Genomic DNA, 230686 nt, shown 5'->3' on the forward strand with positions numbered 1-230686 from the left:
CGGTTCGGGCGTTTTCAATTCTGTTCGCAGCCAGCCCAATTTATTACTGATAAGGACATCCTCGGGTGCAAGGCGAGCTTGTTCCAGGCATTTCCCCAAACATTCCAATGAAAGCCCTGCTCCGTATTTTCCTGCGGTATCAAAAACTACCGGTTTTGCAGAGCAATCAACACTTTCTTTAACTATAGCCAACTTTACACTGTCCGGCAAAGCCACATATAAATTGCCGAGGCAGCTGGTGCCAAAAATAACTTCCGGTAGGTTAATGCCAGTTATACCCATTAATTTAGTTCTATTTTAAATCCTACCACCGTCCATGCGGGCATTGCTGCCGGCTTTGAAATTATAAGTGCATCATCTTCCTGTTTCCACTGGAGTTTTTGGCTGCTGCCCAAGAGTTGAACAGATTTGATGACCTTGTTGTTCACTTTAGCATTTTTTCCAAGCGATGTTATTCTTACCGCTTTTATGGGCGCGTCCATACAGAATGCATAAAGATTGTTACCCTTAGTGGTAAACCGAATATCTGTTGGTTCATAAGCATGCGTATCACTAAGGCCGCCAAACTGGCCTTTTGATTGGTTTGATTTGATCGTAGACGGGCCTTCGCCGTAGATTTTCCAGGGGCGGGTACCATAAATGCCTTCGCCGTTTGCCGGGATCCAGGCGGCAATCTGCTCTACTATAGTCAATACATCGGGTTCCAGATCTCCCTCCGGCGTTTGCACCACATTGATCAGCAGGTTGCCGTTTTTACTCACAATATCCAACAACATTTGTATCACCTGAGTACCTGTACGATATTTTTGCCCGGTCTGATAGTACCAATCGCCAATGGAAGTGTCGGTTTGCCAGGGGTAAGGGCTGATAGAATCGAGTACGCCGCGCTCTACATCTTGGGCCCATTTACCGTCTGAGGCTTCTTTGCAACTGTAAACAGCTGTTAGTTTGCCGCCATTATAGGTAATATCGCCATTATAATAATTTGCCAGCATACTTCGCCCCACCACATCAAAAGGTAGTTTACTGTCAGAATATAGCAGGTCGGGGTGATAAGTGTCTACCAATTCTTTAACATCTGCGTACCATATTTTCATCCACTCGGGGTTAGTAGTTAACCAGGCATTGTCGCCGGGCGCCGCTTTGGTATGGTAAAGATCTGCATATTGTGGGTCGGATCCATCATAAGGGATCCCTTTGTATTGGCCGGTAGTATCTGCACGGTGGGCAGACTGATACCAAGTGTAACTGGCTGCCAAATGTTCTGAAACGCCAAACTTTAAGCCGTTATTTTTAGCAGCCTTTTGCCAAAGGCCCACCACATCTTTATGAGGTCCCATATTAACCGCATTCCATTTATGGATCTTTGAATTCCATAAAAAGAAATTATCATGATGGCTACCCATGCTCACGAAATATTTTGCGCCGGCACGCTTGTAAAGCGCCATAAGTTTTTCGGGATCCCATTTTTCAGCTTTCCATAGGGGGATCAGGTCTTTAAATCCAAATTTTGACGGGGTACCATAATGTGCTACGTGATATTTGTTTTGCCGGCTGTTCTCCTCGTACATATTGCGTGCATACCAGTCGCCCTGGCGCGGTACCGCTTGTGGCCCCCAGTGTGCCCAAATGCCGAATTTTGCATCTCTGAACCACTCTGGGTATTTATATTCTTTTAACGACTTAACAGTTGGTTTAAATGGGCCCTTATTTATTTGCAGATCTTGTGCATGCACTGTATGAACACTTGCGGTCAACGCCGCTATGATACTGTATCGTAATAATATTTTTGCACTCATAGTTTGATGGTTTGGTGTTTAAAAGGTTTTTACAAAGAACAATTATAAGATAGGAGAAACGATTAAATCTCGTGGTTGAATTTTACTTACTCTGTGGCCTCTGAGTCCAAATAAGGCAACCACAGCGAAGCATACCAGCGGCACATAATAACCCATTTGAATATTGCCGGTGGCATCGCTAACATAGCCAAACAAGCGTGGGATGATAGCCCCGCCAACAATGGACATAATGATGAGGCTACTGCCGAATTCTGTGTCGCCTTTAAGATCTTTGATTCCCAGGGCGAAAATTGTGGGGAACATAATGGACATGAAAAAGCAGATGCCAATAACCGTATAAACCGTAATGATGCCATGCGCAAAAACCGCTACCAAGCAAAGCGTTATATTGATAATGGCGTAGATGGCCAGTAAGTTTTCTGATTTGAAAAAGCGCATCAGGGCTGTGCCTGCAAATCGCCCGGCCAGGAATGCGCCGCCACAAATGCCCAGGTAATCAGCCGCTTTTATTTCAGATATCCCTGCCGCATGCGTGGCATACAAAATAAAAAGGCTGAAAACCGACACCTGTGCGCCTACATAAAAAAACTGCGCAGCTACCCCCCACGACAAGTGCCGGTGTTTAAAGGCATGGAGGATGTTTTTACTGGCCGTATGGCCTTCATTATTTTGAATTTTTGGCAGTTTTGTAAATGAAAAAGCAACTGCAATTAATACCAGGATGATGCCTAAAGCCAAGTAAGGGAGTTTTACGGTTGATGCTTCAGCGGCCAGGGCCATTTTACGGGCACCTGCCGTCATTGCATTTAATTGCTCGTCGGTATTCCCCTTATGCAATATTAGCCGGGCACCAATAATTGGTGCAAGTGTAGCAGCAAGTCCATTGAACGACTGCGCGAAATTCAAACGGAAAGTAGCGCTATTTGGATCGCCCAAAACAGTCATGTAGGGGTTGGCCGCAGTTTCTAATGTGGTTAAACCGCAGGCGATAACAAATAGCGCACCTAAAAACGGTGCATATTGTTGGGTGTTAGCTGCCGGGATAAACAGAAAGCAGCCGGCGGCAAAAAATAGCAGGCCGGTAATGATCCCAATTTTGTAACCGAACTTTTTCATGATATACCCGGCAGGCAACGCCATAATAAAGTAGGCGATGAATACTGCAGAATCTACCAATGTAGCCTGTACGGTAGAAAGAGTAAATGAGCGTTTAAGATGGGGGATCAGGATTGGATCGAGATTATGGGCAAATCCCCACAAAAAAAATAACGACGTAATTAAAATTACCGGGAACAAGGTGCTTTGCGCTTGTTGTTTCATATACTTCAAGAATGAATTTTATAATTGGTAGGTCAAAGAAAGCTGGTTTCGTCGCATATAGCGCCTGATAATTATCCATTTATTAAGGAATATTATCATTTAACTAATCTAAATGCTATTTTTAGGAATATTTGTTTAAATGAAGCCGCAGCTAGTTAAAGTGCCTTATGAACCGGATCATTCCTTTGGCGTGCGAAAGGAAATGAGACCTAACATCAACAATCGGTGGCATTACCATTCGGAAGTGGAGCTGATCTGTTTCCACCGGGGGCAGGGTACACAGTTTATTGGCGATAACATTAAACAGTTTGGGCAAGGAGATATCGTATTGGTGGGCAGTAACTTGCCGCATTTTTGGAAGTTTGAGAATTATGATTTGCCAGACAGGGGCGACGATGCACCTTATTCTACTGTCATTCATTTTTTGAGAATTTTATTGGTGAACGTTTCCTGCATTTGCCGGAATCGCGGCAGGTCAAAAGCTTCCTGGAAAAAGCTCGGCGCGGGTTAGTTATTACGGGGACCGATGCGGAGGAAACTGCAGGATTAATTGAGAACGTTTATCAAAAGGAGGGCTTGCATAAAATAATATCTCTCATCGAGTGTCTGTGTTTTATGGCATCGTCCAGCCAGGTTACTGAGCTTTCGTCCATCGGTTATAAATATGATTTTCCGGAATCGGAAAGTAAACGAATAAATGCCATTTATAACTTTACGCTTACTAATTTCAACAGGAAAATTCAACTGGCTGAGGTTGCAGCAATTGCAGGCATGATCCCAAATTCCTTTTGCCGGTACTTTAAGCATTACACAGGTAAGAGTTATTTTGAATTCTTAACTGATATCCGTATAGGTTACTCCTGCAAACTTTTGCTCGAAAATAAACTATCAGTAAAACAGGTGTGCTATGAGTGCTGCTATAGAAATTTCTCCTGTTTTCATAAGGTGTTTAAAGAAGTTACGGGAAAAACGCCGATGTTGTATCAACAGCAGTTTAAAGTGAGCAAATAATAGGTTTAGTTGCTTTGCAGGATTTTTGCCTCATCGAAATAAAGTTTTAATATTGTACACGGCTGGCTATATCAATATTAGCGGCACTGATTTTTTCGTCGCTTGTAGTTTGGATTTGAACTAAATTATCGCCATTCATTATAAATAATACTATTTCGCATGCCCCATGATCGTATTGCAAAATATATTGAGGCTATTCAAAATAATGGTGACAAAGCAGCCTTTAATGAGTTGTACCTTTTACTGGAGTCAAAGCTTTACAACTTTGCTTTTTCATTTATTGGCGAAAGAGAAATAGCACAGGAAATTGTTAATGATGCTTTTTTAAAACTCTGGCTGAACCGCGGGAAGTTGGATACCATCAAAAATTTGCAGGTTTACCTTTTTGTACTGATAAAAAATGCCTCTCTTAATTATCTAAGAAATATATCTTTCAAACAAATTAATGAGCCGCAACTAACAGAGCGATTTTATTTCACCGTAGCAGCAGACCCATCCCAACTGCTGATCAGCAAGGAGTTACAGAAACGGCTGGTGAAAGAAATTGATAAGCTGCCTCCACGTTGCAAGCTTATATTTAAAATGGTTAAGGAGGACGAACTATCTTGTAACGAGGTTGCAGCAGTTTTGGGTTTATCAAATAAAACCGTATTCGCCCAGCTTTCTATAGCACTTTTAAAAATAGAATCGGCGCTTAAACTGTAGCCTTATTTCATATTTTCTTCAGCTCATCAAAATTAATTCTGAATCTCTTAGGAAAATCTGGTAATTGTGTGTCCTTATAGCAGAATTGGATTTTTATGGGCAAATCACGGTTTATAGATTTAATGGCCAGGAGCATGGAAAAAACTGCCACAGCTGAAGAGCTGGCGGAATTGCAGGCGTTTTGCTCCCAACATCCAAATTATAAGCAACTTTACGATACTACAAATTCCCTACAGGGGGCTGATGCTGCTGCGGATCTAATCCAAACGCCTGCGGAAAAAATTGAAAAGCTTTGGGACCATATCAATAATGATGGAAAGGTAGTTGCCAGGCGATTTACGCCTCTAAAAATTAAAAGCTTAATTAAATGGCAATGGGCAGCGGTTGCAGCTACCGTACTGCTTGGCGGTGTATGTACTATGTTTTATATTCGCCAGTCTAAATTAATAGCTTCACCAGGCATGGCTATGCATAAAGTGGTAGTTCCATATGGGCAAACGCGAAACCTAAAAATGCCGGATGGGACCGGAATAACGCTAAATGCAGGGAGCACCTTGGTTTATCCGGATATTTTTGCTGGTAAAACCAGGGAAGTAACCCTTACGGGCGAAGGATTTTTCAGGGTTATAAAAAACCCCGGTAAGCCTTTTTTAGTACACACGGCAAAGCTTACGGTAACTGTTTTGGGTACGGTGTTTAATGTTAAGGCTTACAATAACGATAAGACCACCGAAACCACCCTTTTGAGGGGGAAAGTGCAGGTTGATCTTAATAATAATCCTGAGAAAAAGATCATTTTAATGCCCAACGAAAAATTGATCGTAGCTAATGACCGCAGCAATCCGGGTGCAAATAAACAAGCATCAAAATTTGCTTATGTAGAGTACCAGGTAACATCACTACCGCTGGTTAAACCGGAGGATATAAAGGAAACTGCCTGGCTGGAAAAGCGGATTGTATTTACTAATGAACCATTTGAAGATGTTGCTAAACAAATAGAACGTAAATACGATGTACAGCTTATATTTAATGACGTTGCGTTAAAAAATGAGCAGATCAGCGGCTTACTGGATAAAGAATCTTTACCAAATGCATTGCAACTGATTGAATTGACAACGCCCTTTAATTACAAAATTGAGGGTAATGTAGTTAATCTTTCAAAAAAATAACAAACAAAAACCCCTAACATTTAATGCGTATGAGATTTAAAAATTACTTATCAGATTCCTGAAAATCCACTGAAAACAAGGGAAGAGCGGCAACTCCTCCCTGTAAAAAAGATAGGATTTATTAACAAGAGTAATGCACGCAAACAGCTGTTACTCTTTCCATTAATTTTCAAAACAAATGTAATGAAAAAAACAAGAAGGGTTATACCGCTTCCCGGCATGCCTACGTACCTAAAAGTAATTTTGCTGATGAAAGCAGTTTTTTTTCTAGTTCTCGTGACATCCCTGCAGGTATCTGCTAAAGTGTATTCACAGCAAAAATTCACCCTTGCCGTTAAGCAGGCTGATGTAAGTAACATCCTTACCAAACTGCAAAAGGAAAGCGATTATCGTTTCTTTTACAATTACGCATCGTTAAAAAACCTGGGTAAGGTGAATGTTGATGTGAAAGAGGCCACCATTTACCAGGTTTTAGATGTGTTGTTTAACAATAACCTGTCTTATAAAATAGATAGCGACCATGTTATAATCATAACCCGTAAAGAGGATGCTGATAAACAGGTAATCATCAAAGGAAAAGTAGTTGACAAAACAGGCGAACCTTTGATAGGGGTGAGCATTAAACTACAAGGAACCAACATCGGTGTTACATCAGATGTAAATGGTAACTTTAGTATCAATGCTCCGGCAGACGGCGTTTTGGAACTAACTTATATCGGGTACTCCAAAAAAATCGTACCGATTGCAGGCAATCAAAACCTGAGCATTCTAATGGAAGCCCTGCCATCGTCATTAAGCGAGGTGGTAGTTGTGGGTTATGGAACTAGCAAGAAAATCGACATTACTGGCTCGGTAGCTAGCGTTAAAGGCAGCGATGTACAAAACTTGCCTGTCAGTACCGTTGCCCAGGCACTGGAAGGGCGGGCTAGCGGTGTAAACATCGTACGTAACGATGGTTCTCCTGGCGCAGCGCCAAGCATTCGCATCCGCGGTACAGGTACGTTGAACGATGCTAATCCGCTTATTGTGATAGATGGGATACCAACCAGTAACCCGGATGCGTTAAGTGATGTAAACCCTAATGACATAGCGTCCGTAGATATTTTGAAGGATGCTTCTGCGGCAGCCATTTACGGTACCCGAGCTGCAAACGGTGTAGTGTTGGTTACCACAAAAAAAGGCACCTACAACCAAAAGCTTTCTACGACTGTGAATTTTTACAGCGGTGTTGCCAACACCACCAAATATATCGATGTGCTGAAAGCACCGGATTTGTACGCACTTAAACGGGAGCGTTATGCAAACGATGGGGTTGCCATTGAGGCCCCATGGGATAATTCCTACTACGCAACGCAGCGTACTGATTGGCAGCGTGCGATAATGGGTACCGGCCATGTTACTAACGGTGATATCAATATCCAGGGTGGCAATGATGTTTCTACCTATTATTTTTCTACATCTCTTTATAAAGAAGATGGTATTATCGATAAAAGTGACTTCAAACGCTTTAGTACGCGCATTAATTCCGAGCATAAAATAAAGCCATGGCTAAAACTTGGCGAAAACATCCAGTTGTCCTATGCGGAGAATAACGGTTTCGATAACAACAATTCGCAAACCGGGCTACTATTTTCAGCATTGCGCTTTAATCCGGCTATCCCATTGGTAAATGACGACGGAACCTATGGTACTTCAAAACAATTTGCAAATCAGCTTGGTGATATCAACAGCCCTTACGCTACTATCCAGAATGCAGACAGATACTCTAAAAAATATCGTGCCCTTGCTAATGCCTTTGCAGAAATAACCTTTATAAAAGAGTTGAAGTTACGCGTTAATTATGCGTTTGACGGTACTATAAACAGAGGCTATAATTTTGGCCTGGCCGATGATAATCAGGCAAGGCAAACCTTTATATCATCATTAACCCAAACGGAAGGTGAGTTGTCTTCACAGTTACTAGAATCATTCTTGACTTATGACAAGGTATTCGGCAAAAGTCACTTAACTTTTACCGGTGGATATTCTTACCAGAATTTTAAGGAGTATGGCTTTAATGCTTCCAGATTAGGGTATGATGATACCGATCCGCTACAACGGGTGCTTAACCAGGGGAACAGCCAGTTTAACTCAAGTGTTTTACCAGTTATTTCCGCACTTCAATCCGGATTTGCGCGGGCATTTTATGATTATGACGGCCGTTTCCTGGCTACTGTTACTTTCCGTGCAGATGGCTCGTCCAAGTTTGCACCAGGCAAAAGATGGGGCTATTTCCCGGCGTTTTCATTGGGATGGAGACTGTCTAATGAGCAGTTTATAAAAGATATCAGCTGGATAAGTAATCTAAAATTAACCGGCGGCTACGGCGAACTGGGTAATCAAAATGTTCTGCCGTTTCAGTATAACAGCCTAATTAAAATTGGTAGCACTTATCAAAATGGCGGCTATGCTTTTGGCGGTACAGGCGTAAGCGGTGCTGCTGTTACCAGTATTGCTAACCCCGATATTTCCTGGGAACGCACTGCCATGACCAATATTAGCTTAGAGGCCGGTTTCCTAAACAATAAATTAAATACCACCATTACTTATTTTAACAAGAATACCAAAGACATGCTGATATCGCCACCGGTGGTTGGCAGCGCCGGATCAGTAGTTATTCCAAATCAAAACATCGGCAAAATGAATAACCATGGCATCGAGGTGGAATTGAATTACCAGGGGGGCGATAAAGTACGTTATTCGGTAGGCGCAAATGCTTCATTTATCAAAAATAAAGTAACACAACTAAATGGTGAGGGAACCTTTATTGGTTCAGCTGTTTACGGACGTTCCAGCCAGGAGATATCCAGAACTTACCAGGGGCAGCCGATTGCATCTTTTTACGGCTGGAAAACAAATGGCTTGTACCAAACTCAGGCGGAGATTGACGGCGACCCTGCACTTGCAAACGATTCAAGAAAAGGTAGCATCCGTCCCGGCGATGTTCGTTTTCTGGATCTGAATGGTGATGGTTTGATTGATGGTAACGACCGCACCAACTTAGGCAACCCAAACCCTAATGTAACGGCGGGTTTACAAGGTAGCGTTTCATACAAAGGTTTTGACCTCTCGGCTAACTTTACCGGCGTATTTGGTGTGAGTCTTTACAATGCCGACAGGATGCAGGGTATAGATCCAACGTATCCATTTAATCTGTATGCCGAAACTTTAAACAGGTGGACAGGCGCTGGAACGAGCAATACTATCCCAAGGCTGTCATTAGACAGGGCGAATGATAATTACCGTACATCAGACCTATTTGTTGAAAGCGGCAATTACGTTAGCCTTAAAAATGCCACTTTGGGTTATACCCTTCCGGTTAGGTTATCCAAAAAAGCAGCTTTAAACAGTGTGAGGTTATATGCATCGGGCCAGAATATATTTATAATTACTAAATATAAAGGGTATACGCCAGAACTCGGTTACACCAACGGTAACTTACAAAGAGGGGTAGACGTAGCCCAGTATCCGTCGGTACGTACTATTACATTTGGTTTAACTGTTAAACTATAACATCATGAAAGCAAAGAGAATACTATATATAACAATTGCCATGGCTGTGTTCAGCGGTGGTTGTAAAAAAGCGCTCGAATTGGAGCAGCAGGGGGTTTATAGTTCTGGCAACTACTTCCGTAACGAGGTAGATGCAGTTAATGCGGTAACTGGCATCTACAGCTTGCTGGAAGAAGAGGATTATATCGGCCACGCCGAAACAACTTTTGATACCCCATCCGATGATTACTGGCGCTCTGGCGATCACGGCGAAGATGAGGGAATTGAAAACCTTACTTACGATGCATCTAATGCTGCGATCCGATATCCGTGGAAGTGGCGGTATGAAGAGATTAACCGCTCTACAAATTGCATTATTAACATCCCCAAAATTACTGCAATTTCTGATGCTGTTAAAAACCGCAGCATGGGCGAGGCTTATTTTTTAAGAGCCTTTGGTTATTGGCGCTTAATGGTTATCCATGGTGATGTGCCTATTATAACTGATGATGATTACGCAAAGCAGAACTTTAATGTTCCTAAGTCATCAATAGAAGAAGTGCGCAAACAGATTGAAGCAGACTTATTAAAAGCTGTTGACTTATTGCCCGAAAGTTATGGTAGCGGAGACCGCGGCCGCGTGAGCAAAGGTACTGCACTTGGCCTCTTGACTAAGTTGTATATGTACTGGGAGAAATTCCCGGAAGCAATTGCTACCGGCCAAAAAGTGATCTCCAATGCTAAATACGCACTAGCAGCTAACTACCAGGATAATTTTACCCGGGCGAACGAAAACAGCACCGAATTACTCTTTTCCATACAAGCAGTGCAAAACGTTGTACAGAATGATTTTACCATTTATTATATCCCAAGGCCATGGGGCGGTTACGGATTTAGTCAGCCTTTGCAGGGCCTCGCCAATGAATTTGAGGCAAACGACCCGCGTAAGGCGGCTACGCTTTTAAGTGTTGGCGACCAGGTAGATCTGGGCGATGGGAACGGCTTGACTACCTTCACAACAGATCTGTCCGCAACTGGCTTTTGTTTTAAAAAGTACGCGGTATTTAATCCTGCCAGCGCAGGCGGTGGAGTAGACCATACTTTTGCAGTTCCTTTGATGCGTTCGGCAGATATCTACCTATTGGTGGCCGAAGCACTGATCCGTACCCAGGGTGCCGGAGCAGGTGATGCTTTGATCAACCAGATCAGGCGCCGTGCATCTGCCGCTTTACCACCGGTTGTTGGTGCAGGTATGAAGGAATTGATTCACGAACGCCGTGTTGAACTGGCAGGCGAAGATCAGCGTCACCAGGATCTGATGCGCTGGGATAAAGCAAAAATTGTTGATATCGCAGCTATCTACAACCTCCCTGTATCAAAAGCTCCGGTAGATCAAAACAAGAATATTGTTTTTGTACGCCCAAAGAATTATTACTTCCCTTTACCGCAGGTAGAGATAGACAAAAGTAAAGGCGTGTTAATTCAAAACCCCAACTTTTAAATATAAATTTAATAGCCGGCAGCCTGTTTAAAACTATGAATATAGCTTATGCAGGTTGCCGGCTTTGGTATTAATAAATACTTGATTGATGAGAAAGTGGTTATTTGTTTGTATTGGAATTGCAATTGGTTTAAGGGCTGGTGCCCAGGTTAATGAGCAGGCGTCAAAAGCGTTTATAAACAGGGTAATTCCCGGCAGGGCCAATGCATTTGCTTTGGAAACCATCCCGCAGGATAACGGTAAAGATGCTTTTGAGCTGGATTATCATGATGGTAAGATCATCCTTCGCGGCAACAATGGTTTGTCGATAGCGTCAGCATTAAACTACTACCTCAAAACCTATGGCTTATGCGATATCGGCTGGAACGGCACCAATCTTAATTTGCCTGCTGTATTACCTGCGGTAAGCCAAAAAATACATAAGGCAACACCATACCAATACCGCTACTACCTTAATTACTGCACGTTCAATTATACGATGGCCTGGTGGGATTGGGAACGCTGGCAAAAAGAGATTGACTGGATGGCCCTTAACGGCATTAATTTGCCACTAGCCATTACCGGGGAAGAGGCTGTTTGGCAGGATGTGTATAAAGAAATGGGTTTTACCAATAAACAACTCGACGATTTTTTTTGCGGCCCTGCATATTTTTCCTGGTTTTGGATGGGTAATATCGATGCCTGGGGCGGCCCGCTGCCGCAGCACTGGATGGACGCGCACAAAGAATTGCAAAAGAAGATACTGGAAAGAGAACGGTCCTTTGGGATGAAGCCGGTGCTATCCTCATTCACGGGGCATGTGCCGCCGTCATTTAAGGATAAATTTCCGAATGCCAAAGTAAAGCGGACTAATTGGGATGCTGGTTTCCCGGATGTTTTTATCCTTGATCCGGATGATCCGTTATTCGAAACTATTGGTAAGAAGTATATAGAAGCACAAACCAAAGAATTTGGGACAGACCACTTTTACTCGGCGGATACTTTTAACGAAAATGTACCACCCACCAATGATTCCACCTACCTGGATGGGATGAGCAAAAAAGTTTATAACTCTATGGCAGTTGCCGACCCCAAAGCCATTTGGGTAATGCAGGGCTGGATGTTTCACTATAATAATAAATTTTGGCAGCCGCAGCAGATCAAAGCATTGCTGAATGCGGTACCTAATGAGCAGATGATCGTGCTGGATCTGTACAGCGATGCGCACCCGGTTTGGAACCGTACAGAAGCTTACTACGGCAAACCCTGGATCTGGAGCATGCTGCAGAATTTTGGCGGGAACATCAGCCTGTTTGGGCGTATGCGGCATGTAGCGGCAGACCCGGCCATTGCGCTGCATGATCCCGAATCCAAAAACATGCGTGGGATAGGTATCACCCCCGAGGGTATTGAACAAAACCCCGCGCTTTTTGCGCTGATGCTGGAAAATGTATGGACGGATACTCCCATAGATCTAGATAAATGGCTGGTAAATTACGCCCAGCGACGTTATGGGCAGGCCAATACCAGCGTAAACCAGGCATGGCACATTTTATTGAATACTGTTTATTCGGGGGGACTTACCGAAGGCGGTCAGGAATCCATCATTGTAGCACGCCCAACGCTTAAAAAGAGTATAGACCGTGTGTTAACCAAGCTGGATTATGACCCGGCTGAATTGGTGCGTGCCTGGGGGATGTTTATAAACGCTGCCGATCGCTTGAAAAAAAGCGATGGTTTTGAATATGACCTGGTGGATGTAACCCGGCAGGTACTGGCCAATTATGCCAGTCCGTTGCAGCAGAAAATGGCAGTGGCCTATCAACAAAAAAACAAGGCTGAATTTGATAGATACAGTAAAGAGTTTTTGCAGTTGATGGTTGATATGGATGCGTTGTTAACTACCAGGAAAGATTTTTTATTAGGTAAGTGGATTAACGAAGCCCGGGCTAACGGCATTACCGAAAAGGAAAAGAACCTGTACGAGCTAAACGCCCGTGATTTGGTTACCCTTTGGGGCGATAAAGAAAGCGGCTTGCGGGAATACTCTAACCGCCAGTGGGCGGGTCTAATCAACGGGTACTACAAACCACGTTGGGAGTTATACATCAACCAGTTAAATAATTCCTTAGCAAATAGTACCACTTTTGATAACGACGCTTTTATTAAACAGGTAAAAGATTGGGAATGGCAATGGGTAAACAAACATGATAATGCATACCCCGCTGTAGCTAATGGAGACGCAATAACAACAGCTAAAGACATTTACAAAAAGTACAACGCCGTTATCAAACAAGCCTACAGCCAGTATTAATGAAGTACCGTGTCTTGAGTATTGTTTGGTTTTTAATCGCCCTCTTTAGCAGCGGTCCGAGTTATAGCCAAGCCATTAACGATCATATATTTCCGGCGCAAGTAACGGCTAAACCCTTCATTGATTTTAACAGCAAAGGCTTTTTGCTGAATGGGAACCCCACTTTTTTAGTTTCGGCAGGTTTGGAATATGCCCGCGTACCGCAGGAATTGTGGTATGATAGGTTGCTGCGTTTAAAGCGCGGAGGCTTTAATTGCGTGGAAGTTTATACCCTTTGGAACTTTCATGAACCGCACGAAGGTAAGTTTGAATTCAGCGGCGATCATGATCTCGAAAAGTTTCTCAATACGGTAAAAAAACTGGAGATGTATGCCATCGTACGGGTAGGTCCATACTATTGTGCAGAATGGGACCTTGGCGGCTATCCGTTATGGCTCAAGTTTAAAACCGGTGTGCGGGTTAGGGAGGATAATGCGGAATTTGAAAAATATGTGGATCGTTATTTTAATAAATTGCTGCCCATTGTGTTTAAGCAGCAAATAAACAAGGGTGGGCCTGTGATTATGGTCCAACTGGAAAACGAACACAATGACGGTTGGGGAACGGTAACGCCTAATAATTATTTTAAACGCCTGCAAAGTAAAGCCCTTGCTATGGGGCTGCAGGTTCCGTATTTCTTTAGTGGGTTACACCATGCCAGTGATCCGGCAGGTGAGGCTTCTCTGGATGATGCAGCTCGACCCAACCCCTGGTTCTCCACTGAATTTTGGAGTGTATGGTATTCGCAATATGGCCCAAAGCCTGCAGATTCAGCAGTGTATGCCCGGCGTACCTGGAAAATTATCGCCCACGGCGGTGGCGGCTATAACTATTATATGGCGCACGGCGGCTCTAATTTTAATTACAGCAATAATGATGAAGATGCGGCATCATACGATTACGGCGCGGCTGTCGGGCAGGCCGGGGATTTGCGACCAATATATTTTGCTTTTAAAAAGGCCGCATTTTTTTCCAGAAGTTTTGAGGATGTACTGGCAAATGGTATCGATGCCTCTGCTGCATATAAAAATTTGCTTACCGATACAGCGCTGAAAATAACAGCCCGTTCCAGCAACACTGGTGCAGTCATCTTTTTAGATAACCCGGGAAACACTACGGTGAAGCGAGCGATTAAAGTGGAAGCAGCATTCCCTGCTGTGCAAATGAATATCGGCGCCGGAGAGATTTACCCACTTGTTCATAACTACCATATAAACGACCACGTAAAGCTTAATTGGGCGCTTACCCGCATTTATGGAATGGCAAAGCAAGGTAATACCACCACTGTATTAGTTGAGACACCCAACGATGGCAGGGTGTCCTTGTATTTTGAAACATCAGCAGAAGCAAAGATCGTCAAAGGAAAAGACGGTTTTAATATTGATGGAAAATCAATCAGTTTGCTTACTTCCGGCAAATCCGGGGTTCCATCCGAGTATATTTTTGCCGTTGCAGGGAAAACGATACGTGTGCTAGTTGCAAATGCGGAAGCCCTGGATAAAACCTGGATAACAGCAATAGCGGGTAAAAATATGGTCATAAGCGGTCCATCATATTTGGGGGATTTAGTTTTAAAAGATCAGCACTTACAGGTCACAGCAGAATCCCCTTTAATTGGATTGGCAGACGATGCTGCAATTCTGTATACTGAACATACATTAGCTACATTAAATAGTCATTATCTGCCTGTTGGCAAGGCGGATTTACAAATACGGTTATCACCCTGGCAGCATAAAAATGCTGCTAACTACGCTAAATCCGGCTTTGATGACAGCAAGTGGTATGACTCTGCCGACCCTGTGCAAATGGGTGCCGATGGTGACCTTACGGCCGATGCCTGGTATCGTACGCAGTTAAAAGTTCCCGTAAGCGGTACTTACACGCTGCAGATGCGAGGTGGCGGCCGGGCCACAGCTTTTATAGACGGAGTGAAGGTAGCCAACTGGAAGCTTATCGACGGCGAGTTGACGCTCCCCTTAAAAAAGGCAAAACACTCCCTGGCCATTTTTACGGCTCACGACGGGCGTGATAAACTAGCTGCCTATACCGGGGCTATCACGAACGTTGATCCTAGAGGAATTTCCGGTCCTGTAAAATTGAAAAAGGGCGGCCCCTTTATTTCCAAATTACAAGGCTGGTATTTTAAAAAGGCTGTCGGTGCAACCGATGTAAAAAACGTAATTCCAATATTTGATACTACTACATGGAAAAAATACAAAATTGGAGATGATGCATTTAACTTGAAAGAAGGGTATGGATGGTTCCAAACCACCATCCCGGCACAAGTCGGCGGTATTGGAAAACTGATTGTCAATTTTAAAAGTGTGGATGAAGATGCAACCGTGTTTATCAACGGCAAACAGGTTATTGCTCATAAAGGGTGGAACTCGCCTTTTGAAATAGCCATAAATGGCGTTGAGGTATTAAAAAAGCCAGTGATACTTACGGTATTTGGAGTTAATCATTCTAACGAGGGCGGGATAGATCAGCCTGTTAAGATCAACAGCATCGACAAAAGTAGCAGCATAGTCGGATGGAAAATGCTGGGTGGGCCGGGCAATATCAAAGACAAACACGGATGGGTGAAAGAGACAACAACCGCCCGTTATACGGGCCCTCAATTCTTTCGGTCGAGTTTCGCGGTGCCGCAAGCGAAAGGCGTAAACCTGATTTGGCGGGTATCAACCAACGGCTTAAGCTATGGCTCTGTATGGGTTAACGGGCACAACCTCGGCCGCTATCCAGAAAAGATCGGAAACATAGGGATCTATATTCCCGAATGCTGGATAAAGCCGGGCGTAAATCAACTTGTTGTTTACGATGAAGACGGTAAACACCCGGGAAAGGTAAGCGTACAATTAGAAAAACAAGCCTCGCGGGTGGTTTATTCACTTGACGGCGTTATAAAATAAATTATTAAACTTCAAATGGCTCTAGCAACCAACAGATTTATTACATTAGATATTTTCAGGGGAATGACGATCTGCTTTATGATCATTGTAAACGCGCCTGGCTCAGGTGCATTGCAATGGGCGCCGCTGGATCATGCCGCATGGTTTGGCTTTACTCCAACAGACCTGGTGTTTCCGTCGTTTTTGTTTGCCGTTGGTAATGCACTCAGCTTCTCGAAAGATAAGTTTGATACTGACAGTGCTTTTTTACTAAAAATAGCCAAGCGGACGCTGATCATCTTTCTCTTAGGATACTTGATGTACTGGTTCCCATTCGTGCATCGTGAATCTGGTAGCTGGGCATTTAACCCTTTAGCTAAAACGCGGATCATGGGTGTTTTACAACGCATAGCGCTCTGCTATTTTTTCGGTGCACTAATTGTTCATTATTGCTCAAAAAAAACTGCTTTAATTATTGCCGCAGCTCTGTTGCTAGGTTATTGGTTATTCTTGCTGATGCTGGGTGAACCAGGCAATGCATACACCATGCTGGGTAATGCAGGCACTAAATTGGATATCCTTATTATGGGTAATGCCCATCTATACCACGATAAAGGGGGGCCCATCGCATTCGATCCGGAAGGGTTACTGAGTACTTTACCGGCGATAGTAAACGTAATTGGAGGATACCTCGCCGGGGCTTATGTTCAGCGCAAAGGACGTAATTATGAATCTGTTGCTAAACTCTTAATTGCGGGTGTGCTGTTAATTGCCCTTGCATTATTTTGGGGGCAGTTTTTTCCGGTAGCTAAAAAACTATGGACAAGTACTTTTACCGTCCTTACGATAGGGTTGGACCTGGTGATCATCGGTACCCTCATCTACGCTATCGAACTTGAAAAGTATACGCGCTCCAATAATTTCTTCCTGGTATTTGGCAGAAACTCCCTCGCTATCTACCTGCTTTCCGAGCTGTTATTGACCGTATTGCAGGTGGTTTGGGTTAAGCCAAATCTGAGCTTTTACGACTGGATAAACCAGGTGTTTTATCAACGTATTTTCCCCGGTGCTTTGGGTACCCTGGTATTTGCGTTTTGCTACATGATGCTATGCTGGTTAGTAGGCTATGTTATGGATAAAAACAAGATCTACATAAAAATATGAGCTGCGTTATGGCTAAATTTAATTTGATGTTTTTAAGATACGTTTTGCTTTCGCTGATATTTAATATATCAGCCGCAGGCCTGTATGCTCAATCTAAAAATAATCTCAGGTATGTTAACCCATTTATCGGTACGGCTAAAAGCGGCGTTTTAACGCGTTGGGGCGGAGATGGGGGTACCTATCCCGGTGCTGTTGCACCATCAGGTATGATCCAAATTAGTCCTGAAACTCGTGTGAGCGGTGCACGGGGCTATAACTTTGCCGATTCATCGGTCTATTACTTCAGTTGTACAGGCCATAACAGCGGTTTTCCGGAGGGATCATCGGGGAGGCTCTTTGTGATGCCGGTTCTAGGTAATACGGAATTTAAAGCCGGCGTATCTGCCAGTCATTTTTTGCATCAAGATGAGGTTGCGAGACCCGGTTATTACAAAGTTACTTTTGCCAACGGCATTACCACAGAGGCGGCTGCGGCAACCCGATCAGGCATACTGCGTTTTACTTTCCCAACTGGGAGTGAACCGCAAATATTTATAGGGAATACAGGTGCAATGAAAATTGTTTCCAATAAAACCCTTCACGGAGCTTCGTTAAACGCGGTGTATAATTTTAGTGAAGAATTTATCGAAAAGCGGAAGGAAGCCGACGGCTATCTTTTTACATTTAAAGCCTTTACCGGCGGGCACAAAAGCATCGATCTGAAATTAAGCACATCAACGGTAAGCTTTGAAGGCGCACAAAATAATCTCGATAAAGAATTGGGGGGGCGCACCCTGGATGAAATTGCCAAGCATACTGCTGGCAATTGGGCTGCACAATTGAGTACAATAGCTGTTGACGACCCAAATGCCAACAACAAAACGATCTTTTATACGGCATTATACCATTCGCTTTTAATTCCTTATGTGATATCTGATGCTGATGGCAGTTACCGGGGGAGTGATGGGTATTTGCACCGGGCAAGCGGTACTAATCAATATGGTGGCTTTTCGCCCTGGGATACTTTCCGTTCATTGCATCCGCTTTTAAGCCTGCTATATCCTCAAAAACAGACGGATATTATCCTATCTATGCTGGATGTTTACAAACAAACAGGCCATTTGCCCACCGAGAGCATGACCGGCAACCACGCGATACCCATTATTGTAGATGCCTACTTTAAGGGCATTACGGCTTTCGATAAGGAGCTGGCTTACAAAGCCATGAAAAGTAATATCGTTGATTCTCCGTTTGTCCAGAACGATATGGCCATTTATCACAGCATGGGCTACGTACCCTACACCCGGTCAGAATCCGTAACCCGTACGGTTGAATATGCTTATGACGATTGGTCTTTGGCCCAATATGCAAAAGAGGTAATGAATAACAAAGCTGATTATCGGCTTTTAGAGCGACGTGGCTATAACTACCGCAATATTTTTTATCCGAATTCCTTGTTTCTTTTACCCCGGCTTAATGATGCTTTTAAAACAGAGCCGGGCATGTCTGGCTACAAAGAAGGTGAAAAATGGGTTTATTCTTATTTCGTGCCGCATAATGCCAGGGACCTCATCAACCTTATGGGCGGTAACGCTGCTTTTGCAGCCCGACTGGACTCTGCATTAAACAACCAGGTCATCCTGTATGATAACGAAACAGTTATTCACTTACCATATTTGTTCAATACTGCCGCCCGGCCTGATCTTACCCAGAAGTGGATCCGGAACATTATGCTTAACCGCTACAAAAATAGTCCAGATGGTTTACCCGGTAATGATGACCTTGGCGCTATGTCCTCTGCCTATGTCTTTAATGCATTAGGCTTTTTCCCGGTTTGCCCGGGGATTCCCCAATATGCTATCGGCACGCCGCTGTTTAAATCAGTACAGTTAAATTTGCCTAGTCATAAAACCTGGCGCATCGAAAGTCAACAACCATCTACCGGCAATCAGATTGCTGCCTTAAACATAAATGGGATAGCCAACAGGCAATTGGTTATCGCCCATGAAGATATAGTCAAGGGCGGGGTGATGCGATTTATCATGGGCAAAAACAAGCGCCGGACAGATGAGCCATTGATTCTTTCAGTGACAAAAAACAAATCCAGTATCCGGATCTTAAAAAGCCGGATTAAGAAACAGCAGTTACGGCCTGATGAACCAATGTGGGTGTACTTTAGCTTGACGAACACTGGTGCTGCAGGTACAAAACGGATAAGCCTGACTATGGATGGACAGGAAATTGCCATGATGAATTGCCTGGTAAAGGAAGGGGAAACGCAAGCCGATTCCATCAGTTGCCGGTTGTATAAGCTAGGGAAAGCGAACATCGCCCTGAATTATAGGCCAGTTGGAGAAGTCAAGGTTATCGAATCTCGATCGCCTGTTCAATCTCCGTTTGCAGTATCTGCCCTTCAAATAAGTTCGCTGGTTAAACTAAATGAATCGCAAAAGGTAAGTTTCGTGGTCAAAAATCTAACCGGTCGTAAGCGTGATTTGTCATTGCCTGTATACGTAAATGACTCGCTTGTATATACCAACCGATTAAGCCTTGCACCTGGCGAAAGTAAAACCGCAACCTATGGCTTTAGAGAAACGAATACCGGGCTGAAAACATTAAAAATTGGCAGTTTATCAGCAAAATATAGTGTTTACAATACTGACGCAGGGTCTCTGTTACTTGATCTCTCTACAATGAGAAAAGATAACTCAGGCAAACTTAAAGATCACTCAGGATTGGATAACAACGCAACTGTTATGACGCCAATGGATATTCAAAAAAATGTGCAGGGCAGATTAATGTTTGGTGATAGCCTTTATCTGGATGTGCCCCCATCTGGCAGTTTAGATAATTTGGGGAAAACAATTACCATGATGGCCTGGGTTTATCCGAGAGCCACAGAAAAAGGTCTGGTAGACATGGTTACCAAAGGCGATTCGCATGTATTGCAAACCACCGATAATAAAACGCTTACCTTTTTTGCCGGAGGTTGGGGCAGAGGAGATTGTACCGTACCGCTTCCACAGAACTGGAAAGATCATTGGCACCATATAGCAGGCGTATGCAATGGCAGAACGCTGTTTGTTTATATCGATGGTAAGCTTTCCGGCAAATCTGCCGTAGAAGGGGAGGTGAATTTATCAGGAAACAACCACTGGCAAATTGGCCGTAACGAAGAGTTTCCGTCCGAACGCATCTTTCATGGCTATATTGATAATATCCGGGTGTATGGTAACGCGCTTAGTGATATCGAGATTGCTGAGATTTTTAAGAGTTCTTCGGATATACAATAACTTATCCGTGCTATTGTTCCCTTTAATTGGGTCCGGTGTTCTTTTGTGGCGCTAAGTGCCGAAGCTGATCAACAATTAATTCCCGTAAGAAGACTGTGCGGCGGTATTAAGTTGTCGATCAGTTTTTTGGTAAGGTTTAATTTAGATTAAGCGCTGCCCGATCGGACTGTAGCCAATGGCCTACCTGAATAGGTGATAATCAGCCTGACTTGTTCGCGTTCGCGATTATCGCCTGTCACGAACAAGCCCGAACAAGCCCGAACAAGCCCGAACATGCCATGAACTGTATGTCTTGCTAAATGATATTTGCTTTTTTGGCCTGCAGTAAAGGTCAATTCTACGGGTTAGACTGTAAATTGAATTATATCCTGCAAGAGCTGTTTTTAGATTTAGGACAGGAAAAGGCGTCAACTCGCACGTTATTCGTGCCCCTTTAGCCCGTATTGTGGAGTTGTTACCTCTGATGAATAACGAATTACCTGATAAAGATCGAAATATGATGCTGCAATATTTACTGATATCTGCAAATGAATTGGATGCGGAAATTAGGAGTATAAATGATACGACACTAAAGCTGATTTTATCTTTCCCGTTTGGTGGTGTGTCTTATAGTATACAAAAATCTACTAATGGTTTAGCAATTTCAAATACGTTCTTCATTAACATGCCATAATTTTACTCAGAGTTAATGCAACGCATATTATCTGGTGCTCTCCACCGTGTATACAAAGCTGTCCGCTTTGTAATACCCAACATTATATTCGATTGGACGTTCGCCCTGATCGTATACAAAACGTTTTCTGAATAAAATGGGACTTCCTAAAGGAATCCGCAATTTTTCAGCGATCATCTCATCTGCAGCTATGGCGCTTATTTCTTCCTTGGATAAAGAGGCGATCACAGAATGATCATGTTCTAATAATTCATACAAAGGTCTCTTAAAATCGTCGTCCGGTGTGAGCCCGACCCGTGGATGGAAATAAGATTCAAAAATCACAAAAGGCTCCTCAGGCCGTCCTCGTACGCGCCTCATTTTTAAAACCGGCTTGTCTTGCCTGATATCAAAAAATTTGGCCAAACCTGCATCTGGCATTTCCCAACTCACATGTAGTTCGAAGTTTTTGATGGGAATACCCCTTAGTTTCATTTCCTGGGAAAAGCTGAGCCAGTTATTTGATTTCGAACTTACAGGCCCGGGAGCTACTTTGGTGCCAGCGCGTTTCTTTCTGATCAGCAGACCCTCGAACACCAGCTTATTTAAAGCCATTCTCAGCGTGGTGCGGGAGATGGCCAGCATGTTGGCCAGGTCAACTTCATTAGGAATATTCTTGCCATTTTGATACTCTTCTTCAGTAATCAGCTTTCTCAGCATTTCTTCTGCCTGTGCATGAAGAGGAATAGGACTTTTGTGATCAATACTATATCGCATGGTTCAATTTATAAACAATTATAGTCAATTTAATGTTAATTTTAATATGTATGTACATAATGAAGTCTTGTTTCATTATAGTTAGTGTATTTAACACACTTTTAAGCTTAAAATATTTATTTACAAACTTATTTGGATGTTTACAATTTTTTATATGTTTGTACATACTATCATATAAACCAATTATAATTTTCTTTACTAATTGACCATTTAGGCCCCTTATGGCTGTATATGAAATAATATGTACAGCCATTACAACAAAAAAATGAATATTGATTTAAATCTTTTAGGTACTCAAGTTATTCCTGCCATACGTAAAACTGCACAGTATCTTATGCCGTCGCAATTGACTGTCCAGCCGGATGTAAATGAAGGTTATAATGTGTACCCCGTGTGCTCACTTGGAGCAAACAAAATATTTAGTGGCTACGAATCTTTAACCAAGTGGATCATCAGCCAGAAAACGGTTGTGATAGATGGATATGTTGGCGTTTTCTGGGAAGAAATAAAGGCGCAAATTTGCTTGTGCCTTGCCAAAGAAGGTATCGTAGCTAACTGGATCAACACCGAAGATTTTCTACGTTCACCAGCTGAAGTGAGCGAATTGATTGAGCCATTTCTAGGCACAGAAGAATCTGTATGGGGCACCAAATGTACTTTAACGCTAGCGGATCTGTACCGGGTGGAAGAGCTTAAGGCTTTAGCTTGCGATAAATCAAAGGCTGTGAATATCGTTATCGGCCCCGGTGCTGCTTTAGCCAACTGGGAAGCCGCAATCCTTTATATAGATCTGCCTAAAAATGAATTGCAGTTCAGGATGAGGGCCGGGTCGATTCTCAACCTGGGAGCAAATGAAACGTACGAGCATTTTAAAATGTACAAACGTTTTTATTTTGTAGACTGGGTATTGCTCAATGCGCATAAAAAATCGATTCTTACCCGAATTACTGCTGTGGCGGATGGTCAATGGCCGGAAACGATCAATTGGCTATACAAAACGGATCTGCAGGAGGGCTTAAAAAAGATCAGCCAGTCGGTAATACGTGTTCGCCCATGGTTTGAACCGGGAACCTGGGGCGGCCAGTGGATGAAAAAACACATCAAAAATTTAAACACCGACGTGGTGAATCTTGCCTGGTCGTTTGAGCTGATCGTACCTGAGAATGGTTTGGTGTTTGAAAGCGACGGTAATTTACTGGAGGTTTCCTTTGATACCATCATGTTCAGTAACAATCAGAATATTCTGGGCAAACATGCAGAGAGATTTGGTGATGAATTTCCTATCCGTTTCGACTTTTTGGATACCTACGAGGGCGGAAACCTGTCTATCCAGTGCCACCCTAAACTTACCTATATCCAGGAGAATTTTGGTGAGAACATAACACAAGACGAAACCTATTACATTTTAGATTGCGATGATAGTGCAAAAGTGTATCTGGGCTTTCAGGACAGTATCAATCCAGATGAATTTAAGCGTACACTGGAAGTAAGCCAGGCCCGGAGCGAGACTATTGATATAGAGCAATATGTGCAGGTTCATCCAGCAAAAAAACATGATCTGTTTTTGATCCCTAACGGTACTGTACATAGTGCAGGTGCAGGTAACCTGGTGTTAGAAATAAGCGCTACTCCTTACATTTTTACTTTTAAAATGTACGATTGGGTGCGCCTGGATCTGGACGGTAAGCCACGACCAATCAATATCGATCACGCGTTTAATAATCTTGATTTTAATCGTAAAGGTGAAGAAGTTGACCGCGAACTGATCTCCAAACCTCGAATCATCGATCAGCGTGAAGGCTACCAGTTGGTACACGTGCCAACCCATGCAGACCATTTTTATGATGTGCACCGTATAGAATTTGATGCGCAAACCACTGTTGAAACTAATGATGTTTGCCATGTAATGATGCTGGTAGAAGGCGAGGCAATAGCTGTTGAAACAGCTGATGGTACCAAGCACGATTTTGCTTATGCAGAAACATTTGTAATACCTGCCGCAGCCGGTTCTTATACCCTAACCAATTTGGGCAAGGGCCGTGCAAAAGTTATTAAAGCCTTTTTAAAATAAATAAAATGATTGAAACGTCTCCTCATATCAAAGATAAAACGAGTGCTACCTACTTATACCTGGTATGTGTGGTAGCTGCTTTAGGTGGTTTCCTGTTTGGCTTTGATACCGCCGTTATATCGGGAACAGTTAGCCTGGTGAAAAGCGATTTTAGCCTTAACGCGGTGAGCGAAGGCTGGTTTGTAAGCTGTGCTTTGCTGGGCTGTATCATCGGTGTAAGCTTTTCAGGTAAGCTGAGCGATAAGTACGGCCGAAAAATAGTATTGATCCTATCGGCAGTATTGTTTCTTGCATCAGCCCTGGGCTGTATGTTGTCGACATCTTTTACAATGTTAATCGTCTTTCGTTTAATTGGGGGGCTCGGTATTGGCGTAGCTTCAATGGTTTCACCATTATACATTTCAGAGTTTTCGCCATCGCGCTTCCGCGGTATGATGGTATCGCTTTATCAACTGGCTTTAACCATTGGCATTGTACTGGCGTATTTTTCAAATGCTTACCTGGCTAATCATGCTAACAATGGTGGCGGCAGTATCCATACCGTTTTTTCAGGTCAGGTTTGGCGTGCCATGCTGGGCCTGGGTGCAATACCCGCTGCGGTATTTTTAGTAAGCCTGTTCGTGGTTCCCGAATCGCCCCGCTGGTTATTGTTAAAAGGCAAAGTGCTAAAGGCGAAGGAAATCCTCATAAAAATTGACGGTGCCGAAGCTGCCGAAAACGAAATAAAAGCATTTTATGAGCAGGATGAAAACGAAGATGCATCGCTGAAAGAATTGTTTAAACCGGTTTATCGCAAAGCATTGTGGATAGGCTTATTGTTGCCTTTCCTCTCTCAGGTTTGCGGTATAAACGCGGTTATATATTATGGCCCCAGGATATTGGAGCAAGCCGGATTTACGCTGAACAGCGCATTGGGCGGCCAGGTTACAATTGGCCTCGTAAACGTTGTTTTTACCTTCGTAGCCATTTTTACCATAGATAAATGGGGGCGCAAACCCTTGCTATTTGCCGGAGTGGGTGGTGCGGTGGTATCACTTTTAATCATAGGGGCGCTGTTTGCATTAGGTGTAACATCCGGTCCCTGGATCCTGATTTTCATCCTTGCCTTTATCGCATGTTTTGCCTTCTCGTTCGGCCCGGTTTGCTGGGTAATCGTTGGAGAGATATTTCCGAATGCGGTTCGTGGAAAAGCGATGGCACTGGCAACACTTTCGCTATGGGTAGGTAACTTTTTGGTTGGGCAGCTCACCCCTGTTATGCTGGAAGGGCTTGGGTCGTCTTGGACATTTTGGCTGTTCGCCATCTGCTGCTCGCCTGCCTTATGGATCACCTGGAAATTGATCCCTGAAACAAAAGGCCGCTCATTAGAAAATATTGAAAATTACTGGAAAGAATCTTACAAACGCGAAGCATAGGGAAGAATGCCCGCAACCATCAACCAATAATCAAAACCCAATAAAACCAACTAATTATGAGATTAAAATTATTACACAAACTAAGAAAACTGAAATGGCTATACGGCAAACCGCTTTTAGGAGGTTTGCTCAGCGTATTTGCCTTGACCGGATCTGCCAGGGCCACAATCGCCACTTCGACCAGGCTGTATGCGAAAAATGTGTTCGATATTTCAATAACAGGCCGGGTAGTTGACGAAACCAACCAACCTGTGCCGGGCGTAAACGTCAGCATTTCAGGCACAACTATTGGCACCATTACCGATGTGAATGGCCGCTACAAACTGAGTGTGCCAGAGGCATACGTCAGTCGCAGCTTAAGTTTCTCGTTCATTGGCTACACTAAGCAGGATATCGCGATAGCCGGAAAATCTGAAATTAACGTTAGCCTTAAAGCCAATAACACCAGCCTTAATGAGGTGGTTGTGGTAGGTTATGGTACTCAGAAACGTATCAACGTTACCGGAGCGGTAAGTACCATCAGTTCAAAAAATATTGAGAATAAACCGGTACTAAACACTTATCAAGCGCTACAAGGCGAGTCGCCCAACCTAATCATTCAGCAAAGTACATTAGATCCTGGAAGTGATGTTATAGTGAACATCCGTGGTGTGGGTACACTGGGGGATAATACACCACTGGTGGTGATTGATGGTATCGTCGGCGGTAATTTAAACACCATCAATCCCAATGATATTGCGAGCGTATCCGTGTTAAAGGATGCTGGTTCTGCTGCTATTTATGGTTCCAGAGCGGCAAACGGCGTTATATTAGTTACCACTAAGGCGGGTAGATTTAATTCAAAGCCAACGGTTAGTTATAACGGTAGCTACGGTCTGCAGGATGCTAAAGTATTGGTACATAAGGTAGATGCCTGGGATAATGCCTATTATAAAAATCAGTCACTGGTTAATTCAGGCCTTCCTGCTGCCTACACGCCAGATCAGATCCAGGCTTTGAAAGATGCAGGAAACGGCACTTGGGACGTGGAGCATTTGCTGAAGAAAGCCCCTTTGCAATCGCACAATGTAAGTATCACGGGTGGGGGAGAAACCAATTCCTTTTACATTTCGGCAGGTTATCAAAACCAGGGCAGCAACCTGATTGGTAACGGAGGATCGGGCTCGGATTTCGGTTACCAGAAATACAACCTCAGGCTAAATCAAACCTCAATAATTGGCAAATTCAGAACCAACGTAATACTGAATTATACCAAAACGCGCAACAAGACGAATAGCGTTGGGAGTAATAATATCTTTGCGGATGCTAACCGTGTGCCGCATAACTATAGCTGGCAGGATGCGAACGGTAATTATTTAACTAACCCTGTTGCTTCGCAGTACAATGAATATGGTGTGCTGGAAAAAGGCGGTTTCAACCAGGCGGATAATGACGAGATCTTTGGTGCATTTAACGGCCAGTTAAACATCACGAAGGATTTAAAATTAGTGGGCGAATTTGGAGGAACTATCCAGAATAACGGGACTTTTTTCCGTCGTACCCAGGTGGACTATCTGCCGGCCGGTGTATACGGTAACGATCTGACCGTTTTGGACGGCAACAGCAAATCTTTTTTAACCAACACTAAATTTTTTGCTGAATACGGCAAAAAAATTAAAGATCATAATTTTAAAGTGCAGTTAGGCGTGTCTAGCGAAACTTATGATCAGCGTGGTTTTCAGTTGCAGAAAACATTTACCGATCCACTATTGGGCACGCCAACTACGGGTACTATTGTTGATACACAAAATTCTAATAACAGTATCGCGCAAAATTCAACCAGTCTGCTATCAGCCTTTGGACGCGTAAATTATTCCTATAAAGATAAATACCTTTTAGAAGCGCTGTTCCGCGAGGATGCATCATCAAAATTTGCTGCCGGTAAACGTTCCAGTTTCTTTCCGTCGATAAGTGCCGGCTGGATCATAACGCAGGAATCGTTTATGCAGCCTGTTAAAAATACCTTAACTACATTAAAACTAAGAGCATCTTACGGAACGGTAGGGAATCAAAATGTAGGTAATTATCAATATCAGACTACCTATTTTAACTACGCAAATGCTTACGGTTTTGGTAATAATATCGTTGGCGGCGCTGGTACTAATATCGCAAACCGCGACATCACCTGGGAAAAGTCGGCCAAACTGAATATCGGTTTAGATGCCGGGTTGTTTGATGATAAGTTAACCGCCACCTTCGATTACTTTAGAGATACAAGAAGCAATATCTTGGCTGCCCGTGCAGATGTGCCATTTATTTTTGGTGCCGGCTCGCCTGATTATAACGTAGCTAAGGTGCGCAACACCGGCTGGGAAGCTTCATTAACTTATAATCTGCGTGGCAAAGACCTAAGTCAAAGCTTTAGTGTCAACGTGGCTGATAACCAGAATAAATTACTGAAGCTCACAGGTAGCGCTACCCAAACCATCTACAATCAGGATGTGTTTCAGTTGATCAGAAAAGTAGGTGAACCAATAACGCAATATTATGGTTATCAGACCAACGGCTTTTTTCAAAATCAACAGGATATCGATAACTCTCCTAAAATTGCAGGCAATAGCGTACAACCCGGCGATCTGAAGTTTAAGGACCGAAATGGCGATGGTCTGATTGACGAAAAAGACAAGACGATTTTGGGTAACCCTTTCCCACGTTACACATTTGGCTTTACTTACCGTGTGGCTTATAAAGGTTTTGATTTGTCCTTATTCATACAAGGAGTAGGTAAACGCGACGCATTTTTACGTGGTGAGTTGGTTGAGCCTTTCCATTATGGCTACGGTGCAACTGTTTACGAGCATCAGACTAATATCTGGTCACCTAGTAACCCGGATGCCCGGTACCCGATACTGGCCAATATTGGCTCGCCATCAAACACAAACAACTGGCGCACAGGATCAGACCTGTACAAATACGATGCAGCCTATGCCAGGTTGAAAAATGTGAACATTGGTTATAATTTCAGCAGGAGCGTAACCAAAAAACTAGGCATACAGCGATTGAGGGTATCCTTAATCGGTCAAAACCTGGCTACACTAAGCAAACTGAAATTTATTGACCCGGAAACATCCGAGTTTGGTAATAATCTAAGCCCTGGCTCGGCGTCAAACAGTGCAAGGCAGTATCCGCTATCGGTATTCTACGGTGCAGGCCTCGACATCACATTCTAAACACAGACCATATTTAAAACATCATAAAATGAAATTTTTAAAAAAGCTTTTGATCGCATCTGTTGCGGTTGCAGCAGTATCGGGCTGTAAAAAACTCGACATCGCTCCGACAGACCGATTCTCTGATCTTACCTTCTGGCAGGTTGATGCAAACGTTTACAATGCCTTAAATAACAACTACAGCCTTATTTATAATAGCGGTTTGTATTTTGATGCAGAGGCCATATCGGATAATGCTTATTCGCCATCGGGCGACCTGAATCTTATCGCCAGCGGAAATGCCACTTCTCAAACAGGGAAATTTGCCGGCGACTGGAATAACTATTATTCAGCCATCAAATCTTGCAATATTTTTTTAGCTAATATTGATAAAAACACTACCCTGCCTGGTGCAACCAAAACCAGGATGGTGGCCGAAACACGCTTTATTCGTGCTTTTGAGCATTTTAACCTGGCCAAATGGTACGGTGATGTGCCTATTGTTGATCATGATGCCACCCCTGAAGAAGCGCAGACCATTTCGCGATCTCCCAAGGCTGACGTGATTAAATTTGTGACTGCCGAACTGGAAGCTGCCGCCGCCGAGTTGCCTTCCAAAGATGCCATACCGGCATCAGAAAACGGCCGTATTACAAAAGGTGCGGCGCTTGCCTTAGAAGCAAGGGTGCTGTTATACCAGGGCGACCGGATGGCCGATGTTGTAGCTATTTGTGAGAAACTGATGAACGACCAGGGCACCAACGGAAGCTATAGCCTGGAAAGCAGCTACAGTTCTTTGTTTAGCGATCCTAATACTAATAAGAGCACTAAGGAAAGTATCTTATCACTGCAATATGTACCCACACTGCGTACCTGGCAAAATTTCTGGGATTTCGCGCCCCGTACCGTGGGTGGCCGCGTAAGTAATATGGCTCCAACCCAGGAACTGGTTGATAGCTATATCATGTTGAATGGTAAAACTATTAAGGATGCCGGCTCTGGCTATGTAGAAACCGATCCTTATATCAATCGTGATCCGCGTTTAACCGCAACCGTAGTTTATGACCGGTATACCTGGGTTAATGCTAATAACAGCACCAAGACAATTTATATCAAGCCGGGTAGCGATCCGGTTCAGCCGGGTTTGGATGAATACAATGCAGGGTCACAGGCAGCATCTGCTACCGCTTATTACTGGCGGAAATATTTCGATCCCGCTGCGCTGCCAAACTTTGTGTCAGGCAATAACCTGCACCTGATCAGGTATGCAGAGATCTTGCTGGATTATGCCGAAGCTAAACAAAGCCTTGGCCAGATGGATGCTAGCATTTGGGCAAAAACAATCGGCGTATTAAGAGCGAGGGCCGGTTTTACCGATCCGGGTGCTTTAAATTTCCCGGGTACTGCAGATTTGACTAATGTCATCCGTAATGAGCGGAGGGTGGAACTGGCGATGGAAGGTGTGCGTATTGACGATATCAGAAGATGGAAAACAGCTGAAACAACCATGAACGGCTATATCCATGGCGCTAAATTTTCTTCAGACCAAAACACTGATAATGGCTATATCAGGACCCAGCTACGCAAGTTTAATGCGGGTAGGGATTATTTATGGGCTATCCCTGCACATGATGTTGACCTGAATAAAAACCTGATACAAAACCCGGGTTATACCAACTAAACCAATTTAAAAAACTAAAGATATGAGAAAAGTTATCAGGCTGGCAGGTGTAATGCTGCTGGCTGTAGTTGCAGGAAGTTCCTGTAAAAAAGAAAACCGGCCGTTAGATTTTAGCCTCAACCCAGTGGGCTCATTAGCAACACCAAATGATAATGTGGATGTGAAGCTTGATCCAACCAGTTCGGCCACTGTGTTGTTCAAATGGGATGCAGCAACAACAGCCGACGGCGGGTTGATTTTATATGAAATTGCATTTGACAAAGAAGAAGGCGATTTTAGTAAGCCCGTGTACAAAGCGGTGTCAGATGGTGCGGGTGTAAAACCGCAGATCACGCTAACACACAAGGATCTGAATAAGATAGCAAACTCCGCCGGTATAGCGTCGTCAAGCACCGGTAAGTTGAAATGGACAGTGATCGCTTCAAAGGGCACAAATGCCAAACCATCATCTGTATCTCGTACGCTTCAGTTAGACCGGCCTGCAGGATTTGCAGAAAACCCGGTTGAGCTGTATATCACCGGTTCTGCAACCGAAGGTGGTGCTGACCTGAGCAAAGCGGTAAAGTTGAAAAAGACAGAAGACGGTTTGTTTGAGGTTTACACTTCATTAAAAGCCGGTGACTATTATTTAACTGATAAGAACACCGACGGAGGGAAGAAATTTTATATCGATAACGGAATTATTAAAGAAGGCGCCAATGTTGTAACAATAAACGGTGCTACCAAAACCTATCGCTTAAATTTCGATTTCACTTCCGCTACAACAAAATCGGCAGAGATTCAATCTATCGGATTGTATATGTCTGCTTACGGTACCGAAATAGGCACTTTAAATTACGTTGGCAGCGGTGTTTTTGAAGCACCTAACATAGCTGTGGAATTCTACCAATTTTCCTGGGGGCGTGATGAACGTTACAAGTTCATTATTCACACAGCGGCCGGGCTGGAATATGTAGGCAGCACTAATGCTAACAACGTTGCACCCGCAGGCCAACCTGCGGCCTACTTTAACGTAGTACCTGTTGCCAACACGCAATGGGATAATACCTATAAGTTCGATCCATCGGCCGACAAAAAGAATGTCAAAGTTGACGTAATCTTCCAACCTAATGCTTATACACATAAAGTAACAGTTTTATAGACTGTTACAAACCACCGGTTACCACTGCCCATAGCCATTGGTGACCGGTTTAAAAATCTGTCTTATGAAAAAAGTATTTTTGGGCCTGATGGTTGTGGCGACTGTTTTGTCCGCATCATGTAGTAAAAAAAATGGAGAAACACCAGGTACCGGGGGCACTACACCACCGGTAGTAAATCCACCTGCGGCAGTTACGAATTACCTTGATCTGGCAAAGCAGACCCGCAGTTTTATCAGCAGTAATTTGCTTACGTCAAACTTTAGCTATCGTGCCAATACTACTTCACACGCCAACGATTGCTATGAGTGGTACAACGTTAGCCAAATTTATGCGGATGCTGCTTTAGTCGCTGCCGGCGACGCATCGGCTCTGCCGTACATGAACAGAACATTCAGTTTTATGGAGAACTTCTGGGATAAGGCCGACCTTCGCGGCGGTTACTTCGCCGCAGTGCATCTGGATGGCAGCGGCGCCGCGGGTGATAAATTTGTTGATGATAACGGCCTCACGGGCATGGTTTACCTGGAAGCTTATGAAATAACTACCGGTAATGATAAAGCCGCTTATTTAGCTAAGGCTAAAGCATGTGCCGATTGGCTAATTAACAGCGGACTTTGGGATAGTACCTATGGCGGAGGCTTTTGGTGGAATACATCTAAACCCGATAAACCAACACAGTCAAATGGAGTGGCGATGCAGCTTTTTGCTAAGTTGTTTACCATCACCGGCGAAGCGACCTACCGCGACTGGGCGACAAAAGTAAATACCTGGCTTAACAATACGATGTATGATTCGGCCAGCGGATTGTATATCTGGAAAATTGACGGCGGCGGCGCAGGCGTTAAACACTTTGAAAAATTCACTTATGATAATGCCGTAATGTTAGAAGCTGATATCCTCTATGGAAAGGCTCTTAATGATGCAAGTTACCTGGCCAAAGCACAGGCTATTGGCAATGCTATGAATGCCGTATTATGGAATGCGCAATTTAAAGGCTATATTTTTAATACCGACCCAACCCAAACGCGCATCAACCCGGCATGGTGTGGCTGGGGAAGCCAGGGAATGATCAGGCTTTATGAGCAGGATAAAGATAAAAAGTGGCTTACTTTTGCCCGTAATAATATTGATGCCTTAAATAAGGCGACACGCAATGCGGATGCTAAGGCATACTACTTTTTCGCCAGTTTCGATGCTTCGAACCGCTCACCGGAAATTGAGGGGGTTGATCAGGCCTGGATGCAACGCGTGCAGGCCATGATGGCAATCTATGATAAATAAAAACCTGGTGGTTTGTGCCACTGCTATAAAATATGTTCATGAGAAATAAGTTTATCCCCGGTGCTGCTTTGCTAGCCATTTTAATTGCAGGCTGCAGTGTTAAGCGGGAATCTGTATCCAAATACGTTGATCCAAATATCGGTACTGCACATAGCAGATGGTTTTTTTATACGCCCGCTGCCGTGCCTTACGGTATGGCAAAACTGGCACCATCCACAAACGGGCACTATGGAAATCCCTCTGGTTGGGAAGCGGTAGGATATGACACCCGACAAAACTCTATAGAGGGTTTTGTTCATTTCCATGAGTGGCAGGTTGGTGGCGTAAGTTATATGCCAACAACTGGCGAGCTACGCGTCCGCCCGGGTGATCTGGAAGGCAGGGAATCTGGCTATCGTTCCAAGTTCGATCGGAAAAATCAGGTTGCAGAGCCGGGATATTACAAAGTACTGCTTGATGATTATAAAATAACAGCAGAACTTACCGCAACAAAGCGCGTCGGTTTCCAGCGTTACACCTTTCCTAAAAATAACCTGTCGCATATTATATTGGATATAGGAAACAAACAAGGGGAAAGTAGCGACGTAATTGATGCATCGGTAAAAATGCTGGATGATACCCACTTTGAAGGGTTTGTAAGCACTTATCCTAAATACGTAAACATTTATGATCCGCAAGGGAAAGTGAATATGTATTTCTACGGTGAGTTGAGCAAGAAGCCCTTAAGTGTTGATGCTTTTGTGGGCGAGGCCGTAAAAGCGGATACTACCGTTGCGATTGGCAAAGGGGCTGGACTGGTACTCAATTATCAAACATCTGATAACGAAGTAGTTGTTGTTAAAACAGGGTTGTCCTACACTTCAAATGCTAATGCAAAAGCAAATTTTATAGCGGAAGCGACAGGCCTTTCATTCGACCAGGCGCGAATAAATGCGCAAAAAACCTGGGAGCAGCAATTAGGTAAAATTAGAGTGGAGGGCAGCGATATCCAAAACAAAACCAAATTTTATACGGGGCTTTTTCATGCGCTTTTGGGCAGGGGCATAGCCAGCGATGTAAATGGCGACTATCCTAAACATGGCGGACAAACAGGCCAGTTACCAGCACAAACAGATAAAAACCTGAAAGCCGAATTCATCAACACAGACGCCATTTGGGGAGGTTTCTGGAATATCACGCAGCTATGGTCACTGTCATATCCGGAATGGTACGGTAGCTTTGTAAATACACAATTGCAGATTTACAAAGACAAAGGATGGTTCAGTGATGGAGTGGCCAATAGTGAATATGTATCCGGGGTAGGTACCAACTTTGTGGCGCTCGCGGTGGCCGGTGCATATAATGTGGGCATTCGTAATTACGATGTAAAACTTGCTTATGAGGCTGTCAAAGCCAACGAGCTTAATTCTAAAAATCGCCCGGTTGGATCTGGTAAATTGGATACTAAGGCTTTTGTAGAACGTGGTTTTGTGCCATACTTTGACCAAACCGGAAGAGATTTTGTGACTGATTCCACCGGATCTAACTTTGCAGGTTCACACACATTAGAGTATAGCTACAGTGCCTTTGCAGCAGCTCAAATGGCTAAAGCGATGGATAAAACTGAAGACTATCAACAATTGATCAAATTATCAAACGGCTGGCGACAAATCTTCAATCCAAAGAATAAACTGATGCAGCCAAAAAGGGCAAACGGCACCTTTATCGACAAGTTTGACCCTTATCAGCCTTGGCGGGGATATCAGGAAGGGAACGCGGTACAATACACCTTCTATGTGCCTCAAAACCCGGCCGGGTTAATAGATGCTATAGGGAAGGATAACTTTAATAAACGGTTGGACAGCATCTTTACGGTTTCAGAGAAACTTGGCTTTGGTGGTGGCAAAACTATTGATGCCTTCGCCGGGATCAACTCTATTTACAACCATGGTAATCAGCCCAACCTGCATATTAGCTGGTTATTCAATTTCTCGGGTAAGCCCTGGTTAACTCAAAAGTGGACAAGGCTTATTGGCCAGGAGTTTTATGGTACCGAACCCATACATGGCTATGGTTACGGGCAGGACGAAGACCAGGGGCAACTTGGCTCGTGGTATGTAATAAACGCGTTAGGTTTGTTTGATGTGAAAGGATTTACAGACTTGCGCCCAATAATTGAATTGGGGAGCCCACTATTTGATAAGGCTCTGATTACCTTGGGTAACGGCAAAAAGCTAACAATAGAAACCAACAACAACAGTAAGGAAAATGTGTATATCCAGTCAGCCGAATTTAACGGTGTGCCATTGAATAATTGCTGGCTCTACCGCGATGAAATAATTAAAGGTGGTAAGTTAAAATTTCTAATGGGCAATCAGCCAAACAAAAATTGGGGTACAAAAACACCTCCGCCATCGGCACAGTAAACTTATCATCTCAAAAAATGAATTTAATAAATTGTAAATCGTTGGCTTTAGTTGTGGCAGGCATTCTTGTTGCCGGCTGTTTTCAAAAATCATCCGCGCAGCTAAAAAAAAATTCGGCGGTATACCGGCAACGTGCGGAAAGTATGTATGCTAATATTTGGAGGCTCTACCGTGTTCCAAAACAAAATGGACTTTTTTCGGAAAACTATCCATCCAATAAAAAGGATACCCTCAATTATTTTCAGGGTGAAGGCGTAAAAGAGAAAGAAGTAAGCTTCTTATGGCCGTTCTCCGGCGTCTTTTCTGCAACAAATGTGCTGATGAGGATGCCGGCATTAAAAGCTAAATATAAACCTTATCAGGATAGTTTGGTGATGGGGATAGAGCAGTATCGGGATACGGTACGGCAGCCGGCTGGCTATCAGGCCTACCCGGTTAAATTTGAGAAAGCCGACCGTTATTATGACGATAATGGCCTTGTAGGTATTGACTATATGGAATCCTATTTCAATACTAAAAATCCCTTATACCTTCAAAGGGCAAAGGGGGTTTTTAAGTTTATTTTAAGCGGGTGGAATAATGACGCTGGCGGCGGCGTAACCTGGTTAGAAGGACATAAGGATCAAAAGCCTGCTTGTACAAATGGAATGGCTACTTTAACCGCGTTGAAAATATATAAAGGATGCAAGGATAAATATTACCTGGAACAGGGCAAAAAGTTCTATCAATGGATGTACCAAACGCTTCGCGACAGCACTACAGGTGTAGTTACTAATGATGTAAAGCTTGACGGGAAACAAAACCGCACATTCTGGACCTATAACACCGGCTCCCTGTTAGAAGCTGCAGTAATGCTTTACCAGTTTACCGGCGAGAAACAATACCTGCAGCAAGCTAAACTACTGGCAGCTGATAGTTATAACTATTTTACTGCTGTTCCGCACGATAAAAACTTAATTCACCATATAGATCTGCCCTGGTTTGTCGCTGTATTATTTAGAGGATATGAAGCATTATATAAAGTTGATGGCAATTATAAATATGTATCGGCTATCGAACATGATCTTAATTATGCCTGGGTAAATGCGAAAGATAAATATAGTTTAACAACCCACAGTTGGTTGCCAAAGCCCGATGAATTAAACAAATCCAAATGGCTGTTGGACGAAGCTTGCGTGGCGGAACTTTATGCACGGTTAAGCATATTGAACTTAGAGTAATATCGTTTACATTGTTGATTAGTATAAACCGCCGGTTGTGAGATCCGGCGGTTTTTTATTGTAGCAGCAAATTTAAATTCGTGTTCGGCGCGGTGCGGTAAAGGTATAGTCATTGTGCCATCTTCCTAAGGTTAACTGCTGTTATTAATGGGTTTATCCGGCTTTCTGTTGATAACGTGCATTGAGACATTACATTTGTTTTTAAAGGAATTTTTAAAAACAGGAGTTATGAAATATTAAAAATTATATTTGCAGTGTGAAAAAGGCATTGATCTACCTCTTTCTTCCACTTATATTATTGAACGGCTGCGTATGTGAGTTGCTGAAGGCTCCTCTGCTCGTTTCCCATTATCTCACGCATCGCACACTGAATCATGTGGGCATTATGCAATTTATTTCTATGCATTATTTGGGGAATGATATTGACGATAACGATGATGCCGAAGATAATAGACTCCCCTTTAAAAAAGCCGATTGCAATACATTTATACAATTTAATGTACCACTTACACAATCTGTAATTGCATTAAAGAAGCCTTGGTACGCTGTTGTTCAGCATAATTCTTACCGGCTTTCCTTTGAGGTATGTAATGCTCCCATAGATCCTTCTTTTAAGCCGCCTCAGGCATAGTATTCTTAAACTTTTTTCATTTCAGGTTGCCGGCTATGTTAGCCGCGTATCTGCCTGTTGTATATTATTAAAAATTTTATTGAATATCTATGCTGAATAAGATCATCAGCTTTTCCGTTCGGAATAAGCTGCTCATAGGTCTGTTCGTATTCGCCTTAGTCATTTGGGGTGGATATGAAGTGACCAAACTACCTATAGACGCCGTACCTGATATTACTGATAATCAGGTGCAGGTTATTACGGTTTCTCCATCTCTTGGTGCTCCTGATGTGGAGCGCCTGATTACATTCCCTGTCGAGCAGTCGTGCAGTAACATATCCGGGCTAAAGCAAATCCGGAGCTTTTCCCGTTTCGGGCTATCGTTAGTCACCATTGTGTTTGAAGACGCAACTGATCTTTACTGGGCCCGGCAGCAGGTAAGCGAGCGCTTGCAAGCTGTGCAGCGGGACCTGCCTAACGGCATAGGCGCGCCGGAACTAGCGCCGGTGTCTACCGGTTTGGGTGAAATTTATCAATATGTAGTGAGGCCTAAGCCCGGTTACGAAGGGAAATACGGGCCGACAGAGTTGCGTACGCTTCAAGATTGGGTTGTGCGGCGACAGCTAATGGGTACTCCCGGCGTGGCTGAGGTATCCAGTTTTGGCGGCAATGTTAAACAATACGAGATTGCAGTGAAGCCGGGCCAACTGAAAGCAAGCAATGTAACCATCGCAGAAGTTTTTGACGCGCTGGGCCGTAACAATCAAAATACCGGCGGTGCTTATATAGAGAAAGGGCCTACCGTACTTTACATCCGCAGCGAGGGGTTAACAACAAACCTGCAGGATATTGAAAAGATAGTAGTCAAAACCTTGCCTAACGGCTTGCCCGTGCTGATCCGCGATGTTGCAGAGGTACGTTTTGGATCGGCGATCAGGTATGGCGCCATGACTTTTAATGATAAGGGTGAAGTAGCGGGTGCGGTTGTGCTGATGCTTAAAGGTGAGAATTCGTCTGTTGTAGTGAAGCGTGTGAAAGCGAAAATAGCTGAGATCCAAAAAATGCTGCCCCAGGGTGTGGTAGTTGAACCGTTCCTGGACCGTACCAAAATGGTAAACAACGCTATTGAAACTGTAGAGCATAACCTGATGGAAGGTGCCCTTATTGTAGTATTTGTGTTAGTTTTTTTCCTGGGAAATATCCGCGCAGGCTTGATCGTATCGTCTGTGATACCGCTTTCCATGCTTTTTGCAATTATCCTGATGAACATGTTTGGGGTAGGCGGTAATTTGATGAGTTTAGGTGCGATAGATTTCGGTTTGATCGTAGATGGCTCCGTTATCATAGTAGAAGCCGTTTTACATAGCTTTTCTCACGAGAAAAGGTTCAAAACTATTGACAGGCTATCGCAGGATGATATGGATCAGGAGATCGAAAAATCTACAGGGATGACCATCAATTCGGCGGTATTCAGCCAGATCATTATCCTGATTGTTTATTTGCCTATTCTGTCTTTGCAGGGCATCGAAGGCAAGATGTTCAAACCAATGGCTTTGACCGTAGCATTTGCCATATTAGGGGCTTTTGTGATGTCGGTTACCTATGTGCCGATGATGAATGCACTTTTTTTAAATAAAAAACTAAATCATAAAAAAACACCTGCAGATAAAATGACTGCCTGGCTGGAAGGTAAATATCAACCCATATTAAAAAAGGTGATCAACTATCCACGATCGGTAATCGCAATCACGCTGAGCCTTTTCGCTTTATCCATTTACCTGATGATGGGTTTGGGGGGTGAATTTATTCCGCAGATAGAAGAGGGAGATTTCGCGGTAGAAACCCGGTTGCTCACGGGTAGCAATCTCCAAAACACCATCAAGTACACGCAGCAGGCATCATCTATTTTGCTGAAGAAATTCCCGGAGGTTGAAAAGGTGGTCACGAAAATAGGCAGCGCTGAAATCCCTACCGATCCTATGCCTTTTGAAGCGGGGGATATGATGGTGATCCTGAAACCTAAAAGTGAATGGACATCAGCAAAAACTTTCCCTGATTTATCAGAAAAAAGACCCATGCATTGTCGGCAGTACCCGGTATTCGCGTGGGCTTTCAGTTTCCTGTGCAAATGCGTTTTAACGAATTGATGACCGGTGCGCGCCAGGATGTGGTGTGTAAGATCTTCGGCGAAAATCTTGATTCGTTAACCAACTACGCGCACCGCTTAAACAATATTATTCAAACCGTGCCGGGCGCAATAAACGTTTACGAAGAAACGGTTACCGGGATGCCCCAGGTAGTAATTCATTATAACCGGGATGCAATGGCGAAATATGGTTTAAATGTTCTGGATATCAACCAGGCAGTAAATACCGCATTTGCCGGGCAGAGCGCCGGACAGGTTTTTGAAGGCGAAAAACGCTTTGACCTGGTAGTTCGTTTGGCCAATGAATCACGCCGGGATCTCACCGATATCCGTAATTTGTTGATTCCGACACCGGGCGGACAGCAGATCCCTATTTCGCAGGTGGCGCAGATAGAGGAAGTGGAAGGAGTGAACCAGATACAGCGTGAAGATACCCGCAGGCGAATTGTGATTGGTTTTAATATCAGCGGTCGCGATGTACAATCTATCGTAAAGGAATTGCAGCAAAAAGTGCAGCAGCAACTGAAATTACCGGCAGATTACAAATTGGTGTACGGCGGGAGTTTCGAAAATATGAATGGTGCCAAAGCCAGGCTTTCGGTAGTGGTGCCCGTTGCATTGCTTATGATTTTTTTACTGCTCTATTTTGCCTTTAACTCTGTAAAACAGGGGTTACTCATCTATACAGCGATACCCTTATCTGCCACCGGTGGCATTTTCGCTTTATGGATCCGAGATCTTCCTTTCAGCATCTCCGCAGGTGTGGGCTTTATTGCCTTGTTTGGTGTTGCTGTTCTCAATGGCATACTACTGGTATCGGAATTCAACCGGCTTAAAAACGAGGGGGAAACAGACATCCGAACCATTGTGATGACTGCCACCCGATCAAAATTACGGGCTTTACTCATGACTGCGTTGGTACCGTCGCTTGGTTTTATCCCAATGGCTATAAGTAATGGCGCGGGAGGTGCAGTTCAAAAGCCACTGGCTACCGTGGTTATAGGCGGCTTAATCATATCAACTATGCTAACCTTATTCGTACTACCCATTTTTTATATTCTTTTTGAAAAAGGCTTTAAGTTTTTCCGGGCAGTACCTAAAACAGCGGTAACAACTTTATTGCTTTGCTTTGTGGGTTACAGTGCTTCAGCGCAAACTACATTAACGCTGGAACAGGCAAGCGAGCGTTTAAAAACAAATAATCTGGCAATTCAGGCAGCGGTACTGAATGAACAATATAGTAAGGCTTTATTGCCTGCTTCATTTGACCTGGACAGGATTGCGCTGGGTATGGAATATGGACAGCTGAACAGTACCGTTAAAGACACACGGTTTTCCGTCATGCAAGGCTTCCAGTTCCCTACCGTTTACGCCCGGGAGCGGGCTGTTTCAAAAGCAAATATAACCATTGCTAAAAGTGAGACAAATAACCGGTTGGCTGATTTGCAGACCGAACTGAAGCAAGTATTTTACAGTTTGTTGGTGATGACCCAAAAGCAAAAGGTGCTTATGCAAGCCGATAGTATTTACGGCCGTTTTTTGGAGAAGGCAAACAACAGGTTCAAAGCCGGCGACGCTGACAGGTTGGAAACCGCGACTGCAGCCAATCAACGTATCCTCATTTCGGTACAGCTTAAAAACCTGCTGACGGATAAAAACATTTACCAAAACAGATTGCGCCTCTTAACCAATAGTGCCGGCCCGGTTACCCCTTTGGCGGATAGTATTATTTATACTGCCCCGGTTATTAGTTTAAATGCGTCTTCAACCGCAAGCAATGCACAATTACAACTGCAACAAGCTAAAATAGTGCAAAGTAATGCCTCCTATCGATTGCAAAAGAACAAGTGGCTTCCAAGCCTTAATATCGGGTATGCAAACATGTCGTTAAGGGGTTGGCAAAGCTTACCTGATCATACCGACCGCTTTTTTGAAAAAGGAGATCGCTTTCAATCTGTTACTGCAGGTGTCGGCATCCCTCTTTTCTTTGGAGCTCAACTGGCGCGCACCAGGGCGGCTAAAACTCAAGTGGGGATACAACAAAAAGAACTGGAGTATCTGAAGGCCCGGGTTGACAATGATTTGGCCAATGCCTATGAAACCTACTACCGTAACCTGGAACTGATCCGCACTTACCAAACAGCGTTATTACCTAACAGTGCTGCTATAATCAATTCTGCATCCAAACGGCTTGCAGGTGGCGATATAGACTACCTTAACTGGGTTATCTTAGTCAATCAATCATTTGATACACGCGGACAGTACTACCAGGCCGTGCAACAGTTTAACGAAGCTGTATTCGAAATAGAAAAACTACAAGGAAACACTTACTAAAAAATTTATATGCAAAACATTAAATTAAAAATGATACTGGTACTGATACCAGCCATATTAGAGACAGCATGTAACAGCAAACCTGAAAAACAACCGGAAGTTGATAAGAAGGAAAATACTAATCAAGCTGATCAAAACAAGATAAGCCTGACCAGTGAGCAGATCAGGAACGCCGGGATGGAGATAGGGGCGGTAACGCATAAAGCTATGCACTCACTCATCAAAGTAAACGGTACTGTGGATGTACCGCCCGAAAATGTACACACGGTAAGCTTCCCATTGAGTGGCTATGTTAAAAGTAGTAAACTGATACCCGGTATGCAGGTAACAAAAGGCCAGTTACTGGCCGTTTTGGAAGATCAGGCCTTTATCCAGATGCAACAGGATTACCTTGCGGCAAAGGCACGGCTGGAATTTAATGAAGCTGATTATAATAGACAGGCAGAACTCAATAAAAGCCAATCTAACAGCCAGCGTGTTTTACAGCAATCTAAAGCTGATTTTGAAACTCAAAAAGTGTTAACCCGTTCATTAGGCGAAAAACTGCGTTTAATAGGCATCAACCCAAACCGGCTAAATGAAAGCAGCATTTCACGGTCGGTAGCCATCTACGCCCCGTTGACAGGCTATGTGAGTAAGGTCAATATCAATCCTGGAAAGTATGTGGCGCCCTCAGACGTTCTTTTTGAACTGATAGATCCGACTGAAGTGCATATAGATCTCCAGGTATTTGAAAGTGATGCCCATCTTTTACACAAAGGGCAAAAAGTGATGTGTTCTTCAAACGCTGATCCTGACAAGAAATATCCAGCCATGATCGAACTTATAACACACAACCTTAACGAAAATAATGCTCTTGAAGTGCATTGCCATTTAGTAAACCCCACCCGTGATTTGTTGCCGGGTAGTTTCGTTAATGCTGAGATTGCTGTAAATGATCAGCAGTCTTTTGCCGTCCCGGATGAGGCTTTAGTAAGCTGGGAAGGTAAACATTACCTCTTTTTAGCCAGTGGTAATAATTTTGCCATGAAGGCTGTGGAGTTAGGTAGCGCAGTGGATGGCTTTACTGCTATTATTTCGAAACTACCAGATACACCCATCGTCACAAAAAACGCCTACACTTTATTAACCATGCTAAAAAACAAGGGGGAGGAGTAAAGCATGCCAAAATATAAAATCATTGCAAAGGCGTTTTTATTGGCAATTACAATTCTAAGCCTGGCCGCCTGCAAAGACGATTTAAACGGTAACGGAACAATTAATGTAAAGGTAATTCACCAGGAGTTACAAGTTGGCCAGGCCCTTGTTTATTTAAATAGGGACAGTACGTATCATCCGGATAGCCTACACGATGAATTTGATAAAAAGGAACGTGCCGATGCAGTTGGCGAGGTGCACTTTGACAATATCGAACCCGGCAGGTACTACCTATTTGCTGAAGGTAGGGAAACAGGCAAAAACACAATTGTTAGAGGCATTGATAGCGTGATTGTCAACAAACGTCAGCGCCAAAATGCTTACGATGTGCGTATCAGAACTTCATTAAAATAGTAGTTCCTAATCATTCAATTGATAAAGATAATGCAGAGATCATTTAACTGTAAATATATGATCATGCTGTTAATCTAAATTAGTGTATTATCAATCGATAAGTTGTTTGACAAGGGTTTTAGGCAGTGAATATTCCGGGTGACTCAAACCATCTCGTGCGCTTTGCGTGGTTGATGCATTCGGAATATCCACTTTATAAGGCAAATTACCGAATAGTCCCGGCGAGCCTGTAGCAGTTTGCAGAGGCATACAAATAGCCAGTCTGCGCGGATTCGCTGCAGCAATCACTCACGAATTGCTGGTTGAGTAATTCATTAATTATAAACTTTTAAAGGTAGATATCTTTTAGCCATTGACGAATTAGCTGGTATAAACTGAAAGGTGGAACGCTATTCCTTAAGCATTTTTCTCAGATATTTTTTCCCATCGTAAGTGATATTGACAACGTACAGGCCGTTACGAAATGTTGTTGTATTAACTGCTATTTTGTTTTCGCCTTTCAGCAACTTTAGCCGGTTTTGGTACACTTCGAGGCCCTGCAAATCAGTTATGCTAATACTTGCAGCCCCATTGTTCACCGCGACCAAAGCGATAGTTAAAATATCTTTTGCCGGATTTGGGTATAATTGCAGGCCGCTATTTAACGAATCGATTTGCATTAATGAGCTGTTGTTTTCCAAGGCCAGCGCCGGTGCGGCTTGCAGGTAAGGTGCTAACCTGGTACAGGGTATCGGCAATTCGGTAACTCCATTAGGCAATTGCCATTTAACAGATAGATTATCATTCCCGGTGCTTTCTTTCTGCAAGGCTTCTATATAGTATTTTTTACCGGCAGTGAGTTTAATTAGTGCCGACTGTTGAGAAGGGAATTTGGTAAATACCCGCGAAGCGGTATAGCTAGTTACGGTTGCAATTTTCTTTTTTGCAGCAACGGTCGAGTCGGTGCTCAGCCATAACTCCGCTGCATCGTCTGCAGCTAGCCAGAATGTATAATTACCAGTAATGGGCGGAACAATGTAGCCACGGATCCGCACACCGTAGTTGTCTCCAACCCCAAGCGGGGCTTCGAAGGAGGTGAGCTTTGTCATGGAGCTGGGCTTAGTTGGGTAATTAGAATTACTGGTCAGATCACTTATCTTATTCCCCGGAATGTTGTTGTACTGTTCGCGCGTGATGTAAGCATTCGGACCACAGGCCGTGGATTTGGGCAATTCTACCTTCCAGATTTTGGGCGACGACCCACCATATTCTATCACATAAATATTGTTGTCAACCATTTCGGCATCTACCGGGTTATGAAAGCCGCCCACTATACGCTGAGTTTGCATTTTATAATTATCCGTTGCAGCATCATATATCAATTGAATATGCAGGATGTCTTCCCCGGGGTCGTTAAACGGTCCCACTTCGGCAGATGTTTTGTCCGCCCCTTTTGTCCAGCCCATAACAAATCCATGACCTTTAAATTCGTCAATCAAAAGGCTGTCCCTGTCAAACACCAATCCTAATGGCGACCGGTGGCTTGTAAAAGTTCCAAACTTTAGTCCTTCGCCATTGGCGTCCTTAACAATCCCATCTACCGGGTCGCGGTATTTATCTGCATAACTCCCGATATTAATTATTGGGGAGGTAAAGGCTCTTTTAGGTCGTTTTGGGTAATTAGGGTCATTATAAAAAAAGCCCCGTTGTGCGGCACTGCTGCGCGGGTCAATCAATTTGTCATTTGCAGGATTATAGCCAGCGAATTGCATAGGCGTTTCGTTGCCGCCCATCACCCAGGGGAAACCATAAAACCGGCCTTGCCGTATCCAGTTCAGTTCATCCGGATCATCCCGGTCGCCTGAGTTTTCGCAGCCGTACAAATTGCCGTCAGGCCCGAAAGCCAGGTCGAAAGAGTTGCGTGTCCCGTCGGCATACAGATACCCTGAGCTTACCTGCCTGGCAGAATCATTGGGTAAGATAACGTTGGTGGAATTGATAGGGATTCGAAAGATGGCGGAGGTAAGCGGCTCTTCCCTCAATCCCGGTTTTAAGCCCGCACGAGTTTGAATTTCCCCATGGTCTGTTCTTGATCCGCTGCTGATAAAAAGGTAACTACTATCCGGGCTCACTGCGATGCCACTGTAACCGTGGTTGTATGCGGTATTGGTGTAGCCATATTTTTCAGTAGTCAATACAGGAGTCCAAACTCTCGTTCCATTGCTTTGTAAAACGCCTTTCACTATTTTACCCTCGTAACTAATGCTATCGGCATTGCGGTTGCCAATTAAATAAAGCGTCTTGCCTTTAAAAGCCATCCCCTGCAAAAGCGTAATCTGATGGTCGGTTTTGGTAGCTATCAGCACGCTGCTATTCGTACCGTTTTTGGTTACTACTTCGTACACATTTCCATTTTGATTGATATATACCAGATGGCCGGTGGCCGGATCACGCGCTAGCCTCGAACAACCTGCAGGTACGTTAATAACGGGCGTAACCTTGATATCAGCCCTTACAGCCGTTGGCGTTTGTGCGTTTGCCAAGCTTATGCTAAATACCAATACAGCAATTGGTAAGAACAGACCTAAAAATTGTATTCGATCGTATCTATTTATCATGATATGGAGTTTGGTAGGTTCACATGAAGGATGAGAATAGGGGGGGGATTCTCACGAAATTATTATCTTATAATTAATGCGGCCTGGTTTATAAATAAATCTACAAGATCGAATTTGGAATATTGTCAATTTTTGTGAAATGTATAAATGGATGTGGCAATACCACATTATTGGGCTAAAGCAGAAGAGCTATTTAATATAGCACCGGAATTGGTTAGTCTCTAAAACGCTATGAAAGACGAATCTGGCAAAATGACGCGAGTAATGAATAATAAATGAGTTAATTATTTGGGGGATTATTCTACCTGCCTAAATAGCCATTGTCCGGGCAACGTGTACTGAAAATTTCTTTGGAATAAAGAGGAGAGGTGAAGATGGGCAGGGGGTGCGGTAACTTAACTACTGTCATAAAATTGGGGATTGGTGTTTAATTACAATGGTGTTATGCGCCAAGACCTATTAGCTTTGGTTCGATCAAAAGCAGGCTATCCCGGGCATTTTAACATGTATTGGCCCAAAATTTCATGAATTGCGCACTGGACGCAGATTTTACTTATCTGGCAGACTGCATTAATCCTAACGTAGTATTTAGCTGTCAACTTCCAGTTTAAGCCTCACGAGTTACCAGCGCGATAGATATTTAAACAGCCTGCAACAAATGTTAAACTATTAGCTACCGCGTAACGCGATAGCTAATAGTATAGTGAGCATTATTTAATATGAATGCACATTTTCATTTTAATATCATTTGGATCTATTGCTAAGTTTAATACGGCACTGTTATTTTTTAAATAACAGTGGAGCAAGTTCTTGCAGGCTTCTGCGCCAGGTTAAAAACTCATGAGCCGTGTTTTCGGAAATAAAAGAAACTGAATTGTAGCCCGCTTCTTTTAGCGCAGCTACGGCCTTATTTACACCAGATGGGTTCTCCTTGCTGCCGCAGCTTATAAAAATTAATTTGGGTTTTGCTTTTCCGTTAAGTTCGGCCGGTGAATAAACTCCGCCGCTTAGCAGTGCATAGTAGTCAAAAGTATCGGGTTTGTTAAGTGTTATCGTATGTGTTTCCATTCCGCCCATTGATAGGCCCGCCATTGCACGTTGCCCTTTTTCGGCAATCGTACGGAAATTAAGATCTATGTAAGGGATCAGTTCATCTGTTAGAACAGTCTGAAAAGGTTCGATCTTAAAGTTTCTGATCCCCCCGAACTTTACCTCGTTGGTCATCCCGTAAGTCATTACAATAATAAACGGTTTTATTTTGGCTCCGGCAATTAGATTATCCATAATTAAATTAGCATGGCCCTGGTTGCTCCATGCGGTTTCATCTTCTCCCCAACCATGTTGCAGGTATAATACCGGGTAGCGTTGAGAATTATCGGCCCCGTAACCCGGCGGGGTGTAAACAAATGCCCTGCACGCCATACCTGTGCTTTTAGATGGAAAAAGCACTTGCTGTACGTTGCCATGTGGTACATCTTTTAAGGCGTAAAAATCCTGATCATGAGCTGGGATTTCTACACCGCTTTCCCAGCGTGTAGAGCCGTAAAAATTTAATGCCCCCGGGTCATTGAACACACCTCCATCAATAGTCAAGTGATAATAATGAAAGCCTTCATCCATCGGCCCCTCTGTAGTGCCGGTGAATGCGCCATCAGCACCTTTAGCAAGTTTAGTGCCGCCCCTCCCGCCAAGTCCAAGACTAACTTTAATGCTGTCGGCCTTCGGTGCCATGATACGAAAACGGACGTAGCCCTGAGAATTGACTTGCGGGTATTCTTGCCCTGGTTGGTTCACTACAGAGGGTTTGAAATCTTCCAATACTGCGGGCTGGCTGTTTTGGGAATAACAAATAACGCTTGTTAACATGACTGCTATTAAAATAGCTAAACTTTTTCGTTTCATTTTTTGATGATTTAAGTTTAAAAATTGGTTTGGTTTTAGGTGTTTAGTCGTGAGAGCATTGGGACCAATCACGACTTTTAAGTTAAATAAATAATTGTATTTAATACAATTATTTATTTAACATTTTCAGCATTTATCGCATATTTCGATTGATAGGTAATTCTACATTTATTCATTGAATGTGTGGTTGCATTGCATGTTAAACGAGCATAATTTAACAGGAAGCTGTGCAAACAACCCAACTCCGTTATTAAATCGATTGCAATCAATTTAATTGGCGTATAGCGCCAAGTTTGATAGCTAATCTGTTGACGAAGAAGCCCATTTAAATGTCTTTCGCAGGTTTTTATTTCGCCCATGAATTTTTTTAAACAATCGATTGTTAAATAAAAAATCCTGTTACATTTGCTAACCAATTTAAGTGTCTAAAACACAATTAATAATCCAAAAATAAATGATGAAGAAGGCATGTACCACGTTAAGCTTATGCGTTTTTTTGTTTACCGCAACAAAGTTAATAGCGCAAAATCCTAAATTAACACTTCAATTAAGCAAGCCAGGTGTTACTGTTAGCAAGCAATTATATGGGCTGATGACAGAGGAGATCAACCATTCTTATGATGGTGGCGTGTATGCGGAATTGCTAAGGAACCGAATATTTAAAGATAACGCAAAAAGTCCGGAAGCCTGGAACCTTGTTCAGGAAGGGAAGGCCGGGAGCTCCATACATTTGGTTGCCGGAGATCCTGACAACGTCTCGATGGATCAGCGGGGGCACGCCATCAACAGTGCACTGACAACTTGTTTAAAACTGGTTGTTGAAACGGATGGGGGCAGGGCGGGCATTGCCAACGATGGCTATTGGGGAATACCTGTGAAACCGAATACCGTTTACCAGGCCTCGTTTTATATTAAAGGTTTAGGCAGTACGCCTCCCCGTCGCCGTCCGGATGGCTCAGCCTCAAGTTCTGACGCTCCTTTTATCGAAAACAATACAGCCGGGCCAATAACCGTAAGTATAGAAAGCAGCGATGGTAAAACCGTTTACGCTTCCGGAGAGGTTGCCTTGCAAAAAAGTAATTATTGGAAAAAGTATCAATTGCAGTTACGTACGGCATCTAATGTTAAGCCCACAGCAGATGCCCGCTTTGTAATTTCTACCAACCGTAAGGGGATTTACTACTTTAATCTGGTATCACTATTCCCACCTACTTATAACAATAGGATTAATGGTAACAGGATAGATATTATGAAGTTATTGGCCGATATGAAACCGGCTTTTTTAAGATTTCCGGGTGGTAATTTCCTGGAAGGGCCAAAGTTAACAGACGCTTTTCCATGGAAAACAACTTTAGGGCCTCTTGAAAGCCGGCCGGGCCATAAAGGTTCATGGGGTTACCGTGCAACCGACGGAATGGGTTTACTTGAGTTTTTAGAATGGTGTGAAGACATAAATATGGAACCTTTATTGGCCGTGTATGCAGGTTATTCGCTCGATGGCGACCATGTGGATGCGGGGCCGTTATTGAAGCCATATATTGACGATGCTTTAAATGAAATTGAATATATTACGGGAGATACGCACACTTATTGGGGTGCCAGGCGAGCTGCTGACGGCCACCCTGCTCCATTTAAATTGCGGTACGTAGAAATCGGGAATGAAGATGGTTTTGACGCATCGGGAAGCTATGATGGGCGTTACGCGCAGTTTAATGACGCTATTAAAGCCAAATATCCGGCTTTCCAGTGTATTGCAACTATTGGAGGTAGGGATTTTCTGGGCGTTCGCGGTAAATTAACTATACGCAAGCCCGAAATTGTTGACGAGCATTATTATCGTAACGCCTGGGAAATGGAGGAGGATGCCGCCCATTATGATAATTACGACAGGAAAGGTTTTAAAGTATTTGTTGGCGAATGGGCAACAAGAGAAGGTGCACCTACAACTAACCTGAATGCAGCCCTCGGCGACGCCGCATGGATGACAGGTATGGAACGTAATTCTGACCTGGTTATCATGTCGTGTTACGCGCCGCTATTTGTAAATGTTAATAAGGCTACTTCAACCATATCAAAGGCCTGGCAGTGGGATTCAGACTTGATCGGGTACAATGCGCTAACAAGTTTTGGTTCCCCGTCTTATTATGTGCAAAAAATATTTAACAACTATATAGGCAATAGGGTTGTACCCTTAACTAGCACCAATATCCCCACCCAAACCAGGTCTGCAACGAAAAGAGACAGTGCGGCTAACAAAAAGCCACCAACCATACCAGCCATGTTTTTTGTAGCCACTAATGACACAAAAACGGGTAAGATATTTTTGAAGGTGGTAAATGTTACCGGTAAACCGCAGCAGGTTGATATTGAACTAAACGGAGCTGTTAAAGTGTCCCCGAATGGCACACTTGTCGTAGTAAAAGGCGATAAACCTGAAGATACGAATACCATTGACGATCCTGCGAAGATAGTTCCGACTACATCGGTTGTAAACGGGATTAGCAAAAAGTTTACAAAAACGTTCGCCCCGTATTCTATAAACATTCTTCAAATTAACACTACTAAATAATTAATAAGCGTTGCATGATTATTTTCGATTGATATGAGACATTATGCCTTTATTAGTTTCATTTTAACAGTTCTGTTTGTTCCTTATTTTGTTGAGGCACAAAAGAAAGCGGTTAACCCGGTTATCTATGCGGATGTACCGGATATGAGCATGATTAGGGTCGGCGATGCCTACTATATGAGCAGCACCACTATGCACATGAGCCCGGGTGTACCCATAATGAAATCTAAAGATCTCATCAATTGGAAATTGATCAGTTACGCTTATGACACGCTTGCAAATATAGACGCCCTTAACTTAACCAATGGTAAAAATACTTATGGCCGTGGTTCCTGGGCAAGTAGTCTCCGGTATCATGACGGTGTTTTTTATGTCACTACATTTGCCCAACCCACCGGTAAAACCCACGTATTCTCTACAAAAAATATCGAAAAAGGACCCTGGAAAGCTGTTTCGTTTGCCCCGGATTTGCATGATCACTCCCTGTTTTTTGATGACGATGGGAAAGTATTCATGATAACCGGGGGCGGGAAATTAAGATTAGTCGAATTAAACGAAGATGTCTCGGGCATCAAACCGGGAGGCATTGACCAAACTCTTATTGAAAACGCCAGTTTGCCTTCCGGGAATAATGGAGGTTTGGGCGCCGAAGGCTCTCAATTGTTTAAGGTGAACGGCAAATACTACTTGTTCAACATCACCTGGCCGCGCGGTGGCATGCGCACAGTGGTCATACATCGTGCAGATAAAATTACTGGCCCATACGAAGGTAGGGTAGCCTTACAGGACAAGGGTGTAGCCCAAGGCGGCCTCATTGATAAGCCAGACGGAACATGGTATGCATACCTCTTCCGGGATTTTGGTGCAGTAGGGCGCGTACCATATTTAGTACCTGTAAAATGGGAAGATAACTGGCCGGTTTTAGGCGTTAATGGGAAAGCCCCAGATACGCTTGATTTGCCTTTCGGGAAAAGTTTAATACCCGGTATTGTGTCTTCTGATGAATTTACAAGAAAAAAAGGGGACCTCGCCTTACCACTCGTTTGGCAGTGGAACCATAATCCCGACAATAGCCTTTGGTCGGTTAACGCACGGAAAGGCTATCTGCGGCTTACGACAGGAAGGGTGGATACCAACTTTTTAATGGCCAGGAACTCCTTAACGCAACGAACCATAGGCCCGGTGTGTACAGGTTCGGTATCGCTTGATATTTCTCATATGAAAGACGGCGACTTTGCTGGCCTCGGTTTACTTCAAAAAAACTACGGCCTTGTGGGCGTTAGAAAAGACGGAAAACACAAAATGATTGTAATGGTCAACGCCAGTACGGGCCGCCCTGTACAGGTGCAAATTGTCGCGCTAAATCAAGAAAAAGTGTTCTTCAAAGCCGAGTGTGTTTTTACTGACCAAAGGGATACTGCAAAATTCTATTATAGCCTAGACGGGAAGCAATGGATCTCCTTTGGAACCCCATTGAAAATAGCATACACAATACCTCAATTTATGGGATATAGGTTTGCCCTATTCAATTATGCTGCAAAGAAACCAGGAGGATATACCGATTTTGACTATTTTCATATTACAGATAAAATTTCCAGGTAGTAGCGCTTGATCTATTTATTAGGTCAGGCAAATTGTAATCCTGCTAGTTATAAACCACTTTGGGTGATAAACAAGACATCTGATGGATAATTGTGAAGAAATGTGGGTTATTTTAACTTAGGTAATGAATAGCTTTATTATCAGTGCTTTATCTTGTGATCTAGTCAACTAATTATAAGTAAGAGCCGAATAAAAAATCTGTATTAACGGGGCACCATATGGATGGAATAGGCATAAACATCGTTGAGCTTGTCACAATTAATAAAACTAAGCCATAATTATAACATCATGAATCGATCACAAAATAAATCAAAACTGTTTCTTGGGTTACCAATAATTTTATGCTCGCTTTTAGCCTGCAATTCGCCGGGTAATAAAGCAACCAATGCCTCGAATGATAGTACCAAAGTTAAATTCCTTACCAAGCCATTGATCAGTAACATTTACACTGCTGACCCGTCTGCACACCTATTTGAGGGAAAGATTTACATTTATCCTTCGCATGATATTGATGCCGGGATAAAAGAAAATGACAACGGCGATCATTTTGCTATGAAGGATTACCATATCCTATCTATGGATAGCGTGGGTGGTAAGGTAACAGATGAAGGCGTAGGATTGGATATCAAAGATATACCGTGGGCAGGTCGGCAGCTTTGGGCACCGGATGCTGCCTACAAAGACGGCACATATTATCTGTATTTCCCGGTAAAAGATAGAAATGATGTGTTTAAGATTGGTGTAGCAACCTCCAAAAGCCCAAGAGGTCCATTTAAGGCATTGCCGCAACCAATAGCCGGTAGTTATAGTATAGATCCTGCGGTTTTTACCGATACCGACGGTAGCTCATATATGTACTTTGGCGGTATTTGGGGCGGACAACTGCAACGTTGGAACACTGGAAAATATGAAAGCGATGGGTCTAAAACTGATCTACAACAGGATGATAGGCCGGCAATAAATTGCAGGGTAGTTAAACTTAAGGGCAATATGACCGAGTTTGATGGGGATGTAAAAGATGTAGTAATATTGGATAGTATTGGTAAGCCTTTGTTAGGTAAAGATCACAAGCGGAGATTTTTTGAAGGATCATGGATGCATAAATACCAGGGCAAATATTATTTCACCTACTCTACAGGCGATACGCACTTGCTATGTTATGCAATTGGTGATAGCCCCGTTGGACCATTTACCTACAAAGGTATATTTATGAAACCCGTACAGGGATGGACCACACACCATTCCATCATAGCAGTTAAAGGTAAATGGTATATATTTTACCACGATACGGAAATTTCGGGCAAAACGCATTTAAGAAATGTAAAAGTCACCAGCCTTGAACATGAAGCGGATGGGTCGATCAAACTAATTGATCCAATTATAAAATAGTAGCCTAAGCTTGCAATGCAAAAGTAGCTTGTTGCCAGCACTAATCATTACCATTAAAAATCATGAGTTATTTCGAAAATGATATAAATTCATCCTTAGCCATAATCATTAAAATTTTGTTTTTAAAGGGGATAAATTGGACTAATAAGCCTGCTGCTAACAAATTGCAACCGGCCAACCGGTTTATGGAAAGGAGTTGAAGTATTGATTTCAAGAGGCTTAACCAGGCTATTCCGGGCGCGTTATAACACTTTGTTATGTAGGCAAAAAGACCATGCGCAATTAGTAATTGATATATTAATATGATCGAAAGTTTTACTTGATCAACGATTTGTCATTAACGACTTTTATAGCCCATCTTCAACAGGTTGTAAGCTACCTGATTATTTCACCTTTTCCCCCATCCAGCCCAAGCTGGTATGCTTAAAATCATCCGGAAACTTCAGGCCGTAACCCATCATACGGTCAAATGAAGAATGGGCAACTAAAAGTAACCCACCCGTAATGAGTAGGTCTATGTGCATTATAAATCCGATAACTAGCAGGGCCAAAGCGATTGCACGGTGATGAAATACATTGTAAGTTACGGCCCCTATGCGGGTATTCACCAGGTAGCCCAGCATGGAAAGGTCAGGGCTGAAAAATAAAAACACCCATATCCAAACGGGCATTCCCAGGTTATATCTGGATAAGAAATAAATAGCAACTGCTGTAATGGCTGCCTCTTCGATCTTAATAGTAAGGCCCATTGTTTTTTCCGGTTTCATGACACTGATTTTTTGTTAGTTCAAACATAGTGCTTAAAAGCAAGTATGCTCTCGACAAAAATCAAGAAACCTGTTTTCTTCTGATCCGGCCTAAGGTTTCGGGTGTCATTCCCAGCATAGAGGGCAGGTATTGCAACGGTACTCGGTTAAAGAGCTCCTGGTTTTCATTGAAATAACTAACAACGGCAGATCAAGATTTTTCTATCATGCACAGGCATTGTATTCGCCATTTATACTATTTGCACTAAACGGCCGCTGGTACATCAATTCTGAAGGACTTGTTGTCAGAATGATTTTAAAATACGTAAGAGTTCCCACAAGCAAATGCTTAACTTCAACAATTATCTTCGAAATCTTATCTTTACCAAACTATAAAAAGACATTAATGACAACAAGCGCCGAAGGCAGCGAGCAATTTTTATCGGGTGGTGGTGAGATGGGTAAATTGATCCGTTCTATGGACTGGTCAAAAACTGCGCTGGGACCAGTAGAAAGCTGGCCGCAGAGTTTGCGCACTTCGGTGAGTCTGTGTCTGTCATCGACCTTCCCGATCCTCATTGCCTGGGGACCAGAGACTATTCAGATCTACAACGACAGTTACCGGCCGATCTGCGGCGAGATGCACCCGCGCTCAATGGGTATGAATTTCCGGGTCTGCTGGGAGTCTGCGCTGGAAGTGGTGGGTGATAAATTCACCCGCGGGCAGCAGGGAGAAGGGACTTATATTACTGACCAGCGGATGTTCCTGGAACGTTACGGCTACCTAGAAGAGGCCTGGATGACCTTTTCTTTCGCGCCGATCCGTGATGAGTCGGGAGGCGTGGGCGGTATTTTTCACCCGATCACGGAAACAACCGAGAAAATGCTGGCAGGCAGGCGTACGCAGGTTTTAAAAGACCTGGGTGCGGTGATCAGTAAAGCTAAATCGGTGACTGAGATTGCCGATCTAACCAATGCGCAATACGAAAGCTACCAGCTGGATCTGCCCTTTATGCTTTTCTACGAGTTATCGGGTGCGGAGGCAAAACTTGTCAGTTCCGCTGGAACTACTCATGCCGATGTCTTAACGCCGCCGGTCATCAGCCGCGCTGAAAGCCAATGGCCTTTGCAGCAGGTGATCAGTTCCGGGGAACTGCTTCAAGTAGAAGATTTGCAGGCGCTGTTTGGCGATTTTAGCAGCGGCCCTTATGACATTGCACCACATACCGCGATGATTCTGCCGGTCAGGATCTCGGGCAAGGCAGACTTGTTTGGCTTTATCATTGCCGGGGTTAGTGCCTGCCGCGCACTGGATGAGGCCTATTTAAATTTTTACGAGCAGTTAGCGGGTACTTATAATACCGCGATCTCCAATGTTTATGCTTATGAGCAGGAACAGAAACGGGCTGAGGCGCTGGCAGAGATCGACCGTTCCAAGACGGCGTTTTTCAGCAACGTAAGCCATGAGTTCCGTACGCCTTTAACGTTGATGTTAGGGCCTTTAGAGGACCTACTTCAAGCAGAGACCGACGAACATAAAAAAGCCCAGATCGACGCTACCCACCGCAATGCGATGCGGCTGCTGAAACTTGTTAATAATCTACTGGATTACAGCCGGGTGGAAGCCGGGCGGGTGCAGGCGGCTTATCAGGAACTGGATCTCAGCGAACTGACTACAGACCTGGCCAGCAGTTTCCGCTCGATCATCGAAAAGGCCGGCATGGAACTCCTGGTGGATTGTCAGCGTTTAACCAGCGACTTTTATGCAGATCGCCAGATGTGGGAAAAGATCGTACTCAATATATTATCTAATGCATTTAAATATACGCTGGAGGGAACTATTTCAGTCAGTCTGAAGCAGGAAGGAAATTTCGCCCTGCTGGAAGTGAACGATACCGGTGTGGGGATTCCTGAAAAGGAACTACCACACATGTTTGAGCGTTTTCATCGCATAGAAAATTCAGCGGGCCGTACTCATGAAGGGACCGGTATCGGGCTATCCCTTGTCAACGAATTGGTTCAATTACATGGCGGCGAGATCAGCGTCAGCAGTAATGAAGGTATCGGAAGTACATTTACGGTTAAGATCCCAACCGGAAAAGGACATTTGCCCGCCAACCAGGTTGTCGAAAGTACCCGCGATATTAATTTCTCAGCGGTAACTGCACCGTTTATACGAGAGGCGTACAGTCTGTTACAGGACGAGGCAGGGAACGATTCAGCGGATGTGACGCAAACCGCCAGTGATGTGGTGAGCAGCCAGGATAACACCGTCAATAAAGAAACCAGTATCTTGGTGGTGGATGATAATGGTGACATGCGGGCTTACCTTAAAAGATTATTAGAACCCTATTTTACCGTAGATACTGCGAGCAACGGCGCGGAGGCGCTGGAACAAATAAAAGCTAAACTACCATCATTGGTCCTAAGCGATGTGATGATGCCGGTAATGGATGGCAAAGCGCTTTTGAGGCAGATACGCCAAAACGAAGATACTTATCGGCTGCCGGTCATTTTTTTATCGGCGCGTGCCGGTGAAGAAGCCAGGATTGACGGGCTGGAGGCAGGAGCAGATGATTATCTGGTCAAACCCTTTTCAGCGGCAGAGTTACTAACCAAAGTCCGGGCACAGATCAATATCAGCAAGGCGCGCGGCCTTGCTGAAGAGCAGCTGCGGAGTTTATTGACGGAAGCCCCGGTGGCTATGGCTATTTATCGCGGGCCAAGTCATGTCATCGAACTGGCTAACCAACGAATGCTCACCTATTGGGGACGTACCAGCGAGTCTACGGTCAAACGTCCACTGTTCGATGCCATTCCGGAACTTGACAGCCAAGGTTTCCGCGAGATCATGGACACGGTTTATCAAACTGGCGAGCGCTACGTAGCGTTTGAAGCCCCGGTTACGTTAAACCGATTTGGAAAAGAAGGAACCGTTTATATCAACCTGACCATTGAGCCGCTAAAGGATGAAAACAAACTGATCAATGGTATGATCGCGGTAGCCTCAGATGTTACGACCCAGGTGACCGCCCGTTTGGAATTGCAGAAAGCTGGCGACACACTTCAATTGGCGATGGACTCTGCGAATATGGGCTTTTACCGGATCACGCTGGCTACCGATCACTTGGAAGTATCGCCACGCGCGCGGATTATTCATGCAATATCTCCGGATGAAGTATTAAACTATGATAGCACGCTGCGGGTCGTTGTGCCTGAACACCGCGAGCGTTTCAGCGGGGCAATTGCGAAGGCGGTGGAAAACAAGGGCAGTTTTTGTGAGGATTACCAGATCCAACCCTTTGACGGCAGTAAGCGCCGCTGGCTAAATTCTACTGGCAAGGTCGAGCTGGACGTTAAAGGCGATGTCATCTCGGTGGTCGGGACGATCTTCGATATTACAGAAAGTAAGGAAGATGAGCTGCGCAAAAACGATTTTATCGGCATGGTCAGTCATGAGTTGAAAACGCCCTTGACGTCGTTGAGTGGCTTTTCACAAATGGGTTTAATGAATGCAAAAAAGAAAGACGATGTTTTTAATGGTAATTTATTTGAAAAGGTAAATAGCCAGGTGCAAAAAATGAATACGCTAGTCAATGGCTTTTTAAATGTTTCCCGGTTGGATTCCGGAAAAATACACCTCAGCCTGCTCCCATTCGATTTGCGGGCGCTGATCAACGACGTTGTTGACGAAGTGAGTTTGACTGCAGGCGGACAAAGTTTTGAGGTTCATTGCGAAAAGATCAGCATCATCGCCGACCGAGATAAGATTGGTACCGTACTGACCAATTTGCTAAGTAACGCCGTTAAATATGCCAAGAATAAAAAAGTAACCGTTAGTTGTACCTCAGATAAAACTAAAGTAACGGTCACCGTCAGCGATGAAGGCATTGGGATCAAAGCTGCCGATCTTCCCCATCTATTTGAGCGTTATTACCGCGTTGAGAATAGCCAGACGCAGCACATATCAGGTTTCGGAATCGGACTATACCTAAGCAAAGAGATTATCGAAAGACATAGCGGGCGAATTTGGGCTGAAAGCGAATTGGGTAAAAGCTCAGTGTTTTGTTTTACGCTGCCGTATGAAAAATCTTGAGCTGTACCAATTCAATAATTAAGAGAAATTGTATAATTGAGGATTCGCCTGCGCGATTGGAGCTGTGAAAAGGAGGTTTTTAGCAAGGACGTACAATTGTTGAGCGCCCAATTGCTTACTATGCGTACATTTAGCTAAATTAGAGATCGCTTTTTGAATCAAAACATGCGGAGTGTTGTTTTCATATCAATTGATAGGGGGATTATGCTCTCGTACAACGGACACTATTCGACAATTTATAAATCAGCCAAAAAAGTAAGATTTAGCAAAAAGATGGCAAAGGAGTTGCATGGCTATCGAAAACAAAGGTGATACCATTGTTAACGGAATTAATCAGTCCCGCCCACATTTTGTTAATCTCAAAAAGGAAAAATTCAAATGAGTATCGATAACCTGACACGTTTTTTAGACGCCCAGCAACGGGATTACGGTACTGCCTTAAAGGAGATTAAATCCGGACATAAACGCAGCCATTGGATGTGGTATATTTTTCCGCAGATCGCTGGGCTGGGATTTAGTGAAATGGCTAAAAGATATGCCATTGACGATATGGCGGAAGCTAAAGCATACCTGACGCACCCGGTGCTTGGCAAACGTATAAAGGAAATTTCTGCTGCGTTATTAGGTTTGGACAGCCATAATGCGACTCAGGTAATGGGCAAGCCCGATGACCTGAAGCTGCGCTCAAGCATGACGCTTTTTGCATTGGTCGAGGGAACGGATTCTGTTTTCGACGCAGTGTTAAAAAAGTTCTTTGACGGTCAAAAAGATCCGGCCACTGTCCAACTGATATGTTAACGCGGCTAGAAATATTATAAAAACCTTACTCAAATAATTCCTGTCCTTGAGTGTAATAAGTTTTTCGTGAGGCTATTTTGGCCACAAGAATAGCCTCACCATTTGGTGTAATTTTGTGTTTGGGCAGGTGGACTTTTAGAAAATCCCGTTCCTTTTCAGTAATGGTATCAGGGAAGTTTTGGCGGATATGGGCTTCGGCTTCTGTCAAAACATCATTAATGGATTTCGTCAGCATCCTGATTTTCGGCTCAGGAATTTTTCCGGCTATAGAAAAAGGCGAGAGTTTTGCGGCGTAAAGGATCTCGTCTGTATAGGCATTACCTAACCCCTGCACCACCTTTCCCTCCTGTAAAACAGTTTTAATAGGTTTCATTATCCCCTTAAGCGCCTGATTCAGGTAGGCGTAATGCATATCCATAGCATCAGGGACTTTGGAAATTTCCGGATCAAGTGATAGGATAACCGCTTTTTGCCAATCAGTAACAGCCAGCCCGGTACCATCTGAAAACAGCAACTCAGCAATTGTAAACTTATTTTCGTTTTTGCCTTCGTACCATAGCATAGATCCATATAGCATCAACTGCAGGCTTAGAACATGGTGATTCGCAAATTTAAAATATATTTGCTTGCCTATCCGGTTGATAGCAATTAGTTTATGCTTTTCAAGCGCGTCTTTAAATGCAGCTTCTGGTAATTTTAGCCTCCGAGGGACAAGAATGCTGATGTCGGTTAATGTTTTACCGACCAAACGGTCAGCAAGGTTAGTGCAAAATATATTCAGATCGGGTATTTCAGGCATATTTTATCGTTAATAGTAGTTTCTATTCTTAAAGCGATCCCGTTATTGTTTCAAAGGCATGACCTAGCTAAACTTCTACATTCGGTTGCAATGGCTAATCCAAACCCGGTAACGGATAACTTCTCATCCATCAGCACAGAATTTAACATTGAAAACGAGAATTTGTGCTAAAGTACTTTCCCAAATCTAATTGTACAGAATTTAATTCGAATAAGTTCAAGAGTGCTTAGCGTATGTTGGCGATGATTTATTTTTAAATACATTTTTGAAAGGCGGACATCGGCAAGAACATACGTGTCACGGTGCCCCCAGGTATATATAAACGACATTAAATAGGGAAATAAGATTAATATTAATTCATCCCCCAAAACGCTTCTTTTATTAGCTAACTTGACGAATGGTTAATCAATTAGTCCGTGATCAGTTTCATAATAAATGCCGAATTTTAATATTTTTCACCATCTGATGCAAATGGCTTTTGAGGCATTTATATTGCTCCCCAACTGTTTGTTAGTCCAATAGCAGAAACTTACGCTTATTCCATAGTCTATAGAAAGCTTTGCCATCTGAGAAACGATAGAAACGTGTTGATCGGATGTGTCCTGATTGCGGAACCATCAGTGTAACACAATGACCTGTAGGCAGATTTATTATTTGATGGATATCGGTTGCATTGACGAAATGTGATGTACCTGGTTCGCGCTCAACGTCGTTAATCAACACTTTACCAAATTTAAGAGTATAAATGCGTTCGGTATAGCCGCCGCTTAAAATATGGGTTACAAAATCAAAAGGATGATCGTGCGGATCACCCATATCTGGGGCAGTAAATTCATTCAGGGAAGCCGCAAAAGGTAACCCATCGATGTGAAATTTCTTAAATACGCGTGATAGTTTTTCCGGTCTTATGGATAGTTTCATTTATTATTGATTGATTTCTTACATCAGTAACACATGAAAAGTTAAATTAGTTTATTGAGCGACCGCGTCAAGAGGGATCAAGCAGAATTCCCCTATGAGAATACTGCTTGATCTGTTAGAGATACTACCTTTTTCCTGTTCAGACCTGCTAATATCTATGCCTAATCTTTTTATCCCCCAACTTTTAAGAGTGATCCCAACTTTTTAGACTGATCCAAAATAAACCCCGAACCGGTATGGCAAAGAAAAAGCCCTTTAATTTTTCAATTAAAGGGCCCAAATCACTTTTTTAATGCTTTCTGCGGAGAGTTAGGGTTCAGAACCATGTGCCTCTACGCTTTACTGAAGCTGTTTTTGGCTATTTTTTCGAAACTACGCTACGAATGACGCAGTTTCTATTGTTTTGCCTTATGGCGGAGAGCTAGGGTTCAGAACCGTCTCTCTTATATCCTTATTATCAGTATTTTACATTTTAAAAAGTTCCTTACTCTACGAATGACGCAAATAGCAAGTTTACTCTAATTGTTAATCAAATATACAAAAAATTATTTCGTTCAAGTTGTTCCTGTTTAAAATTATGCTCAATAATAAAAAGTAGTGTTGAAGACAAATTGTGATTATATTGTAATGTCCTTGTTGGTAATGAACCGCTGCCAAAAAGTAATAATCGATTACCGTTTTCCAACTTTGTTTTCAATAATTTCATATCCTTATTGATTTTCACATGAAGGACTTTTGCATAATACTGTGTTCGTTTTAGTGACTTGTGCCTCAGCATTTTTGATACTGTTTCCATCGACACGCCATAGGTAAGTGTGATGGAAGTAGTAACAAGTATGTTTTGCAGTATGGAAGCTTAACTTTATATATATACCAGTCACATCTGCTATCTCCTTCAAATAAGAATTCATATTCTGAATTGTTAAGATGGAAAACGCATTAAACCAATAACTTGTCTTATATGACATTATCGCCAATTGCCTTATATTAGCAGCTTAACCTAAGTTATCATGAGAGAAATGACCATCGCAGCTGTTCAGCATGCGATCAATTTACTGGAAGCGATTGATCCGTTGGAAGAATTGGCCTATGAGCGTGCATTTCTGGCTTATATGACCGTTCCCAAACTTCCAGTAGTTATTTATAATATTGTTGAACAAGTAGAGGTATTTCGGGCGAGAACGCATTTTGACGACATCTTTTTTAACGATATCAAAGATATTTCACTGGCACCACATTGTGCTATCACAAAGTTTGCTCGTTGTAACCGGCCCTATCAATCGCGCTTTTACGGGGCCAGCAACCGACCGACCGCCTATATGGAACTCGCTAGTTACTGGGCGGACGAGAAGGCTGTCGACGAAAATTTATTTGTAACCATTGGACGATGGTTGGTTAAAAAGCCTTTTTCTGCGTTAGTCATCAGTACACCTGATCCCGAGAACCGCATAAGTGAATATGATAAGATCCATGGGGCGGCGATTGATGAATTAATCAACGAACAGCAGGGAGAAGAGAGAGAAGCTACTGTCTTAATGTATCGCTACCTCTTCGACAAGTTCCGCAAGCCGGCAAAGAAAGATCTCCTAACCTATATCATAACAACAGCCTATTGTAATGTGGCTTTGTCAACCATTCCTAATCCCGATGATATAGATGCTATCTTTTATCCGAGCGTTCCTTATGGCGGCAAAGGCGTCAACTTTGCATTCAATAATCGCTTTGTTCAAAACAATAATATTGAACTGCTCGATGCGCTTCGGGATGAGTTCAAGGTATATATGAATGAAGAAAATAAAAAATCATTTCAACAGGTAGGGCAGGTACAGGCAAACGAGATAGTTTCAAACCAAAATCGAATCCAATGGTAAGGATGATACATGTATGGATTTGAAATCTCACATTATTATGCAGCGCTTAGTTATCCTATTAACCGGTTAAGTCATATTCCCTTTCTTTTTGATAAAGTTATTGTTAAGTTTCCGCCTTTAAACGGATTTATATGTTGCCTAAACACGATTCATTTTTAACAAAAATTGCGGTTTGCATTCAACACCCTAATAATAACCAAACGATTGGGAGTGGGGTAGTTTACAATCACAAAATCCTTGGCGATAAGCTCTACATTCTATCCGCAGCTCATTGTTTTTTTAACGATGGCGATCAGTTTCAGGAGCCGGTTGACACGGTAAACCTGTTGTTTTTTAATGCCAATACGAATAATTATGAGACGGTAGCACATCAGGTGGATTTCAATCTAGTATCAACAGACATTGACAAGGATGTAGCTGTAATCGTGATTAGCAGACAAGTGGTGGAATCTCTTACAGGAACATTCCCAATGATCGAAGCCGTACAGGAACGGCATTCCATAACACACTTCGTTGGTAAAGGATTTCCAAGTGCCACGATGGGAGGGGAATTGGTAGCAATAGAGCCTAAATGGATGCAGGAAATCCCTACTATCAATAAGTTTCAGTTACATCTAAGTCAGGACTTTAGTTCAGCAGAATCAGCCAGGTCTCAGGTCGATGGGTTTTCGGGCAGTGGTTTGTTTCTGATTGGTGCTGGCAGCATCTATTTATACGGCATTTTTACCCGTTTTCTAGAAGCCGGAAAGCTTATCTACGGTCAATACCTGGCCACTATCAATGAATTATTAAAAGCGAACTTTCTCCCCACAATAACCTTTACTTTTTTCGGCAGCAATGGTTTAACTCCAAATTTCTTCAAAACAACGGCTGTGAAGTCTGTGGATAACCTTGGCCCGCGGTTTAATGAAGAGTTGAACCTTCGCCTGCCAATTGCGCTCAAGTTCAATGACCTGGCGAAAGATGGCGTTTTTAAACAGCGTTTTCTAAAATCTATCGATCAATATTTAACCGCTAATAATTACAGTTCGAGAGAGCATCAGGGATTGGAAGCACTGGAAGATTCATATGACGATCTGAAAAAATATGTGAACGACTGGTATTCCTCTGTTGATTGGTCGCCGGAGGGTATCATCGACCGGACCCGGCTGTACGAATTGATCGAGGAGTTTAATGCCGCTGCCAATGAGGTATCTGATGCCTTATATGCAAAAAGAAGTGAAATAATGAGGCTGGACAAAGGTGAAAACAAAAATTACAGCTACAATCCGCCCTTATCAGGCGAACTAAGCCGCGTTCGGGAAATGCAGCGTAACAACCGGGAACTAATTAATAATCTGGAAGAATTGGAAATTGATTTATCCAATAGTCCGATTATGTTTTTGAAAGGAGAAGCGGGTTCCGGAAAATCCCATTTGTTTGGCGATGTTGTTTCACTTCGGAATGAAAATGGGCAGCCTGCCTTACTGTTGCTAGGACAGCTATTCAAAAAAGAGCAAACGATCTGGCAAAACATCCTAAGTCAGTTGGATTTACCTTGCACCAAAGATGAGTTTTTAAGTTCCTTAGATGCCATAGGCAGACAAACCGGCTCAAGAGTACTTTTAATGATCGATGCGATAAATGAGGGAGCGGGGAAAGATCTCTGGTTTGACGCCCTGCCCGGATTTATCCATGATTTTAAGGCACATAGATATGTGGGCCTTGCGTTGAGCATCCGCAGCACCTACTGGAATACCGTGGTGCCCAAGAACGTCCAGAGCGATCAGGCGATAACCAAACTTACGCATGAGGGTTTTAGTGGTAACGAGTACAAAGCCTTACAATTGTTCTGCGCGCACTATGGTATCCGGCAGCCCAACTTTCCGATCCTGGCTCCCGAATATACAAGTCCTTTATTTTTGCAGCTCATTTGCCAGGGAATAAAAGCATCTGGCAAAAATGTGTTTCCGGCCGGTTTCCAGGGTATATCAAAGATTTTCATCTTCTATACCAGCGCGGTGGCTGCCCGTCTGGCCGCACGACGAGATATTTATAAAATGAGGCAAGCCGTGATCAAGTCTGCATTGGAGGTCTTTGCTTCGGCTGCATTCGAAAAGGACGGCGGACGTTCGTTGACAGTTGATGAGGCCCTGGCATTATTTGACGAACACTACACCAAATATCCGGCTTTATTAAGCGACCTGATAGAAGAAGGCGTTTTTATTAAAGGAATCAGGACCAGCTATGACGATAATGTAGATGATTGGGAAATCATTTATTTCGCTTACGAACGGTTTGGCGATTTTTACATGGCAGGCCAGCTGCTAGCCCCGTTCCAAACGCAAACTGAAGTAAAGAACGCATTCGATAGGGGCGAAACGCTGGGTGAGATGGCTGGGGATATGTACCGTTATAATACGGGAATCCTTGAAGCATTCGCTGTTTTGCTGCCGGAAAAGTTCCAGCTGGAAATCGTAGAAGTTTTTCATTGGTTGTTTGAAGAGGAATCGGACGACATCGATAATACCAAGGACTGGCTCAACCAATGGATGATCAATAGCCTCAAATGGCGCGATACGTCCAGTATAGACAACGAGAAGCTGACGCAATGGATCAGGTCATCCGGACACTTCTTCATGGATATCAATAATTACCTGTACTTCCTGGTAGAAATGTGCGCGGTCGGGAACCATCCGTTTAACGGGGATCGTTTGCATAGGTTCCTTTCCAATTACACGATGGCGGAGCGCGATGGCTTTTGGCAGCGCCATATTCAAGGCTATCACGGACGTGACGACAGCGAAATGGCATTTCCGATCACCCGGCTCATTGATTGGGCCTGGCAGGAAGATATTTCGGTTTTGACGGACCGGGAAACCGCGCGCCTGGCAGGGCAAACACTCGCCTGGATATTATGCACGACGAACAGGGGGCTGCGGGATCAGACCACTAAAGCAATGGTTAATCTGCTTCAGGATCAGCCCGGAGTCCTTATCGCGATCTTAGACGCATTTAAGGACACCGATGATATGTACATCGCGGAACGTTTGTATGCGGTTGCCTATGGCTGTATATTGAGATCTTCCGACAACAAAACGCTGGAAACACTGGCCAAAGCGATATACCAGCGTATTTTTGAAAATAGGAACCCGCCTGAGCATATCTTGTTACGGGATTATGCCCGATGCAGTATCGAATACGCTTTCTCAAAAGGGCTTGTTATTGACATTGACATGAATACAGTTCGTCCGCCCTATCAAAGCATCCTTCCCGACTCGTTTCCGACCGAAGAGCAGGTCAAAAAACATGAGCTTGATTATAATGATCCGGATTACCGGAAAAAGAACGGTTCTGCCACCCACCAGATTTTACGTTCCGTTCTGACCTGGGACTTTTCCCGCTATACCATTGATAGCGCACTTCATCACTTGTCGCCCCTGAGATTTACCTTTAAGGATGAATTAGACGTTTGGCTGAATAAGCTTCCGCGTGGGAGCAAGGCTGAACTTACGCGCTTGGAAAAGTACCTTGAAATGCGGGACACCTTTAAAACCCGGGGGACACGTATGGACCGTATTTGGACCAAGGAAGACGCCGATAAATTCAGGGAAACCATTGAAAAGTTTTACACCGAGATTGATGAACGCGTAAGATCACGAATGTACCCGGAACAACTGACTTTTTTTGATGAACAGGTGATGCCTTATTTTCTATTGAAACTGCAACTTAAAAAGAAGGAAAACGTAGGCCTGGATCACAATGGCATCAAGCAGTGGATCGTTCAGCGCGTATTTGATTTGGGTTACAACGGCGAAATCCATGGAGATTATGATTCTTCACAGCGCGACTACTATGACCGTTCTTCATCGAGAGTAGAACGGATCGGCAAAAAATACCAATGGATCGCGTTTCACCAGATGATGGCCATACTTACCGATAATTACAAAATACAGGAACGCTGGTCTGACCGAAAAGCCCAGCATTACCAGGGCCCCTGGGAAATGATGCTGCGGGATGTCGATCCTTCCTTTACGACAAGAGAGGAGCGGGATAAATATCCCAAAGATGATTTCGGCGTTGTCGACCATAAAGGCGAATGGTGGTCAATGGGAAAATATGACTATTGGCACCGGATACCGGCCGATTGGGCAAATACAACCGCGGATATGCCCAATCCTGCAAAATGTATTCAGAAGACCGATGAAAAAGGAAAGGAGTGGTTGTACCTGAATATGTCCTATAACTGGAAAGAACCAAAACTTGTCGGTCGTGACCGCTGGGACGAAGGCCGGAAGGAAATCTGGTATATGTTCCAGGCTTATTTTATCCCAAAAGCCAAAGCACCTGCCATAAAGGACTGGTTAAGGCAACAAAACTTTTTCGGTCGCTGGCTGCCGGAAAATCATTCCGTGACCGATCTGCTGGCCCGCGAAAACTATTGGGCACCTATCAGTAAGGACCAGCAACGGCAGACCTCGACCTGGCAAACCCTGCAATATTCAAATCACAAAGTCATGCTGGCCACCGCTACGGCCATAGGTGAAATGAGTGAAGATAAATCCGGCGCGCACTTTCAATATCTGATGCCGGCCAGGAAGTTGTTTGATGTGCTGGGGCTGCGTTATGCAAGAAAGGATGGGGAATTTGTAAATCCGGCAGGAGAAATAGTGGTGACAAACGTGAGTCCGAATGGCGCAATGATCAGAAAAGACGAACTGCAATCCTTTCTGGAAACTCAAAATATGGAAGTCATTTGGCTGCTTTTAGGCGAAAAGAACTCATTTAACAGAAATAATGAAGACGACGATTTCCGCAAAGCCATGAGCGGTGTATACAGTTTAGCCGAGGAGGAAATAAGCGGCTCCATGAACGTAACTGATTGGTAAATATGGAAATCTGTTTTTATAGAGCCGAGTGCGGTGATGCGGCCAGCCTGCGGTATGCGGACAAGGACGGTAAAATTTATAACGTATTGATCGATTCGGGTTACGAAAGAACTTATCGGGATATCCTCAGCTCAAAAATCAAAGACATACAAAGCCGTAAGGAGCAAATCGATCTTTGGGTCATTTCCCATATTCACAGCGATCATATTGGCGGCGTGATCAATTATATTGCTGCCATCAACAAAGGCCTTCAACCTGATTTGGTAGCACAATGGTTATACAACCCGCGCCGGCATGATGCCAGGCCATTGCTGACTAAACAAACCAGCACAGCCGCCAGTATCGGGCAAGGTGACAACCTCACAAAATATTTGAATGGCGTCGACAAATACCCTGAAAGCGAATATACCAGCGAAATGCCCGCTATAACCCTTGGCAATCTGACGCTAACACTACTTTCACCCGGTCGCTTACAACTTGAAAACCTGCATACTAAATACAAATTACCTGATACGCCCCTGGAAAAAATTGAAAATGATCTTGTCAGCGAAGCAAAAGGCGTCAAAAAAAGAGATCACCACATCAAAGTCGATGACTTCGATCTCCGTAAATGGAAGCAGGATGACAATGTAGACAACGGCAGCAGCATCAGCTTTATTTCTCATTACAATGGCAATAATATCCTTTGGCTTGCTGATGCTCATCCAAACGTGGTGGCCCAAAGCCTGAAAAACTTGGGTTACTCCATCACCAATCCATTAAGCTGTACCCACGTCAAAGTAGCCCACCACGGCAGTTCCGGAAATAACAGCGATGAACTATACAGCCTGATCAGGTGCCACAGCTATCTTTTCAGCGTAAACGGTGACAATAAAGACCGGTTGCCGAACAAGGAAAGCCTGGTCAGAATACTCAAGCACCCCAACCGGGACATTCGGGTAAAATATACTTTTTATTTTACCTACGACGATAGCATCCTGCGATCGATATTTTCGGTAGATACGGATTCGGTCTTTGAAAAACTCAATTTTGAGGTGCAATATGGTTCGGGAAATTTCTTAGCGTTCTCTATTTAATCGTTATTGATATTTTTAAGTTGCGCGACAATCTTATCCACCGCGTCTGCGAATGCTACTTTGTTGACGCGGTCTTTATTGAAGTTTGTAAAATCGGCTGAGTTGATCCGGCGTATCTCTTCAATATTAAGCCAATATTCTTCCATTTTGTCCACCGGCCTGATCTGGTCTTTCTGAACAGTAAATAGGTAATCATCGATATGTACCGGAAAAATAATATTTTCCCATAATTCGGCTTGCTTGCGACGACCTTCGCTCAGTTCGAACTGGCAGGCCTCACTCCGGATAGAATTAGCCGAGGCGATAAAGATGATTCGATCATTTGCGCGGACACCCGAACGCATGATGTCTTTCAGGGTTTCACCGGGTGGCGCATCCTTGACCCAAAAGAAGGTGCGGATACCACGTTTGGTAAATTCATCGTCCAGACGCTTGGCAAACCGTTTGTCCTTAAAACTGAAGGATATAAAAACTTTCTGATACTCGGTTTTGGTGGTCATCGCAGCTATGGTTTTTTTAATGCTGGTATCGTGGATGTTAAATAGTCCGCCAGGATCTGCCGGGGCAGATCGTCACTTTTCAGAAAGGTCTGAAAGTCAGCAGATGCTTTCGATTCATATTTCAGTTCCTTTGATTTTACAAACGAGTCCTTTGCCAGCCTGCAATCAAAAAAAGAAACACTGGCGAGAATGCAATTAAAAAACTGGCTGTTCCTGAAATCTACATTACTAAAGCCAGTCAGGTCAAGCGTTGAATCGACAAAGGCAATATCCGGGTATTCTTCATCGACCTTGTCACTTTCATGGTAATAATTGATCCCCTGAAACTGCACTTCCTGCAAATTGCAATTCGTAAACCAGACATTTTCCATGAAGAAAATCCCGTTAGCGTAAAACATTTCAAAGCTGCATTCATTAAAAAAGGCATTTCGAATCCAGCCTTCATCTAACTGAACACCTTTAAACCAGCATTTGTTAAATTCATTGTTATCCCAATGGTCTTCGATATGGGAAAAACGGGAGTCGATAAAGGTAGTAATGTTGAACTTGCAATTTTCAAACAGGCAAAAAAAACCGCTCACATTTTCAAACCTGCAGTCAATAAACTTACAGCCTTTAAAAACCACGGAATATTTGCCCCGAAAGGTGGTGTTCCTGAATACTTTATCCCGGACGCGCCAGCCGTAATTTAAGTCGGCTCCCTTACCATCAACCCGTTTTGGGAAAGCTTCGATCAGGTAGCCCAGCAACGCCTTTGAACCATCAAATACCGTGTTATTGTCCATTATCGCCAAGCCTAATTTGATGTTCTTCTACCGCTTTGTCAAATAGAAAACGCAAGTTTTGATAAAATTCATAAGGCATGGTCATTGCTTGCTTTTTGCCTTTGATATGGCTGAACATCTCATAGGTGTTGATCGTTAATACCTTTCCGTCGCTGGAGTACTCAAACTTATTTTTTCGGGTATAATACTCCAGCCGCTCGACCCATACCTCATCCACCTGCAGCCGCAATTCTTCAACTGTCGGAAATTTGTCAGTGTATTCCTGCATAAAAGACAATAGATCGGCCGTGTAAGCAGGATCTTTAAGATAACCTTCCGTTTGATATTTGAAATCCATAAAACAAATATAGCTCATAAAAAACATTCTCTCGAAGAGGGTGGCCTCGGCCCCTCATCCCAATCATTTCGCAGTTGACAGAGTGGGATAGAGTGTATTTTGAGTTAGTAGCCGTTTGTTGAGCGTTCTCTTTTAAAAGCTTTTACTATGCCCAAATATATATATATATGACAATAGGCTAAATAATGAATTCTTAGAGAAAAAGTTCATGAGAGGGAGAGATTCGAGCCATAGTTCTTATGTTCTTATTGTCAGTATGTTAGGTGTGTCGATGTTATTTACTCTACGAATGGCGCAATTCAATTGAATGATATTTTGCCTCCGGATTTAGCCCACTCATCAACGCCACCAAGTAAGGGTCTTATTCGTTTTAATCCTGACCTGCGCAGTTTCTGAGCATATCTTGCTGCCGTGAGTCGTTGGGACAGGAGCAATAGACAATTATCTCATCGTGGGCCGAATAAAGTTTAGCGATCTCACTGAAATTATTTTCGCTGATGGGTATAGAACCGGGAATGAACCCGTTTCTTGTCCGTTGATCTTCGGAACGCGCGTCAAATATTACAGGGCCTGATTTGTCACGTATTAATTCGTGCAGGTCATTAACAGTCACACGGTCAGTTTTAAATTGCCTGATAAGGAGGTACCGCTGCAACCATTTGGCAAAAAGGTAGATGCAAAATGAAATAATAACGATCAAAACACCAAGTTTGCCATATTCGGTAAGTGTGGCAATTAAGCTGCCGATCTCATGGTGAAATAAGACACCGAGACTGACAGCCGCGATGCTGTAAAAGGCCGCGGCAATCAAAGAGTAAGCTATGAATGAAAATATCGGCATGGCGTAAACACCAGCTATTACGGGGGCTAATGTAGAAAGGCCCGGAATGAATTTTACGACCGTTAGCGCAGGCGGGCCGTAACGTTCAAAAATATCTCCGCTGCTCTTTACGCAGGAGTCAGGCGATAGCGATATCCTGCACAATTTTCCCAGAACACCTGTCCCTAGTTTTTTACCGGCGAAGTATAAAATAATGTCACCGATTAAAGATCCGAAAGTCGCGGTCAGCACGAGTGAAATTACATCGAAACTATTGGCAGGGGTGACGGCTGCAGTAACAATAACGATAGCAAATGCAGGTAGTGGTAAGCCGATGCTCTGAATCAGCGTAATAAGAAAAATTATCCAAAGCCCGTAAGCTTGCACCAATTCAATTAATGTATTCATTAATAATAGCTGACATGACGCTAAATTACCGAATTTGATTATCATAGTGCTTTCAACCTGGTAATTTTACTTAAATATGCCTTTAAGGAATGCCCGCAGTAAATAAGTGATCAGATCACATCTTAAAATAACAAAATGAAGAAATTATAATACCGTTCCTATTATGTTTGCTACCATCGCTCATCAAAACGCACGATCAGTCACGCCAGCAGCAGTCAGCAAGCTGCTTCCTAAAGATTATGAAGTGCTGAACATTACCAGCAGAGACCTAAATTTGGACGCTTATCCCGACGTGATCGTAGTGCTGAACAAAGCCAATGAAAAGAAACTTCGGATGTGGCTTTGCACCCTGAAAAGCAACCGCTGCTGATCTTAATCGGTGGTGCCAGTCATACTTATAGTTTGGCTGCCCGAAGCGACAACGCGGTGTACTGGGTGGACTGCGGCGGCATGATGGGCGACCCTTTTACCGGTATTACGATCAAGCATGGGTATTTTTCAGTCGAACATTATGGTGGAAGCGGCTGGCGTTGGACACGGATCATTACCTTCAAATATTCTGCGGCTGAAAAAAGCTGGTTCCTTTATAAGGATGGGCATGAAAGTTTCCATGCATCCGATCCTGAAACTGTCAAAGAGAAGGTATACACTGTTGAAAATTTTGGGAAAGTGCCGTTCGCCCGTTTCGATATCTACAAAGAATAACTTTTAAATTGACCCTTCTTAATGTTTACGGCCTTGAATCAATTTGAATTTGACCGGGTTTTTTTTACTGTACAAAAAAAAGACACCTAAAACTGATCGGGGGTGTTTCGGAATAGTATGTTTTGATTCATCCATTTAACTAGCTTTGTTTTATCATGTTTGAAGCGTTCGAAAAATATTTAAAGAATTGGGTTGATATTTCTGACGAAGAACTGAAAATTATATACGCGGCGAGTACCGAAAAGTCGATCAGGAAGTGGCAGTCGATCCTTCATGACGGGGAAGTATGGAAGATTACCTGTTTCATTACCAACGGTTGCTTTCGCCTATACAGGTTTGGCAAAGATGGTACCGATCATACGCTGAGGTTTGGTGTAGAAAACTGGTGGATCAGTGACCAGGAAAGTTATAACCACGGGACGCATTCTGAATACAATATTGAGGCTTTAGCCGCAAGTAAGGTGATCATCTGGACAAAGGATTCCTGGGACGAATTAATGGCAACCATACCAGCCCTTAAATTATTTAACGAAAAACTTCTAGCGCGAGGCTATGAAACCAGCCAGCGGCGTATCTACTCTCTGATCAGCTCTTCCGCTGAAGAGAAATATCTGGAGTTTCAAAAAACCTACCCAAGCGTATTTAATAAAGTTCCACTGCATATGGTCGCATCTTATTTAGGGATCTCGCGGGAAACATTAAGCCGCATCAGGAAAGAGTTTACCAAGGCTAAATAAAAAACCTCCCGGAGGTCGCTCCGGGAGGTTTTAGATCGCAGTTATTCAATATTTAAGCTATGGGATGCTGTCCATACGCATCACTGCTGGTCTGGATCTTTTCGCCCAGTTCCAGAATCGTGGCTTCGTCAAACCAGCGGGAAACTAACTGTACGTTGATCGGCAATCTTTCAGAACTAATGGTTACCGGTACCGAAAGCGCAGGCAGGCCTGTTGCGTTGAAAGGTGCTGTAGCGGCCATCACATGGTAAGCCGATACTGTTTTCCCGTCCACCACATACTCTTGCAAACCATTCCCGGTAGCGGTCATTGGATTTACGGGTAACAAAAGCACATCATATTGCAGGAAATAATTGGCAAAATGACTCTTCAGTTCTTCGATCTTGGCTTCAGCGGCTACATAGTCCCTGGCATTTAACAACGGGTAATCCATGGTCGCCTTACCAATGAAATGCATTTCGGATTCGCGGCCTTTAGTGAATTGCTCCATGTAAGGAACTAATTCGCCATAGATCAGGTTAAAGTAGGGGGTCAGCCAATCCGTGTTTTCCATAAAGGGCAGGCGTACTTCTTCTACGTCACAACCGAGGTCCTTCAGTAATTGAGCGGTTGATCTGATTGCGGCAGTGATCTCGGGATCAACCGGGCCGAAAGCAGTATCAGATACCCAGCCTATTTTTAACTTTTGCCCGGGTAATCTGAAATTAGCCGGTTTGGCATCATTGGCAAAAATGCTGTAACCATCAATGCCGTCTGCACCATTAATAATCCCATAAGCTAACGCTACGTCTTTAACCGTACGGGCCATGGCACCGATATGCCAGAACCTGCTCAATGCGGTTGGGAAGTGGCCGGTATAAGGCACACGGCCATGGGTTGCTTTCAAAGCAGCAATGCCGGTAAACGCTGCCGGGCCACGGACAGAAATGGCTACGTCGCTACCCAAACCGATAGGAGAGAGGCCGGCGGCTATAACCGCTGATTCGCCGCCGCTTGAACCACCAGGTGTTCGTTCAGGATTCCACGGGTTTAGCGAGCGTCCTGTCAATAAGTTATCCGATTCCCAATGGGCCGAAAATTCGGGCAGGTTGGTTTTCATCAACGGAATTGCACCTGCGTTTTTCATACGGGTAACGACCGTGGCATCTTTCTCAGGAACAAAACCTGCGAAGATTTGTGAGCCGCGCTGTGAAGGCACACCGGCTGTGTCTATTGCATCTTTAATAGAAAAAGGAACACCATGCAAGGGGCCTAATTGCTCGCTATTGGCAACTGCTTTATCGGCGATAGCCGCAGCTTTGAGTGCCTGCTCACCCATCAGGGTTACCACACCGTTAATGCGTGGATTAATTTCGGCAACACGATCAAGGTGGGCCTGAACTACTTCTACCGAAGTGATCTCTTTGTAGCGGATCATTTTAGCCAACGTACCGGCTTCCTGGTAATAAATTGGAGTTTTCATATACTTTGTTTTTAATGTTCAATTTGTTGGCGCCGGTGCTTCCGATGCCTGAACAAAAGTGGGCAAAGCGCGCTACCTGAAACGAAGCTATATGACACAATTTGGCGTTGACATTTGTCACGCTTTTCAATTACCGGCGTTAAATTTTAACACCCGGACCATTTCAATTATATCTCCTTATGTAGATCAAATTGTTCCCAGAAGCTTGTAGCGTTTCTGTCATGGTAATTAAACCGAAATCTGTATCCAATAAATTCCATCATTACAGTCAAATTTGATCCAGTGATTTTTTGAAGAAAAATCTACCCCGTTTTGGCGGATATGTAAAATGGAATTTATCATGAATACTCAAACTCATCAAACAGCAACCACTCAGTTCGCAGAAGCTGGTGGCATACGCTTCGCTTATCGGCGATTCGACCATTTCCCTCGCTATTCCAAAGATGATGCCTGCCAATCCTGTGGTTGTTTCTAAGGGGATTTAATTAGTGATGGATTCAACCGGTTTACATATTTTTAATAAATTTTGAAAAGCGCCTGAATAATCGCGGAGGAAGATGAAGATATTTCCGTTCCGAGCTGGGTGATTTTTGTCAATTGTCCGATGGATCTGTTGTACAATGCTGCCGAAATTCTACTTACAGGTTGTGATTCGCATAATAACCGTTATTTGGCCGTCGGAATATGTGACCTCGAATGATTTACCGAACTAGATAAAAAGTGAACGGTTGATATCTGTTTTAGATGGTACCTCGCCTGTAGCTATACTAGTATAATTTAAAACCGACAGGCGGACCAAACCCGTGGGAGCAACTTCAGACAATGGGAAAGGAATTCCTTGATTCACTGGAAACGACTATAAACAGGAAATTGCTTGATAGTTTAATTAACCCTAGGTTCTGAAGTTTGATTAAATAACATTCAATTTCATTAATGGGCGCGAATCAGTCCTTAATGCATGTTGTCTGACCGAATCATTAAGGTAAGCCCGTTACTATGTCATCAGCGTAACTGTCGCACTTGACCATGAGAACGGCCAATCACGTGAACGAGACTTCCTCGGTCGCAAATTTTTGACACAAATTTGGTCTAAAGTGATGCTTCGACACCTATCGCGCATTTCGTGAACAATTGCAGTTGCTTCTAGACCTGTTCTTATTTGAGAAAGACCTGCCTAAAGTAAAAACCGGTCGCCGTATACATTTTACGCAGACTAATTGCGCGGGAAAGGAATATGACGCGCAGATCTATTCCATTTTACCGCCTTTGCTAGCCAACTAAAACCATCCCGGTATATGCCGTAGTAATGGATGATAATGCCGGGCTGATGGTGGGGATTAATGTAACGATGATCATCAGCATGGGTACTTCAGTTGTTCCCGCGGTATTAGCAGAGGAGATCGTGAGCACTGGCGGGCAGAATTATATTTTCCGGGTGAAGAAACAGGATGCTGCTGTAATTGTATTTGAACGGGTACGCTTAGCTAAAGGATTAGCTGGTATCGGATATACAAAAATCAATCCGGTAAAGGAAGGCTCAAAGATCGTCGTTAAAAAGAATTTCTTCGTGCGGATAGAAATGGTGAATACAGGCGAAAAAGGATAATACAACTTATGAAAGAGCAACCACAACATGAAGCCGCAACGGCAAAAATACAACCGAGGGTTGATATTTCGTCTGCAAAAGATAAAGATGAAAAGCACGATCATGAACACGCCGGAAACGAGGCTGGTCACGACCATGAGCACGGCGGCATTTTCGGAAATAACACGGAACTCATATTCGCCGCCCTTTCAGGTTCCTTCCTGGCATTAGGCTTCGGACTATCGTTTGTTCATGCCCTTCCGCCGTTAACCAGTACGATTCTTTACGGTGTTGGTTACTTGTTCGGCGGATTTTTTACCACTAAAGAAGCTTACGAGGCGATCAGCAAGGGGCAATTTGAAATTGATTTTCTAATGCTGGTAGCAGCTGTCGGCGCAGCTTTTCTGGGACAATGGGCAGAGGGCGCGCTGTTATTGTTCTTGTTTAGTTTCGGCCATTCCCTTGAGCATTATGCCATGGGTAAGGCGACCAAATCTATTGCCGCTTTAGCCGACCTCGCGCCAAAAACGGCTATCGTGCATCGGAATGGCAAAGAAACGGAAATACCTATCGAGGAATTGGTGTTGGGTGATATCATAATTGTTAAGCCCAACAGCAAGATCTCCGCAGATGGCGCGGTGATCAAAGGGGAAAGTAGTGTGAACCAGGCACCGATCACAGGTGAAAGTGTACCCGTGGATAAATCGCCGGTAGCTGACCCGGATAAGGATCACGAGGATAAAACGCTGAAAGCCGAGAACAAGGTTTTCGCAGGAACGATCAATGGCAGCCAGGTGCTGGAGGTAAAAGTTACTAGGCTGGCCGCAGATTCGACCTTGTCAAGATTAGTTAAATTGGTGAACGATACCGAAGCACAGAAATCGCCGACTCAGTTATTTACCGATAAGTTGCAGAAGTATTATGTACCGGGTGTATTGATCCTGGTTGGGCTTTTACTTTTAGCTTTTTTGGTGATCGATGAACCGTTCAGCAAAAGCTTCTACCGGGCCATGGCGGTATTAGTTGCCGCCAGTCCCTGCGCTTTAGCGATCTCTACACCAAGCGCGGTACTAAGTGCTATCGCCCGTGCGGCAAGAAGCGGCGTACTCATTAAAGGCGGCGGCCCATTGGAAGAATTGGGTGGGTTGACTGCAATTGCCTTTGACAAAACCGGAACACTAACCGAGGGTAAGCCCCAATTAACTGGCGTTGTCGCATTGGGGAAAATGTCGGAAGATGAAGTTTTAGAGATCGCAATTGCAGTAGAAAAATTAAGCGATCACCCATTGGCAGCAGCAATAGTCAAAGGTGGCCTGGAACGTTTAAATCGAAAGGATATTCCATCGGCCATGAATCTGGAGGCAGTTACTGGCCATGGCGTAAAAGCTTCTGTTGGCGGTAAAAATATCATAATCGGAAACCGCAGCCTTTTTAAGAAGTTATCCCCAGAAATCAATGAGCAGGTGGAAAAGCTGGAGAAGGAAGGTAACACGACAATGCTCGTCGAACATGATGGGGGGATCATCGGTTTGGTTTCACTGATGGATGTACCACGTATGGAAGCGAAAAAGACTTTAGCAGAACTAAAGGAATTGGGCATCAAAAAAATGATCATGCTGACCGGAGATAACCAGCAAGTGGCTGACGCTATCGCCAAAGAGATCGGTATTACAGAAGCGATGGGCGGTTTATTGCCGGAACAGAAAGTGAAAGCTGTTCAGGACCTAATCAAAAAGGAAGGGAAAGTCGCCATGATCGGCGATGGAGTGAACGATGCCCCGGCGATGGCTAAAAGTACGGTCGGTATCGCGATGGGTGCCGCTGGTTCCGATGTCGCTTTAGAAACAGCGGATATCGCTTTAATGGCGGACAGGCTGGATAACTTGCCCTTTGCTATTGGGTTGAGCCGTCAGTCGCGCAGAATCATTAAGCAGAACCTGGTGATCAGTTTGGGAATGGTAGCTATATTGATACCCTTAACGATAATAGGTATATCGGGGATAGGACCGGCAGTAGTTGGGCATGAAGGGTCAACGCTGGTTGTGGTATTTAACGGTTTGCGCTTATTGGTTTATCAGAACGGCCGGAAGTAAATAGTAACGTATATTTACTGCGTAATGGTCAAACCGATAACGATTAATAATTTCCTGCTTTTTGAGCACCCTTTTGCTTTAATAGATGTACGCACACCTTCGGAATATGAACATGGCCATATACCGGGCGCGAATAACCTCCCTTTGTTTAGTAACGAGGAAAGGGTAAAAGTGGGAACGACCTATAAGCTAGTTGGCCGGGAGGAAGCGATCCTTTTAGGTTTTGACCTGACCGGTTCCAAATGGTCAGGCTTCATCAAAGATGCTTTAGTGATCGCGCCCGACAAAAAAATCGGTGTTCATTGCTGGCGTGGCGGTATGCGGAGCGCGGCGATGGCCTGGGCGCTTGACCTTTATGGCTTTGAAGTTTATCTGATACAAGGGGGCTACAAAAAATACCGGGGCTGGGTACGTCAGCAGTTTGAAAAGACGTACCAGCTTCAGATACTTGGCGGGATGACGGGTTCTGGTAAAACAAAGTTATTACAGCAATTTATTAAGTTGGGTAAGCAGGTTATCGATCTTGAAGATCTGGCACAGCATCAGGGTTCGTCTTATGGGAGTATGAATAAAATGATACAGCCTACACAGGAACAATTTGAAAACAACCTGGCAGACAAATTAAGATGCTTGGACACACAAAAAAAGGTCTGGGTGGAAGACGAAAGTCTGACCATCGGCAAACGCTCAATCCCTAATCCGTTCTGGCATCAAATGAGGGATGCAGCGATCATCGACATCAAGGTGAATTTGCAGCGACGCGTTAATTCCCTGGCTGCTGAATACGGTTCTTTAGATAAAACGTTCCTGATGGAATCTACTGAACGTATCCGAAAACGACTTGGTCCGGAACAAACCAAATATGCGATTGAAGCCATTATGGAGGGCCGCATGAAGGATTTTGTAAAGATCGTTTTGGTCTATTATGATAAAACTTACCGGACTGGTTTAAGCAAAAGAAACTTTGCACAAGTGTTTCCGCTGGACTTGGACGGTGCTGACCTCGTAACCCAGGCACATCATATTTTAAATTTTAACGACAACTTGCCTTTACCTGATGGATACACAAATAATTAAATTGACCCAATATTCGCATGGTGCTGGTTGCGGCTGTAAGATCAGCCCGGCTATCCTTGACAAGATACTGCATAGCCCAATTATAGCAAGGCCAGATACGAACCTTTTAGTTGGCAATGATAAACGTGATGACGCGGCAGTTTTAGATCTGGGTAATGGTAGTGCCCTGATTTCAACCACAGACTTTTTTATGCCTATCGTGGATGATGCTTATGATTTCGGCCGTATCGCTTCTGCTAATGCCATCAGCGATGTATATGCGATGGGTGGCAAACCCATATTGGCCATTGCTATTTTGGGCTGGCCTATTGATAAGTTACCGCCGGAAGTGGCGCAAAAAGTATTGGAAGGTTCACGGGCTATTTGCGCAGAAGCGGGTATCACTTTAGCCGGAGGCCATAGCATTGATTGCCCGGAACCGGTATTCGGTTTGGCTGTAAGTGGGATGGTTGATATCCCAAATCTCAAACAAAATTCGACGGCTACCGCTGGTTGCCGTTTATATCTGACCAAACCTTTGGGAGTCGGCATTTTATCTACCGCGCAAAAACGTGGCGTGTTGCTGCCTGAAGATGCCGCTGTTGCTTTAAAGAGCATGACCACGCTCAATAAATTGGGCGAAGTTTTTGGTAAGATGGCGTTTGTAACAGCCATGACCGACGTAACCGGTTTTGGTTTATTGGGGCACCTTTCGGAAATGTGTGAAGGCAGCGGTTTGTCCGCTGTAATTAGTTTTGATCAAGTACCGGTCATCCCCTCCCTGAAATATTACCTCGATCAAAATTGTCTCCCTGGTGGCACTCAACGCAATTGGAACAGCTACGGCGAAAAAATCGGTCCGCTAACAGAACATCAAAAATATATTTTGGCCGATCCGCAAACCAGCGGAGGATTATTGGTAGCCGTTGCCGAAGAAAGTGCCATTGAATTCGAGTCTACATTGCGAATGCTCGGGTATAACCTTAGCCCTATCGGCTTCCTGACAGATGACGCTCTTGGATCATTGATCACCATAACGTAAGCGTTATCTAATTAATATCTTGCCTTTCTAAAACTATAGAACAGGAAGTTTTGCCTGGTTTGAAAAGGGGGTATTAAGATCCTTATTGATATAGCGAATCTTTTTAAAATCTCTTTGTAACTGGCTTGTTAACTGGCTCTCCGTATATTTTTTGATCGGCAGGCCGCTGCATTAACCCGGGCAGTTTTCAGAAAAGGTGCCGACCTCCCTATAATTATGGATAGCCCTGCCTGCGATCCGTAGATGATTCGCGATCTGCCTTTTACTGGCGAGAAAATGAAAAGTTGCCCGTTAATGCCACGGGTCAAAATGTTCATACGTTTTGAATATCAGTGATTACTTAATCAATTCACTTTTATCACCTAATTTGGCTTTGGCTTTTTGTATAGCGGCGGCTGATATGTCCCGTGGGTGATTTCATAAAGCACTCTTTTAAAAGAGAATGTAACAGGTTATTGTCCCTGCCACCAATGTTAATGATACTGGCCTTTTAGCTGCTGAAAACCGGGAATAAAATCAAGGGATGATACGGAACCGCTTGCGTTCAGTTAACCTGATTGCGACTTTTCCGGATTTAAACATCATCCCAATCCGCTTTTTGACTATCTTTCATGGATTAACCTCATATTTACAGTTTAAGAGTCTTCATAATGATCATCAAATGAAATTACTATTAACCATTTGTAGCCTTCTAATTGCCGGGTTGTGGTCATCCACAATATTGGCGCAAACATCCCCGGTAGGTGTGCCATCTACACTGAATAATTATCCCTGGACGAACAATGAATTAATGGAACCTGCGGATTTGGGTGTTTACTTAAAGGCACCCCCGGCTAAATGGCCAATGATTTTAAATATCGGCGCAGTCGAAGATATAAAAGGGGCTGAACACATCGGCGCGGTTAGCAAAGATGAAAATATGAAGTTGCTGAAAAACACTGTTGCTGCGCTGCCTAAAAACGCCGTCCTCGTGATTTATTGCGGTTGCTGCCCGTTTACTAAATGCCCGAACATCAGGCCCGCTTTCCTAGAATTAAAAAAAATGGGATTTACGCGTGTTAGATTACTAAACCTACCTGTCAACCTGCAAACCAATTGGGTTGCTAAAGGTTACCCATTGGCAGGAAAGTGATTGAATATACCTTAGGATGACCGTGTGCAAGTACTAATTTAAAATAATGAGTCAAACTCTAAGGTCAGTATCGTTTCCCAACGCCTTGAAGTTTCTTGCCTCGTATTAGAAATCCATCCTTTCTCGATATTCGATATTCCGAAATCTACCAGCCTGCTGAGGCACGCTTTTACCAAGGTTTGACTGGTCTTGCTGTCGAACCAGTTCCGCCGGTAGCGGTCGGACATGGCGTTGGCTGCCGACTTGATTAAGGAATTAGATCGCGTTCCTTTATGATCTCGGATTCTGCTTGCTTCAGTTAGATTTTTTAAAAAGAAGAGCTACCGGCGAAAACAACGCTTTATCAATGAAAAAATAGATCTTAAAATTTAGTTTTCTAAATATTCTGGAAATGGCAAAACTCTTTTACGCTCATTTGTTCATTTTAATAAGAAATAAAGAAGCAATGGACAATAATGAGCTAACTGGCAACAGTTCCAGAAAACGATTTTATAAATGGCGGGGCTAACGATAGCCGGAAGTGCCATGACTGGAATTAATCCTCAAAGCGGAGCCCATGCGCAATCGCCCAACAGCCAACTCGAACGTTTACCTGCCACGCAGGATGACTCTATTGTAACACAGGTTGTTAAACAAACAATTTCTCATTATTGCCGAATAATTGTTTGGCAGTCCGAGGGTTGAAGGCAATATTCGGCTAAGTAAATACATCTTAAAGGGTAATAAACGCGGACTTCAAGTTAAGGCAGAAGCATACCTAGCCATTCGAACTCGCTATCGTATTCCTTTTTCTGCAACTGATTGGAATGGAAATTGTAATATCCAGTCGAATGATAAATTGGATAGAGATGGTGCAAAAGAAAAATGGTTTGCGAACATTAGCTGCAAGGTGGAAGATTTTGATTGGCATAATAGCGGTGTTAACGGTCATTCGTATAATGTTGCCGGGGCTCGTTAAAAATTATGTGAACAAGAAACTGGATGCTTTACCCGGTTATCATGGCCATGTTGATGATATTGATATCGCTTTGTTCCGTGGTGCTTACGTTATAAAGGGCTTGGTTCTCGCTAAAAAAACGGATACCCCTAAATACCCGTTCTTAGCTATCAGCCGCACAGACCTGTCAATTGAGTGGAAGGCACTTCTGCGGGGTAAACTTGTTGGAGAAGTAGAAATGCAGCGGCCGGCGATCCATATTATTGCCGCCACAGAAGATATAGATAAAGAACCCTCACGCCAAAGCTGGACACAAACTATCGATGCGCTTATGCCGATGAAAGTCAACCGCCTGATCGTCACAAACGGAAGGTTCTCTTACCTGGATGCTAAAACTGACCTCCATATTAACAACATGAACCTTACGGCCCTTAACCTGCGCAATGTTGCCTCTGCTCCAGCTGCTTTACCGTCCACAATAAATCTTACTGGAAATACTATTGGAGGTGGTCAACTTAAAGCGGATATGAAAGCTAATGTGATCAAAGAAATCCCTGACTTTAATTTAAACATGCGCCTTAATGGAGCAGACCTTACCGCGTTGAATAGCTTTTTAAAAGAACATGTTAAGTTTGACATTTACCGCGGGACAATTGACCTTTATGGAGAACTGAAAATGACCGACGGCGAGTTTATAGGTTATGTAAAACCATTTATAAAAAACCTAAAAGTTTTAGATATTAAGAAAGACATCAAGAAAAAAGGCGGCATTCTTAATGTGGTGAAAAAAGCTGTTGTGGGCCTTTTTGCCAAAGCGGTTGAAAATCCTAAAACCCATAAAATAGCTACTAAAGTGCCCATTAAAGGTAATATCAAGAATCTAAAAACCGATGGTTGGAAAACTTTTGTGGGCGTTTTAAAAAATGCTTTTGTTAAGGCGTTTAAGCAAGGCATAGACAGCGAGGTGAATAATTAATTGCAAGTTTAGAGGTAGCGTTTTAATAGGGTTTGCTTGTTACGAATGAAACTCCAATATTAACCTTCTTTTTTGCCGATCCAGGCAATTTACTTACTCAGCCTGGCCAGAAAGGTGGACCCTAATCCAGGCGTAGATTTGACATTAATCGTACTGTTTAAAAGGTATAATAAATCTTTGACGGTAGACAATCCAATGCCTGACCCTTGCTTGCCAAACCGGTCTTTAATGTTAAGGGTAACGTTATTATCAAAGATCTTGTCCAGAGAGGCGCAAGGGATACCCATACCGTTATCCTCTACAACGAGTTCGTAGAAGTCGGAATTGTCTTTAAAACTTATTTGTATAAGCCCAATATCCTTATTGTTGTAGCGAATTGTATTATTTAACAGATTCATCAGGATCTGCTCAAAGGCGATAAGCGAAAACTTAATAGTATGTTGCACTTCCGGAAGTGCAACACCAACATTGTCTGGAATCACTAACAATTTCAGCACTTTATCAATTAAACCATTTACTTCGAGTTCCTGCCTTTTTTCCAGCAATAATGAGGGGTCTTTGGAATAAGTCATCATCTCATTTATCAATTCAAACATGTTGTCCGTTGCTGCGATATTGAGATTAACCAGCCGGATGCAACTTTCATGTTGCGGTTATTCAGGTCGTAACCTCAGTGCCTGGGAAATCAGTTTTATACTGCTCAAAGGATTTTTCAAATCATGCGCAGCCATAGGTGCAAACTTTTGAATTAGCACATTAGCGTTCATCAGTTCCTGATTTCAAAAGCAGATCTACGCTTTTAAAATATTTTAATCAGTAATTAAAGCAGGACTTGAAAAGTATAGGTTATGCTGCACTTTCTTTAGCCACTTGTTTATTCGTGCCGGTCTCACGGATAAAGAAGCATAAGATCAATGCCATCGTAATCACAGAAAGCAGGAATAATCCGGCCGACTGAAAATGTGCCTCTTTGTTTATAGCTAATGAAAGGGTCTTACCAAAATAAGATGCGAAAACAGGGCCGAGGCATGATGTAACGCCAAAAGTAATAAAGTTTATGCCGCCTGTCGCGCTGCCTTTTACTTCGTACGGGTTAGCTTCTTTGATCATGGTATAAGGGATCATTGCTGCTCCTGATGCTATCCCGAATAACAACATGCTGATCAGAGCGGGAACCGCATTAGGCAAGAAAAATAATTGCAGAAAGCAACCGAGCATTACAAGACTTCCACCAATTAAAACTGGTTTACGTTGCCCCAGCCTGTCTGATATAAACCCAAGTAACGGACAGCCGATCACCCAGCCCATCGGGACCATTGCATTTATAACGACCGCTGCGGATCTTTCTGTGCCTCTGTCACTGATGAAAAAGGAGATGGCCCAGGTCATCGCAAAAACGGTTGTCGGTACAAAAAGTAAACCGGAGATCAGCCCGCTCATATAAGATTGCGGGTTACTAAAAACGATCTTATAGGGAAGCAGCACATTCCGCGAATCCGCCCCTGATGCCGGCAAGGTTTCTTCTCTGGGCGTAGTAAAGAGCAACATCATAGAGATCAGCCCACAAGCAACACCCACTATTAACTAAAAAGTCTGCACAGGTAACCCATTTTGAATGAGTGGCCCTGTGATAAATTGTCCGGATGATCCGCCCAGCATGCCCATACATTGAGTGAAGCCGATAGCGGTGGCAATATATTTAGCGGCAAAGCCATGCGCGGCAAGATAAACGCAGCCGGTGAAAGAAAAAGCGCTGCCTGCTCCTTGCAGTAACCTGCCGGCATAGCCGCTTGACAATCCTGACATGGAAAAAAGCAAACAACCTAAGCATAAAATACCGGCACCTATTGAGATAGGATATTTAGCGCCGTAGCGGTCATAAGCAACACCGGCGAGCAAACTGGCTAAAGCATAAGTGTAATAGTAAGCGCCAAGTATAGAGCTGATCTCGTAAGCCGATAAATTGAATGCATTTGAAAGTTCCCCGATCATTACTGCCGGAGATGAGCGGATGGCGTACTGAAGAAGATAAAACACACATCCCAGTGCCCATGATATGATAAACCCGTGTTTTAGTTTTTTGTCAAATCCAGCCCCGATAGCGGCGCTCATGACTTGACCACATTGAGCAATGGTGAACCTGCCGCAAAGCAATCTGCATTTAAAAAAGTGGTTTCGGCTATTTGCTGCATGGCCTCCCTCGTGAAAAATCCCTGATGAGAGGTTATTAATACATTGGGGAATGAGATCAATCGTGCGATAAGATCATCCTGAATGATATCGCCAGATAGATCATGGAAGAAAAGTGCCGATTCCTGTTCGTAAACATCAAGTCCGAGATAGCCAAGCTGGCCAGATTTCAATGCTTCAATAACGTCAGCTGATGCTACCAGTGCGCCCCTGCTTGTATTGATGAGCATAGCACCTTTTTTGAATAGCTTTAGCGTTTCCTGATTGATCATATGTTTCGTGTCGGCTGAAAGCGGGCAATGTAAAGACACGATTTCGGCATCGCAAAGCGCCTCCTTCAAATCTCCATAGATTAGACCATCGGCTATTAATGTTTTATCCGGAAAAGGATCATAGGCGATCACCTCGCATCCAAATCCTTTAAGGATCTTGTAGAAAGCTTTTCCGACGTTGCCTGTTCCAATCAGCGCAACCTTGCACCCGTGCAAATTAAATCCCATCAGTTTTTCCAGGGAGAAGTTCCCTTCCCTGATCCGGTTATAGGCTTTATGTGTCTTGCGGTTCAGGGTAAGTATCATGGCCATTGCATGTTCTGCGACAGCCTCTGGAGAATAGGCAGGTACTCTTAAAATCTTAATGTCGTATTCGCGTGCGGCATCAAGATCAACATTATTAAAACCGGCGCACCGCAACAGCAGTAGTTTGATGCCATTTTGTTTTAAGGCGCTCAGTATCTCGCGGTCGGCCTTGTCGTTGACAAATACGCATAATGCATCAAAATCCTTGGTAAGTGCTACGTTCTGGAGGTTCAATGCCTGTGCAAAGAAAACGAGTTCATGGCCGGTATTGTATTTTTCAAGAAATTCCTGATCATAGGCGCAGGTACTAAAAACAGCAATTCTCATATGTATTAGGCGTTTCCGGTAAGGTAGTCATATTATAACGGTAAACATGAACAATTAAGTTTCTGCTCTAAACTTGTTATGTCTTGGGGATTTTAAAGCGGCACATTTTGTTCTGTTTAACTAGTAGGACAAAGCTAATTCATCTGTTGAAAGCAACGATTTATATGCAACAAAATGAATTGCTTTTACTTATTGGTAATACATGAATTTAAAAGATAAAGATGAATCGATAGGTGTTGTAAGCGATAATTCTACATTGGTTGTAGGAAAGGAGAGATTCTACCCATTACTAATATAATGCCCATTCACAGTGATTTAGGCCTGAAAAATGTAACTTAAAAAAAGAATGACGAAAGGAGGAAATTTATTATCCTTTAGTTTAAGTATTGATCCTCTGTTATTTAAGTTTAATTTACGCTATAGTTGTTAACTTCAAGTTGAATGGTTTTCAACTTTTTTTTGAAATGCCTTTAACGGGACTGACTGGCGAGGAAAGGGTGGGTGCAGGGATTTTAGCAGATGACGGTCGTTTTAATAGCCTTTGAGAAGAATTAGCAGGCCTGCTTATTACTGTAGAAAGATTGAGTTTATTGAAGCAGTCAGCCATTGGTTTGCTAAAAGAAAATGATCAGGTGGTATAGACGGTGATCGGCAACCTGAACCAGTTTTTCAACCCATGTGTTGACCCGGTAAATGCCATAGCGGCTGACACCCGTCTTTCGGAAAGAAGTATTCAGCTTAAGTTTCAAAAGAATACGGGCTATTCTGTTAAAGAGCTTCTCCGCTTTTTGCGCTTTAAAGAAGTCATCGCCTATATCCTTTGGCTTTTCAATAGAGTCCGGCAGAAGATATTTGCCGAGGTATTAGAATGAATAGCCAAATGCCTAATTATCGATCTTCCTTGGATGCAATCATCTGTTATAAACAAAAGTGCCCTTCATGAGCAGAGGATCAAAGATAATTTTCTTCAGAAAGCGGGCATAGGTTAGCAGGAAGCTTTTTCGATGATGGAAGCCACTAGCCCATAACCGTTATTAATATATTTGACCTGTTTCCCCGCGCCAAATAGAAGTGGCTGCGTAAGCCTGTTAAAGATAATTATGATATCGTCATTGAGAGCGAGTTATTACGTTGCGCCGTCGCCGAACGATAACTTTGAAACGGAAAATGACAATTTAGGCCCAAATGGTGATGTGCAGGAGAATCTGAAGCGTGCAGAACCATGCAAAGATGAAAATCCGTGCGAGCGCCCGGTTGCCTAATAGCCTCACCATTTGGTGTAATTTTGTGTTTGGGCAGGTGGACTTTTAGAAAATCCCGTTCCTTTTCCGTAATGGTATCAGGGAAGTTTTTGCGGATATGGGCTTCGGCTTCTGTCAAAACATCATTAATGGATTTCGTCAGCATCCTGATTTTCGGCTCAGGAATTTTTCCGGCTATAGAAAAAGGCGAGAGTTTTGCGGCGTAAGGATCTCGTCTGTATAGGCATTACCTAACCCTGCACCACCTTTCCCTCCTGCAAAACAGTTTTAATAGGTTTCATTATCCCCTTAAGTGCTTGATTTAGGTACCCTTCACGCATATGCAAAGCGTCGGGAACTTTTGATATTTCCGGATCGAGGGATAGTATAACCGCTTTTTGCCAATCAGTAATAGCCAGCCCGGTACCATCTGAAAACAGCAACTCAGCGATTGTAAACTTGTTTTCGTGCTTGCCTTCGTACCATAGCATAGATCCATATAGCATCAACTGCAGGCTTAAAACGTGGTGATTCGCAAATTTAAAATATATTTACTTGCCTATCCGGTTGATAGCAATGTGCTTATGCTTTTCAAGCGCGTCTTTAAATGCAGCTTCTGGCAATTTTAGCCTCCGAAGGACAAGAATGCTGATGTCGGTTAAGGTTTTACCGACCAACCGGTCAGCAAGGTTAGTGCAAAATTACGGTGCTATAGCCGAAGCATTCTTAAAACGTGATCTGGCAACTGTTACCGTGAATTTTTTAAGAGATTAATTTGGTCGACCCGGCACATATCTTACCAAAAACGATGAGTCAAACTGTGCGTTCATTATCATTTTTAACGCACTTAAAGATCTTTCCTGATCTTAAAGAGCTGTCATTTCTCTTTATTATAATTACGAATTTATTTGCCTGCTGGGTATATCTTTAATAGCTTTTGATTGGTCTTGCTGCCCTACAGGTGAGATCAGGAAGTTCATTAGTTGCATGGCTGTTAACTCGTCGATAGCTCAGTAGCCGTGCCTGGTGATGATAGTAACTGCGTGCTTAAATTAGTTTTTTAAAAGCAGAGCTATCTGTGAAAATAATGGTTTATTATTAAACGATAATATTCTCAAAAAATAATAGTTTTTTAAATATTGTGAAAAGGCAAAAACTCTTTTACGCTCGTTTGTTCATTTGAATAATATATGCAGAACAAATGGACAACAATGAGCTAACTGGAAACAGTTCCAGAAAACGATTTATTAAAATGGCAGGTCTAACGATAGCTGGAACTGCCATGGCTGGAATTAATCCTCAAAGCGAAGCCCATGCGCAATCGCCCAACAGCCAGCCCGAACGTTTACCTGCCACGCAAGATGACCCAATAGTGCTAGAAAAATGGAAGTCTGAAGTTGATCAGCAAAACGCACCTACGCCGACGCCACTTGCGCCAGCTCAGCGTGTAGGTTATGCTGTTGTTGGCCTTGGGCACCTTTCTTTGGAAAATATACTGCCGGCCATTACGTCATGTAAAAAGTCGAAATTGGTGGCTCTTGTAAGCGGAAGTCCAGAAAAACTGAAAAAAGTTGCCGCCCAGTATGGGGTTAAATCAAAGAATTGTTATAGCTACCAAACGTATGATACCCTCAAATTTAATAAAGAGGTTGAAGTGATCTATATTGTTTTGCCTAACGGGTTGCATAAAGAGTTTGTAATACGTGGAGCAAAAGCTGGCAAACATATTTTGTGCGAAAAACCAATGGCTAACACTTCAGCAGAATGCCGGGAGATGATTACTGCGTGCAACCAGGCAGGCGTTAAACTGATGATAGCTTACCGGATTCAATACCAGCCACATAGCCGGAAGGTTCGCGAAATGGTTCAACAAAAGGCCCTTGGAAACCCTAAACTGATTGAAGCATCTAACTCGCAAAGTAGCGCCAACCCGCAGCACTGGCGCCACAAGAAGGCTCTTGCGGGTGGTGGAGCGCTTCCGGATATCGGTTTGTATTGCCTGAACACTATTCGTTTTATTTTAAATGAGGAGCCGTCCGAAGTTTTTGCTTACCAGTACAGCACGCCCGGCAACCCTCTTTTTACTGAGGTAGAGGAATTAGTGTCATGGCAAATGCGTTTCCCAAGCGGGCTGATTGCTAATTGTACAACGGACTACAACGTCCACGAGAGCAGGCATTATCGTGTACTTTGCGAAAAGGGATGGCTGAACATGGACAAAGCTTTCGGCTATAATGGCCAAAAGTTACAGTCTGCCAAAGCCGAGGGTAAGCTAGAAATGCAACAGGATATCGGTTTGGCGGAAACCGAACAGTTCGCAGTAGAAATGGATCATTTTTCAGATTGTGTGATCTATAACAAAAAGCCCTTCACCCCGGGGGAAGAAGGTTTACAGGACCATATATTGATGGAGGCGATTTACCAATCAGCTCAAGCTGGACAACCTGTAAAAATTACGGGGCTGTTGCCAGTAGGGTATCGCGGACCGGAGCCGATTTTATAGATAATTTAGATTATAACTGGTTCATTAGTGATTATTTGCGATATTAATTGTCTGGTAGGCGCTCACGGTTACGGAATGTAAGAAAAAATTTAATTAGTTACAACATCAGTCAAATGAGGAGTAAGAATTATTTTTGAATTTGATTGTTGATCTGCATTTTGCGGCTTCTTAATGATTGACCTAATAACAAGTTAATAAGAAAACTTTTGATTCAACACACATTAAAAAATGAGGGTCTGTCTTCTTTAGATAACCGGAAGTTGAATTACGGAGCGTTTGTTGCAGGGACTAATGTTCTTATTGTAAGGCAACCTGTTAAAGCCTGATTTTCCGATCAAGATATTTTTTTGCGCTTTATAAAATACAGTGGTTTGGAAACTGAATTTGCTATCTAATAAATTCCTTCAAATATTTATACCATTTGATCTATTAAACCGTTTCTTTTCAATGCAGCGTCATCAGATCCCCAAGGTCAAGATGATCATCATGCGCAAGCGGTTCATCGAAGGTGATTTCTGTGCTCATTCGCTAGCCAAAAAATTAAAACTTTCTACGGTAACCACCTGGCGGTATCTAAAAGAGTTCGAACTTATTCAAGCTATTTATCCGGAACGAATTGAGGATATGGACTTTTATATGCCAAAACCACCCAAAAGTCATCGGTTAACTCCTTTATATGTAGAGCTGATGAATGTTTTGCCAGCTCTGATAACAGCATATCCGGCAGGTAGTAAAGCAAAACCCATCTGGGAGAAATGCCGCTTGGGTTATCCCAAAGGGTATACTTATGAGCCATTTAAAGATATCTACTACTCGTTCGCAAAGAGCTTTAATAATACTCAATCCGTTTCTTTTCTCAAATTCATATCTATTTCTGACCTTAAAGTGCTTGGTAAATGGCGAATAGGGAATGATCATCGGAGGTGGCAAATTGCAACGGTGCTCCGGGAGGCACTTACATGCTCTACAAAAGCGAGGCTAGTGGAAAAAGCGGATTGCGAACGGAAAACGGTAACCGGCTGGCTCAATATTTATCAAACTAAAGGTTTGAAAGGGTTTGATATTGCAGTCCGTAAGCCAACTAAAGAGGTTGTAATGCGCATAGCACTGCGCAAGGATAATTTGATGAAATTACTCCATGAGACGCCCAAGCTATATGGCATGAACAGAACCAGCTGGACGATCACCGCTCTTACAGAGATCTATAACCGGATCCATCAGCAATCTCTTGTGTCCTATATGCAGATTTCCCACTCACTTAAAGCTTTAGGATTTAGTTACAAAAAGTCAAGAGACATGTTGGTTAGTCAGGATCCGAAATTCCGTGAAAAGATTAGCCTAATTCAGCGCATACTGCAACAATTAAAACCCAATGAAAAGTTCTTTTCAATAGATGAATACGGCCCTGTAGGTATACGTCTCAAGGGCGGACGCACTCTTAAGCATAGCAATGCTCAACCAGAGGTTATTCCAGAAAAACAAAAATCGAAAGGGTTTATTATCTTTACTGCGGCATTAGAACTGTCTACCAATCAAGTAACCCATTTATATTCGCAAAAAAAAATACTTTTGAAACGCTCAAATTAATTGAACGTTTGATAATTGAATATTCTGATCAGGAGCGGATATATCTGAGCTGGGATGCCGTTAGCTGGCATAATTCGAAGATTTTAAAGCTTTTCATTGAAGATCACAACAAATTATCAAAACCCGAGATTGTCGTAGCACCATTACCTTCATGCACGCAGTTCCTAAATGTAATCGAATCCGTATTTTGTGGATTAGCTAAAGCTGTTAATCATAACAGCAACTATGCCTCGACGTTAGAGTGTCAGCACGCCATAGATTTACATTTCAAAACACGTAATCAGTATTTTAAAATCAATCCAAAGCGAGCGGGCCGCAAGATCTGGGGAAAAGAACTGGTGACAGCAAAATTTAGCGAAACGCAACATACTCGCAGTCGTAATGGAATGCGGGGTGCAACTTAAAACGAGAACTACGTTGATTAATTAATTCCATTGTAACCCCTCCTAAAAACCGGACTGCATAAAAGACGAAAAGTCTTAACTTTAACCAGTCAAACGATTAAGAACTCGATTATTACCGAAGCACAGATTGTAAAGGCCATCAAAGAATATGAAGGAGGCCGTGAACTAAACGATGTATGCCGTGAACTGGGCGTACACAAATCCACCTTTTATAATTGGCGTAAAAAGTATTCAGTCATGGACAGCCAGGAGCTAAAGCGGCTGAAAGAGCTGGAGGATGAGAACCGCAAACTGAAGCATATGTATGCGGAACTTGCTTCAGATCACAGCCTGTTAAAAGACGTTCTCTCAAAAAAGTTCTAAAGCCCTGCCAGCGCAAGGACATGGTTGCTTATTTGTTGGAATACCGGCAGGTAAGTAACAGCAGGGCTTGCCGGGTAGTGAAGATGCCCAAATTTATTTATTATTATAAGAACGTCAGAGTTGATTCAGAAACGATCGATAAACTGCTTGAGCTATCGGAACGGCATCCTACTGAAGGGCAGGATCTGTATTACAGCCGTATCCGCCAGCAAGGCTTAACCTGGAATTATAAACGTGTAAGGCGGATTTACCTGTTGCTGGGCATGACCCGCCGCAGAAAGGTCCGCAGACGTGTACCTGCCAGGATAAAAGTGCCGTTGATGGTTCCTGAACGTGCTGGACAGATGTGGTCTATGGATTTTATGAGTGATGTATTAAACAGCAAAAGGAAGTTCAGGACGCTGAATATTGTAGATGATTATAACCGGGAAGCCATTACGGTAGAAGCTGCGTATACCATGCCGGCCACCAGAGTAACCCAAATCTTGGAGCGAACCATTCATGAGCAAGGCAAGCCAAGCTGTATAAGGGTAGATAATGGCCCTGAGTTTATCAGTAAGGAGTTCATGGATTGGTGTGAAAGCAAAGGTATCACAGTGCAATATACGCAACCAGGCAAGCCAATGCAGAACGGCTACATCGAGCGGTTCAAAAGAACGTTCCGCGAAAATATACTTGACGCATACCTTTTCGAAGATATTTATCAGGAACACATCCTTAGCCGATGAGTGGAGGGAAGATTACAATTACAGCAGGCCGCATAAAGCACTGGGAGGAATAACGCCAGACCTGAACAAGCGGCTAAACTGTGGAGATATTGACAACTCTATCGAGTTTCCAACATCTCCACAGTTACAACAACAATAATTATATTTTTGAATTAAATAAGTCTATAAAACACCAGTCCGAACTAAGGGAGGGTTACACCATTTCTAGCGAATCGTGTAGAAAGTATTAAAGTGTTATTATATTAATAAACCAAGTCACTAACTTATTTTCAAAAATTTTATTAATGTTCTTTTCAAAACGAGTTGGTCAACTTTTTTAATCAGCAATGCGGACACCACGGCCCATAGCCCCTCAACAATATTAATCGACTAAGACTTAATACGGCCTAACAATTTAGTTCACTGGAATATATTTTTGTTTCAGATTAATTTTTTAAATTTAAATCGATAAATAATCTTAATTATTCTGTGAGAGATTATAATTAAACAACATCCTAAACCTGAAACCGTTCCAATGGCTGATCATGATGGACAGATTATAGAATTTGTCATTAGAAAAAAAGGCTATAGCCTGACCAATCTTGCTAAAGAATTAAATGTCAATAGACGAAGTGTTTACAACTGGTTTAAATCTGAGACGTTGAAAGATAATATTATCAGGACTATAGGCTTGACGATAAGACATGATTTTTCTGCCGAATTTTCAGAGCGTTTTTCCAAGAAAGATTTTGATTTCAAGAATTTAATTTTAAAAGTTGTTGATGCCTCTTCGAGTATAAAATATGATGATTCAAATGATTGGAAAGATAGATATATCCGTCTATTAGAAAAGTACAACGAAATGCTTGTAAAGGAAACTCCTCGCTCATAGGTTGGCAGTGAATTTTTTTTTGAACCTTTAGTGTTTCAATTTTGTCTTGTGTCGGATTGAGCGGTTGGATATTTTCATACCCGTTTACGCCTTTTGCAGATAATTTTTCTATTGCCAATAAGAATTCGCACGGTAAATCCTTTTCGCAATAACGAGTAAGTAGGGAATTATCCTGGACATTGCGATACACCCCAGCATATCAAGTCGTACCTGTGACCGATTCGTGACGACTATATTAGATTTCAAAGATTTGAGCAATAAGTAATTGGGTAACAAATCCAAAGCAGAAAAGCTTTTCAGCCGCATCCTGCGAGATCGCAGGATTAATTACCCATTGAAATGTAGTGCCGCTTACCTATAGTGTAAAATTCGGAATCGACCTGTCATCTTCTATGACTCGCTAATTCGAATTTTATAGTGTGCGTAACATGCTCCGGCTTAACAGCTTTATTAAATAAAAAATGAATTAATTTGAAACCCCAACGTCCATAGATTCGGTAGAAAGATTTAAAAAGTTTTCTTTAAAACTCTTAAATAATTACGCTTAAAAAATGTCATCATTTAAATGAATAGATCAAAAACAAGAATGTTAGCAATCATTAGGTATCATAAACAAGGACGGTCACTTAAGTTATTACGGATAAAAAATGTCTTTTACGTTGGACCAACCAAAAATTACTAATCGGTTCGAGTTTGCCAATTTTCTTAAAATCGCTAGTTACTATTGTGCCTTTAAAAGTAATAATATTCTTTTCGTTTAGCTTACAAACACAGCATCTTGTTCAAACTATGTCTTTCAATTTATATTTTATCTTTCCGTTATGCAGAGGAGAATGTTGCCGAAACTTATCTTAGAGGTGTGTTGAAGCGTTTATATTTAATCCTTGTCACAACTGTATCTAACTCAATATTAGACAGTAATATAGTAATTGAGGGTAACTTTAGTATGTTGGACTTGCATGCATGCCATACTACTTTTTTTATAAACAAGAATCAACAGAGTATATTTTAGGTATTTTCCAATTCTGTCATTAAACTGATATGTTTAACAAGTAATTAGCTAAGCTTATGATTTTGTGTTAAATATATTTAAAATTTTTAACGCTATAATAATTGAAAATTATTTATGGCGTATGGTGCTTAAGCTAATGTTTGATTTTACCAGTCTGTTTTAGCATCAGGCTCCCACTTATAAGCTATTGTTTCACAGAGGTTATTAGGCAACAGCTCCTTATCCCTGACACAAAATAGATCTTCCTAAAACGATATTGCTTTGTATTAATAAAAGTAATTTATCTTACATCAAATTGAAATGCTTTTAGGTCCTCTCTACAAAGGCTTGAAGCTATTGGTATAGATTTCACATAGTAGTCAGTACCAATAATTGATGTAAAGAAGAAATCAATAGCGTGTTTGAAAAGCTCTACATCAACTTCATCTACCGGCTTATCCTCTTTGCTCAACGCTTCAAATAGATAGTTGCAATCTTTAACAAAAGCTCCATCTTCTCTATAAACCGTTGCCTCCATTATAGCTGTATTCCTATCAGGAGCCACTTTCCGATTCTTATGAACGCTCATCTTAAACATAGTTCCCAAGCTTTCAATGATGGCTACATCATCGTTCAATCTCACTGTAAAATCTTCCATTGTCGTTGTTTTGCCCACAAAGATATGCTAAAAAAATTAGCATTTTAAAATGGTTTTTGTTAATTTTGTTAGAAGTAGAAACGTGAGATGGAAAGTTCAGCTATAATTCAATTAAGTGCATTTTCAGGCTTGGCGGGTGCATTGCTTACCCAGGCATTGACAGGTATCTTCCAATATGCAGGAGATAAGAGAAAGGCTCATTCGGAATTAAAAACCACCTACCGAAACAAGCAGGTGGAAATTGCAGAAAGCTTTTATTACGTCACAGGTGAGAAGATAGCTATCATCAAAAAGAACATAGACTATTGGCAAAACCGCAACGAATCAAGAAGTGAGGGCAGCCTTGATTTTCTAAGTAAAGAAATGAAAAAGATGAATTCCTACATGGAGAAGCTAGATACCGAAAATTGGAAGTGTAGCCTGGTTGGTTTGTATTTTCATGTTTCATTGACCAATGATAAAATCATTGCATTTAATGATAGATCTAAAAAACTTTACTTGCATGTACTTGATCTGGCCGATACCCTTAAGCACTCATTGGATGAATCAAAAGATGACCTGTACAAATTGTATGGCACTGCCATTACAGAAATGTGCCAACATTACGAAGCTGTCTGCCTTCAAATGTCTCACGACATGTTATTAGTTAAAACTACTCTACTTAAAGAGATATCCTATAAATAGTTAGCTGGCTGATAAACCTTTGGCACCGAAGTTTGTTAGATATTTTAACAAAAACAAAACCAACTATGAAGAAGATCATCGCAATGTTAGCCCTGACAGCTTTCAGTTTTTCATCTATTAGTAATTCAAATGCATCCGTATTATTTTCTAACTTCCAGCACCTCACCAAAAGTGGCAAGCCTGATAAACGGTATAATGACAGCAAGCATTTAAAGAAAGACGGCACGACCGACATGCGTTTTAAGGAAAGTAAAAAGGCTGCTGCTAAGAAAAAAAAATCTTAGATGTTTTGGTACTACTATCCCTATTTGAATAGGAAACGCCAGGCTGATCAGGCTTGGCGTTTGTAAAGCTTTATTGCGAAATTCAACAATTCGGGACTTCACTGTTTGATTAATTTATGATCGACGATAGTGTCTAATTTGTTGTAAACTGATATATTGCAGAGTGACAAGTTATTCAGCGACAATCTTTGGTTTTATCATTGGCTTATATGTTTGCGCTGAATTATGTAATGTCGAAATGGTAAAATATGGTTGATAACGAACAAACGATACTGATTCCTTGCCGTTTCATTGCTGCAGATTCGAAAGAAAACTTAACATCTCAAACTCAAATTCTAGTCTGAAATTTTAAACTCCAGTTTGATTAGTTCCTTATTAGCGCATGTTTTTCGGTCGTATTTGCCTTGATATCAATTTCTAAGACAGCCTCATCTTCATCTTTAGAAGTGAGAAATTTATTTGTTACGCAATACGCTCCATACTGTTCCGAATCAATGACAACTTAATGTTGGACTAACTGTCAATCGCCATTTAGATTAAATGACTAGACAGATCAGTCGCAAGGTCGTAAATACGTCTGCAACTTTCTGCATGCCATATCTTATGACCACCAACAATGTTCCCGGCTAATAACGGACCTGTCACAAAGAAGTTATTTCGTGATTCAAACCTTTCATTCACAACAAAGCCCCTTCCAGTCGCGTTAACAACACACAGTTTACGTGTGATTAGCTTAGTCAACAGCGTTGGTTTTGACATATGAACATCCATCCTCATCGACCCCGTACAATTCACAATAATATTTACATCTTTACTTTGTACAATTTCCTTGTCAGGCGATCTGAAAATAAAGCCTAATCCATCTGCCGCTAAAAATTCACCCTTAATCAGCTGGATTTTGTTGGTACGGCACATGGCTAAAGTCTTACCTAAATATTCGCTTCCGGCTCGCCGGTAAAATTCACCTATTTTTTGACCGTAATGAATTACAAACTTTTGTTGTTCAACTACATCTATTTGATTAACTAATTTGATAATCAATGAATTCACATGTATGTAAGTGCTTTCCCTTGATATACCAAGTAATCCGGCTAGTCTGATATCGGCTAAAAAGCAATCAAAGATTTTTAAAGCGGTAATGTTGCTATCAATTAATAACGCTGTCAAAGCAGGTGGATTAAACAAGTCTGCATTTGTTCGATAAATAGGAGCGGGGAACTGTCCTGAAGGTGATAGTACATAAATATTTGCCATCCGGTCAGTAATACCATTGTCGAGATGGTAAATCAACTCTAGGCTGCTTGCGTTCGAGCCGATGATTAGCATATTGACCGATATTAACTTTTCGTTATTTAAAAATTTCGTAATAGATTTTAAAGTCGCTGATAAACTATTGTGATAAATGTTATCAATAACGAGTTGCATATCTGATGCAACTGAGCCATGACTAAATACCGGCCTGGACGGCGCGCTTCCGATCGCTAAAACGACCTTTTTTGAAAGATATTCAGTAACAACCTGGTCCTGCAAAGCAACAACTTTGTACGAAGATTTTAAACCGTATACATCAATTACTTCGGCGTTGATCAGTTGATAGGCGATCAGTCCTTTTTTCGAGGCATCAGTCAATAACTCATTGATGCGCTCTTTCATGTAAAGTCCAAACCAGTGCCTGGGAATATAAAGCTGTTCTATATTTTCGTCATTAATAGCATTGGCGTTTTCTTTTAACCAATTATTCATATACCTACCCAACTCAGCACCTTGAACCTGTAGTGTTTCTTCAACATACCTTTGAACCCAATAAAAAAATCTGGAGGCGTCCTGATTTGGTAGAAACTCTTTTAGTGGTGTAATTATCAGCGCACGTTTCCCGCTTCGCTGGCCGTAGGGTATTCCTGTCCAAAATTCTTCATCTTTTTCTACAAACAGTATCTGGAGTGTGTGACCGTTATTTCCAGACTTAATTAGTTTTTGCAACATATGTATCATCGTATAGGTTGTAGAAATCCCTGTACCTATAAAAATGATGTCGAAAGGTTTTGTAGGTCTCATTACTAGTTTAGGTTTTGCTTGGCTTGAAAACACTTATCTTCTCTTAACAATTACGCGGACGTTGCTTTCACATCGAGAATTTCGTACATCGAATTATTGCTGATAAACTCAGGAACTGCTTCTTTGATTTTTTTAACGATATCGAGGTCATTGCCATTTATTAGATCTTCAAGTTCAGCAATAGAGGCTGCAATATTATGCTGCTGATTCGGTGAACAGGAGATTCTGATTTTAGGGTGGTGTGACGCGACACTGAGTTCATAATCGTACAACAATTCTTCATATAATTTTTCGCCCGGCCGCAGTCCGGAAAAAATAATCTCGATGTCTTCCCCTGGTACAAGGCCCGACATCCGAATCATTTTCTGCGCCAGGTCGAATATTTTGACAGGCATGCCCATGTCAAATAACAACACTTGTCCGCCCTGGCCTATAGCACATGCTTCCATTACCAATTGTACAGCTTCTTTTATGGTCATGAAATAACGCGTAATATCCGGATGAGTTACGGTTACTGCCCGTCCGAGTTCAATCTGACTTTTAAAGCGTGTTACTACAGAACCATTAGAGCCCAGGACATTACCAAATCTTGTGACAATGAACTTGGTGCTGCAGTCACTTCTATTTAGTGACTGAACATACAGTTCTGCTATTCTTTTAGTAGCTCCCATGACATTGGTTGGGTTGATCGCTTTATCGGTTGAGATCATTAAAAACTTTTCAACTCCATATTGTATTGAAAGGTCAGCGGTGTGCTTAGTACCAAAGACATTTGTAAGCACTGCCTCTGCGGGATTATGCTCCATCAGTGGGACATGTTTGTATGCAGCTGCGTGAAAAACAATCTCCGGTTTGTATTTTATAAACACTTCTCTCATTCGGTTCAAATTTTGAACGTTAACAATAATTGGTTTCATCATAAAGCCTGAATGCGCGTCTTCTAATTCCATTTGCAGCTCATGCAAGGGAGATTCTGCGTTATCACAAAGAACAACGATTGCGGGATGAAAAGTCAACGCTTGACGAACAATTTCAGATCCTATTGAACCACTCGCACCAGTAATTAATATCCGCTTGTTGGAAAGTTGCATTAATATATTTTGGGTGTCTATGACAATTGGATCACGTTGCAGCAGATCATTGATACTTAAATTTTTTAGCTGTCCTACCTTTAAGCTCTTGTTTGTCAAATCAGCAGACCGGGCGACTTTGACTATACTGATTCCATTATCAATACACCTTTCAATAACAGTTTTCTTTGCCGATACGCCTAGGTCCTCTTCCGTAATTACCAATGTTTTTATATTTAGGCGATCCTTTGCTGCCAACAGTGTATTTATATTAAATATGTATCTCTGTTCAATGTATTTGTTGGCTTTTTGTGCGCTATCGTCTAAAAAGCCAACTACATAAAATTTTCCATTAGCCTCAATAGCATGTTTAATGATGATAGACCCTTTATCTGCTCCGTAGATCACAACAACATCCTTACGATTTTCAGGTCGTTTTTTTAGGTGCGCGAATATTCCTTTAACACCAATACGAAGCATAACAAGTGCAGTACTTGATAAAGCAAAATTGACAAGCAGAAGTTGATGTCCGAACGTAATTGACTGTGATGCTGCAAACATTAATTTGACCAAAATGTCAAAAACAAACCCTGTCGTAAAGACGGCAACGAATATCCGGTATAGATCTGGAATGTTAGAAAAACGCATTACGTTCTTCGGAATTTTCAGCAAATAAAAAACGATACCAGACAGAATGATGTAAATCGCTATGTACTTTAGGAAACTTTTGTTAAAGATACTGTTAAACCACGCTGGCGGGACGATTAAAAAAGATAGAAGAAAACTTAGGGACATAATCATTATATCAATGATCAATACCATCATTTTAGGTAATACACGGCTCGCAAAAAGGGCATTTTTTACATCAGCTTTTTTCATTTCGCAGAATTATCAGAAGTACTGAATTTAGAAATGCTTGAAAACGAATGCTCAATGCCTTTGACGACCAATGATCTTTCCTCTACAGTTAGGTTAGAACCCGAGGGAAGGCAAAGGCCGCGATTAAACAGATCGTCACAAACGCCATCACCATAATATGCGCAATTTTTGAATACCGGCTGCTGGTGCATTGGCTTCCATAAAAAACGCGTTTCGATATTTTGATCTTGCAGTGCTGCAATAATGGCTTGATTGCTTATTGATCCATCTTCAATTAAAATCGTCGTTAGCCATCTGTTTGAGTAATAATCTTCAGATGGTTCGTTCTGGAAACTAATTTCAAGGATTTTATTGAGTTTACTTTTGTAATATTCGAAATTAGCCCTTCGCTGAGCAACCCGCAGGTCGATGTTTATCAACTGGCCGCGTCCTATACCGGCGCATACATTACTCATCTTATAGTTAAACCCTAGAACCGAATGTTGATAGTAAGGAAAATCGTCTTTAGCCTGCGTTGCCAAAAATTTGGCCTGTTTAATGATTTCCCGATTTTTTGCCATTAATGCGCCTCCAGCCGATGTGGTGATAATCTTGTTGCCATTAAAGGAATAAATACCAATATCGCCTAGCGTTCCTAACTTTTGATTTTTATAGCTAGAGCCCAATGCCTCTGCGGCATCTTCTATGATTGGTATTTCATAGTGTTTTGAAATCGCTATGATCTCGTCCATAGCTGCAGGCATGCCGTATAAGTGAACAACAATGATCGCTTTCGGCTTTTTCCCTTTGCTGATACGATCTTTGATGGCAATCTTTAAAAACTCGGGAGATAAGTTCCAGGAATTTACTTCGCTACCTACAAAAACGGGTAGAGCGCCTTGGTAAAGTATTGGGTTTGCAGAGGCGGAGAAGGTCATCGATTGGCATAATACCTCATCTCCCTTACCGACATTTAACAAAACAAGAGCCAAATGCAAAGCGGCTGTGCCGCTGTTCAACGCAGCGACATGGCAAGCCCCATCTAAATGTGTTTCTAGGTCTGATTCAAAACCGTCTACATTTGGGCCCAGCGGCGCAATCCAATTACCGTCAAATGCCTCTTTTATGAACGCTTGTTCCTGACCGCCCATGTGTGGAGAGGAGAGCCATATTTTGTTTCTCATTTTTGAAGTTCAATAGTAGGTATAGGTTCATCAATCAATCCTGTTGCTGTTTCGGCTCCGTTAAAAAATTCTTTTATCTTGTTCTTTGTAAAATCACCGTATTCTTTTTCGAACCGGGCTACGCTAAACTTTATAGCGTGAGCCCTGATATCGTTAGGATTAAACAAATGTGTAGATGACTCAAACCGCTCCACACAATTGACAATGCTTTCTGCTGTTTGCTCATTGAAAAAAAGTCCTGTTCGCTCTTTGACTACGGTTTCGAGACTTCCGCCTTTACCAAAGGCGAGCACGGGCGTGCCACAAGCCATTGCCTCGATTGGGGCAACCCCAAAGTCCTCTTTGGCTGCGAACACAAATGCCTTAGCATTCTGCAAAAGCCCAACTAAAGCATTTAACGGCTGGTACCCCATTAACTGGATGTTGGGTGTAGCTATTTTTTTTAATTTTTCAAATTCCGGCCCGTCGCCTACAATGATCAGCTTCCTGTTTTTCTTTATTTTGAAGGCGCCTACGATTAAGTCAATTCTCTTGTGATAAACCAGTCTTGAAGCGGTTATATAATAGTCACCTTTCTCCTCTTTTAGGGTGAAGGCATCGATATTAACCGGAGGATAGATGACCTTTGCGTCCCGGTTGTAGATCTTTTTTATTCTTTTGGCCGTGTAATATGAGTTTGCAATAAAATGGTCTACTCTATTAGCCGATAGTACATCCCATTGCCGCAAATAGTGGAATATAAGCTTGGTTAGCATACCCTTAATTCCGCGGTTATTGCCAGGTTGCGATAAAAATTGCTGGTATAATTCCCATGCGGGCCTTATCGGGTTATGCATATAACATATGTGTAATTGCTCCGTATTCGTAAGAATTCCTTTTGCTACGATGAACGAAGACGACAAAATAACATCGTATTCGTTCAAATCGAACTGCTCGATAGCTATCGGGTAAAATGGAAGGTAGGAACGGTAGATCTTCAGCGCCCAGGGAAATCGTTGTAAAAATGATGTTCTGATATCCGTTTTGCTTAAAGCAGAACCCGCTATACCCTTTGTATTAAGCAGCAGTGTGTATATAGGTGATGGATATTCCTTATGAATCGATTCCAGTGTGTTTTCCGCCCCGGCTATGGCTAAAACAAGGTCATGAACAATAGCGGTTTTGTATGGATAGTTAATCATGATGAGGCAGGTTTACGACTGGTGCTCGCGTCCAGTCAATTATTTTGTCGCATGCTGCAACATCCACGAATTCAATACTAGACAGCAATGCCTTAAATTTTTGGCCAGCAGTAGCTGAGCCAATTGTCCGGCGCGTGTCAGCAATGATGGAGAGGTTCAAAGATGGCTGTTCCCCGTCAAAATCATGTGGATGGAAATAGGCCATATTATAGGGCTGCTTGTTAATTAAGCGTTTCATTACAAACAAGGGAAAAAGCCGGAAATAGCCACCACCTGAGAAGATGATACGCTTGTTATATATTTTGTAGGTATTTAAAGGAAGTTCTTTTATAGCAAGTCCACCCGACTCAACAATACAGGGCTGATTTTGAGGGAAATTCTCGTAACCTCCGAACTTTGTTTTAACAGTGCAAATTGAACTGTCGATTTCGATCCCGTTTTCAACGAGTGTTTCCATGTAGTGCGCTACTGGTTCTCTTAAAGAAAAATATGGTGCCCTGAATGCCCTGACCTTTTTGCCGGTAATGGCCTCCAATGATAAAATAGACCGCTTCACATCTTCCTTGAAATCACTTTTCGAAAATTGATAAACAGCACGGTGATTATCCGAGTGCGAGCCAATTTCAAAGCCGGCCTCATCAATCATTCTAATAAGGTCGGGATACTGGCGAGCTATCCACCCTAAAGAAAAAAAAGTTGCTTTGGAATTTCTTGCTGATAATGCATTTAAAATAAATTCGGTGTTCTTCTTCACCCTGCTCTCTCGACTTCCCCAACTGTTTACATCACTCTCGAAAAGTACATGAAACCACTCTTCCAAATCAATAGTTAATACATTCATACACTTTCATTAAAAAGTTCCGGTTGATAATTAGCCATTAATTCGCGTGCTACCCTTATTCCATCATCAATTGCGTTTTCCATTCCGTAATTGAAGTTTACAGAGGTAGTTCTCCCTGTTACTTTAAGGTTTTGCCAAGGTTGGAGTTGTTTTAATAACTGTTGCTTATTATTTATATAATTCATTTCAGGAACTTGGAAAGCTTTTGCAACTTTTTTAACCTCGATGTCCATTATTGTAAGCCCGCTAAATACTACTGTTTTTTCCAGCTCCGTTCGGGCCATATGCCATAATTCGTTCTTATCAGCATTCCAAATAGCGTCCTCAGTACTACACCAGAATTCAAGTAACAACACCATAAAGTCATCGTCCCGATGTTCTTGGAATCTGCTGAAATTGGTAATTCTTGTAATCGCGTTACTTTGATCATACACGTAATAACACTGTCCTTCGGCAGCTTTATCATATGCTACTTTAACATATATTAACACATCTGCCCTGAATTTAAGCGCCGGCAATGCTGTCGCAGATTTTGATCCCGGGAGATATGCTATAATTTGTTCGACTGGAATCGTAAATATAAAATAGTCGTAAGTTAACACCTGGCCATTAGCAAGTTTGATGTGTGTCAGCAAGCCCGAATTTGAATTTGCTTCGGCAACGGACTCTATATTTGTCGATAGCAAAAATCTGCCACCCTGGTGTTCAGTAATGACTTTCATTTTCTCCCACAATGTAGAAAGGCCACCCTTGGGATAGATGTAGGTGTCAGTCACAGAATTAGGCTTAAAAAGCTTCTTATAAAGAACCGCTACCGGTGAAAATCCGCTACTGAATCCTAAAAGCGATTTCGCAAATTGATCAGAAATCTCCGTACCGTTAGCGCCCCAAAGCTTTTGTAAAAAGCCGGCAAAGAAATATTTATAAAGATAGGTTCCTAAGTGCGCTATAATAAAATGCTCTGCCGTTCCCTCATCATTTACCGGCGCGCTGCTACGTTTTAAAAAGCTACCTATTAACGCTGTTAGTTCGAAAATATTTAGTTTTTTTACAATATCGTTTACGGTTGGCGGATAGTTGAAAGATTTATTTTTGGTTAGTAGATAAGTCTTTCTGCCGTAAATCGTATAGTCATTTTGTAATGTCTCCCTGATCAGCGCCTCAACGACCGGCAGGCGCCCGATACTTAAAAAATGGGGGCCAATTTCCACGTTTTTTTTCCAAACGTCTATTGTTCGAGCAAAACCGCCAATGTCTTTGCTGCTGTCAAAAATATCAACGGAAATGTTGGTTTTACTTAATTCATATGCAATGGTCAGGCCCGTCGGGCCAGCACCTATAATGGCTACTTTCATAGAGAGTTATGGTCGTGAAGGGCATTACCACGATATCCGTTACTAGGGACACGCTGAGGTGCTTTTTTTAAGATTTCAACGCCTTCTAGTTTTATACGAAGCCAGATAAATGCTGAGGTTGTTGCGATTGTGATGAAAACCGTGTAATGAAAATTATAATAATTAATTAAGCCGGAGCGGGGGGTGAAAAGCGGTATAATTAATAATGATATCATGAGCTGAGCGGCGGCATAGGTGGATGCAACAGTTAAGTGGGACCATTTGCGATGATTGACTAAATATAAATAGAAATGCTTGTTATGGGCTTTGAATACGTCTTGCCCCTGCATCCAGCGAAATACAAACGTGGTAATTGCATCGAGATAATAAACAAGCAGCAGAATTATAAAAATGACGTTATTGGAAACTAAAATTAATTTTAAAACGCATCCACATACAAAAAACGCCAAACTGATGCTACCTACGTCTCCGGCAAAACAAACAGCTTTTACACGGAAATTAAAATAAGAAAAAACGACCACGGCCATAATGACTATAATAATCAATCGACGATCAATAAAATGTGTAGTGTTTTCATTTAAATAATATAGGCAAGCTAAATGCACCAAGCTGTTGACACTAGTCATTCCGTTTATTCCATCAAGAAAATTGTAAGCATTGAGTGAAATTATCATAATTATAATAACAGGTGGTATTAGCAGTACAGGATAGGTAAACAGATTGAACTGAACCAATAGCACACCAATAGCAGCTGCCTGTGCTATCATGCGAAGGGAAACGGAAACGTCCCGGAGATCATCGATGTAGCTGACCAAAGCGAGGCAAAACAGAGCGGCCATCCAGTAGGTATATTGATAGTCTGATAAAATAAAATACATCAGGCAAGCAATAGGAATGATGATCCCCCCACCAAGCAACGTAGGGATGGTATGCGCACTTCTAAGGTTAGGTACAGCTTCTATTTTTAACTTACGCGCAAGAAAGAGGTAAAGTTTTTCTAGCAAAAACAGCAGCAGCAAATAATTAAAATAATGGATAAATATATTCATAAGTATATTACCCTCACTCTGCAATTGCTTGACTATCAATCCGGCTTAGGCAATAATCAAAGGTAAATTCTTCTCCATATGATTTTATGTCAACCACTTAATTGTGGCGATTATGTAAAATAAAGATTGACTTTCACGGTAAAGTGGCAATTCATATTAAGTTAATTGAGAATTAAACAGTTTATTTAAAAGATTGTATTTTGCGAGACTTAAGTGAATAGATAAGTACGGATAGTTTTAGTCTGTGTGGCTTGCGGTAGAGTCATCTTTAGATGAAAACTGTGTTGAAGAAAGAATCTGACGATAACTCGGATTAGGTTTCCTTACGGATGACTTAACGACTGCAAAATTATGATGTTTAATACGGATAAAAAACGCATTGATTAATCAATATGCCGGATATTTGCTATCATGATGATTCTCGTTTCTGATTTAGGGCGTACCTATGACTCAACCCCGAATATTAAATAAACCATGAAAGTTTTAATCAATGCACTTTTACTGAATGACCAATTTTCAGGGATCGGTCATTTCACAAAAAATCTCGTAAGTGTAATGGCTGAATCTCAGCTGAAGCACTACAACATTGAAACGCTTTATGCTAAAGATTACTCAGGCATATTCCCGCAAAACGAACGCATCAAATACAGGCAAATTCAAATTGACTCAACTAAAAGATTGCGTAGGATCTATTATGAACAAATTGAAATTAACAAACATTTGGAACAGCACAAATTTGACCTGTATCACACCACAAACTGTATAATACCTTATTTTTCCAAAACCAGAACGTTACTGACTGTTCATGATTTGGTTGCACTGGATCATCCGGAATATTGTAAAAAGGAAACAGTCGCCTTTTATAGGGCACTCTTACCAAATTCTATAAAAAACGCAACTAAAATAGTAGCTGTTTCGAATAAGATAAAGGAGGACATTCTGCAAAGGTTTATCATTGATCCAGCAAAAATAGAAGTCATCCATCATGGTGTAGGTAAAGAATTTAAAAGAATAGTATCGCTGGAAAAACTACAACGGTGTGTTGAAAAATACAAGCTTCCGCCTAAATTCCTTTTGTTTATCGGTAATCTGGAACCCAGGAAAAATTTGGTCAATTTGATAGATGCCTACATCGAACTCAAAATCCACAGCCGTGTTAAACAAAAGCTGGTAATAGCAGGAGCAAATGGTTGGAAAAACGATGATCTATATGCGAAAGTTCTAAAACATGAGCTTGCAAATGAAGTAATTTTCACTGGTTACGTAGATCAATGCGACATTCCCTCAATCTATTCACTAGCCGACCTTTTTATTTTTCCATCGTTATATGAAGGTTTTGGGTTACCAGTTTTGGAAGCTATGGCTTGTGGCACGCCAGTGCTCTGTTCAAACCGGGGAGCCCTACCCGAAGTAACAGGTTCGTCGTTGCCTCATTTAGATCCTTTAAATGTGAGCGACATTGCCAAAAAAATCCTTTTGTTCCTTAACAACAGCCAATTCAGATCGCAACTGGTCGATATCGGTTTCGATCGGGTCAAGCAGTTTACCTGGGAACAAACTGTTCAAAAAACATTAAATGTGTATGACCAGATCTTGTACCCCTAATTAGAGATTTATGAAAACACCCCCCTGCAGCTATAGTTCGAAAAATGGTCATTAATAAAAAAGACACAACTTGTAAGCTTATATAAAAAGTTCATTGACTTCTCATCAGGTCAAAATAAACTGGATCTAATTCTTTAATTCAGCTGATTTTCCATCTCTAATCATCAGTATTCAAGAATCATTTAGGGCTGTCTTCAACGATTGGCTAGGAGAATATTACGCAATTGACAATTGGTTCGTATTGTAAATTGAAAGAGTCTCTTGTGTTATTTTAGTTTTTATTTTTTGAAAGTTATCTCCGTGAATTCGATTCCTGCAAATTTCTAGGCGGCGGGTGGCTATCGGGTAAAATATTATTGAGAATAATCCGATTAACTGAAAGCTCTATTTTAAATCGTTAAAGTAGAATAGTTATCGATTCGAAAAATAAATGATAGTTTTGCGGTAATTTACGGGGATGATTTATTCCACCGTGATCATCTATTTGATAAAAAATGATAAGAAACATTTCGCCATTATTTTTAATGTTGTTGATTTTCGCAACAGGTTGTAGTAAGAAAGAGAAGGTTACGCCGGTAACAAACCATGACGTTATATTCAGCACAAATTCGGCTGGTTACAAAACTGTAATTAGCCTTCAAGCAAAGGGTACATCGGAAGAAGAGGCGAAAGTATTAACCAGTGTAACTAACACCGGAACAAACTACACTTACCATACATCATTTACTACCGGTGACCATTTGTTAGTTACCATTTCCCCGGATGGTGGAAATAGTGTTTACCATTATCAGATTGATGATAATGGCGTTAAATCAGACGAAGGAAACATAAACGTGGCGATTGGCACTTCTCTAGTTTTACATTATCCCAAAGGCTCAAATTAACTGCTGATATTTTCTCTAGTGCCGGGTCAGAAGGCCCGGCATTTTTTGTAGCAAGTTAAAAACAGCTATACTATTAAAGCAAATTTACCCTCTACCAATTTATTTACGCTTAATAAACTCTGCTATTTTTTACAGATTGCTCGCATCAAGCCTTGGCTCCTAGGCCACGGTTAAAACTATATATTTGGAACAGAAAAGAGATCATAGTAAAAAAGGTCTGAAGCCGGGCATGGGGCTGCACTTCTTCAAAGTTTGGTTTTCAAAAAAACCCGAAATTAAATGCCTGCATGAGCATTTCGGTTCAATATGACGATAGAATTAGAATAAACTATTTCCACCACGTCAACGGGAAACTAATTTCATTGACAGATCTCACTACCAAATTGGACGGTACCCATATTTGATAAATTGATCTTCATCAGCTATACCGGATAAGACCAGGATGGTATTGAATCCCATGTAAATTCCATCGATAATATCCGTTTCCATGGTGTCGCCGATCATCGTGATATTTTCCGGTTTTAAATTCATATAGCCGGCGGACGAACGCATCATCACCGGGCTGGGTTTTCCAATTACAAAAGGTTCCCGCCCGCTTGCTTCTTCTATCATAGCCGCTATAGCAGCAATACCAAGATTGTCCCATCCGGAACGGCGCGGAGAAGGGTCCCTGTTTGTTGCCATGAAACGCGCACCATCAAGGATCATTTCTACCGCTTTATTAACCCTTTCCAAGCTAAATTCATGGCCTTCACCCAAAAGCACGAGATCAGGCTTTTGATCTACGATTTTGATCCCCGCATTTTGTAGACTTTTTAATAAACCTCCTTCACCTAGCACATGAATACGGCAGCCAGGAAAATGATCTGTCAAAAACGTGGCGGTTGCCATTGCACTGCTGTATACATGGTCTTCCGTAACCTCAATGCCCATATTTCCTAATTTGTATACCGCATCTGAGCAGCTCTTTGAACTATTGTTGGATAAGAAGGTGAAGGGGATCTTTCGATCAACCAACGTTCTCACAAACCTGTCTGCACCCTCAATCAGTTTGTTTCCTGCCTATATCACGCCATCCATATCGATCATTATTCCGTATTTCGTTGCCATATCTATCAATCATAATATTTGTTAAATAGCCATTGTCAATCGATAACTGCAGGTGAAAGATTGAGGCAGCATAGGCTGAACCGCATCTGTTCGTAAATACCTTGCGCTCTTGGCGACTTCGGTATAAGCCTTATAAACATTCAGATCGTTCAGGGTAATTTAATTTTGTAAACCTTGTAAGGCTGCGTCCGTTTGTTCACGCCTTCATTGTAGGCGGGTTGCTTATTGATCTGCGAGGTGGTAACATAGATATAACCGTCTTTACTCACTGAGTAAGTATCCGGCCATATAAGGTCGGCGCTTTTAATCCAGGAATGCAATTTGTTGTCAGGTGTTACCTGAATCAGCTCATACGTAGTGGGATCACCCAAATACAAGTTGCCCTTAAAGTCGAATTCCATTCCGTCCGTATGCGCGATCTCGCCCAGATCTTCTACTGCCCCTGCCAATTGCTGACCCGATAAAGTGGAATCTAACAGTGCCGAAGTCTTGATTCTGTTTAGCTTTTTGTCCGTAATAGTTTTATAATACAAATAGCTGCCATCCCTGGTCAGGGCAACGCCGTCTGACTGGAAGGCAACCGGCTGGCCTTGTTTTTTCAGTTCCTTACCATCAATAATAAATTTAACATTTGGGTCGGGGTGTACTGATCTGTGGGCTTGCAATACCTGGCGTGATCTACCGCTAACCAAATCAAGGATCACAATACCACCAGTACCTGAATTGGTAATATAGGCAACCTGCTTTTTAGTATCTACCCGGATATCATTCAGGTAACTATGGTTATCGATTGTCAAAGGAAAGCGATACACTTTCTCGATCCTGTTGGTGTTTAAATTAAACTTCACCACTTTGGCTGCGTGATCTACTACCTTTTCCAGCCTAGGAGCAGCGGGGTCGACGACGTACAAGAAATCATCATCATCCACATAAGCTGTTTGTACACATACCCACTTATTTTGCCCGTTCTGTCCGTTTGCCCATTCATTTGTTGCTGCATCAGGGAATGGTTTCGAAGTCCCGTCCTTCATAACCTCTACCACTGCATATTTATACGGCCCTTCCCACCTTGGGTAAGTCACAAATACCCTCCCTTTTGCTGATACAGCCACACCAGTAAACTGATAGGTATTGTCGCTGTATACCTGTTCTAATTTTGGTTGCGCATAACCGCTGTAGACGATTAAAACTAAGATTGAAGTTAATATTATCTTAAAGTGTTGACTGAAGTTTTTCATAAGAAGATTTTTTTTGTAACAGGGGCGATTTAAAAAAGTTTCTTATAAGTAATTTAATAACCTATATATTAATAATCCACAGATACTTACTTTAGAAGGTTTAAATTTTTTCTAAATGGGTACGATACACCCCGCCAGCACCTAGTTAAAATTAGCCCGCTGACGAATCGTAATTAGGAAATGCTTATCATGCGATTCCCTAGGATTCAGCACACCGATCTAGGTTTTCAACTATGCATATTATTTCTTACAGTCAATAACTTAACCTAGTCTAGAAGTACGGTATTGATTAATGTGTGCTCTTGAAAAAGTGATTATACCTCGTTCAATTCCTGATCAACCTCGGTGACATGACGGCTGGGAGGCAATAAGTCCGGCAAGAACTTTGGTGGGAGAGCCTCCACCGTAGCTGCGGTTTGCCCGACTTAGGATACACCTTTCAAAATCGCTTTGCAAATAGATGATGCCCTTCTTTGTATCTCAAGCTAATAACTTAGCTCTTTCATTCATAAGCCTATTAAACTGCTGCGCCAATAGCCGAAGATTAGACTTAACCACAGGCTGACAGAATAGCTAATCAAGCCTTAATTTATTAGTTATTGTTCAATTTTTCCGCCTTCAACGCTCAAAATAAAGCGTCGTAAGTGTGCAATTCACCAAATGAGGGGCAATGCATCCCGACTGGTGGCTGCTGTTAAATATATTACTTATCTTGTTGATCATTAGTCCGATAGCTTAAGCATTCGCTTTATCACCTGTATGAGAAATCAAAAAATTCTAGCCAACCGCCGGTACATATTGTATCCAGTTCAAAAGCTTATTTTTTGCCTGATGACATCATTTTTTTGTTTTGTCAGCATAGCTCAGGGGCAATGGACCAGAAAGGCAGATGAAATCAGTAAACGTGCCGAATGCAATAATGTGATATATAAGGGTAAAATTTATATGTTTGGCGGTTTTGGTAATAACCCTACTATCGAAAAAACAAATGAAGTGTACGATATCGCTGCTAACAAATGGAGCAAGATCGCATCTTTCCCTGCCGGTAAAGAAATCACTCACCAGGGAATCATATTGATTGATGATAACGTATGGCTGATAGGAGGGCGGGCTGCTGATGCTTATGGCCCGGTGAGCAGCCAGGTCATTATATATAATATTACTACTGATACATGGACGGATGGGCCTGGCCTTATTAACCCGGCTACAGGTGCTCCATTCCCTATTGGGGGTGGAGGGTATGCCCTGCTCGGCCGTACAATCCACGTTTTTGGGGGGTATGGACCGACCATTTGCGAAGATCAATCTACCCTCCATCTAACAATCGATGTAGATAAATACCTTGCCGACAAAACATCAGTTACCTGGGAAAATAAACTGGCCCCTATGCCGATACCGCGCAATCATTTAAGTTATGTGGCATTGGGTGGCAAAATATATGCTCTGGGCGGACAGTTCAAACACGACTGCGGGGCCATTGACCAGGTGTACTGTCACGTTTACGATCAGGTTACCAATACATGGACCAGGCTTAAGGACCTACCTGTTCCCCGATCGCATGCCGAGGCAGCAACTTTTGCTCTGGACGGTAAGATTAATTTGGTAGCAGGGCAGGGGAAAAACAACATCACACAAAACACGACCTACCAGTTTGATCCCAAAGCCAATAACGGAGTAGGCAGCTGGACAAATATTACCGCTTATAAATTGCCGGGCAGCTTTTTGGGCTTATCTGCAAGATTAGCAGGTAATTCATTTATAATAGCAAACGGTGCGTTAAACGTTTACAGTGACGAACGGAAAGAGACTTATGTAGCAAAAGTGGTGCGGAGTAAAAATCGCACATTGGGCTTTAGCGCAGCCTGTTTATCTGTTACACTTAGAGCAGACACTACACTCAAACTCAAAAATTTACTGTATTGTATTGAAGATGAAGCCGTTTATAACCTCTCGTCTGATGTTCAGTGGCTTAAAATAACCAGAGACAACGTTGGAATTACCGGTTTAAACGGGGAAGATATAGAGGTTAGCGTGCATTCCAGCGGGATGTTAACCGGCATCTACAAGGGCAATGTTACAGCAACCTCAGTGTTAACGGGTTCAAAGTCGTCGTTTTGTGTCAATTTAACAATTGAAGGCCGGGCAATCGGGCATACGTTAAAGGTCATAGCAAGTGAAGGCGGATTAGTTACGCAAAGCCCTAAAATTGAAAATTATAATGATGATCAAACAGTTGTTTTAAAGGCGACACCATTAAACGGCTGGGCCTTCAAAGGCTGGGAAGGCGATACCGTTTCCTCCTCTAATCCACTCACCTTAAAAATGGATACGGATAAGATGTTAAGGGCATTTTTTGAACAATCCTCAGGGAATATGGCTTTAATAACAAATGTTGTGGTTACAAGCGGCATTAACTATCCTTTAGCCGAGATGCATCCCGGAATAGTTTACTATTTAGACCGTACTTATAAAATTGGGGATGTGCCTGCTGTGCTGGAGGGGGCCACTCTAATTCGTACTGCCAATGACGATAAAATCAACAATACCGCGTCTCTGTTATCTTTCAACCTTTTAGATACGGCAACAGTTTTTGTGGGTTACGACCCAAGGGGAACAATACTGCCCCCTTGGTTAAAAGGGTGGCAAAAACTTCAGGACAAACTAAGCGTTGACGATCCGAAAATAACTTCACTTAATCTTTACAGTAAAAGGTTTAATCCTGGCAAAGTCACAATTGGGGGTAACCTGGCATCGCCGGCGATTGGGGCGCTGAGCCAATACGTTTTAATGGCTAAACGTGTTCATAATGTCGAAGTTAATGACAACCCCATTGAACTAGCAAACATTTCGGCCACATCATCAATGTTTGAGATACATATAATAACTAAGGATACCAGCAAAACCGTTATAAATGAAATTAAACCTGCTGGTAGTGTTCAAAAACCGTATTTGTACCCCAACCCCGCCTTTGATAATTTTACCATTATGTTTCCCCCGGATTATAGTGGGGTGGTACAGGCGCATATCATCAACTTTGGTGGAAAAGCCCTGTTGGTGAATAAAGGAGAGATAGCAGTTACCCCACAATATTATAGTTATCATATAATGTTTAACAAACTACACCCCGGCCTTTATTCAGTAATAACTACGTCTAAAAATGGAAAAAGTAATTTGTTTAGGCTCATTATAAAATAGTTGTTTGTGTTTGGTCAGGAAAAATTAACCATTGAAACCACAATTTACGACATCTGGTAATTAATTTGCATTGAAAACTATCATCGATTGCTGTATAGCAATTAGCTATATTTTATTTTCCCTTAGCGGTGATGTATTTTGTAGTCATTTCGAAACAGCTGCCCTTTTTTAATTCGTGTGTTCAAAGGTCTAGTTCTATAATTATAATCAATGATTAACGAAGTTCTAAGAAGCAAGGCGGGGAGAAGGCTTATTTTTTTTACCCACTCAAGGCAAGTCTCGACTAATGTGACGCAAGGGCTGATCTGGTCATTTTATTAAACAACACGGAAAGCACACCAGATGCATTAGATAGTAATGGTAGCGGTAGCCAAGTTTACTTGTCAGGTAATATAGCATTTTATAGAAAACTGTTTGATCAAGCCGAATCGAAACATTTGTTTTATTGACACGTGCATTCACAAATTTTCTAATAGGTTGATGGACTGCCCGTTTGTGCCTGTATGTTAATCTAATTCCCGAACTGATTCGGCAACAGATGCTTGGCAGCAATTTCACCCGGAACAAAAGTTTAGAAGTATGATCCAAAATACTCTTATAGACTACTAATTGGGGCATTTACCTTACAGAAAGCCTATCCAAAACTATCTTAAAAAGTAGTCTATGTTATTATTTATAAAGTATATTAACAGTAAAATGCATTGTGTACTTCAATTGGTTGTTAGAACAACGTTTTGGCAATGATATTGACTATTCCAGAGTTCAATAAGTAACAATGGAAAATCACAACGGTCAAATAGTAGAATATGTAGTTCGGAGAAATGGTTACAGCATAACCGATCTAGCTACCGAACTCAATGTCGACAGAAGATCAATCTATAATTACTTTCAAAACCGAAATCTTAAGTATGACGTTATCTATAAAATTGGGCTGCTCCTTAGACATGATTTTGGTAAGGAATTTCCTGAATTATTCAATAGTGAACAGTTTGACATCAGAAACCGGCAAACCCAAAGTATTATAACTATCGACAAGATGAATGCTAATGCTGAGCAGTGGAAGGATAAGTATATTCAATTACTCGAAGATTATAATAAAGCTTTAAGATTGCGGATTTTGAATAAACACAACCAAGTCCAATTGGCAGACTTTAATTGACTTTAGTTATTTCTTAAATTAACTAAAGCATATTTAAAATGCAGCTAGAGAGCAGCTATTGATTAGAACATCCTTCTGCCCTGAATTTGAAGTATAGCTACTTATTAAGATTGATTAAATAAGTTCAAACTTCGCACCCAACAGACCTGACATTAGCTAGGCATGTATGGAAAGTTTATATTTTTGTAATAATCACAGTAAAGTGATTCCAGTTAGTATGGTCAAAAAAATAGTCAACACTGCCGTGGGTGAGCGAATTGCTGTATTACGCATTGAACGTAATATGAACCAGGCAACGCTCGCAAAAATTATCGGTGTTTCCGTCTCTGCGATGTCCAGTATGGAGAGAGGTAAAATAGGTACGAAATCTGCCATTTTAGTCAAAATAGCAGCAGCCCTAGAGGTAAGCTTAAGTTATCTTTTAAGTTTTAAGGGCAATGTCCCAATGAGTGGTTTACAGGATAGTTTAGCTATTGCTGAAAATCAGCTTGAAGAACGAGATCTTTTAATACTGGAACTGCAACGAAAGATTATTGGCCTGTATGAAAAGTTACATAAAAAATAATTCTTTCTCGTTCAATTCAGGAAATTCAAAAAATAGTGTTAACTAAATCGTCTAGATTATGAATTTGGGATGTTTGATAAGGACGAATTTAAATTCTTGTGTAATTCTTACAAGGCAGACCGCACAATGCAAGGTAAGCGAAATTTAAAGTTGAGAGATGCAACGGTTTGTCAATCTAATGTTATTTGGTTTATCATTTGAATCTCAGCGTCTAAATCTTTGATTGCAGTTGATAGCAGCAATAATATTTCCATGTTGTCTTCTCTTAATATATGTTCTTTATCAAGTAGGTAAACTAATCCTAATATGTTGGCAACATTGCCGGGCAGGTTGAAATTGACGGCGGCATCAGACAATCCAACATTCAAGGTCAACCACAACGGTTTCTCAAGGGCTACAACTGAAATTTTTACACTGCTCCTGCGGACATAAGAATAATGAAGTTTGTAAACGAAATATTGGTCGGGGATTGATCGTAAACCGATTTATTCTGAAAAGCAAAATTATTTGTGTAGTATGCGACTTTATATTTGATAGCAATAGTTATCATTGTTATAATGTTTAGGTAACAGCCCCAAGCAGCGAGTGTGAGGGGCTTTCTACTTAACCATTCCTTAGTTTTGTCTGATTGAGGTAGTAAGCTGGGTTTGTAAAAAATTGGTAAATTGCGAATTATAAAATAGCATGGATGAACAAAAAATAAATAATGCTTTCCAGCGGACTCCGCATTTGAACATCCTCGCAGACCTATATCTTGGTAAAAATCTGATTTCACATCTTGAAAAAGTACAAAGCGAAATCGAAACTGTGCAGTTTATTATTGATCAGGAAGGTTATTTACAGCCAGGTATCAACGGTATTTTAGATATGAAGTTGTACTTTAAACGCCTGAAGGGTCACATTAGTAGAGCTGTAATAGATCCTAACCACCGGCCTACTCCTGAAGATACTATCAACACCGATTGCGACGACTAAAAAACCGCTTCCATAGAATTGTGGAAAAACGTGATGTTAAATGGAATTAGTCACCTTATATTTAATATAGCTCAGAGGAGATCATTCTGGATGGCCATTTTACTTCATTGTTAAAAAAATTGTTTGGCAACCCTCTGAGCTACTTTTTTAACCTCTCTAAGCTAATCCAATAATTTATTTTAATGAATGAAACGCGCCGGGCGCCACGATAGAATGTCGAGTGATTAATTGCGCTCAATTAACATTAACTCGAAAGCTTCTTTTAACTCATAAAAACTGAATCCTAGAGCCTTGAGACACTTGGTGATCTCATCGCTACCAGTTTCTTCTTCCAAATGCACTCGTTCTTTAATTGCAGTCAGATATTCATTGACCTTTACCAGATTATATTTTGCGTTCTTTTCGAGTATGAAGTCAGCTTGCATGTTAGCTATGTCCGACACTAAATTATCAAATCCGTTGCCCTCATCTTTCCAATCCATCTACAAATGTACTCTAAAAAAGCCTATCGTTTAGCAAGAGCGGCCGGCGGTAAAATAGTCGGCCTTTTTGCTTAAATAATTTTTTAAAAAAATATTCTTCCACGCCTAATTGAGTCGAAGAATAATCATTCTTTTATTCGGGCAACTAAAATCCTTGACTTTTAATAAATTCTACTGCCAAAACTCATTATAGCCAGTCTAAAAATTCAAAATCCTTTGCTTCAAAATTTTTGCAGTAAAATATTCACTGGAGTATCTGTATTTGTTAGTAGAGCGCTATTCGGCATTAATTAAACTTCCGCTAATTACAATACAAAATTCTTCAATCGTGTCATCGGTTAATACGATTGAGTCTAGCTAAGCTATCAATTACATAATCGGTCATTTCTGTTGTATCGAGGTCTTTCTGACCTATGGACTTCGGATTATTACTTGGAGCGTTATGAATGCAAAGTTTATAAGGTTAATGAACTTCAAATGTAACCTGACTCAGCCTTAAATAAAGCACTTTGGCTCTATTTGTATTTCTGAAGAAAGGTTTTCTTTCCACACAGTGAATTTAATTATTTGTTTTTTAATTCCGTAAACGGCACAGCTTCGTTACTATTACTTTAGTGCTATTCGCCTAATCACACCACCTGTTTGATCTGCAACAAAAATACCTCTTGGATTAATTGTTATGCCAACAGGACCGTTAAATGTTGCTTGTAATGCCGGTCCATCTTTGTATGAATAATTATCACTCTCTGGAAAATTTCCTGTAAGTGGCGTTAACACCTTGTCGTGCGATAGATGAAACAGTTGATTTGATCTAATCCTGTTACCGTTTGTATAAGTTCTTACAAAGAAAATTACATTTTCATATGGAGTTAATTTGAAGTTTTTATCTCTTTTAGTTACAGCAAAGGCTGAGATATAATTGTAATTATTGTAATCGTACTTTAGTTTGAAAAGCGTGGTTACCGTTCCACTCATATCCACTTTTCTGATACTTTGTCCATTATAGTATAGTGCACCATCCAATACCCATAAATTACCATCTTCTCCAAACTTCACCGAGCTTGGAAAAGTAAGATGTGCTTTGTCAGCTGGCCCATCTGCAAAGCCGCGAATACCTTTTTTACCAGCGAAGGTACTCATTGACCCCTGTTTTGTTATTTTAACAATCCGGCTATTGTTGTATTCAGGAATATAGATACTGCTATCCGGTCCTATTGCTAAATCCAATGCCTCGGAAAGCTTTTCTTTTAGATTTAAAACAGTGACCTTTTTATTTCTTTCAACTTTCACCAGCGCAGTGGTATCAATGGTGCCATCTAAACTTCTATAATTACTAATAAAGTAAAGGCTTCCGTTGGCTCCTGCTCTAATAGGTCCGGGAGGCCCATAATTCAGAAAACTTGTGTAACTTCCCTGAGGAGTAAGTTTAAGGATGTCATATGAACCGCTCCCTGAAGTTACATAGATCGTTCCGTCTGCCGCACTGCATATATTAGATGGATATGGAAGTGGTGTTGGAAATTGACTATTAGGATTGTTACCAGCAACAGTACTTACTGTATAGGGTGATGTTTCGATAATGCCCGAATTAGCTAAACCGATATTATCATGTGTAGCCACTTTGTATAACTTCGTTTCTTTTTTACAGTTTTGTAATAGTAGTATTGCAACTAAAAACATAGCGAAGGTAGCTACCCTAACAAAACTTGATTTCATAAGTAGACAATTGATTGACCAAAGTTAAAAGCCAATTGATCTGCAAATATTCCTATGATACGATTGAGCGGAAGTTGTGTAAAAATGGCCGGTATATGTCCTATTCGAAAACGGAGATAAGTAAGCCTTGCGAGAAGCGAACACGGAAAGGATAGTGTTCGCAATCGCCTGTCCCTATACAATGAAATAATCGTAAGCTATGCTTAATTAAATGAACAGCCGCTATTGGGCTGCCTGAAAAGACCACTCAACTACCTGGGATATCGCTTCCAGAATAGCTTTCATACCGTCCTGAGATTTTAAGTTAGTATCGGCAAAAATGTATCCATTTTTTCGGGTATGGAGGACGATGTAATAAATACCGCCAACCAGTAATGCTGATATTGCCCTGAAATTTACAGGTTTATCGTGAAAGAATTGGTCCGTGCGGTTGAAAAATTCCTGCCCAATAGACTCCCTGGCGTTGTGAATGCTGCGCATCAAAGGATTCGTACCAGTTAACTCCATCAAAATCAATTCTTGAGATTCCGGCTCTTCCAGGAAGAATTTGAATAGTTGCTGCAGGATCTCAGCGATCAGTCGCCTGCCGTCAGCACTATCTACCTCACCTGATAAAGCCTTCAGCTGACTCGCAAACAGCATCCAATAATCGTTTTCCGTTACATATGCTTCAATAAGGTTATCCAGGCTGCCAAAATATCGATAGACCAACTTCCTGTCTACACCGGCCACATGCGCGATTTTGCTGATCCGTAAGCCATTAAATCCCTTATTTGCAATGATACTGCCAACCGCATCTATCATTCTTCTCTTTGTCAGGTCTTTATCTTTCATCATGTAAGGCGTTAAGGTTGAAAATTTTAATTTATGACATTCATTAAGGTAGCCGCAGGATAGGTTTTCATCATTTGCACCTAGGGACCAGGTTAAATTCACCATATGTTAATGACTACTTGCCCGATACATTCCCACGAACACACATTATCGAAATTAGACTCACAGGGTTGATGAGTACCCGGATTTCATAAATCGCATGAATTATAAGGGTAACCTGTTGGTTTATTATAAAGGTATTTAGCTTTTTTAAACATTGGACAGCGTTTTATGTCATTTATTCGTAAAAGCTCTATTTCAAATTTTTGTGAAATTTTAGCGTCTTATTTGAATTTGGTCAAGGCATACTCAGTGTAGCTCCTGAAGAATATTTGTAAATGCCGCAAGGTACGTCCGGGAGTTAGAGTGCCCCATTGTCCGTGGCCCCGAAATTGCATTCCATAAGTGTCAGTGTGTCCCGATGGGCCGGGTCTTCCGTTATATCTCGTTGGGAGAATGCTTGTCTCGTGGCCCACCAAGCCATCTTTTAGAGTTTATTCCGGTTCTTCTGGCTATGAGCCGGTAATTTGTATTGCTTTCTTTTCCCTTTTTCTTTTAAATTGAACAGGGAAAGCAAGAATGATTTATTTTTTTACTAAAAAACAATCAATATGCTATTCACAGGAAGAATTACCGGGTCTCAAACAAGGACAGGTTCATGCGACAAACATGTAACCAATTTATCGTAGCTCTGAACCAACCCTAAAAATCAGCACTGGCAAAAAAAGGGAAAGACTGCATTTGTAAACTGCTCTTACCGGATAACCCCCGGTTTGGCGTCTTGCCTCTCCAAAGTTGAAATTGTGGAACTTTCAGCTTGGGTGCAAGTGTGGTTATGGAAAAGACCAATAGTAAAAATGGGGCTGATTGGTTTGCGCTAATGATAATATTAAGCTGTGGGTAAAATGGTATGAAGCTATCTGAAACTGCCAAAGAAAAAAAAGGTTGAGAAAAAAGCCGTGACCACATTTGGTATTAGCTTTCAGGGTTTTACATTAAGAAATTATATTGGCAAAGAGTGGTCGAGGAAACTGGTTAATTCACAAAGGACCAAAAGTGTTTATGAAGGCCTGTATACCAGGTAGAGAAGTTGGATCTGGCGGAACTCCGCTTGGATGAACTGGAAGAGCAGTGGGGCAAAAAATACAAGAAGGTGTTGAATTCCTGGCGCAATAGTTGGCAAAATTGACCAACTATTTCCGGTATGATACTGCTGTGTGGAAACTGATGTATACTGCTAATACCATTGAAGGTTTCCATCGACAGGCCAGAAAGTGACCAAAACAAAAGGCGGATTTACCCCGGATATGCCCCTAATAAAATTGATTTATGTCGCGCATATCAATATAAACAAAAATGTACGATGGGACTTTCAAGCTAGGCAATGACCGCTCTAAAGCTGGCCATGTAGTTTCCTACGAGAATGATATTAGATTTGAATTAGCAATCACCCCCTTTTTAGACCCCCATAATGGCCTAAAAAGGGGTGATACATTTTATTTGACAGACCCTAACTATTAATTTGCAACACTTTGACCACATTAAATTGGTGATTATTAACTGCTTTTTAAATTATCACGACACAAATCGGTTCGCTACATCTCAGAAAATCCTGTGGTCAAGCGTTCCGTAATATCCACTTCCACCGCGTATTTAAGTCATTTAAACAGCAGTAAATTCCGGCAAGCTCTGCCAGTTGTTTCTGGCAGCTCTGTTGAACCGGCAAATTCTTATTCCGTCCTGCTTAAGCCGTTAAATTTTTCTACAAGGGCCGCCCAGTCCTCCCCATATTTCAGGCTTAACATTTTGCCATTGGGCGATATGATCACCTTGGTGGGATAGCCGGTGATGGCATAGTCGTTTTCAATTACCCTGTTGGACATGACGGCGGGCAGATCGTACCTGTTGTTTTTTAGATAAGATTTTACATTGACTTCCAGGTCGCGGCAGGCGATGCTTAACAAGTTGATGCCGGCATGCTGCCCTGCTTTAATTTCCTGGCTGTAGGTGTTTAAAGCGGGCATCTCCTCGCGGCAAGGGCTGCACCAGGTTCCCCAGAAATCCAGCACCAGCCATTTACCTTTGAAATCGCTGAGTGACCGATCCGTACCGTCAATACCTCTCAAAGTAAAAGCAGGGGCGGGTTGCCAGCTGGAAACGATATTGTTTTTGAAAAACGCCTTGTAGTCTTTCCCTGGAAAATGTGACTCGTAAACCTTCTGCATTTGGTCCATCGTACCGGGCTCGGCATTAATGTTTTCAACAAACACCTTGAGCGCCTCTTCGTCGTTCCCGCTGTTGAAAAGGCGGGTAATAAACTCATCCCGGTAGCTTTCCTTAGATTTCAGGAAAACCCGGTCATAGAAACTGGTGTAGGCCTTTTCCTTTTCGTTTTTTGGAGAGCTTTGCGCTGCTTTAGCCAGGTATTGCAGCGCCTTAACCGAATCGGCAAGTTTGGCGTCGGTGTATTTTAAATACCATGCGTATGCCAATATGTTCTGATCTGCATTGCGCGACCTACTCAGGGTATCGGCAGCAAAACGTTCCAGGTTGGCCATGGTTTTTTTCAGCAGTACATCCGCTTCGGGTTGTTTTTTTACACTGACCAGCATTTTATAAATGAGCAGCGCATACCGGCTGCCGTTACCTCTTTGCTGGTAAACGTCATCAAGTTGAATCAATTTTTTGCCGGTTTTTATCAGGTAATCGCCGTCTTTCTTATGCTCTTTCGCGTCAACCCAAAGGTATAGCGGTTCAGTTTGCTGGCGCATTATCGGGTCCTTATCAACATGTAATCTGTTTAACAGCTGTTTGGAAATTAGTTCGGCTTTGTTATGACTCGCGGTCTGCTCGGCAAACCATTTTTTTACACTATCCGGCGTCATGGCCTTCTCTTTAACATATTTTTTAAATTCCTCATCATTAACCAGTTCGTCATAATCCATACTGATGAAATTTTGGGCAAAGCTTTCTTGTACCCAGCCTTTAAATCCCGCGTCTTTATACATGTAATGGCTGATTTCCTCAGCGGAATCAACCGAAAGGTGGAGCATATTACCCATTTTATTAAAGAGGTGACTCTGCTGATCTTTTAAATAACGGGTAGGCGTTTTAATAAGTAGCGCTTCGTATGTTTTAAAATCATTTACACCGGTTACCTGTTGTACCAGGCTCAGCTTATTTACCGTGTAGGTTGCGTCGCCCCTAAAAGCGCCATCGTGCGCCCGGAAATAAGGTAACACTTTCGCAGAATCAGTCACAGTGCCGGTTTTAAAGGCATCACTCCAAAACGCGCTTGTCTTAACAGCCATGTTTATCCAGGCGGTATCAATAGCATGTTTACTGGCGCCCATACGGACTGTTACTTCCAGCTGGTATTGTGGCGTAGTTATTTTATGTCCGTTGGTCAATACTTCGCTTTGTTGCTTACTTTTGCTGTAGCTCTGTTCTATTAGGCCCGTCACCTCATTAAATGTGACAATTTTGGTGGCGTTATCCATGATCTGGCTGTCGTTCGGTTTATCGGATGCCCGGATATACAGCCTTGGTGCAGTGATGGCCGTCACATTGTAAAATACACTATCGGCCGCCTGCCACTCCATTCCGTAGGTGATTTTCTGTTTGGGGAGCTTGAAAAATAAATTGTTCAGCTCATTCTCCGGGTAAAATTGCGCGTTGTTTTTGAGCATCGAAGTTGTTTCCCGGCTAAGCCCCCAGTTTTTGGCGGCCTCGTCAATGGCTTCCATAACACCCAGGATGTCAATAACGGTATTGGAGGAATCCAACTTCACTACCAGTGGCTTTTGCAAAAGGGCCAGGTGAAGAAACGAGTTGGTGGAGTTAAACGTAGTGTTTTCCAAACTATCGGTATTAAAGTGGTATTGCTGGTCATTTTGCTTGTTGTTGACCCAGACCCGCACCAGGCGGCACTCCAGTAATGTGTTGTTGCCCTCTTTACCTAATACTTTGAACTGGAAGGTGCTCCGGTAATTATTGTTCATGTAAGGGAAGTTGAGCTGCTCGTGGCTGTCATACTCGAACTCCGTATTTTTTGGAAGAGAAATTGATTGGCCATAAATGTTTGAAAAAGAGGCGAGCGTGAGCAGGAGGACAAATAATTGTTTCATTGGCTTGTGATGGTTTAATATTTATATGTCTGTTTAAATTGAGGTTAAAGTTCTTGCATACGTTGCGCATAAGTAACGCCTATCGGTATTTTATGCCCGTTGATGATGATCTGTGTTTGTCGAATTTATCGATCTTATCCCGGGCGACTATGAATGCCCGGTGGGTACGATTGAATTTTGGGTTAGGAAGCATTAGCTGAAGATCGGTAATGATCATATGCGTGCTGAACGAGTTGCTACTGAGCAGGTGGATCCGCGCGTAATTGCCGGCAGCGTCAATAAACAGGATGTCATCCAGTTCCACCCTGATCTGCTCATAACAGTCCTTAATAAAAATGGATGCCGTGCCTTCGTCATTAGCAGCTTTATTACGCAAGCTGTACAGCTCATGGGCTTTGGTACACGCCTCTAAAAAACAGGGCAGGGAAAACAGCTCAAGCATACAATCGATCGCGTCCAGCTCAAAACTTTTCACCGCGTGTTCAGAGTGTGCCGTGGTAAAAATAACCATGGGCGGGTTGTTCAGGCTGTGCAGGAAGTCGGTACCGCTTACATCCGGCGTTTTAATATCCAGGAATACCAGGTTGGTTTTGTTCCACTGCAAATAACTCTTCGCCTCAAAACCATTGGTAAATGTCGCCTTTAGTTCAATGAACGGAGCTATAAGGGCATGCGATTTGACCAAGTCAAGGGCTATCGGTTTGTCGTCAATGGCAATGGCTGTCATGCGTTTGAATTAAGGTGATCATTATTGGCGAGTTCGATGGTCAGGTGAACAAAAAATTCTTTGGTGTTCTCGCGGATCACCAGGTCGTGCCGGTTTAGATAAAGTAATACCAGCCTTTGCTTTACGTTCTCCAGCCCGATACCGCTTTGGCTCATTTCGCCTTCGGTTTCTGTGCGTAAATGGATGCTGATATGCGCATCGAAATAGATTTTGCTATCCTTAATTGTCGCGGGGATAAAAAACCAGGCTGGCGCTCCGGGGTTCTTCCATGTGATATTTAAGCACCAGCTTCCCGTTTACAATTTTGGGACAAAATACTTCGCCTCCTAAACGCACGCAAAATACCCCTGCGGTATCTTTCATACCGGATGCATTGATATTCAGATTGATGTATCCCACCAGCGAGGCTACACTCTTTGAATTTGGCTGCAAAATCCCTGTGTTGAAAAACAGGCAAAAGATCGCGAAAAAGATAATGGATTTTAATTGTGACATATCATAGGTATAGAATTTAATTATTTATAAGGTCATTCAAAGCTGGTTAACGCTTGCTTCAGGTCGTTAATCAGGTAGTTCGGGTCCTCCAGTCCGATGTACATTCTTATCAGTTGGTCTTGCGGGTTGTCTACACAGTAGGCTTTCTGGTCGATAGAGACGATGGAGGGCATTACCAGGCTTTCGTGCCCGCCCCAGGAAACGGCTATCAGGATGTGCTGCAGGCTGTTACAGAATTGCTCAATTTTCCTGAACGTGGAGTTTTTAAGCGTAAAACTGAAAAGGCCGCCGCATCCCTGCATTTGTTCTTTTGCCAGTTTACCCTGCTCAAAATTGGGGTTAAAAGGCCAGATCACCCGATCTATTTCCGGATGATCATGAAGCCAGGCGGCAACGACTTTTGTGGTTTCGAAACTGCGTTGTAAACGTAAAGGCAGGGTTCTTAAACCCCTTAACAGCAGCCAAGCAGAATTTGGCGACAGGGCAGGGCCAAGGTTCATAAACTCGGTATTGAAGATCTGCCTGATCATGGCTTTACTGCCGGTAAGCACACCTGCTATTACATCAGAGTGCCCGCCGATGTATTTAGTTGCCGATTGCGCTACGAGGTCGATACCCATTTGTATGGGTTGCTGAAAAATAGGGGTACAGTAGCTGTTATCTATTATAGTAATAATGCCCCGCGATTTTGCAAACTTGGCCACGCGTCTGATGTCCTGCAGTTCATAAGTCAGCGTGTTGGGGCTTTCCAGGAGTATCAGGCGGGTTTGTGGTAACACCGCAATTTCAAAGTTGCTGAACTCAGTACCATTTACAAACGTAGTGGTGATGCCAAACCGGGGCAAAAATCTTTCAAACAACTTTACCGTCCAGCTATAAGATGATTTTACGGTAATAACATGGTCGCCTGCTTTAACGAGCGATAATACAGCTACGCTTATTGCCCCTATACCGCTGTTGAATAGTAGTGCGTCTTCGGCGCCGTCAAGCGCAGCCAGTTTTTTTCTCAGTATATTGACGGTAGGGTTTTGACCCCGGGAGTACAGGTTGGCTTCAAATTCGTCGGCCATGGCCACGCGCATATCGTCAACCGTTTTAAACGTAAAGTTGCTTGATTGAATAATTGGCGGCGATACTGCATTGAAGTAGTTTTCCCTGTCTTCGCCCAGTTCATTAATAATAAATGACAAATCCATGGTTACGGTGTTGCTATTGGTTTTCGGTTACGTTTTGTAATATAATATATGATAAAGCCTGCACAAAAAGTGCAGATACAAATGATTGCGGCCATAGGCGTATCGATGAAGATAGAAATTGTAACAAGCCAGTAAGCAGTGATAAATATCACCGGAATGAAGGGATACCATTTTATGGTGTAAATACCGGTGTTATCCAGGTTTTTAGTTTTACGACGCAAAACGAAAATAGAAAGTGCTGCTGTCGATAGGCCTACCGTATCAAAAAACATAATATAACTCATCATCTTTTCGAACGATCCGATAAAGAAAAGGATGATCAATACTGCCCCTACAAAAAAACACAATCCAAATACCTGCACTTGTGTTTTACTATTAACGTGCTTAAATATCGGGGGAAGTATACCGTCCTCGGCCATAGCATAATAAACCCTTGGGTTGGACATAATATTTACGTTGATAAATGAAAGTACGGAAACGAACATCAGTAACGATATCACCTTGTAACCCGTTGTGCCAAACATGACGCCTGCCAGCGTGGCAGCCAAGGCAGGTTGGTGTTGTATCCCATTAATTCCTAAAACATAGTAATAGGCAAAATTGATAAGCATATAAAGGATAACGACGGTAATTATTCCTCTAAAAATTGCTTTAGGTACGTTTATTTTTGCATCAATACTATCGCCGCCGAAATTGATAGTTTGCTGATATCCTCCGTAAGTGAAAAAAATAGCGATCAGGCTTACACCTATGCCATATAATGTGTTATGATTTATTTCTTTAAAATGATGGTGCTCAACCGGAAACGCCGGTGCTTTGAAAACAGCTGTGCAAAGCATCAAGATCATGCCTATCTTTAACAGCGTTAATATGTTTTGTGTACGGGCGCTCATTTTTACCCCCAGCAGATTGATGACAAAAAGGATGAACATTGATGATATAGACACAATTTTAATACTAATATTTTGTTGCAGGCTTTGAGGCATAATCACCGGACAAATGTAGTTGGCACCGATAAGCGCTACAGCTGCAACCGACGCCGCATTGCTTATCACTAATATCCAATTGATCATAAACGCGAATGCCGGATGAAAACAATAAGAAACGACTTTATAAAAGCCGCCCGTACTGGGATAACGAGCACCAATTTCTGCAAAGGTGAGTGCCCCGCATAAGCTGATGGCTCCGCCAAAAAACCATGCGCCGAAATAAAGCACCGGATTACTCAAATGATTGGCCACTTCTGCCGGAGTAGCAAAAATACCCATACCAATAACCAAACTAACCACGATCATCGACAAATCGAATCGATTAAGCTTCGGGATTAGGGCCATATGCGAAACAGTTGATAAGTAATAGCATGAGACTGAAATATGAAACAGATTATGTTTGACAAGTTAATAAAAAAACAGGTAAATGGTTTTATCAAACATTATGCTGAGGTTAATTGAATTCATCAGCATTTGTTATATTTATGGGCATCAAGCTAATTTAATAAAAACGACTTGTAGATTTTCACACAGTATTGTGGCTGATTCTTTCAATGCCTTATTGACCTTAACGATAAATGAAAAAAAGTATATCTATAAAAGATATTGCAAATCTTACTAATACTTCTATTACCACGGTTTCTTTTGTGCTGAATGGAAAAGGACGAATAAGTAAAGAAATTTCGAAAAAAATATTAGAAGTTGCCGAAAAATACGGGTACGAGCCTAATCGTATGGCAGTTGGCCTTCGTACAGGAGTATCTAAAGTTATAGGATTGATTGTTGAGAGCATCGGCGGTCCTTTTTTTGGCGCTATGGCTAAGGTAATAGAGGAAGAAGCCGAAAAGGCAGGTTATGGTATTATTTATTGCAGCACCAATAATAATATCCAAAAAGGTAAAGAGGTGATCAAGATGCTGTCACAGCAATTGGTGGACGGATATATCATTACCCCTATGAAGGGTTTGGAAAAAGAAATTCAAAACCTGGTGGCCGGCGAGAAACCTGTGGTACTGATAGATGGTTACTTTCCCGGTATCGATATTCCTCATGTTTTAGTTGATAATTACAATAGCAGTTTCGACGCCGTAAAATTTCTTGTCAGTTCAGGCTATCGCCATATTGGTCTGGTTACTGCCGATCTGGATCTAATACAATTACAGGATAGGGTACAGGGTTATAAAGACGCGCTAAAAGACGGTGGCATCAAGGAAAGTAAGAAAATGCTCTTTAAACTACCATTCAATATGCAGGGGGATGAGGCGATCAATTCTATAAAGGCATTTTTAAAGCAACAAAAACAGATGGATGCGGTTTTTTTTACAACTAATTACCTGGGTGTAATGGGGCTGCAAAGTATCAACCAGCTAAAATTTAATATTCCGAACAGATTGGCTGTGATCAGCTTTGATGATAATGAAATATTTAACCTTTATCCTCCGGGTATCACAACGGTTAAGCAGCCTACCTACGAAATTGCCAAGTCCGCTATTGATGTTCTTTTATCACAAATGAACAGTGAAAAATACAATATCTCTAAAATTAATATTTGTTTACCGGCAACCTTGGTAGTGAGGGGCTCAACTCCAGTTCTCAGTTAGGAGTTAAATAGTTACCTATACTTTCTGCTTATAAAAGGTATGTTTCGCAATGCTATTCGTTGATTTGAGTCATATTGGTGATAATCTGTTAGATACTATTGCTTTAATTGTCTGTTTGGTAATATATGGCGTAATAATTTGCGAATTTTTAAATTTAACCATTTGTTAATATTAAATGCGAATTTATTTTGGTAAAACATTTTACTAACATTATATTTGGTTGTTCTTTAAAACAGTGGTTAATTTGGTAAAACGTTTTATCAGTCTAATTGTGAAAATTCCATTGCTTCTGTTGTGATGCGCTCTTGTTCTTTTTATTAATTTAAATCTAACTAAAATTACCTATGAAGAAATTCTACATTTTTTAAGTTCTATAAAATGCATGTTTCGCGGCAGGCCCAATTGTTAATTTAACTTCTCCGGAATGGGTTGATTTGCAGAGGGATAGCCTTATTGGCTCCTGAAACAGCATTAACTGCAGGTATTCATCTTCTTTTAAATTAATGGCCTCCCTGGATAAGGCAGGCAATCCGATAAAATCAGTAGTTGATTCGGGATGGTGAACTATTGCCTTTTTTAGCCACTTCGCTGTGTGAAACAGCTGTTAAACGGACTATATGAATCAAATTTTAAACTTTTAATTAACAATCTATGAATGTATTGAAATTATCCAGGCAGCTGTTGGTAATGCTTTTTATTGCCATGTTTTTTTGCGCCGGTTGTAAAAAGGATGCGAAGCGCACCTATGATCTGTTGCCGCCAGATCCGGAAGACGTAACAGCGCAGGGTGCCCTAAGTGTTAACATTGAAAACACCGGCGGCCCGGATGCAGGAGAAGGATCTGCAAAAGTAACCGATGGAGACACCGGGTCAAAATTTTTGATCTTTAGTTATGCTCCTGCGTTTTATATCCAACTGAAATTTAAAAAAGCGCAGCATATCACTTCTTACTCGCTTACTTCAGCAAACGACGCGCCGACACGGGATCCAAAAAACTGGAATATTTCCGGATCTAACGATGGCACTACATGGACGGTTTTGGACACCAGGACCGGTGAAACCTTTTCCGACAGGGGTAAAACCAATACTTATGACTTTACCACACCAGACACGTTCACCTATTACCGGCTGAATATTACTGCAAACGGGGGAAGTTCGCTATTCCAGATGGCTGAATTTCGTGTGATAAATTACCCTTTGAATTAAAAGCCAGCTAACCATAATCAACAAAATTTTTATCCCACAAACCAAGAAATTATGTTTAAAAATCGACTCTTTAACTTCCTTTCCTCAGGTTTGAGACATAGTAAATTCATTTATATAGCTTCTATATTGATGTTACTTGCTATGCAATCAAACGCACAGGATGTTTTGCAAATAACCGGTACGGTTAAAGATGAATTAAACCTCCCCCTTCCGGGTGTGAGTGTAACCAATCAGCGGTCTGGAAAGGTCGACATAACTGATGTGAACGGCAAATTTAAAATTGCAGCCACCCGGGGCGATTCAATTTTTGTGACCTTCGTGGGTTTTCGTACTTATTCGTTGGCCATCAAAGATGTCATCAATTTTAACATTTCTTTGCAGGCAGCTAGTAATAGTTTAAATGAGGTTTCCGTCGTGGGCTATGGAAAGCAGAAAAAAATTAGCCTGGTAGGTGCTCAGTCGACTGTAAATCTTGAAGATATTAAACAGCCTGTAGCCAATCTAAGTGCAACACTTGCAGGCCGAATAAGTGGATTGGTTGGGGTACAGCGCTCCGGCCTACCCGGCCAAAATGGCGCCGACCTGTGGATACGCGGGATTGCTACCTTTAACCAGTCGGGTAACAGTGCGGCACCACTTGTTATTATCGATGGTGTGCAGGGCAGGGATATCAATGGGTTGGATCCTGAGGATATCTCCTCCTTTACAATCCTTAAAGATGCTTCCGCTACGGCGGTATACGGTGTTGCCGGTGCAAATGGGGTCATACTGATCAATACTAAAAAAGGCAGCTCAGGCAAAACTACGTTAATGTTTAATTACAATCAGGGTATCACTTCCTTTACAAAACGCCCCGAACTAACTGATGGTGTCGAATACATGATGCTAAGGAATGAGGCCCGGTTAGCCAGTGGCCAAGGCAAAGAGTACAGTAATAATTATATTAATTCTACTATCAGGAACGAAGATCCCAATCTATATCCTAATGTCAACTGGATGGATGCTTTGTTTAACACAACAGCACAAAACAGACGGGCAAATTTTAGCGCACGCGGCGGGTCTGAAAATGCCACCTTTTATGTATCCGGCGCCTATTACGATGAAGAGAGTTTGCTGAAAACAGATGCTCTTCAAAGTTATGACGCATCAACCAAATTTAGGCGTTACAATTTTACCTCTAACGTTTCGATGAACTGGACGAGTACCACTAAATTCGATCTGGGTATTCAGGGGTATATAACCAACACTAATTACCCGGGTGTAAGCCCTAACGATGCATTTGCTAACGTAATGCAAACCAACCCGGTACTTTATCCTGTGATGTATCCTGGTAACCTGGTGCCGGGTGTAAGTTCGGCCGGTGCGCAGCCTAACCCATATGCACAAATTACGCAAACAGGTTATCAAAATACCTTTAGTAATCAGGTTTTATCCAATGCGAGGTTGACGCAGGACTTGAAGTTTTGGGTGCCAGGCTTATCCTTCAGCGCGTTGTATTCATTTGATATCTATAACACGCACACCATTGCCCGCACCCGTCAGCGCAGCTGGTATCAGATCGATCGCAGTAATCCTTATAATGACGACGGAAGTGTTAATTTGAAAGTAATTCAGCAAGGATCAGATCAGCTCGGTTTTACTCCCCTTGGTGATATGAACGGCACCCGTCAGTTTTATACAGAGGCATCATTAAACTACGATAAAAATATCGGAACTAAGAACCACATTACTGCTTTGGCACTGTTTAATCAGAGAGAGCAATTGTTGAATTCTGCAACTGATTTACCGGGTTCACTGCCTTATCGCAGCCAGGGACTCGCCGGCAGGGTAACCTACTCTTACGATAACAAGTACTTCTTGGAAGGCAACTTTGGATATAATGGGTCAGAAAACTTTGCGCCTGCCAAAAAGTTCGGATTTTTCCCATCTTTCGGCGTTGGATGGGTACTGTCAAATGAAAAATTTTACGAGCCTCTCAAGAATGTTATTGATTTTGCGAAAATCAGGTACTCCGATGGGGTAGTGGGTGATGGTGGAAATGCCGGCAGACGCTTTGGATATTTAACGGTTGTGAGTACGGCTGCAGGCGGCTACACCTTTGGTAACGGAACTGATAACAAGGGGTACGGCGGTACAGCCATCACCAGTTATGGTACAGACGTAGCTTGGGCCAGATCCCATAAAAGGGACCTTGGCTTAGAGATCACAGCGTTCAGATCATTATTCTCGCTAACAGTGGATGTTTTTAACGAAAGAAGAAGCGGTGTATTCCTTCAAAGGGCCTCGTTACCAGCTTTGGTAGGACTTAGCAGCAATCCTTACGGTAACCTGGGCGTTATTTCTAACAAAGGCATCGACGCGACCATATTGTTAAACCCCACCAAAATAGGCGATTTTACGCTGGATGTGCGTGGTACGTTTACGTTTAACCGGGATAAGGTGATTGAAAATGATCAGGCACCTCAGCCATATCCTTACATGGATAGAAGAGGTACCAATTACCTTTCAACGTTTGGTTACGTAGCGACCGGTCTTTTCCAGAATCAGGAAGAGATCAACAGCGCTCCGTCTCAAGCCGCGCTTGGTAGCGTGCGACCAGGCGATATCAGGTATAAAGATTTAAATGGTGATGGCAAAATTGACGCGAATGATGTCACCCGTATCGGCAACGGCGATGTTCCCACCACCACCTACGGTCTCGGTTTCAATTTACAATACAAGCATTTTTATTTTGGCGTTTTCTTCCAGGGCGTGGCGGGTGCCGACAGATTACTAAGCGGCGACGGTATCATTCCGTTTAATAACAGTACAGGTGCAGAACGAAGCAACCTGTTTGCAATTGCTGAAGACCGCTGGACACCAGAAAATCCAAATCCCAATGCATTCTACCCACGTTTGGCTTATGGCAACAGCGCCAATAAGAACAATGCTGTAACATCATCATGGTGGGTAAAAGATATCGATTTCATTCGTTTAAAAACAGCAGATCTGGGTTATAACCTGCCAAAGGGTACGTTAAAATCCATTGGTCTGAAAAATGCGCGGGTATACATGCAGGGCTTAAATCTTGTATACTGGAGTCCGTTCAAATTATGGGATCCGGAACTTAACACCAGTAATGGTACGGCTTACCCTAACATAAGGACCATTACACTGGGCGTTCAAGCAAACTTCTAAACTTAAATTAACGAAAAAAGACATGAAAAAAATTACCTATATAAGTATGTGTTTGCTCGCGCTAAGCCTGGGCTCATGCAAAAAATATTTGAGTCAGGTGCCGGATGATATCATCACAACAGATAAAATCTTCACTTCCAGAACTAACACCGATAATTTCCTGGCCAATATTTACAATGCTGTACCAAACGAATTAACGCAACGGTATAACGGAACAGATAATTCTGGGCCCTGGACGGCATCTTCTGATGAAGCCAAGTACAACTGGGATTTTAATTACAGCAATAATATGAACGCCAGTACCTGGAGTAATACTGATGGTGACGTGGCGCAATACTGGAATAATTATTACGTGGCTATTCGCAATGCTACTTACTTTATGCAAAACATAGATAGCGCCAATCCTGCTGAGGTCGACGCTAACGTGAAAAAAACTTATAAGGCAGAAGCACGGGCTTTGCGAGCATTATATTATTTCTGGTTATTACGCACCTATGGCCCTGTTCCGATCATAGGAGATAAGATCCTCGATGTAAATGCACCCATTACCGATTTGAGGCTGGCCCGTACCCCTTTCGATCAGGGTATAGACTTTGTGGTAACCGAACTGGATGGGAGCGCCGCGGATTTAGCCACAACACCAACAACTGCTCAATATGGAAGAATTACAAGCGGTATTTGTAAGGCCTATAAGGTTGAAGCATTATTACTTAAAGCGAGCCCGCTCTACAACGGAAATACGGCTTTTGCATCGCTGAAAAACCATGATGGGACTGCATTAATAAACCAAAATTATGATGCAAGCAAATGGGCAGCAGCTGCAGCTGCCGCTAAAGACTTCATAAGTAATTTCGTACCAGGCGTTTATCAGCTATATCAGGAGACGGACGCTGATCCTTTTATGGCAGCCTATAAATCTTGTCGTAACGTGGTGACGGTCAATTGGAACAGCGAGTGGATTTTTGCCAGATCTAACAGTGGTAGTTATACCCAATATGATCGTACGCCAAAACATGTCGGAGCTGGATCGCCTAGCAGTGCCAACCAGGGTGGCGGGGCGCTTGGCGCTACGCAAACGATGGTTGATGCTTACTTTATGGCAAACGGACGTCCAATAACCGATGCGGCATCTGGCTATGTACCAACCGGATTCTCCAATTTCAAAGCGCCGTTTGATGTAGCCGCCAGGAATACCTACAATCAATGGACAGGTCGTGAGCCTCGTTTCTATGTGGGTATTACCTACAACAGCAGCTATTGGCTAAACCAAGTGCCTGGGTCGACCTTAATTACAGATTTTACCTTCAATGGTAATTCTGGCCGTGTGCAAAGTACATCAGATGTAACGCCAACAGGTTATACGGTTCGCAAAGATGTCACAGCCAGCGATAACGCCCGCGGAGCCATTATGCTACGGCTTGCGCAAGTCTATTTGGATTATGCTGAAGCGCTTAATGAATCAGCCCCTGGTGACGCAGATATATTAAAATATGTTAACTTGATCCGTTTGCGGGCGGGTGTGCCGCTTTATGGCAGTACAAACCTGCCGGCGCCATCCGGCCAGGCGGCTATGCGGACAGCTATACAGAATGAGCGCCGTGTAGAACTCGCTTTTGAAAACGTGAGGTATTTTGACACCCGCAGATGGAAAATAGCGGAAAACACCGATGCCGGCCCATTTTACGGCATGGATATGTCAAAGTCTGACAATTCTTTTTATAATAAAGTGGTTTTAGAGACGCGAGTTTTTAGAAAAGAACGTGATTACTTATTCCCCATACCTAACGATGAGGTATTGAAAAATAATAACATGGTTCAAAATCCCGGATGGTAAGATAGATTACTGCCGGTGTCAATCTTAACTGTTGTGCCGGCAGTTATTTAATAAAAATCGTATTTTCCTTAACCCTGTATTACAACGGCACATCAACCGGTTAAACTATCACTGCCAAATGAAAAAAACAACTCTCTTTATACTTCTAATAACTGGGCTAACGGCTTGCAGCAAAAAAATGATTACAAACCCGAAGATTCACAATAAGTCTACTGACCAGCCGATAGCGGTATGGAAGGAGCACTGGTTTGATCATGTTCAATTGCTTAACCGAATAACTGATGACACGAGCGTTGTAGTTTATTATGATAAGGACGTGCACGCCGACATCACCTGGCCAAAACCATACCTGGCCGCGGCCTGGGATTATACCAAAAAAATTTATGGTGCTTATGGTACCGAAACAAGATTGTACGCCGTATTACATGCCGGTAAATATTCTGGTGGCCACCCGTCAACCTACATGGATGCAAGCCACGACTATCATAATGTGATCGATTGCGGATCGTCTGATGTTAACGCATGGACAGCCGGTACCGGTAACGACATCGATTTAAGCACCCATGAAATTGGCCATATTGTAGAAGGGGCCTCCAAAGGGGTGCATGGATCACCGGCTTTCCCTATTTGGCATGACAGTAAATGGATGGAAATTTACCAGTATGACGTTTACCTTGGCCTTGGCCGTAACGATGACGCGGTACGCTGGAATAACATGAAGCTATCAACCACGGATGATTTCCCCCGCGCCGGCACGCACTGGTACAGAGACTGGTTTCTGCCAATTTATACCCAACACGGAAAAAGTGCTGCCCTCAATAATTTCTTCACTTTGTTGTCTAAGTATTTTCCTAAGCATACTTTTAACAATGGTGTTCAAAACTATCCGGAGTATTCACGGGATTTGAATATGGGCGAATTCATTCACTTTTGGAGTGGTGCTGCTGGTACAGATTTAAAGCCCCTGGCTTTAACCGCCTTTGGAGATAGGGATCAGAATGGCAAAAGCTGGGAAACACAATTAGCAAAGGCTAAAATCGACTTCCCTGGTATCACCTACTAATTAACACTCAATTTTTTTAACAAAAACCTGTGTAAAGTATCACACAAAAAATATATACAAATGAATAAGCTATTTTTTTCAACCCTAATTGGCGCAGTCACTTTTTGCGCCGCTACGCAAGCACAAACGACAACCGAAGTCATTAAAAAGAACGGGTATAAACTAACCGTTATTAACCAGGATTCAAAATTCGACAAGGCTGAAATAGTAAAACTGGAGGATACTTTTTTTGAGGTGTACCCTAAGCTGGAAAAGGAGTACAATAATAAAACCTTAAAGGATGTAACTTTTGTAATCGACACGGCTTACGGCGGTGTAGCTGAAACTGGGGGCGGACGGGTTACATTCAGCTCGAAGTACATGACGAAATATCCTAAGGATATTGATGTGGTTACCCATGAGGTGATGCATATTGTGCAGGGTTATGGCGACGGCGCCGGGCCCGGCTGGTTAACAGAAGGTATAGCTGATTACGCCCGTAATAAATTTGGCGTGGATAACGTAGGGGCAGGATGGAGTTTGCCCGCTTTTAAGCACACCCAGACTTATGAAAACGCTTACCGCGTTACCGCTCGTTTCCTGGTATGGATAGAGAAAAATGTGAAACCAAACCTGGTCAAAACTTTTGACGAGCAACTGCGCACGCACACCTTTAACGATGAAAGCTGGAAAAAGGAAACTGGCAAAACCGTTGATGAACTTTGGACTGCTTACGCAGCTAACCCCTCAGCTGTTTAATTGTCCGATCCGATGCCGGATTCGGAAGCAGAAATAAGACAAGGCAATGAATGTACGTCTTGGAAATGCCATTACAAAGAGCGGTTAATGAACGAGCGTTCATAACCCGCTCTTTTTCTAAATAAATATCTAACTACACCGATACTATGAGATTTAAATTATCAGTTATCAGCATCCTTTTACCGGTACTTGGTCTCGCGCAGACTGCCAAATTTAGCATATCAGGTAAAATAGGGGACCTTAAGAGCCCTGCAATAGCTTACCTAGACTATATGGATAACGGGGTTAGTCATGAAGACTCTTCTGCCGTGGTCAATGGTGAATTTATGTTCTCGGGAAATATCGGCGGTATCAGTACAGCGCGTATGTCCCTCGATCACCAGGGAAACGGGAAGCCGTTTTCCATTTACAAAGGCGGTGATGTGATCTATTTTTATTTTGGCAGGGAACAGGTAAAAATTGCATCTGCAGATTCACTGACTAACGCCCGGTTCAGCGGGTCAAAAGTTTACGACGAATTTAGTGCCTATACAAAGGAAATCGGCGGCTCGATGATGGATCTCACGAAACTGGCCAATATAGATTTTGCAAGCGGTACACCAGAGGATCAAAAAGATAGCACGTACATCGACGCGGTAAACAAACGCTTTCATCAGCGCATCGTTAAACGATCAGAAAAGCAAATAACATTTGCCAAAACACATCCACATTCCTATTTCGGTTTAGTTGCCCTGTCAGAAGCTGCGGGTTCAAAAGTAGATGTAGAGACGATCCAGCCTTTATTTAAGGCCATTGACAAAGATTTGCAGCTGACCGACCTGGGGAAGGAACTTGCGCAGCGCATAAATGCCGTTAGCATTACGGGAGTGGGGAGTATTGCGCCGGGCTTTACACAAAATGACATCAACGGCAAACCCATTTCATTAGCCGGTCTGAAAGGTAAAACCGTCCTGATAGATTTTTGGGCCAGCTGGTGCAGTCCCTGCCGGGCCGAAAACCCGAACCTCGTTAAACAGTACAAACTTTACAAAGACAAAGGCTTCGAAATATTATCGGTGTCGCTGGATAGTGATAAGAAGAACTGGGTACAGGCAATTACCAAAGATGGCATGCCCTGGCTGCATGTATCAGATCTGAAAGGGTGGAACAACGATGTAGGCAGAAAATACGGGATTCGCGCGGTACCTGCCTGCTACCTGGTAGGCCCCGACGGGACAATTATTGCAAACGACCTAAGGGGAGAAACACTTAACAAAAAATTGGCTGAACTCTTTACTGCAAAACAGTAACGATAAATCTATAACATCATATGATCATTGAAAAAATCAGGGAAACGGTATTACTTTTGGCGATTTGTTTAATACCGTCTTTTATAAGTGCGCAGGTGAACAACATCAAACCTGCAAAACCGCTGTCGGTTTTGCAGCAGGAATTCGTCCAGGACCGTTTCGGAATGTTCATCCACTTTAATATTCCTACCTACATGAACCAGGATTGGCCGGATCCGGATGCATCCCCGGCCTTATTCAATCCGGCAAAATTAAACTGCGATCAATGGGCGAAAGCCGCTAAATCTGCTAACATGGCCTATGGTTGCCTTACCACTAAACACCATAGCGGCTTTTGTATCTGGGATACTAAAACCACCGATTATAATGTGATGAACAGTCCGCTGAAAAGGGACGTTGTTAAGGAATTTGCAAACGCTTTTCGAGCGAACGGACTCAAAGTATACCTGTATTATTCCATATTGGATACGCATCATAAGTTGCGTCCCAACGCCATTACGCCAAAGCATATCGAGATGATCAAGGCCCAACTCACCGAATTGATGAGTAACTATGGCCGGATCGATGCATTGATCATCGACGGATGGGATGCACCCTGGTCGCGTATATCATACGATGAGGTACCTTTTGAAGATATCTACAGGTTAATTAAATCCCTGCAGCCAAATTGCGTGGTAATGGACCTTAATGGTGCGAAATATCCCGCTGAAGGAATGTACTATACCGATATCAAGACCTATGAGATGGGAGCAGGGCAGCGGATCTCGACAGAAAGCAATCACCTGCCGTCCCTGGCTTGCCTGCCTTTACAGCAAAACTGGTTCTGGGAAACCAGCCACCCAACTACCGCTGTGAAAGATCCGGTTAAACTGGTTAACGAAACGCTGATCCCTTTAAACAAAGCTAATTGTAATTTTATTTTAAACGTAGCGCCCAACCGAGACGGTTTAATGGATGAAAACGCTTTGGCCGCGTTAAAAACCATTGGCAGTATCTGGAAAAACTCTCATGAGACGGTGAACTTACCGGTGATAGAGCCGCCGATAATCTCCTCTAACCTGGCGAAAAACCAGTTGGCCAATGCAAGTTGGAGCGATGATTCGGCCATTATGGATTTTGCCAACGATGACGATTTTGGCAGTTCATGGGTATCAAACCCGGAGGTGAAGAAGCCCTGGTATGAACTAACGTTTAAAAGGGACCAGGCTTTTAACACCATTGTCATAGCCGAACAAAAGGCCAATATTACCGACTACCGTTTGGAATATAATGTAGATGGTGTTTGGAAAACGCTGTTCAATGGCCGCAACGATCACAAAATAAAAATCCACCGGTTCGAAAGGGTATGGGCGAATAAAGTGAGGATCTCGGTTGAAAAAGCGGATCACCAGGTGTCTATTGGTGAATTTGAAGTTTACAACGAAAGAAGATAATCCGGCGTCAAAAAAACAACCGTCCAGACAAGGGCGAATAAAGCTTTTAATATTAATATGAGTTCTGTTAGTTAATTATTAGGAAGCTGGCGAAAGCCAACTTCCTTTTTTAATATTCACCAATGTATAATATCAAGGTTTTAGCGGTAGTTTTTTTCCAGACTGTTTTAATGGGAGGGTCAGCTGGTTTTGCGCAGCCTTTGCAAACCCGCGTCAAGCGGCAAATGAAAGTCCTTGAGGGTGATATTAAATATGCAATAGCTAAAGCCTATCCAGCATCGGTCTTATTGTGGGAAACCGAACAGGAAACCGGCAACAGAATAAGCGCGCAATTCAGCGGTGTGGTAGTGAGTGCAGATGGCGTAATATTGAGCGCAGCGCATGTGGTAACGGCCGGAAAGACTTATAACGTTATTTTTCCTGATGGTAAGGAGTGCTGTGCTAAGGGACTTGGCCGGATCAGTTTCCCACCCGATAATATGTTGCCGGATGCGGCCATGCTTAAGATCGTTCAAAAAGGTTCCTGGCCCTTTGCAGCAATGGCCTGGTCCGCTTCATTGCAGGTGAACCAACCTTGCATCAGCATCGCCTACCCGGAAACTGTGGAACAGCGCAAACCAGATGTGCGATTCGGCCACATCACTGTTTTAAAAAACGAATTTGGTTTCCTGCAATCGAGTTGCCTGATGGAGCCAGGCGATTCGGGTGGTCCTTTATTTGACCTCTCCGGCCGTGTTATCGGGATCCATAGCGGGATCCAGGTGCCCGAGATAATAAATTACGAAGTTCCGATTGATATTTTCCGCCGTTACTGGCTTGCTTTAAGCAAAGTGGAAAGTTATACGGCTTTACCTGCCGATACCTCTTTTTACGAAAAAGATCCGTTAGCGGGCGGCATTGCTGAACAAAGGCAGTCAGCTTTATGGCAGGGATTAGATCAAATTGGTGCGAAACTCAACGAAAGTTGCCTGAAGATCACCAGTAAGGTAGATGGCAGGCAGCAGCAAATAACCGGCACCTTAATCTCGTTGGGAGGTCTGGCCCCGGCAAAAGCAATTGCAGCAAAAGATATTTTGATCAGCAAAAGTTCTATGGTGGGGGAGTCGCCTTCCGCAACCTTGCCAAATGGCAGCTCAGTTGCGTTGACTGTTTTAGCAAGAAGCAAAGAAATTGACCTAATACTTCTGCTGCCGGAAAAAAAATTGGGGACAGGCATCAGATTAACCACCTTTGAACAGAACCCAATCGATTTTGCGGATGTAGGCACTTTACTGATATCCCCGAGACCGGATTCAATGGCGCTTACAGGCGTATTAAGTTCGATGGATATCAACCTTCCGCCCAAAACGAGCTATGGTTATATAGGCGCTGCTGCGGTCTTTAGATATGATCAACTGGTGTTAGATCGCGTTCAGTTGGGTAGCGCAGCTGAGGCTGGTGGTATGCAAAAGGGTGATATAATCAAATCTGTTAATGGCCTTACCGTCAATGATGAGCTAGACTTTGTAAAAGCCCTCCGAAAACACCTCGCCGGTGATACTATTACGCTTGCTGCGTTACGGGCAGGGGAAGAGATCCAAAAAGTGATTGTTTTAAAATACCCCCCCCCAAAAGCTGAATAATCTCCCCGCAGAAATGTTTCAAGGTGGGAAAAGCAAACGAAGAGATGGATTTGATCAGGTAATTTTACAAGACGCAACTATTAGGCCGAGTGAATGTGGGGGACCTGTTTTTGACATAGAAGGTCGTATCAGAGGAATCAATATAGCCAGGCTAAGCAGGACGGCCACGGTGATCTTGCCTGCCTATTTGATAAATAAATTCATCAATTTTTGGTTAAAAATAAAATAAAATTACGGTATTTTAAATCTGAATAGTAGGTGTTTAGGATTGAAAATTGGTCTAAATTTCTAAGATAATTGGACCTGCAGGTGGTGTAAGATTTCGGGGTATGTAGCCTTTATTTCCCAAAATTGATAAATCGAATTAAGCCTTGTGGGCTTGGATAAATTTGCAAAAACAGAACGCTTCTAAATTAATCAAGCCCTTGCAGAAATGTGAGGGCTTTTTCAAACGCAGTATATAATACTCTGCAGCCTGCACACTGCATTCACAACATTTCTCGTAAATCAGCCAGTTATAGTGAGCGTAAAACAAGTGTTAAACTTTAAAGTTGAGTATTTCATGACAGCAATAATTTTAATTTGGTCGCTAACCATTGGGGTGGTTGCACAAGTGAATCAAAAAGATAATATGAGGTAATTCTTTACCATGATCGTAAATTGAAAATATTTTAACCACTGATCAAAAAAGTTATCTTTGTTTCGGCATATGGGCAGGGGTGCCTGTAGTCAATAGTGACCCTTCAGATCTTAAAAAATCTGAGGGGTCTTTTTTTTGTAACCCAACCGTTACAGATTTCGTTATAAAGGTAACTATTGATTAATCTCACCCCAACCATTGATTAATGCCTCGGCTAATTAGCCGGGCATTTTTCGTTTAAATAACGGCAAATGTTGTTCCGCAAAGATTAGCTTTATAAAATAAAAATTTTTGAATTATGAATGGAGTAAGTTTAATTAACGCCGGGTGTTCCTGAACTTATAGAAAAGATGAAACAGATAATTGAATAGTTTGAGACTATCAAATTAATCGATGGATCGTAAATTTAACCTCCCCGGCTTGAGCAAATTTTTGCCTTATAAATAGTCTTATACGGCGGCCCGTTTGAAAGCCATAGTTCACTAAAATTTAATCCCGGGGGGAAATTGATGTTACCGTCTCTGAATTCTATAAAATATTTTAATTTAATCGGTATTAGACGAATGGTTTGCCCCTGATATGCCATTCATACTTGCGTTGATTGTAATGTATTCACACTCAATGGCATTTACTACCTTTTGAGGGGTATGATAAAGGTTGTTAATATAAGTAAGTGTTTTCTTAAATAAAGCCAGTTTCGAAGAATTCGGCTCTGATTTTATAACAAAGCCACTGTTATGTCCGCCGCCAACAAATCCCTAAGAAATAATTCTATTATTGTGCGTATCCGCTTTTTTAAGTGTTTAAATAGGTGAGCTGTACGGCTTTTTGTATTTAAGCTATAGGCGGGCGTACCTGCTGTCAGGATACGCCCGCCAGCTTCACCAGCACCAGGGCCATATCAATCACCCAATCACTCGCGGCGATCAACTTCATATCGTGTTCTATCAGGATATTTGTACCTATCATACGGCACCAATATTGTTCCAGTGATTTCGTAAACGCTGCCTAAACTTTCATTCGGTACAGGCACCCTTTGTGGTATTCGCGAAACGGATTTTGCGTAAATAATGCCCGGCCTAATAGCAAAATCTAGTTATTCAAACTTGTTAGTTTCTCAGCGACCGATCGTAGCAGGGCATTATCAAGCGGTAAAGTTGATGCTTTATCCGCCATCAATGCCCGGTACCCACATTCTTCATCCGGTTCGAATACAAAGCTATCATCATTAATAAGCACAGCAATACGGTGCGTATAGCCCCATCGCTCGAAACGTGCTTTAAATTCATGTTCAATACCTTGATGTTTGACGGCCAAAATAAACGGTTCGTTCATATTAAAATTTTATCCTGGCCGGATCGGTAATGATGATCTCCGGTTTGCCTTTATAATCAATCACTTCGCCTTCCACCGTGATGGTCTTATTTTCCAATTTGCCGGCAAGGTCTTTGGCTTTTCCCTTGAGCGCAACAGTCAGCATTTGGTTAGGATAAGCTGCACCTAAATTGACCAGCACCATACTGCCGATGTCTTTGCTGCTAAATACCTGGCCTTGTGTCGTTACTGTTTTACCGATAGCGTTTTTGATTTCTTCCAGTTTAATTAATGTTGGAATTGTTGCAGCGGCAGCCTGGACAGGCGTAACGGCAACAACCGGCGGTGTAGCTGAATTGAATAATTTATTTAGTTCGCCAGCCAGGCGGATGCCCGCCTGGTCCACACGTGTATGAATAACCGGTAGATATTTCTGGTAATAAGATTCATCGATCTGCTGACCGGGTTTCGTGGTCGCATAAAGTTCGCCGCTGATCTGGTAGCTCTCCCAAAGCCATTCCATCGGACTGTCTGACTGCCATTGTCTGATCTGAGTGCCTGTTGCAACGTCATAATTTTTCGCTATGTCGGCGTCGCTTAAACCTTCATGATCGATTAGCCTGCTGTCCCATAGGCTGTGCAAGTTAGTTCCCTTTTTATCGAAACGGATCTGGATGGTATTACCTCCCTTATCTTCTTTACGGGAAACATGCATGGGCTGATGTGCATCACCAACCAGGTGGATCAGGTATTTTAAAGCTTCATACCTTTGCTCTGAAGAAAGGCTTTTATCTTTTAGCTGGGCTTCGGTTTTCAGGATAGCGGTATAAACATTGTTATCGCTTTCACTTACTGCTTTCACAAAAGCATCGTGCGACAATCCTAAAGGTAAATTAGTGTAGTGCCATGGCGCGGTTTTCGGGTTCTTATTCTCATCGGCCCAAGTCGCAACGTCAGCCATACCTTCGCCCTTCAGGTAGGCCGAAACCACGTACGCTGTATTGCTGGTCAGGTGTTTCTGGGCGATAGTGGCGATAGCGCGGTGACCCTTAAATCCCCAGGAGATCAGTGTGATGGAAACGCCTAGTAGGCAAATAATGGACAGTTTATTCATGCCGCTAAGATAAATGAGGTGGTGTTTAAAATTGAATGTTGTTGGTAAAATATCATATTAGCTAGAGAAAGTCAGGTTTATCCTGGATTGCATTGGTTTGATCGTTCTGGGGTACGGCATTGCCTCATTCACCAGATTGCTTTCTCCAAATACAAACGAAATAATAATGTTTGTCCTACTTATTTGGCGCTAAACTAAAATGTCTGAGAATGAGCTCTTGTTAGGTTTCAAAAAGTTTAAAATATAACGTCAAACCAAGACTGGTAACTTACGAATAGATTACGTTACATCATGATAGCTTTTATGTAACTATTTTCCTTTTCTTTCTTTTCTAGTAGGTGAATGTTTTTTAAACTCAAAATCAAAGTTTAATAATTCTCTAGGATGGACACCTAATGCACTAGCTATGGCTTCTAAATTTGAAATTGCAAAATTACTTTTGCCGCTAAGCATTATCCACACTTGCTTTAACGTAAAACCGGTTCGGTCTACGATATCTTCTTGAACAATACCCTTTTCCGTTCGTATCTCCTCAATTCGCTTTGTCACCTTTTCGATGAATACTTGATTACGATACTTAACTGCCATTTACGCGTAAAGCAACCATCTAATATTGTTTTTTATTACGTCGATATTGACTAAATGCAAACCATTTGTTATATTTGATAAATGAAATAAAGCTTAATAAACCCATAGGTGATTACGTCACTTATACTATTTTTGCGAATACTTCGAAAAAATTGAAGCATTCGCTTTGAGTCTTGCTCCCGGAAATTACGACCTCCTAATAGAGCGCAAGATGAGAAGCCGGAATGCCCATACTACAGGTATGGGCGCCCTTCTTATTTGTGCTCTGGCTGTCGTAAGCCTCCGGGAACAATAAGTTGGGAACCATGCCTGTAGTATTTACAGAAATCAATCTCTCTTGCAGACTCCTGATAATGAATTTTAATCATTAACATGGACGCGAAAAAAGCACTTCCTGAAATGCCTGAGTTTGATTCCCTAACTGAAATTATGGAGCGGTTTAACACTGTACCATATGATCAGTTCCAGCTGGAGTTAAATGATTGGTTCTATAAGAACCTGGCCAAAAATCAGGAGGGAAGTGAACTGCAAAATCTGGAAAACCCCTGCATCGGAAAACTCCCGGCTTTAGTCTCTGAAATCTACCATCGCGCCGAATTGCTTGGCGCATTGTCAGTCGCTAAAATCACGACTGGGAATGAAAGCAAGTAAATTCATCGTATGGCAACTGGTCATCTGCCCGCCAGAATGATCAATGGATAATGGCGACCCGGTCAGTTAATAGTTAAACACGGGTCGCTATTATCCGCTTCGTTTTCGTTTCCAACTCCCAAATTTTAATTAATCATCTCATGAAAAAAATAACGATTTTAATCGTAATGGGACTGCTATGCCTTTTTTTTGAGGCTCATTCCCAGTTTAAATATACCTCCCAGCCTTTAAAGATTGGTGATCAGGTACCGGACATTGTCATTCAAAATGTTGTCAATTATAATGCCGACCAAATTCATCTTTCCGACTTTAAAGATAAGCTGGTGATACTAGATTTTTGGGGCACATATTGTTTGCCCTGTGTGGAGCACTTTCCGCTTATTCAAGCACTTCAGACTAAATTCCGAAATGACGTTTTTTTTCTGCCTGTAGATATCGATTCAAAATTCGATTCACCGTCGAGGATCATGGCGTTTTTTAAAGCACGAAGCAAGGTATTTAACCTGCCGTCAGTAGTTCAGGATTCGGTCTTAAGAACTATGTTCAATGTTCAATATATGGGACGGTACGTCTGGATTAAAAATGGAATTGTCAAACAGATAACTGATGCGGAGGAGGTTAACGAGCAAAACATTGCAGCAATTATTAGAAATCAAGAAGTGCCGCTACGCCAAATAGTAAAAGTAGAAAATGATTATACCAAACCCTTACTCGTCAACGGCAATGGCTCAACGGTGCCATTAATATATTGTATGCGAAGTATGCTTTTTCGATACACGCCACAGTTAACTGGGGGAGGTTTTGATACGGATTCGATTGGGAATGTAACTCGGATATATGATTATAATACCACGGTTCTCAATTTGATTCAATTAGCTAATCCAAGCTTCAACCATTTATTTAAACGTATCAAATTGCAGACCAAACATGCTGATATGATAAAGGACAATCCGCAAACAGATTCTGCACAGCGAAAGAACGTTTACGGATATGAAGCCATTTTTCCATCTGTTTCCAGGCAGATAGCCCTTCGATATGTTAAAGAAGATTTGGCGCGGTACTTTCCTTTTACACTTGACAGCGCAATAATCATAGACACTTGCTGGGTGATAAGATTATCAAATAAAAACAGTCGAAAACTTAGTGGTCCAAGTATATCAGAAACAAATATCTACGAACAACTCGGGGTGCCGGTTTACTTTTACAATCACCCATTAACAGAGTTAAGATTTGAGCTTGAATCTCTGTTTAAAGTACCGGTCTTAGATGAAACAGCCTATACTTCAAACGTTTGGCTCGATTTACCTTCCGATACATCCGATCCGGTTAAAGTCTCGAAAAGCCTTCAGAAGCAAGGCTTCACATTAACCAAGGAGTTGCGGCCAATTGAATTCCTAATCGTAAAGGATCGCGACTATATCAATTAACTAATTAACCTCCATTAAATAAATCAAAATGAAATTTATCATTTTGCTGTTCAGTTTGCTGTTTCCTTTAGTATGTTTTTCTCAAACGATTACCGGAACAGTTAGCGATCCACAGCTAAAACCGCTCAACGGAATTACCATAACTCAAAAGGGAACACATCAGGTAACAATGAGTGACGACAGAGGCCAGTTTAAAATCAAGGTAGTTGGTGTTGAACCAATTATTGTTTTCACCGCGACAAATCTTGCAACCCTTGAAGTCAAAGTTGAAAACCAAACAGACCTAAAAGTCATACTCTATCAAAAATTGACCGCGTTAGACGAAGTTCACGTAATTGCATATGGGACTAATACACAGCGCAATTCAGTTGGCGCAATAACAAAAATAACTGGTACCGAAATTCAGCAACAACCTGTGGCCAACCCTTTAGCAGCTTTGCAGGGACGAGTTGCCGGATTGTCAATCACTGCATCTAGTGGTGTCCCTGGTTCCTCGTTCATTGTACAGATCAGGGGACAAAATACCTTAAATTCAAGCTTGGGAAGTTTGTCGCAGAAGGACCAGCCATTGTTTATCATTGATGGGGTGCCATTGGCAGCTCAAAATGATAATATCAATCAATTTTCATCTGCGAATTCTCCAGGCCAAGGGTCCTATTATGGAAATTCATACGGTGGAATTAGTCCATTCAACAGTATTAACCCTGCCGATATTGAAAGTATCGAAGTTTTAAAGGATGCGGACGCTACCGCAATTTATGGTTCCAGGGGAGGAAATGGCGTCATTTTGATAACAACAAAAAAAGGAAAGGCAGGAAAAACAGGTTTTGATATCACCATCGATAATGGCATCAGCGTTGTTGGGCGTACGATGCCTATGATGAACACTCAACAATATCTCAATATGCGCCGTGAAGCTTTTTCAAACGATCATATAACTCCTAATAATTTGTTATATGATCCGGCTTATGCCCCCGACCTTACCGTATTTGATCAATCAACACATACTGATTGGAAAAAATACTTCATAGGGAATAGTGCACATCATTTAAATACGAATTCTGCCATATCTGGTGGTTCCGAGCAAACGCAATTTCGTTTAGCTGCGGGGTTCAATCGTGATACCTATATTTTTCCTGGTGATTACGGTGATAACCGGTTTAGTTTTTCTTCTAACCTTCATCATAACTCGATTGATAAAAAATTTACGCTAGATTTTACCTCCTCATATTCCTATGATAAGAACAATTCTTCTGCAAGCCCAAATTTGCTGACAGCTTTTTCTTTAGAACCTAATTACCCAAATCCCTTAGACAAGTTGGGAAATTTGATTTGGGATTATAAAGGCGTTCCTTTAGACGGTTCATATGCGGCATTCAACCCATATACTTCTTTCAAGGCTCCATATAGCGTCAACACTAATTCCTTGAATGCTAATCTGAATTTATCCTACAACATTTTAAAAGGACTGACAATTCGAGCCAACAATGGTTATAGTTCACTGGAATCTACAGAGTTTTCTGCATCGCCAAAGTCAAGCCAAAATCCCGCTTATAATCCCGTAGCTACCGCATCGTTTGGAAATAATAATATCAAAACCTGGATAATAGAGCCTCAGGTGGAATATAAAAATAGCTTCAAAAAGATGTTATATTCACTACTGGTTGGCGGAACTTATCAGCAACGAACGACCAGTACTAATCAGATACAGGGTTCCGGTTATATTAATGATGAACTAATTCATTCCATTTCAGGTGCGCCTACTCAAACCGCGTCTGACGCTTCATTAATTTATAAATATACAGCGGTATTTGCCCGTCTCAATACAAGATGGGACGGAAAATATATTCTCGACATTAACGCGCGTCGGGATGGTTCAAGCCGTTTTGGTTCAGGTAAACAGTTTGGATATTTTGGATCTGTTGGTGCAGGCTGGATATTTAGTGAGGAAAGCTTCATAAAGGATAAATTACCCGCTTTTAGCTATGGTAAACTTCGATCTAGTTACGGCATTACCGGTAGTGACGGGATCGGAGATTACAATTTTATATCTAGGTACGCTCCTACGCTTTATAATTACGGCGGTAATTTAGGATACCTACCACAAAATTTAGCTAATGACCAATTTGGTTGGGCAACTACCGAAAAATTGGAAGTTGCGTTAGAGTTGGGCTTTTTGCAGGATAGAATTTTATTGACCACGAGTTGGTACAGAAATCGTTCAGGTAATCAGTTAATCATGTATCTTCTGCCTAGCCAAACAGGTTTTTCAAGTGTAATCGAAAATTCCCCTGCACTAGTTCAGAATTCAGGCTGGGAATTTACAGTTCAGGCGAAAATTTTGAGTCAAAAGGATTTTTCATGGAATGCAGCCTTTAATGCATCCGTCCCCAGAAACAAATTATTGGCATTTCCCAATCTTTCAACCTCAAGCTATGCGACGACATATTTATTAGGACGTTCAATTAATGAAAAAATTGGCTTTAAATCAGCTGGCGTAAATTCAACAACAGGATTATTTCAGTTTTATAATAGGAAGGGTGAAATAACCAGTACCCCTCAAGAGTCGTCAGGAAGTGATTTAAACGATTATCAGGATTTGGGCAACCTTGATCCTAAATTCTATGGCGGCATATCGAATAATCTTAGTTATAAGAACTTACAGTTAAGCGTCTTTGTTGAATTCAAAAAGCAGTTGGGTACTAATTACTTCGGCCAGCTTTATGGAACACCAGGTGTAGAGGCAAACCAACCAGCTGCACTTATTGATGCGCATTGGAAAGCGCCTGGAGATCAAGCAACATTTCAAAAATATGCTTCGCAATATGGAGATGCTGCTATCGCGTTGACAAGCTTCAGGCATTCAGATGGAATTTACAGTGATGCATCTTATTTAAGATTAAAGACGGTATCGCTGTCTTACCTCTTACCCAAAACTATTTTAAAAAGACTCAACGCCTCAGCTATCAGACTTTATGTAAACGCGCAGAATTTATTTACAATCTCTCGGTTTAAGGGCAACGACCCTGAAACACAAAATTTCTACGGCATACCCACATTAAGAGTAATAACCGGCGGTCTTCAACTTAACTTTTAAACACATGAAAATAAAAATAACGTTAGTCGTTTTTACGGCAATTTTAGCAAATGCATATTTCTCCTGTAAGAAATCCATTGATGTTGGCCCGCCAAAAAATCAGTTAGAAAAAACAAAGGTTTTTACTGATAGTGTTAGCGCTAATAGCGCAATAGTTGGTATCTACGTAGATATGATGCAAAATTTTGGTTTTTCATTTACATCGGGAGGACTTACTGCTTATCCTGGCCTTTCGGCGGATGAACTTTCTCAAACTTCGAACGACCCTGACCTTAGCCAGTTTTACAGTAATCAAATAAATATTCGTAATAGTTTTAATCAGGTGCTTTGGAACTCGGCTTACAAATTCATATATGATGCCAATGCTTGCATTGAAGGTATAAGCGGAAGTCCAGGAATTTCCACATCAGCGAAACAAAAGCTTATGGGAGAAGCGAGGCAAATCAGAGCATTTATTTTATTTTATCTCACAAATTTATACGGCCCGGTTCCGGTTGTTACTACTACGGACTATCGTATATCTCAGACGCAAGGCAGAGCGTCGGCAGATTCTGTTTATTCTCAAATTATTAGTGACCTGACTTATGCTCAGGCGAATTTGCCGAGAAACAGTAGCGCAAAACGAGCCAGCTACTATTCCGCTACGGCACTCCTTGCAAAAGTTCAGTTATACCAAAAAAATTATCAGGAGGCGGAAAATAACGCCAGTATTGTAATCAATTCAGGCCTTTATAAATTAGAGGATAATCTTGGCGATGTGTTTTTAGCTGATAGCAAGGAGGCTATTTGGAAGTTTTTACCAGTTTTTCCAGGCATAGAAACTTGGGAAGGATATAGTTTTGTCCCATCAGATCCTAATGCTGCCCCTAAATATGTACTGAGTGATTCTTTATATAATTCCTTTGAACCTGGCGATTTACGAAAATCAAATTGGATAAGTATTAGTTCGGTTAATGGAGTAAGCTATCCATACCCTTTTAAATATAAAGCTGGCACAACAAACGGGATAGCTACGGAAAATTATACTGCTATCAGATTGGCAGAGCTTTATCTAATACGGGCTGAATCGAGAGTAAATCTATATGACTTAAACGGTTCCATAGCCGATATCAATTTGATAAGAACCAGATCCGGGTTAGCAAATACGCCAGGCACTGATAAGACTTCCTTACTTTTGGCCTTGGAAAAAGAACGGCGATCAGAAATGTTTTGTGAATGGGGTAACAGGTGGTTTGACCTGCAGCGAACAAACCGAGCCGATGCGGTTTTGCAACCTTCAAAAGCGAATTGGACTCATACTGATATTTTATATCCTATTCCTGACGCGGAAATCAAAAGTAACCCCGCTTTGAATCAAAATGCAGGATATTAAAAAGGAGGCTGTTTTTAAGACAGCCTCCTTCATTGCTTAAGGTTTTCTTAACGGTGTTACTTGCGGTACCTGCATATCATTGATAAGCTGGTTGCTTGAGTTAACCTGGCTTGAGGAAAAACCAGATACGCACTGATGGGTGGATGCGGAACAATTGCCCGGATTTGGAGCGGTTGTTCCTTCTCCCAAATAGGTAGCCACCGTTCTTGGAACCGCGTCACTTGGGTTTAAATTGGTCGCAGAAATACTGAACCATTTATAACTGATGAATTTTCCATGTGCTTTAGTTGTTGGATTGGTAAAAGCACTTGCAGCCAACGCGATTGCAATTGCTGCGAAACCTAAAATTTTTCTTTTCATGATATTGTCTGACTTTATAAATCAAAAGCAGCGAAAACTTTGATTCTGAAATTTAATAAACGAATTCTCGGTATTTCGATACCGTTTCCGTGCTTAATCAGTCCCTGAACCAGTTAAACAAATTGTGGTTTATATTACTTGCCAATGAACCTCCTTTCCTTAAAATCGATAAATATTCCATATATACTTAGAAACAGGAATATCAAATTAAAGGCAAAGTGTTGCTGCCAATTTAGTTTTCCAATTATGCCGCCGCAGGAACATGGAATACTGCCAAAGGCGCCGGTTATCGCTAAGCCTACATAAACAGTAAATAAAAGCATCAGAAAGGCAGATGCATAAAACCCTGCTGTTCTGGTTATTTTAAATAGCAAAAAAACTATTGTTGCTAACTCTATTAGAGGGATGAAGATGATCAAATAACCAACGGACCACTTTGGAACGGGCTGTACTAGCATTTGCGTCCGAAAGGAACGAAAATCAATCAGCTTACTCGCCGTGGCATACGTAAACATCAGTATTAAAAAAAATGAAATAAGGTCGGGTAGATCGGAGCGTTTCATGGGTGAAAATTATACCCTAAAGCTCGGTTGGATGGTTAAATATTATCGATGACAATATTTACAAACTGTGGCTGCTCTCGTTACAATTTTTAGGAATATTCTAAATAGTAGTTTGTGATAATTATCACAAACCACTATTGTTTTCCCATTAGCCTGGAGATTATGATGAATGAGACCACACTATTTCGGCGCAAGCTGACCCACTGTTTCGGGGCAAACTGACCATGGTATTTCGGGGCAAACTGACCCACCAAAACGCGTAGCAAATGCTGTAGAAGCAACCATCTTTTGAGGGCAAAAGACCCGTTCTAAGATGGCCAATTTGACAATCAGCATGAGTAAGATTAGAAAGATTTTAAGGATGAACAGCCAGGGTCGCAGCACGCGATTTATAGCTGCCCAGATTGATTCATCCCGGAATACCGTAAGAAAGTACCTGGCCGTCCTTAAGAAGAGCGGCTTTACCTTTGAAGAAGTTAATAACCTTAATGATAAGGAACTGGAAGACTTTTCGGCAAGACCAGGGAAAACAACCAGCCAAGCAGCCGTATGCAATCCATGCTGCGCTGCTTCCCCCACGTCGATAAAGAGCTTAAAAAGACTGGTATGAACCGGCAGATCTTGTGGGAAGCCTATATCAAGGAGTTCCCCGAGGGCTATAAGTACACCCAATTTTGCACGTATTACAACCAGTGGAAGACCAAGGTCAATCCGACCATGCACATGGATCACAAGGCCGGGGACAAACTGTACGTCGATTTTGCGGGTGAAAAGATGAGCTATACGGACAAGGAAACCGGTGAAGTCATTGAAGTAGAAGTTTTTGTGGCAATCCTTGGGGCCAGCCAGCTCACCTATGTAGAGGCTGTTATGAGCCAGCAAAAGGAAGACTTTATAGCGGCCTGCGAGAATACCTTGCACTTTATCGGCGGCGTTCCGGCCGCCATTGTGCCGGATAACCTGAAGGCGGCCGTAACCAAAAGCAGCCGCTATGAACCTACCCTCAACGAAACATTTGAAGACTTTGCCGATCATTATGGCACTACCATATTACCGGCGCGGGCGTACCGCCCGCGCGACAAGGCATTGGTAGAAGGGGCCGTTAAGATCATTTATACTAAGGTATACGCCCCTTTAAACAAGCATATCTACCATTCTTTAACAGAACTCAATACAGCGATCTGGCAGGCCTTGGAAGCCCATAACAGCCAGTTGCTCAAAGGCCGCAATTATAGCAGGATACTACAGTTTGAAGAGATAGAGCGTGGCACCCTGGCACCCCTGCCTGTCCTGCGTTACCAGTTCAAAAAGCACTTTTATGCCAGGGTGATCAAGAACGGCCATGTCAATCTCGGCCCGGATAAACACTATTACAGTGTGCCTTACCGCTTCATCGGCAAAAAGGTCAAGCTGTTATACTCCCGCACCATTGTAGAGATCTACTACAATTATGAGCGTATCGCTTTGCACCAGCGCGAAAAGAACCCCTACGGTTATACTACCGACAAAGAACATATGGCCAGTGCCCATCGCTTTAAAAGTGATTGGACACCGGATATGTTCCTCAATTGGGCGACCTCCATCCATGAGGATGTCAGGCTATATATCCATCAGATACTGGAGCGTAAACAACACCCCGAACAGGCTTACAAATCCTGCCTGGGGATACTTGGCTTTGCAAAAAAAGCAGGGAACGACCGGTTAATAATGGCCTGTCAGCGGGGGCTCAGTTATGGTATTTATAGCTATAAAACGATACAAACCATATTGGAAAACAAGATGGACAATTATGAGGAAAGCATATTTGCCGATGAGCTACCTATGCCTGATCACGGTAATATCCGGGGAAAAGACTATTACAAATAACCATTAAAACAACAATAACATGAACACAAGTACCTTAGACAAACTGCGGAAGATGAAGTTCTTCGGGATGTTCCATGCCTTTAAAAGCAGCATGGAAACCGGTAAAACAAACGACTATACGGCAGATGAACTGCTGGCCCACCTGGTAGATGCAGAATGGGACGACCGGCAGAACAGGCGTATTGAACGCACGATCCTTTATGCCCGATTCCGCTATAAAGCCGCTATAGAGGACGTTCACTACCATGCCGACCGAAGTATCGACCGCAACCAGATCATGCGCCTGGCGGACTGTACGTTTGTTGATCGCTTCGAGAACCTGCTGATTACCGGGAGTACAGGCATCGGTAAAAGCTATATTGCTTCTGCTGTGGGTTACCAGGCCTGTGTATTGGGCTACCGGGTATTGTACACCAGTACGCCCAAACTGTTCGCTAAACTGAAGATGGCCAAGGCGGACGGCTCCTACATGAAAGAGCTGGCTAAGATCGAAAGGCAGCAATTGCTCATACTCGACGACTTTGGTATCCAGCCTTTTGATGCACAAAGCAGGGCTGCACTAATGGAGATCATTGAAGACAGGCACGGTAAGACCTCGCTGATCATCACTTCGCAGTTGCCGGTGAGCAAATGGTTTGAAGTGATCGGTGAAAAAACGGTTGCTGATGCGATCCTTGACCGGATCGTTCATGATGCACACCGTATCGAGCTAAAGGGAGAATCTATGAGAAGAAAACGTAATGTTGAACCGGAAAACAGCCATTAATGAAATTACCTTTTAAATAACTATTTTTGTACATGCTTTTATAGCATTTGCTGCAACCCAAAAGTCAGCTAACCCCTGGGTCAATTTGGCCCGAAACAGGGTGGTCAACATCTCCATAATATACAAATGGGGCACCACTTTAGCAAAATTGTCCATCACTGTCCTTATCAAATCTAATCTAGCAGATAAGGAATCAATCGTTTCTTGGTTATATTCTGACAAATCGGTGGTATTTAAAATTGCGTCCATCGATTGTATAGCGTTTTTAATATCGTGCTTTGCAAAATTTCCAAGTTGCGAAATATGCGTGTCATTGGCTTTAGATATTGCCTCATACATACTTGTTAGCTTATCAATTTGCAAACTCGCTTCCGCTATTCTTCGAGCTTGAATTACCGGATTGAATTTATTGTTAGGGTTATATACTTTTCTTTTTGATGCCATGATTTAAAGAATAGGTTGTGACCTTACAATACTATAAATAAAATCTTAAATGGTCTTTAATATCGACTATATTATTTGGATCAAACATCTTGGGTAAAAGCTGATACCTTGTGCCGGGGGGGGGCGGTTAATCTACCAATCCATATAAGTAAACGCAGGCATTTAGCAGGGCGTTTGCAGGGCCGTATCTTTGGGTAATGGAAATAATTACATTAACCAATGTCAAAAAATAACAGTTCGTTTAAACCCGGTCAAAGCGGTAATCCAACAGGATCCACAAACCGAACCCGCCTGAAAAATCGCCTTGAGGGTCTTTTAGAAAAAGCATTGCCCGTGATTGAAAAAGAGTTTGAAACAGGGTCTCCTGAGGTGAAGCGAGAGTTATTTATTGGCCTTGCCGGTATTGTATTACTCCGCGGAAATTAATTAACTCTTTAAACACATGAACATATAATGTCAATACCATTGGATCACATGCCCGCCACTTTGCGCGAAAAAGTGCAATACCTTACTGTACTAACAAAGCACCGAAAGCTTGATAAGTTAAGAGAGTTGCGAGCCGCGTCAAATGATATTGGTATTGATATCTATCATCACAGCGCCGGTACTGATTCATACTTCTGCGACAAAGACAAACGATATGTAACCTGGTCACAGTTGGTGCAAAAATCGAAAGGAATCATCGACCGAGGTGCTAATCTATTCACTGCAGTTATAGAGTACAAGCGCGGGATTCATTTCACAAGTAGCGCAACCGCTCCGGATCCCCAACTAAATTGATATGCTATCGTTAACGCCAAATTTCACCATTAAGGATATCGAAAAAGATTTTGAAGTCTTCGCTGCGGGCATCAAATCCGACCTGATACCGGCTATGATTCAAACCTTACACCAGGTAGTTGATCGCGCGAGAGCGTTAACACCGGCTGAAAAGTCGTTCAATAATATTACCTGGAATTTGCGCGCCTCTATTGGTGGCGTAATTGTCTCTGACCATGCTATTGTTGAAACTTACTTCCCTGCAATATCCCAGGGCGATGAAGGGCACTCTACAGGAATAGCGGTCGCCCAGGAAGTTGCCACACTGATTGAATACGACGACGAAATTACCCTTGTATTTGTTGCCGGTATGGCTTACGCATCCTTTGTAGAAGCAAAAGGTAAAGATGTGATCACCGGCTCAAATCAGAAAATGGAAGGAATTTTACGCTTACTCTTAAAAAATTAAAAAATGGAAAATCAAACTTACACTTTCAGCATTACAAGGCCGACTACCACCTTAAAGCGGTTGTTGAACATTGGTCCTAAAGAAATTACATCGAATTTTCTTATTGAGTCCCAAGTTCTAGCCAGCTGTATGCTCATTGCCAAAAAGGCTGAAGAGTTGCCTATTAGTATTCTCCAGGGTGCTGCAGGTGAAGTATTAATTCCTTTATATGAAGAACATCTGCCAAAGCTGATATGGATTGTTGCCGCGGCAATTACTAATCGCGGACAGCAGCCGAGCAGCAAGCTAGTTGCTCTGTTAACCAAACACTTGACAACGGATCAAATACTTGAAGGCTGTTTTGAAGCATTTGAGGCTATGAACATGCAGGCTTTCTATGATGGCATTGCAGTATTTAAAGGCCCTTTGACGGTTTTGAACCCGGTAGATCTACCAGAAAATAATTCAAGCCATGAACCTAAATAAATACATTCTTCATAAAGCTATTGATGCAGACATCTGCAAAGAATGGGCTGTAAAGATCAACCAGGCTAACGGTGTAGATGATCTGTTAAAAATGTATGTAGCCGGGATTGATTTCTGCTTAAAAAATAACTTCCCGGATAATGCCGATATTCTTACTCTAGGTGAAGGCAAACTTGCAGCCTATGGAATTCACATCGATGAAATTATAGCGCTACAGGATAAGCCGCTCATAGTGTTGTTAGGAGATTGCATAGCAAAGCACGACATCACCGGATATACTTCATCCCAACTATTCATAAAGCACAATTCAAAGGCAACGGTTACGGCTACTGATAACGCTTTCTTAATGATTGACTGCTTTGATGACTCAGTGTTAAACCTGAGCGCCGGTGGTCGTTCCAAGGTTTATATCAATATCTATGGTAACGCTCAGGTTACCCATACCTGCAGCGACATCGCTAACGTCAAAATTACAAACAAAAACAAACTTACTTATTAAGAGAATGGGCAATCAAACCGGACAAAGGCAATTAGTATACACGACAAAAATGGATATCAGTGATATCCGGAAAAATGCTAAAATAGCAATGGAGCTATTTAAGCAGATGCGGGATGAAGCCGCAAAAGCTGTTAAGGTTAGCGCAGCCACCGGTCTTGATACTAAGCCCATAACAAACTACCAGCAAGCGCAATTAGCATTAAGGAAAACATTACTTGAAGCCCAGGCAGAATCCCAAAGGCTAAAGAATGAGAATCTTGCTTTGGATGCCAGCTATAAACAAGGCAGGATATCAGCTCAGGAGGCAGCCACCGCCGAAAGGCAGTTGCGGAAAGACCGGAGAGATCTTGTAGAGGCTACCAAAGCGGCGCGTGTAGCGGAGCGTGCGGCAGCCGGATCTTATGATGAAGCAAATCAAAAGCTAAAGGATCTAGGCCGGTCTATCAAAGCCGCTGAAGGTGGTTTTAAATCAACCAGCCCGGCTATACAAGCTCAGATAAAAGAGTACAACAGCTTAAACGATTCTATAAAGAAGTTTGATGCTTCAATGGGCAACCACCAGCGGAATGTAGGTAACTACAAAACTGCCGTTCAGGGATTGGTAGGTGACTTGAAGTCTATGGCTTTTAGTTATCTATCCGTACAAGGTGCGTTACAGTTGGCTACCGCTTCATTTGGCTCAAACAGACAGCTACAGGCCATTGATGCCTCTTTAAAGTTTACTTTAGGCAGCACTGAAGCAGCCAGCGATAAGATCAAGGAATTGCGCGACAATGCCCTTTTACTTGGGCAGGACTTCTTGCCGGTGGCGGAATCATACGCAAAGTTCGCAGGTGCTGCCCGGGCCGCAAACTTCCCGCTATCGGAGACGGATCGGATCTTTAAAGCGGTATCCGTTGCCGGTGCACGTTTCAATCTTACAGCTGACCAGGTTAGCGGGGCATTGTTGGCAGTTCAACAAATGATCTCCAAGGGTACCGTCCAAAGTGAGGAGTTAAGAGGGCAGCTTGGAGAACGCTTGCCTGGTGCATTTGCGATCGCGGCAAAGGCCATGAACGTAAATGAAAAGGCTTTAGGTAAAATGCTACAAACCGGCCAGGTACTCGCGGCAGACCTGTTGCCAAAGTTAGCCACGCAGCTTGAGAAGGATTATGGGCTGAAGGCTGGTGAATCTATCGATAACTTAAATTCATCTGTTGGCAGATTATCTACATCTTTTGATTTACTGATTCAAGGTGACCGGGTAGGCGGTTTTTTTAAACAAATAATTGACGGAGCAGCGGCCGGCATTAGGTCCCTGAATGATTTGATAAATAGCGGCTCATATAAAGAACTTGTAGGCAGGTTGTTTACTTTCGAAGGTAGCCGGGTTTATGATAAAGCCAATGCGGTGGAAACCAATTACAATAAAAGTAACGCTACGTTAAAAAAGGAAAATTTGAACCCTATCGGCACATCAAATAAAAATGTGTTATCTGCCCTTACTGATTATTCAATTGCGGATCTTGAGAAGCTAAGAAATACCTACATAGGAGCAACAAAGCAAGCTGAAATTGCTGTAAATACATACCGAAAGGGGATTGCCTCGGGAGACTTAACAGACGGCGGAAAGGTATCCTTTAAACAGGCAACCGACAATTTCAACGCTCTCCAGGAGTCGTTAACCCTGATCAATACGGCTTATGACAGAATTAAGCCGAAAGTATTAAAGGTAAACAAAGACATTTCGGATAGCCAACTCACCTCAATAAAAGATATTCGTAAACGCATCGCTGAACTTTCAGCCCTACCAGGTTCAGCGCTGCAGGGATCTGATATTGACAAGAGAATAGATGCCTTGAAGGATCGTTTAAAGTCAAACAAAAACACGGATGCTTCAGATCTTAGCGCCCGGAATGCTTTCCAGAAAAAGATTAACGCCTTACACGATAGCGCGGTTAAAAAGCAAGAGTCATCCGACGATCAGGAGATTGTCAGCATCAAGCAAAAATACGCGGTGATGAAAAAGGAGGCTGAAGATTATTACAAGAAATTCGGTAATGGTAAAGTAATTAAGGACTCTACCGGCCGCAATGTAAGTAAAAGCCAGGTGTTCGGAAGGATGTCTGCAGACCAGGCAGCGGAAGTGGATGCAGCCAGCTATTCTATCCAGGCAAAGAAAAACTTAGAGCTTTTAGACCTTGAAAAGAAGCAATATACAGATTATGAACAGTATGTCAGCGAATTTGGATCTGAGATGGCATCCAGGCGCTTTGATAAAAAGATTGTCGATAACAAATCGTTTTTAAAGGCCCTACAGGTTGAAGCGGATAAGATTAGTTCTATACCCGAAGTTAGCCGGACCGGTGGCCAGAAAGACTATTTGAAAGAGCTGAATTTACGGATTGCAGCCGAAAAGGATGCCGAGCGCGGTAAATATGATGACCTGCTAAAGCAACTACAGACCTACCAGCAAAAAGAAATTGCTATCACTGAGCAGTATGCAAAGGATAGAGATGCCCTGGTGAGTAATCCTTTGGGCTTGAGTAAAGATGAATTGGCTACCCAATTTAGCAAACTAGCTGAAAAGTACAAAAACGATATTGCGGAAAATACACTTTCCACCATATTTAGCGGGGCAGATGTTGAAGCGATGTTCTCAAACTTGGATGTTATTTCATCTAAGGCTATAAATAGCTTGATCAAAGATGTATCCAGATTGTTTGAAGCCAATAAGGATAAACTGAATCCTATCGATATTGAAAACACCCTGGCCAAGCTGGAGGCAGCTAGAGGCGAATTAATAAAGCGCAACCCGTTTGCAGAGCTTGGCAAATCCCTTGAGGCTGTCTTTACTGAAGGCGCGGGAGATGCTAAGAAGTCAGCTCAGCAAATCCAGATCGACTGGAGCAATCTAGCCAAAGCCACTTCGGGTTCATTCAATTTTATAAATGATGCTGTACAGTCAACGGCATTTTTAAAAGATGCTTTGGGTGAGGTTGGAGCGACCGCCCTTTCATCCCTAACGGCAACAGCAGCAGTCGCGGTTAGTGTGAGCGCTGCAATTAAGACGGCTGAAAAGTCTTCTGTTATCCTTGCTGTAATATCAGCAGCTCTTGTAGTGGTGCAGGCGATAGCCAGTGTATTTAGTTCAATATTTAATGCGAACGATAAACGCATTGAAAAGACAATTAAGGGTTACCAAAGCCAATTGGATGCACTGGACAGAGGGTTTAAACAATTGGAGCGTGATGTTCAGCGGTCGGTAGGTGAATCTTACTATAGCTCAAGCCTTGAAGAGATTAAGAACCTAAACGCGCAGCAGGTTATACTTCAGGAGCAATTGGATGCCGAAAGGAGCAAGAAAAAAGCTGATCAAAGTAAAATAGATGCCTATCAGGATAAGATCAACGAGATACCTAACCAGATTGCGGATATCCAACAGTCAATTACTGATATGTTGGTGCAGACTACCTTTAAGGACCTGTCGTCCAGTTTAGCGGATGCCTTTACAGATGCATTCAATACCGGCGAAGACTCCCTTGCCAAACTAAATGAGGCATTCAATAAGGTGATTGCAAATGCGGTGAAAAAGGGCCTTGAATTAAAGTTCCTGCAACCGGTAGTCGATAATTTTATCAAAGATTTTGCCGATTACATGAAGGATAACGGCAATAGCGCTTTAGGATTTAATTTTGACAAATATAAAGATTTGCTCAAGTCGGCCGGTGATAGCTTTTCAGCTGGATTGACTCCGTTTAAACAATTCTTTGAGGATCCTGCTTCCTCTTCATCAACCACCAGCGCCTTAGGCAATTCTATTAAATCAATTACCTCAGATCAGGCAAACGCCCTGGAGGGGATTACTAGGGGCACGTATGACCTAACAAAGCAGCTGGTGGTTCATACTCGCGAGAATAACTTGGTTTCAATCGGCACCAATAGCATCATGGGCAAGATGTATGATTCAGCCATTAAAGGATTGATTTTTCAAGAGCAAATTGCTACAAACACCTTCAATACAGTTGAAGAGGTAAAGAAGGTAATCGTTGAACTGAAGGTAGGTAATTTAAAAACCATTGCCGACAATACGAAGGCCGGATCTGTCCGGGGTAGTGGATTAGGTGTATAAATAATAGAAGCAACCAAGAAAAATAAAGTAAAAATATGAATAGATGTACCATGAAACTACCAGCGCAGATTGCTGGAGAGATCAAAAAACTCACTGTATTCACTGCATCCCAAAATGTTGAAAAACTTAGGGAGCGCCAGGCCAAACCCAACGGCGTTAGTGTTGATATCTATTTTCACAGTGCAGGTAAAGATTTATACTTCTGCGATGTAAGAAAAAGGTACTTAAGCTGGAAGGAAGTAACCCTTGAGGCAGATTCCAAAATATCTTGCGGCCAATATCTATTTACTGCGGTAATTGAACGTAAAAGTGGTGTTTATTTCACAAGTAGTCGAACCGCTTCGGATGATCAATTTATATCGATGCTGTATCCGCAATCAACTTAAAAAGAAACAATATGATAAGTATAAATCTGATTTTATGAAAGCTTGCGAAAACTTCTGTATAGCCTTACTAATACCTAATAGCAAACCCATCCCCGCCTATACCAATTATAGGTGGAGTAAATTTACAATACAACATGGCCGGATATAAAATCAATGGGTATGATCTACAAAGCGCGTTAGGTATTATAATAGATCAGGACAGGGCAACCGCTGATTCATTTGAAGGCCCTAGCGGAACCATGCCCGTGTTTTCGAAGGATTGGGGTAATGGTTTTATCGAATTTGATCTGGCGGCCCCGGCATACATAAAGCCAAAAGTGTTGACGCTTAAAGGCACATTAACCGCGAACTCATTAGAAGAATACTATTCAACCAAATCTATCATTAGCGGATTACTACACCAAAACTATGTTACCCTAACCCAGATTGAATCAAGCTATAAAGTAAATGCCAGGCTAAAAGATGGTGATCTTGCTTGGCATAGGCTAACTAACCTGGACAGCAGTAAAATATTAGCCAGTTTCACTTGGCAGTTTGATGAAGTTAAACAGGATGTGCCGTTTAAAGATGATGACGGTTCAGCAAATGCAAATGTTCATTATGGACCATCTCCAACTGTACCGGTTACATCGGCAGATGTTCTTGCGTTACCAAGCCATCAATCAATAAGTAGCGACACTTTTACTTTAAATACAGGAACGGCATATACTAACTTCACTTTTGCAATACCAGTTAGCCGCGCTGTTGTGTCGGTTACCGATCTTGAAGAGGGGGTAACATTAAATTACACCTATTCGCCAATAACTGTTGACGGTCAATCTTACAAGCTATATACATTATCTCAAAACGTGACTTATCTAACTAATCATTCCCACAAAATAATATTTCAAAATGTCTGATAATAAATTCGAATTTCCCGGCAGCTTCAGGTCCACGGTATCTGGTAATATAGATTATTGGTACGGACCGTACACCAGTATTGATGATGCGATAGCTAAAATACCTCAGTCGATGAGATCATCAAGAGTAATAGGTATTATCAATGGCTCAAAAACAGACGACTATTGGTGGCCGGGGGCTGACCTTACAGCGTCGGGTATATCAAGAAAATCAAACTCTTTAAATACCTCAATCGCTGGATTAAGATCCATTGTTAACCCGCAATCAGACAATATTTATCAGGTTACAGATTTTGGAGGCGGCCAGTGGTATTACGATCCTTCAGATAGCACAAGCATAGATAATACCGGTACAGTAATTGTTTCCGGCTCAAGTAGGTTTAAACGAATTTTCGATAAATCTCAAGTATTAGTTGAATGGTTTGGTGCAAAAGGAGACGGTTCTACCAACGACACCACCGCGATTCAAAATGCCATCAACTATGCAAATGCTAACAACATAACAGCTGTTATGTTTAGGCCATTAACATACCTTATCACACACATTGATTTAAAAAGGAATGTATCGCTTGTGGGATCTGCTTTGTATCCTTCAAACAGCGGCAATGTTGATATATCAACCCGTTTTACCTGCAGCGCTGCTGGCCAGATCATGTGTAGCTATCTTAGTGACGGTAGTTACCCTGGACAAAGCGGTGAAGAGAGTTTAACGGCAAAGTCTAACCCCAACCTGGTAATAAAAAATATTGTCTTTGACGGACTGTACAAGGCTTTGATCGGACTTGAGATAAAGGAGTGCTGGGGCTTTAAGATTGACAACTGCAGGATCTTAAACACTGGCCAATACGGGTTGAATGTTTTCGATTGCAATAACTTTGACATTTCAAATTGTAATATAAACTGCTTTTCATCAATCAGTAACGCGGATTATAACTTTTTAAATGACGAGTTTACTGGTAACAGGCTGCTTTCGCCATATTTAGCAGTTCAGCAGAGCAACGGTATGAATGCTAATAGCAAGATATATCTATCACCATACCAGGGCTCTTTATATTCATCCTTTCCGGTAACCGCTATTGATAGTTCGGGTTTGTTTACTACTGTGGCCCCTAATGTATTATCAGATACTCCAGGGTGGGCTTATAATACCGGTAGCGGAAGCTTTGTCTTTGATAAAACCACTAAAGCAATATCCGTTACCGCAGCAAATACCGCGGACTATAAAATAGTTACAGATCTTCCCAGCTTAAATGTAGGCGATAGTTATACAATTACCGGTAACATCAATATGGATGCCGCATCGGTTAATGCTAGTAGGGTAGTAAGTTTTATTCCAGGTAACGAAAGTCAAAGCTATGGCGTTAATGTGCCAAACAGAGGAGCAAGCAATAACTTTACTATAACATTCACTTACAACCCAAGTTCGGCCACTTTAACAAACCCTGTTAAAATAAAATTCATAGCGGGCGCGGTGCCGGGTAATGATATTTTTACGATCACTAATTTAAAGATGGTTAACAATTCTATTGGGAACAATATGAATAAGCTGCCAGTCACTATAAATATCGATGCTGCTTCATCTGTTAACGTAAGGAACGCTTTCAACCCTTCTGAAGCGTACTTTATAAAATGGGTGAGCAATACCACCTTTAGATTAGCAAGCTCTTACTACAACTACAAGAATAGTATCTGGTCGGTGCCCGTTGCGGCAGTGACAGGAATTACCAACGTGTCAGTTCAATCTCCGCAATCTGTTTTAGCCCTCATCGGTCGCAATTCATATAACAACACTTTCGCTAGCATTAAGGTTGAGGATATTTACGACACCGGCATACAATTAAGAGGCGCTTACCTCAACTCTTTTAGCGCATTATCTATAACAAAGGGAAGTGTGTCGCTTGGTTCTATTGTGGGGCTTTCTCTTGAGTACGGCGCCTCATATAATAACTTTTCAGGTGCGATCACTAACAGGTACCAGGCTACGGCTTTTGATAAATTAACTGTCTCAATAAACATTGATAAATACTCGGGCCGTAATACTTTTTCAGATATTTCAATCTGGGGCGCAAAGCAGATCGATGTCTTTGATGATTTTGTAGGTACATCTGATAACCAAAATATGTATTCAAATGTTACTGACAATACTTATGTATGGCGGCAGCGGGCGGTTGATTACAACCTTAAAAACAGGCGTGGATACACATTTGGGGTTGGATCAACCAGTATTACTCAGGCAAACCCAATGATCACCCATAAAGACTTCGCTTTATACTTTGGTGATGTATATTTTGACAATAGCAACAATGAAGTTGTTTTGTTTGAGCAAACCGATTCCCCGGCAACAGATACTGGCCGGCTAACAATAAAACGGACAGTAAATAACTCAGTAGTAATACTTGTAGGCGGATCAAGCGTTTATACCTCGGCAAACAATATTCTTCCAAGTAGTACACCAATCGATTTAGTGGTGATGCGGGATATGGCCTATGTATGGTCTGTTTATGTAAATTCAGTTAAATTAGTTCCTGTAAGTTCTTCATCACCTAATGTTGATATCGCTTCAGGCGGAACAATTAAAACGTACCTGGGCGGCGTTGCCAATACGTTGACATCTTATAGCTGCAAGAGGTTTAGATATTTTATTGATACCCTATCTGACAGTGAGGTAAAATCAATATTCTCTAGCTTGATGCTGGATAAAAACGGATACCAGGTAACAAACCCGCTAAACTCTTTAACTTCCGGATTATCTACCATCACAAGCTATACCGGATTAAATTTAACGGCCGGCGCAAACGGTTTCAATGGTGGCACTTCGGTAGATGTCTCAATAGTTGATGCAAGTAATAAGCTTGTTCTTGCCGTGGGTAATTCAAATAACTCACTTATCAATAAAACGCTAAGGGTGTCATTCTATGCGAAGTCTACTGATATTGGAATTATCAATATCGTTAGAAATGGAATAACAAGCTTCGTGTCGGTAATGCCCGGGTACAATAAATACACGGTAATATTAAAGCCAGATATGAACGCTTCTTTGAAAAGCTCGGAGATCATATCGTTTTCATTCGCTAATGAAATACGTGCAGCGTTTGGTAGCAGTGTGAACGCAGCCACCACGGGCACGATTAACTTTGATGACATGAAGGTGTTTGTTGGATTGTCTCCAATATACGTTGACCTTGATCTAACCAACCGCGATACTGTTACGTTTACCAATATTACGGGATTGTTTACCTCTCCATGGACAATAGCAGACTTGATAACAACTGTCGGTGTATCCAAGTTTACCCAAAGCACAAGCGGCGGACCCGGTACCGGTGGAGCTTTTGAATTCGAAAGATCTGGCTCAGGAATCGGGGTTATACATGGTATTTATTCAGCATCATTAACCTCAAATTCTATTGCGCAAACTGTATCTCTGGTAAAGGCTACAACCAATCAATCGGGAAACGGAGGGTATATTGGTCATTCTATCGACATCACAGAAGCAGCGGTTGGTTCGGGAACAAAGGATCTTTTTAGATACAGGGTGAACAATAACATTATGTTTGAGGGCGATAACCTTGGTAATTTTACCGGGGCTGGTTATCTGAACTTCAAATCGTTAAAACTGGGTATAAGGGCAATTTCTTCAGCTACAACACTTAATCCGCTGTCTGACTATACCATCAATGTTGTAAGCGGAACTTTTACTCAGCCTCTACCCATTGCGCCTGTAAACACATTATTTGTGATCAAAAATAGCGGATCAGGTACAATTACATTATCTGGTACCTCAATAGACGGGGCCGCAACCATTGTATTATCCGGTAAAACTCCAGTTAGAGTACAGGCTATCGATGCAGTAGGTAATTACATTTTAATTTAATAATAGGTACCTAAGAACCATAGAGCCACAATTTATCAAAATACTTAAAGCAAAATAACAAAACTATGAGCATAATTATCGCCAGTATAGATCACTCTAAAAACACTGTACACATTGGCACCGACCGCAAGCAAGTTAGTATGTCAGGTAAGGAGCAGCCGGAAGAGTTCGTGAAGCTATTTAAAATCAAGTCTGACCTTTACTATGCAATTAACGGCAATGTAAATAACGGGCTTGAGCTTGCTAATTTGTTACTTGGGTTAAGCTACCTGGACACTAAGTCTTTGGTAGATATAGTATCTAAATTTGAGGTGAAAAGGTCCTTTGGTTTTGGTAAAATTCAAGGTGATTGCATGTTTGTTCTTGCGGGACACCATGACGGAAAGGCTTTTATCTATGCAAGAGATACAGAACACGATCAACAATATACGCTAGTAGGTACAGATAATGCCATAATGAGATTGATCGCATCTCCAAATATTGAAACCGCCGAAAATGTAAGCAGGTTTTTCTTAGATGCTATAGGTGGGGGCGATCACGAACAGGCAATAAAGGAATCGATCGTTTATGCCTCTACCATTAGTAATACAATTGGTAGCGTGATTGACTATGCCTGTCTTGATAATGCATCATTCGTTTTAGAAAGTAATATTGCTGCAACCGGCACCCTTATAGTAGGTGATGCCGTTCACATTAACGCGGGGGTGACCGGCGTCACTGATGAAGGAGATAACAGTATTCGTTTTTGGGCCGGTGCTGTTTATGCCGACCGGGAAACTGCCCCTTTTAGGGTTACCGATGACGGTAGAATGTTTTCAACAAGTGGTAGAATAGCAAATTGGGATATCGATAACACAGGACTTTCCACTGATGGTACACAAAATGTTTATATAAAGACAATCAAAAGGAATTCCGGCGGGTCGATTATTGCACAGGCTTACATTGGTACCGATGGAACCGGGCAAGACAACTCAACGGGGGTTTTTGTGAGCACTAAGCCTGGAGCATCTCTCAACAAGGCCCTTTATGCCAGGGCATACGGATCTACAAGCTCATTAGGTGACATCGCCGGGCACTTTGTCGGGCAGGTTTTAATAGATGGTGGCGTACAGACTATTCAGCATTCAGGATCAACCACAACCGTTTCTCAAGGGTATACAGGTGATATATTTTATACTGCCAGCAGCGGCATAAGGATAATGAAGTTTGTAAATGGAATACTGGTCGGGGATAGATCGTAAACCGATTTATTCTAATAAGCAAGATTTATTACGTAATATGCGGATATAATATTTGATAGCAATCGCTGTCATTGTGATTAGGTTTAGGTTATAGCCCCAAGCAGCGATTGTAAGGGGCTATTTATTTTAAAATCCTTTACTTAAGTCTAATCCTGTAGTGGTCTACGTGTATAAAAAATGCTAAATTACAAATAACAAAAACTAACATGGATCAAAAACAAATGGATGATTCGTTCCGCGTTAGCACTTATGCGAACATCCTCGCGGACCTATATCTTGGCAAAAATCTCACAGATCATTTTGAAAAATTACAAACCGAAATTGAAGCTGTAGATTTCATCATTAATCAGGAAGGTTATTTACATCCAGATATAAATGATAATTTGGAGATGAAGGCTTATATTAAACGCTTGGAGGGTCATTTAAGAAAAGCTATAGTAGATCCTAGCCATCGGCCTGATCCTGAGGAGACGAAAAATACCGATTGTTACGACTGAAGGGTATTATTTGCCCCTGTTGCATAAAATTGTGAAAACAGGTTTTATAATTTTTGTCAAGATAATTTATATTTGAAAAGGCTCAGAGGAGATCATTCTGGATGGTCTATTTTTCTTCATTGTTAAAATTGTTTGGCGACCCTCTGAGCTATTTTTTACCCTCTTAAAGCCACTCCAACAACTTATTGTTAAGTAACAGAACGCACCCAGCATTGACTTAGCGTACCAGGTGATTAGTAACCCTCTTTAACTAGTAACTCAAAAGCTTCTTTCAACTCATAAAAACTGAATCCTAGAGACTTGAGAGACTTAGTGATCTCATTGCTACCAATTTGTTCTTCCAAATGCACTCTTTCTTTAATTGCGGTCAGATAATCATTGACCATTACTAGATTATTTTTTGCATTTTTTTCGAGTATGAAGTCAGCTTGCATGTTAGCAATGTCCGACAACATATCATCAAACTCAGGGCCTTGATTTTTCCAATCCATCTTCAAATGTAATTCAAATTAAGCACAGTATCGTTTTACAAGAGCGGCCGGCGATTAAACACCTGGCCTTTTGCTTAAATGACTTTTTGGAAAAAATATTCGTTATCGTCGATTACAAGAGAAAATCTGTCATTTTTCTTGAAAGCCCTATAAAACCAATCATAATTTCTAGTACCCGGGAAGTTGGCATTAAGCCGTTCGACAAAAATTTTCAGATTAGTATCAACAAGTAATATTTTATTGTCATTAACAACTGCGAATAAGGAAGTTAGATTTTGATTCATTCCGCAAAGTTAGAACTATTTACAATTATTCATTAAATATTTGCAAATAAACTTGCAAATGCAAATATGTATTGTATATTTGTATAACAAACAAGAAAGGCTCCGCGGGAACGGAGCCAATCGATTGATTAACAAATTAACAAATTATCGAATGACAAATCTAATTCAAAAATCAGAGGTAACAAAATCAAACGTTTCCTACACCAAACAGTTAACTGCTATAATGCCGCGCAATAACGGTACACCTGAAGGCTTATCTGCTTTACAAGCATCTTTACTACGTGGAAAGGGGGACGTTAAATAATGAAAAAGCGCCTTTTCAATATTGCATGGTCTATAGTAGATCAGTTCAATAGTTTCTCTGAAGCGTTAACGCATGCCTGGAAAGTAATTAAGCTACAACTTGCACTTACCACCCGGGCGTTGGTCAACTTTACATTTAAGAAGGTTGATGGATCTATCCGCGAAGCCGTGGGCACGCTGGTAAACGTACCAATCCCAAAAGGCGGCGCTCGGAAGCCTAAAAGCTCTCTGCTCACTTACTTTGACCTACAGCAAAATGACTGGAGATGTGCGAAGGTTGAAAATATTATCTTTTAAATAACAACAAACCATTAATAAACAAGAAAGGCCGGAGTTACTGCCCCGGCCAATCAATTGACTAACCTCTTAATCAATAAATTCGAATGACAAAATTAAAACAAAATCCTGATTTGACAAATAATCAGGATTACAAAAATCAAAATTTGGGAATCGTAAGTGCAATTTCTGTTTTCTTTGAAAGTCACCAATTGCATGAAGCTAAAGAGGCGCTGTTCGAGCTGCAGCATGCTTGGGGCTCTCGCCATCGGTTATTTAGAAATCACCATGATATCGGAAGCATGGTGTTCTTTGTCACCAACTTAAACTCGCTGGTTAGGAAAATCGGGCAGTTTGATTGTATTACGCATCCGGTTGATAATAGAACGGACACACGTACGGCCGTTATCGAGTTCCTTAATGAAAGTGGTTCTATCTCAGAAGATATCTTAAACGAGGCTTTGCAGTTCTGGATCGAAGCGACTGCCAGCGCTGATAGAAGCAATGTTGAGTTGACCAGGGGTGAATATGTATTCGCTACGATCCCTGATTTTTTCGATGTATGCAGCGAAATATTGGAAGGAGGTGTGCTATGTGCTTAACTAACGATAGATTAATCGAAATAGGCGCCGATGCTCATTTACTGGATGGCGGATTTGATCACGATGAAATCATACGAAACCTGGCCTACACGGCAGACAATATCAGCTCCAATACTGTAGGCGAAGAGCATGACGCGGATGACATGCGATGCGCTATTGCCAATTTGAACGCTATCGTCCAGGCTACTGCATACATATCTCTGATGCGCGATAAGATGCGCGAGTTGCGGAAGGGGGAGCGGAATAATTAACTCGCCGGTATAATAAATTAAATCCTGCCTATTAAGTTAGGCGGGGTTATTTGCTACGAAGAGTTCATAAATTTGTAGTGCGTGCTAAATTTCCTGATCAATTAAAACCCTTGCAGATATTTGAGGGCTTTTTTCCCGGTAGTATGATTTAAAAATCATTCTCGGGCTTGTTATTGAGAAAAGCCGAAAAGTCTTTTATAAGTTTTAAAGCCAAGTTGGAAGCGACTCTATCCTCATCGTATTGAATGCCTATTCGGTTAATATCCACCGGCAACTTGATGGACGTACTCAATATTGCACTGAAAGTTCGCTCCAAAGAGCTTACCACAATCTTAAACTTATTGTTCTTCAAGTACACGTTGCTTTTAAAAAATAATATAACTGGCTCCTGATGGGAAGTAATTTTTCCATTTTTAGAGGTGTCACTCACGGTAAATACTCCTCTTATATTGCCCTTAAAGGATATCTCACCAAGCTCAAGGTCTTTAGATTCTATAACATTCCGGCTGTCTTTGAAACTATTGCTAAGAAATGATAACGCGTTGCTGTATAGTTGGTCCTTGCTCAAGTTGGAAGCTGATACGGTGTCGAGCATATAGCCCTTAGCGTTAGGGGCCTGCTTTACAAAATTAGGATCCTCTTTAAAAGATTGAGCACGCAGTTTAGAAGTTACAATGAATAAGAGAATGCAAGTTGCGATAAGGTTTAGTTTCATGGTTTTACAAGTCTAGGTATTTTTTGGCACATAATATTTAATAAAAAGTGATCCGCTTAACCATCTGGCTGGTTTCACAAGTAAATCACAAAGATAATATAAGGTAATTCTTTACCATGATCATAATATTGAAAATATTTTAACCACTGATTAAAAAAGTTATCTTTGCGTCGGCTTGAGGGCAAGGGTGCCTAATAGTCAATAGTAGCCCTTCAGATCTTAAAAATTTGAGGGGCTTTTTTGTGGCAACTAAATTGTCAAAAAAAACGTATAACGATAACTATTGATTAATCTCACCCCAACCCACGATTAATGCCTTGGCTAATTAGCCGGGCATTTTTCGTTTGCTTACGTTTTAAAGAATGCGTTCAAAAATGTTTGATTGAAGCCTCCGGTCAGTAATTAGGTCCTTTTGGTGGTTTACCCCATCCGATTAGGATGTTCCTACCTTTAATAATATTTATCTTACCGCAGAAATTAGTTTCATACCGTTTATTTAATTCGTTAAAATATTCGGCTTTGAGGCTATACTGTAACTGACTGTTTACTACTAATGGTTTTGGAATATCTACGTCCAACTTAATGGTTATCGGACTGCTTTCTGTAATTGGCACATTTATCTTAACTTGATTTAACAAAATTTGGCTGTAGTCAGCGGGCATATTAAGCTCCAAAACTTTCAATCCATAAGCGTTATTTTTAGAATGATTGCTGATCAATACTTCAGCTTGAAAAGTTGATTTTGCAACAGCTCCTCCTGCATATAAGCTAGTTTTATCGTTCAGCGAAATAATTGAAATAAGCTTTGGGGATTTAAGAAACTCTTTGTCCATCCACAAACTACCAAAGTAGCCAAGGGCCCCTGAAGCTAGCCCTATCAATGGCGAAATAAATTTTTCCAAATACATATATTTTTAAATGTTAATAGCAGATCGATACTACCCGTGACATTCTGGTTAGCAAATCCATTTATTTAGGCATGGATTATTATTTGCAATTTATAAATAAAAAATATAAGCAACCGAAAACGTTGGTCCACGATTCTTAGTTTTATAAAAATTTAAATTTTGTAGACATGAATGGAGTAACATTATTTGAAACGCCGGCTATTCTTGAACTCATTGAAAAGATAACTCAGATGAGCGCACATGTAGAGGCTATGCACCTAGAATTGATAGATCTTAAAAAGCCTTACATGACCGTCAAGGAGGTATCAGTATATACTGGGTTCAGCACCGCCTGGGTAAATGCTCACAAGCATGACATTGGATGCAGCGTAGTTGGTGGATCATTGCGTTTTAAACGTAAGGATGTCGAGTGGATTATGCAAGACGAATATTTCAAAAAACCCAGAAAAAAGGTTTATCTCCCGCCAGGTTATTAATTAAAATGCTTAGGACTGTATTAGCGTACAGAAGCTTAGAGTGCGGCTTCGACTTTCGACTTGCTGCAATTAGGTATGATCAACCTTGGATGCTTCTGCAGGGGACACTTAAGCGAATAGGATAGAGGATTCGCGATTAGTACATTTAGAAGGATTCAAATAAGTTGATCTTTTGTAAATTCCCAAAAATTATGATATTCAGTATTGTTTAGCCTTTGAATAATTTGATCAATTATTCTATTAACTTCATCCGTATCGATTTCGCACTTTAAATCTGGGTAGTTTGACGACTGGAAATCTGTTAGATTCATTCTTACCTGATTATAATGTTCATCCGACCGGTCAATAAATACTAATGTGTGAGATTTATTATTTGGCAAACCAACGCTGGCTGGAGCTCCATTGAAAACTGGATTATGTTTAAAGCCTATAATACCTTCAACATTTTTTAATTCGTCAACAGGATATTTGAAAATACTATAGTCTTGATGATTGAAAAAATTCCCTGACCTATTGGTTGTTATTCCCTTAATCACACTACATTTTTCGGGACAAACATATTTATCCCAATCGAACGAAAGACCATCTTCGCCTACTCCTAAACTGAAATTAGCTTCATTTGGATGGCGTCTTTTTTTGCCTACTAGATGTCTTTGACCAAAATGACACTGACGATATAAGATACTACCTGAATTGATTGTTTCTTCATGCCAGGGGTTTTCTTCTATAGTTTTAGGTTCTTCATCCATACCAGAAAAGATTCATCGATATTAGGCAATACTAGATTTCCCTTGTTCGAATTTTTATTATTGTATTCGTCTCGATAGAAAATACCTAAAAATTCTTGATTTGAAATTCTAAAATTTATTAATAACCTGTGCTTTAATGTTCTCCATGACAGGTCGATTGTACCATCGTTACAGGGATTAATTTCGGGTGCACTAATGATAATATTTTTGGCCGCTAGCAAATTACTGTAGTTGACAAGAAATTCGATAGCACTAAAATATAAGGGCTTTGAAATAGGTTCTCCATTTTGATTATTCCAATCTTTTTTTAGATCTAAAATACTTTTTGAATATTCAATTTCATCATAAACCTCTTTAAGATTCGGATTTAAAGAAAATTGACGATCAGAAAAGTTAATGTTCAGCTGATCAATTCTTGCGGAATGAAATACATTATCATCGTCTATTGTCGCTGTTTGGTCAGACGATGTTTCTTCTACGCGATAACCCTTTATTTTGAAGGGATCAGCCGAATAAATAGACGAAGATTCTCGATTGTAATATTCATTTTCTGAAATTAAAGCACGCTCTTCCTTCGTTGGTGATAACCTAAAATTTTCTGGATAACTAATTCTCATTATTCACTTACGCTAATTTGGTTGAACTCTTTATTATTTGCGATAAAGTTCTCTTCTTTTTCAATAGCTCTATCGATTTGACGTTTCAGATTTTTTAAATCTTCAAGATCTAAAGTAATTGACTGGGAATTATCTTCGGATTCACGAGAAGAGTAACTGATTTTTAGTTTATGAAGGATGAGCACGGATTTGCTTAAAATATCTTCACTAAGCAGATTGATCCGGGTTGCAATCTCCATCTCTGTCAAGACACTCTCAGAATCATTGATGATCTCCAATGCTTGAAAAAACGGCATTAAGCTATCAACGCTTAAAAGTATGTATTTTAAGTTTTCTTTCAAACTCTCAAGTACGCTTTCCGTGATAAATGGGTCGTCCTTAACCTCTTCAAATGCTGAATAAGAATTGGTTAATCCCGCACTAATTTCATCGACGTTATGTTCGGAATCAAAAATTAATCCAGCAAAACTAAAAATTGTATCAGAAATGATATCTATTTCATCTATTTGTACATTAGAAGACAAAAAAGAAATGAATTGTTTTCGATTAACGCCCTTGGGCACTTTCCTTAATCCTTCTAATAACTTCTTCAAATCATCTTGACTTAAAGCGCTGATCTTTTTAAATGCTAATAACCGGTGACTTGGAATTGTTAGCTTACGGCCTTTATTCATTTTGAATTTATATTTTTGATCTTAATCATATGAAGATCAACAGATCGGTTATAAATATAATATATTTTTTCACCTAATTTCTTACATTACTTGTAAGGTGCAATCTTATTAACTTTTTTTAACACTTTAATAGATAATCTTTAAATTGATATTTAAATGATTATACCAGAGATTGCCTAGAATTATTCGACAACACTAACTCTTTGCCGTTGTTTACTTTATTTACACTTCAGAGTTATCCTAGATAATACCTGATATCGCACCGTTAAATCATGCGTGAAAGGCTGTCTTGGTTTAAGCAAATTTTGACAGAAATGTATTTGAAAGCAAAGATATTTCGTATTCTTAACTTACTATCAAAGGCACTTGTTTTCTAGTAAATTTCTGCTCACCGTTCGGATACTTTTCCATTTATCAAAGCCATCGTTGAGCACCAGCCTTAGTATTACAGTGTTCAGCAAGAAATTCATAGATCTTACCTTTCACTAAGCTGTTATCCGATTATTTGCATAAGAAGTTATAAAGCCTGCTTATTTTAATTGAAAGTGATACCATTTGTGATACCCAGCCAATTTCTCGAGCACAAAAAAGCCCTCTACATAGCGTAGAAGGCCTTTTGCGTTTTTCATGTGCGGAGAGCTAGGGATTCGAACCCCAGGAACCTTTAACAGTTCAACAGTTTTCAAGACTGCCGCAATCGACCACTCTGCCAGCTCTCCGGGGACAAAAGTACAAATCCGGACCGAATTGCCAAACTTCATGTTAACTTTTTTTAAAGTATTTGTAAAGTACTGTAAGGCAAATATTTAATGGTGATGTACCTTGGTTTTAGGGGTGCGGAAGCTATTATATCGAGGTTTTACGATACGAATATTGCGTTTTGAAAGGTCAACACTGGCATTTAATTCAAACCCAATAAGCAAAATCAGCGAGTTTAGGTATAAATAGATCATCACTACGATTAATGTGCCTATAGATCCGTATACCTTATTGTATGATGAGAAATTGTTGGTGTAATAGGTGAATCCTATAGATGTTAAAATAGCCAGGGAAGTGGCCAGGATGGATCCGGGATTAATAAATTTCCACTTTTGTTTGTTCGACGGGCCGTAGCGGTAAAGGATGCAAACGCTCACGAAAAATATCACGAGGATAATGATCCACCGTGAAAATGCAATCAGATAAAACCAAAATTGCGACTTACTGTGAAAAAGGTGCTGCGCATACCCTATAACCGATTGGCCCGCTATCATGATCACGATAGCTATCAGTAATGAGATACTGATCACAAGGGTAAGTATAAGCGCTACAACGCGCCTTTTAAACCAAGAACGCGTCTCTAATATCAAAGATGACTTATTGAAAGCCTGCATAAGATTGCTCACACCATTGGTAGCAAAGTAAAGAGCTGTGATAAAACCAATCGACAACAACTGACCGTTTTGTTTTTTTACAATATCTACTATGGTAGATTGAAACGCCAGATAGGCATTAGTGGGCATGATTACCGAAAATACGCTCAGCAAATATTCCTGAAAATTTTTGACTGGTATATATGCTATCAGCGTAAATAAAAATATAATAGCAGGAAATAAAGCCAGCATGAAGTTGTAAGCCAAAGCTGCCGCGCGATTGGTTAGCGATGTTTGCTGGATCTCTTCTATGAAAAAAACAACAACCGTATACAAAGGAAGCGGCCTGAAACCGGGGATGTAAACAGATTTAGCCCAGTCGGTTATATAGTGATAGAACTTAAAGTTGTTCAGAAAGCGATGTACCCATTTCATTATGGATAAAATTAATCAAAATATGGCTTTAATTTTTCTATAAATTCCTGCGGCGGCAGACAGGGCCTATTGGTTTGCATATTTACAAATACCAGCAGGGTTTCCCCAACGTTTATTAATTCATCTTTCTCATTGTAAAGGTCGTACCTGAAATGGATCTTAATACCGGGCATTTTAGCCATCGTTACCTTTACAGTGATCTCTTCATCGTATCGGGCTGGCTTATGATACTTGCAATGCAGTTCTAATACCGGCATCATTATACCCGATGCTTCCATAGCGCTATAGGTCATGCCCAGGCTACGGAGCATTTCCACACGTCCTACTTCGAAAAACTCGGCATAGTTGCCATAGTACATATAACCCATCTGGTCGGTTTCTCCGTAACGAACCCGTATTTTGGTATTGTGGGTAAACATTAGCGCTTAATATTTCTTTCGTTCAGCGCTTGTTGCCATTTGCGGGCATTTACCCTGTGCTCGGCTTCGTTATCGGCAAAATTATGGTAGCCGGAGAAGTCTTCTTTGGCGCACATATACAGGTAGCCACTTTTTTTATAATCAAGTACGGAATTGATGGCGTTAACAGATGGCATCATCACCGGGCCTGGAGGGAGGCCAGTGTACATGTAAGTATTATATGGTGAATCTTTCACCAGGTATTTGTTAAGCACCCGTTTTATCGTAAAGTCATTCATGGCAAAAATAACGGTAGGGTCGCTTTGTAGCTTCATTCCTTTTTGAAGCCGGTTAAGGTATAAACCGGCAATGGCCGGCATTTCATCATCGTGCAAAGCCTCCGCGTCTACTATCGAGGCTAATATAGATACCTGCACCGGACTTAAATTAAGAGCTGCTGCTTTAGCTTTACGCTCTGAAGTCCAAAATTTTTGGTAATTGGCCAGCATTCGGCTAAAGAATTTCTCAGGAGTAATATTCCAGTAAAACTGGTAAGAATTCGGAATAAATACCGTATAGATGTTATCAGTAGTAAATCCATTAGCTTCCGCAAATTTGGTGGAATCCAGCAAACGAAGTACGGAGATGGAATCAGGTTCCAGTTTTTTGGCTACGTAGCCGGCAAATTGTTCCTTAAGCCTAAGATTGTGAAAGGTTACTGTAACCGCTTCCTGATTACCCGACTTTAGCATGTTTATAAAACTCCGGTTGCTCATACCGGATGTTAATTTATATTTACCAGGCTTAACCCGGCTGATATAGTTCATGCTTTCGGCAGAAGAAATAAATGAATTGGTATCATTTACAATTCCCTTATCGGCAATAGTTTTGTAAACATCTTTAAAGGTAGATCCAGTGCGGATGTATAGATACTCTTGTTTATCGCTTACGTTTGGCCCAAAATATCGCAAGTAATAAAATATGCCCGTGCCGGCCAGCGATATAACGACGATTGCCACCAAGGCTATCACGAATTTTTTAAAAGTTCCGCCTGATGACTTTTGCTGCTCTGTCATGATTGTATGATGGAAGATGGTGTTTACTTATTGTTTAATTTATGCAAAGCTCTTAGTCCACCCTTAAGGTTTAAAATATTAAGGTAACCCAAATCAGTTAAAATACGTTGTGCATTTTCACTGCGAATACCCGCAGTGCAAATAACGATGATCTCATCGTTTTTGTTGTAGGTAACATGCCTAATATCTGTAACAAGCTTTGCAACGGGGATATTGATACCCCCGATATTGGAAGTGTGGAATTCAATTGGTTCTCTAACATCCAGCAGGTTTAAGGTTTCGCCATTTTGTAAACGCTGCTTCAGGGTGGCTGCGTTAATTTGGCTCATCAGTTTTTTTACCCTGCGTTACGGTTAAATTGATGCGGGTGCCAATACTGGTTTGCGAAAGCGAATCTGATTTCATTGGCGATTGCGATACTACAATTACGTTAGTAGAATCAGAAATACTACCTTCATAGGTAATGGTCCCAATAGTTAAACCTGCTCCTTTAATGGCGAATTTCGCGGCATCCAGGTCAAGGTTTAATAATTCGGGTATATCAACCTCGCTGGCACCTTCGCCATTGCCTAATACCAGGCTCAGCCGCGATCCTTTTGGTAGTTTGGTGCCCGGTTTAATTACTTGTCCGTTGAAACGTACTTCCAGTACACGATCTCGGGCTATGTCGCTTTTATAGGTTGTATCTCCAACTTTTAAGCCATAGTTTGATAAAGTCGCCACGGCCTCCCGGTAAATGCTTTGTTCGGTAATAATATCCGGCAGGGCAACATTTGGTGCTTGTTGGGTAACCATGGTGAGATATATAGTACGGCCTTCTTTAACATTTGTCCCGGCATCCGGATCCTGCTCTACAATGGTTCCCGGTTCCTGGTCGGCTACATAAACCGAATCGATTTTATAATTAAAACCCTGCTCTTTTAGCGCTGCCATGGCACGGTCTATTGGTAATCCTTTTAATTTGGGTACAGGTATTCCACTACCATGCCTGGTGTAATATCCAAGGCTAAAAAAGGCTATTAAAACGATACCGACAATGGTGCAAATAACCAATAAGATAGTATTTCTGAATTGCCTTGCTTTTAAATAGTCACCAAATTTACTCATGCCTGTTCTACAGATATTAAATTCAAACATAGGGAATAATTTCGGATTTCAGATTTTCAATCTTGGATTTGAAGCAGCTGAATTTCGGCTGTTTGTATAGCTTTAAGTTCATAATGCATTTTCAATTAGCTTAATTTTTAAATTACCGTTACTTTAGGGCGCTTACAGTTAATTTATAATTTTAACGTCCGAAATCTGAAATCAAGATCATGAATAGTATCAACGTAGCCCTTTTAGCCGGCGGTTATTCCGGCGAATATGAAGTATCGCTTAACAGCGCCAGAAATATTGCCGCCAATCTCAATGCTGAAAAATATAAGGTGTATACAATTTTAATTAACCGGGGCAACTGGATCTATAGTAATGATGGCGAAACTGTTGAAGTAAATAAGAATGATTTTAGTATCATTTTAAATGGAGAATTGGTTAATTTCGATTTTGCTTTTATCACCGTTCACGGCACACCGGGTGAGGATGGTAAGTTGCAGGGTTATTTTGATATGATCGGCATTCCTTATAACACCTGTGATGCAACTACCTCTGCTATCACCATGAATAAGGCCTATACCAAAGCAATTGTGCATGGCATCCACGGCTTAAATACTGCAAGATCAATGCAACTTCACCAGCGCGACATGCACGATACTGCCACCATTGCCGCTAATTTAAAATTTCCGTTGTTTATTAAACCAAACAACGGTGGCAGCAGTGTAGGCATGAGTAAAGTACACAATGTAGCAGGTTTGCAATCTGCCCTTGATAAAGCATTCCATGAAGATCCGCAGATCCTGGTCGAAGAGTTTATTAAAGGAAGAGAGTTCAGTATCGGCCTGGCACGGTTAAATGGCAAGATTGTAGTGCTGCCTGCCACGGAACTGATCACTACCAAAGAATTTTTTGATTATGAGGCCAAATATAGTCCGGGTTTTACCGAAGAAATAACCCCAGCCGATTTGCCTGCCGAAAAAATACACGAGATAGGGGAGATTGTTACTAACGTGTATATGCGGCTTAATTGCCGGGGTATGGTGCGCGTTGATTTTATTTTATTGGATGATACACAAGAATTCTATTTTATAGAAATAAATACCACTCCTGGACAATCATCTGCCAGCCTGATACCGCAGCAGGTAAGGGCGGCCGGTTTGAACGTTCCGGATTTTTATAGCGCCCTGATCGAAGGAGCCAGGTAAAGATTAAGTCTGTGTGTTATTTTTGAAGCTTTGTATATAGGGGGGATCGGTATTTTTATGATTAAATGCTGGTGTTTTTTACATTCATTTTTATTTAATTTTTTGGCGTAAGTTATTGGTATAAATATTGTTAGGTTATGTTGCAGGTATATAAATGGTCAAATTGATTTGTTTAAATACCTACCCGTCCAGAATAACTTAAAACTCGCCAAATAATGAATACATTAAAAAAAAACGCACGGAAATTTAATAGTGCTTTAACCATGCGCGTTATCGATCTGCACGATCAGGGGTATACAGACGATTTTATGCCTATGAAGAATCGTCATTTCTTATGCCTTCAGGATAGTGTCGATTTTGCTGTTGAAGATTTGAATATCCGGGTGATTGCTGAGGCGTTTGATCAGCAAACTAAAACTACCAAATACATCCACACGATCGAGACCATAAATGGCTCAAAAGGATTGCTGGTAAGTGATGTTGATTGCTGTGGCGATGCTTTTTTAGCTAATTGAGCTTTGGTTTTGTTTGTTGCCAAACCACGGAAAATGAATGCATTCAATTTGGATAATTGGTTAACATTTAAATGTCGACCAATTCATCAAATCAAATCCCGTAATGTTCAATTACATCTGCTGGCACTTTAGTGCCCCGGCCGGTTGCCATATCAATCATTACGTAGTCAAAATAACCATCGCAACAGATCTTTTTAGTAGCTTTATTGGTAATGGTAAAGTTTACCCGGCAACCTTTATCGTTGATACTTTCGATGCCGGTACGTACTAGAAAGTAATCCCCCATTACCAACGCCCGTTTATAGTCCATATATACTGCGCGTACCACCCAGCCAAAGCCGCGTTCCATAAATTTTTCCATCGCCATTCCATAACAGGTTTCCATTTGCTCATAACGGGCTGCAAGTACATAATCAAAATACTTACTATTGTGCACATGTTGAAACATGTCAATATCATCGGGGCGTACGCGGTGTTCGGTTTGGAAGGTAGAGTAGATTCTTTCGCTCATTATTGATTTACTTAGTTTCTGTTTATTTGTTTTAAAAATGACATCTTAATTAAAACGCAATGGGTATTAACAACAAAACAGACAGGTGATCGCGCTGGGTTTGAGCAAAGATATATTAAAACCGTATTCCGACCCGCACAGGTTTTATCATACACTGGAACACTTGGACGATGTATGGGATCAATTGGCAAAGAAAGGATTTGACAACAACGATGCGCTCTTGTTAGCCGCAATGTTTCAACTCAAATCCACTCCAAAACATCACAAACAGCCCTTGCACATATTAAAGCATAACTGTATCTTTGCGCCACAATTAATAGAATTATTCACGCTTTAGTATTATTCACGTAATGTATTTAAGTAAAGAAGCAAAGGTAGAGATCTTTGCAAAACACGGTAAAAGCGCAACTGACACCGGTTCAACCGAAGGACAGGTAGCGTTATTCACCACCCGTATCGCACATTTAACCGGTCACCTGAAAAAAAACAAACATGATTTTTCAACCCAGTTATCACTGCAAAAATTAGTAGGTAAACGCCGCGGATTGCTGGCATACTTATTCAAAAAAGATATCAACAGGTATCGTGCTATCATCAAAGCGTTAGCGCTTAGGGATATCATCAAGTAATCCTCCTGAAAATTTTCAAAAAGCCGTCCGCACTATGCAGGATGGCTTTTTTACTTTTTGAAACCATTATTGATGCGCTTAACCGTATCAACATTGCTTCAAAAGCCGCAGTAAACCGGCAACAAATTCGCATCGACACTATACACACATAAAACCGGGGTGCTCCTGAAGATGAAAAGCACCTCACAACACAAAAAAGATGAGTTTAAAAGTAATTAAAAAGGTAATTGATTTAGGTGACGGCCGCACCATTGAGATCGAAACCGGTAAACTGGCTAAACAGGCTGATGGCTCTGTAGTAATTAAGATGGGTGACACCATGTTATTGGCTACTGTAGTATCATCGCAAGAAGCAAAAGAAGGTATTGATTTCTTACCTCTTTCTGTAGATTATCAAGAGAAATACGCTTCCACCGGTCGTATCCCGGGTGGTTTTTTACGCCGTGAGGCTCGTTTATCAGACTATGAGGTTTTGATCTCCCGTTTGGTTGACCGTGCATTGCGCCCAATGTTCCCTGAAGATTATCATGCTGATACCCAAGTGATGATCTCCCTGATCAGCGCTGATAAAGATATTATGCCTGATGCATTAGCTGGTTTGGCAGCATCTGCAGCATTAGCTGTTTCTGATATCCCTTTCAACGGGCCGATATCTGAAGTACGCGTTGCTAAAGTTGATGGCCAATTGGTTATTAATCCAACACTTTCACAATTAAAAACTGCAACCCTCGAATTTATTGTGGCTGGTAACCAGCACGATATCAACATGGTAGAAGGCGAAAGTGCCGAAATACAGGAAGCTGAGTTGGTTGAAGCTATTAAATTTGCCCACACTGCAATTAAGATTCAGTGTTTAGCACAAATTGAACTGGCGGAAGAAGTTGGCAAAACGGTTAAACGTACTTACAGCCACGAACACAGTAACGAAGACCTGAAGAAAGCAATTTACGAAGCAACTTATCAGCAGGTTTACGATGTAGCTTCATCTGCTTCTGCAAAAGATGAGCGGTCGGTTAAGTTTAAGGAAGTACGTGATGCTTACATCGCTACTCTGGGCGAAATTGACGATATCACCAAGTCGCTTGCAAAAAAATATTACCACGATGTTGAATACGATGCTATCCGTAACCTTGTTTTGGATGAAGGCAAACGTTTAGACGGCCGCCATACCAAACAAATTCGCCCTATTTGGAGTGAGGTTGGTTACCTGCCATCTGCCCACGGTTCTGCCGTATTTACCCGTGGCGAAACCCAATCATTAACCACTGTTACCTTAGGTGCTAAGGACGATGAACAAATGATTGACGGTGCGTTCATCAACGGTTATCAAAAATTCTTGTTGCACTACAATTTTCCTGGTTTCTCAACCGGTGAGGTTCGCCCTAACAGGGGTGCAGGCCGTCGTGAGATTGGTCATGGTAACTTAGCAATGCGTTCTTTAAAACGCGTGTTACCGCACGAAGATGAAAACCCATACACGATACGTATCGTTTCTGATATCCTTGAATCTAACGGTTCTTCATCAATGGCTACGGTTTGTGCCGGTACATTGGCTTTGATGGATGCAGGTATTAAAATCAGCAACCCGGTATCTGGTATCGCAATGGGATTGATCACCAATGAAATGGGTACTAAATATGCTATCCTTTCTGATATCCTGGGTGATGAAGATCACTTAGGTGATATGGATTTTAAAGTAACCGGTACCAAAAACGGTATTGTTGCTGTGCAAATGGACTTAAAAATAAATGGCTTATCCTACGAAGTTTTAACAAATGCGTTAGATCAGGCTAAAGAAGGTCGTTTACATATCCTCGGCGAAATGGCTAAAACCATTACCGCACCACGTGAGGACTACAAACCACACGCTCCGCGTATTGTTACCATTAAAATCGACAAAGAATTTATTGGTGCAGTTATCGGGCCCGGCGGCAAGATCATCCAGGAAATGCAACGTGAAACCGGTGCGACTATTTCTATCGAAGAAAAAGACAACCAGGGTATTGTACAGGTATTTGCCGATAACAAGGCTGCTATCGACGCCGCTTTAACCCGCATTCGCAACATCGCTTCTAAACCGGAAGTGGGCGAAATTTACGAAGGTAAAGTGAAATCAATAATGCCATTTGGTGCATTTGTTGAAATTATGCCGGGCAAAGATGGTTTGTTACATATCTCAGAAATAGATCACCGCAGGATTGAGACCATGGACGGAATCTTCAATGTTGGTGATGAGGTACGTGTTAAACTGCTTGACGTTGATAAGCAAGGTAAATTAAAACTTTCCCGCAAAGTTCTATTGCCTAAGCCAGAATCAAATAAGTAATTTGAATTTATAAATAATAAAACCCTCTAAATGAGGGTTTTATTATTTATAATAGTTTTTTTTGAAAAATAAAAAACAATTTGGTAGCCCGGCAGGTTTGCTAAAATTAAGAGCAGAATTCTATCAGAGAATGTAAAGCGGTCCATATCGAAAATGACACCTACTAGTACGAATGATCCTCTAGGTTTTCTGAATAATACGCATGGTATGGGGGGGCAGCAAACCGACCTTATCCAGCAGCTATTGTACGAAATAATAAGGGTTAAGGAGCTGATTACTTACTATGATTCTATCCCAAACGGGGCGGGGCAGCTCGGTTCGTCCATACTGAACGAATTAGTTACCGAAGCATACAATTCATTGGTGAATTACGATACCGTACTGATGAAAAAATATTACGATCTTTTGCTGAACTGCGATTGATCCAAATTATTTCCCCAAAACCTTTTCCCTCAGTTCTTCTGAAATTTTATCGGTCACTTCTATGATATGATCTGCTAAGTGTCCGTTGTTGACGACAACCTTGTCGCAAATTTCTCTGAATGGCAACAGGAACTCTTTATAAGCCGGTACAACATGGTGATGCCATTTGTATTGCACATCTTCATTAGAATAGCCTCGCTCTGCCAGGTCGCGTTTCAGGCGTCTCTTTAAAGCAATTTCTTCGTCAGCCTCGATAAAAATGGTCATGTCAAGATCGTTGGCGATCTTTTTGAAATGAAGGATAAAAAGCCCTTCTACTATGATGATAGGTGCAGGTTTGATCTCCAAAATCCTGGGTACGGCATCGGGATTATTAAAGGTATATTCCTTCTGAAATACCGTTTCCCAGCGCATCAATTTGCTGATGTCGCTTTCGAAAAGATCGGCATTAATAGTAGTAGGCAGGTCAAAGTTGTAAAGCTTATTTTCCTCCTTGGTCATGTTATGCGCCACGGGGATATAGTAATCATCCTGCGATACGAGGCAAACTTCCTCAGCTGTAAAATGCTCCAGAAAACATTTCAAAAAAAAAGTCTTGCCACTTCCGCTTCCGCCGGCAACACCTATTACATAAGGTTTATTCATTCGGTGTTCCGTAGCTAATATTTACGTGAAAACGTTTATCAAGGGCACCAATTGAGCTGGCAACATTTTTAGTCAGTACTACTACCACATCTTTTGTTTCCTGGGTATCAGTAAAGCGGCCTACAACCTTCGCAAAAGTACTTTTACCGGTCATCGGATTGGTAATGCGCATTACCGTACCGATAGGAGCGGTGCGGTGCAGGATTAATTTTTTATTTGGATCCAGGCTGGTATCGGTTATCCAGGTTGCTACTCCGCGTTCATTTTTTTCAAACAAGCCATATTTATTTGTACCAGGACGGTGCTCTCCCATGGTATCTGCCGGTGCCACCATGGTGCTGTCGCGTTTAGTAAGCAGGCTATCATTAGGCTGTGTTACTGGTGGGACTGCCGCAGGGGCAGGAGGCACGCCAGAGCGGATCTGCAAAACCTGGCCCGGTACAATGCTGGTTGTAAGCTTATTGATAGCCGTAATATCATCTACTGTTGTACCAAAGCGTTTTGCAATGCTGTAAAGCGTTTCTCCCGCTGATACCTTATACTGCTGGGTGGTAATACCGCCCGAATTGCTGTTTGCAACTTCTTGTGCTGTTTTTTGCTGCACGCTTTTTGGCTGCGGCGATGTGGTGGTTGCAGCTGGTGTGCCAGTTACGATCGGAGTGGTTACAACCGGCGTAGTAACGACAGTTGTAGTGGTCACTGTAGGTTGCTGCACAACTGGTTTGGTTTGCGGTTGCTGAGATGGGGTAGTAGTCGCTACAGTTGTTGGGGTGCTTGCAGTACCAAAAGGCCTTTCGGTTGGCACCTTTATCACCTTGCCAATTTGCATACTGGCATTGTTATTAAATTCTATAATAATTTTTGGGCTAACACCATATTTACGGCCAAGCGAGTAATAATTATCTTTAGGGTCAAGCTTATGGAGGATGATTTTTTTACCGTTCTGATTTTCTACGCCTACAGAATCTACCATCGGGCGGGAAAATGCAGCTGCGGATACGGCAAGTAATATGGTGGATAATAATACTGTTTTAAACTTCATATTTTATTATTGTACAGCGCATTACAGATGTAAAACGATTATTTCTGTTTTGTTTTTAATATAAACCAGCGCATTTTTATGTAATACAAACGCCTCGGGTTGCAATTTTTGTATACCACTATTTAATAAATCGGCATATACCCTAGTTGCACCGTCTGTAATTAACAAATGCTGTTGCAGCACGCCGTTTTTAAACGCGTGCAAAGATACAATTCTATAATTATTGTGATGGAGGTAATGTGCGATATTTCCAACCGCTTCAATCTCTACCGGTATCATTGCAAGCTGATCGGTTGAGCATAGTTGGGGTATGACTATGCTATTCGGCAAAGGTTTATCGTCTTCTGCGTGGTTTCTCAGTACTTTTCCGGTTTTTATATCGGCAAGTAATAGTTTAGCCGGCTGTAAATTGCTGTTGTAAATTGCTGGCCCGTTAATGGTAAGGTGATCGAAAGCGTGGCTATAATTGCTCCAGATCTCACCGGAGGTAAGGGCATTTATGGCCATAATGCCTTTGTGCTCGGGGCCGCTTTCGTGCTTGTAGTAGTGCAACAATGCAACGCCATCGTATACACACTCTACTCCGGTAAGCCAACGCTCATCGGTCCGATAGTTTTCAAAGTAAATTTTGCCCGATGTAAGGCTGATAGCTGCGAAAGACACTTGCTTATCGGTTTCATTTCGTACCTCAACAACCATTGTATCGGTTAGTTCATCTATCTCCATCCGCCAGATGGTTCCTCCAAAATTATGCTTAACGCTTGGTTGTAACATTGTCATTTATGCTGCAAATATGATTATTAATATCATTTGTGCCTTACCTTTATCAACAACAGGATCTAAAACATGTTATCACTAAAACACATATAATTTATATTATGGACGCTAAAGAAATAAGCTTAGAAGAAAAGGCAGTAAAACCGGTTGTAGATCATTTGAATGAGCTATTGGCTAATTATCACATCCACTACCAGAAATTGCGTGGCTGCCACTGGAATGTAAAAGGTAAAAGTTTTTTTACCCTGCATGTTAAGTTTGAGGAACTGTACACAGCGGCATTAACTACTATTGATGAGCTTGCCGAAAGAATTCTGACCCTTGGAAAGCCTCCGTATAGTACTTTTAATGATTATATACAAAAATCAAGCTTAAAAGAAATTGATACCATTGGCATGCTGGATACCGATATGGTAAAAGCGTTGATAGAAGACATGGCCAGCCTGATAGAAATGGAACGTGAAATCCTTGACATTACCGCAAATGCTGGTGATGACGGTACGAACGATATGGTCAATCGGTTTATGCAGTTCAAAGAGAAGAACACCTGGATGCTAAGATCGTTTGTTAACGAAGATTAGCTAGCATAGATTACAACGGGGGAATGTAAGCTACGTTCACAGGAGCGAATACGAAAACAAAAAAAGCGATGAGTCATTCTCATCGCTTTTTTTACAAATTAGATTTTTTTTAAAATATTAAAAACGGTAACCGACTGTTAAGTATCCATTATTTGCCGTTCTATTTAGTAGAGCAGATGGGCTGGCAGTTCCGATTTCGTAAGGAAAAACAGTTTGAGTGCTGCTTGCATGTGTATAGGTAGCATCAACATAAGCACTGCCAAAGCGCAGGCCAATACCACCACTTGCGGTCTTAATTGCACTGCCATTTTCTTTTTGCGCATCACCAATGATGCCATATCCGCCCCGTAGTAAAAAGAAACTAGTTATACGCGCCTCTGCACCTATACGCGCGTTAACGGCACTTTTGTATAATGTTTTTATATCTGGATTGTCTTTGTAATCCGCATCGTAATTATCATTGCTGCTTAAGTGTGCGCTGGTATAATCCACATAATCGATGTCGCCAGTAATAAAGCCAAATTGTTTTATAAACACAGCTACGCCACCGCTTACCTTATATGGGGTTCGCAAATTATAAGTAGTTGCGTAAGGCTGGTCGTTTTCATTTGCTATCACCGAATTGGTAGTGCTCTGCGGGAAACGGGTTCTTAAACCTTCGCTATACAGATCATCGATGGTATACCAAGTAGGGGATGTAAAGCTGGCAGCTAATCTAACCGCTTCAACAGGTTTGTATATTACACCTAAGCGGGCATTAAATCCACTTCCTTTTGTTACTTGATTTTGTACGTAGGATGTATTATAATCTAAACTTTCAGCTGGATCTGTACTAGTCGCAGGTAAATTAGCAACGCCAGTTTCGCCAAATACGGAAGATGCATTGTACCTGATATCGGTAAAACTCATACCCAGGCCTATATAGAACTTGTTGCTGTAGTTGGCGCCCATAGAAAAATCGAGCTGATTTAGGCCTCCATCGCGGCTGCTACTAACTTTTTGCATTCCACCGGCTTGCGCATTTGAAGTATAATTGCCACCTCCTTCTTCAATAAGATATTGATTATAGGCCCAAGATTCAAGCGATCCGTTGGGTAAGAATGTACCTTGGGCATCGGTTTGCTTACTGCTGTTAGCCAGCGCCGAAAAATAGTTGGCTATGCTACTGTTGTTATTGGTGCCGCCGTAGTTGATGTTTTCATAAAAATCACGTGTGCGGCTAAAACCTACACCATAATTGACACTTAGCCAGCCTTTGGTTTTATCTGCGCCGCGGGGTTTGCTTAGTTGATTGTAAATAACCAATGCAGCGTTATTTAAATTACCTGTGCTTCGGGTTGTGGATTGCGATTGCCCAAAATAACTGCCCTGCACTTTAGAAGAATTCAATTCAGGTGTTATGCTTAATTCAGATCTTGTAAAAAATCCAAGGCCTGCGGGATTACCGCTAACCGAACTTAAATCGCCCCCTATTGCTGTCCCAGCATTTCCCAAGGCTTTGATCCGGGCCGTTGAGCCATTTTGGGCACCCGAAAAGCGGATAGCATCTTGTGAAAACTGGGCAAAACTATTTTGTGTAACCGCTACTATAGCGATCACACTGAGTAGATATTTTATTTTCATAAATTTCTTTAGGTAATGTACTAATTAAGGTCTTGCTGGTCTGCCGCCGCCACCACCTCCGCCACCGCTGCTGCCTCTCGAGCTGCCTCCGCTATATGAAGGGGCTGGCGTATAAGTTGGCTGACTGCTGGGCCTTTGCTGAGGTTGAGCTGTTTGTCCTCCGTCGCCACGTGAAGGGCGCGTTGCACGGCCGGAGTAGCCGCCATTGCTATATCCGCCGTTATTATATGTTCTGGCATTACCCTGGCTATTGCCTCTTGTTGGCCTGTTTGGGTAATAACCTATACCATTATTTGCTACACCAGAATAGCCAACGCCAGCACGGCCACTATTTCCAATCCCACGGGGATTGCCATTGCCTCTGAAAGGGCGTGGCGATCCTGAATTATAGGCCGAATAAACGCCCCAATAAGGCGAGCCGCCGTAACCTGTACCCCAGTAGGAGTATGGCGAATACCCATAACCGCCATAACCGTATCCAAAACCGCCGTAACCGTAACCGGCATATGGTGAAAAAGCTCCGTAGCCATAACCGATTCCACCATACCCAAACCCGCCGTAGCCTAGCCCAAAACCAAGGCCTAAGCTAAACCCGCCGTTGTAATAAGGGCTGTATCCGTAGTAAGAATCGTAATAGTTAAATGGTGAGTAGTATGCAAAACGATTTATACGAGATGCGTAGTCATCGTAGTAATAATAATCGTCATCGTCAGTGTATTGTTGGTCATCATTCACATCCTGCCGATAGGCAGGCTGTTGCGCCACGTACTCGGGTGCTTCAGCTGCTGTAGCTTTTGAAAAATAAACGTCGTCGTCATTTTTTTGGTTGGATGCGGTTTTATTTACGGAGCAGGAACTCAGCGCCATTGCGCCGATTAATGTGATTCCTAAAAGCAGGTTCCTTTTCATTTTGAAGAGAGTGTAAAGTTCAAGTTCAAATAAACGTATAAATTTATAAATTTGGCGGTTAGTAATATTAATTATAAAGTCAAATTCTATTCCAAAAATCAGTATATGAGCAAAGGTGTCATCAGTAAAGACGAAGATTATTCGCAATGGTTTAACGACTTAATAATTAAATCTGACATGGCCGAATATTCGCCTGTTAGAGGTTGTATGATCATTAAGCCATATGGCTATTCCATCTGGGAAAAGATCCAGGCCCAGCTCGATAAAATGTTTAAGGAAACGGGGCACCAAAACGCTTACTTTCCGCTGCTCATACCAAAATCATTTTTCTCCAAAGAGGCCAGCCACGTGGAGGGCTTCGCTAAGGAGTGTGCTGTTGTAACACATTACAGGCTTAAGAACGATGGGGAAGGTAATATTGTTGTGGATGAAGATGCAAAATTGGAAGAAGAATTAATTATCCGTCCAACGTCCGAAACCATCATTTGGAACACTTACCGCGGCTGGATCCAAAGCTACCGTGATTTGCCTATTTTGGTTAACCAATGGGCAAACGTAATGCGCTGGGAAATGCGCACCCGTTTATTTCTGCGTACCAGCGAATTTTTATGGCAGGAAGGGCATACCGCCCATGCTACCGCAGAAGAAGCTGTAGCAGAAACAGAACAAATGCTGGATGTTTACGCCGAATTTGCCGAAAACTGGATGGCGCTTCCCGTAGTGAAAGGCCGCAAAACAGCAAACGAACGCTTCGCCGGGGCATTGGATACCTATTGCATTGAAGCATTAATGCAGGATGGAAAAGCCCTGCAGGCAGGTACATCGCACTTTTTAGGGCAAAACTTTGCTAAGGCATTTGACGTAAAATTTACTACCCGGGATAACAAACAGGATTTTGTTTGGGCTACCTCATGGGGCGTGTCCACCCGTTTAATTGGCGCGTTGATTATGGCTCACTCAGATGATGCTGGCTTGGTTTTACCACCAAAGCTGGCACCGATACAGGTTGTAATTGTACCGATTTACAAACACCCCGAAGAATTGGACAATATTACGGCATATGTAACTGCATTAACTAAAGAACTGCGTTCTAAAGACGTAACCGTAAAATTCGATAACCGCGATACCCATCGCCCGGGAGCAAAATTTGCTGAGTATGAATTGAAAGGCGTACCATTGCGCGTAGCCATTGGTAGCCGCGATATGCAGAACGGAACCGTTGAATTGGCCCGCCGCGATACCAAAACTAAAGAAACAGTACAGCAGGATGGTTTGGCTGCACATATCACGGCATTGCTGGAAGAGATTCAAACCAACATTTACACTAAAGCGTCAACATTCCGCGCAGACAATACGACCGAAGTTGATACCTACGAAGAATTTAAACGCATGCTGGATGATCAACCCGGCTTTATATCGGCACATTGGGACGGCACATCCGAAACTGAGCAAAAAATAAAAGACGAAACCAAGGCAACTATCCGTTGTATACCTTTGGATAATAAACAGGAAGAGGGCAAATGTATCCTGACGGGCAAACCATCTACGCAGCGGGTGCTGTTTGCGAGAGCCTACTAAAAATGGTGCATAGCAGGTGGTCGATAGTCCACCGCTATGAAGGTATAATTGTTACTATGGTCCATCGGCTATCGACTATGGGCCGTGCTAAAAGCACGAAATGAAATTCGCAACAAAAGCAATTCACGCAGGGCAGGAGCCCGATCCAACTACAGGCGCCATCATGACGCCTATATATCAAACCTCTACTTACTGGCAAAAATCGCCGGGAGATAATAAGGGGTATGAATATTCGCGCGGTACCAATCCAACCCGAAAGGCGCTGGAAGATTGTTTGGCCGCGCTTGAAAACGCACAATACGGACTGGCATTTTCAAGCGGCATGGGTGCTACCGATGCGGTGATGAAGCTGCTTGCACCCGGCGATGAAGTAATTACCGGTAACGATCTGTACGGAGGTTCGTACCGCATCTTCACCAAGATATTTGCTAACTACGGCATTAAGTTTCATTTTTTAGATCTGAGTAACCCGGAAATTGTTAAAGAACACATTAACGATAAAACCAAACTGGTTTGGATAGAAACGCCTACTAACCCAACGATGCAGGTGGTGGATATCGAAGCTATTGGAAAGATCACTAAAGCAAACAACCTGCTTTTCGTGGTGGATAATACCTTTGCTTCGCCCTATCTCCAAAATCCTATTGATCTGGGTGCCGATGTGGTGATGCATTCGGTAACTAAGTACATTGGTGGTCACTCAGATGTGGTAATGGGAGCCCTGATGCTGAACGACGAGGAGCTATATAAAAGGCTTTGGTTTATCTATAATGCCTGCGGTGCCACTCCGGGGCCGATGGATAGCTTCCTGGTGCTGCGCGGCATTAAAACGTTGCACCTGCGTATGAAAGCGCATTGTGAAAATGGCAGGGCCGTTGCCGAATTCTTGAAAGATCACCCACGCGTTGAAAAGATCTATTGGCCGGGGTTTCCCGATTCTAAAAATCATGACGTAGCCAAAAAGCAAATGCGCGATTTTGGGGGGATGATTTCAATTGTACTAAAAGATGCCGACCTGCAGGAAACTTTCCGCATAGCAAGTTCGTTCAAAGTATTTTCGCTGGCGGAGTCCTTAGGTGGAGTGGAATCGTTGATCAATCACCCCGTAAGCATGACCCATGGCAGCATTCCCAAAGCTGAGCGTGATAAAGCCGGCGTAGTGGATAATCTGCTGCGCTTAAGTGTAGGGGTGGAGGATATCGAAGATCTTTTAGACGATTTAAAGCAGGCGCTTTCTTAAGCCTGATGCAGCAGTGGCAGTGGCAGTGTTTTCCTGGCATCTCTATTGCCACTGCAACTATACAAATGAACGATAATCTTAAAGCCTTTCTCGACGCTAAGGTATCCCAATATAACCGCCCCGAGTTTATCGCTAACGACCCCGTGAGCATCCCGCACCTCTTTACCAAAAAGCAGGACGTGGAGATCATGGGCTTTTGGGCGGCAACCCTGGCCTGGGGGCAACGGGTAACTATCATCAACAAGTGTAAGGAACTCATTACCCTGATGGATGGCGCACCTCATGATTTCATCATTAACCACGAAGAGCCGGATCTGAAAAAGCTGCTGAACTTTAAGCATCGCACTTTTAATGATGTCGATACCCTTTACTTTATATCGTTCTTCCGGCATCATTACGAGCGATTCGATTCGCTTGAGGATGCGTTTGTCCCGGCGTCTAAGCCTTTGGAGGAGGGCATAGGTAAAGCGGCCACTCAAAAGCTCCAGCTTCAGGGGGCTGGGAGAGCCGAATTTGCGCTTGATCACTTCCGTTCCTACTTCATGTCGCTGCCCGTTTTCCCCAACCGCACTAAAAAGCATGTTTCATCGCCATCGCAAAAGTCAACCTGTAAAAGGCTTTGCATGTTCCTGCGCTGGATGGTGCGGAAGGATGAACAAGGCGTAGATTTCGGCATCTGGAACAAACTTAAACCGGCCGACCTCATCTGCCCCTGCGATTTGCATGTAGACCGTGTGGCGCGTAAACTCAAACTTATTACCCGCAAACAAACCGACTGGCAAACCGCGCTGGAACTCACCCAAAACCTGCACGAATTAGACCCGCTCGACCCGGTAAAATATGATTTTGCCTTGTTTGGTTTAGGAATAGAAGAACGCTGGGGGATTGAAGGTATATTGCCGGATTTTTAGTTACCTAACTAAAAATCCTCTTGTATCATTTGATGATTAATCAGCGCACCCGCTTTGTTTCCGGCCGCAACAGCAATAGATAATGACCGGAACATGGTCGTATTATCGCCTGCGGCAAATACGCCACTTACCGATGTTTGCTGAAATTCGTCTATTTGAATAAAGCCCAATTCTGTAAGTTCACAGCCCAGATCCTGAGGAAGTGTACAGTGCTGTGCAAACGCGAGTTTAGCATACATGGCGTTTAAGGCGAGCACGGAGTTATCCTCAAAAATAACATGATTCAGGTAGCCGCCTTCATGCACTACTTTTCTTAATGGTATTTCATTTATGGTAATGTTGTGTTTTTCCAAACCTGCAGTTTGCTGTTTGGAAAGCTGTGAAGGGCCGTTAGTAAGCAAGGTGAGATCTTTGGTCCAGTTATTAATGATCTTCAGAAACTCAAAAGCCAGATCGCCATTGGCAAAAACTGCTGTAGGTTCGTTGCGAACCTCGTAGCCGTGGCAATATGGGCAGTGCAGTACTGAAATTCCCCAACATGCAGCAAAGCCGGGGATGTTTGGCATAATGTCTAAGATACCGGTAGCAAACAAAACCTTACGGGCGGTAAAAATTTTGCCCTTTGCTGTTTCAACTATAAACAGAATGCCCTGCTTTACCACTTTTATAGCTAACCCGTTGTAGCTACAAATAGTCGGATAGGCTGCTAATTGGTGCAACGCTTTTTTGGCAATGTCTGCCGGTTTAGACCCGTCATGAGTTATAAAATTGTGCGCGTGTGGCGTTTGCCTATTGCAGGGCTTCCCGCTGTCAATCAATAGTACCTGCCTCAGGGCTCTTCCCAGTGCCATTGCTGCCGAAAGACCGGCATAACTGCCCCCAATAATAATTACATCATGATCTGCTTTCATACCGGCAAATATAGAATTCGAAATACAAAATGCAACTATGTTGCATTTTGTATTTCGAATATGGTTTTTGTTTGACTATTCTCAGGCTTCAAAAGTAATTCACTGCCCGGCTTTGACCAACTCCAGCTATTTGCTTGCTGTACCTTGTATCGGGACACAGTTACTTGCTTCATCAGTTTAATGCAGCGTTTGAAAAAGTGAGATATATTGAATCAGCAGAGACCGATACGATGAATGGAATTTCCAAAAATGCTGCGTGCATTAATGTGATATAAGGCAAGAACTTCGTTGTTGCCGTGAGCAGGTTGAGTATCGATAGTTGGCCAGCCTTCGTTTTATAGAATAGTCCCGGTTCCTCAAAATAAAGCAAACAAAACAAAATTGTGGCTACCGATCAACGAAAACACAGATGAAGAAATATATGTTTTTATGAAGTTGGCATATCAGGAGGAAGCATAAAAATGGCCCTGCAAATTTTTACAGGGCCATCAATTATCGCAAACTTAAATATTAAAAGCCTAAGCCAATTGTAAAGCCGGTCACGCTAAGCGGCAATGTTGCCCCTGCAGTGGCTGCGCCGTTGGTTAGGTTAATGGTATATATCTTGGTGGTGCCGCCAACGGTAAGTAGTGCATAGGCTATACCGCTGGTACTACCAATATCGAAACCATTTGCAGCAGATGGCATAACACCTAAAGCGCCAACATCTACCAATGTGCCTGCGTTAGGCGGATCTTGCTCAACAAGTCTGCCATTTACTGCATCGATATCATACAAAACCGTGGCAGTTGCACCTGCAAAATTGTTAGTATATGCAGCTCCGCTAATTGGAGAAGTTAAAGGTGAAAGGTTACCGTCAACAGCGGCAACGCTGCCATCATTTGGATTAAGCCTTAAATTCTGGCCTAAATTACTCACCACACGAATCCGGTCAACAGTAGGGTTGAAATCGAAACCAAAACTGGTGCCCAATAACGGATTAGTTAAAGTACCAGTGCCTACTTGTGTAGCCAAGCCCGATGAAGCGTTTAGCGTATATAACCTACTGGTACTCCCAAGCGCATATAACTGGCCGTTAACCGGGCGCATATCTATACCTAAAATGGCTTCACCTGCCTGCATACCGGTGATAGGTTTCAATACAGGTATGGGGCTTGCAGGATTAAATATGACCAACTCGTTAGCCGAACTAACTGCGTACGATACGGGTTCAGTTGGTAACGCTATGGCGATCACTGTGCCCGGCAAATCACCTTTAACACGGGTAGCTTTACCTGTCGTTAAATCGATATTAAATAAACCTTGTTTGCCTGCAACGGTTAGCACAGCAAAAGCCTTGGTCCCATCCGGGCTGATATCAAAACCACCAGTTGCATCGGCATTTACGCTTAATGAGCCAACCTCAACCAGTTTGCCGTCATTCGGTGGGTCTTGTTTGTATAATTTGTCGTTGTTCACGTCTATGTCGTATAAAACAGTGGTTGCAGCGCCCGCGCGGTTTTGCGTATAGGCAACGGCGCCTATGCCCGGTGTTGTTGCACCGTTAATGGCACCATCTGTTGCGGCTACCGTTCCTGTTTCGGGGTTTAAACGTAAGTTTTGGCCGTTGAAACCAACATACCGTATTCTGTCAACAGTTGGATTGAAATCAAACCCGGCACCGTTTGAAGATGCGGTGATGGATGGTGTAAATGGCGCTGTACCTATGGCACTGGCCGCACCAGTGGTAGTGTTAATTACATAAAGGCGACTTGTGCTGCCAAGCCCGTATAATTGGCCGGTAGCAGGCCTGAAATCTATCCCCACGATAGTTTCACTTGTTTGCAAGCCTGTTATAGTAGCGGTTGCAACAGCTGTTGCAATATTTTGTGCGTTAATGGTTAAAAGTTTGTTATCTGAAGTAAGCGCATAAAAAACGGCGTCGGTACCGTCTACGTCACCTGTAGGGTTAACTACATAGTTTTTGCTGCAGGAAGTAAACATAAATAGAAAGGCCGTGGCGTATATCATGCCCAGCTTAATAAACATTTTGGAAGTTTTCATTATAGATTTTTTTTTACAGTAAATGAACGATGGCTGTACAGCCAATGAAATTATATTGCGTACTGTAAATAAAGATCGGGTGGGGGCGTTTGAATACTGAGTGAATGTGCTGCCAGGTAATTATTCTGATAGGCAGTATGATGGATAATATCTGTAAACCCAATAAATTGAGTTATATTCTCATCGTAAAAATTTGCGAACTCTTTTTCTTTTTCCGGCAGCGGATTATTTTCAGTCTTTTTTTCGCCGTCGTTATCGCTCTGTCCGGAAGATGCGGCTGTTTCTCTGTCGGCGTTTTTTAAATTGCTAAACACTGGCAACAAAACTTTAGTGCCTATTAAAAGCACAAGCAATAAGCTTACCGCCAACCGCACTGTTTTATATGTAGGAAATAAAATAACCTTCACCAAGTTGCTCAATATTATGTAGACTGTTAAGAGCAGATACGGTGAAAATGTTTAACCGGTTTGGGCAAAACCGGCATTTACAACTATTTTGAGTGATAAAGTTACCTGAATTACCAACTACTAGTCAAAAATATTTTAGATCGGAATATAATCTTAATATCAATCAAGCTTCTTCTTTAAAATAAACCTTGTAATAATTCATGGCCTTGTCATCATCAAAACCTTTCTCTATCAGTTTATTATCGCCATGGATATAGATGTGGAAATTTTTATCCAGCTTAAGCACGCTTTTGTAAACGCGGGCTTGTTTTTTCACTGCATTATCAGAGATCTCAAAGCTGTCGGCTATTTTGGTATCAAATTCCTCTTCGAATTGGTTCTTGAAGTTTTTGAATGAAGTAATGGCTTCCGGATTACTGATTACTTCCTCGCTAAACTCTTCGAGATCAAATGTTTCTTTTTCCTTGAAGTACTTCATCGACCGGTTTAGTAAATCTATCTTATCAGCCTTGCTCATCTCAAACTCGTCATCCAGTTTTTGGGTAACAAAGTTTTTGTAGATACCAAGTGTATTGCTAGTCTGATTAAAGCTATCGTTACGGATCTTTAATTGCAGGAACTCATCTTTCCAGTAAACGGCAGCATCCTGCCCGCCAGTGGCTTTATCCACAACAACTACTTTATAGCCGTTCTCTTTTTCGATATTGAAGATCAATACACCTTTATCCAGTTTGTTGATATTAATGGCATCCTGTTCGTAGTCAACCGCAAAACCGCCTTTGTCCGGGTAAACTTTCAGATAGGTCTCTTTATTTTCTGATTTAAAAATTCCTATGGCATCCAACGGATTAAACTCTATCTGCACTTTATTAAAAAACACTACATAAAGTTCGCCGCCTTTAATGTTGGGATGTGTGCTTACTTTATACAGGTGTTTAGCAATTTGTTCTGATGCTTCCTGAAACTTTGCTCTGTCCTCAAATACCTGCGTGGCAAAATGATGCAGCTCGTTTAAGCCGAGGTCGCTGCTGCTGTGCATTAAGTGGTATACCTCATTTACTTTTTCAAAAGGTTTCAAAAAGTATTGCATCAGCAGGTTGGGTATGATATCATCCTTTAATTCCAGCGGCTGGTCAGATAAGGCATACATTTCCCCCTGCGATTGATTACCTACATGATGTACCGAAATTGTATCGAGCGAAGCTTCAAAAAAAGTTACCATAATGGATGCGAAGGTAAAATTTTTAGTTCATGGTTGATGGCTAACAGTTCAGGGTAATTGCCGACTTTTGTATTTTAGTCCGTAGTCCTTTACAATGGAAAAACTATGGACCATAGACTACCAACTATGCACTCTTCAGAAACTATCGTAGCGCTTGCAACCCCCAATGGAATTGGTGCTATTGGCGTGATCCGTCTTTCGGGGCCGGATGCCATCACTATAGCCCAAAAAGTTTGGAAGGGCAAGAACCTTACCGAGCAGCCATCGCACACGCTGCATTTTGGGCGGATAATGGATGGCAATATGGAGCTGGATGAGGTTGTGGCATCGCTATTTGTTGCACCGCGATCGTATACCCGTGAAAATGTAGTAGAGATTTCGTGCCATGGCTCCAATTACATCATCGAATCCATCATTAAGCTCTTTATCAAGAACGGGGCGCGCGCTGCAAAGGCAGGCGAGTTTACATTGCGGGCATTTCTGAATGGCCAGTTGGATCTTTCGCAGGCAGAGGCAGTTGCTGATCTGATCGCTTCTAACTCAAAAGCGTCACAGCAAATTGCGTTGCAGCAATTGCGCGGCGGTTTTAGCAGCCAGTTGAAAGGCCTTCGCGATCAGTTGGTGCAGTTTGCGTCTCTTATTGAATTGGAACTAGACTTTGCGGAGGAAGACGTAGAGTTTGCTAACCGCGATCAACTGAAAAAACTTATTCACGAGATTACCAAATTAATAGGCAGTTTGATCCAGTCGTTCGAACTGGGGAACGCGATTAAAAATGGCGTGAATACGGTGATAGCAGGCCGGCCGAACGCGGGCAAGTCAACTTTGTTAAATGCGCTGTTAAATGAGGAAAGGGCTATTGTAAGTCACATACCCGGCACCACGCGTGATACAATTGAAGAGGTATTAAATATCAATGGAATCAATTTTCGCCTGATAGATACTGCCGGCATCCGCGAGGCAACAGATGCTATCGAGCGGATAGGAGTGGAGCGCACAATGGAAAAAATCAGTCAGAGTGCATTACTTATATACGTTTTTGACGCCGAGCTGATTACTCTGGAAGCATTAAATGCTGATTTCCAAAGCTTAAAACAGCCCGGCATAACCATGCTGATCGTAGCCAATAAGGCAGACTTATTAAACACTGCGCAGCTTGCTGAACTACCTGGTGAAGCCATTGTGATATCGGCTAAAGAAAGGCGGCATATTGATCAATTGAAGCAAAGCATCTATTCCTCGGCTATAAAAGAAAACCTCACGGGACACGAAACGCTGGTTACGAACATTCGCCACCTGGAAGCATTACAAAAAACGGAAGAGGCCTTGATAAGGGTATTGGGCGGCATCGATACTGTAACTTCCGATTTTCTATCGATGGATATTAAACAGGCGCTCCACTATCTCGGAGAAATCACGGGCACAGTTACCACAGACGATTTGCTCGAGAATATCTTTAGTAAGTTCTGTATCGGCAAGTAGGCCCCTCAAATAACCCAAAACACCGACAACTACCGACAATTAAATATCTCATTGTTAATAAGTTATGTTGATTTCGTTTGTCCAAATTCTTGGATAATTGGCGATGTATTTCCTATATTTGGTTCTATCTTGGTACTCAAAATACAAAAGTTACGAGTCGTCAAGAATTGGGGGAAATTAAGTAGCTAATATACCCTTATTTCTGCTTATTGCGCCTTATATACGCTTAATTGACCCCATAAGTGGAGAAATAACGACAGATGATTAATTACCCCTATCATCCGTGGTTATGGCCCCGGTTATTTCGCCAGCACGAGATAACAATCTGATAATTAATGTTTTGAAAGTGGCGAAATTATCGTCTTGGAATTGCTTTGCCAAAATTTGAAAAAGGCTTAAAAGTTAATTATGACATGAGTTCAAATTTTATAGTAAACAGAATATGTGTGCAATGCGGGAACGTATTTGTTGCTAAAACTACGGTTACCAGGTACTGCGGTAAATTGTGCGCAAAACGCTACAACAAGCAACTCAAAAGGGAATCGTCCATGGCTTCGATGAATGAGGCTGTAAAAAAAGTGCTTGAAGCAAAAGATCCCGATCCGACATCAGGCGAGTTTTTAAATGTTAAAGCCGCTGCCAAATTGCTGAAGGCATCAGATAAGATGATCTATCATCTGATTAATATAGGCAAGTTGACTGCGGTTAACCTGTCTAAAAGAAAAACACTTGTCTACCGAAAAGATATAGACAAGTTATTTGAACTGCCGCCGGTAGTTCAACTGAAGGAGCTTAAACCTCCACCGATCTCGGAATGCTATAATATGAGCGAAGCGCAGCAGAAATTCAACATTTCAGAAGGCGCACTGTTCCGGATTATTCAACGAAATAACCTATTCAAATTTCAGGCTGGCTGGTACACCTACGTAGCTAAAGCTGATCTGGACAGGATATTTAATCCATAGCTTTAATATGGCTAAAGTACACATTCGTAAAAAGGCGCTCACAAAAGGGCGGCATTCGATTTTTCTTGATTATTCTCCTCCGTTAAGAAATCCGAAAACTGGAAAACCTCAGCGTTATGAATTCTTGGACTTAATTATTTATGACAAGCCTGTAAATAATCTTGAGCGGAGGCATAACTGTATATTATGGAGATGTTGACCACCCTGTTTCGGGCCAAATTGACCCAGGGGTTAGCTGACTTTTGGGTTGCAGCAAATGCTATAAAAGCATGTACAAAAATAGTTATTTAAAAGGTAATTTCATTAATGGCTGTTTTCCGGTTCAACATTACGTTTTCTTCTCATAGATTCTCCCTTTAGCTCGATACGGTGTGCATCATGAACGATCCGGTCAAGGATCGCATCAGCAACCGTTTTTTCACCGATCACTTCAAACCATTTGCTCACCGGCAACTGCGAAGTGATGATCAGCGAGGTCTTACCGTGCCTGTCTTCAATGATCTCCATTAGTGCAGCCCTGCTTTGTGCATCAAAAGGCTGGATACCAAAGTCGTCGAGTATGAGCAATTGCTGCCTTTCGATCTTAGCCAGCTCTTTCATGTAGGAGCCGTCCGCCTTGGCCATCTTCAGTTTAGCGAACAGTTTGGGCGTACTGGTGTACAATACCCGGTAGCCCAATACACAGGCCTGGTAACCCACAGCAGAAGCAATATAGCTTTTACCGATGCCTGTACTCCCGGTAATCAGCAGGTTCTCGAAGCGATCAACAAACGTACAGTCCGCCAGGCGCATGATCTGGTTGCGGTCGATACTTCGGTCGGCATGGTAGTGAACGTCCTCTATAGCGGCTTTATAGCGGAATCGGGCATAAAGGATCGTGCGTTCAATACGCCTGTTCTGCCGGTCGTCCCATTCTGCATCTACCAGGTGGGCCAGCAGTTCATCTGCCGTATAGTCGTTTGTTTTACCGGTTTCCATGCTGCTTTTAAAGGCATGGAACATCCCGAAGAACTTCATCTTCCGCAGTTTGTCTAAGGTACTTGTGTTCATGTTATTGTTGTTTTAATGGTTATTTGTAATAGTCTTTTCCCCGGATATTACCGTGATCAGGCATAGGTAGCTCATCGGCAAATATGCTTTCCTCATAATTGTCCATCTTGTTTTCCAATATGGTTTGTATCGTTTTATAGCTATAAATACCATAACTGAGCCCCCGCTGACAGGCCATTATTAACCGGTCGTTCCCTGCTTTTTTTGCAAAGCCAAGTATCCCCAGGCAGGATTTGTAAGCCTGTTCGGGGTGTTGTTTACGCTCCAGTATCTGATGGATATATAGCCTGACATCCTCATGGATGGAGGTCGCCCAATTGAGGAACATATCCGGTGTCCAATCACTTTTAAAGCGATGGGCACTGGCCATATGTTCTTTGTCGGTAGTATAACCGTAGGGGTTCTTTTCGCGCTGGTGCAAAGCGATACGCTCATAATTGTAGTAGATCTCTACAATGGTGCGGGAGTATAACAGCTTGACCTTTTTGCCGATGAAGCGGTAAGGCACACTGTAATAGTGTTTATCCGGGCCGAGATTGACATGGCCGTTCTTGATCACCCTGGCATAAAAGTGCTTTTTGAACTGGTAACGCAGGACAGGCAGGGGTGCCAGGGTGCCACGCTCTATCTCTTCAAACTGTAGTATCCTGCTATAATTGCGGCCTTTGAGCAACTGGCTGTTATGGGCTTCCAAGGCCTGCCAGATCGCTGTATTGAGTTCTGTTAAAGAATGGTAGATATGCTTGTTTAAAGGGGCGTATACCTTAGTATAAATGATCTTAACGGCCCCTTCTACCAATGCCTTGTCGCGCGGGCGGTACGCCCGCGCCGGTAATATGGTAGTGCCATAATGATCGGCAAAGTCTTCAAATGTTTCGTTGAGGGTAGGTTCATAGCGGCTGCTTTTGGTTACGGCCGCCTTCAGGTTATCCGGCACAATGGCGGCCGGAACGCCGCCGATAAAGTGCAAGGTATTCTCGCAGGCCGCTATAAAGTCTTCCTTTTGCTGGCTCATAACAGCCTCTACATAGGTGAGCTGGCTGGCCCCAAGGATTGCCACAAAAACTTCTACTTCAATGACTTCACCGGTTTCCTTGTCCGTATAGCTCATCTTTTCACCCGCAAAATCGACGTACAGTTTGTCCCCGGCCTTGTGATCCATGTGCATGGTCGGATTGACCTTGGTCTTCCACTGGTTGTAATACGTGCAAAATTGGGTGTACTTATAGCCCTCGGGGAACTCCTTGATATAGGCTTCCCACAAGATCTGCCGGTTCATACCAGTCTTTTTAAGCTCTTTATCGACGTGGGGGAAGCAGCGCAGCATGGATTGCATACGGCTGCTTGGCTGGTTGTTTTCCCTGGTCTTGCCGAAAAGGTCTTCCAGTTCCTTATCATTAAGGTTATTAACTTCTTCAAAGGTAAAGCCGCTCTTCTTAAGGACGGCCAGGTACTTTCTTACGGTATTCCGGGATGAATCAATCTGGGCAGCTATAAATCGCGTGCTGCGACCCTGGCTGTTCATCCTTAAAATCTTTCTAATCTTACTCATGCTGATTGTCAAATTGGCCATCTTAGAACGGGTCTTTTGCCCTCAAAAGATGGTTGCTTCTACAGCATTTGCTACGCGTTTTGGTGGGTCAGTTTGCCCCGAAATACCATGGTCAGTTTGCCCCGAAACAGTGGGTCAGCTTGCGCCGAAATAGTGTGGTCTCATTCATCATAATCTCCAATCAGCACAAGTAACGATGTGAAAAAGATTTCTAATGAAACAATAGAACCCTTTTTTACAAGAAAATTCACTCCTAAACAATTAATAGATAAAGCCAATAATTTGCACAATATTAGACAGTATATAAATAGTTTTGAAAAACGAAACGCTTAGCAAAGAATTCGAAAAGCTTGAAAGCAAGTTAAATAAGTAAGGAATTTGATACTGGAGGGTACCCTCAATCCTACCACCAGAACTATCACAATAGCATCTTTGTCCCATATTAATTGAAATAGATATGGCGACAACATTTATTACTACCTCCTTCGATGCAGACGAGCTGAGATCCCTCATCGCTGAATGCATAGCCCAATCATTTAAAGATCAAATAACGATGTTTGGCTTCACCCGTAGAGACGACTACAATACTCACCCGACAAGAAACCGCGAAGCTGCTGTCTTTATCACTCCCCACCCTGCATATTTATACCAAGCTTGGATTGATTAAATCCCATCGACTTGGTAGTAAGGTATAAAAGAGAATACGTTGAGACGGCTTTAAAACAGATCAGAACCGGCAATAAATAACCGAGATGAAAACCTGTGAGAATTTCAAGGAAACCAATTTGCCAATAGATCTATCGGTTTGGGTTTTAAAGAATGGCATCGTCAAGCCATCCTTACTTAAAACCTACCTCTATATAAAATTAGAATTTGGGGATAGGGAATTGTTGACCGAAGAATTTATCAGAAAATATCCGTTGGATTAAACATTAACATTAAGACCGCAAGAGTTCATATTAAAAGACTTAGAAAAGCGAATTTCATTGGGTTCGATACTGTAACCAATACCATGTACATAAGATCAAAGTACACAATTGTTCCGAAAGCTTTCAGAAAGACACGTTATAAGGTTAGAATAACACTGGAGAACTTAAAAATTTTTCCTGAATTCTTAGTGGCAGCAGTAATTGCGTGTATTGGGAAACGGCTAAAGCAAAAAGCAAAACATAGGCCAGCGTTAATCAACGAAGATGCACTCCGAGGTCTGTCTTTTGCTACTAATAAGCGCCAGCGCCATCTCCCCATATCACTTAGCTATATAGGAACCTGCTTAAACAAATCGGTAAGTTGGGTAGATAAGTTTAAAAAGAGACCAAAGCGTCTCAAGCTGATTTCAGTTAAGCATAATTTTATTCCAACTGAAATTCCCTGGGAGAATCGGTTTAGCTACATGTCTTATCACGGAATTAGTTTCGGCAGAGCTAAGAAGTTTAGAACGAAGCTCCACGTCGTAGGCACCGATTTGCTATTATCCAATGTCTATATTTTTAAAGGAAAAAAAGTGTAAGAATGAGGAACGAATTTAGGGGTAGTTAGGTGTTGTATTGGATAAGGTTATTGATAGGTCTACTAAAACTAAATAGGCGACGTTGCTCTAAATTGGCTATTGTAAAGCATCTTAATTGAGCGATTGAACACGAAGTATGCAATCAGATTAGTACCCTACCCGGTTCCCGATAAGCATTTTTAAAAATGAACTTTTAACACCCCGGTTTATAGGGGACAGGTCATCTCGCGGAACTCATTCTCTATTAATATCAGGATGAGATAGTATCAATAGATTTGTTGCGTGCAATTCTTTTGTGTAATACAAGTGAAAAAAGCAAATGCGAATTCTTTGAAAGTTAGTCGTTTGACTTAGAAGCAAACATCACTTGTATCATAATCGCATAATGTAGATTTTTGACTAAAATAGAGTGCAGATTATAAACTCCATGTGTATATTAAACTCGCACACAAACGGCTCGAACAATTTGCTAAATTAAGTGGTTACAAGGTTAATTATACACTATCCAGCCACCTGGGTGTGTCCAATCTATTTTTTACAACAATTGATAGGAGTGCATTACCTCATGCATGGCCAAAGCTTACGGTTAACGACCTGATGTCATATTACATTATGTTAAGCAAACATCGATCTTCTGCAAATCCCATAGTAAAGGAAATTTTGCATTTTATGGATTTAGATTAGCGATTTATAATTACGCACCCTCTAATAAAACAAAATCAAGTTTTTGCCAATGACATTGTATAAGATGTAAATGCGTTCAGTAATAAAATCAACTTAATGCTCATACACTTCACAACTTGGTATACATATGTCAGGATTTAACTTTAACGCAACAAGCTTTCGTTACATTTGGTAAATCGCACATCTGCAATTGCTTAACTAGTTATCAATTATGAAAATAAAAATAGTTTACGTGGCAACGCTAGTATTGGTGATGTCTTTATCAAATTGCAAAAAAGAAAGTCCAGCAACGGGAAATAGCAATCAGGTAACTCCTTACGCAGAACTATCTCTTGCCACTGCGTCGGTCACTTCTATTGGCGTGCAAACACTCTATGGAACTGCCCATGCTCCAGGTGCACTTGTAAATGGCAATGGTAGTTTAGCGAGATTCTACAATCCAAGAGGAATACAACTAATGCCCGATGGAACTATATATGTAGCCGATACAAAAAACAACGCCGTCCGAATGATATCACCAATGGGGATCGTATCTACTGTTCCGTTACAAACATCCGATACCGGCATAGCTCTTACAGAACCGATATATATCGCTGTTGAATATACAACTGGTAAAATTCACATCATTCAAAATTTGAATGCAGATGGAGATCCATTTGATCAATCGTGGATCTTTGATACTAACGGAAAATTCATTGCCACTTCATCAGCTTATTATACAAGTGCAGCCGCGTTAGCAAGAGACCCTTATAGCGACATCGCATATTTTAGCAATGGAGGAAATATTGAACAACATTTGGCGCAGCCGTCAGGGGAAATCTACGGATCTCTAGTTCCGTTTGATTATGAGAAATTGGAAGAGCCGGAAAAATTAGCACTTAGGGGTTTTCGTTGGGATGCAATCGCGATAGGCTATAATAAAGTCGTTTATTTTACAACCAATGGCCGGATATATAAATACACTCCCGGTGGTGTAACAGAGAGGATATTTGCAAATCTTAAAACCAGTCATATCACAAGCATGGTTTTCAACAAGGATAGCCGCACCATGTACTTAGCAGATAATGGTTACATCAAAAGGGTTGATGGTAATAAACTTACAGTGTTGGCAGGCCCCACTGGTACAAATGATGGCAAGGATGGCGCCGCTTCAACGGCAGACGTGTATGCCTTTGGGCTGGCGCTTGCAAAGGGTGAAAACTCATTATACTTCACCGATCTTAAAGCAAATACAATCCGTCGGATATATTTGAAGTAACTTGATTACAAGCCTCTCACGATGTCTGAATTTGGCATGATGCGAGAAGGATATATTAGTTAATAAGTTTCAATTTAAGTCCTCAAAGAGCAAGTCTACGGGGGCTTTAATATTTGACATCATTGTACTGTGTAGTTAACCGTTTTTTAAACACTCATATTTAAAACTAAATAGGGGAATGAAAATACGTTTGTATTATGAACTGTATCTATCCCATAATCTATTTGCTGTTGTCTAACTAGCTTAAGTATGCGAACGTTTCTATTACACCTAATGATCGCTAATATCCTTTTCCTTGGCCTGCACATTGCTTTAAAACATTTAACTTTTGGTTCACTAATATATGACTAAATGGTCATTTCAATTCGCTCACTTGATTGAAGTTGAATAAACGAGTCGACTTAAATTAGGGTTACAACTTTACGCATTTATTAATTAATTAAGTTGTCAAACCGAATCACGTGCCGATTTTGAGAAACAAGCTACCCTTATAGATGTAAATAGACATTTAAGGGGACATACTGTAAATCGCTTCTGATCGGTATTTTTTTTAAGAATAAATTTGATAAACAAACTCAAAGTTTAAAATGTCTGATAGACTTCCAATCGTTTAGGTGATAGATGATAGTCCATTAGATAGATTGATTTGCAAAATGCTACTTGATAATGCATTAGAAAACGCCATAGTCGAAACACTTGAAAACGGACCGGATGCGATTGACAAGCTGATTAAAATTAGATCAATACAGAACAACTTCCTGCCTGATTACATTTTTTTAGATGTCAATATGCCAATCATGAGTGGCTGGCAGCTACTTGCTGTATTGGATAGATTAAACATATTTTGCGATAGGCAGATTCACATTTTTATGCTTTCATCATCAATCAATGTAAACGACATTGAGAATGCAAATGCCCATTTATTAGTTAAAGATTTTATCAGCAAACCGATTACTCCTGACTGATTAAAAAAATCTTTCTTGCGGCTTAGCACGAGTGAAATAAATTTATCCCTGTTCGCCAAGACGTTAAATTTCATCATTCAAAGTCTCTTGAAGACGAGTTTCATTAAGAAGCAATTCATTGTAAGCTTCCAATAGAGTGATATATTTATCCTTCCACTCATTTAAATCATTGTCCACGGTACTGAATGTAGCACTAGCAGCTTTCCTGCTTAAAATCTTAAAATCAAAATCATTTGGTGTAAAACGTTCTGAAAACTCAGAAGAAAAATCGTGCCTTATGGTCAAGCCTATGGTTTTAATGATATTATCTTTAAGACTCTCGGACTGAAACCAATTGTAAATGGTTCGTCTGTTAACGTTTATTTCTTTGGCAAGGTCCGTTAAGTTGTAGCCTTCCTTTCTTACAACAAACTCTATAATTTGTCCGTCATGACTATTCATATGATAAAAGATATTAGGTTGAGGATATTATTAATTATTACGTCGCATGGCATAATAGTCTATAAAGACTAAATTAGTTGATACCGATTTTAAAGTTAAATAAATATTCTAAAACAAGAATTAATTTCCAAATAAAAATCTAGAATTCAGCTAGTTATTAACATTTAAAATTAATATAGGTTAAGCATTACGTCATTGTAATAATTGAATTTCAGTTGTTTTTACGCAATAATCTTTTTGACTGTAATCTTTATCGCACATTTATTTCGTAATATTCATTTGCATATACCGAATGGAATTAAAATGTGCAACTTATTACCGCCTGAACACACATAAAACAATCAATGCTGGCAAGCAAAGTAGCCGATAAATTATCATACAGCCAATTAGCTTAAACCTACTTTATAAAACCCGGGTATTTTTATCGGGAGCCTCAGAAGCTTTCATAGCTCCACTGTCCCAAGACTAAAAACGAGGAACTTCAGGCCCATCGTATGGGTTTTCAAGTCCATTTATTATTCTTGTTAAACGATATCTGCAACGCTCATTATCTTTGTCAGCTTTCATTAGTTCGATATTGTCACTCACGGCTTGGGGAACCCTATGCTGGGTGGTTGCTCGGTCTAAACGTAGTGTTTCTGGTAATTGCGCTTTTTGGAAGTATGCGATTAATTCATCATCTGTCATGCTCAAAAGTAACAACGATTCAGACAATATTTAGATTCTATACCTTAAATAATCAGGCAGGAGGTTGACTAGCTGGCTACGCAAAAAATTAACATAGTCTCAAAACAACAGTTGTAAGGCTTCATGCCTGAGTTATAACAACACGGAACGGAATTTAAGTGGTATTTGCTATCTTTGAAAATACTATTACATTAAATGCCTAAGCTTTACCGTACATTGCTATTTTTACTCCTGCAGGTTATTATACTCGTTTCTTCTTACTTTATTGGTAAACGTGCATTTTATTATGAGAGTGGCATGCTGGCCAACAGGCGGGATGTCTTGCCTCAACAGCCTGGTTATTTTACTTACATGATTAATCTTAAAGAGTTAAACGAAGATCAAGTAAAACTTTTCAAGTTAATGCCGCATGATACGGCAGACATTGTGTTTGTTGGGACAAGTCTAACACAGGGATTTCCATTGCAGGAAATGTTTGGAAATATTCATTTGAAAAATCGGGGAATTGGTGGTAATTCTATTAATGATATTAAACAGCGCATCGATGAGGTAATTCTGAGTCAACCCAAAAAGATATTTTTAGAGGTTGGTATCAACGATATTGGCAAAACTACAGTTCATAGCGTTTATAAGAACTTTACTGAATTAGTGAATTATATCAAGCTCAAAAGCCCCAAAACTAAACTCTATGTTAACTCAGTTCTACCCTTTGGAAAAGGAAACTTAGTTAATATAAAAGCATATAACGCTTTGGTAATAAAGTTTTGCGCCAATCAAAATCTAACCTTTATCAACCTGTTTCCATTGTATGTTGGTACGGATGGCCTAAAGCCTGATCTCACGACGGATGGTACTCATCTTAAGGCTGCTGGTTATGTAATTTGGAAAAACTACATTCTACAATATATTACAAATTAAATCTAAGGCTCAACTTCAATTTTGCAACTGAAGTTTGAACTCTCGGCTGGCTAAATAACCTTGAAGGTTATAAAGGCTATGGATACTTAAAACGCCAGGCTTCACAGCTTGGCGTTTTCTATTAAGGCTTGTTTTGTTTGTATCGTTTGTCCGGAGAACCATCCTTATCAAATCCAGGTGTTCGATTCTCTTTATATCTCATATCAGGAGTACCATCCTTTTTCAAATGTCTGCCGGTTGATGCCGGAGGATTGTAAGGTGTGGTTGGTGTTGGTACTGGCGACGAATTAGTTGGAATTGGTGGAACAGTTGGCGATACCGGCTTATTTCCTTTGTAACGCATATCAGGAGTACCATCAGCTTTCTTTCTACCAGCATCCGCTTCAGTTACAGTTGGAGTAGCTTTGCTATCCCTGTACCCCATATCGGGCGTACCATCTTTCTTATTTTGAACTGCAGTAGGTGAATCTTTGTATCTGCGGTCAGGAGTACCATCAGCCTTTCTGTGGTCATTATTAGCTACAGGTGGATTACCAGGAGTTGCATTATTGTCTTTATAACGCTTATCAGGTGTTCCATAAGCTTTAGTATGTGTGCTAGCAGACGGTGTTGTTGCAGGAATGTTTAATTTGTACCTTTTGTCGGGCCTACCATCTTTTTTTGTACGCGTATCTGATAGTGCAGGTGCTGATGTTTTATAACGCTTATCGACAGTTCCATCCTTTTTTAGATGATCTTGTGCATAGCCATTATAAAATTGGGTAAGCAGCCCCAGGGCAGCCATAGCAACTATTTTGAATAACTTTCTCATAACTGATTAAGATTTTTTCTTTTTAGCAGCAGCTTTCTTACTTTCCTTGAAACGCATATCGGTTGTCCCATCTTTCTTTAAATGCTTACTGTCGTTGTAGCGTTTATCAGGCTTGCCACTTTTAGTTAGGTGTTGAAATTTAGCAGATAATACGGACGCATTTGAATAACTAATAGATGAAAAACTGAAAGCTGTCAGGAGTAACATTGCGATGGTCTTCTTCATAGTTGGTTTTGTTTTTGTTAAAATACTTAACAAACTGGATTTCTAATGGTTTGATATCCAGCTTTTAAATGTTAAAAGATTTACCGTAGCTAGTAATCTAAACCATACAATTGACATAAGATGCGCATGCAGGCCCTTACATTATTTATACCTTGAACTATGCTATCTAATTTACATAAAAATTGAGAATACAATTTAGTCACTACAATAAAACATACCCAACTCAGGTTTTTGACGACTTGTATAGATACCCTTTGTTACATTTTTCTGAATTGAAAAAGAATGAGCTATTGTTAATACAACTTCTCATACAAGCTAATTATCTTTCTTCGCAGTTCTAGTATTAGAATATCTTGTTCTTCAAGTTTACTTCTAGCAATAGCTAAACTATCCTGCAAACCGCTCGTTGGTATATTGTCCTTAAAACTTAAAAGATAAATTAAGCTTACCTCAAGTGCTGCAGCTATTTTGATTAAAACAGCAGATCTGGTAATTGTTTTACCTCTCTCAATATTTGACATCGCAGAAACGGAAACGCCTATAATTTCCGCTAGCGTTGACTTATTCATTTTACGTTCAATGCGTAATACTGCAATCTTCTCACCAACAGAAATGTTGCCTATTCTTTTAACCATAGTAACTGAAATCACATTACAGTAATTATAGCAAAAATATTAAGCTTTTCGTACATTGCTCGCCGATCCCAAGTGGATCGGCATGCTAAGTTTATACTTAGTTACCCGGTGGTAATAGGAAGCTATCCATATAGAGTCAACAATCAACTTCTATCAATCTAACAAAACAGAACCCCGGCTTCAAAACCGGGGCTGAAAAAGGTGTTTTGATCAATAGCTGTAATTTTTATACGTCACTAAAACGGCTATAGTTATCTCTAAAGCAAAAAAACCCTTCGCAATGTATCCGAAGAGTTTTTACTATTGACTAAAGGACACCCCTGCTCTCTAGCTGCAATTTAAACACAATCTATTCGATTTAGTTTATTCAGCAAATAATTTGTTAAGAGGCAACAAGTTCTACTTCATCGGTTTTATTCAAAATTCGAATTTTTAAGGCCTCGTTATAATCTTCAAGTAATTGGATGTATTTATCTTTCCGTTGTTCAGCGTTAGCACCCATGTTAACAACAATTGTAAGACTTTGGGTTTGACGGTTTCTAATGTCAAACTGTTCCTATTGAATAAATCAGGAAATTCCTTAGCAAAATCGTGTCTAATGATTAGTCCAATTTTATAGATAACGTCATGCTTAAGATTTCGGTTTTGAAAATAATTGTAGATCGATCGTCTGTTCACTTTCAATTCGGTAGCCAGATCGGTTATACTATAGCCATTTCTTCTAACTACATACTCAACTATTTGACCGTTGTGATTTTCCATTGTTATCTATTGAGTGATCAGATACTCAATAGTGTTGCCAGAAGTTAATTTAACAACCAATAGATGTAAAGTATACAGGATATTACTTTTAGATTAATTAAGTTTATAATCGCTAAATAAAAAGTATTGATAAGGAAAAAATTAAACATTCTTACGAATGAGTATAACCCCATACTTGCGCACTGTGAGGAATTTTTACACAAATTTTGTCCATCGGATGATCTCAATGGAACGGTATAATTGTTATAAAAATTGAAAAAGTCAACAATGAACACTGATCTTATAATGTCTAACGTTATTATCATCGTAATTCGAAATTGTACTGATATCACCTTCTAAATACACCATCATGCCTTCAGAAACAGATGCGAATGCGGACGAGGCACGATGACTATGCATTAATATGTGATGGCATTCATATGCTCTGACCCATTTCTAATTTTCTTTTTTGTGACAAGATCGAACAAGACCGTTAATGAGCGATTTGTCGCTTCCTCATATCGAGGTTTACTAATTACCTGACCGATAAGAATTATTCTATTAACTCCCGGCATACTTTGATTTGGATATAAGTGAATAGAAATAAAACTACAAAGATCTCTTTAATACAATTTGAATAGTTAGTTTAAAAGCAATTCATTGTAAGCTTCCAATAGCCTAATATATTTATCCTTCCACTTATCTGAATCATCATTTGAGGTACTGGAATTTATATTAGTAAGTTTCTTGTTAAAACTATCAGGTGCAAAATCATCCGGAGTGAAGTATTCGGGAAATTCAATAGAAAAATCATATTTTATTGTTTGACCAACAACAAGGATTAACGATTTTTTTAAGTCTTTTTGTTGAAATAAATTATAAATTGTTCTCCTATGTACATCCATCTCTTTCGCTAAATCAGTTATGCTGATACCGTTCTTTCGAACGACATACTCTAAAATATGTCCATCGTGTTTTTCCATGTAATTGTGCAGTTAAATGTTAATTTCCCGGAACTTCCGAGTATCATCCTGTAAAGTGTATCAAGTTCGAACGGTTTTGTCAAATAATCGTCGAACCCTTGCTGAAGGCACCGATCCTCAATGTCATAATTAGCTATAAGAGCAATGACACGGTTGTCGATGTATGAGGTTTTAAGTTGTTTGAGGCAGGTATGCAATGCAGTCCATATAAATTAAAATCCAGTATTATTAGCTCAAGTCTTTGAATAGAAATCATGCTAAAGAAAATTTTATCACGATCTTAAAATGACTAAACTTTGTAATCAGTTTGTTCTAATACAACGGTAAAAATATAAATGCTCCTCATCATAGTCCTAAACAATTATCGTTTTCATAAAAAATTCAAAATGGGATTAAGGTTTACGAAGACACAACATACCTACACCCATCCATCAATAATTCGATTCATAGTGATATGGTCAAGAATTATGCTATTTAAGCATCAACTTGCGGATAGTGTTCGTTGCGTTGTCGGAAAAATAAATACTGTTTTCATGGTCTCCCAAAGCCAGGCTATAAGCATGTACATCTGCTTTCGCGCCTACACCATCACGGCCATCAGGCGTAGTACTGTTAGGGCCAGCAAGGACTGATAATTTGTCATTCTCAATCTTCAGAATTTTTCCACTAGCTGCCAGGTACATCGTACGACTATCTGCATTTAAAACTATACTGGTAATGAAACCGGAAATTAAATTTGAATAAAGAAGTGATGTTACACCTGATGGCGTATACTTAAAAAGGCGCGGTCCAATAGCAAAGTATATAACCCGGTTTCTGCCAACGAATAATCCTCTAAAACTTTGCCCTCGACCTTGCTCTTCTTCGGTTAACAAGTCTTTATTATAAGTTATATCATCCCGTCCTGTAGAGCCGTCTGGATTAACTATGTGTTTTAAGATGTTGTCACCTCTAGAAAACCAGAAAAAATCTTCATATGGGTCCTTTGCCAATGCACCATGGGCTGTATAGGTACTTTCGTAGCCGGCCACAAAATTTCCTTTCTTGTCAAAAGTGTAAGTCAGTCCTGCCTGATCAACAAGATAACTGAGAACATGGACATTTCCAGCGTCATCAACTCCTACAGAGGTAGGGTTTTGCAGGTCATAATATTGAGGTGTTTTTAATACAAGCGTTGAAACGTTGCCATCAACACTGAGTTTTCGAATAGCACTGTTACCATTGTCAGCGATATAGATAGATCCATCTTTAGCCAATTGTATACCCAGGGGAAGTTTGAAACGAGCGGTCTTTGCAGAGCCATCAGTGTAACCTGGATTGTTAGGTACACCAGCAATCGTACTTACCACATTGTACGCCGTTAATCCGCTTGTTGCTAAAGTATTGGATTTATCATTTGCTTTTTCTAAGGTGCCAGAAAGCTGAACATCTTTTCTACAGCTTTGAGTTATAAACAGCCCACACGTTAATAAGCTTAAAATTACAGTTTTAACTACTTTGTTTTTCATGAAGAGTTTAATTACAATCAAATTTAACGGCAAAACTGATGGTTTGATTCCAATGTTAATTATTGTTCAAATTATGTGGACGTTGTCCTAGTTATGTGAAAATATTTGGTAAAATGCCATTAAAGGTAGTCTCACTAGATTATGAATTACCTCACTCATTGATAGGCATACCTAGCGAACAATTTATGATCAATATTAAGATAAGGTTTAACTAGTTCATTTGCAATTTGTGGGCTAAACGTTAATTGCGTAATCAACTCCTCCGGCATGTATCGTAACAGCCTGATCAATGATTCTAGAGCAGTAATTTTGCCTGTGATGGGAAAGTGCCTGTTAGCCGCATTAGCCTCGCGTACCTTTAGGAACAATTTGATATGAGGTGTTCTAGCACGGCTGAACCTTGGCCGAATACCCTAATGCCTAAGATATATAGTAATATCACGCAAATAGATTTCGTAGATGGTAGCTTTCCCGGCTTCTGGACCGGACAAGGTAAGTGATTATCAAGGCAAATAAAAGTGAAGTACCTAAAATCATCGTGATCAAAATCAGATTGCTCAATTCATTAAAAACAATGACCATAACAATACATAAAATATTGATAGCGGCCAGTAGAAAGGTTGTCTGCGAATGGCTGAGACCCAATCGTAATACTAGGTGGTGTATGTGATTCCTATCAGCAGTGAAAGGCGAAATACCTCTGAGAATTCTCAGGGTAAAGACTCTAAGGGTATCAAATACCGGTCCGATCAGAATAGCCAACGTCAGCGCCGGCGCGGGAAAGTTTAAAGGTGCATTGGTTGACGAAGATTTATTGATCTCTAAGAATTTTATGGTCAGAAAGGCTGAAATTAGGCCAAGCAGCAAAGAACCGGTGTCGCCCATAAATATCTTCGCAGGCGTTAGATTAAAACGCAAAAATCCGACGACGGCTCCCGTAATGCTTAAAGCTATCGCGGCCAGCTGTAACTGTCCGATATAAATAAACAATATGGTGAAACTGCCGTTCACGACAACGCAGGTGACGGCAGCAAGACCGTCAATACCATCGATGAGATTAAAGGCATTGACGATCAATACAATAAATAAAAGGGAAAGTATAACACTAAGGAAATAACTGATCTCGTAGATACCAAATATGCCGTATAGACTGGTTAGCCGGATATTGCCGGGAAGAACAAGGATGGCAGCGACAAAAAACTGGATCAGGAATTTCGTGCTTGAATTAACCCCGGAAAGGTCATCTTTCAGGCCCACGGCGAAAAGGACAATGCTGGCAGTCAATAGGTGAGTAAGCGGAAGGCTATTGTCCACCATGCTTAAAAGTAGCAGCGTAATATTAAAGCTGGCAAATATGGCCACTCCTCCCAGGCGGGGAATACCGTGGTCGTGTTGTTTACGGAAGTGGCCGACATCATCATACAAATGGCGGGCGCGGGCCACATGCAAAATTGAAGGAATGCACAACCAAGTGAAAAGAACAGATAACAGGAATACTAAAATATAGTACCAGTGAAAATTATTCATATGGATCTGCGTTAAGGATCGAATAATCAGGCAAAATCTACTTGTGCTAACCTTAACAGTAAAAATTCTTGGTGGCTGCTATTTTGATTGCTATGATACCGCCGTTCCATTTTACGCAATCACTCTCCAGTATGTTTCGAAATCCATTGTTTTTAACCAAATTAACTCCGGATGGGCCCACAGCAGCAGCCAAACTGAGAAAACAGATATCGAGATCGTGCAGGCACAGGAACGGCAGTTATAAACTAATTACACCCAAAAAATAAGGGTGATATTGTACCTTGTATTGAATAATAACAAGAATATTTTGCTATTGATAGGATGTAAATTGATTGGATATTATTGCACAAGAAGTCAATGAGATGAACGAAGCACAAGTTTTAGCACAATTTAAACTAATAAGTAGAGTAATTTATTATACAGATTATACTTACTGCAATGCAATTAGCAATAATTACCATTCCGCACTAAAAAGATGTTGCGATACATTTTCAAAAAAAGAAATTTGTATTGAATTTCTAATCAATTAAGATGAGCAGGTAAAACCATTTGCCCGTTCTGCTACCACGAGCATGTGTATGAGTTGAAAAGTAAGTATTTACGCTATAAATGTGCCGCTTGCAGGAGGCATTTTAGCGTCATTAAAGGCACTATCTTTGAAAAGAGCAATGTACCATTGTCTAAATGGATTATGGCTATCTTCATCCTTACGACGCGCCGTCAATGCATATCATCAATATAGGTAGGTAGAGACATTAGTTTAACTCAAAAAACAGCATGGTGTATGATGCAACGTATTTTGCAACCCGGTTAAAATGCAATAATATTTTTAGTAGGCAGTTTTCTCAATTTGATTTACCTGTATAAAAATATTTGGGCATACAAAAAGCATAGCTTATTTTAGTTGGATGAGAATATCACAACTAAATTTAAGCCTTTATCTAAGTGGTAAAATAAACGTTAGTATTGACAACAAAAACTATTATAGTCAAGGAGATTTAATAGGGTTTGAACTTATGGCAAAAGATATAAACCAACTTTACCAATTAACAGAACTTGACCAATACGATCACCTTACAAGTCGCCGGTTTAATCTCACTTCAAACAGAACGGAGAAAGTGTCACAACTGTATTTAACGGGGAGTCCTATATGGTTTCTGAATTAACTATAGATGCAATTGTACTTATTAACAACGGCATTCATTATTTTATCAGCCCTATCAGGGTGTAATTGTCGTGTATAATTCATTTCTGTCATCTCATACTCGGGAACATTATATTTTAAATAAATTCAAATCCCCCCCTGGGTTATAATAGGTATATAAATGCCACGAGAGCTGAACTGCCGCCAAATCACGCCGCTGCATCATCCTTTTTTAATCCGTTGTCTTTCATGATTTCATTTTTCGCTTAATTGTGTAACTATATTGCTTCATCTGGTGAATTATTTACATCATTGGCAGATATTGCAGTATGAGAAAACTAACTAAATGTCCAGAGTGTGGTAAGTATCACATTTTGCGAGAGGATAAGGTATTCAAGCTTAGCTTGCCCATAATGGCAGGAATCGCTACAGTCGTTTTCTTACTGATTGAAATATTTAATATTGAACGTAATTATGATGCATTAATAGTCTTTGCAATAATTGTATCGTCAGTCTTTCTTGTATTAAGCCTGATCGATTACAAGGAGACCAATTTTATAGAGAAAGCCTGCATGGATTGCGGCTTTAAGTGGGAGTAGGGTGGAAAGAAGTTATTTATTTAGTGACGCTCACCGGCTTATAAATATCCCGATATCTATTAAAAAAATTTCAATGATCGAACGAATGAATATGGTACCTAAAGTTGAAATGTTGCAGTCCGATGAGCGGCCTGTAATCGAAGAAATTGAAAGCGTTAAGATTGAGCTTGCGCGCCTGGTAGCCGAACTTGTAATCATTCGGGCGGAGATGGCTAAATATCAAACCATGATGGTCGCTCTCACGGATGATTAAGCTTATTTGAAAGGACTTTTCGAATAACTTTACCAGTGCCAAAGTCTAATTAAGTAAGTAAATAAGCATGAGTTAGCTTTTTTACAATTTTTGAACTAATACAACTTCTTAGGTCCTATATTAGCACAATGAAGCTAAGAGTGTGGTTTACAGTAGCGATTGCACAGGAGGACAGAGAATGCTGGTGCGATGTTTACGATAGCACCGATTTTCGGGTGCATTTTGATCAAAAATCACACGATGTTAGCTTGCACGATGGGGTGTGGATTTGCAACGATAACAATACCGCGCCCTATGCCCCGGCCATCGCCGAAAAACTGTTGCATGCGAAAACCCTTTTTAAATGGGGCCTGCCCCCCGATTTGCGCGCCCTCATATTCAGCAGTGAATACAATATGAATACCAACGTACTAACATTAAATATAGACGACAAAGGAAATTCGTTTACGCAGTACGAAGCCCAACTTGAAGCCGCCTTTACTGCAAGTAGGATCATTCCCAGCGCAAGCATCCACCTTTACAACCCCCGCAAACTGGACCGGTACGTTACCAGGTTTAAAGTATAAAAAAATTTACTTTAGAAATTTAATTACCGTCACATGATAAGGTTTAAGGTTACTTGACTGAAAATTGTAACTACGTAAGAAATTCCGAAGCCATTAATCGCCTAATTCCGAAAATGCAATCATTCGATTCCTAAAATTTGACCATGCTATTTGGTTGACTGAAAGAAATAACTAGGACGAACAGACTATTCAAACTGGGGTGCCTAAAGCCACGGAACTGCATGGTCAAGTTTCACAGATGCTCCGAATCGGCACTGTTTCCGGTTTAACACTTGTAACCCTTCCTTAGTTCGGACTGGTGTTTTATAGACTTATTTAATTTAAAAATATAATTATTGTTGTTGTAACTGTGGGGATGTTGGAAACTCGATAGAGTTTTCAGTATCCCCACAGTTTAGCCGCTTGTACAGGTCTGGCGTTATACCTCCCAATGCTTCGTGCGGCCTGTTGTAATTGTAATTTTCCATCCATTCATCGGCTAAGACTTGTACCTGATAAATATCTTCAAAAAGGTATGCGTCAAGTATATTCTCCCGGAAGGTTCTATTGAACCGCTCAATGTAACCGTTTTGCATGGGCTTGCCAGGCTGGGTGAATTGCACTATAATACCTTTGATCGCACACCAATCCTTAAACTCCTTACTGTTAAACTCCGGCCCATTATCTACCCTAATACAGTTTGGCTTGCCCTGCTCATGGCTTGTTCGCTCCAGGATCTGTGTTACCCTGATGGCCGGCATGGTATGCGCTGCCTCCACCGTAATGGCTTCCCGGTTATAATCATCTATGATATTCAGCGTCCTGAACTTCCTTTTACTGGTTAATACATCACTCATAAAATCCATAGACCATGTTTCTCTTGCACGCTCTGGCACCACCAACGGCACTTTAACACGTGCAGGCACACGTCTGCGGACCTTTCTGCGGCGATTCATGCCCAACAACAGGTAAACACGTCTTACACCTTTGTAGTTCCACATGAGGCCCTGCTGGCGGATTCTACTTTAATAGAGATCCTGCCCTTCAGTAGGATGCCGTTCCGATAGCTCAAGCAGTTTATCGATCGTTTCTGAATCGTCTCTGACGTTCTTATAATAATACATGGATTTGGGCAGCTTTACCACCCGACAAGCCCTGCTAATACTTACCTGACGGTCTTCCATCAGGTAAGTAATCATGTCTTTGCGCTGGCAGGGCTTTAGAACATTTTTGAGAGTACCTCTTTTAAAATGATATGATCTAAGGCAAGCTCCGCATACATATGCTTCAGTTTGCGGTTCTCATCCTCCAGCTCTTTCAGCCGCTTCAACTCCTGCCTGTCCATACCGGCATACTTTTTACGCCAGTTATAAAAGGTGGATTTGTGCACGCCAAGTTCACGGCATACATCGGTTAGCTCACGACCACCTTCATATTCTTTGATGGCCTTGACAATCTGTGCTTCGGTAATAATCGAGTTCTTCGTCGTTTGACTGGTTAAAGTTAAGACTTTTCGTCCTTTAAGCAGTCCGGTTTTTAGGAGGGGTTACAATATTGATATCGAGAATCGGTACCTACAGTTAGAATTCGACGATTATTTGCTTAAACCATTTGACATAGACACACTTTATAGTACGTTGACTCGAAATCGTCAGCAAATGAAATAAACTTAACGACATGAATTATATGGAAAGACACGATGGAAATATTCTAGGATATGTCTTAAGAAAAAATGGATTCAGTATAACTGAACTAGCCGCAGCAGCGAATGTAAACAGAAGGACAATTTACAATTTGTTTCAACAAAGGATTTTAAAATGGATATTTATTCACGGGGTAGGTCGGACAATCAAACACGATTTTTCAATCGAATTTCCAGAACACTTCACCCGGTATGATTTTACGTTTGAAGCTTTAGATACTCAAGCTACGAATATTCTTGACGACCCTTTAATTAATGATTCCAACGACTGGAAGGAGAAATATATCAGTCTCCTAGAAGCTTACATTCTGTTCCTCCTAAACTGATCATTTCAAACGCCCTACTAACTAAGCTTTCTCAATTCACTTTTAACCCAATTAAATCAATTTCAAACATGTCAGGAGTTAATAAAGTTATTTTTTCGGTCAGATAAAAGGTAAACCGGTATTTGAGGAAGGTCACAATATTCAATGCAAGCTTTCCTTTGAACTAGCCACAATAGAGAAACTTAAAAATGAATTACAGCATGTCGAAACTCATCATATTATAATGTATAACTACATTGGCTTTTCTACCTATAATGTTCTGCTGGAAGGCATGCTGGTATATTTGGAAGGCTCTGTAAGCACTATAAATTACTTTGATGACAGTAATATTAAATGATATGAAACCCGAATTCAATGTTTGAATTTCGAAACATTACCAAATGCTCAGACTCCGGCAGCATAAGGATTACGAATGATATCATGATAAAAAGTTCAACATTATTGCTACATTACTTTAAAGTAATTGTAAATGACTAGTATTAAGAAAAAAGGCAACATTGCTGTAGGTGAGCAGATTGCTGTGTTACGCATTGAACGTAAGATGAACCAGGCAACGCTTGCAGAAATTATTGGCGTTTCCGTATACGCGATGTCAAATATTGAAACAGGTAAAACAGGTACCAATTCTGCTGTTTTAGTCAAAATAGCGGCAGCCCTTGATGTAAGCCTAAGTTATCTTTTAAGTTTTAAAGACAATGTACCAACGGGTGGCTTACAAGATAGTTTAGCTATTGCTAGAAATCAACTTGAAGAGCAAGATCTTCTAATAGTGGAACTGCGAAGAAAGATCATTAGCCTGTATGAGAAGTTGTATCAACAATAATCCTTAATACTCTGATCCAAGAAGATTAGATAATCCCTCATTATACAGGTCGTCTAGACCCCGAATTAGGGAAGTTGGATTGGAGTGTTTAAGTTTACTTTAATTATTCAAGGTAGACAACACGTTGCCAGCTACATCATTGAACAATTACTATCTCTTGTGACCTTGTTATATTAGCCACAAATTATTTGATACCGTTATAGTGTATTTTTAGTAATTCCCAATGACTTCCACGTATAGAAATTGTAAACAAAATCAAACCTTGGAAGTGTAACATTGCTAGCTTCTCATAATTGGATTTTATTTGTTCACCAATAATAGGGTGCCGTCTAAATTTCCTTTTCTGCTACTTACACTATGGATCTGTTCACTATATTTTTTTAAACAGTTTATAGAAACATATTGAGCTTTTTCATATTCTATATAAGAACCGATAACCCTTATAATCTGATCACCCGTTCACATAGTAGACCACAAGATAATTTTCTTTTTTAGCCTATACCTAACATCAAATGTTTAGTCATGAACAAACTATTCCATTTACATTGTTTTGAGGCACTGAAAACTGAGGTGCTTAGTGTTTGCAAAATCGATAGCGTAACGCTCTCCGACTGCCGAACCATTTCTTTTTTAGTGATGAAACAAACTCAGAAGTGTATAAATGAAATTACGCTGAAACGACTTTTTGGTTTCATGATCAGTAATTTTCCTTCTTCGTTATATACCTTGGATGCCTTATCATTATTCTGCGGACACAATAACTGGGAAGTCTTTTGTGAGGTGCATACTAAAGATAGCTCAATTAATAGTGAACAAATTGTGAAAAAATTAGTTAAGCCGAATTCTGATAGTGTCCAGATAACATCATTCGAACAACTGCTTAATGACCCGCTCGTTTCTGCACTACTCAACGGGGGCCCCTCAACATTTAATTGTTAAGTCCAACGCACCAATTTTCACAATTCTTAATTACAATACCGCTTTTGAGCTGGCTACTTTCACCCTAAAACGCAATATTAAAGAAATGTCATTTTGGATGCCTATGATCATAAAGTCTCCGGCAGCCATGGGTTAACTTTAGTTCGTGAAGCTTTAAATAAAGTCATCGAAAAAAAAGAAACATTAAAACTGGATCCAGTTCATTATAACCTCCTTTCGCCTGTTCCGCACATTATATCCCTTAACTGGTGGGATATTAAAATTACGCCAATAATATATGACCAGGATGTACCTTATTTGATGCTGAATGTTATTAATATAAGTGACAGAATTCTCAATTAAGATACTTTTAAAAGTGCTATCAACTGACTACTTAAAATGGCTGTAGACTAAGCTGCTTCGAACGTCTGAGCCAAGTTGAGATGAAATGTGTAATTTAGGAATTAACGAGGAACGAATTATCAATATATCAAAACAACATCGATTTCTGTATAGGGTTATTACCGGCCGCTTTAGTCCCCTCCGGCTTTGACAAATAAATGGGAAGTAAATTTGTTTATATAGTAAGATGGCTCTATACCTGATGGTCGCTTACTTATACTTCCTCTCAAGTACGATTTAACTATAAACCTGATATGGGTGCAACTCAGGCGCCGTCATCGTTAGAGCTTTCAATGAAGACCGCTATAGCAGTTTTATGGTTATCAAGAAAAGCAAATGCCACGAATAGCGAATCGTTTTACCATGCGGGTTTTGGGCAGTGCCTGTTTACCACACATAGTAATGCCCGGTATTTTAGAACCTTGCCCCGCACCATATTCTCCTACACTTTACAGGCCTTTTATAGCTTGTTCAAAGTATTTGCATCTACATCTACGTAGTTTTTCATTATATACTCATGTCTGATGACCAGTTCATTGCCAACCGCTTTGATAAGTTGTGCTTATAGTAGAATCCATCTTTATGATAGTGGCTTCAATGTTTGCAATTGTTGTGGTGTTGCCAACATCTCGCCTTGACCAGTAGCTACCGGCCTTACTGGGGATGAACGCCAATCATAAGCTTATAATTAATTGATGAAGATTTAACTAGTAATGTATTTAGTAGTTATCAATAACAACAATGTACGGTCAGCTTTGGCTTCATTGAAATTTTCTAACAATAGCTGATTGATTTGCTTGTTTTTAAATTTTACAGCTGCGATTTGCAGGATCTGAAAGGATGCCATTTCAACACTTTCAATATTCTGCATATAAAATAAGATAGAGAGATCGCGTAATTCCGGGTCGGAGCTTTTCTCATGGATCGCTTCATAAGCATCTTCCACCATACCAATCAATCCGCTGCAATTGCCAGTAGATGGTTCTTCATCTAGTAAAATATATATCTCCTCCATTCTCGTGATCTGCCTGCCTACATCTTCCAATGTTTTACCTATGGCATTCTTCAGGTCAGAAAAGTGCGATTGTTCCTGTATCTCCGACAAGCGTTCGTGCAAATGAGTTTTGGCACAATAAATTTTATTCAAATAGGTGATAAAAAAAGATCTTAATTTTTCAGGGCCCAAATTCATTGGTGTAAAGGGGGATTTGTCTGCTGGATCTTTCATTTATTTGATGTTTAAATCGATTACTTTAGTTGACAGATAAGCTTTGTCAAATGTTTTATGGTTATAAGCGTCAGCACAAAATTTTTTGCTTGAAAACGGTAAGTTAGCCTCCCCAGACAGAAAAAATACGGGAAGCTTTTTGATGTTTGGCTTAAACTTTAGCGTTGAGCAAATACTTATTCCATTTTGAGCGGGATTTTTCAGTAGGATATCAAGTAATATCGGGTGTTGCTTAATTTCATTCACAGCTGACATTTCGCTTCCGTAATCCGATAAAAACACTGAATAACCGTCTTCCTTATAGATTATGCTAAGTATCCCTAAAATATCCGAGTTGTCTTTAATGATTAAATTCCGCTTCGGCATAATCTATTCGTTTGAGTATAAAAAACATGGAAAACTCATTCAAGAGCAGCGTTCTTAGCGATGCTCTCAAAAGTATAATAGAATAAGTACAGAGGTGATTGATCCCTGATGGCCTGATTTGCCTTATGGGTTTAAGCGCTATGCAACTTCGCCTTCAACTTTTAGCTTGTAACATTTAATTTATTACAGCAAGTGCTTTTATTAAAACACAATAATTTTACTGTGAAGTTAACCTTATAAACGGCATTCTGGCTTCTAGTAATTTATTTACTTGAGAACGCTCGGTCGAACTTTTAGGTCTGGCGGACGTTGATCCATTACATATCAAATAATTGAACCAAATAAATCTTAAATGCTAATGAAATACTGCATGGATAATCATTATTTCAAAATTGGTATAGTTATATAACTATTGTTATACCACTTTAAGTTTAAGGGAACTTTACCATCTGAAATAGTCTCATCACTTACATCTTTCCCGGTGCCATAATTTACCTGCCAGTTAGGACTTTTGTTAACTCCTAGCGTGATTACAATCCGGCTGCCTTTCTGAAGTTTTTTGCTGGTTATAAAATTTTGATTTATGATAACGGTTTCTAATTTTCCACGCTGCAACAATTGCCTGTTTGTTCTGTCTTTAGCATAACTCGCCCTTTGCAACGATTCATTGAGCGCAAAATATTTACCGTCCGGCGTTTGTTCATAAAAGTCAAGCACCAGGTCAACATCTTTCTTGTTGATCTTTAATTTAATAGTAGCGCTGATAGAGCCGCTGATGGCGAATGTCCCATTTACCGGCTCACTTACAAAAACCAATTTTTCTTTTTCAGGGTTCAGTGTACTATCTATTAGTTGAGTGAAAGCTATTATATCCTGCCCGCGGAAGCGCAGGTCTTTTCTTTCAGTAAGGTCAATCTGCTGATTAATAAAACCGTATTTCATAGTTTTTACAGGCGTCAGTTGATAAGCCTTTCCTTGTTGCGTATTGCTTAAATAAAACGTTAGCGAATCGTTGTGCATTTGCGCCAGATTTTTCACGTGCCGCCACTGGTTGGCACCCATTACTTCAAAATTTACCCGGTCTTTTAAGATATCAGGTAGGTGTTCGCCTTTCAGCACATGGTCGAACCATTGAAAAACAATATTGATTATAGAGATCTGTGCAACGCTGTCAATCGCGTAATCACCCAATTTTTTCGATGGCTGATATTGAGAACCGCCGTGGTCAAACGGGCCAATTAACAGATAATCGTTTGGATTTTTATTCCACTGATGATATTGGTTATAATAATACATGGCACCAATTTGATCATCATCATAATACCCGGTAGTGGTCAGTATCGGTATTGTTAGTTTTTCAAAGTCTTGTTTTTGAGGGATTGTATTTTGCCAAAAGGAATCAAATGAGGGATGATTAAGATATCGTTGGAATATCGCATTTGGCCGTCCTTCCAGTGTATCAAGTGACCGGAAACTGGTGCCTTTTTGATACCATTTACCCGCAACAGTGTTCCATTTCTGATCATTGGCAAATCCGGAATAGTCTGTAAGCTTATTATCCATCACATAATGCAGATAGCGCAATGCATAAGTAGGAAAGATCCCGTTCATTATCGGAAAATCAATTCCCGGTGCTGCTGCAGCTTGCGGCACGATGGTTTTTAAAGCAGGATGTAAATATTTTGTAGCTGCCCACTGTGCAAAGCCGAGATAACTACCGCCATACATGCCCACCTTTCCGCTGCACCAGGGTTGTTTGCTGATCCATTCGATAATAGCATAGGCATCTTTAGCATCATGTTCAAAGGGCTCCAATGCATCTGGGCTCAGCCGCTTGCCTCGCGTATTAGCGACGACGCCTACATAGCCATTCTTAACAGCCAATCTGCAATCATTTGCCTCGTCCCCAGCATAAATATTATATAATAACACAACAGGCTGCGTCGTCGTGATCTTTCTGTTGCGGTAAACGGTTAAAGAGATGGTTCCACCGTCCGGCATTTTTACCAGTACGCTATCTTGATGAATATATTTTTCATTATCCAGTTTGGCCAAAGAGTTCAAAGCCTTACGCTGGGTTTCGCCGGTTACTTTTAGAGCGCAGTATGTTCTGCAAAGGATTAGTGCAGCAGTAACAGAGATACTATCTGTTTTGCTTGCTGTATTGATCAGTCCCCGATAGCGGCTTTTAATTTCTGAAATGTCATTGGTGAAATAAGATGGAACCTTTTCCTGTGCCTCATCGCTCAAAGCGTCATATAAAGTTTCGAAAGTTGACGAATAGGATTCTATACTATTATTATGGTTAGCATTTTTTAATCTATCGGCTAAATATACCTGAAAAGCAAACCCCACAGCCTTAGTGGACAGGGTGTCTCCTGATTGCGATCCTAAAAGTGTGATTATTGTTTTTAGTGAGATCGTAGACTGTTCATAATCCCCCGCAATAAGCTGTAGCCTGAATAAATTATCGTAATAAACTAACTTATTTGAATCCAGATATCTGCTAATAACCCGTCGCGCAAAATCAGGCAGTTGTTTTTGAAATGCTGCGCTATCAGCATAGTTTTTTGTCGGGAAAAAAAGCTGTTGTGCGTATCCGTTATTAACTGAAGTAGCAAAAATAATAACTATCAGGATGTTTTTCATATCATTAAAAGTCAGCGTTTTACAAAGTTTATTTAAAAAAGCATAATTACTTTTTAAAGTAAGCATTTTTATCATTACCCATTGTTAACTGTCCAGCAACGAACCCAATTGCGGGGTCAAAGGTAGCACCCACAGATCCAACGATACACTCGTTCCGTTTAAGGCCTGCGAAACCCATGATCTGCTGAACAGGTTGAATTCCTGTGCAATGTGCCCCCATAAAATAACGAACGCCGGCTTCCTTCAATGCTTTTGCCGTCCACTCAATATCCTGATCGCTGGCGGCAAGCAAATGAAAACCACCAATAGCGGCATAAACTTTTTTTCCAGGGAAATGCTTTTTAACAGCGGTGATCAGATTAACCGTACCGCTATGACCGCAACCCGTCAATACCACCAGACCCTGTGCTGTAACAATAACCATAGACATGTCCTCGGGAATGGTGTCGCGGGTAACATTACCTTGCTTGTTCAATCGCTTGAGCGAGGCAGGATAATTTTTCTCCGGAAATATGCGTGGTATATCGTTGCCAGTAAGGAATACGCCGGGCGCAATTTCTTTCCAGGTTTTTAGAGTCGTTATAACCCCGCCCGAAGCGGTATAAGCCAAAGAGTCCGCTTTTAAGTCATACCTTCCACCCGATGGAAAGACAACCGGGTCAAATAAATCAGTGGCGACATACGTCGTTTCAAATGCATGCTTGTTGCTTTGCGATAATTCCTGCCTTAAAAGAGACCATCCTGCTGTATGATCAGGATGTCCGTGGCTAAGAACTACCGTTGACACACGGGTCAGGTCTATATTTAGATCTTTGGAGTTGTCGCGAACTACATATTTACGTCCGCCCGAATCAAACAAAATTCGCATACTGTCGCACTCAACTAATGCTCCAAAGCCCCAGTCACCAACGCCTTCCTGAGCCAGCATGGTACTGAGAATAGTAATTTTGAGATGGTCCACTTGGTGCTTTGGGATAATAGATTGCGCATATGTCAAAGATTGGATCAATGACATGGCCACGATAAATACCAGTTTTTTCATAATGGAATCTAATATCGTCAAAAACATATTACGTTCTCATTATAAATTGCTTACGACGATTAAAAAGTACCACCTATTGAAATAGATTACACATAGTTTTGAATATGCAAGGTAACGAAAATCGCGGTCAAGCATGGCGACGGAATGGAAGTTGACTCACCAGTGTATGCAGGTCCTGATATTCCCGGTTCGAGGCGATAACATAACGCTGGTAAAAAATTTTATCGAGCAATCCGCTGGTTTCCTGAGCGAGTCTATATAAGCCGAGTTAGTGCGTTAGTGGAAGGCGCTATCCTATTCGCCTCTTAACAACCGATTGATTCTAATTCTGTTGTATTGCTGAAGCAATACTGGATATACATTGAAGGTAATGTTGCATAGGAGGATCAACAGTGCCATGCCTAGTTTTTCGGTTAACAATGCGCTACAGGTAGTTAGCGTAAATAATATAAAACAGCAATAGTGAAACCGTTCCTGCATACGAATAGTTTTTAAATAATTTTCTGCCTGTTCACGATTATGGATTAAGCCGGGGTGTCTTCGCAGCCTTTTTTGCAAATGATTAACCAGTATTCCGTTTTGTACAAAGTACAGCAACCATTTTACTCCAATACGTTCGTATGTTGATTTGTTCTTACTCATACCTAATTTGTCAATCCACCGTGCTGGAATGGCATAGGTCATAATGCTGAAAACAACGAACACAGCCAATACAAGGAAACTCCTTTGTTCTGCAAGATAGCCGCTCCAATATATGCCCAATACGGCAAAACATAGGGTTGTCCAGAACAGGTTTATAATTTGATTGAGCATATGATGAATGTAGCTAAATTTGGTCGCGTACAGCATACTGAATTTTTATTCAGTATGAACTATTGACAGAAACCTAAAGCATTTTCGGTGATATGGCTTTGCGTGATCCAAGGCAAGGTAAAATAAAGAAATACGCTTCATCTGGAACGAATTAACGACCCCGAGTATTAGGGATTTAACTTTCCATAAGTCAGGTACGTTATATACTTTGACGGCTAACGGAAAAGGAATTATCGGAAGATGCAGCTGGGCTGCTAATTTAATAAATTGTGAATAGATCAGTTCAAAGCTGTAAGCTTAATAATTCTAAATTTATTTCTTTCGGATATAATATAGTGGCTGGCTTGTCGCTTTCTATAATGGCCATTGGCATCTTTGTCTATTCGGCAGTATATGGATATTTAATAAAGTCAAAGCCCTTACTTTCTCCTATCTTCTTTGACCCTGATAATCCATCGTTTCCCCCGCCGGATAAAATCATCCCAATTGCTCTTTCATTGGCATCTAGAGCTAAGGATGTAAAAAAGATGTCGATAGCATGATTAATAATTTCTTCCGGCCTTCGGTCGCGTAGCAGGAGTACGCCATTTTGCAACGTCATCACATTGCTTTCAGGAAGGATATAAATGTTAAGTGGTTCTAAAGCCAAGCCATGCGTCGTTTATATCACCGGCATATTTGTATATTTAGGTAAAAGAAAATTCAAGCTACTTTCGTCGGTGCGTAACAAATGTGGAATGACAACATTGGCCACCTTTGCGTTTTCATGCAATGCACCAATCATTTTTCTAAATGGATTCAGCCCTCCTACAGAAGATCCTCCCCATCTACCCAAAAATCGTATTTCATATTACTTTAAATTGACCACAGTTTAGGCGTGTCACGATAGTGACGATCAGCACCTGCTTTAAATGCAATATCCGCTTCCAGCTCTCCGGCATCAGCCGTTTTCAAATCAGCGAATACTAATTCATCCGGATGCGCTTTTTTCATTGCGGTAATAACTGCGGATCCCATGTTTTTAATCAGCGGGGTACCCAGTTCGATAATGTCTACA

Annotated in this window: 192 protein-coding genes and 7 pseudogenes (2 of these 199 running past the window's edge); 110 read left to right on the forward strand and 89 right to left on the reverse strand. The window is 41.6% G+C overall.

Annotated elements, in window-relative coordinates:
• The 3 genes in view from A0256_13025 to A0256_13035 are tightly spaced (at most 42 nt apart) and all read right to left on the reverse strand, a layout consistent with a single transcriptional unit that may run on beyond the window.
• A protein-coding gene (locus tag A0256_13025; protein AMR32275.1) for an L-fucose dehydrogenase crosses the window boundary here: on the reverse strand, nucleotides 1–282 show its 5' end (the start). It extends 780 nt beyond the left edge of the window; 282 of the gene's 1062 nt are visible here — the first part of the coding sequence; it begins with the start codon at nucleotides 280–282; its stop codon lies off the left edge, out of view.
• Nucleotides 282–1799, reverse strand: coding sequence for an alpha-L-fucosidase (locus tag A0256_13030; protein ID AMR32276.1), 1518 nt, complete (start codon nucleotides 1797–1799; stop codon nucleotides 282–284). Before A0256_13030 ends, A0256_13025 begins: the two co-directional genes overlap by 1 nt.
• 42 nt (nucleotides 1800–1841) lie before the next feature.
• Complete coding sequence (locus tag A0256_13035) at nucleotides 1842–3119, reverse strand: fucose permease (GenBank protein ID AMR32277.1); 1278 nt, start codon at nucleotides 3117–3119, stop codon at nucleotides 1842–1844.
• A gap of 139 nt (nucleotides 3120–3258) precedes the next feature.
• Here A0256_13035 and A0256_13040 point away from each other — a divergent pair.
• The 10 genes and pseudogenes from A0256_13040 to A0256_13085 all read left to right on the forward strand — a co-directional run bounded on the left by A0256_13040 (nucleotide 3259) and on the right by A0256_13085 (nucleotide 21368).
• Nucleotides 3259–4130: pseudogene (locus A0256_13040) on the forward strand (transcriptional regulator).
• Between the two features lie 159 nt (nucleotides 4131–4289).
• The gene (locus A0256_13045) at nucleotides 4290–4835 is read left to right on the forward strand and encodes a hypothetical protein (protein AMR32278.1); all 546 of its coding nucleotides are present in this window, start codon (nucleotides 4290–4292) and stop codon (nucleotides 4833–4835) included.
• A 95-nt stretch (nucleotides 4836–4930) separates the two neighbouring features.
• Nucleotides 4931–6004, forward strand: coding sequence for a hypothetical protein (locus A0256_13050; GenBank protein AMR32279.1), 1074 nt, complete (start codon nucleotides 4931–4933; stop codon nucleotides 6002–6004).
• A gap of 183 nt (nucleotides 6005–6187) precedes the next feature.
• Complete coding sequence (locus A0256_13055; protein ID AMR32280.1) at nucleotides 6188–9556, forward strand: hypothetical protein; 3369 nt, start codon at nucleotides 6188–6190, stop codon at nucleotides 9554–9556.
• Nucleotides 9557–9560: 4 nt separating this feature from the next.
• Nucleotides 9561–11036, forward strand: coding sequence for a carbohydrate-binding protein SusD (locus A0256_13060; protein ID AMR32281.1), 1476 nt, complete (start codon nucleotides 9561–9563; stop codon nucleotides 11034–11036).
• 88 nt (nucleotides 11037–11124) lie between these two features.
• Nucleotides 11125–13329 (forward strand): alpha-N-acetylglucosaminidase, encoded by a 2205-nt coding sequence (locus tag A0256_13065; protein ID AMR32282.1) that lies wholly within the window; start codon nucleotides 11125–11127, stop codon nucleotides 13327–13329.
• Nucleotides 13329–16280 carry a hypothetical protein gene (locus A0256_13070; protein ID AMR32283.1) on the forward strand — a complete coding sequence of 984 codons (2952 nt, stop codon included), beginning with the start codon at nucleotides 13329–13331 and terminating at the stop codon, nucleotides 16278–16280. Before A0256_13065 ends, A0256_13070 begins: the two co-directional genes overlap by 1 nt.
• 15 nt (nucleotides 16281–16295) lie before the next feature.
• Nucleotides 16296–17423 carry a hypothetical protein gene (locus A0256_13075; GenBank protein AMR32284.1) on the forward strand — a complete coding sequence of 376 codons (1128 nt, stop codon included), beginning with the start codon at nucleotides 16296–16298 and terminating at the stop codon, nucleotides 17421–17423.
• Nucleotides 17420–20695 carry a hypothetical protein gene (locus A0256_13080; protein AMR32285.1) on the forward strand — a complete coding sequence of 1092 codons (3276 nt, stop codon included), beginning with the start codon at nucleotides 17420–17422 and terminating at the stop codon, nucleotides 20693–20695. Before A0256_13075 ends, A0256_13080 begins: the two co-directional genes overlap by 4 nt.
• Nucleotides 20696–21158: 463 nt before the next feature.
• Nucleotides 21159–21368, forward strand: coding sequence for a hypothetical protein (locus A0256_13085; GenBank protein AMR32286.1), 210 nt, complete (start codon nucleotides 21159–21161; stop codon nucleotides 21366–21368).
• A 27-nt stretch (nucleotides 21369–21395) separates the two neighbouring features.
• Here A0256_13085 and A0256_13090 read toward each other — a convergent pair whose 3' ends face one another.
• Both A0256_13090 and A0256_13095 read right to left on the reverse strand, forming a co-directional pair.
• Entirely contained in the window at nucleotides 21396–22124 is a 729-nt protein-coding gene (locus tag A0256_13090; protein AMR32287.1) for a GntR family transcriptional regulator, read from the reverse strand.
• Nucleotides 22114–22377, reverse strand: a complete 264-nt coding sequence (locus A0256_13095) for a hypothetical protein (GenBank protein ID AMR32288.1) — start codon at nucleotides 22375–22377, stop codon at nucleotides 22114–22116. The genes A0256_13090 and A0256_13095 overlap by 11 nt, the downstream gene beginning before the upstream one ends.
• 12 nt (nucleotides 22378–22389) lie before the next feature.
• Between A0256_13095 and A0256_13100 the strand changes: the two genes are divergently transcribed.
• The 12 genes and pseudogenes from A0256_13100 (at nucleotide 22390) to A0256_13155 (ending at nucleotide 43168) form a co-directional block, all read left to right on the forward strand.
• Nucleotides 22390–24195: a hypothetical protein gene (locus A0256_13100; GenBank protein AMR34545.1), complete on the forward strand. Its 1806-nt coding sequence runs from the start codon at nucleotides 22390–22392 to the stop codon at nucleotides 24193–24195.
• A 5-nt stretch (nucleotides 24196–24200) separates the two neighbouring features.
• On the forward strand, nucleotides 24201–25610 hold the full coding sequence (locus A0256_13105) for a sugar:proton symporter (protein AMR32289.1): 1410 nt from the start codon (nucleotides 24201–24203) through the stop codon (nucleotides 25608–25610).
• A 56-nt stretch (nucleotides 25611–25666) separates the two neighbouring features.
• Nucleotides 25667–28819 (forward strand): SusC/RagA family TonB-linked outer membrane protein, encoded by a 3153-nt coding sequence (locus A0256_13110; GenBank protein AMR32290.1) that lies wholly within the window; start codon nucleotides 25667–25669, stop codon nucleotides 28817–28819.
• 28 nt (nucleotides 28820–28847) lie between these two features.
• Nucleotides 28848–30479: a hypothetical protein gene (locus A0256_13115; GenBank protein ID AMR32291.1), complete on the forward strand. Its 1632-nt coding sequence runs from the start codon at nucleotides 28848–28850 to the stop codon at nucleotides 30477–30479.
• Nucleotides 30480–30501: 22 nt separating this feature from the next.
• Nucleotides 30502–31620 carry a hypothetical protein gene (locus tag A0256_13120; GenBank protein AMR32292.1) on the forward strand — a complete coding sequence of 373 codons (1119 nt, stop codon included), beginning with the start codon at nucleotides 30502–30504 and terminating at the stop codon, nucleotides 31618–31620.
• Nucleotides 31621–31684: 64 nt separating this feature from the next.
• A complete protein-coding gene (locus A0256_13125; protein ID AMR32293.1) occupies nucleotides 31685–32902 on the forward strand; it encodes a beta-galactosidase in 1218 nt (405 codons plus the stop codon).
• A 38-nt stretch (nucleotides 32903–32940) separates the two neighbouring features.
• Nucleotides 32941–35307 carry an alpha-mannosidase gene (locus A0256_13130; GenBank protein AMR32294.1) on the forward strand — a complete coding sequence of 789 codons (2367 nt, stop codon included), beginning with the start codon at nucleotides 32941–32943 and terminating at the stop codon, nucleotides 35305–35307.
• 17 nt (nucleotides 35308–35324) lie between these two features.
• Nucleotides 35325–36527 carry a hydrolase gene (locus A0256_13135; protein ID AMR32295.1) on the forward strand — a complete coding sequence of 401 codons (1203 nt, stop codon included), beginning with the start codon at nucleotides 35325–35327 and terminating at the stop codon, nucleotides 36525–36527.
• A 400-nt stretch (nucleotides 36528–36927) separates the two neighbouring features.
• Complete coding sequence (locus tag A0256_13140) at nucleotides 36928–37158, forward strand: hypothetical protein (GenBank protein AMR32296.1); 231 nt, start codon at nucleotides 36928–36930, stop codon at nucleotides 37156–37158.
• 89 nt (nucleotides 37159–37247) lie between these two features.
• Nucleotides 37248–41617, forward strand: a pseudogene (locus tag A0256_13145) (acriflavine resistance protein B).
• 9 nt (nucleotides 41618–41626) lie between these two features.
• Complete coding sequence (locus A0256_13150; GenBank protein AMR32297.1) at nucleotides 41627–42775, forward strand: hypothetical protein; 1149 nt, start codon at nucleotides 41627–41629, stop codon at nucleotides 42773–42775.
• 3 nt (nucleotides 42776–42778) lie between these two features.
• Nucleotides 42779–43168: a hypothetical protein gene (locus A0256_13155; protein ID AMR32298.1), complete on the forward strand. Its 390-nt coding sequence runs from the start codon at nucleotides 42779–42781 to the stop codon at nucleotides 43166–43168.
• A 389-nt stretch (nucleotides 43169–43557) separates the two neighbouring features.
• Here A0256_13155 and A0256_13160 read toward each other — a convergent pair whose 3' ends face one another.
• Nucleotides 43558–45708, reverse strand: a complete 2151-nt coding sequence (locus tag A0256_13160; protein ID AMR32299.1) for a hypothetical protein — start codon at nucleotides 45706–45708, stop codon at nucleotides 43558–43560.
• Between the two features lie 837 nt (nucleotides 45709–46545).
• A complete protein-coding gene (locus tag A0256_13165) occupies nucleotides 46546–47667 on the reverse strand; it encodes an esterase (GenBank protein AMR32300.1) in 1122 nt (373 codons plus the stop codon).
• 457 nt (nucleotides 47668–48124) lie between these two features.
• Here A0256_13165 and A0256_13170 point away from each other — a divergent pair, with 457 nt between their 5' ends.
• The 3 genes from A0256_13170 (at nucleotide 48125) to A0256_13180 (ending at nucleotide 53227) form a co-directional block, all read left to right on the forward strand.
• Nucleotides 48125–50236 carry an alpha-N-arabinofuranosidase gene (locus A0256_13170; protein AMR34546.1) on the forward strand — a complete coding sequence of 704 codons (2112 nt, stop codon included), beginning with the start codon at nucleotides 48125–48127 and terminating at the stop codon, nucleotides 50234–50236.
• A gap of 33 nt (nucleotides 50237–50269) precedes the next feature.
• Nucleotides 50270–51838, forward strand: coding sequence for a glycoside hydrolase (locus A0256_13175; protein AMR32301.1), 1569 nt, complete (start codon nucleotides 50270–50272; stop codon nucleotides 51836–51838).
• A 288-nt stretch (nucleotides 51839–52126) separates the two neighbouring features.
• On the forward strand, nucleotides 52127–53227 hold the full coding sequence (locus A0256_13180; protein AMR32302.1) for an alpha-N-arabinofuranosidase: 1101 nt from the start codon (nucleotides 52127–52129) through the stop codon (nucleotides 53225–53227).
• A gap of 383 nt (nucleotides 53228–53610) precedes the next feature.
• Here A0256_13180 and A0256_13185 read toward each other — a convergent pair whose 3' ends face one another.
• On the reverse strand, nucleotides 53611–53994 hold the full coding sequence (locus tag A0256_13185; GenBank protein ID AMR32303.1) for a hypothetical protein: 384 nt from the start codon (nucleotides 53992–53994) through the stop codon (nucleotides 53611–53613).
• 385 nt (nucleotides 53995–54379) lie between these two features.
• On the opposite strand from A0256_13185, the gene A0256_13190 reads away from it, so the two are divergent.
• Both A0256_13190 and A0256_13195 read left to right on the forward strand, forming a co-directional pair.
• Nucleotides 54380–58069 (forward strand): hypothetical protein, encoded by a 3690-nt coding sequence (locus tag A0256_13190; GenBank protein AMR32304.1) that lies wholly within the window; start codon nucleotides 54380–54382, stop codon nucleotides 58067–58069.
• Nucleotides 58070–58447: 378 nt separating this feature from the next.
• Complete coding sequence (locus A0256_13195) at nucleotides 58448–58867, forward strand: calpastatin (protein AMR32305.1); 420 nt, start codon at nucleotides 58448–58450, stop codon at nucleotides 58865–58867.
• A gap of 25 nt (nucleotides 58868–58892) precedes the next feature.
• On the opposite strand, the gene A0256_13200 is transcribed toward A0256_13195, so the two are convergent.
• From A0256_13200 to A0256_13210, 3 genes are all read right to left on the reverse strand, one after another.
• Nucleotides 58893–59666: a hypothetical protein gene (locus A0256_13200; protein AMR32306.1), complete on the reverse strand. Its 774-nt coding sequence runs from the start codon at nucleotides 59664–59666 to the stop codon at nucleotides 58893–58895.
• Between the two features lie 510 nt (nucleotides 59667–60176).
• A complete protein-coding gene (locus tag A0256_13205; GenBank protein ID AMR32307.1) occupies nucleotides 60177–60587 on the reverse strand; it encodes a hypothetical protein in 411 nt (136 codons plus the stop codon).
• Nucleotides 60588–61116: 529 nt separating this feature from the next.
• Complete coding sequence (locus A0256_13210; protein AMR32308.1) at nucleotides 61117–61383, reverse strand: hypothetical protein; 267 nt, start codon at nucleotides 61381–61383, stop codon at nucleotides 61117–61119.
• 214 nt (nucleotides 61384–61597) lie between these two features.
• Here A0256_13210 and A0256_13215 point away from each other — a divergent pair, with 214 nt between their 5' ends.
• The 3 genes from A0256_13215 to A0256_13225 all read left to right on the forward strand — a co-directional run bounded on the left by A0256_13215 (nucleotide 61598) and on the right by A0256_13225 (nucleotide 68402).
• On the forward strand, nucleotides 61598–62458 hold the full coding sequence (locus A0256_13215; protein ID AMR32309.1) for a hypothetical protein: 861 nt from the start codon (nucleotides 61598–61600) through the stop codon (nucleotides 62456–62458).
• A 131-nt stretch (nucleotides 62459–62589) separates the two neighbouring features.
• Nucleotides 62590–67326, forward strand: coding sequence for a hypothetical protein (locus tag A0256_13220; protein AMR32310.1), 4737 nt, complete (start codon nucleotides 62590–62592; stop codon nucleotides 67324–67326).
• Between the two features lie 2 nt (nucleotides 67327–67328).
• Complete coding sequence (locus A0256_13225; protein ID AMR32311.1) at nucleotides 67329–68402, forward strand: hypothetical protein; 1074 nt, start codon at nucleotides 67329–67331, stop codon at nucleotides 68400–68402.
• On the opposite strand, the gene A0256_13230 is transcribed toward A0256_13225, so the two are convergent.
• The 4 genes from A0256_13230 to A0256_13245 form a co-directional block, all read right to left on the reverse strand.
• Nucleotides 68399–68902, reverse strand: coding sequence for a hypothetical protein (locus A0256_13230; protein ID AMR32312.1), 504 nt, complete (start codon nucleotides 68900–68902; stop codon nucleotides 68399–68401). The two genes, A0256_13225 and A0256_13230, sit on opposite strands and share 4 nt — an antisense overlap.
• Nucleotides 68903–68907: 5 nt before the next feature.
• Nucleotides 68908–69687 (reverse strand): hypothetical protein, encoded by a 780-nt coding sequence (locus A0256_13235; protein AMR32313.1) that lies wholly within the window; start codon nucleotides 69685–69687, stop codon nucleotides 68908–68910.
• Nucleotides 69677–70024 carry a hypothetical protein gene (locus A0256_13240; GenBank protein ID AMR32314.1) on the reverse strand — a complete coding sequence of 116 codons (348 nt, stop codon included), beginning with the start codon at nucleotides 70022–70024 and terminating at the stop codon, nucleotides 69677–69679. The genes A0256_13235 and A0256_13240 overlap by 11 nt, the downstream gene beginning before the upstream one ends.
• Before the next feature lie 370 nt (nucleotides 70025–70394).
• A complete protein-coding gene (locus tag A0256_13245) occupies nucleotides 70395–71252 on the reverse strand; it encodes a hypothetical protein (protein AMR32315.1) in 858 nt (285 codons plus the stop codon).
• A 336-nt stretch (nucleotides 71253–71588) separates the two neighbouring features.
• Here A0256_13245 and A0256_13250 point away from each other — a divergent pair, with 336 nt between their 5' ends.
• Entirely contained in the window at nucleotides 71589–71957 is a 369-nt protein-coding gene (locus A0256_13250) for a hypothetical protein (GenBank protein AMR32316.1), read from the forward strand.
• A gap of 155 nt (nucleotides 71958–72112) precedes the next feature.
• Entirely contained in the window at nucleotides 72113–72694 is a 582-nt protein-coding gene (locus A0256_13255; GenBank protein ID AMR32317.1) for a cyclic nucleotide-binding protein, read from the forward strand.
• A 52-nt stretch (nucleotides 72695–72746) separates the two neighbouring features.
• Here A0256_13255 and A0256_13260 read toward each other — a convergent pair whose 3' ends face one another.
• The gene (locus A0256_13260) at nucleotides 72747–74156 is read right to left on the reverse strand and encodes a hypothetical protein (protein AMR32318.1); all 1410 of its coding nucleotides are present in this window, start codon (nucleotides 74154–74156) and stop codon (nucleotides 72747–72749) included.
• A gap of 1306 nt (nucleotides 74157–75462) precedes the next feature.
• On the opposite strand from A0256_13260, the gene A0256_13265 reads away from it, so the two are divergent.
• The 7 genes from A0256_13265 (at nucleotide 75463) to A0256_13295 (ending at nucleotide 82977) form a co-directional block, all read left to right on the forward strand.
• On the forward strand, nucleotides 75463–75762 hold the full coding sequence (locus A0256_13265; GenBank protein AMR32319.1) for a hypothetical protein: 300 nt from the start codon (nucleotides 75463–75465) through the stop codon (nucleotides 75760–75762).
• 8 nt (nucleotides 75763–75770) lie between these two features.
• The gene (locus tag A0256_13270; protein AMR32320.1) at nucleotides 75771–77834 is read left to right on the forward strand and encodes an ATPase; all 2064 of its coding nucleotides are present in this window, start codon (nucleotides 75771–75773) and stop codon (nucleotides 77832–77834) included.
• Nucleotides 77835–77858: 24 nt separating this feature from the next.
• Nucleotides 77859–78911, forward strand: a complete 1053-nt coding sequence (locus A0256_13275; GenBank protein AMR32321.1) for a tRNA 2-selenouridine synthase — start codon at nucleotides 77859–77861, stop codon at nucleotides 78909–78911.
• On the forward strand, nucleotides 78892–79932 hold the full coding sequence (locus tag A0256_13280) for a selenide, water dikinase (GenBank protein AMR32322.1): 1041 nt from the start codon (nucleotides 78892–78894) through the stop codon (nucleotides 79930–79932). Before A0256_13275 ends, A0256_13280 begins: the two co-directional genes overlap by 20 nt.
• A 661-nt stretch (nucleotides 79933–80593) precedes the next feature.
• Nucleotides 80594–81064 carry a hypothetical protein gene (locus tag A0256_13285; GenBank protein ID AMR32323.1) on the forward strand — a complete coding sequence of 157 codons (471 nt, stop codon included), beginning with the start codon at nucleotides 80594–80596 and terminating at the stop codon, nucleotides 81062–81064.
• A gap of 661 nt (nucleotides 81065–81725) precedes the next feature.
• Complete coding sequence (locus A0256_13290) at nucleotides 81726–82022, forward strand: hypothetical protein (protein AMR32324.1); 297 nt, start codon at nucleotides 81726–81728, stop codon at nucleotides 82020–82022.
• Nucleotides 82003–82977 (forward strand): hypothetical protein, encoded by a 975-nt coding sequence (locus tag A0256_13295; GenBank protein ID AMR32325.1) that lies wholly within the window; start codon nucleotides 82003–82005, stop codon nucleotides 82975–82977. The genes A0256_13290 and A0256_13295 overlap by 20 nt, the downstream gene beginning before the upstream one ends.
• 89 nt (nucleotides 82978–83066) lie before the next feature.
• Here the strand turns inward: A0256_13295 and A0256_13300 are convergent, their stop codons facing one another.
• The 4 genes from A0256_13300 to A0256_13315 form a co-directional block, all read right to left on the reverse strand.
• Nucleotides 83067–83549, reverse strand: a complete 483-nt coding sequence (locus A0256_13300; GenBank protein AMR32326.1) for a hypothetical protein — start codon at nucleotides 83547–83549, stop codon at nucleotides 83067–83069.
• Nucleotides 83550–83823: 274 nt separating this feature from the next.
• A complete protein-coding gene (locus A0256_13305; protein AMR32327.1) occupies nucleotides 83824–84528 on the reverse strand; it encodes a hypothetical protein in 705 nt (234 codons plus the stop codon).
• A gap of 33 nt (nucleotides 84529–84561) precedes the next feature.
• Nucleotides 84562–85089 carry a hypothetical protein gene (locus A0256_13310; GenBank protein AMR32328.1) on the reverse strand — a complete coding sequence of 176 codons (528 nt, stop codon included), beginning with the start codon at nucleotides 85087–85089 and terminating at the stop codon, nucleotides 84562–84564.
• Nucleotides 85086–86072, reverse strand: coding sequence for a hydroxyacid dehydrogenase (locus tag A0256_13315; protein ID AMR32329.1), 987 nt, complete (start codon nucleotides 86070–86072; stop codon nucleotides 85086–85088). Before A0256_13315 ends, A0256_13310 begins: the two co-directional genes overlap by 4 nt.
• A gap of 644 nt (nucleotides 86073–86716) precedes the next feature.
• On the opposite strand from A0256_13315, the gene A0256_13320 reads away from it, so the two are divergent.
• A complete protein-coding gene (locus A0256_13320) occupies nucleotides 86717–86944 on the forward strand; it encodes a hypothetical protein (protein AMR32330.1) in 228 nt (75 codons plus the stop codon).
• 620 nt (nucleotides 86945–87564) lie between these two features.
• Here the strand turns inward: A0256_13320 and A0256_13325 are convergent.
• Nucleotides 87565–87819: a hypothetical protein gene (locus tag A0256_13325; GenBank protein ID AMR32331.1), complete on the reverse strand. Its 255-nt coding sequence runs from the start codon at nucleotides 87817–87819 to the stop codon at nucleotides 87565–87567.
• Nucleotides 87820–88514: 695 nt separating this feature from the next.
• On the opposite strand from A0256_13325, the gene A0256_13330 reads away from it, so the two are divergent.
• The 6 genes from A0256_13330 (at nucleotide 88515) to A0256_13355 (ending at nucleotide 93769) form a co-directional block, all read left to right on the forward strand.
• Nucleotides 88515–89816 (forward strand): dehydrogenase, encoded by a 1302-nt coding sequence (locus A0256_13330; protein AMR32332.1) that lies wholly within the window; start codon nucleotides 88515–88517, stop codon nucleotides 89814–89816.
• A gap of 447 nt (nucleotides 89817–90263) precedes the next feature.
• Nucleotides 90264–91403 (forward strand): hypothetical protein, encoded by a 1140-nt coding sequence (locus A0256_13335; GenBank protein ID AMR32333.1) that lies wholly within the window; start codon nucleotides 90264–90266, stop codon nucleotides 91401–91403.
• 8 nt (nucleotides 91404–91411) lie between these two features.
• Entirely contained in the window at nucleotides 91412–91807 is a 396-nt protein-coding gene (locus tag A0256_13340) for a hypothetical protein (GenBank protein AMR32334.1), read from the forward strand.
• Between the two features lie 96 nt (nucleotides 91808–91903).
• Nucleotides 91904–92170, forward strand: a complete 267-nt coding sequence (locus tag A0256_13345; GenBank protein ID AMR32335.1) for a transposase — start codon at nucleotides 91904–91906, stop codon at nucleotides 92168–92170.
• 20 nt (nucleotides 92171–92190) lie between these two features.
• On the forward strand, nucleotides 92191–92898 hold the full coding sequence (locus tag A0256_13350; protein ID AMR32336.1) for a hypothetical protein: 708 nt from the start codon (nucleotides 92191–92193) through the stop codon (nucleotides 92896–92898).
• A 514-nt stretch (nucleotides 92899–93412) separates the two neighbouring features.
• Nucleotides 93413–93769 (forward strand): hypothetical protein, encoded by a 357-nt coding sequence (locus tag A0256_13355; GenBank protein AMR32337.1) that lies wholly within the window; start codon nucleotides 93413–93415, stop codon nucleotides 93767–93769.
• A gap of 1292 nt (nucleotides 93770–95061) precedes the next feature.
• Here A0256_13355 and A0256_13360 read toward each other — a convergent pair.
• Nucleotides 95062–95418 carry a hypothetical protein gene (locus A0256_13360; GenBank protein AMR32338.1) on the reverse strand — a complete coding sequence of 119 codons (357 nt, stop codon included), beginning with the start codon at nucleotides 95416–95418 and terminating at the stop codon, nucleotides 95062–95064.
• Nucleotides 95419–95505: 87 nt separating this feature from the next.
• Here A0256_13360 and A0256_13365 point away from each other — a divergent pair, with 87 nt between their 5' ends.
• Together A0256_13365 and A0256_13370 are read left to right on the forward strand one after the other, a co-directional pair.
• Nucleotides 95506–96102: a hypothetical protein gene (locus A0256_13365; protein ID AMR32339.1), complete on the forward strand. Its 597-nt coding sequence runs from the start codon at nucleotides 95506–95508 to the stop codon at nucleotides 96100–96102.
• 65 nt (nucleotides 96103–96167) lie between these two features.
• Complete coding sequence (locus A0256_13370) at nucleotides 96168–96386, forward strand: hypothetical protein (GenBank protein ID AMR32340.1); 219 nt, start codon at nucleotides 96168–96170, stop codon at nucleotides 96384–96386.
• Between the two features lie 531 nt (nucleotides 96387–96917).
• On the opposite strand, the gene A0256_13375 is transcribed toward A0256_13370, so the two are convergent.
• From A0256_13375 to A0256_13405, 7 genes are all read right to left on the reverse strand, one after another.
• Entirely contained in the window at nucleotides 96918–98378 is a 1461-nt protein-coding gene (locus A0256_13375) for a hypothetical protein (protein ID AMR32341.1), read from the reverse strand.
• Nucleotides 98379–98491: 113 nt separating this feature from the next.
• Nucleotides 98492–100390 (reverse strand): hypothetical protein, encoded by a 1899-nt coding sequence (locus A0256_13380; GenBank protein AMR32342.1) that lies wholly within the window; start codon nucleotides 100388–100390, stop codon nucleotides 98492–98494.
• On the reverse strand, nucleotides 100387–101553 hold the full coding sequence (locus tag A0256_13385; protein ID AMR32343.1) for a pyridoxal phosphate-dependent aminotransferase: 1167 nt from the start codon (nucleotides 101551–101553) through the stop codon (nucleotides 100387–100389). Before A0256_13385 ends, A0256_13380 begins: the two co-directional genes overlap by 4 nt.
• A complete protein-coding gene (locus tag A0256_13390) occupies nucleotides 101550–102734 on the reverse strand; it encodes a glycosyl transferase (protein AMR32344.1) in 1185 nt (394 codons plus the stop codon). Before A0256_13390 ends, A0256_13385 begins: the two co-directional genes overlap by 4 nt.
• On the reverse strand, nucleotides 102727–103575 hold the full coding sequence (locus A0256_13395; GenBank protein ID AMR32345.1) for a hypothetical protein: 849 nt from the start codon (nucleotides 103573–103575) through the stop codon (nucleotides 102727–102729). Before A0256_13395 ends, A0256_13390 begins: the two co-directional genes overlap by 8 nt.
• Entirely contained in the window at nucleotides 103572–104930 is a 1359-nt protein-coding gene (locus A0256_13400) for a hypothetical protein (GenBank protein ID AMR32346.1), read from the reverse strand. The genes A0256_13395 and A0256_13400 overlap by 4 nt, the downstream gene beginning before the upstream one ends.
• Nucleotides 104927–106018 carry a hypothetical protein gene (locus A0256_13405; protein ID AMR32347.1) on the reverse strand — a complete coding sequence of 364 codons (1092 nt, stop codon included), beginning with the start codon at nucleotides 106016–106018 and terminating at the stop codon, nucleotides 104927–104929. The genes A0256_13400 and A0256_13405 overlap by 4 nt, the downstream gene beginning before the upstream one ends.
• A 435-nt stretch (nucleotides 106019–106453) precedes the next feature.
• Here A0256_13405 and A0256_13410 point away from each other — a divergent pair, with 435 nt between their 5' ends.
• Both A0256_13410 and A0256_13415 read left to right on the forward strand, forming a co-directional pair.
• Nucleotides 106454–107584 (forward strand): hypothetical protein, encoded by a 1131-nt coding sequence (locus tag A0256_13410; protein ID AMR32348.1) that lies wholly within the window; start codon nucleotides 106454–106456, stop codon nucleotides 107582–107584.
• 494 nt (nucleotides 107585–108078) lie between these two features.
• Complete coding sequence (locus A0256_13415; protein ID AMR32349.1) at nucleotides 108079–108468, forward strand: hypothetical protein; 390 nt, start codon at nucleotides 108079–108081, stop codon at nucleotides 108466–108468.
• Nucleotides 108469–108843: 375 nt separating this feature from the next.
• Here the strand turns inward: A0256_13415 and A0256_13420 are convergent.
• Together A0256_13420 and A0256_13425 are read right to left on the reverse strand one after the other, a co-directional pair.
• Nucleotides 108844–109578: pseudogene (locus tag A0256_13420) on the reverse strand (HAD family hydrolase).
• 149 nt (nucleotides 109579–109727) lie between these two features.
• Complete coding sequence (locus A0256_13425) at nucleotides 109728–110762, reverse strand: hypothetical protein (GenBank protein AMR34547.1); 1035 nt, start codon at nucleotides 110760–110762, stop codon at nucleotides 109728–109730.
• A gap of 885 nt (nucleotides 110763–111647) precedes the next feature.
• Here A0256_13425 and A0256_13430 point away from each other — a divergent pair.
• The 3 genes from A0256_13430 (at nucleotide 111648) to A0256_13440 (ending at nucleotide 115735) form a co-directional block, all read left to right on the forward strand.
• Nucleotides 111648–114011 carry a hypothetical protein gene (locus A0256_13430; protein AMR32350.1) on the forward strand — a complete coding sequence of 788 codons (2364 nt, stop codon included), beginning with the start codon at nucleotides 111648–111650 and terminating at the stop codon, nucleotides 114009–114011.
• A 775-nt stretch (nucleotides 114012–114786) separates the two neighbouring features.
• The gene (locus A0256_13435) at nucleotides 114787–115170 is read left to right on the forward strand and encodes a hypothetical protein (GenBank protein ID AMR32351.1); all 384 of its coding nucleotides are present in this window, start codon (nucleotides 114787–114789) and stop codon (nucleotides 115168–115170) included.
• A 217-nt stretch (nucleotides 115171–115387) separates the two neighbouring features.
• Nucleotides 115388–115735, forward strand: coding sequence for a hypothetical protein (locus tag A0256_13440; GenBank protein ID AMR32352.1), 348 nt, complete (start codon nucleotides 115388–115390; stop codon nucleotides 115733–115735).
• Nucleotides 115736–115905: 170 nt separating this feature from the next.
• Here A0256_13440 and A0256_13445 read toward each other — a convergent pair whose 3' ends face one another.
• Nucleotides 115906–116103: a hypothetical protein gene (locus A0256_13445; GenBank protein AMR32353.1), complete on the reverse strand. Its 198-nt coding sequence runs from the start codon at nucleotides 116101–116103 to the stop codon at nucleotides 115906–115908.
• Nucleotides 116104–116419: 316 nt separating this feature from the next.
• On the opposite strand from A0256_13445, the gene A0256_13450 reads away from it, so the two are divergent.
• Nucleotides 116420–116710 (forward strand): hypothetical protein, encoded by a 291-nt coding sequence (locus A0256_13450; protein ID AMR32354.1) that lies wholly within the window; start codon nucleotides 116420–116422, stop codon nucleotides 116708–116710.
• Between the two features lie 224 nt (nucleotides 116711–116934).
• Here A0256_13450 and A0256_13455 read toward each other — a convergent pair whose 3' ends face one another.
• From A0256_13455 to A0256_13490, 8 genes and pseudogenes are all read right to left on the reverse strand, one after another.
• Entirely contained in the window at nucleotides 116935–117192 is a 258-nt protein-coding gene (locus A0256_13455) for a hypothetical protein (protein ID AMR32355.1), read from the reverse strand.
• Nucleotides 117193–117798: 606 nt separating this feature from the next.
• Nucleotides 117799–118908, reverse strand: a complete 1110-nt coding sequence (locus A0256_13460; GenBank protein AMR32356.1) for a hypothetical protein — start codon at nucleotides 118906–118908, stop codon at nucleotides 117799–117801.
• Nucleotides 118909–119130: 222 nt separating this feature from the next.
• Nucleotides 119131–119847, reverse strand: coding sequence for a hypothetical protein (locus A0256_13465; protein ID AMR32357.1), 717 nt, complete (start codon nucleotides 119845–119847; stop codon nucleotides 119131–119133).
• Nucleotides 119848–121511: 1664 nt separating this feature from the next.
• Entirely contained in the window at nucleotides 121512–123908 is a 2397-nt protein-coding gene (locus A0256_13470; protein ID AMR32358.1) for a hypothetical protein, read from the reverse strand.
• A 44-nt stretch (nucleotides 123909–123952) separates the two neighbouring features.
• Nucleotides 123953–124635 (reverse strand): annotated as a pseudogene (locus tag A0256_13475) (DNA-binding response regulator).
• A 219-nt stretch (nucleotides 124636–124854) separates the two neighbouring features.
• Complete coding sequence (locus A0256_13480; protein AMR32359.1) at nucleotides 124855–125130, reverse strand: hypothetical protein; 276 nt, start codon at nucleotides 125128–125130, stop codon at nucleotides 124855–124857.
• Between the two features lie 32 nt (nucleotides 125131–125162).
• Entirely contained in the window at nucleotides 125163–126326 is a 1164-nt protein-coding gene (locus A0256_13485; GenBank protein ID AMR32360.1) for a cystathionine beta-lyase, read from the reverse strand.
• Between the two features lie 2 nt (nucleotides 126327–126328).
• Nucleotides 126329–127621, reverse strand: coding sequence for a hypothetical protein (locus A0256_13490; GenBank protein AMR32361.1), 1293 nt, complete (start codon nucleotides 127619–127621; stop codon nucleotides 126329–126331).
• 272 nt (nucleotides 127622–127893) lie between these two features.
• On the opposite strand from A0256_13490, the gene A0256_13495 reads away from it, so the two are divergent.
• The 9 genes from A0256_13495 to A0256_13535 all read left to right on the forward strand — a co-directional run bounded on the left by A0256_13495 (nucleotide 127894) and on the right by A0256_13535 (nucleotide 141278).
• Nucleotides 127894–128916, forward strand: a complete 1023-nt coding sequence (locus A0256_13495) for a LacI family transcriptional regulator (GenBank protein ID AMR32362.1) — start codon at nucleotides 127894–127896, stop codon at nucleotides 128914–128916.
• A gap of 651 nt (nucleotides 128917–129567) precedes the next feature.
• A complete protein-coding gene (locus A0256_13500) occupies nucleotides 129568–130122 on the forward strand; it encodes a hypothetical protein (protein AMR32363.1) in 555 nt (184 codons plus the stop codon).
• A gap of 51 nt (nucleotides 130123–130173) precedes the next feature.
• Nucleotides 130174–133299 (forward strand): SusC/RagA family TonB-linked outer membrane protein, encoded by a 3126-nt coding sequence (locus tag A0256_13505; GenBank protein AMR32364.1) that lies wholly within the window; start codon nucleotides 130174–130176, stop codon nucleotides 133297–133299.
• Between the two features lie 22 nt (nucleotides 133300–133321).
• Nucleotides 133322–135133, forward strand: a complete 1812-nt coding sequence (locus A0256_13510) for a hypothetical protein (protein AMR32365.1) — start codon at nucleotides 133322–133324, stop codon at nucleotides 135131–135133.
• Nucleotides 135134–135311: 178 nt separating this feature from the next.
• Complete coding sequence (locus A0256_13515) at nucleotides 135312–136196, forward strand: hypothetical protein (GenBank protein AMR32366.1); 885 nt, start codon at nucleotides 135312–135314, stop codon at nucleotides 136194–136196.
• 60 nt (nucleotides 136197–136256) lie between these two features.
• Nucleotides 136257–136934 (forward strand): secretory protein, encoded by a 678-nt coding sequence (locus A0256_13520; protein ID AMR32367.1) that lies wholly within the window; start codon nucleotides 136257–136259, stop codon nucleotides 136932–136934.
• Between the two features lie 146 nt (nucleotides 136935–137080).
• On the forward strand, nucleotides 137081–138223 hold the full coding sequence (locus A0256_13525; GenBank protein AMR32368.1) for a thioredoxin: 1143 nt from the start codon (nucleotides 137081–137083) through the stop codon (nucleotides 138221–138223).
• A 20-nt stretch (nucleotides 138224–138243) separates the two neighbouring features.
• Nucleotides 138244–139656, forward strand: coding sequence for a carbohydrate-binding protein (locus A0256_13530; GenBank protein AMR32369.1), 1413 nt, complete (start codon nucleotides 138244–138246; stop codon nucleotides 139654–139656).
• Between the two features lie 122 nt (nucleotides 139657–139778).
• On the forward strand, nucleotides 139779–141278 hold the full coding sequence (locus A0256_13535) for a hypothetical protein (GenBank protein ID AMR32370.1): 1500 nt from the start codon (nucleotides 139779–139781) through the stop codon (nucleotides 141276–141278).
• A 1732-nt stretch (nucleotides 141279–143010) separates the two neighbouring features.
• Here the strand turns inward: A0256_13535 and A0256_13540 are convergent.
• From A0256_13540 to A0256_13550, 3 genes are all read right to left on the reverse strand, one after another.
• Nucleotides 143011–143253, reverse strand: coding sequence for a hypothetical protein (locus A0256_13540; GenBank protein ID AMR32371.1), 243 nt, complete (start codon nucleotides 143251–143253; stop codon nucleotides 143011–143013).
• A gap of 1 nt (nucleotide 143254) precedes the next feature.
• Nucleotides 143255–144346 carry a hypothetical protein gene (locus tag A0256_13545; protein ID AMR32372.1) on the reverse strand — a complete coding sequence of 364 codons (1092 nt, stop codon included), beginning with the start codon at nucleotides 144344–144346 and terminating at the stop codon, nucleotides 143255–143257.
• Nucleotides 144347–144655: 309 nt separating this feature from the next.
• The gene (locus A0256_13550; protein ID AMR32373.1) at nucleotides 144656–144934 is read right to left on the reverse strand and encodes a DNA-binding protein; all 279 of its coding nucleotides are present in this window, start codon (nucleotides 144932–144934) and stop codon (nucleotides 144656–144658) included.
• Between the two features lie 372 nt (nucleotides 144935–145306).
• On the opposite strand from A0256_13550, the gene A0256_13555 reads away from it, so the two are divergent.
• From A0256_13555 to A0256_13570, 4 genes are all read left to right on the forward strand, one after another.
• Entirely contained in the window at nucleotides 145307–145585 is a 279-nt protein-coding gene (locus A0256_13555) for a hypothetical protein (GenBank protein ID AMR32374.1), read from the forward strand.
• A gap of 140 nt (nucleotides 145586–145725) precedes the next feature.
• Complete coding sequence (locus A0256_13560) at nucleotides 145726–147012, forward strand: hypothetical protein (protein AMR32375.1); 1287 nt, start codon at nucleotides 145726–145728, stop codon at nucleotides 147010–147012.
• A gap of 28 nt (nucleotides 147013–147040) precedes the next feature.
• Nucleotides 147041–150109 carry a hypothetical protein gene (locus A0256_13565; GenBank protein AMR32376.1) on the forward strand — a complete coding sequence of 1023 codons (3069 nt, stop codon included), beginning with the start codon at nucleotides 147041–147043 and terminating at the stop codon, nucleotides 150107–150109.
• A gap of 4 nt (nucleotides 150110–150113) precedes the next feature.
• Complete coding sequence (locus A0256_13570; GenBank protein AMR32377.1) at nucleotides 150114–151481, forward strand: hypothetical protein; 1368 nt, start codon at nucleotides 150114–150116, stop codon at nucleotides 151479–151481.
• Nucleotides 151482–151517: 36 nt separating this feature from the next.
• On the opposite strand, the gene A0256_13575 is transcribed toward A0256_13570, so the two are convergent.
• Both A0256_13575 and A0256_13580 read right to left on the reverse strand, forming a co-directional pair.
• The gene (locus tag A0256_13575) at nucleotides 151518–151841 is read right to left on the reverse strand and encodes a hypothetical protein (GenBank protein ID AMR32378.1); all 324 of its coding nucleotides are present in this window, start codon (nucleotides 151839–151841) and stop codon (nucleotides 151518–151520) included.
• A gap of 134 nt (nucleotides 151842–151975) precedes the next feature.
• The gene (locus tag A0256_13580) at nucleotides 151976–152404 is read right to left on the reverse strand and encodes a hypothetical protein (GenBank protein ID AMR32379.1); all 429 of its coding nucleotides are present in this window, start codon (nucleotides 152402–152404) and stop codon (nucleotides 151976–151978) included.
• A gap of 313 nt (nucleotides 152405–152717) precedes the next feature.
• Between A0256_13580 and A0256_13585 the strand changes: the two are divergent.
• Together A0256_13585 and A0256_13590 are read left to right on the forward strand one after the other, a co-directional pair.
• Nucleotides 152718–154270, forward strand: a pseudogene (locus A0256_13585) (transposase).
• Nucleotides 154271–154289: 19 nt separating this feature from the next.
• Nucleotides 154290–155036, forward strand: coding sequence for an ATP-binding protein (locus tag A0256_13590; GenBank protein AMR32380.1), 747 nt, complete (start codon nucleotides 154290–154292; stop codon nucleotides 155034–155036).
• Nucleotides 155037–155048: 12 nt separating this feature from the next.
• Here the strand turns inward: A0256_13590 and A0256_13595 are convergent, their stop codons facing one another.
• Nucleotides 155049–155480 carry a hypothetical protein gene (locus tag A0256_13595; GenBank protein AMR32381.1) on the reverse strand — a complete coding sequence of 144 codons (432 nt, stop codon included), beginning with the start codon at nucleotides 155478–155480 and terminating at the stop codon, nucleotides 155049–155051.
• Between the two features lie 219 nt (nucleotides 155481–155699).
• Here A0256_13595 and A0256_13600 point away from each other — a divergent pair, with 219 nt between their 5' ends.
• From A0256_13600 to A0256_13650, 11 genes are all read left to right on the forward strand, one after another.
• Nucleotides 155700–155906, forward strand: coding sequence for a hypothetical protein (locus A0256_13600; protein AMR32382.1), 207 nt, complete (start codon nucleotides 155700–155702; stop codon nucleotides 155904–155906).
• 27 nt (nucleotides 155907–155933) lie between these two features.
• Nucleotides 155934–156260 carry a hypothetical protein gene (locus tag A0256_13605; protein ID AMR32383.1) on the forward strand — a complete coding sequence of 109 codons (327 nt, stop codon included), beginning with the start codon at nucleotides 155934–155936 and terminating at the stop codon, nucleotides 156258–156260.
• Between the two features lies 1 nt (nucleotide 156261).
• Complete coding sequence (locus A0256_13610; GenBank protein AMR32384.1) at nucleotides 156262–156708, forward strand: hypothetical protein; 447 nt, start codon at nucleotides 156262–156264, stop codon at nucleotides 156706–156708.
• Nucleotides 156709–156711: 3 nt separating this feature from the next.
• Nucleotides 156712–157173 (forward strand): hypothetical protein, encoded by a 462-nt coding sequence (locus tag A0256_13615; protein AMR32385.1) that lies wholly within the window; start codon nucleotides 156712–156714, stop codon nucleotides 157171–157173.
• Nucleotides 157160–157672, forward strand: a complete 513-nt coding sequence (locus A0256_13620; GenBank protein ID AMR32386.1) for a hypothetical protein — start codon at nucleotides 157160–157162, stop codon at nucleotides 157670–157672. The genes A0256_13615 and A0256_13620 overlap by 14 nt, the downstream gene beginning before the upstream one ends.
• A 4-nt stretch (nucleotides 157673–157676) precedes the next feature.
• On the forward strand, nucleotides 157677–161783 hold the full coding sequence (locus tag A0256_13625; GenBank protein ID AMR32387.1) for a hypothetical protein: 4107 nt from the start codon (nucleotides 157677–157679) through the stop codon (nucleotides 161781–161783).
• Nucleotides 161784–161833: 50 nt separating this feature from the next.
• Entirely contained in the window at nucleotides 161834–162169 is a 336-nt protein-coding gene (locus A0256_13630) for a hypothetical protein (GenBank protein ID AMR32388.1), read from the forward strand.
• 134 nt (nucleotides 162170–162303) lie between these two features.
• Nucleotides 162304–163068: a hypothetical protein gene (locus A0256_13635; GenBank protein AMR32389.1), complete on the forward strand. Its 765-nt coding sequence runs from the start codon at nucleotides 162304–162306 to the stop codon at nucleotides 163066–163068.
• Nucleotides 163061–166939 carry a hypothetical protein gene (locus tag A0256_13640; protein ID AMR32390.1) on the forward strand — a complete coding sequence of 1293 codons (3879 nt, stop codon included), beginning with the start codon at nucleotides 163061–163063 and terminating at the stop codon, nucleotides 166937–166939. The genes A0256_13635 and A0256_13640 overlap by 8 nt, the downstream gene beginning before the upstream one ends.
• Nucleotides 166940–167004: 65 nt before the next feature.
• Entirely contained in the window at nucleotides 167005–168180 is a 1176-nt protein-coding gene (locus A0256_13645) for a hypothetical protein (protein ID AMR32391.1), read from the forward strand.
• A gap of 206 nt (nucleotides 168181–168386) precedes the next feature.
• Nucleotides 168387–168677, forward strand: a complete 291-nt coding sequence (locus A0256_13650; protein AMR32392.1) for a hypothetical protein — start codon at nucleotides 168387–168389, stop codon at nucleotides 168675–168677.
• Between the two features lie 233 nt (nucleotides 168678–168910).
• On the opposite strand, the gene A0256_13655 is transcribed toward A0256_13650, so the two are convergent.
• The gene (locus A0256_13655) at nucleotides 168911–169168 is read right to left on the reverse strand and encodes a hypothetical protein (GenBank protein AMR32393.1); all 258 of its coding nucleotides are present in this window, start codon (nucleotides 169166–169168) and stop codon (nucleotides 168911–168913) included.
• Between the two features lie 74 nt (nucleotides 169169–169242).
• A complete protein-coding gene (locus A0256_13660) occupies nucleotides 169243–169452 on the reverse strand; it encodes a hypothetical protein (GenBank protein ID AMR32394.1) in 210 nt (69 codons plus the stop codon).
• Nucleotides 169453–169510: 58 nt separating this feature from the next.
• Here A0256_13660 and A0256_13665 point away from each other — a divergent pair, with 58 nt between their 5' ends.
• The 4 genes from A0256_13665 to A0256_13680 all read left to right on the forward strand — a co-directional run bounded on the left by A0256_13665 (nucleotide 169511) and on the right by A0256_13680 (nucleotide 170884).
• Complete coding sequence (locus A0256_13665; protein ID AMR32395.1) at nucleotides 169511–169756, forward strand: hypothetical protein; 246 nt, start codon at nucleotides 169511–169513, stop codon at nucleotides 169754–169756.
• On the forward strand, nucleotides 169756–170052 hold the full coding sequence (locus A0256_13670; protein ID AMR32396.1) for a hypothetical protein: 297 nt from the start codon (nucleotides 169756–169758) through the stop codon (nucleotides 170050–170052). The genes A0256_13665 and A0256_13670 overlap by 1 nt, the downstream gene beginning before the upstream one ends.
• An 86-nt stretch (nucleotides 170053–170138) precedes the next feature.
• Nucleotides 170139–170633, forward strand: a complete 495-nt coding sequence (locus A0256_13675) for a hypothetical protein (protein ID AMR32397.1) — start codon at nucleotides 170139–170141, stop codon at nucleotides 170631–170633.
• Complete coding sequence (locus A0256_13680) at nucleotides 170624–170884, forward strand: hypothetical protein (protein AMR32398.1); 261 nt, start codon at nucleotides 170624–170626, stop codon at nucleotides 170882–170884. The genes A0256_13675 and A0256_13680 overlap by 10 nt, the downstream gene beginning before the upstream one ends.
• A gap of 148 nt (nucleotides 170885–171032) precedes the next feature.
• On the opposite strand, the gene A0256_13685 is transcribed toward A0256_13680, so the two are convergent.
• Together A0256_13685 and A0256_13690 are read right to left on the reverse strand one after the other, a co-directional pair.
• Entirely contained in the window at nucleotides 171033–171599 is a 567-nt protein-coding gene (locus tag A0256_13685) for a hypothetical protein (protein AMR32399.1), read from the reverse strand.
• 395 nt (nucleotides 171600–171994) lie between these two features.
• Nucleotides 171995–172507, reverse strand: a complete 513-nt coding sequence (locus A0256_13690) for a hypothetical protein (protein ID AMR32400.1) — start codon at nucleotides 172505–172507, stop codon at nucleotides 171995–171997.
• 167 nt (nucleotides 172508–172674) lie between these two features.
• Between A0256_13690 and A0256_13695 the strand changes: the two genes are divergently transcribed.
• Entirely contained in the window at nucleotides 172675–172983 is a 309-nt protein-coding gene (locus A0256_13695) for a hypothetical protein (protein AMR32401.1), read from the forward strand.
• Nucleotides 172984–173138: 155 nt separating this feature from the next.
• Here the strand turns inward: A0256_13695 and A0256_13700 are convergent, their stop codons facing one another.
• The 9 genes from A0256_13700 to A0256_13740 form a co-directional block, all read right to left on the reverse strand.
• A complete protein-coding gene (locus tag A0256_13700) occupies nucleotides 173139–173732 on the reverse strand; it encodes a hypothetical protein (GenBank protein ID AMR32402.1) in 594 nt (197 codons plus the stop codon).
• A complete protein-coding gene (locus A0256_13705) occupies nucleotides 173708–174349 on the reverse strand; it encodes a hypothetical protein (GenBank protein ID AMR32403.1) in 642 nt (213 codons plus the stop codon). The genes A0256_13700 and A0256_13705 overlap by 25 nt, the downstream gene beginning before the upstream one ends.
• Nucleotides 174349–175023, reverse strand: coding sequence for a hypothetical protein (locus tag A0256_13710; GenBank protein AMR32404.1), 675 nt, complete (start codon nucleotides 175021–175023; stop codon nucleotides 174349–174351). The genes A0256_13705 and A0256_13710 overlap by 1 nt, the downstream gene beginning before the upstream one ends.
• A gap of 530 nt (nucleotides 175024–175553) precedes the next feature.
• Complete coding sequence (locus A0256_13715; protein ID AMR32405.1) at nucleotides 175554–175784, reverse strand: hypothetical protein; 231 nt, start codon at nucleotides 175782–175784, stop codon at nucleotides 175554–175556.
• Nucleotides 175785–175829: 45 nt separating this feature from the next.
• Nucleotides 175830–176810 carry a ribonuclease BN gene (locus tag A0256_13720; GenBank protein AMR32406.1) on the reverse strand — a complete coding sequence of 327 codons (981 nt, stop codon included), beginning with the start codon at nucleotides 176808–176810 and terminating at the stop codon, nucleotides 175830–175832.
• 11 nt (nucleotides 176811–176821) lie between these two features.
• Entirely contained in the window at nucleotides 176822–177229 is a 408-nt protein-coding gene (locus A0256_13725) for a thioesterase (GenBank protein AMR32407.1), read from the reverse strand.
• The gene (locus A0256_13730) at nucleotides 177229–178284 is read right to left on the reverse strand and encodes an aminodeoxychorismate lyase (GenBank protein ID AMR32408.1); all 1056 of its coding nucleotides are present in this window, start codon (nucleotides 178282–178284) and stop codon (nucleotides 177229–177231) included. Before A0256_13730 ends, A0256_13725 begins: the two co-directional genes overlap by 1 nt.
• A 23-nt stretch (nucleotides 178285–178307) precedes the next feature.
• Nucleotides 178308–178613, reverse strand: a complete 306-nt coding sequence (locus A0256_13735) for a rhodanese (protein AMR32409.1) — start codon at nucleotides 178611–178613, stop codon at nucleotides 178308–178310.
• Nucleotides 178600–179391, reverse strand: a complete 792-nt coding sequence (locus A0256_13740) for a serine/threonine protein kinase (GenBank protein AMR32410.1) — start codon at nucleotides 179389–179391, stop codon at nucleotides 178600–178602. Before A0256_13740 ends, A0256_13735 begins: the two co-directional genes overlap by 14 nt.
• Nucleotides 179392–179600: 209 nt before the next feature.
• On the opposite strand from A0256_13740, the gene A0256_13745 reads away from it, so the two are divergent.
• Nucleotides 179601–180584, forward strand: coding sequence for a D-alanine--D-alanine ligase (locus A0256_13745; GenBank protein ID AMR32411.1), 984 nt, complete (start codon nucleotides 179601–179603; stop codon nucleotides 180582–180584).
• Nucleotides 180585–180799: 215 nt separating this feature from the next.
• Nucleotides 180800–181099 (forward strand): hypothetical protein, encoded by a 300-nt coding sequence (locus A0256_13750; GenBank protein ID AMR32412.1) that lies wholly within the window; start codon nucleotides 180800–180802, stop codon nucleotides 181097–181099.
• 91 nt (nucleotides 181100–181190) lie between these two features.
• Here A0256_13750 and A0256_13755 read toward each other — a convergent pair whose 3' ends face one another.
• Complete coding sequence (locus A0256_13755) at nucleotides 181191–181610, reverse strand: thioesterase (GenBank protein ID AMR32413.1); 420 nt, start codon at nucleotides 181608–181610, stop codon at nucleotides 181191–181193.
• Between the two features lie 85 nt (nucleotides 181611–181695).
• Between A0256_13755 and A0256_13760 the strand changes: the two genes are divergently transcribed.
• From A0256_13760 to A0256_13775, 4 genes are all read left to right on the forward strand, one after another.
• Nucleotides 181696–181947 carry a hypothetical protein gene (locus A0256_13760; protein ID AMR32414.1) on the forward strand — a complete coding sequence of 84 codons (252 nt, stop codon included), beginning with the start codon at nucleotides 181696–181698 and terminating at the stop codon, nucleotides 181945–181947.
• Nucleotides 181948–181960: 13 nt separating this feature from the next.
• The gene (locus A0256_13765) at nucleotides 181961–182239 is read left to right on the forward strand and encodes a 30S ribosomal protein S15 (GenBank protein ID AMR32415.1); all 279 of its coding nucleotides are present in this window, start codon (nucleotides 181961–181963) and stop codon (nucleotides 182237–182239) included.
• Nucleotides 182240–182438: 199 nt separating this feature from the next.
• Nucleotides 182439–184565 (forward strand): polyribonucleotide nucleotidyltransferase, encoded by a 2127-nt coding sequence (locus tag A0256_13770; GenBank protein ID AMR32416.1) that lies wholly within the window; start codon nucleotides 182439–182441, stop codon nucleotides 184563–184565.
• A 207-nt stretch (nucleotides 184566–184772) separates the two neighbouring features.
• Entirely contained in the window at nucleotides 184773–184988 is a 216-nt protein-coding gene (locus tag A0256_13775; GenBank protein ID AMR32417.1) for a hypothetical protein, read from the forward strand.
• 6 nt (nucleotides 184989–184994) lie between these two features.
• Here the strand turns inward: A0256_13775 and A0256_13780 are convergent, their stop codons facing one another.
• From A0256_13780 to A0256_13790, 3 genes are read right to left on the reverse strand one after another with little or no spacing between them, the layout of a single operon-like run.
• On the reverse strand, nucleotides 184995–185633 hold the full coding sequence (locus A0256_13780; protein AMR32418.1) for a uridine kinase: 639 nt from the start codon (nucleotides 185631–185633) through the stop codon (nucleotides 184995–184997).
• The gene (locus tag A0256_13785) at nucleotides 185626–186675 is read right to left on the reverse strand and encodes a hypothetical protein (protein ID AMR32419.1); all 1050 of its coding nucleotides are present in this window, start codon (nucleotides 186673–186675) and stop codon (nucleotides 185626–185628) included. The genes A0256_13780 and A0256_13785 overlap by 8 nt, the downstream gene beginning before the upstream one ends.
• A 21-nt stretch (nucleotides 186676–186696) precedes the next feature.
• Nucleotides 186697–187449, reverse strand: a complete 753-nt coding sequence (locus A0256_13790; GenBank protein AMR32420.1) for a hypothetical protein — start codon at nucleotides 187447–187449, stop codon at nucleotides 186697–186699.
• A gap of 104 nt (nucleotides 187450–187553) precedes the next feature.
• Between A0256_13790 and A0256_13795 the strand changes: the two genes are divergently transcribed.
• On the forward strand, nucleotides 187554–188033 hold the full coding sequence (locus tag A0256_13795; protein AMR32421.1) for a DNA starvation/stationary phase protection protein: 480 nt from the start codon (nucleotides 187554–187556) through the stop codon (nucleotides 188031–188033).
• A gap of 117 nt (nucleotides 188034–188150) precedes the next feature.
• Here A0256_13795 and A0256_13800 read toward each other — a convergent pair whose 3' ends face one another.
• Nucleotides 188151–189656: a hypothetical protein gene (locus A0256_13800; GenBank protein AMR32422.1), complete on the reverse strand. Its 1506-nt coding sequence runs from the start codon at nucleotides 189654–189656 to the stop codon at nucleotides 188151–188153.
• Between the two features lie 24 nt (nucleotides 189657–189680).
• The gene (locus A0256_13805) at nucleotides 189681–190565 is read right to left on the reverse strand and encodes a hypothetical protein (protein ID AMR32423.1); all 885 of its coding nucleotides are present in this window, start codon (nucleotides 190563–190565) and stop codon (nucleotides 189681–189683) included.
• 105 nt (nucleotides 190566–190670) lie between these two features.
• On the opposite strand from A0256_13805, the gene A0256_13810 reads away from it, so the two are divergent.
• The 3 genes from A0256_13810 (at nucleotide 190671) to A0256_13820 (ending at nucleotide 194294) form a co-directional block, all read left to right on the forward strand.
• A complete protein-coding gene (locus A0256_13810) occupies nucleotides 190671–192143 on the forward strand; it encodes a proline--tRNA ligase (protein AMR32424.1) in 1473 nt (490 codons plus the stop codon).
• Between the two features lie 100 nt (nucleotides 192144–192243).
• Nucleotides 192244–193383, forward strand: coding sequence for a cystathionine gamma-synthase (locus A0256_13815; GenBank protein ID AMR32425.1), 1140 nt, complete (start codon nucleotides 192244–192246; stop codon nucleotides 193381–193383).
• Between the two features lie 59 nt (nucleotides 193384–193442).
• Nucleotides 193443–194294, forward strand: coding sequence for a TIGR02757 family protein (locus A0256_13820; protein ID AMR34548.1), 852 nt, complete (start codon nucleotides 193443–193445; stop codon nucleotides 194292–194294).
• An 8-nt stretch (nucleotides 194295–194302) separates the two neighbouring features.
• Here A0256_13820 and A0256_13825 read toward each other — a convergent pair whose 3' ends face one another.
• From A0256_13825 to A0256_13840, 4 genes are all read right to left on the reverse strand, one after another.
• Nucleotides 194303–195205 (reverse strand): pyridine nucleotide-disulfide oxidoreductase, encoded by a 903-nt coding sequence (locus A0256_13825; GenBank protein AMR32426.1) that lies wholly within the window; start codon nucleotides 195203–195205, stop codon nucleotides 194303–194305.
• A 510-nt stretch (nucleotides 195206–195715) separates the two neighbouring features.
• Nucleotides 195716–197251 (reverse strand): hypothetical protein, encoded by a 1536-nt coding sequence (locus A0256_13830; protein AMR34549.1) that lies wholly within the window; start codon nucleotides 197249–197251, stop codon nucleotides 195716–195718.
• A 47-nt stretch (nucleotides 197252–197298) separates the two neighbouring features.
• Nucleotides 197299–197667, reverse strand: coding sequence for a hypothetical protein (locus tag A0256_13835; GenBank protein ID AMR32427.1), 369 nt, complete (start codon nucleotides 197665–197667; stop codon nucleotides 197299–197301).
• A gap of 151 nt (nucleotides 197668–197818) precedes the next feature.
• Nucleotides 197819–198877, reverse strand: coding sequence for a hypothetical protein (locus A0256_13840; GenBank protein AMR32428.1), 1059 nt, complete (start codon nucleotides 198875–198877; stop codon nucleotides 197819–197821).
• A 105-nt stretch (nucleotides 198878–198982) separates the two neighbouring features.
• Between A0256_13840 and A0256_13845 the strand changes: the two genes are divergently transcribed.
• Nucleotides 198983–200359: a tRNA modification GTPase gene (locus A0256_13845; protein ID AMR32429.1), complete on the forward strand. Its 1377-nt coding sequence runs from the start codon at nucleotides 198983–198985 to the stop codon at nucleotides 200357–200359.
• Between the two features lie 374 nt (nucleotides 200360–200733).
• Complete coding sequence (locus tag A0256_13850) at nucleotides 200734–201324, forward strand: hypothetical protein (GenBank protein ID AMR32430.1); 591 nt, start codon at nucleotides 200734–200736, stop codon at nucleotides 201322–201324.
• A 303-nt stretch (nucleotides 201325–201627) separates the two neighbouring features.
• Here the strand turns inward: A0256_13850 and A0256_13855 are convergent, their stop codons facing one another.
• Both A0256_13855 and A0256_13860 read right to left on the reverse strand, forming a co-directional pair.
• Nucleotides 201628–202374 (reverse strand): ATP-binding protein, encoded by a 747-nt coding sequence (locus A0256_13855; GenBank protein ID AMR32431.1) that lies wholly within the window; start codon nucleotides 202372–202374, stop codon nucleotides 201628–201630.
• A 19-nt stretch (nucleotides 202375–202393) separates the two neighbouring features.
• On the reverse strand, nucleotides 202394–203947 hold the full coding sequence (locus A0256_13860) for a transposase (GenBank protein ID AMR32432.1): 1554 nt from the start codon (nucleotides 203945–203947) through the stop codon (nucleotides 202394–202396).
• A 436-nt stretch (nucleotides 203948–204383) separates the two neighbouring features.
• On the opposite strand from A0256_13860, the gene A0256_13865 reads away from it, so the two are divergent.
• The 4 genes from A0256_13865 (at nucleotide 204384) to A0256_13880 (ending at nucleotide 208343) form a co-directional block, all read left to right on the forward strand.
• Complete coding sequence (locus A0256_13865; GenBank protein ID AMR32433.1) at nucleotides 204384–204593, forward strand: hypothetical protein; 210 nt, start codon at nucleotides 204384–204386, stop codon at nucleotides 204591–204593.
• A 345-nt stretch (nucleotides 204594–204938) separates the two neighbouring features.
• Nucleotides 204939–205436, forward strand: coding sequence for a hypothetical protein (locus A0256_13870; protein AMR32434.1), 498 nt, complete (start codon nucleotides 204939–204941; stop codon nucleotides 205434–205436).
• Nucleotides 205437–206577: 1141 nt separating this feature from the next.
• Nucleotides 206578–207378 carry a hypothetical protein gene (locus A0256_13875; protein AMR32435.1) on the forward strand — a complete coding sequence of 267 codons (801 nt, stop codon included), beginning with the start codon at nucleotides 206578–206580 and terminating at the stop codon, nucleotides 207376–207378.
• 653 nt (nucleotides 207379–208031) lie between these two features.
• A complete protein-coding gene (locus A0256_13880; protein AMR32436.1) occupies nucleotides 208032–208343 on the forward strand; it encodes a hypothetical protein in 312 nt (103 codons plus the stop codon).
• Between the two features lie 63 nt (nucleotides 208344–208406).
• Here A0256_13880 and A0256_13885 read toward each other — a convergent pair whose 3' ends face one another.
• The gene (locus A0256_13885) at nucleotides 208407–208784 is read right to left on the reverse strand and encodes a hypothetical protein (protein AMR32437.1); all 378 of its coding nucleotides are present in this window, start codon (nucleotides 208782–208784) and stop codon (nucleotides 208407–208409) included.
• Nucleotides 208785–209249: 465 nt separating this feature from the next.
• Nucleotides 209250–209471, reverse strand: a complete 222-nt coding sequence (locus A0256_13890) for a hypothetical protein (protein ID AMR32438.1) — start codon at nucleotides 209469–209471, stop codon at nucleotides 209250–209252.
• A gap of 195 nt (nucleotides 209472–209666) precedes the next feature.
• Between A0256_13890 and A0256_13895 the strand changes: the two genes are divergently transcribed.
• Nucleotides 209667–210389 carry a hypothetical protein gene (locus A0256_13895; protein ID AMR32439.1) on the forward strand — a complete coding sequence of 241 codons (723 nt, stop codon included), beginning with the start codon at nucleotides 209667–209669 and terminating at the stop codon, nucleotides 210387–210389.
• 121 nt (nucleotides 210390–210510) lie between these two features.
• Here the strand turns inward: A0256_13895 and A0256_13900 are convergent, their stop codons facing one another.
• The 7 genes from A0256_13900 to A0256_13930 form a co-directional block, all read right to left on the reverse strand.
• On the reverse strand, nucleotides 210511–210732 hold the full coding sequence (locus tag A0256_13900; protein ID AMR34550.1) for a hypothetical protein: 222 nt from the start codon (nucleotides 210730–210732) through the stop codon (nucleotides 210511–210513).
• A gap of 474 nt (nucleotides 210733–211206) precedes the next feature.
• On the reverse strand, nucleotides 211207–211425 hold the full coding sequence (locus A0256_13905) for a hypothetical protein (GenBank protein ID AMR32440.1): 219 nt from the start codon (nucleotides 211423–211425) through the stop codon (nucleotides 211207–211209).
• Between the two features lie 293 nt (nucleotides 211426–211718).
• Complete coding sequence (locus A0256_13910; protein ID AMR32441.1) at nucleotides 211719–212060, reverse strand: hypothetical protein; 342 nt, start codon at nucleotides 212058–212060, stop codon at nucleotides 211719–211721.
• Nucleotides 212061–212492: 432 nt separating this feature from the next.
• Nucleotides 212493–212822, reverse strand: a complete 330-nt coding sequence (locus tag A0256_13915) for a hypothetical protein (protein AMR32442.1) — start codon at nucleotides 212820–212822, stop codon at nucleotides 212493–212495.
• Between the two features lie 620 nt (nucleotides 212823–213442).
• Nucleotides 213443–213784, reverse strand: coding sequence for a hypothetical protein (locus A0256_13920; protein AMR32443.1), 342 nt, complete (start codon nucleotides 213782–213784; stop codon nucleotides 213443–213445).
• A gap of 470 nt (nucleotides 213785–214254) precedes the next feature.
• Entirely contained in the window at nucleotides 214255–215292 is a 1038-nt protein-coding gene (locus A0256_13925) for a hypothetical protein (protein AMR32444.1), read from the reverse strand.
• A 438-nt stretch (nucleotides 215293–215730) separates the two neighbouring features.
• Entirely contained in the window at nucleotides 215731–216819 is a 1089-nt protein-coding gene (locus A0256_13930) for an undecaprenyl-phosphate alpha-N-acetylglucosaminyl 1-phosphate transferase (protein ID AMR32445.1), read from the reverse strand.
• Nucleotides 216820–217727: 908 nt separating this feature from the next.
• On the opposite strand from A0256_13930, the gene A0256_13935 reads away from it, so the two are divergent.
• The 4 genes from A0256_13935 to A0256_13950 all read left to right on the forward strand — a co-directional run bounded on the left by A0256_13935 (nucleotide 217728) and on the right by A0256_13950 (nucleotide 219381).
• Complete coding sequence (locus A0256_13935; protein AMR32446.1) at nucleotides 217728–217985, forward strand: hypothetical protein; 258 nt, start codon at nucleotides 217728–217730, stop codon at nucleotides 217983–217985.
• A gap of 307 nt (nucleotides 217986–218292) precedes the next feature.
• Nucleotides 218293–218562: a hypothetical protein gene (locus A0256_13940; GenBank protein AMR32447.1), complete on the forward strand. Its 270-nt coding sequence runs from the start codon at nucleotides 218293–218295 to the stop codon at nucleotides 218560–218562.
• Nucleotide 218563: 1 nt separating this feature from the next.
• A complete protein-coding gene (locus tag A0256_13945) occupies nucleotides 218564–218815 on the forward strand; it encodes a hypothetical protein (GenBank protein ID AMR32448.1) in 252 nt (83 codons plus the stop codon).
• Nucleotides 218816–218943: 128 nt separating this feature from the next.
• Entirely contained in the window at nucleotides 218944–219381 is a 438-nt protein-coding gene (locus A0256_13950) for a hypothetical protein (GenBank protein AMR32449.1), read from the forward strand.
• 332 nt (nucleotides 219382–219713) lie between these two features.
• On the opposite strand, the pseudogene A0256_13955 reads toward A0256_13950, so the two are convergent.
• Both A0256_13955 and A0256_13960 read right to left on the reverse strand, forming a co-directional pair.
• A pseudogene (locus A0256_13955) lies at nucleotides 219714–220484 on the reverse strand (transposase).
• Between the two features lie 95 nt (nucleotides 220485–220579).
• Entirely contained in the window at nucleotides 220580–220888 is a 309-nt protein-coding gene (locus A0256_13960; GenBank protein ID AMR32450.1) for a transposase, read from the reverse strand.
• A 149-nt stretch (nucleotides 220889–221037) separates the two neighbouring features.
• Here A0256_13960 and A0256_13965 point away from each other — a divergent pair, with 149 nt between their 5' ends.
• The 4 genes from A0256_13965 to A0256_13980 all read left to right on the forward strand — a co-directional run bounded on the left by A0256_13965 (nucleotide 221038) and on the right by A0256_13980 (nucleotide 224031).
• Entirely contained in the window at nucleotides 221038–221388 is a 351-nt protein-coding gene (locus tag A0256_13965) for a hypothetical protein (protein ID AMR32451.1), read from the forward strand.
• Between the two features lie 469 nt (nucleotides 221389–221857).
• Nucleotides 221858–222211, forward strand: coding sequence for a hypothetical protein (locus A0256_13970; protein ID AMR32452.1), 354 nt, complete (start codon nucleotides 221858–221860; stop codon nucleotides 222209–222211).
• Nucleotides 222212–222733: 522 nt separating this feature from the next.
• Nucleotides 222734–223150 (forward strand): hypothetical protein, encoded by a 417-nt coding sequence (locus A0256_13975; GenBank protein ID AMR32453.1) that lies wholly within the window; start codon nucleotides 222734–222736, stop codon nucleotides 223148–223150.
• Nucleotides 223151–223785: 635 nt separating this feature from the next.
• Nucleotides 223786–224031 (forward strand): hypothetical protein, encoded by a 246-nt coding sequence (locus A0256_13980; GenBank protein AMR32454.1) that lies wholly within the window; start codon nucleotides 223786–223788, stop codon nucleotides 224029–224031.
• Nucleotides 224032–224234: 203 nt separating this feature from the next.
• Here A0256_13980 and A0256_13985 read toward each other — a convergent pair whose 3' ends face one another.
• The 7 genes and pseudogenes from A0256_13985 to A0256_14015 form a co-directional block, all read right to left on the reverse strand.
• A complete protein-coding gene (locus tag A0256_13985; protein AMR32455.1) occupies nucleotides 224235–224759 on the reverse strand; it encodes a hypothetical protein in 525 nt (174 codons plus the stop codon).
• Nucleotides 224760–225125, reverse strand: a complete 366-nt coding sequence (locus tag A0256_13990) for a hypothetical protein (GenBank protein ID AMR32456.1) — start codon at nucleotides 225123–225125, stop codon at nucleotides 224760–224762.
• Nucleotides 225126–225506: 381 nt separating this feature from the next.
• Nucleotides 225507–227849 (reverse strand): hypothetical protein, encoded by a 2343-nt coding sequence (locus A0256_13995; protein ID AMR32457.1) that lies wholly within the window; start codon nucleotides 227847–227849, stop codon nucleotides 225507–225509.
• The gene (locus A0256_14000; protein ID AMR32458.1) at nucleotides 227821–228816 is read right to left on the reverse strand and encodes a hypothetical protein; all 996 of its coding nucleotides are present in this window, start codon (nucleotides 228814–228816) and stop codon (nucleotides 227821–227823) included. The genes A0256_13995 and A0256_14000 overlap by 29 nt, the downstream gene beginning before the upstream one ends.
• A gap of 294 nt (nucleotides 228817–229110) precedes the next feature.
• Nucleotides 229111–229629, reverse strand: a complete 519-nt coding sequence (locus tag A0256_14005) for a hypothetical protein (protein AMR32459.1) — start codon at nucleotides 229627–229629, stop codon at nucleotides 229111–229113.
• Nucleotides 229630–230008: 379 nt separating this feature from the next.
• Nucleotides 230009–230230: a hypothetical protein gene (locus tag A0256_14010; GenBank protein AMR32460.1), complete on the reverse strand. Its 222-nt coding sequence runs from the start codon at nucleotides 230228–230230 to the stop codon at nucleotides 230009–230011.
• Nucleotides 230231–230523: 293 nt separating this feature from the next.
• Nucleotides 230524–230686: pseudogene (locus A0256_14015) on the reverse strand (3-hexulose-6-phosphate synthase) (it continues 77 nt past the right edge of the window).

Source organism: Mucilaginibacter sp. PAMC 26640, assembly GCA_001596135.1.
Lineage (GTDB): Bacteria > Bacteroidota > Bacteroidia > Sphingobacteriales > Sphingobacteriaceae > Mucilaginibacter.

Coding starts and splice junctions, on each gene's coding strand:
- A0256_13030 (AMR32276.1), bottom strand. CDS start 1,799: ATGAGTGCAAAAATATTATTACGATACAGTATCATAGCGGCGTTGACC.
- A0256_13035 (AMR32277.1), bottom strand. CDS start 3,119: ATGAAACAACAAGCGCAAAGCACCTTGTTCCCGGTAATTTTAATTACG.
- A0256_13045 (AMR32278.1), top strand. CDS start 4,290: ATGCCCCATGATCGTATTGCAAAATATATTGAGGCTATTCAAAATAAT.
- A0256_13050 (AMR32279.1), top strand. CDS start 4,931: ATGGGCAAATCACGGTTTATAGATTTAATGGCCAGGAGCATGGAAAAA.
- A0256_13055 (AMR32280.1), top strand. CDS start 6,188: ATGAAAAAAACAAGAAGGGTTATACCGCTTCCCGGCATGCCTACGTAC.
- A0256_13060 (AMR32281.1), top strand. CDS start 9,561: ATGAAAGCAAAGAGAATACTATATATAACAATTGCCATGGCTGTGTTC.
- A0256_13065 (AMR32282.1), top strand. CDS start 11,125: ATGAGAAAGTGGTTATTTGTTTGTATTGGAATTGCAATTGGTTTAAGG.
- A0256_13070 (AMR32283.1), top strand. CDS start 13,329: ATGAAGTACCGTGTCTTGAGTATTGTTTGGTTTTTAATCGCCCTCTTT.
- A0256_13075 (AMR32284.1), top strand. CDS start 16,296: ATGGCTCTAGCAACCAACAGATTTATTACATTAGATATTTTCAGGGGA.
- A0256_13080 (AMR32285.1), top strand. CDS start 17,420: ATGAGCTGCGTTATGGCTAAATTTAATTTGATGTTTTTAAGATACGTT.
- A0256_13085 (AMR32286.1), top strand. CDS start 21,159: ATGAATAACGAATTACCTGATAAAGATCGAAATATGATGCTGCAATAT.
- A0256_13090 (AMR32287.1), bottom strand. CDS start 22,124: ATGCGATATAGTATTGATCACAAAAGTCCTATTCCTCTTCATGCACAG.
- A0256_13095 (AMR32288.1), bottom strand. CDS start 22,377: ATGGCTGTACATATTATTTCATATACAGCCATAAGGGGCCTAAATGGT.
- A0256_13100 (AMR34545.1), top strand. CDS start 22,390: ATGAATATTGATTTAAATCTTTTAGGTACTCAAGTTATTCCTGCCATA.
- A0256_13105 (AMR32289.1), top strand. CDS start 24,201: ATGATTGAAACGTCTCCTCATATCAAAGATAAAACGAGTGCTACCTAC.
- A0256_13110 (AMR32290.1), top strand. CDS start 25,667: ATGAGATTAAAATTATTACACAAACTAAGAAAACTGAAATGGCTATAC.
- A0256_13115 (AMR32291.1), top strand. CDS start 28,848: ATGAAATTTTTAAAAAAGCTTTTGATCGCATCTGTTGCGGTTGCAGCA.
- A0256_13120 (AMR32292.1), top strand. CDS start 30,502: ATGAGAAAAGTTATCAGGCTGGCAGGTGTAATGCTGCTGGCTGTAGTT.
- A0256_13125 (AMR32293.1), top strand. CDS start 31,685: ATGAAAAAAGTATTTTTGGGCCTGATGGTTGTGGCGACTGTTTTGTCC.
- A0256_13130 (AMR32294.1), top strand. CDS start 32,941: ATGAGAAATAAGTTTATCCCCGGTGCTGCTTTGCTAGCCATTTTAATT.
- A0256_13135 (AMR32295.1), top strand. CDS start 35,325: ATGAATTTAATAAATTGTAAATCGTTGGCTTTAGTTGTGGCAGGCATT.
- A0256_13140 (AMR32296.1), top strand. CDS start 36,928: ATGCATTATTTGGGGAATGATATTGACGATAACGATGATGCCGAAGAT.
- A0256_13150 (AMR32297.1), top strand. CDS start 41,627: ATGCAAAACATTAAATTAAAAATGATACTGGTACTGATACCAGCCATA.
- A0256_13155 (AMR32298.1), top strand. CDS start 42,779: ATGCCAAAATATAAAATCATTGCAAAGGCGTTTTTATTGGCAATTACA.
- A0256_13165 (AMR32300.1), bottom strand. CDS start 47,667: ATGAAACGAAAAAGTTTAGCTATTTTAATAGCAGTCATGTTAACAAGC.
- A0256_13170 (AMR34546.1), top strand. CDS start 48,125: ATGAAGAAGGCATGTACCACGTTAAGCTTATGCGTTTTTTTGTTTACC.
- A0256_13175 (AMR32301.1), top strand. CDS start 50,270: ATGAGACATTATGCCTTTATTAGTTTCATTTTAACAGTTCTGTTTGTT.
- A0256_13180 (AMR32302.1), top strand. CDS start 52,127: ATGAATCGATCACAAAATAAATCAAAACTGTTTCTTGGGTTACCAATA.
- A0256_13185 (AMR32303.1), bottom strand. CDS start 53,994: ATGAAACCGGAAAAAACAATGGGCCTTACTATTAAGATCGAAGAGGCA.
- A0256_13190 (AMR32304.1), top strand. CDS start 54,380: ATGACAACAAGCGCCGAAGGCAGCGAGCAATTTTTATCGGGTGGTGGT.
- A0256_13195 (AMR32305.1), top strand. CDS start 58,448: ATGAGTATCGATAACCTGACACGTTTTTTAGACGCCCAGCAACGGGAT.
- A0256_13200 (AMR32306.1), bottom strand. CDS start 59,666: ATGCCTGAAATACCCGATCTGAATATATTTTGCACTAACCTTGCTGAC.
- A0256_13205 (AMR32307.1), bottom strand. CDS start 60,587: ATGAAACTATCCATAAGACCGGAAAAACTATCACGCGTATTTAAGAAA.
- A0256_13210 (AMR32308.1), bottom strand. CDS start 61,383: ATGGAAACAGTATCAAAAATGCTGAGGCACAAGTCACTAAAACGAACA.
- A0256_13215 (AMR32309.1), top strand. CDS start 61,598: ATGAGAGAAATGACCATCGCAGCTGTTCAGCATGCGATCAATTTACTG.
- A0256_13220 (AMR32310.1), top strand. CDS start 62,590: ATGTTGCCTAAACACGATTCATTTTTAACAAAAATTGCGGTTTGCATT.
- A0256_13225 (AMR32311.1), top strand. CDS start 67,329: ATGGAAATCTGTTTTTATAGAGCCGAGTGCGGTGATGCGGCCAGCCTG.
- A0256_13230 (AMR32312.1), bottom strand. CDS start 68,902: ATGACCACCAAAACCGAGTATCAGAAAGTTTTTATATCCTTCAGTTTT.
- A0256_13235 (AMR32313.1), bottom strand. CDS start 69,687: ATGGACAATAACACGGTATTTGATGGTTCAAAGGCGTTGCTGGGCTAC.
- A0256_13240 (AMR32314.1), bottom strand. CDS start 70,024: ATGGATTTCAAATATCAAACGGAAGGTTATCTTAAAGATCCTGCTTAC.
- A0256_13245 (AMR32315.1), bottom strand. CDS start 71,252: ATGAATACATTAATTGAATTGGTGCAAGCTTACGGGCTTTGGATAATT.
- A0256_13255 (AMR32317.1), top strand. CDS start 72,113: ATGTTTGAAGCGTTCGAAAAATATTTAAAGAATTGGGTTGATATTTCT.
- A0256_13260 (AMR32318.1), bottom strand. CDS start 74,156: ATGAAAACTCCAATTTATTACCAGGAAGCCGGTACGTTGGCTAAAATG.
- A0256_13265 (AMR32319.1), top strand. CDS start 75,463: ATGGATGATAATGCCGGGCTGATGGTGGGGATTAATGTAACGATGATC.
- A0256_13270 (AMR32320.1), top strand. CDS start 75,771: ATGAAAGAGCAACCACAACATGAAGCCGCAACGGCAAAAATACAACCG.
- A0256_13275 (AMR32321.1), top strand. CDS start 77,859: ATGGTCAAACCGATAACGATTAATAATTTCCTGCTTTTTGAGCACCCT.
- A0256_13280 (AMR32322.1), top strand. CDS start 78,892: ATGGATACACAAATAATTAAATTGACCCAATATTCGCATGGTGCTGGT.
- A0256_13285 (AMR32323.1), top strand. CDS start 80,594: ATGAAATTACTATTAACCATTTGTAGCCTTCTAATTGCCGGGTTGTGG.
- A0256_13295 (AMR32325.1), top strand. CDS start 82,003: ATGTTGCCGGGGCTCGTTAAAAATTATGTGAACAAGAAACTGGATGCT.
- A0256_13300 (AMR32326.1), bottom strand. CDS start 83,549: ATGACTTATTCCAAAGACCCCTCATTATTGCTGGAAAAAAGGCAGGAA.
- A0256_13305 (AMR32327.1), bottom strand. CDS start 84,528: ATGATGTTGCTCTTTACTACGCCCAGAGAAGAAACCTTGCCGGCATCA.
- A0256_13310 (AMR32328.1), bottom strand. CDS start 85,089: ATGAGCGCCGCTATCGGGGCTGGATTTGACAAAAAACTAAAACACGGG.
- A0256_13315 (AMR32329.1), bottom strand. CDS start 86,072: ATGAGAATTGCTGTTTTTAGTACCTGCGCCTATGATCAGGAATTTCTT.
- A0256_13325 (AMR32331.1), bottom strand. CDS start 87,819: ATGCTATATGGATCTATGCTATGGTACGAAGGCAAGCACGAAAACAAG.
- A0256_13330 (AMR32332.1), top strand. CDS start 88,515: ATGGACAACAATGAGCTAACTGGAAACAGTTCCAGAAAACGATTTATT.
- A0256_13335 (AMR32333.1), top strand. CDS start 90,264: ATGCAGCGTCATCAGATCCCCAAGGTCAAGATGATCATCATGCGCAAG.
- A0256_13350 (AMR32336.1), top strand. CDS start 92,191: ATGGTTGCTTATTTGTTGGAATACCGGCAGGTAAGTAACAGCAGGGCT.
- A0256_13355 (AMR32337.1), top strand. CDS start 93,413: ATGGCTGATCATGATGGACAGATTATAGAATTTGTCATTAGAAAAAAA.
- A0256_13360 (AMR32338.1), bottom strand. CDS start 95,418: ATGGAAGATTTTACAGTGAGATTGAACGATGATGTAGCCATCATTGAA.
- A0256_13365 (AMR32339.1), top strand. CDS start 95,506: ATGGAAAGTTCAGCTATAATTCAATTAAGTGCATTTTCAGGCTTGGCG.
- A0256_13370 (AMR32340.1), top strand. CDS start 96,168: ATGAAGAAGATCATCGCAATGTTAGCCCTGACAGCTTTCAGTTTTTCA.
- A0256_13375 (AMR32341.1), bottom strand. CDS start 98,378: ATGATACATATGTTGCAAAAACTAATTAAGTCTGGAAATAACGGTCAC.
- A0256_13380 (AMR32342.1), bottom strand. CDS start 100,390: ATGAAAAAAGCTGATGTAAAAAATGCCCTTTTTGCGAGCCGTGTATTA.
- A0256_13385 (AMR32343.1), bottom strand. CDS start 101,553: ATGAGAAACAAAATATGGCTCTCCTCTCCACACATGGGCGGTCAGGAA.
- A0256_13390 (AMR32344.1), bottom strand. CDS start 102,734: ATGATTAACTATCCATACAAAACCGCTATTGTTCATGACCTTGTTTTA.
- A0256_13395 (AMR32345.1), bottom strand. CDS start 103,575: ATGAATGTATTAACTATTGATTTGGAAGAGTGGTTTCATGTACTTTTC.
- A0256_13400 (AMR32346.1), bottom strand. CDS start 104,930: ATGAAAGTAGCCATTATAGGTGCTGGCCCGACGGGCCTGACCATTGCA.
- A0256_13410 (AMR32348.1), top strand. CDS start 106,454: ATGAAAGTTTTAATCAATGCACTTTTACTGAATGACCAATTTTCAGGG.
- A0256_13415 (AMR32349.1), top strand. CDS start 108,079: ATGATAAGAAACATTTCGCCATTATTTTTAATGTTGTTGATTTTCGCA.
- A0256_13430 (AMR32350.1), top strand. CDS start 111,648: ATGACATCATTTTTTTGTTTTGTCAGCATAGCTCAGGGGCAATGGACC.
- A0256_13435 (AMR32351.1), top strand. CDS start 114,787: ATGGAAAATCACAACGGTCAAATAGTAGAATATGTAGTTCGGAGAAAT.
- A0256_13440 (AMR32352.1), top strand. CDS start 115,388: ATGGTCAAAAAAATAGTCAACACTGCCGTGGGTGAGCGAATTGCTGTA.
- A0256_13450 (AMR32354.1), top strand. CDS start 116,420: ATGGATGAACAAAAAATAAATAATGCTTTCCAGCGGACTCCGCATTTG.
- A0256_13455 (AMR32355.1), bottom strand. CDS start 117,192: ATGGATTGGAAAGATGAGGGCAACGGATTTGATAATTTAGTGTCGGAC.
- A0256_13460 (AMR32356.1), bottom strand. CDS start 118,908: ATGAAATCAAGTTTTGTTAGGGTAGCTACCTTCGCTATGTTTTTAGTT.
- A0256_13465 (AMR32357.1), bottom strand. CDS start 119,847: ATGGTGAATTTAACCTGGTCCCTAGGTGCAAATGATGAAAACCTATCC.
- A0256_13470 (AMR32358.1), bottom strand. CDS start 123,908: ATGAAACAATTATTTGTCCTCCTGCTCACGCTCGCCTCTTTTTCAAAC.
- A0256_13480 (AMR32359.1), bottom strand. CDS start 125,130: ATGTCACAATTAAAATCCATTATCTTTTTCGCGATCTTTTGCCTGTTT.
- A0256_13485 (AMR32360.1), bottom strand. CDS start 126,326: ATGGATTTGTCATTTATTATTAATGAACTGGGCGAAGACAGGGAAAAC.
- A0256_13490 (AMR32361.1), bottom strand. CDS start 127,621: ATGATCGTGGTTAGTTTGGTTATTGGTATGGGTATTTTTGCTACTCCG.
- A0256_13495 (AMR32362.1), top strand. CDS start 127,894: ATGAAAAAAAGTATATCTATAAAAGATATTGCAAATCTTACTAATACT.
- A0256_13500 (AMR32363.1), top strand. CDS start 129,568: ATGAATGTATTGAAATTATCCAGGCAGCTGTTGGTAATGCTTTTTATT.
- A0256_13505 (AMR32364.1), top strand. CDS start 130,174: ATGTTTAAAAATCGACTCTTTAACTTCCTTTCCTCAGGTTTGAGACAT.
- A0256_13510 (AMR32365.1), top strand. CDS start 133,322: ATGAAAAAAATTACCTATATAAGTATGTGTTTGCTCGCGCTAAGCCTG.
- A0256_13515 (AMR32366.1), top strand. CDS start 135,312: ATGATTACAAACCCGAAGATTCACAATAAGTCTACTGACCAGCCGATA.
- A0256_13520 (AMR32367.1), top strand. CDS start 136,257: ATGAATAAGCTATTTTTTTCAACCCTAATTGGCGCAGTCACTTTTTGC.
- A0256_13525 (AMR32368.1), top strand. CDS start 137,081: ATGAGATTTAAATTATCAGTTATCAGCATCCTTTTACCGGTACTTGGT.
- A0256_13530 (AMR32369.1), top strand. CDS start 138,244: ATGATCATTGAAAAAATCAGGGAAACGGTATTACTTTTGGCGATTTGT.
- A0256_13535 (AMR32370.1), top strand. CDS start 139,779: ATGTATAATATCAAGGTTTTAGCGGTAGTTTTTTTCCAGACTGTTTTA.
- A0256_13540 (AMR32371.1), bottom strand. CDS start 143,253: ATGAACGAACCGTTTATTTTGGCCGTCAAACATCAAGGTATTGAACAT.
- A0256_13545 (AMR32372.1), bottom strand. CDS start 144,346: ATGAATAAACTGTCCATTATTTGCCTACTAGGCGTTTCCATCACACTG.
- A0256_13550 (AMR32373.1), bottom strand. CDS start 144,934: ATGGCAGTTAAGTATCGTAATCAAGTATTCATCGAAAAGGTGACAAAG.
- A0256_13555 (AMR32374.1), top strand. CDS start 145,307: ATGGACGCGAAAAAAGCACTTCCTGAAATGCCTGAGTTTGATTCCCTA.
- A0256_13560 (AMR32375.1), top strand. CDS start 145,726: ATGAAAAAAATAACGATTTTAATCGTAATGGGACTGCTATGCCTTTTT.
- A0256_13565 (AMR32376.1), top strand. CDS start 147,041: ATGAAATTTATCATTTTGCTGTTCAGTTTGCTGTTTCCTTTAGTATGT.
- A0256_13570 (AMR32377.1), top strand. CDS start 150,114: ATGAAAATAAAAATAACGTTAGTCGTTTTTACGGCAATTTTAGCAAAT.
- A0256_13575 (AMR32378.1), bottom strand. CDS start 151,841: ATGAAAAGAAAAATTTTAGGTTTCGCAGCAATTGCAATCGCGTTGGCT.
- A0256_13580 (AMR32379.1), bottom strand. CDS start 152,404: ATGAAACGCTCCGATCTACCCGACCTTATTTCATTTTTTTTAATACTG.
- A0256_13590 (AMR32380.1), top strand. CDS start 154,290: ATGAACACAAGTACCTTAGACAAACTGCGGAAGATGAAGTTCTTCGGG.
- A0256_13595 (AMR32381.1), bottom strand. CDS start 155,480: ATGGCATCAAAAAGAAAAGTATATAACCCTAACAATAAATTCAATCCG.
- A0256_13600 (AMR32382.1), top strand. CDS start 155,700: ATGTCAAAAAATAACAGTTCGTTTAAACCCGGTCAAAGCGGTAATCCA.
- A0256_13605 (AMR32383.1), top strand. CDS start 155,934: ATGTCAATACCATTGGATCACATGCCCGCCACTTTGCGCGAAAAAGTG.
- A0256_13610 (AMR32384.1), top strand. CDS start 156,262: ATGCTATCGTTAACGCCAAATTTCACCATTAAGGATATCGAAAAAGAT.
- A0256_13615 (AMR32385.1), top strand. CDS start 156,712: ATGGAAAATCAAACTTACACTTTCAGCATTACAAGGCCGACTACCACC.
- A0256_13620 (AMR32386.1), top strand. CDS start 157,160: ATGAACCTAAATAAATACATTCTTCATAAAGCTATTGATGCAGACATC.
- A0256_13625 (AMR32387.1), top strand. CDS start 157,677: ATGGGCAATCAAACCGGACAAAGGCAATTAGTATACACGACAAAAATG.
- A0256_13630 (AMR32388.1), top strand. CDS start 161,834: ATGAAACTACCAGCGCAGATTGCTGGAGAGATCAAAAAACTCACTGTA.
- A0256_13635 (AMR32389.1), top strand. CDS start 162,304: ATGGCCGGATATAAAATCAATGGGTATGATCTACAAAGCGCGTTAGGT.
- A0256_13640 (AMR32390.1), top strand. CDS start 163,061: ATGTCTGATAATAAATTCGAATTTCCCGGCAGCTTCAGGTCCACGGTA.
- A0256_13645 (AMR32391.1), top strand. CDS start 167,005: ATGAGCATAATTATCGCCAGTATAGATCACTCTAAAAACACTGTACAC.
- A0256_13650 (AMR32392.1), top strand. CDS start 168,387: ATGGATCAAAAACAAATGGATGATTCGTTCCGCGTTAGCACTTATGCG.
- A0256_13655 (AMR32393.1), bottom strand. CDS start 169,168: ATGGATTGGAAAAATCAAGGCCCTGAGTTTGATGATATGTTGTCGGAC.
- A0256_13660 (AMR32394.1), bottom strand. CDS start 169,452: ATGAATCAAAATCTAACTTCCTTATTCGCAGTTGTTAATGACAATAAA.
- A0256_13665 (AMR32395.1), top strand. CDS start 169,511: ATGCAAATATGTATTGTATATTTGTATAACAAACAAGAAAGGCTCCGC.
- A0256_13670 (AMR32396.1), top strand. CDS start 169,756: ATGAAAAAGCGCCTTTTCAATATTGCATGGTCTATAGTAGATCAGTTC.
- A0256_13675 (AMR32397.1), top strand. CDS start 170,139: ATGACAAAATTAAAACAAAATCCTGATTTGACAAATAATCAGGATTAC.
- A0256_13680 (AMR32398.1), top strand. CDS start 170,624: ATGTGCTTAACTAACGATAGATTAATCGAAATAGGCGCCGATGCTCAT.
- A0256_13685 (AMR32399.1), bottom strand. CDS start 171,599: ATGAAACTAAACCTTATCGCAACTTGCATTCTCTTATTCATTGTAACT.
- A0256_13690 (AMR32400.1), bottom strand. CDS start 172,507: ATGTATTTGGAAAAATTTATTTCGCCATTGATAGGGCTAGCTTCAGGG.
- A0256_13695 (AMR32401.1), top strand. CDS start 172,675: ATGAATGGAGTAACATTATTTGAAACGCCGGCTATTCTTGAACTCATT.
- A0256_13700 (AMR32402.1), bottom strand. CDS start 173,732: ATGGATGAAGAACCTAAAACTATAGAAGAAAACCCCTGGCATGAAGAA.
- A0256_13705 (AMR32403.1), bottom strand. CDS start 174,349: ATGAGAATTAGTTATCCAGAAAATTTTAGGTTATCACCAACGAAGGAA.
- A0256_13710 (AMR32404.1), bottom strand. CDS start 175,023: ATGAATAAAGGCCGTAAGCTAACAATTCCAAGTCACCGGTTATTAGCA.
- A0256_13715 (AMR32405.1), bottom strand. CDS start 175,784: ATGAAGTTTGGCAATTCGGTCCGGATTTGTACTTTTGTCCCCGGAGAG.
- A0256_13720 (AMR32406.1), bottom strand. CDS start 176,810: ATGAAATGGGTACATCGCTTTCTGAACAACTTTAAGTTCTATCACTAT.
- A0256_13725 (AMR32407.1), bottom strand. CDS start 177,229: ATGTTTACCCACAATACCAAAATACGGGTTCGTTACGGAGAAACCGAC.
- A0256_13730 (AMR32408.1), bottom strand. CDS start 178,284: ATGACAGAGCAGCAAAAGTCATCAGGCGGAACTTTTAAAAAATTCGTG.
- A0256_13735 (AMR32409.1), bottom strand. CDS start 178,613: ATGAGCCAAATTAACGCAGCCACCCTGAAGCAGCGTTTACAAAATGGC.
- A0256_13740 (AMR32410.1), bottom strand. CDS start 179,391: ATGAGTAAATTTGGTGACTATTTAAAAGCAAGGCAATTCAGAAATACT.
- A0256_13745 (AMR32411.1), top strand. CDS start 179,601: ATGAATAGTATCAACGTAGCCCTTTTAGCCGGCGGTTATTCCGGCGAA.
- A0256_13750 (AMR32412.1), top strand. CDS start 180,800: ATGAATACATTAAAAAAAAACGCACGGAAATTTAATAGTGCTTTAACC.
- A0256_13755 (AMR32413.1), bottom strand. CDS start 181,610: ATGAGCGAAAGAATCTACTCTACCTTCCAAACCGAACACCGCGTACGC.
- A0256_13765 (AMR32415.1), top strand. CDS start 181,961: ATGTATTTAAGTAAAGAAGCAAAGGTAGAGATCTTTGCAAAACACGGT.
- A0256_13770 (AMR32416.1), top strand. CDS start 182,439: ATGAGTTTAAAAGTAATTAAAAAGGTAATTGATTTAGGTGACGGCCGC.
- A0256_13775 (AMR32417.1), top strand. CDS start 184,773: ATGGGGGGGCAGCAAACCGACCTTATCCAGCAGCTATTGTACGAAATA.
- A0256_13780 (AMR32418.1), bottom strand. CDS start 185,633: ATGAATAAACCTTATGTAATAGGTGTTGCCGGCGGAAGCGGAAGTGGC.
- A0256_13785 (AMR32419.1), bottom strand. CDS start 186,675: ATGAAGTTTAAAACAGTATTATTATCCACCATATTACTTGCCGTATCC.
- A0256_13790 (AMR32420.1), bottom strand. CDS start 187,449: ATGTTACAACCAAGCGTTAAGCATAATTTTGGAGGAACCATCTGGCGG.
- A0256_13795 (AMR32421.1), top strand. CDS start 187,554: ATGGACGCTAAAGAAATAAGCTTAGAAGAAAAGGCAGTAAAACCGGTT.
- A0256_13800 (AMR32422.1), bottom strand. CDS start 189,656: ATGAAAATAAAATATCTACTCAGTGTGATCGCTATAGTAGCGGTTACA.
- A0256_13805 (AMR32423.1), bottom strand. CDS start 190,565: ATGAAAAGGAACCTGCTTTTAGGAATCACATTAATCGGCGCAATGGCG.
- A0256_13810 (AMR32424.1), top strand. CDS start 190,671: ATGAGCAAAGGTGTCATCAGTAAAGACGAAGATTATTCGCAATGGTTT.
- A0256_13815 (AMR32425.1), top strand. CDS start 192,244: ATGAAATTCGCAACAAAAGCAATTCACGCAGGGCAGGAGCCCGATCCA.
- A0256_13825 (AMR32426.1), bottom strand. CDS start 195,205: ATGAAAGCAGATCATGATGTAATTATTATTGGGGGCAGTTATGCCGGT.
- A0256_13840 (AMR32428.1), bottom strand. CDS start 198,877: ATGGTAACTTTTTTTGAAGCTTCGCTCGATACAATTTCGGTACATCAT.
- A0256_13845 (AMR32429.1), top strand. CDS start 198,983: ATGGACCATAGACTACCAACTATGCACTCTTCAGAAACTATCGTAGCG.
- A0256_13855 (AMR32431.1), bottom strand. CDS start 202,374: ATGAACACAAGTACCTTAGACAAACTGCGGAAGATGAAGTTCTTCGGG.
- A0256_13860 (AMR32432.1), bottom strand. CDS start 203,947: ATGGCCAATTTGACAATCAGCATGAGTAAGATTAGAAAGATTTTAAGG.
- A0256_13865 (AMR32433.1), top strand. CDS start 204,384: ATGGCGACAACATTTATTACTACCTCCTTCGATGCAGACGAGCTGAGA.
- A0256_13870 (AMR32434.1), top strand. CDS start 204,939: ATGTACATAAGATCAAAGTACACAATTGTTCCGAAAGCTTTCAGAAAG.
- A0256_13875 (AMR32435.1), top strand. CDS start 206,578: ATGCCCGATGGAACTATATATGTAGCCGATACAAAAAACAACGCCGTC.
- A0256_13880 (AMR32436.1), top strand. CDS start 208,032: ATGCTACTTGATAATGCATTAGAAAACGCCATAGTCGAAACACTTGAA.
- A0256_13885 (AMR32437.1), bottom strand. CDS start 208,784: ATGAATAGTCATGACGGACAAATTATAGAGTTTGTTGTAAGAAAGGAA.
- A0256_13890 (AMR32438.1), bottom strand. CDS start 209,471: ATGACAGATGATGAATTAATCGCATACTTCCAAAAAGCGCAATTACCA.
- A0256_13895 (AMR32439.1), top strand. CDS start 209,667: ATGCCTAAGCTTTACCGTACATTGCTATTTTTACTCCTGCAGGTTATT.
- A0256_13900 (AMR34550.1), bottom strand. CDS start 210,732: ATGCGTTACAAAGGAAATAAGCCGGTATCGCCAACTGTTCCACCAATT.
- A0256_13905 (AMR32440.1), bottom strand. CDS start 211,425: ATGAAGAAGACCATCGCAATGTTACTCCTGACAGCTTTCAGTTTTTCA.
- A0256_13910 (AMR32441.1), bottom strand. CDS start 212,060: ATGGTTAAAAGAATAGGCAACATTTCTGTTGGTGAGAAGATTGCAGTA.
- A0256_13915 (AMR32442.1), bottom strand. CDS start 212,822: ATGGAAAATCACAACGGTCAAATAGTTGAGTATGTAGTTAGAAGAAAT.
- A0256_13920 (AMR32443.1), bottom strand. CDS start 213,784: ATGGAAAAACACGATGGACATATTTTAGAGTATGTCGTTCGAAAGAAC.
- A0256_13925 (AMR32444.1), bottom strand. CDS start 215,292: ATGAAAAACAAAGTAGTTAAAACTGTAATTTTAAGCTTATTAACGTGT.
- A0256_13930 (AMR32445.1), bottom strand. CDS start 216,819: ATGAATAATTTTCACTGGTACTATATTTTAGTATTCCTGTTATCTGTT.
- A0256_13935 (AMR32446.1), top strand. CDS start 217,728: ATGAGAATATCACAACTAAATTTAAGCCTTTATCTAAGTGGTAAAATA.
- A0256_13940 (AMR32447.1), top strand. CDS start 218,293: ATGAGAAAACTAACTAAATGTCCAGAGTGTGGTAAGTATCACATTTTG.
- A0256_13950 (AMR32449.1), top strand. CDS start 218,944: ATGAAGCTAAGAGTGTGGTTTACAGTAGCGATTGCACAGGAGGACAGA.
- A0256_13965 (AMR32451.1), top strand. CDS start 221,038: ATGAATTATATGGAAAGACACGATGGAAATATTCTAGGATATGTCTTA.
- A0256_13970 (AMR32452.1), top strand. CDS start 221,858: ATGACTAGTATTAAGAAAAAAGGCAACATTGCTGTAGGTGAGCAGATT.
- A0256_13975 (AMR32453.1), top strand. CDS start 222,734: ATGAACAAACTATTCCATTTACATTGTTTTGAGGCACTGAAAACTGAG.
- A0256_13980 (AMR32454.1), top strand. CDS start 223,786: ATGGGTGCAACTCAGGCGCCGTCATCGTTAGAGCTTTCAATGAAGACC.
- A0256_13985 (AMR32455.1), bottom strand. CDS start 224,759: ATGAAAGATCCAGCAGACAAATCCCCCTTTACACCAATGAATTTGGGC.
- A0256_13990 (AMR32456.1), bottom strand. CDS start 225,125: ATGCCGAAGCGGAATTTAATCATTAAAGACAACTCGGATATTTTAGGG.
- A0256_13995 (AMR32457.1), bottom strand. CDS start 227,849: ATGATAAAAATGCTTACTTTAAAAAGTAATTATGCTTTTTTAAATAAA.
- A0256_14000 (AMR32458.1), bottom strand. CDS start 228,816: ATGAAAAAACTGGTATTTATCGTGGCCATGTCATTGATCCAATCTTTG.
- A0256_14005 (AMR32459.1), bottom strand. CDS start 229,629: ATGCTCAATCAAATTATAAACCTGTTCTGGACAACCCTATGTTTTGCC.
- A0256_14010 (AMR32460.1), bottom strand. CDS start 230,230: ATGACGTTGCAAAATGGCGTACTCCTGCTACGCGACCGAAGGCCGGAA.